Origin of the sequence: Citrobacter enshiensis (assembly GCF_029338175.1) — a bacterium.
GTDB lineage: Bacteria > Pseudomonadota > Gammaproteobacteria > Enterobacterales > Enterobacteriaceae > Citrobacter_D > Citrobacter_D enshiensis.
The window spans coordinates 1,495,222-1,725,907 of sequence record NZ_CP119862.1; the positions used below are offsets into that span (position 1 = coordinate 1,495,222).

The 230,686-nt window shown below is 52.9% G+C and carries 209 protein-coding genes, 1 tRNA gene, 2 pseudogenes and 1 riboswitch (2 of these 213 running past the window's edge); of the genes and pseudogenes, 128 read left to right on the plus strand and 84 right to left on the minus strand.

The features are described 5' to 3' along the window. The 7 genes from truA to purF form a co-directional block, all read left to right on the plus strand. A protein-coding gene (gene truA, locus P2W74_RS07215; RefSeq protein WP_276294484.1) for a tRNA pseudouridine(38-40) synthase TruA crosses the window boundary here: on the plus strand, positions 1-198 show its 3' portion. The gene continues 615 nt to the left of window position 1, outside the view; only the last 198 of its 813 coding nucleotides appear in the window; the start codon falls outside the window, past its left edge; the stop codon is at positions 196-198. 49 nt (positions 199-247) lie between these two features. Then, positions 248-907 (plus strand): DedA family protein, encoded by a 660-nt coding sequence (locus tag P2W74_RS07220; RefSeq protein ID WP_192612923.1) that lies wholly within the window; start codon positions 248-250, stop codon positions 905-907. Between the two features lie 155 nt (positions 908-1,062). Beyond that, positions 1,063-1,977 carry an acetyl-CoA carboxylase, carboxyltransferase subunit beta gene (accD, locus tag P2W74_RS07225; RefSeq protein WP_276294485.1) on the plus strand — a complete coding sequence of 305 codons (915 nt, stop codon included), beginning with the start codon at positions 1,063-1,065 and terminating at the stop codon, positions 1,975-1,977. A 69-nt stretch (positions 1,978-2,046) separates the two neighbouring features. Next, positions 2,047-3,315 (plus strand): bifunctional tetrahydrofolate synthase/dihydrofolate synthase, encoded by a 1,269-nt coding sequence (folC, locus tag P2W74_RS07230; RefSeq protein WP_276294486.1) that lies wholly within the window; start codon positions 2,047-2,049, stop codon positions 3,313-3,315. Further along, on the plus strand, positions 3,305-3,988 hold the full coding sequence (gene dedD / locus P2W74_RS07235) for a cell division protein DedD (protein ID WP_276294487.1): 684 nt from the start codon (positions 3,305-3,307) through the stop codon (positions 3,986-3,988). The genes folC and dedD overlap by 11 nt, the downstream gene beginning before the upstream one ends. Positions 3,989-4,232: 244 nt before the next feature. Next, positions 4,233-4,721 carry a colicin V production protein gene (gene cvpA, locus P2W74_RS07240; protein WP_162383106.1) on the plus strand — a complete coding sequence of 163 codons (489 nt, stop codon included), beginning with the start codon at positions 4,233-4,235 and terminating at the stop codon, positions 4,719-4,721. Between the two features lie 37 nt (positions 4,722-4,758). Beyond that, positions 4,759-6,276, plus strand: coding sequence for an amidophosphoribosyltransferase (gene purF / locus P2W74_RS07245; RefSeq protein WP_276294488.1), 1,518 nt, complete (start codon positions 4,759-4,761; stop codon positions 6,274-6,276). A 99-nt stretch (positions 6,277-6,375) separates the two neighbouring features. On the opposite strand, the gene P2W74_RS07250 is transcribed toward purF, so the two are convergent. Beyond that, the gene (locus P2W74_RS07250) at positions 6,376-8,337 is read right to left on the minus strand and encodes a glycoside hydrolase family 127 protein (protein ID WP_276294489.1); all 1,962 of its coding nucleotides are present in this window, start codon (positions 8,335-8,337) and stop codon (positions 6,376-6,378) included. A gap of 7 nt (positions 8,338-8,344) precedes the next feature. After that, the gene (locus tag P2W74_RS07255) at positions 8,345-9,748 is read right to left on the minus strand and encodes an MFS transporter (protein WP_276294490.1); all 1,404 of its coding nucleotides are present in this window, start codon (positions 9,746-9,748) and stop codon (positions 8,345-8,347) included. Positions 9,749-10,087: 339 nt separating this feature from the next. Between P2W74_RS07255 and P2W74_RS07260 the strand changes: the two genes are divergently transcribed. From P2W74_RS07260 to hisP, 7 genes are all read left to right on the plus strand, one after another. Next, a complete protein-coding gene (locus P2W74_RS07260; RefSeq protein WP_276294491.1) occupies positions 10,088-11,101 on the plus strand; it encodes a LacI family DNA-binding transcriptional regulator in 1,014 nt (337 codons plus the stop codon). A 40-nt stretch (positions 11,102-11,141) separates the two neighbouring features. Beyond that, a complete protein-coding gene (ubiX, locus tag P2W74_RS07265) occupies positions 11,142-11,711 on the plus strand; it encodes a flavin prenyltransferase UbiX (RefSeq protein ID WP_276294492.1) in 570 nt (189 codons plus the stop codon). A 287-nt stretch (positions 11,712-11,998) separates the two neighbouring features. Continuing rightward, a complete protein-coding gene (argT, locus tag P2W74_RS07270) occupies positions 11,999-12,781 on the plus strand; it encodes a lysine/arginine/ornithine ABC transporter substrate-binding protein ArgT (RefSeq protein WP_276294493.1) in 783 nt (260 codons plus the stop codon). A gap of 247 nt (positions 12,782-13,028) precedes the next feature. Continuing rightward, complete coding sequence (gene hisJ, locus P2W74_RS07275) at positions 13,029-13,811, plus strand: histidine ABC transporter substrate-binding protein HisJ (protein WP_276294494.1); 783 nt, start codon at positions 13,029-13,031, stop codon at positions 13,809-13,811. Positions 13,812-13,905: 94 nt separating this feature from the next. Further along, entirely contained in the window at positions 13,906-14,592 is a 687-nt protein-coding gene (locus tag P2W74_RS07280; protein WP_162383101.1) for a histidine ABC transporter permease HisQ, read from the plus strand. Then, positions 14,589-15,302 carry a histidine ABC transporter permease HisM gene (gene hisM / locus P2W74_RS07285; RefSeq protein ID WP_276294495.1) on the plus strand — a complete coding sequence of 238 codons (714 nt, stop codon included), beginning with the start codon at positions 14,589-14,591 and terminating at the stop codon, positions 15,300-15,302. The genes P2W74_RS07280 and hisM overlap by 4 nt, the downstream gene beginning before the upstream one ends. Before the next feature lie 7 nt (positions 15,303-15,309). Then, on the plus strand, positions 15,310-16,083 hold the full coding sequence (hisP, locus tag P2W74_RS07290; protein WP_276295139.1) for a histidine ABC transporter ATP-binding protein HisP: 774 nt from the start codon (positions 15,310-15,312) through the stop codon (positions 16,081-16,083). Between the two features lie 58 nt (positions 16,084-16,141). On the opposite strand, the gene P2W74_RS07295 is transcribed toward hisP, so the two are convergent. The 4 genes from P2W74_RS07295 to yfcG form a co-directional block, all read right to left on the minus strand. Further along, positions 16,142-16,651, minus strand: a complete 510-nt coding sequence (locus P2W74_RS07295) for a GNAT family N-acetyltransferase (RefSeq protein WP_276294496.1) — start codon at positions 16,649-16,651, stop codon at positions 16,142-16,144. A gap of 70 nt (positions 16,652-16,721) precedes the next feature. Then, positions 16,722-17,615, minus strand: coding sequence for a TIGR01777 family oxidoreductase (locus tag P2W74_RS07300; protein WP_276294497.1), 894 nt, complete (start codon positions 17,613-17,615; stop codon positions 16,722-16,724). A 21-nt stretch (positions 17,616-17,636) separates the two neighbouring features. Continuing rightward, entirely contained in the window at positions 17,637-17,999 is a 363-nt protein-coding gene (folX, locus tag P2W74_RS07305; protein ID WP_192612911.1) for a dihydroneopterin triphosphate 2'-epimerase, read from the minus strand. A 79-nt stretch (positions 18,000-18,078) separates the two neighbouring features. Beyond that, entirely contained in the window at positions 18,079-18,702 is a 624-nt protein-coding gene (gene yfcG, locus P2W74_RS07310; protein ID WP_276294498.1) for a GSH-dependent disulfide bond oxidoreductase, read from the minus strand. A gap of 140 nt (positions 18,703-18,842) precedes the next feature. Here yfcG and yfcF point away from each other — a divergent pair, with 140 nt between their 5' ends. The 3 genes from yfcF to yfcD are packed head-to-tail and all read left to right on the plus strand — an operon-like array spanning position 18,843 to position 20,696. Continuing rightward, positions 18,843-19,487 carry a glutathione transferase gene (gene yfcF / locus P2W74_RS07315; protein WP_276294499.1) on the plus strand — a complete coding sequence of 215 codons (645 nt, stop codon included), beginning with the start codon at positions 18,843-18,845 and terminating at the stop codon, positions 19,485-19,487. 56 nt (positions 19,488-19,543) lie between these two features. Then, on the plus strand, positions 19,544-20,095 hold the full coding sequence (gene yfcE, locus P2W74_RS07320; RefSeq protein ID WP_276294500.1) for a phosphodiesterase: 552 nt from the start codon (positions 19,544-19,546) through the stop codon (positions 20,093-20,095). A 55-nt stretch (positions 20,096-20,150) separates the two neighbouring features. Beyond that, the gene (yfcD, locus tag P2W74_RS07325) at positions 20,151-20,696 is read left to right on the plus strand and encodes an NUDIX hydrolase YfcD (protein ID WP_276294501.1); all 546 of its coding nucleotides are present in this window, start codon (positions 20,151-20,153) and stop codon (positions 20,694-20,696) included. 88 nt (positions 20,697-20,784) lie between these two features. Here the strand turns inward: yfcD and pta are convergent, their stop codons facing one another. After that, entirely contained in the window at positions 20,785-22,926 is a 2,142-nt protein-coding gene (pta, locus tag P2W74_RS07330) for a phosphate acetyltransferase (RefSeq protein ID WP_276294502.1), read from the minus strand. 75 nt (positions 22,927-23,001) lie between these two features. Then, on the minus strand, positions 23,002-24,204 hold the full coding sequence (gene ackA / locus P2W74_RS07335; RefSeq protein WP_276294503.1) for an acetate kinase: 1,203 nt from the start codon (positions 24,202-24,204) through the stop codon (positions 23,002-23,004). Positions 24,205-24,541: 337 nt separating this feature from the next. Between ackA and yfbV the strand changes: the two genes are divergently transcribed. The 4 genes from yfbV (at position 24,542) to P2W74_RS07355 (ending at position 28,156) form a co-directional block, all read left to right on the plus strand. Then, positions 24,542-24,997 (plus strand): terminus macrodomain insulation protein YfbV, encoded by a 456-nt coding sequence (gene yfbV, locus P2W74_RS07340; protein ID WP_276294504.1) that lies wholly within the window; start codon positions 24,542-24,544, stop codon positions 24,995-24,997. Between the two features lie 84 nt (positions 24,998-25,081). Then, a complete protein-coding gene (locus P2W74_RS07345; protein ID WP_162383089.1) occupies positions 25,082-25,576 on the plus strand; it encodes a YfbU family protein in 495 nt (164 codons plus the stop codon). Beyond that, positions 25,569-26,246 (plus strand): sugar phosphatase, encoded by a 678-nt coding sequence (locus P2W74_RS07350; RefSeq protein ID WP_276295140.1) that lies wholly within the window; start codon positions 25,569-25,571, stop codon positions 26,244-26,246. Before P2W74_RS07345 ends, P2W74_RS07350 begins: the two co-directional genes overlap by 8 nt. 77 nt (positions 26,247-26,323) lie before the next feature. Beyond that, positions 26,324-28,156 carry an SLC13 family permease gene (locus P2W74_RS07355; protein ID WP_276294505.1) on the plus strand — a complete coding sequence of 611 codons (1,833 nt, stop codon included), beginning with the start codon at positions 26,324-26,326 and terminating at the stop codon, positions 28,154-28,156. 100 nt (positions 28,157-28,256) lie between these two features. Here P2W74_RS07355 and yfbR read toward each other — a convergent pair whose 3' ends face one another. Further along, positions 28,257-28,856 (minus strand): 5'-deoxynucleotidase, encoded by a 600-nt coding sequence (gene yfbR / locus P2W74_RS07360; protein WP_276294506.1) that lies wholly within the window; start codon positions 28,854-28,856, stop codon positions 28,257-28,259. 92 nt (positions 28,857-28,948) lie between these two features. Beyond that, entirely contained in the window at positions 28,949-30,166 is a 1,218-nt protein-coding gene (gene alaA, locus P2W74_RS07365; RefSeq protein ID WP_162383085.1) for an alanine transaminase AlaA, read from the minus strand. A 920-nt stretch (positions 30,167-31,086) separates the two neighbouring features. Between alaA and lrhA the strand changes: the two genes are divergently transcribed. From lrhA to nuoN, 14 genes are all read left to right on the plus strand, one after another. After that, complete coding sequence (lrhA, locus tag P2W74_RS07370; RefSeq protein WP_203360569.1) at positions 31,087-32,025, plus strand: transcriptional regulator LrhA; 939 nt, start codon at positions 31,087-31,089, stop codon at positions 32,023-32,025. Positions 32,026-32,651: 626 nt separating this feature from the next. Continuing rightward, on the plus strand, positions 32,652-33,095 hold the full coding sequence (gene nuoA, locus P2W74_RS07375; protein ID WP_003028077.1) for an NADH-quinone oxidoreductase subunit NuoA: 444 nt from the start codon (positions 32,652-32,654) through the stop codon (positions 33,093-33,095). 15 nt (positions 33,096-33,110) lie between these two features. After that, the gene (gene nuoB, locus P2W74_RS07380) at positions 33,111-33,773 is read left to right on the plus strand and encodes an NADH-quinone oxidoreductase subunit NuoB (RefSeq protein WP_003028075.1); all 663 of its coding nucleotides are present in this window, start codon (positions 33,111-33,113) and stop codon (positions 33,771-33,773) included. Positions 33,774-33,854: 81 nt separating this feature from the next. Next, positions 33,855-35,657, plus strand: coding sequence for an NADH-quinone oxidoreductase subunit C/D (gene nuoC, locus P2W74_RS07385; RefSeq protein ID WP_276294507.1), 1,803 nt, complete (start codon positions 33,855-33,857; stop codon positions 35,655-35,657). Between the two features lie 2 nt (positions 35,658-35,659). After that, positions 35,660-36,160: an NADH-quinone oxidoreductase subunit NuoE gene (nuoE, locus tag P2W74_RS07390; RefSeq protein WP_276294508.1), complete on the plus strand. Its 501-nt coding sequence runs from the start codon at positions 35,660-35,662 to the stop codon at positions 36,158-36,160. Next, positions 36,157-37,494, plus strand: coding sequence for an NADH-quinone oxidoreductase subunit NuoF (nuoF, locus tag P2W74_RS07395; protein WP_276294509.1), 1,338 nt, complete (start codon positions 36,157-36,159; stop codon positions 37,492-37,494). Before nuoE ends, nuoF begins: the two co-directional genes overlap by 4 nt. A gap of 81 nt (positions 37,495-37,575) precedes the next feature. Then, positions 37,576-40,302: an NADH-quinone oxidoreductase subunit NuoG gene (gene nuoG, locus P2W74_RS07400; RefSeq protein WP_276294510.1), complete on the plus strand. Its 2,727-nt coding sequence runs from the start codon at positions 37,576-37,578 to the stop codon at positions 40,300-40,302. After that, positions 40,299-41,276 carry an NADH-quinone oxidoreductase subunit NuoH gene (nuoH, locus tag P2W74_RS07405; protein ID WP_276294511.1) on the plus strand — a complete coding sequence of 326 codons (978 nt, stop codon included), beginning with the start codon at positions 40,299-40,301 and terminating at the stop codon, positions 41,274-41,276. The genes nuoG and nuoH overlap by 4 nt, the downstream gene beginning before the upstream one ends. Before the next feature lie 14 nt (positions 41,277-41,290). Then, complete coding sequence (nuoI, locus tag P2W74_RS07410; RefSeq protein WP_005129470.1) at positions 41,291-41,833, plus strand: NADH-quinone oxidoreductase subunit NuoI; 543 nt, start codon at positions 41,291-41,293, stop codon at positions 41,831-41,833. An 11-nt stretch (positions 41,834-41,844) separates the two neighbouring features. Continuing rightward, entirely contained in the window at positions 41,845-42,399 is a 555-nt protein-coding gene (nuoJ, locus tag P2W74_RS07415; RefSeq protein WP_276294512.1) for an NADH-quinone oxidoreductase subunit J, read from the plus strand. Then, a complete protein-coding gene (nuoK, locus tag P2W74_RS07420; RefSeq protein WP_000612644.1) occupies positions 42,396-42,698 on the plus strand; it encodes an NADH-quinone oxidoreductase subunit NuoK in 303 nt (100 codons plus the stop codon). The genes nuoJ and nuoK overlap by 4 nt, the downstream gene beginning before the upstream one ends. Beyond that, positions 42,695-44,536 carry an NADH-quinone oxidoreductase subunit L gene (gene nuoL / locus P2W74_RS07425; protein WP_276294513.1) on the plus strand — a complete coding sequence of 614 codons (1,842 nt, stop codon included), beginning with the start codon at positions 42,695-42,697 and terminating at the stop codon, positions 44,534-44,536. Before nuoK ends, nuoL begins: the two co-directional genes overlap by 4 nt. A gap of 181 nt (positions 44,537-44,717) precedes the next feature. After that, on the plus strand, positions 44,718-46,247 hold the full coding sequence (nuoM, locus tag P2W74_RS07430; protein ID WP_276294514.1) for an NADH-quinone oxidoreductase subunit M: 1,530 nt from the start codon (positions 44,718-44,720) through the stop codon (positions 46,245-46,247). 6 nt (positions 46,248-46,253) lie between these two features. Further along, complete coding sequence (nuoN, locus tag P2W74_RS07435) at positions 46,254-47,711, plus strand: NADH-quinone oxidoreductase subunit NuoN (protein WP_276294515.1); 1,458 nt, start codon at positions 46,254-46,256, stop codon at positions 47,709-47,711. A gap of 60 nt (positions 47,712-47,771) precedes the next feature. Here the strand turns inward: nuoN and P2W74_RS07440 are convergent, their stop codons facing one another. Beyond that, the gene (locus P2W74_RS07440) at positions 47,772-48,776 is read right to left on the minus strand and encodes a chemotaxis protein (protein ID WP_276294516.1); all 1,005 of its coding nucleotides are present in this window, start codon (positions 48,774-48,776) and stop codon (positions 47,772-47,774) included. 64 nt (positions 48,777-48,840) lie between these two features. Beyond that, positions 48,841-49,758, minus strand: coding sequence for a ribonuclease BN (rbn, locus tag P2W74_RS07445; protein ID WP_276295141.1), 918 nt, complete (start codon positions 49,756-49,758; stop codon positions 48,841-48,843). A gap of 65 nt (positions 49,759-49,823) precedes the next feature. Here rbn and P2W74_RS07450 point away from each other — a divergent pair, with 65 nt between their 5' ends. The 9 genes from P2W74_RS07450 to pmrD all read left to right on the plus strand — a co-directional run bounded on the left by P2W74_RS07450 (position 49,824) and on the right by pmrD (position 58,109). Further along, positions 49,824-50,285: a GNAT family N-acetyltransferase gene (locus tag P2W74_RS07450; protein ID WP_276294517.1), complete on the plus strand. Its 462-nt coding sequence runs from the start codon at positions 49,824-49,826 to the stop codon at positions 50,283-50,285. Positions 50,286-50,338: 53 nt separating this feature from the next. Next, positions 50,339-50,644 (plus strand): stress response protein ElaB, encoded by a 306-nt coding sequence (gene elaB / locus P2W74_RS07455; protein WP_276294518.1) that lies wholly within the window; start codon positions 50,339-50,341, stop codon positions 50,642-50,644. 104 nt (positions 50,645-50,748) lie between these two features. After that, on the plus strand, positions 50,749-52,047 hold the full coding sequence (menF, locus tag P2W74_RS07460; RefSeq protein WP_276294519.1) for an isochorismate synthase MenF: 1,299 nt from the start codon (positions 50,749-50,751) through the stop codon (positions 52,045-52,047). Positions 52,048-52,131: 84 nt separating this feature from the next. Further along, positions 52,132-53,802 (plus strand): 2-succinyl-5-enolpyruvyl-6-hydroxy-3-cyclohexene-1-carboxylic-acid synthase, encoded by a 1,671-nt coding sequence (gene menD, locus P2W74_RS07465; RefSeq protein WP_276294520.1) that lies wholly within the window; start codon positions 52,132-52,134, stop codon positions 53,800-53,802. Continuing rightward, positions 53,799-54,557: a 2-succinyl-6-hydroxy-2,4-cyclohexadiene-1-carboxylate synthase gene (gene menH, locus P2W74_RS07470; protein ID WP_276294521.1), complete on the plus strand. Its 759-nt coding sequence runs from the start codon at positions 53,799-53,801 to the stop codon at positions 54,555-54,557. Before menD ends, menH begins: the two co-directional genes overlap by 4 nt. A 14-nt stretch (positions 54,558-54,571) precedes the next feature. Further along, the gene (gene menB / locus P2W74_RS07475) at positions 54,572-55,429 is read left to right on the plus strand and encodes a 1,4-dihydroxy-2-naphthoyl-CoA synthase (RefSeq protein ID WP_162383064.1); all 858 of its coding nucleotides are present in this window, start codon (positions 54,572-54,574) and stop codon (positions 55,427-55,429) included. Further along, positions 55,429-56,391 carry an o-succinylbenzoate synthase gene (gene menC, locus P2W74_RS07480; protein ID WP_276294522.1) on the plus strand — a complete coding sequence of 321 codons (963 nt, stop codon included), beginning with the start codon at positions 55,429-55,431 and terminating at the stop codon, positions 56,389-56,391. The genes menB and menC overlap by 1 nt, the downstream gene beginning before the upstream one ends. After that, positions 56,388-57,752, plus strand: a complete 1,365-nt coding sequence (gene menE / locus P2W74_RS07485; RefSeq protein ID WP_276294523.1) for an o-succinylbenzoate--CoA ligase — start codon at positions 56,388-56,390, stop codon at positions 57,750-57,752. The genes menC and menE overlap by 4 nt, the downstream gene beginning before the upstream one ends. Positions 57,753-57,854: 102 nt before the next feature. Next, positions 57,855-58,109 (plus strand): signal transduction protein PmrD, encoded by a 255-nt coding sequence (gene pmrD / locus P2W74_RS07490; RefSeq protein ID WP_276294524.1) that lies wholly within the window; start codon positions 57,855-57,857, stop codon positions 58,107-58,109. Positions 58,110-58,113: 4 nt separating this feature from the next. Here the strand turns inward: pmrD and arnF are convergent, their stop codons facing one another. From arnF to arnB, 7 genes are read right to left on the minus strand one after another with little or no spacing between them, the layout of a single operon-like run. Further along, positions 58,114-58,506, minus strand: a complete 393-nt coding sequence (arnF, locus tag P2W74_RS07495) for a 4-amino-4-deoxy-L-arabinose-phosphoundecaprenol flippase subunit ArnF (RefSeq protein WP_276294525.1) — start codon at positions 58,504-58,506, stop codon at positions 58,114-58,116. Continuing rightward, positions 58,506-58,841 (minus strand): 4-amino-4-deoxy-L-arabinose-phosphoundecaprenol flippase subunit ArnE, encoded by a 336-nt coding sequence (arnE, locus tag P2W74_RS07500; protein ID WP_276294526.1) that lies wholly within the window; start codon positions 58,839-58,841, stop codon positions 58,506-58,508. Before arnE ends, arnF begins: the two co-directional genes overlap by 1 nt. Then, entirely contained in the window at positions 58,838-60,493 is a 1,656-nt protein-coding gene (gene arnT, locus P2W74_RS07505; RefSeq protein ID WP_276294527.1) for a lipid IV(A) 4-amino-4-deoxy-L-arabinosyltransferase, read from the minus strand. The genes arnE and arnT overlap by 4 nt, the downstream gene beginning before the upstream one ends. Then, positions 60,490-61,392, minus strand: a complete 903-nt coding sequence (gene arnD, locus P2W74_RS07510) for a 4-deoxy-4-formamido-L-arabinose-phosphoundecaprenol deformylase (protein WP_276294528.1) — start codon at positions 61,390-61,392, stop codon at positions 60,490-60,492. Before arnD ends, arnT begins: the two co-directional genes overlap by 4 nt. After that, a complete protein-coding gene (gene arnA, locus P2W74_RS07515) occupies positions 61,389-63,374 on the minus strand; it encodes a bifunctional UDP-4-amino-4-deoxy-L-arabinose formyltransferase/UDP-glucuronic acid oxidase ArnA (protein ID WP_276294529.1) in 1,986 nt (661 codons plus the stop codon). The genes arnD and arnA overlap by 4 nt, the downstream gene beginning before the upstream one ends. Next, complete coding sequence (gene arnC, locus P2W74_RS07520; protein ID WP_276294530.1) at positions 63,371-64,354, minus strand: undecaprenyl-phosphate 4-deoxy-4-formamido-L-arabinose transferase; 984 nt, start codon at positions 64,352-64,354, stop codon at positions 63,371-63,373. Before arnC ends, arnA begins: the two co-directional genes overlap by 4 nt. Positions 64,355-64,356: 2 nt before the next feature. Continuing rightward, the gene (gene arnB, locus P2W74_RS07525; RefSeq protein WP_276295142.1) at positions 64,357-65,496 is read right to left on the minus strand and encodes a UDP-4-amino-4-deoxy-L-arabinose aminotransferase; all 1,140 of its coding nucleotides are present in this window, start codon (positions 65,494-65,496) and stop codon (positions 64,357-64,359) included. Between the two features lie 292 nt (positions 65,497-65,788). On the opposite strand from arnB, the gene P2W74_RS07530 reads away from it, so the two are divergent. Further along, positions 65,789-66,394, plus strand: coding sequence for a histidine phosphatase family protein (locus P2W74_RS07530; protein ID WP_276294531.1), 606 nt, complete (start codon positions 65,789-65,791; stop codon positions 66,392-66,394). A gap of 72 nt (positions 66,395-66,466) precedes the next feature. Here P2W74_RS07530 and nudI read toward each other — a convergent pair whose 3' ends face one another. Next, the gene (nudI, locus tag P2W74_RS07535; protein ID WP_276294532.1) at positions 66,467-66,892 is read right to left on the minus strand and encodes a nucleoside triphosphatase NudI; all 426 of its coding nucleotides are present in this window, start codon (positions 66,890-66,892) and stop codon (positions 66,467-66,469) included. A gap of 273 nt (positions 66,893-67,165) precedes the next feature. Here nudI and P2W74_RS07540 point away from each other — a divergent pair, with 273 nt between their 5' ends. The 7 genes from P2W74_RS07540 (at position 67,166) to P2W74_RS07570 (ending at position 74,716) form a co-directional block, all read left to right on the plus strand. Next, the gene (locus P2W74_RS07540; protein WP_276294533.1) at positions 67,166-67,708 is read left to right on the plus strand and encodes a YfaZ family outer membrane protein; all 543 of its coding nucleotides are present in this window, start codon (positions 67,166-67,168) and stop codon (positions 67,706-67,708) included. 129 nt (positions 67,709-67,837) lie between these two features. After that, positions 67,838-69,034, plus strand: coding sequence for a nicotinamide mononucleotide deamidase-related protein YfaY (locus tag P2W74_RS07545; RefSeq protein ID WP_276294534.1), 1,197 nt, complete (start codon positions 67,838-67,840; stop codon positions 69,032-69,034). Between the two features lie 201 nt (positions 69,035-69,235). Beyond that, on the plus strand, positions 69,236-70,018 hold the full coding sequence (locus P2W74_RS07550; protein WP_276294535.1) for an IclR family transcriptional regulator: 783 nt from the start codon (positions 69,236-69,238) through the stop codon (positions 70,016-70,018). A 14-nt stretch (positions 70,019-70,032) separates the two neighbouring features. After that, a complete protein-coding gene (gene rhmD / locus P2W74_RS07555; RefSeq protein ID WP_276294536.1) occupies positions 70,033-71,238 on the plus strand; it encodes an L-rhamnonate dehydratase in 1,206 nt (401 codons plus the stop codon). A gap of 56 nt (positions 71,239-71,294) precedes the next feature. Further along, positions 71,295-72,584, plus strand: a complete 1,290-nt coding sequence (locus tag P2W74_RS07560) for an MFS transporter (RefSeq protein WP_276294537.1) — start codon at positions 71,295-71,297, stop codon at positions 72,582-72,584. A gap of 25 nt (positions 72,585-72,609) precedes the next feature. Further along, positions 72,610-73,413, plus strand: a complete 804-nt coding sequence (yfaU, locus tag P2W74_RS07565; protein ID WP_276294538.1) for a 2-keto-3-deoxy-L-rhamnonate aldolase — start codon at positions 72,610-72,612, stop codon at positions 73,411-73,413. A gap of 145 nt (positions 73,414-73,558) precedes the next feature. After that, positions 73,559-74,716 (plus strand): integrase core domain-containing protein, encoded by a 1,158-nt coding sequence (locus tag P2W74_RS07570; RefSeq protein ID WP_276294539.1) that lies wholly within the window; start codon positions 73,559-73,561, stop codon positions 74,714-74,716. A gap of 76 nt (positions 74,717-74,792) precedes the next feature. Here P2W74_RS07570 and glpC read toward each other — a convergent pair whose 3' ends face one another. The 3 genes from glpC to glpA are packed head-to-tail and all read right to left on the minus strand — an operon-like array spanning position 74,793 to position 78,857. Then, positions 74,793-75,983, minus strand: coding sequence for an anaerobic glycerol-3-phosphate dehydrogenase subunit GlpC (gene glpC / locus P2W74_RS07575; RefSeq protein ID WP_276294540.1), 1,191 nt, complete (start codon positions 75,981-75,983; stop codon positions 74,793-74,795). Further along, positions 75,980-77,239, minus strand: coding sequence for a glycerol-3-phosphate dehydrogenase subunit GlpB (gene glpB, locus P2W74_RS07580; protein ID WP_276294541.1), 1,260 nt, complete (start codon positions 77,237-77,239; stop codon positions 75,980-75,982). Before glpB ends, glpC begins: the two co-directional genes overlap by 4 nt. Further along, positions 77,229-78,857 carry an anaerobic glycerol-3-phosphate dehydrogenase subunit A gene (glpA, locus tag P2W74_RS07585; RefSeq protein WP_276294542.1) on the minus strand — a complete coding sequence of 543 codons (1,629 nt, stop codon included), beginning with the start codon at positions 78,855-78,857 and terminating at the stop codon, positions 77,229-77,231. The genes glpB and glpA overlap by 11 nt, the downstream gene beginning before the upstream one ends. A gap of 270 nt (positions 78,858-79,127) precedes the next feature. Between glpA and glpT the strand changes: the two are divergent. From glpT to inaA, 3 genes and pseudogenes are all read left to right on the plus strand, one after another. Continuing rightward, a pseudogene (glpT, locus tag P2W74_RS07590) lies at positions 79,128-80,486 on the plus strand (glycerol-3-phosphate transporter). Positions 80,487-80,490: 4 nt separating this feature from the next. Next, positions 80,491-81,567 (plus strand): glycerophosphodiester phosphodiesterase, encoded by a 1,077-nt coding sequence (glpQ, locus tag P2W74_RS07595; RefSeq protein ID WP_276294543.1) that lies wholly within the window; start codon positions 80,491-80,493, stop codon positions 81,565-81,567. Positions 81,568-81,854: 287 nt separating this feature from the next. After that, positions 81,855-82,505 carry a lipopolysaccharide kinase InaA gene (gene inaA, locus P2W74_RS07600; RefSeq protein ID WP_276294544.1) on the plus strand — a complete coding sequence of 217 codons (651 nt, stop codon included), beginning with the start codon at positions 81,855-81,857 and terminating at the stop codon, positions 82,503-82,505. Between the two features lie 6 nt (positions 82,506-82,511). Here inaA and yfaE read toward each other — a convergent pair whose 3' ends face one another. From yfaE to ubiG, 4 genes are all read right to left on the minus strand, one after another. Then, a complete protein-coding gene (gene yfaE / locus P2W74_RS07605) occupies positions 82,512-82,766 on the minus strand; it encodes a class I ribonucleotide reductase maintenance protein YfaE (protein ID WP_162379175.1) in 255 nt (84 codons plus the stop codon). Continuing rightward, positions 82,766-83,896 (minus strand): class Ia ribonucleoside-diphosphate reductase subunit beta, encoded by a 1,131-nt coding sequence (gene nrdB / locus P2W74_RS07610; RefSeq protein ID WP_276294545.1) that lies wholly within the window; start codon positions 83,894-83,896, stop codon positions 82,766-82,768. The genes yfaE and nrdB overlap by 1 nt, the downstream gene beginning before the upstream one ends. Positions 83,897-84,018: 122 nt before the next feature. Then, positions 84,019-86,304, minus strand: coding sequence for a class 1a ribonucleoside-diphosphate reductase subunit alpha (nrdA, locus tag P2W74_RS07615; RefSeq protein ID WP_276294546.1), 2,286 nt, complete (start codon positions 86,302-86,304; stop codon positions 84,019-84,021). A 333-nt stretch (positions 86,305-86,637) separates the two neighbouring features. Then, on the minus strand, positions 86,638-87,366 hold the full coding sequence (gene ubiG, locus P2W74_RS07620; RefSeq protein WP_276294547.1) for a bifunctional 2-polyprenyl-6-hydroxyphenol methylase/3-demethylubiquinol 3-O-methyltransferase UbiG: 729 nt from the start codon (positions 87,364-87,366) through the stop codon (positions 86,638-86,640). 158 nt (positions 87,367-87,524) lie between these two features. Here ubiG and gyrA point away from each other — a divergent pair, with 158 nt between their 5' ends. Beyond that, a complete protein-coding gene (gene gyrA, locus P2W74_RS07625; protein WP_276294548.1) occupies positions 87,525-90,197 on the plus strand; it encodes a DNA topoisomerase (ATP-hydrolyzing) subunit A in 2,673 nt (890 codons plus the stop codon). A gap of 43 nt (positions 90,198-90,240) precedes the next feature. On the opposite strand, the gene P2W74_RS07630 is transcribed toward gyrA, so the two are convergent. The 6 genes from P2W74_RS07630 to atoS all read right to left on the minus strand — a co-directional run bounded on the left by P2W74_RS07630 (position 90,241) and on the right by atoS (position 97,504). Beyond that, positions 90,241-91,425, minus strand: a complete 1,185-nt coding sequence (locus P2W74_RS07630) for an acetyl-CoA C-acetyltransferase (protein WP_276294549.1) — start codon at positions 91,423-91,425, stop codon at positions 90,241-90,243. A gap of 30 nt (positions 91,426-91,455) precedes the next feature. Further along, complete coding sequence (locus P2W74_RS07635) at positions 91,456-92,778, minus strand: TIGR00366 family protein (RefSeq protein ID WP_276294550.1); 1,323 nt, start codon at positions 92,776-92,778, stop codon at positions 91,456-91,458. After that, positions 92,775-93,425: a 3-oxoacid CoA-transferase subunit B gene (locus P2W74_RS07640; RefSeq protein ID WP_276294551.1), complete on the minus strand. Its 651-nt coding sequence runs from the start codon at positions 93,423-93,425 to the stop codon at positions 92,775-92,777. Before P2W74_RS07640 ends, P2W74_RS07635 begins: the two co-directional genes overlap by 4 nt. A gap of 2 nt (positions 93,426-93,427) precedes the next feature. After that, positions 93,428-94,087, minus strand: a complete 660-nt coding sequence (gene atoD / locus P2W74_RS07645) for an acetate CoA-transferase subunit alpha (protein ID WP_276294552.1) — start codon at positions 94,085-94,087, stop codon at positions 93,428-93,430. Positions 94,088-94,283: 196 nt separating this feature from the next. Continuing rightward, complete coding sequence (gene atoC / locus P2W74_RS07650) at positions 94,284-95,669, minus strand: acetoacetate metabolism transcriptional regulator AtoC (protein WP_276294553.1); 1,386 nt, start codon at positions 95,667-95,669, stop codon at positions 94,284-94,286. Then, positions 95,666-97,504, minus strand: coding sequence for a two-component system sensor histidine kinase AtoS (gene atoS, locus P2W74_RS07655; protein WP_276294554.1), 1,839 nt, complete (start codon positions 97,502-97,504; stop codon positions 95,666-95,668). The genes atoC and atoS overlap by 4 nt, the downstream gene beginning before the upstream one ends. A gap of 168 nt (positions 97,505-97,672) precedes the next feature. Between atoS and rcsC the strand changes: the two genes are divergently transcribed. Continuing rightward, the gene (gene rcsC, locus P2W74_RS07660; protein WP_276294555.1) at positions 97,673-100,519 is read left to right on the plus strand and encodes a two-component system sensor histidine kinase RcsC; all 2,847 of its coding nucleotides are present in this window, start codon (positions 97,673-97,675) and stop codon (positions 100,517-100,519) included. Positions 100,520-100,624: 105 nt separating this feature from the next. Here the strand turns inward: rcsC and rcsB are convergent, their stop codons facing one another. Next, on the minus strand, positions 100,625-101,275 hold the full coding sequence (rcsB, locus tag P2W74_RS07665) for a response regulator transcription factor RcsB (protein WP_276294556.1): 651 nt from the start codon (positions 101,273-101,275) through the stop codon (positions 100,625-100,627). A 16-nt stretch (positions 101,276-101,291) separates the two neighbouring features. Next, positions 101,292-103,961 carry a phosphotransferase RcsD gene (gene rcsD, locus P2W74_RS07670; RefSeq protein WP_276294557.1) on the minus strand — a complete coding sequence of 890 codons (2,670 nt, stop codon included), beginning with the start codon at positions 103,959-103,961 and terminating at the stop codon, positions 101,292-101,294. Positions 103,962-104,704: 743 nt separating this feature from the next. Between rcsD and P2W74_RS07675 the strand changes: the two genes are divergently transcribed. From P2W74_RS07675 to mqo, 7 genes are all read left to right on the plus strand, one after another. Beyond that, on the plus strand, positions 104,705-105,799 hold the full coding sequence (locus tag P2W74_RS07675) for a porin OmpC (protein WP_276294558.1): 1,095 nt from the start codon (positions 104,705-104,707) through the stop codon (positions 105,797-105,799). 115 nt (positions 105,800-105,914) lie between these two features. Beyond that, complete coding sequence (gene apbE / locus P2W74_RS07680) at positions 105,915-106,967, plus strand: FAD:protein FMN transferase ApbE (protein WP_276294559.1); 1,053 nt, start codon at positions 105,915-105,917, stop codon at positions 106,965-106,967. Between the two features lie 73 nt (positions 106,968-107,040). Then, positions 107,041-108,105 carry a bifunctional DNA-binding transcriptional regulator/O6-methylguanine-DNA methyltransferase Ada gene (gene ada / locus P2W74_RS07685; protein WP_276295143.1) on the plus strand — a complete coding sequence of 355 codons (1,065 nt, stop codon included), beginning with the start codon at positions 107,041-107,043 and terminating at the stop codon, positions 108,103-108,105. Continuing rightward, a complete protein-coding gene (gene alkB, locus P2W74_RS07690) occupies positions 108,105-108,761 on the plus strand; it encodes a DNA oxidative demethylase AlkB (protein WP_276294560.1) in 657 nt (218 codons plus the stop codon). Before ada ends, alkB begins: the two co-directional genes overlap by 1 nt. Before the next feature lie 69 nt (positions 108,762-108,830). Continuing rightward, positions 108,831-110,474, plus strand: a complete 1,644-nt coding sequence (locus P2W74_RS07695; RefSeq protein WP_276294561.1) for a multidrug ABC transporter permease/ATP-binding protein — start codon at positions 108,831-108,833, stop codon at positions 110,472-110,474. Between the two features lie 180 nt (positions 110,475-110,654). Beyond that, a complete protein-coding gene (gene mgtE / locus P2W74_RS07700; protein WP_203360615.1) occupies positions 110,655-112,091 on the plus strand; it encodes a magnesium transporter in 1,437 nt (478 codons plus the stop codon). A gap of 154 nt (positions 112,092-112,245) precedes the next feature. Continuing rightward, positions 112,246-113,901: a malate dehydrogenase (quinone) gene (mqo, locus tag P2W74_RS07705; RefSeq protein WP_276295144.1), complete on the plus strand. Its 1,656-nt coding sequence runs from the start codon at positions 112,246-112,248 to the stop codon at positions 113,899-113,901. 50 nt (positions 113,902-113,951) lie between these two features. On the opposite strand, the gene eco is transcribed toward mqo, so the two are convergent. Further along, positions 113,952-114,449: a serine protease inhibitor ecotin gene (eco, locus tag P2W74_RS07710; RefSeq protein ID WP_276295145.1), complete on the minus strand. Its 498-nt coding sequence runs from the start codon at positions 114,447-114,449 to the stop codon at positions 113,952-113,954. Between the two features lie 409 nt (positions 114,450-114,858). Here eco and napF point away from each other — a divergent pair, with 409 nt between their 5' ends. The 15 genes from napF to P2W74_RS07785 are packed head-to-tail and all read left to right on the plus strand — an operon-like array spanning position 114,859 to position 126,997. Continuing rightward, complete coding sequence (napF, locus tag P2W74_RS07715) at positions 114,859-115,350, plus strand: ferredoxin-type protein NapF (protein ID WP_276294562.1); 492 nt, start codon at positions 114,859-114,861, stop codon at positions 115,348-115,350. After that, entirely contained in the window at positions 115,340-115,603 is a 264-nt protein-coding gene (gene napD, locus P2W74_RS07720) for a chaperone NapD (protein WP_276294563.1), read from the plus strand. The genes napF and napD overlap by 11 nt, the downstream gene beginning before the upstream one ends. Continuing rightward, the gene (napA, locus tag P2W74_RS07725; RefSeq protein ID WP_276294564.1) at positions 115,600-118,086 is read left to right on the plus strand and encodes a nitrate reductase catalytic subunit NapA; all 2,487 of its coding nucleotides are present in this window, start codon (positions 115,600-115,602) and stop codon (positions 118,084-118,086) included. Before napD ends, napA begins: the two co-directional genes overlap by 4 nt. A gap of 6 nt (positions 118,087-118,092) precedes the next feature. Next, complete coding sequence (gene napG, locus P2W74_RS07730) at positions 118,093-118,788, plus strand: ferredoxin-type protein NapG (RefSeq protein WP_276294565.1); 696 nt, start codon at positions 118,093-118,095, stop codon at positions 118,786-118,788. Further along, positions 118,775-119,638 carry a quinol dehydrogenase ferredoxin subunit NapH gene (napH, locus tag P2W74_RS07735; protein ID WP_276294566.1) on the plus strand — a complete coding sequence of 288 codons (864 nt, stop codon included), beginning with the start codon at positions 118,775-118,777 and terminating at the stop codon, positions 119,636-119,638. Before napG ends, napH begins: the two co-directional genes overlap by 14 nt. Further along, complete coding sequence (gene napB, locus P2W74_RS07740) at positions 119,635-120,084, plus strand: nitrate reductase cytochrome c-type subunit (protein WP_192612842.1); 450 nt, start codon at positions 119,635-119,637, stop codon at positions 120,082-120,084. The genes napH and napB overlap by 4 nt, the downstream gene beginning before the upstream one ends. Positions 120,085-120,093: 9 nt before the next feature. Next, positions 120,094-120,696, plus strand: coding sequence for a cytochrome c-type protein NapC (gene napC, locus P2W74_RS07745; RefSeq protein ID WP_192612841.1), 603 nt, complete (start codon positions 120,094-120,096; stop codon positions 120,694-120,696). A 14-nt stretch (positions 120,697-120,710) separates the two neighbouring features. After that, a complete protein-coding gene (gene ccmA, locus P2W74_RS07750) occupies positions 120,711-121,337 on the plus strand; it encodes a cytochrome c biogenesis heme-transporting ATPase CcmA (RefSeq protein ID WP_276294567.1) in 627 nt (208 codons plus the stop codon). Beyond that, the gene (ccmB, locus tag P2W74_RS07755; RefSeq protein ID WP_192612840.1) at positions 121,334-121,993 is read left to right on the plus strand and encodes a heme exporter protein CcmB; all 660 of its coding nucleotides are present in this window, start codon (positions 121,334-121,336) and stop codon (positions 121,991-121,993) included. Before ccmA ends, ccmB begins: the two co-directional genes overlap by 4 nt. Before the next feature lie 41 nt (positions 121,994-122,034). Next, positions 122,035-122,772, plus strand: coding sequence for a heme ABC transporter permease (locus P2W74_RS07760; RefSeq protein WP_276294568.1), 738 nt, complete (start codon positions 122,035-122,037; stop codon positions 122,770-122,772). After that, positions 122,769-122,981 (plus strand): heme exporter protein CcmD, encoded by a 213-nt coding sequence (ccmD, locus tag P2W74_RS07765; RefSeq protein WP_192612838.1) that lies wholly within the window; start codon positions 122,769-122,771, stop codon positions 122,979-122,981. The genes P2W74_RS07760 and ccmD overlap by 4 nt, the downstream gene beginning before the upstream one ends. Beyond that, on the plus strand, positions 122,978-123,457 hold the full coding sequence (gene ccmE, locus P2W74_RS07770; RefSeq protein ID WP_276294569.1) for a cytochrome c maturation protein CcmE: 480 nt from the start codon (positions 122,978-122,980) through the stop codon (positions 123,455-123,457). The genes ccmD and ccmE overlap by 4 nt, the downstream gene beginning before the upstream one ends. Next, positions 123,454-125,397: a heme lyase CcmF/NrfE family subunit gene (locus tag P2W74_RS07775; protein ID WP_276294570.1), complete on the plus strand. Its 1,944-nt coding sequence runs from the start codon at positions 123,454-123,456 to the stop codon at positions 125,395-125,397. Before ccmE ends, P2W74_RS07775 begins: the two co-directional genes overlap by 4 nt. After that, positions 125,394-125,951, plus strand: a complete 558-nt coding sequence (gene dsbE / locus P2W74_RS07780; protein ID WP_276294571.1) for a thiol:disulfide interchange protein DsbE — start codon at positions 125,394-125,396, stop codon at positions 125,949-125,951. The genes P2W74_RS07775 and dsbE overlap by 4 nt, the downstream gene beginning before the upstream one ends. Next, a complete protein-coding gene (locus P2W74_RS07785) occupies positions 125,948-126,997 on the plus strand; it encodes a cytochrome c-type biogenesis protein CcmH (RefSeq protein ID WP_276294572.1) in 1,050 nt (349 codons plus the stop codon). The genes dsbE and P2W74_RS07785 overlap by 4 nt, the downstream gene beginning before the upstream one ends. A 44-nt stretch (positions 126,998-127,041) precedes the next feature. Here the strand turns inward: P2W74_RS07785 and narP are convergent, their stop codons facing one another. The 4 genes from narP to P2W74_RS07805 form a co-directional block, all read right to left on the minus strand. Next, positions 127,042-127,689, minus strand: a complete 648-nt coding sequence (narP, locus tag P2W74_RS07790; RefSeq protein WP_276294573.1) for a nitrate/nitrite response regulator protein NarP — start codon at positions 127,687-127,689, stop codon at positions 127,042-127,044. A 204-nt stretch (positions 127,690-127,893) separates the two neighbouring features. Next, positions 127,894-127,970, minus strand: a tRNA-Pro gene (locus P2W74_RS07795). A gap of 73 nt (positions 127,971-128,043) precedes the next feature. Next, on the minus strand, positions 128,044-129,804 hold the full coding sequence (yejM, locus tag P2W74_RS07800) for an LPS biosynthesis-modulating metalloenzyme YejM (protein ID WP_276294574.1): 1,761 nt from the start codon (positions 129,802-129,804) through the stop codon (positions 128,044-128,046). A 31-nt stretch (positions 129,805-129,835) separates the two neighbouring features. Then, complete coding sequence (locus tag P2W74_RS07805) at positions 129,836-130,063, minus strand: YejL family protein (protein WP_162379210.1); 228 nt, start codon at positions 130,061-130,063, stop codon at positions 129,836-129,838. 134 nt (positions 130,064-130,197) lie between these two features. Between P2W74_RS07805 and yejK the strand changes: the two genes are divergently transcribed. Further along, positions 130,198-131,205 (plus strand): nucleoid-associated protein YejK, encoded by a 1,008-nt coding sequence (gene yejK / locus P2W74_RS07810; protein WP_276294575.1) that lies wholly within the window; start codon positions 130,198-130,200, stop codon positions 131,203-131,205. 148 nt (positions 131,206-131,353) lie between these two features. Here the strand turns inward: yejK and rplY are convergent, their stop codons facing one another. Both rplY and P2W74_RS07820 read right to left on the minus strand, forming a co-directional pair. Then, positions 131,354-131,638: a 50S ribosomal protein L25 gene (gene rplY, locus P2W74_RS07815; protein ID WP_276294576.1), complete on the minus strand. Its 285-nt coding sequence runs from the start codon at positions 131,636-131,638 to the stop codon at positions 131,354-131,356. A 124-nt stretch (positions 131,639-131,762) separates the two neighbouring features. Beyond that, entirely contained in the window at positions 131,763-133,523 is a 1,761-nt protein-coding gene (locus P2W74_RS07820; RefSeq protein ID WP_276294577.1) for a DEAD/DEAH box helicase, read from the minus strand. Between the two features lie 150 nt (positions 133,524-133,673). Here P2W74_RS07820 and rsuA point away from each other — a divergent pair, with 150 nt between their 5' ends. The 3 genes from rsuA to P2W74_RS07835 all read left to right on the plus strand — a co-directional run bounded on the left by rsuA (position 133,674) and on the right by P2W74_RS07835 (position 136,290). Continuing rightward, complete coding sequence (gene rsuA, locus P2W74_RS07825) at positions 133,674-134,369, plus strand: 16S rRNA pseudouridine(516) synthase RsuA (RefSeq protein WP_276294578.1); 696 nt, start codon at positions 133,674-133,676, stop codon at positions 134,367-134,369. 51 nt (positions 134,370-134,420) lie between these two features. Next, a complete protein-coding gene (locus tag P2W74_RS07830) occupies positions 134,421-135,611 on the plus strand; it encodes a Bcr/CflA family multidrug efflux MFS transporter (RefSeq protein ID WP_276294579.1) in 1,191 nt (396 codons plus the stop codon). A gap of 334 nt (positions 135,612-135,945) precedes the next feature. After that, positions 135,946-136,290 carry a YejG family protein gene (locus tag P2W74_RS07835; RefSeq protein WP_192612826.1) on the plus strand — a complete coding sequence of 115 codons (345 nt, stop codon included), beginning with the start codon at positions 135,946-135,948 and terminating at the stop codon, positions 136,288-136,290. A 3-nt stretch (positions 136,291-136,293) separates the two neighbouring features. Here the strand turns inward: P2W74_RS07835 and yejF are convergent, their stop codons facing one another. From yejF to P2W74_RS07880, 9 genes are all read right to left on the minus strand, one after another. Next, complete coding sequence (gene yejF / locus P2W74_RS07840) at positions 136,294-137,883, minus strand: microcin C ABC transporter ATP-binding protein YejF (RefSeq protein WP_276294580.1); 1,590 nt, start codon at positions 137,881-137,883, stop codon at positions 136,294-136,296. Position 137,884: 1 nt separating this feature from the next. Next, positions 137,885-138,910 carry an ABC transporter permease gene (locus P2W74_RS07845; protein WP_276294581.1) on the minus strand — a complete coding sequence of 342 codons (1,026 nt, stop codon included), beginning with the start codon at positions 138,908-138,910 and terminating at the stop codon, positions 137,885-137,887. After that, the gene (locus tag P2W74_RS07850) at positions 138,910-140,004 is read right to left on the minus strand and encodes a microcin C ABC transporter permease YejB (RefSeq protein ID WP_203360634.1); all 1,095 of its coding nucleotides are present in this window, start codon (positions 140,002-140,004) and stop codon (positions 138,910-138,912) included. The genes P2W74_RS07845 and P2W74_RS07850 overlap by 1 nt, the downstream gene beginning before the upstream one ends. Next, on the minus strand, positions 140,005-141,819 hold the full coding sequence (locus P2W74_RS07855) for an extracellular solute-binding protein (RefSeq protein WP_276294582.1): 1,815 nt from the start codon (positions 141,817-141,819) through the stop codon (positions 140,005-140,007). Positions 141,820-141,929: 110 nt separating this feature from the next. Next, positions 141,930-143,486, minus strand: coding sequence for a cyclic di-GMP phosphodiesterase (locus P2W74_RS07860; RefSeq protein WP_276294583.1), 1,557 nt, complete (start codon positions 143,484-143,486; stop codon positions 141,930-141,932). 190 nt (positions 143,487-143,676) lie between these two features. Beyond that, positions 143,677-144,246 carry a bifunctional murein DD-endopeptidase/murein LD-carboxypeptidase gene (mepS, locus tag P2W74_RS07865; protein ID WP_192612820.1) on the minus strand — a complete coding sequence of 190 codons (570 nt, stop codon included), beginning with the start codon at positions 144,244-144,246 and terminating at the stop codon, positions 143,677-143,679. Between the two features lie 417 nt (positions 144,247-144,663). Further along, on the minus strand, positions 144,664-145,377 hold the full coding sequence (locus tag P2W74_RS07870) for a phosphatase PAP2 family protein (protein WP_276295146.1): 714 nt from the start codon (positions 145,375-145,377) through the stop codon (positions 144,664-144,666). Between the two features lie 34 nt (positions 145,378-145,411). Beyond that, a complete protein-coding gene (locus P2W74_RS07875; protein ID WP_276294584.1) occupies positions 145,412-146,398 on the minus strand; it encodes a CobW family GTP-binding protein in 987 nt (328 codons plus the stop codon). A gap of 119 nt (positions 146,399-146,517) precedes the next feature. Then, on the minus strand, positions 146,518-147,984 hold the full coding sequence (locus P2W74_RS07880; RefSeq protein WP_276294585.1) for a mannitol dehydrogenase family protein: 1,467 nt from the start codon (positions 147,982-147,984) through the stop codon (positions 146,518-146,520). A gap of 204 nt (positions 147,985-148,188) precedes the next feature. Here P2W74_RS07880 and uxuA point away from each other — a divergent pair, with 204 nt between their 5' ends. Next, on the plus strand, positions 148,189-149,379 hold the full coding sequence (gene uxuA, locus P2W74_RS07885) for a mannonate dehydratase (RefSeq protein WP_276294586.1): 1,191 nt from the start codon (positions 148,189-148,191) through the stop codon (positions 149,377-149,379). Between the two features lie 66 nt (positions 149,380-149,445). Here uxuA and yeiP read toward each other — a convergent pair whose 3' ends face one another. Then, the gene (gene yeiP / locus P2W74_RS07890; protein WP_276294587.1) at positions 149,446-150,018 is read right to left on the minus strand and encodes an elongation factor P-like protein YeiP; all 573 of its coding nucleotides are present in this window, start codon (positions 150,016-150,018) and stop codon (positions 149,446-149,448) included. Positions 150,019-150,171: 153 nt separating this feature from the next. On the opposite strand from yeiP, the gene P2W74_RS07895 reads away from it, so the two are divergent. Beyond that, the gene (locus P2W74_RS07895; RefSeq protein WP_203361240.1) at positions 150,172-150,426 is read left to right on the plus strand and encodes a YkgJ family cysteine cluster protein; all 255 of its coding nucleotides are present in this window, start codon (positions 150,172-150,174) and stop codon (positions 150,424-150,426) included. On the opposite strand, the gene setB is transcribed toward P2W74_RS07895, so the two are convergent. Next, positions 150,423-151,604: a sugar efflux transporter SetB gene (gene setB / locus P2W74_RS07900; RefSeq protein ID WP_276294588.1), complete on the minus strand. Its 1,182-nt coding sequence runs from the start codon at positions 151,602-151,604 to the stop codon at positions 150,423-150,425. The two genes, P2W74_RS07895 and setB, sit on opposite strands and share 4 nt — an antisense overlap. Before the next feature lie 369 nt (positions 151,605-151,973). Here setB and fruB point away from each other — a divergent pair, with 369 nt between their 5' ends. The 3 genes from fruB to fruA are packed head-to-tail and all read left to right on the plus strand — an operon-like array spanning position 151,974 to position 155,750. Further along, positions 151,974-153,104, plus strand: a complete 1,131-nt coding sequence (fruB, locus tag P2W74_RS07905) for a fused PTS fructose transporter subunit IIA/HPr protein (protein ID WP_276294589.1) — start codon at positions 151,974-151,976, stop codon at positions 153,102-153,104. Continuing rightward, positions 153,104-154,042 carry a 1-phosphofructokinase gene (fruK, locus tag P2W74_RS07910; RefSeq protein ID WP_276294590.1) on the plus strand — a complete coding sequence of 313 codons (939 nt, stop codon included), beginning with the start codon at positions 153,104-153,106 and terminating at the stop codon, positions 154,040-154,042. Before fruB ends, fruK begins: the two co-directional genes overlap by 1 nt. Positions 154,043-154,058: 16 nt before the next feature. Continuing rightward, entirely contained in the window at positions 154,059-155,750 is a 1,692-nt protein-coding gene (gene fruA / locus P2W74_RS07915) for a PTS fructose transporter subunit IIBC (RefSeq protein ID WP_276294591.1), read from the plus strand. A 76-nt stretch (positions 155,751-155,826) separates the two neighbouring features. Here the strand turns inward: fruA and nfo are convergent, their stop codons facing one another. Continuing rightward, positions 155,827-156,684: a deoxyribonuclease IV gene (gene nfo / locus P2W74_RS07920; protein ID WP_276294592.1), complete on the minus strand. Its 858-nt coding sequence runs from the start codon at positions 156,682-156,684 to the stop codon at positions 155,827-155,829. A gap of 79 nt (positions 156,685-156,763) precedes the next feature. Then, positions 156,764-157,813: a YeiH family protein gene (locus P2W74_RS07925; protein WP_276294593.1), complete on the minus strand. Its 1,050-nt coding sequence runs from the start codon at positions 157,811-157,813 to the stop codon at positions 156,764-156,766. Between the two features lie 120 nt (positions 157,814-157,933). Here P2W74_RS07925 and yieE point away from each other — a divergent pair, with 120 nt between their 5' ends. Next, positions 157,934-158,812, plus strand: coding sequence for a DNA-binding transcriptional regulator YeiE (gene yieE, locus P2W74_RS07930; protein WP_276294594.1), 879 nt, complete (start codon positions 157,934-157,936; stop codon positions 158,810-158,812). On the opposite strand, the gene P2W74_RS07935 is transcribed toward yieE, so the two are convergent. Further along, entirely contained in the window at positions 158,793-159,281 is a 489-nt protein-coding gene (locus P2W74_RS07935; RefSeq protein WP_276294595.1) for a hypothetical protein, read from the minus strand. The two genes, yieE and P2W74_RS07935, sit on opposite strands and share 20 nt — an antisense overlap. Beyond that, complete coding sequence (locus P2W74_RS07940) at positions 159,278-159,748, minus strand: hypothetical protein (protein WP_276294596.1); 471 nt, start codon at positions 159,746-159,748, stop codon at positions 159,278-159,280. Before P2W74_RS07940 ends, P2W74_RS07935 begins: the two co-directional genes overlap by 4 nt. 210 nt (positions 159,749-159,958) lie before the next feature. Here P2W74_RS07940 and lysP point away from each other — a divergent pair, with 210 nt between their 5' ends. After that, positions 159,959-161,428 carry a lysine-specific permease gene (gene lysP, locus P2W74_RS07945; RefSeq protein ID WP_276294597.1) on the plus strand — a complete coding sequence of 490 codons (1,470 nt, stop codon included), beginning with the start codon at positions 159,959-159,961 and terminating at the stop codon, positions 161,426-161,428. Positions 161,429-161,532: 104 nt separating this feature from the next. On the opposite strand, the gene P2W74_RS07950 is transcribed toward lysP, so the two are convergent. Together P2W74_RS07950 and fghA are read right to left on the minus strand one after the other, a co-directional pair. Further along, positions 161,533-163,518, minus strand: coding sequence for a ligand-gated channel protein (locus P2W74_RS07950; RefSeq protein WP_276294598.1), 1,986 nt, complete (start codon positions 163,516-163,518; stop codon positions 161,533-161,535). A 284-nt stretch (positions 163,519-163,802) separates the two neighbouring features. Further along, positions 163,803-164,639, minus strand: a complete 837-nt coding sequence (gene fghA / locus P2W74_RS07955) for an S-formylglutathione hydrolase (RefSeq protein WP_276294599.1) — start codon at positions 164,637-164,639, stop codon at positions 163,803-163,805. Between the two features lie 329 nt (positions 164,640-164,968). Between fghA and folE the strand changes: the two genes are divergently transcribed. The 6 genes from folE to mglC all read left to right on the plus strand — a co-directional run bounded on the left by folE (position 164,969) and on the right by mglC (position 171,904). Then, entirely contained in the window at positions 164,969-165,637 is a 669-nt protein-coding gene (gene folE / locus P2W74_RS07960) for a GTP cyclohydrolase I FolE (RefSeq protein WP_043000121.1), read from the plus strand. A gap of 14 nt (positions 165,638-165,651) precedes the next feature. Beyond that, entirely contained in the window at positions 165,652-166,809 is a 1,158-nt protein-coding gene (gene yeiB, locus P2W74_RS07965; RefSeq protein ID WP_276294600.1) for a DUF418 domain-containing protein YeiB, read from the plus strand. 149 nt (positions 166,810-166,958) lie between these two features. Further along, on the plus strand, positions 166,959-167,981 hold the full coding sequence (gene galS / locus P2W74_RS07970; RefSeq protein ID WP_276294601.1) for an HTH-type transcriptional regulator GalS: 1,023 nt from the start codon (positions 166,959-166,961) through the stop codon (positions 167,979-167,981). A gap of 298 nt (positions 167,982-168,279) precedes the next feature. Then, complete coding sequence (mglB, locus tag P2W74_RS07975) at positions 168,280-169,278, plus strand: galactose/glucose ABC transporter substrate-binding protein MglB (RefSeq protein ID WP_276294602.1); 999 nt, start codon at positions 168,280-168,282, stop codon at positions 169,276-169,278. Between the two features lie 79 nt (positions 169,279-169,357). After that, complete coding sequence (gene mglA / locus P2W74_RS07980) at positions 169,358-170,878, plus strand: galactose/methyl galactoside ABC transporter ATP-binding protein MglA (RefSeq protein WP_276294603.1); 1,521 nt, start codon at positions 169,358-169,360, stop codon at positions 170,876-170,878. A 15-nt stretch (positions 170,879-170,893) separates the two neighbouring features. Beyond that, positions 170,894-171,904: a galactose/methyl galactoside ABC transporter permease MglC gene (mglC, locus tag P2W74_RS07985; protein WP_276294604.1), complete on the plus strand. Its 1,011-nt coding sequence runs from the start codon at positions 170,894-170,896 to the stop codon at positions 171,902-171,904. Between the two features lie 48 nt (positions 171,905-171,952). Here the strand turns inward: mglC and P2W74_RS07990 are convergent, their stop codons facing one another. The 5 genes from P2W74_RS07990 to P2W74_RS08010 form a co-directional block, all read right to left on the minus strand. Next, positions 171,953-172,192 carry a DUF2542 family protein gene (locus tag P2W74_RS07990; protein ID WP_276294605.1) on the minus strand — a complete coding sequence of 80 codons (240 nt, stop codon included), beginning with the start codon at positions 172,190-172,192 and terminating at the stop codon, positions 171,953-171,955. 2 nt (positions 172,193-172,194) lie between these two features. After that, complete coding sequence (gene sanA, locus P2W74_RS07995; protein ID WP_203361241.1) at positions 172,195-172,914, minus strand: outer membrane permeability protein SanA; 720 nt, start codon at positions 172,912-172,914, stop codon at positions 172,195-172,197. A gap of 166 nt (positions 172,915-173,080) precedes the next feature. Continuing rightward, entirely contained in the window at positions 173,081-173,965 is an 885-nt protein-coding gene (gene cdd / locus P2W74_RS08000; protein ID WP_203360658.1) for a cytidine deaminase, read from the minus strand. 129 nt (positions 173,966-174,094) lie between these two features. Continuing rightward, positions 174,095-174,790 (minus strand): CidB/LrgB family autolysis modulator, encoded by a 696-nt coding sequence (locus P2W74_RS08005; RefSeq protein ID WP_276294606.1) that lies wholly within the window; start codon positions 174,788-174,790, stop codon positions 174,095-174,097. Then, complete coding sequence (locus tag P2W74_RS08010) at positions 174,787-175,185, minus strand: CidA/LrgA family protein (protein ID WP_276294607.1); 399 nt, start codon at positions 175,183-175,185, stop codon at positions 174,787-174,789. Before P2W74_RS08010 ends, P2W74_RS08005 begins: the two co-directional genes overlap by 4 nt. 190 nt (positions 175,186-175,375) lie before the next feature. On the opposite strand from P2W74_RS08010, the gene dusC reads away from it, so the two are divergent. After that, positions 175,376-176,329 carry a tRNA dihydrouridine(16) synthase DusC gene (dusC, locus tag P2W74_RS08015; RefSeq protein WP_276294608.1) on the plus strand — a complete coding sequence of 318 codons (954 nt, stop codon included), beginning with the start codon at positions 175,376-175,378 and terminating at the stop codon, positions 176,327-176,329. Between the two features lie 219 nt (positions 176,330-176,548). Then, a complete protein-coding gene (gene mdtQ / locus P2W74_RS08020) occupies positions 176,549-177,988 on the plus strand; it encodes a multidrug resistance outer membrane protein MdtQ (RefSeq protein ID WP_276294609.1) in 1,440 nt (479 codons plus the stop codon). Positions 177,989-178,024: 36 nt separating this feature from the next. Here mdtQ and P2W74_RS08025 read toward each other — a convergent pair whose 3' ends face one another. Continuing rightward, positions 178,025-178,594, minus strand: a complete 570-nt coding sequence (locus P2W74_RS08025) for a DedA family protein (protein ID WP_276294610.1) — start codon at positions 178,592-178,594, stop codon at positions 178,025-178,027. A 165-nt stretch (positions 178,595-178,759) separates the two neighbouring features. Between P2W74_RS08025 and P2W74_RS08030 the strand changes: the two genes are divergently transcribed. Continuing rightward, positions 178,760-179,347: a Yip1 family protein gene (locus P2W74_RS08030; protein ID WP_276294611.1), complete on the plus strand. Its 588-nt coding sequence runs from the start codon at positions 178,760-178,762 to the stop codon at positions 179,345-179,347. Positions 179,348-179,523: 176 nt separating this feature from the next. Then, on the plus strand, positions 179,524-180,471 hold the full coding sequence (pbpG, locus tag P2W74_RS08035) for a D-alanyl-D-alanine endopeptidase (protein WP_276294612.1): 948 nt from the start codon (positions 179,524-179,526) through the stop codon (positions 180,469-180,471). A gap of 45 nt (positions 180,472-180,516) precedes the next feature. Here the strand turns inward: pbpG and dld are convergent, their stop codons facing one another. Beyond that, the gene (gene dld, locus P2W74_RS08040) at positions 180,517-182,223 is read right to left on the minus strand and encodes a D-lactate dehydrogenase (RefSeq protein WP_276294613.1); all 1,707 of its coding nucleotides are present in this window, start codon (positions 182,221-182,223) and stop codon (positions 180,517-180,519) included. A 195-nt stretch (positions 182,224-182,418) separates the two neighbouring features. On the opposite strand from dld, the gene bglX reads away from it, so the two are divergent. The 8 genes from bglX to P2W74_RS08080 all read left to right on the plus strand — a co-directional run bounded on the left by bglX (position 182,419) and on the right by P2W74_RS08080 (position 193,164). Continuing rightward, complete coding sequence (bglX, locus tag P2W74_RS08045) at positions 182,419-184,716, plus strand: beta-glucosidase BglX (protein ID WP_276294614.1); 2,298 nt, start codon at positions 182,419-182,421, stop codon at positions 184,714-184,716. Positions 184,717-185,080: 364 nt separating this feature from the next. After that, entirely contained in the window at positions 185,081-186,445 is a 1,365-nt protein-coding gene (locus P2W74_RS08050) for a glycoside hydrolase family 28 protein (protein WP_276294615.1), read from the plus strand. Positions 186,446-186,487: 42 nt separating this feature from the next. After that, positions 186,488-188,044 carry an MFS transporter gene (locus P2W74_RS08055; RefSeq protein ID WP_276294616.1) on the plus strand — a complete coding sequence of 519 codons (1,557 nt, stop codon included), beginning with the start codon at positions 186,488-186,490 and terminating at the stop codon, positions 188,042-188,044. Positions 188,045-188,091: 47 nt separating this feature from the next. Continuing rightward, a complete protein-coding gene (locus tag P2W74_RS08060) occupies positions 188,092-189,339 on the plus strand; it encodes an MFS transporter (RefSeq protein WP_276294617.1) in 1,248 nt (415 codons plus the stop codon). A 70-nt stretch (positions 189,340-189,409) separates the two neighbouring features. Continuing rightward, on the plus strand, positions 189,410-190,327 hold the full coding sequence (gene osmF / locus P2W74_RS08065; protein ID WP_276294618.1) for a glycine betaine ABC transporter substrate-binding protein OsmF: 918 nt from the start codon (positions 189,410-189,412) through the stop codon (positions 190,325-190,327). A gap of 15 nt (positions 190,328-190,342) precedes the next feature. Next, on the plus strand, positions 190,343-191,509 hold the full coding sequence (locus P2W74_RS08070) for an ABC transporter permease (RefSeq protein WP_276294619.1): 1,167 nt from the start codon (positions 190,343-190,345) through the stop codon (positions 191,507-191,509). Further along, positions 191,502-192,449, plus strand: coding sequence for an ABC transporter ATP-binding protein (locus P2W74_RS08075; protein WP_276294620.1), 948 nt, complete (start codon positions 191,502-191,504; stop codon positions 192,447-192,449). Before P2W74_RS08070 ends, P2W74_RS08075 begins: the two co-directional genes overlap by 8 nt. After that, positions 192,433-193,164, plus strand: a complete 732-nt coding sequence (locus tag P2W74_RS08080) for an ABC transporter permease (RefSeq protein ID WP_276294621.1) — start codon at positions 192,433-192,435, stop codon at positions 193,162-193,164. The genes P2W74_RS08075 and P2W74_RS08080 overlap by 17 nt, the downstream gene beginning before the upstream one ends. On the opposite strand, the gene P2W74_RS08085 is transcribed toward P2W74_RS08080, so the two are convergent. Together P2W74_RS08085 and mlrA are read right to left on the minus strand one after the other, a co-directional pair. After that, a complete protein-coding gene (locus P2W74_RS08085) occupies positions 193,145-193,252 on the minus strand; it encodes a protein YohO (protein ID WP_192612784.1) in 108 nt (35 codons plus the stop codon). The genes P2W74_RS08080 and P2W74_RS08085 overlap by 20 nt on opposite strands. 59 nt (positions 193,253-193,311) lie before the next feature. Beyond that, positions 193,312-194,043, minus strand: a complete 732-nt coding sequence (mlrA, locus tag P2W74_RS08090) for an HTH-type transcriptional regulator MlrA (RefSeq protein WP_276294622.1) — start codon at positions 194,041-194,043, stop codon at positions 193,312-193,314. Positions 194,044-194,265: 222 nt separating this feature from the next. Between mlrA and P2W74_RS08095 the strand changes: the two genes are divergently transcribed. The 3 genes from P2W74_RS08095 (at position 194,266) to P2W74_RS08105 (ending at position 197,317) form a co-directional block, all read left to right on the plus strand. Further along, on the plus strand, positions 194,266-195,951 hold the full coding sequence (locus P2W74_RS08095) for a sensor histidine kinase (RefSeq protein ID WP_276294623.1): 1,686 nt from the start codon (positions 194,266-194,268) through the stop codon (positions 195,949-195,951). Further along, positions 195,948-196,667: a two-component system response regulator BtsR gene (gene btsR / locus P2W74_RS08100; RefSeq protein WP_276294624.1), complete on the plus strand. Its 720-nt coding sequence runs from the start codon at positions 195,948-195,950 to the stop codon at positions 196,665-196,667. The genes P2W74_RS08095 and btsR overlap by 4 nt, the downstream gene beginning before the upstream one ends. Positions 196,668-196,846: 179 nt before the next feature. After that, entirely contained in the window at positions 196,847-197,317 is a 471-nt protein-coding gene (locus P2W74_RS08105) for a YehS family protein (RefSeq protein WP_276294625.1), read from the plus strand. Between the two features lie 89 nt (positions 197,318-197,406). On the opposite strand, the gene metG is transcribed toward P2W74_RS08105, so the two are convergent. Further along, positions 197,407-199,440, minus strand: a complete 2,034-nt coding sequence (gene metG, locus P2W74_RS08110) for a methionine--tRNA ligase (RefSeq protein ID WP_276294626.1) — start codon at positions 199,438-199,440, stop codon at positions 197,407-197,409. A 164-nt stretch (positions 199,441-199,604) separates the two neighbouring features. Here metG and apbC point away from each other — a divergent pair, with 164 nt between their 5' ends. Beyond that, the gene (gene apbC / locus P2W74_RS08115) at positions 199,605-200,714 is read left to right on the plus strand and encodes an iron-sulfur cluster carrier protein ApbC (RefSeq protein ID WP_162379268.1); all 1,110 of its coding nucleotides are present in this window, start codon (positions 199,605-199,607) and stop codon (positions 200,712-200,714) included. A gap of 376 nt (positions 200,715-201,090) precedes the next feature. Here apbC and P2W74_RS08120 read toward each other — a convergent pair whose 3' ends face one another. The 7 genes from P2W74_RS08120 to P2W74_RS08150 form a co-directional block, all read right to left on the minus strand. Next, complete coding sequence (locus P2W74_RS08120) at positions 201,091-201,414, minus strand: RcnB family protein (RefSeq protein ID WP_276294628.1); 324 nt, start codon at positions 201,412-201,414, stop codon at positions 201,091-201,093. A 316-nt stretch (positions 201,415-201,730) separates the two neighbouring features. After that, positions 201,731-202,555: a hypothetical protein gene (locus P2W74_RS08125; RefSeq protein WP_276294629.1), complete on the minus strand. Its 825-nt coding sequence runs from the start codon at positions 202,553-202,555 to the stop codon at positions 201,731-201,733. Continuing rightward, positions 202,555-202,932, minus strand: a complete 378-nt coding sequence (locus P2W74_RS08130; protein ID WP_276294630.1) for a hypothetical protein — start codon at positions 202,930-202,932, stop codon at positions 202,555-202,557. Before P2W74_RS08130 ends, P2W74_RS08125 begins: the two co-directional genes overlap by 1 nt. Positions 202,933-202,937: 5 nt before the next feature. Further along, positions 202,938-203,720, minus strand: a complete 783-nt coding sequence (locus tag P2W74_RS08135) for a hypothetical protein (RefSeq protein WP_276294631.1) — start codon at positions 203,718-203,720, stop codon at positions 202,938-202,940. Positions 203,721-203,842: 122 nt separating this feature from the next. Then, positions 203,843-204,205 carry a hypothetical protein gene (locus P2W74_RS08140; protein WP_276294632.1) on the minus strand — a complete coding sequence of 121 codons (363 nt, stop codon included), beginning with the start codon at positions 204,203-204,205 and terminating at the stop codon, positions 203,843-203,845. Further along, on the minus strand, positions 204,205-204,459 hold the full coding sequence (locus P2W74_RS08145; protein WP_276294634.1) for a hypothetical protein: 255 nt from the start codon (positions 204,457-204,459) through the stop codon (positions 204,205-204,207). The genes P2W74_RS08140 and P2W74_RS08145 overlap by 1 nt, the downstream gene beginning before the upstream one ends. 65 nt (positions 204,460-204,524) lie before the next feature. Further along, positions 204,525-205,490 (minus strand): YadA C-terminal domain-containing protein, encoded by a 966-nt coding sequence (locus P2W74_RS08150; protein WP_276294635.1) that lies wholly within the window; start codon positions 205,488-205,490, stop codon positions 204,525-204,527. 677 nt (positions 205,491-206,167) lie between these two features. Continuing rightward, positions 206,168-206,264, plus strand: a riboswitch (TPP riboswitch). A gap of 33 nt (positions 206,265-206,297) precedes the next feature. Between P2W74_RS08150 and thiM the strand changes: the two genes are divergently transcribed. The 3 genes from thiM to P2W74_RS08165 are packed head-to-tail and all read left to right on the plus strand — an operon-like array spanning position 206,298 to position 208,674. Then, positions 206,298-207,086: a hydroxyethylthiazole kinase gene (gene thiM, locus P2W74_RS08155; RefSeq protein ID WP_276294636.1), complete on the plus strand. Its 789-nt coding sequence runs from the start codon at positions 206,298-206,300 to the stop codon at positions 207,084-207,086. Next, positions 207,083-207,883: a bifunctional hydroxymethylpyrimidine kinase/phosphomethylpyrimidine kinase gene (gene thiD, locus P2W74_RS08160; protein ID WP_276294637.1), complete on the plus strand. Its 801-nt coding sequence runs from the start codon at positions 207,083-207,085 to the stop codon at positions 207,881-207,883. The genes thiM and thiD overlap by 4 nt, the downstream gene beginning before the upstream one ends. Positions 207,884-207,927: 44 nt before the next feature. Beyond that, the gene (locus tag P2W74_RS08165; RefSeq protein WP_276294638.1) at positions 207,928-208,674 is read left to right on the plus strand and encodes a GntR family transcriptional regulator; all 747 of its coding nucleotides are present in this window, start codon (positions 207,928-207,930) and stop codon (positions 208,672-208,674) included. Here the strand turns inward: P2W74_RS08165 and P2W74_RS08170 are convergent. From P2W74_RS08170 to P2W74_RS08180, 3 genes are read right to left on the minus strand one after another with little or no spacing between them, the layout of a single operon-like run. Then, on the minus strand, positions 208,648-209,613 hold the full coding sequence (locus P2W74_RS08170; RefSeq protein WP_276294639.1) for a PfkB family carbohydrate kinase: 966 nt from the start codon (positions 209,611-209,613) through the stop codon (positions 208,648-208,650). The genes P2W74_RS08165 and P2W74_RS08170 overlap by 27 nt on opposite strands. Beyond that, on the minus strand, positions 209,610-210,614 hold the full coding sequence (locus P2W74_RS08175; protein WP_276294640.1) for an ADP-ribosylglycohydrolase family protein: 1,005 nt from the start codon (positions 210,612-210,614) through the stop codon (positions 209,610-209,612). The genes P2W74_RS08170 and P2W74_RS08175 overlap by 4 nt, the downstream gene beginning before the upstream one ends. Continuing rightward, positions 210,611-211,888 (minus strand): nucleoside permease, encoded by a 1,278-nt coding sequence (locus P2W74_RS08180; protein ID WP_276294641.1) that lies wholly within the window; start codon positions 211,886-211,888, stop codon positions 210,611-210,613. The genes P2W74_RS08175 and P2W74_RS08180 overlap by 4 nt, the downstream gene beginning before the upstream one ends. A gap of 251 nt (positions 211,889-212,139) precedes the next feature. Here P2W74_RS08180 and fbaB point away from each other — a divergent pair, with 251 nt between their 5' ends. Next, entirely contained in the window at positions 212,140-213,192 is a 1,053-nt protein-coding gene (fbaB, locus tag P2W74_RS08185) for a class I fructose-bisphosphate aldolase (protein WP_276294642.1), read from the plus strand. Between the two features lie 48 nt (positions 213,193-213,240). On the opposite strand, the gene yegS is transcribed toward fbaB, so the two are convergent. Then, a complete protein-coding gene (gene yegS / locus P2W74_RS08190) occupies positions 213,241-214,140 on the minus strand; it encodes a lipid kinase YegS (protein WP_276294643.1) in 900 nt (299 codons plus the stop codon). Between the two features lie 449 nt (positions 214,141-214,589). Here yegS and P2W74_RS08195 point away from each other — a divergent pair, with 449 nt between their 5' ends. Both P2W74_RS08195 and P2W74_RS08200 read left to right on the plus strand, forming a co-directional pair. Then, positions 214,590-216,056, plus strand: a complete 1,467-nt coding sequence (locus P2W74_RS08195; RefSeq protein ID WP_276294644.1) for an APC family permease — start codon at positions 214,590-214,592, stop codon at positions 216,054-216,056. Between the two features lie 16 nt (positions 216,057-216,072). Further along, positions 216,073-217,674, plus strand: a complete 1,602-nt coding sequence (locus P2W74_RS08200; protein WP_276294645.1) for a GMC family oxidoreductase — start codon at positions 216,073-216,075, stop codon at positions 217,672-217,674. A gap of 142 nt (positions 217,675-217,816) precedes the next feature. Here the strand turns inward: P2W74_RS08200 and P2W74_RS08205 are convergent, their stop codons facing one another. Beyond that, a complete protein-coding gene (locus P2W74_RS08205; protein WP_203360692.1) occupies positions 217,817-218,575 on the minus strand; it encodes a DeoR/GlpR family DNA-binding transcription regulator in 759 nt (252 codons plus the stop codon). A 201-nt stretch (positions 218,576-218,776) separates the two neighbouring features. On the opposite strand from P2W74_RS08205, the gene P2W74_RS08210 reads away from it, so the two are divergent. After that, positions 218,777-219,790, plus strand: coding sequence for an SIS domain-containing protein (locus P2W74_RS08210; protein WP_276294646.1), 1,014 nt, complete (start codon positions 218,777-218,779; stop codon positions 219,788-219,790). Further along, the gene (locus P2W74_RS08215) at positions 219,787-220,698 is read left to right on the plus strand and encodes an ROK family protein (protein ID WP_276294647.1); all 912 of its coding nucleotides are present in this window, start codon (positions 219,787-219,789) and stop codon (positions 220,696-220,698) included. Before P2W74_RS08210 ends, P2W74_RS08215 begins: the two co-directional genes overlap by 4 nt. 351 nt (positions 220,699-221,049) lie before the next feature. Here the strand turns inward: P2W74_RS08215 and P2W74_RS08220 are convergent, their stop codons facing one another. After that, positions 221,050-222,264 (minus strand): anaerobic sulfatase maturase, encoded by a 1,215-nt coding sequence (locus tag P2W74_RS08220; RefSeq protein ID WP_276294648.1) that lies wholly within the window; start codon positions 222,262-222,264, stop codon positions 221,050-221,052. A gap of 158 nt (positions 222,265-222,422) precedes the next feature. Here P2W74_RS08220 and P2W74_RS08225 point away from each other — a divergent pair, with 158 nt between their 5' ends. The 7 genes from P2W74_RS08225 (at position 222,423) to P2W74_RS23475 (ending at position 228,629) form a co-directional block, all read left to right on the plus strand. Next, entirely contained in the window at positions 222,423-223,964 is a 1,542-nt protein-coding gene (locus tag P2W74_RS08225) for a PTS transporter subunit EIIC (RefSeq protein ID WP_276294649.1), read from the plus strand. Between the two features lie 14 nt (positions 223,965-223,978). Continuing rightward, positions 223,979-225,739, plus strand: coding sequence for a sulfatase (locus P2W74_RS08230; protein ID WP_276294650.1), 1,761 nt, complete (start codon positions 223,979-223,981; stop codon positions 225,737-225,739). 2 nt (positions 225,740-225,741) lie between these two features. Continuing rightward, positions 225,742-226,620 (plus strand): aldose epimerase family protein, encoded by an 879-nt coding sequence (locus tag P2W74_RS08235; RefSeq protein ID WP_276294651.1) that lies wholly within the window; start codon positions 225,742-225,744, stop codon positions 226,618-226,620. Positions 226,621-226,663: 43 nt separating this feature from the next. Continuing rightward, positions 226,664-227,545, plus strand: coding sequence for a MurR/RpiR family transcriptional regulator (locus P2W74_RS08240; protein WP_276294652.1), 882 nt, complete (start codon positions 226,664-226,666; stop codon positions 227,543-227,545). Further along, entirely contained in the window at positions 227,529-227,918 is a 390-nt protein-coding gene (locus tag P2W74_RS08245) for a YidH family protein (protein ID WP_276294653.1), read from the plus strand. The genes P2W74_RS08240 and P2W74_RS08245 overlap by 17 nt, the downstream gene beginning before the upstream one ends. Positions 227,919-227,983: 65 nt before the next feature. After that, entirely contained in the window at positions 227,984-228,181 is a 198-nt protein-coding gene (locus P2W74_RS23470) for a hypothetical protein (RefSeq protein ID WP_412767218.1), read from the plus strand. Between the two features lie 322 nt (positions 228,182-228,503). Next, positions 228,504-228,629, plus strand: coding sequence for a tail fiber assembly protein (locus P2W74_RS23475; protein ID WP_407649518.1), 126 nt, complete (start codon positions 228,504-228,506; stop codon positions 228,627-228,629). Positions 228,630-228,672: 43 nt separating this feature from the next. Here the strand turns inward: P2W74_RS23475 and P2W74_RS08250 are convergent, their stop codons facing one another. Next, a complete protein-coding gene (locus P2W74_RS08250) occupies positions 228,673-229,257 on the minus strand; it encodes a serine acetyltransferase (protein WP_276294654.1) in 585 nt (194 codons plus the stop codon). Positions 229,258-229,502: 245 nt separating this feature from the next. On the opposite strand from P2W74_RS08250, the pseudogene P2W74_RS08255 reads away from it, so the two are divergent. After that, positions 229,503-229,700: pseudogene (locus P2W74_RS08255) on the plus strand (ogr/Delta-like zinc finger family protein); the annotation flags it as partial. A gap of 269 nt (positions 229,701-229,969) precedes the next feature. On the opposite strand, the gene trhP reads toward P2W74_RS08255, so the two are convergent. Then, on the minus strand, positions 229,970-230,686 hold the 3' portion of the coding sequence (gene trhP, locus P2W74_RS08260; protein WP_203360695.1) for a prephenate-dependent tRNA uridine(34) hydroxylase TrhP. Its footprint extends 645 nt past the window's final position; only the last 717 of its 1,362 coding nucleotides appear in the window; its start codon lies off the right edge, out of view; it ends in the stop codon at positions 229,970-229,972.

A 230,686-nucleotide genomic window follows, 5' to 3' on the forward strand; every position in this document is an offset into this window, starting at 1 on the left:
AATATTGTCGGTAGCCTGATGGAAGTAGGCGCCCACAACCAGCCGGAGAGCTGGATCGCAGAGTTGCTGGCGGCTAAGGACAGACGGCTTTCTGCAGCAACGGCGAAAGCGGAAGGCTTGTATCTGGTCGCGGTAGATTACCCTGACCGGTTTGAACTTCCCAAACCGCCGATGGGCCCGCTGTTTCTGGCGGACTAATCAGAATGGTATCCCCGGAATATGACGGGGACAAAAGGCAAAAGCAAATATGGATCTGATTTACTTCCTTATCGATTTTATTTTGCACATTGATGTGCACCTGGCGGAACTGGTGGCGGAATATGGCGTGTGGGTTTATGCCATTCTGTTCCTCATCCTGTTCTGCGAAACTGGCCTGGTGGTCACGCCGTTTCTGCCAGGTGACTCGCTACTGTTTGTGGCGGGGGCGCTTTCAGCGTTGCCATCCAACGATCTCAATGTTCACCTGATGGTGGGGTTGATGGTGGTGGCGGCGATTATTGGCGATGCGGTGAACTACACGATTGGCCGACTGTTTGGCGAAAAACTCTTCAGCAATCCGAACTCGAAGATCTTTCGTCGCAGCTACCTGGATAAAACCCATGCGTTCTATGAACGCCATGGTGGGAAAACCATTATCCTGGCGCGTTTTGTTCCCATCGTGCGTACATTTGCGCCATTTGTGGCGGGAATGGGACACATGTCCTATCGCCATTTTGCGCTGTACAACGTGACGGGCGCACTGCTTTGGGTACTGCTGTTTACCTATGCGGGCTACCTGTTCGGCGATCTGCCGGTAGTTCAGGAAAACCTGAAATTGCTGATTGTGGCGATTATCGTGCTCTCGGTATTACCGGGTATCATTGAAATTATTCGCCATAAGCGTGCGGCGTCACGTGCCGCAAAATAGAAAGTAACTCAGCGGTTCGACCACTTTTTTATCCAAAGTTTCGGGCTGTTATGTTTTAATGTGCAACATTCATGGTCTGTTGGGGGCAAAAATGGCATTATGCGCCCCCAAAGATAAAACTGGCATCGAACCAGGTTCAGGCAGAAAGGTCACTAATGAGCTGGATTGAACGAATTAAAAGCAACATTACTCCCACCCGCAAGGCAAGCATTCCTGAAGGGGTGTGGACCAAGTGTGATAGCTGCGGTCAGGTTTTATACCGTGCTGAGCTGGAACGTAATCTTGAGGTCTGTCCGAAGTGTGATCATCATATGCGCATGTCGGCGCGCAATCGCCTGCATAGCCTGTTAGATGAAGGGACTCTTGTGGAACTGGGTAGTGAACTTGAGCCGAAAGATGCGCTGAAGTTCCGTGACTCCAAGAAGTACAAAGACAGACTGGCGTCCGCGCAAAAAGAAACCGGAGAGAAAGACGCTATGGTCGTGATGAAAGGCACGCTTCACGGTATGCCTGTTGTCGCTGCTGCGTTTGAATTCTCTTTCATGGGCGGTTCTATGGGCTCTGTCGTCGGCGCACGTTTCGTTCGTGCCGTTGAACAGGCGCTGGAAGATAACTGTCCGCTGATCTGCTTCTCCGCTTCCGGTGGCGCGCGTATGCAAGAAGCGCTGATGTCGCTGATGCAGATGGCGAAAACCTCCGCAGCGTTGGCGAAAATGCAGGAACGCGGATTACCGTATATCTCCGTACTGACCGATCCAACGATGGGTGGCGTATCCGCAAGCTTCGCGATGTTGGGCGATCTCAATATTGCGGAACCGAAAGCGCTGATCGGCTTCGCTGGCCCACGCGTTATCGAGCAAACCGTACGTGAGAAGCTGCCGCCGGGATTCCAGCGCAGTGAGTTCCTGATTGAAAAAGGCGCTATCGATATGATCGTCCGCCGTCCGGAAATGCGCCTGAAACTGGCAAGCGTTCTGGCGAAGCTGATGAACCTCCCAGCGCCGGATCCAGATGAACCGCGCGAGGGTGTGGTGGTACCGCCGGTACCGGATCAGGAAGCAGAGGCCTGATAACTGAAAAGGGCAGGGCCATCGGCGCTGCCCTTTTTCTTTTCTCACCGTAGCGAATTTACATAAATCATGGACAATAAACGAATCCCTAAAGCCGCGTCGCCCCTGGCCTCGTGGCTTTCTTATCTGGAAAACCTGCACAGTAAAACCATCGAGCTGGGCCTTGAGCGTGTAAGTCAGGTTGCGGCCCGTCTCGGTGTTCTTAAGCCCGCCCCGTTTGTCTTTACGGTGGCCGGAACGAACGGTAAGGGCACGACCTGCCGCACGCTGGAATCCGTGCTGATGGCGGCGGGCTATAAAGTGGGTGTCTACAGTTCCCCACATCTGGTGCGCTACACTGAACGTGTGCGGGTGCAGGGGCAGGAATTACCCGAGTCTGCGCATACCGCGTCGTTTGCAGAAATCGAAGAATCTCGCGGTGATATTTCGCTAACCTATTTTGAGTACGGCACGCTTTCTGCGCTGTGGCTGTTTAAACAGGCGCAGCTTGATGTGGTGATTCTGGAGGTGGGGCTAGGCGGTCGTCTGGATGCCACCAATATTGTGGATGCAGATGTCTCTGTCGTGACCAGCATCGCGCTGGATCATACTGACTGGCTGGGACCGGATCGTGAAAGCATCGGCCGCGAGAAAGCGGGGATCTTTCGTGCGGAAAAACCGGCCATTGTTGGCGAACCTGAAATGCCTTACACCATCGCCGATGTTGCGCAGGAAACCGGAGCGCTGTTACGTCGTCGGGGTGTGGACTGGCATTTTGAGGTGTCAGGTGATAGCTGGTCGTTTACCGACAGCAACGGCACGGTGACGGATTTACCCTTGCCGCAGGTGCCACAACCTAATGCTGCCACCGCGCTGGCCGCGCTACGCGCCAGTGCACTGAACGTCAGTGAAAAAGCGATTCGCGAAGGGATTGCTCAGGCTATTTTGCCGGGGCGTTTTCAGATTTTGCGCGAATCGCCCCGTGTTATTCTTGATGTTGCCCATAATCCTCATGCGGCGGAATATCTTACCGGGCGCATGAAAATGTTGCCGAAAAGCGGGCGAGTGCTTGCTGTTATCGGTATGCTACATGATAAAGATATTGCAGGGACATTGGCCTGGTTGAAAAGCGTGGTCGATGACTGGTATTGCGCGCCGTTGGAAGGGCCGCGAGGTGCGACGGCGGAGCAATTGCTGGAACATCTGGGGAGCGGTAACGCCTATGACAGCGTTGCTCTGGCATGGCATGCGGCAATGGCGGACGCAAAACCAGAGGATACCGTGCTGGTGTGTGGATCGTTTCACACTGTCGCACATGTCATGGAAGTGATTGACGCGGGGAGAAACGGTGGCAAGTAAATTTCAGAATCGTTTAGTCGGCACCATTGTGCTGGTCGCGCTTGGGGTGATCGTGCTTCCTGGGCTGCTTGACGGGCAGAAAAAACATTATCAGGATGAGTTTGCCGCGATCCCGCTGGTACCGAAACCTGGTGACCGTGATGAGCCGGATATGATGCCTGCAGCGACGCAGGCGCTACCGACCCAGCCGCCTGAAGGCGCGGCGGAAGAGGTCAGGGCAGGGGACGCGGCTGCGCCATCCCTCGATCCGTCTCGTCTGGCGTTGAACAATACCGCCGATCTCGATCCGGTTCCTGTGCCTGTCGAACAACCCAAACCAAAACCGGTTGAAAAGCCGAAGCCGCAACCGCCGCGTGAACAACCGGTAGCGGTGACGCCGACGCCGCCTCCTGCGCCGAAACCGGTTGTCGAGGAAAAACCGGCACCGACCGGTAAAGCCTGGGTTGTACAGCTGGGCGCATTGAAAAATGCTGATAAGGTCAATGAGATAGTCGGTAAACTTCGTGGCGCGGGATTCCGGGTATATACTTCCCCCTCAACGCCAGTACAGGGTAAAATAACCCGTATTCTCGTTGGACCTGATGCTTCAAGAGACAAGTTGAAAAGTTCACTGGGTGAGCTTCAGCAGATCTCCGGTTTAAGTGGGGTAGTGATGGGTTACAGCCCGAATTAAGTGAAGTCGTTGCCTGATGGCGCTGCGCTTATCAGGCCTACGGCCCGACACTTCTGTAGGTCGGATAAGGTGTTTACACCGCCATCCGACACTGCCCATTGAGGCAAAAAGTACGATGGCGTTGAAGATTTTTTCAGCGCCATTTTTATTTACGCGTGGAAAGGAAATCCCTACGCAAACGTTTTCTTTTTCTGTTAGAATGCGCCCCGAACAGGACGACAGGGCGTAAAATCGTGGGACATGTATGGTCTGGATTGATTACGCCATTATCGCGGTGATTGGTTTTTCCTGTCTGGTTAGCCTGATCCGTGGCTTTGTTCGTGAAGCTTTATCGTTGGTGACATGGGGTTGTGCTTTCTTTGTCGCCAGCCATTACTACACTTACCTGTCTGTCTGGTTTACGGGCTTTGATGACGAACTGGTTCGAAATGGGATTGCTATCGCGATACTGTTTATCGCGACGCTTATCGTCGGCGCTATCGTCAATTTTGTGATAGGTCAGCTGGTCGAGAAAACCGGTCTGTCGGGAACTGACAGGGTATTGGGGATCTGTTTCGGGGCTCTGCGAGGAGCGTTAATAGTCGCCGCCATTCTGTTCTTTCTCGATACCTTTACAGGCCTGTCGAAAAGTGAAGACTGGAGTAAGTCGCAGCTTATCCCACAGTTCAGTTTCATCATCAGATGGTTCTTTGACTATCTGCAAAGCTCGTCAAGTTTCTTGCCCAGAACATAACTGAGTTCTGAGATGTGGCTTAACGAGGAAAAGACGTATGTGCGGTATTGTCGGTATCGCCGGTGTTATGCCGGTCAACCAGTCGATTTATGACGCGTTAACGGTGCTCCAGCATCGTGGTCAGGATGCCGCAGGCATCATCACCATCGATGCGAACAACTGCTTCCGCCTGCGCAAGGCGAATGGCTTAGTGAGCGATATTTTCGAAGCTCGCCACATGTTGCGTTTACAAGGCAATATGGGCATCGGTCATGTGCGTTACCCTACGGCTGGCAGTTCCAGCGCCTCCGAAGCTCAACCTTTTTACGTCAACTCACCGTATGGTATTACGCTTGCCCATAATGGCAATCTGACCAATGCGCATGAGTTGCGTAAAAAGCTGTTTGAAGAAAAACGCCGCCACATCAACACCACGTCAGATTCTGAAATTCTGCTCAATGTGTTCGCCAGCGAACTGGATAACTTCCGCCATTATCCGCTGGAAGCCGACAATATTTTTGCCGCCATCGCGGCGACTAACCGTCAGATCCGCGGCGCGTATGCGTGCGTGGCGATGATTATCGGTCATGGCATGGTCGCGTTCCGCGATCCTAATGGCATTCGCCCGTTAGTGCTGGGCAAACGTGATATTGGCGATGGTCGTACCGAGTATATGGTCGCTTCCGAAAGCGTTGCCCTTGATACTCTGGGTTATGAGTTCCTGCGCGATGTAGCACCTGGCGAAGCGGTGTATATCACCGAAAAAGGCCAGTTGTTTACCCGTCAGTGTGCTGATAATCCGGTCAGCAATCCTTGCCTGTTCGAGTACGTTTACTTTGCGCGCCCTGACTCCTTTATCGATAAGATTTCCGTCTACAGCGCCCGCGTGAATATGGGCACCAAACTGGGAGAGAAAATTGCCCGTGAATGGGAAGATCTGGATATCGACGTGGTCATTCCGATTCCGGAAACCTCGTGTGATATCGCGCTGGAAATCGCGCGCATTCTGGGTAAACCGTACCGCCAGGGGTTTGTGAAAAACCGCTATGTAGGCCGTACCTTTATCATGCCGGGCCAGCAGCTGCGCCGTAAATCAGTGCGCCGTAAGCTGAACGCCAATCGCGCGGAATTCCGCGATAAAAACGTCCTGCTGGTGGATGACTCTATCGTGCGCGGGACAACCTCCGAGCAGATTATTGAGATGGCCCGTGAAGCCGGGGCGAAGAAGGTTTATCTCGCTTCTGCTGCGCCGGAGGTTCGCTTCCCGAATGTCTACGGTATTGATATGCCGACGGCGACGGAGCTTATCGCGCATGGTCGTGAAGTCGACGAAATCCGCCAGATCATCGGGGCGGATGGGCTCATCTTCCAGGATCTGAACGATCTGATCGAAGCCGTACGTGCCGAGAACCCGGATATTCAACAGTTTGAATGTTCAGTGTTTAATGGCGTGTATGTGACGAAAGATGTTGACCAGCAGTACCTCGATTTCCTGGATACCCTGCGTAATGACGACGCCAAAGCGGTACAACGTCAGAACGAAGTCGAAAACCTCGAGATGCACAACGAAGGTTAACGCTGGAAATGCCGGATGACGGCTTCGCCTGATCCGGCCTACGGGAAAGTGCCTTGTAGGCCGGATAAGATGCGCTAGCGTCGCCATCCGGCATTTTTATTAAGCTTCATCAACCCAGATACGCATTTCACCTTCACCACGGTTCGCCCAGCTAAACCATGGAATAAAAGTTAACGTCTGCCTGGTAACCGTCGTCTGACGGTGATCAAAGCTGTACAGCGGCGTATCCTCCCCGGCGGTCAGCACGCGCAACCCTTCGGCCTGCAGCAGTATTTTCCCTGTCAGTACGCCGACCCCCTGGATTTCACGCAGCTCGCTCTCTTTAGGCAGGGACAAATTGTGCAGTTCCGCGCCGTTATCTGCTTCTTCCAGGCAATATACCAGCGGGCCGCGTTGAATCGCCACCTTGCCTGCCGCATGGCGCACCAGCGGATTGGCGTAAACGCGGCGAGTGGTCATCGGTAAATTTAGCGTAATGCAGTCTCCTTCCTGCCACTGACGGTGCAGATGCAGATAACCTTTAATCACTTCGCCCTGTGCGGCTTCACCATTCACCTGTACGCGTGGCGCGGCACACCACTCTGGCAGACGCAGCGCTATCGTGTGTTCAACCCCCTGCGTCTGACTGAAGCGAATGGTCACCTGTTCATCCCACGGATAGTTGCCCGTTATGTTCAGCGCCAGCGTATGCTCGCTAACCGTAAACTGCGCCTCACTTCCGGCATAAAAGTTGATAAACAGCGCGTCCGGGCGCGGTGTGAAAATATAGTGACCAATGGCGACCAGCGTACGGGCAATATTGGGCGGACAGCAGGCACAGCCAAACCAGCGCTGGCGAACCGGTTTAATGTGGTCGTAAATATGGTTATGCGGAATGCTTTTCGGATGCGTTTCCAGCGGGTTTACGTAGAAGAAATGCTTACCGTCCAGCGCCATACCGCCAAGTACGGTGTTATAAAATGCGCGCTCCATAACATCTGCATAATGCGCGTCGCCCTCCATTTCCAGCATGCGGCGAGCAAACATCATCAGGCCGATGGAGGCACAGCTTTCGCCGTAGGCCGTGTCGTTCGGCAAATCGTAGTCGCTGGTAAACGCTTCGCCGATCCCCTGCGAACCAATACCGCCGGTAATGTACATGCGACGCTGAACCATATTATTCCAGATGCGCAGGCAGGTCTGACGCTTCTCTTCGTCGCCGGTCATGCGGGTGATATGCGCCAGACCGGTCATCAGGTAGACCGAACGCACCGCGTGACCGACGGCTTCGCTCTGTTCTGAGAGCGGCTTGTGCGAGTGGGTGTAGGCTTTGTCCTTCACCATCCACGCATCGGCCCAGCCGTCCCAGTGCCAGCTGCCGCCGCGCTTTGCAAACTCAATATCGTAGTAGTACGGCTGCTTACCCCGCTCTTCCAGGAAGAAACGGGCCAGTGCCTGGTAGCGCGGTTCATGAGTCACTTCATACAGACGCATCAGCGCCAGTTCAATTTCCGGGTGACCGGGATAACCACGCAGTTGGCCGTCATTGGGACCGAACACCGAGTCAATATGATCGGCAAAGCGGCAGGCGATTTCCAGCAGCCGACGTTTACCGGTGGCATTAAAGAATGCCACTGCGGCTTCGAACAGGTGTCCGGCACAGTACAGCTCATGGCATTCGGCGACATTGGTCCAGCGCAGACCGGGCTCTTTTACGGTGTACCAGGTATTGAGGTAGCCATCGTCACATTGCGCCTTCGCCAGCAGCTCGATGACCTCATCGGCCGTTTTTTCAAGCGTGGAGTCAGGCTTCTGGCTTAACGACCAGGCGACCGCTTCCAGCCATTTGGTGACATCGCTGTCCTGAAAGACCATGCCGTAAAACTCCCCTTGTTCTAACCCGGCTGCGATGCGGTAGTTGGTCATCGCATGGCTGGGCTCCGCTTCGGGGATTTCATCGTTCAGCGCGCGCCATTGGTAGGGGATAACGACGTCGCGGATCAGACGCTGGTACTCGCCTAAAAACGGATCGGTGATGATGATTCGGTTCAGATCGGCTTCAATCACATCAGACTGCATCATGTTTACCTCAGGATATGTGTGAATGTCGTTGGTGAAGATCGGTTGCAATACGCTGCATCATTGGGCCGTTCAGACGGCACTTGAGCAGGCACAGCGCCAGCGCGAGATGAAAAATGGCGGGCACGATGCTCTGTAACAGGGTGATGCCCTGAAGTGACGCAGCGGTCTGGTTTTCCAGCCCTGGGTGATAGGCCACCATAATCAGGAGAACGCTGATGATGCCGCCGGATGAGGCCCACGAGAGCTTGATGAAAAAGAGGTTGAAGGCAAAGTTCATCCCGGATGAGCGCACGCCGTTTTTCCATTCACCGTAGTCGTCGGCGAACGCCATAATGGAGAAATGTAGTGGCAGGGTGAAACCGAGGATCACGCTGTTCAGGGCGATGCAACCCAGCCAAAGGAGGCGATACTGTGGTCCGGTCGGCAGAAACCACATCGCAATGCCGATCACCACCAGGATCAGGTTGGTGTAGTAATACAGGCGCACCATGTCGATACGACGGGAGAGGGGGTTAACAATGATCGCGCCCGCAATCCCTGCAAGGGTAAGCACCCCGAAAAACAGTGACATAAACCCGGCGCTACCTTGCAGGACGTAAGAGATAAAGTACATATAGCCGCCGCCGCGGATACACAGAATGTTCACTAGCAGGAAGGACATCACCAGCATCAGCAGAAGTTGATCGTTTTTACGTAAACCGGCCAGGTGCTGGCGGATGGTAAATTTGCCGGCCAGCGATAACGGAACGCGCTCTTTAACCCAGAGGAAGCAGAGTAAAAACATCACCATACCCACGGTACACAGTACGGTTACACCATACTGGTAGCCTTTCGCCAGATTTCCCTGACCGAAGAATTCAACCATCCATGGCAGGCCGACGGCGACCAGAAATCCGGCAGCACCGCTTAATACAAAGCGCCATGACTGGCAGGACATCACCTGATCGTGACGGTTAGTGACGGCGTTAATCAGCGCGCAGTAGGGGACGTTGTTGGCGGTGTAGCCAAGGGATAGCAGAAAGTAGGTACCGAAGGCCCAGGCGATTTTTATATTGGGGCTGATATCCGGAACGGTAAACGTCAGGATACCGATGATACCCAGCGGAACCGCCGTCCACAGTTGCCATGGGCGAAAGCGTCCCCAGCGACTCTGGGTCCGGTCGGCAATCACGCCCATTACAGGGTCAGAGACTGCATCGAAGATGCGCAGAACAAAAAACATCGTACCCACGATGGCCGGACTCAAGCCAAAAACGTCGGTGTAGAAAAAGAGTAAAAAGCCGCTTATCAAATCTGAGATGCAGTGCCCGCCGGCATCGCCTAATCCATAGCCTATTTTTTCGCGGGTCGAGAGTGTCTCTCCCGTATCAATTGTCTGTGTATCAGTATCCAGGTTATCAGCCATTGTCATAACCAATCCTCGAACAGGGTGGTGATTTAAAGAGTCATTACGGCATATCTCTGACGGTTTTTACTAAAATTGTAACGACGTCGAGCATAGATCCGGCCTGAGGTTCTGGTATATGGAGGTTTTCTTTCTCTGTGAAAATGATCGTGATTTTTACTATAAATATATTTTTAATGTTGATCGTGCTCACAAATGTCGCCAGAGGGAGCGCCATTAGTGATTCTGTTAGTGACTCAAAGGAGAATTTACGTAGTGTTAATAGTCAGCCGTGTAAGTGATATCCTGAGGATTAACACAACCCCGTAGCGGCTTAAGAACGTTTGACAGGTGAAAACGAACGGAATGGCAAAAAAGACCCGAATCAAAGACATTGCAACGGCGTGCGGCGTTTCTCTTGCTGCGGTCTCACGGGCCCTGAAAGGGCAGCCAGGTCTGAGCGAAGAGACCCGTCAGCGAATACTGGCGATTGCAGCGTCTGAAGGCTACGATTTCAACCGCTTGCGCAGCGGCCGTATCAAGCGCCTGCTGTTTTTGCTTCATCGACAGCACAACATTGCCAGCGCATTACCGTTCTATTCCAGCGTGATGCTTGGGGTCGCTGACGCCTGTCGGGAAAACGACATTGCGATGAGCTTTTTGCCCATTGGTCCGGAGGATTCCGTTGCTGAGCTGATTAATCTGCACCAGCCGGATGCGCTAATTTGTGCTGGTTATCTGGAAGCTGAAATCCTGACGGCGCTACGTAAACTGGCATTACCGGTTGCACTGGTGGATCTGTGGGCTGCGGATTTTCCCTGCGTAAATCCCGATAATTATCACGGTGGTTTTATTGCGACACGGCATTTGCTTGAGCAGGGGCGTCAGCGAATCGCTTTTCTGGGCCATTTGCAGCGCCATTACAGTATCCGTCAGCGCGTGGAAGGGTACCAGCAAGCGTTGTTTGACGCCGGACTGACGTTGTCGGCGGAGTACTGTGTTGAAGCGCCGCCGGTCAAAGATATTGAACAGGCGCTGGTTGACGGGATGGAAAAACTCCTGGCGCTGCCCCAGCCGCCGGATGCCATCTTTGCCTATAACGATATTGCCGCGCTGGTGGCGATGCGGGTATGCGCGCGTAAAGGAATTAGAGTGCCGGAAGATATCGCGATTGTCGGTTTCGATGACATCGATGCGGCGGCCTGGGCGCATCCGGCGTTAACCACCGTGGCGGTGGATAAGCACGAGCTTGGGCGGGATGCGTTTCGTTTACTGCTCAATGAGCAAGGGGAGAGAAACCTGCTGTTACCGGTCCGACTGGTGATACGAGAAAGCTCGCTCTGCGAGCCGTCGCATTCACGGTTGCACCCTACGCTGTAATCCGGCAAAGTCTCGCCATTAAGAACAAAGGGCCCTCACAGTGAAACGACTCATCATAGGTATTTCTGGCGCTAGCGGCGCGATTTATGGCGTGCGCTTATTACAGGTATTGCGCGACGTTGCTGACGTGGAAACCCATCTGGTCATGAGTCAGGCGGCGCGGCAGACGCTTGCGCTGGAAACGGATTTTTCTTTACGTGAAGTGCAGGCTTTCGCTGATGTCACCCACGATGCGCGTGATATTGCGGCCAGTATCTCCTCAGGCTCTTTTCAGACGGCGGGAATGGTGATTTTGCCATGCTCTATCAAAACCCTTTCTGGCATCGTGCACAGTTATACCGATGGATTGCTGACCCGTGCGGCGGATGTGGTGCTGAAAGAGCGTCGCCCGTTAGTGTTGTGCGTACGCGAAACACCGCTGCATCTTGGACATCTGCGCCTGATGACGCAGGCGGCTGAAATTGGTGCCGTGATTATGCCACCGGTCCCGGCGTTTTATCATCGCCCTCAGACCCTGGATGATGTGATTAATCAAACGGTTAATCGCGTTCTCGACCAGTTTAACATTGCTCTGCCGCAGGATCTTTTTACCCGCTGGCAAGGGGCATAATTTGCACTTCCCCCGCGCATAATTCATTCCGTTGCCCTGTTTCAGGGCAATTTTGTAACCGCGATCATATCCTCAACATTTAATTCGTCAAAACCCACCGAAACGCTGCGGTTCAACCGCCAGACCTGCTATCTTCAACATCAGGACAATATTGCAACGTTTTATTAACAAATTTAACGTCAAATATCCTCATTGACGTTAAAATGGCATAAGACCTGCATGAAAAAGTCTGCAAACACACAACACAACGTAAAACATAATAAAATTACGCCACTTGAGGGTTATGTATGAAGAAGACGGTTCTCGCTTTGTCTTTGCTGGTAGGACTTTCCGCGACAGCGGCCAGCTACGCAGCACTGCCACAGACGATTCGCATTGGAACAGATACCACGTATGCGCCTTTCTCATCGAAAGATGCCAAAGGGGATTTCGTTGGGTTTGATATCGATCTGGGTAACGAAATGTGTAAGCGTATGCAGGTTAAGTGTACGTGGGTCGCCAGTGACTTTGATGCGCTCATTCCGTCGCTGAAAGCGAAAAAAATTGATGCGATTATCTCTTCTCTCTCTATCACCGAGAAACGTCAGCAGGAGATTGCCTTCTCCGACAAACTGTATGCCGCTGACTCGCGATTGATTGCCGCGAAAGGTTCGCCGATTCAGCCAACCCTCGATTCACTGAAAGGAAAACACGTTGGTGTCCTGCAAGGCTCAACGCAGGAGGCCTATGCCAACGATACCTGGCGGAGCAAAGGCGTCGATGTCGTGGCCTATGCCAACCAGGATCTCATCTATTCTGACCTGACGGCGGGACGTCTTGATGCTGCATTGCAGGATGAAGTGGCGGCCAGCGAAGGGTTCCTCAAACAGCCTGCCGGTAAAGACTATGCGTTTGCCGGTCCTTCTGTGAAAGACAAGAAGTACTTTGGCGACGGTACCGGTATTGGTCTGCGTAAAGACGATACCGAGCTGAAAGCGGCGTTTGATAAAGCGCTGGGCGAACTGCGTAAAGACGGTACCTACGACAAAATGGCGAAAAAGTACTTTGACTTTAATGTCTACGGTGACTGATTCGCCGCAGCGGGAAATTTACTGCACCGTTTTGGTTAACCAAAGCGGTGCATGATAAGTTCCAGGCACTGTTATGGTGCAATTGTCGCTGTCGAAATGAGCATGAATGCATACTTAAGCGTTTTTCATGCAAATTAATATTGCCGGCAGGGTAGAATGCTTTGCCTTGTCGGCCCGATTGATGGCACGATAACTGCTGCTGGTCCTGTAAAGATCCCCTATAAAAGACAGTCTGTTGAGGATAGTTATGAAAAAACTGGTGTTGTCTCTTTCTCTGGTCCTGGCTTTCTCCAGTGCTACCGCAGCATTTGCAGCCATTCCGCAAAAAATTCGTATCGGTACTGACCCGACTTATGCCCCGTTTGAATCGAAGAATGCACAGGGTGAATTAGTCGGTTTTGATATCGATCTGGCGAAAGAGCTGTGCAAACGTATTAATACACAATGTTCCTTCGTGGAAAACCCGCTGGATGCGCTGATCCCTTCGTTAAAAGCGAAGAAAATCGACGCGATCATGTCTTCGCTGTCCATCACTGAAAAACGTCAGCAGGAAATCGCGTTTACCGACAAGCTTTATGCAGCAGATTCTCGTCTGGTTGTCGCGAAAGCGGCTGACATCCAGCCCACCATTGAATCCCTGAAAGGGAAACGCGTTGGCGTACTGCAGGGCACCACTCAGGAAACGTTCGGCAATGAACACTGGGCGCCAAAAGGCATTGAAATCGTTTCTTATCAGGGGCAGGACAATATCTATTCCGACCTGACGGCAGGACGTATTGATGCGGCGTTCCAGGATGAAGTCGCGGCGAGCGAAGGTTTTCTGAAGCAGTCGGTAGGCAAAGATTACAAATTCGGCGGCCCGTCAGTGAAAGATGAGAAACTGTTCGGCGTCGGTACCGGGATGGGTCTGCGCAAAGAAGACAATGAGCTGCGTGAAGCCCTGAACAAAGCATTCGCTGAAATGCGTGCTGATGGTACTTACGAGAAGCTGGCGAAAAAGTACTTCGATTTTGATGTTTACGGCGGCTAATCACCCCGGCAGTTGATAAAGCCCACTCCCTCCTGCTGATGCGGGAGGGTGAAAAAAGAGGCGAAGCATTACCACACACGACAGGACAGGCAGCATGTTGTACGGGTTCTCAGGCGTTATTTTACAGGGCGCGATCGTTACGCTGGAGCTGGCTCTCAGCTCAGTTGTGCTGGCCGTTCTCATCGGTCTCGTCGGCGCGGGGGCAAAGCTTTCGCAAAGCCGCTCGATGGGGCTTATCTTCGAAGGATACACCACCCTGATCCGCGGGGTGCCGGATCTGGTCTTAATGCTGCTGATCTTCTATGGGTTGCAAATCGCGCTTAACGCGGTGACCGACGCGATAGGGATCGGCCAGATTGATATCGATCCGATGGTTGCAGGTATTATCACCCTGGGTTTCATCTACGGCGCCTATTTTACGGAAACATTCCGTGGGGCGTTTATGGCCGTGCCCAAAGGGCATATTGAGGCGGCAACGGCTTTCGGTTTTACCAGCTCGCAAACCTTCCGCAGAATTATGTTTCCGGCGATGATGCGTTACGCCTTGCCGGGGATCGGCAATAACTGGCAGGTGATTCTCAAGGCGACGGCGCTGGTTTCACTTCTCGGACTGGAAGATGTGGTCAAAGCCACTCAGTTGGCGGGTAAAAGCACCTGGGAACCGTTCTATTTCGCGGTGGTGTGCGGGGTCATCTATCTGGTATTTACCACGGTCTCTAATGGTGTGTTGCTCTTTCTTGAGCGTCGTTACTCCGTGGGTGTGAAGAGGGCTGACCTGTGATCGACATTATTCAGGAGTACTGGAAATCCCTGCTCTGGAGCGATGGCTATCGCTATACAGGCGTGGCGATCACCTTGTGGTTGCTGATTTCCTCCGTGGTGATGGGCGGGATTCTGGCCGTGTTTATGGCCATCGGTCGCGTCTCAAGCAACAAATTCATCCAGTTTCCTATCTGGCTGTTTACCTATATCTTTCGTGGCACGCCGCTCTATGTGCAACTGCTGGTGTTCTATTCCGGGATGTATACGCTGGAGATCGTCAAAGGCACTGATTTCCTCAATGCGTTTTTCCGCAGTGGGCTTAACTGTACGGTGCTGGCGCTTACGCTGAATACCTGCGCCTATACCACCGAGATTTTTGCTGGCGCGATTCGTTCGGTACCGCACGGCGAGATTGAAGCGGCACGTGCTTATGGCTTCTCATCGTTCAAAATGTATCGCTGCATTATTTTGCCTTCCGCATTGCGAATTGCGTTGCCAGCATACAGCAATGAAGTCATTTTAATGCTGCACTCAACGGCGCTGGCATTTACGGCGACGGTGCCGGATTTGTTGAAAATCGCTCGCGATATCAACTCGGCAACTTACCAGCCGTTTACCGCCTTCGGTATTGCCGCCGTACTGTATTTGATTATTTCGTATGTCCTGATCAGTCTGTTCCGTAAAGCGGAAAAACGCTGGTTGCAGCATGTAAAACCTTCGACGCACTGAGAACATGATGTCTGAGAATAAATTAAACGTAATTGATTTACACAAACACTACGGCGAGCATGAAGTGCTGAAAGGGGTATCACTGCAGGCCAATGCTGGGGATGTTATCAGTATTATTGGCTCATCCGGTTCCGGGAAAAGTACCTTTCTGCGCTGCATTAACTTCCTCGAAAAGCCGAGTGAAGGCTTAATCGTGGTCAACGGACAGAACATTAATCTGGTCCGGGACACCGATGGTCAGCTCAAGGTGGCGGATAAAAACCAGCTGCGTTTGCTGCGTACGCGTCTGACGATGGTGTTCCAGCATTTCAACCTCTGGAGCCACATGACCGTGCTGGAAAACGTCATGGAAGCGCCCATTCAGGTGTTAGGTTTGAGCAAGCAGGAAGCCCGCGAACGTGCGGTGAAGTACCTTGCGAAGGTCGGTATTGATGAGCGAGCTCAGGGGAAATACCCGGTGCATCTTTCCGGCGGTCAGCAGCAGCGTGTCTCTATCGCGCGCGCGTTGGCCATGGAGCCAGAAGTGCTGTTGTTTGATGAACCGACCTCGGCGCTTGACCCGGAGCTGGTGGGCGAAGTGTTGCGCATCATGCAACAACTGGCGGAAGAGGGGAAAACCATGGTCGTGGTGACCCATGAAATGGGCTTTGCTCGCCATGTTTCCACGCACGTGATTTTCCTGCACCAGGGGAAAATAGAAGAAGAAGGTGATCCACAGCAGGTGTTTGGTAATCCGCAGAGTCCCCGCTTGCAGCAGTTCCTTAAGGGATCGTTGAAGTAACGTTTGCCCGGTGGCGCTGCGCTAACCGGGCCTGCGTTATGGCGTGCGCATCCGATTTTTACTCCGGGTTACGCTCCAGGCGATACACCCAGTCATCGTAGCGTATGCCATTGACTTCATACGCTTTCTCCAGCACCTGAGTACGTATAAATCCCTGTTTCTCCAGTACGCGTGCGGAAGGTGTGTTATCCGCCAGCACGTAACCGTTAATCGCGTTTACACCCGTTTGGATAAAGGCATACCGGCAGATTGCCTGGAGTGCTTCGCTGGCGATCCCTTTGCCTTGCGCTGGTGGGATCACGGTATAGCCGACATCGGCTTCCTGCGGATGCAGATGACTTATCTGTAACCCAATATCGCCCAGCGGCGTCCCGTTTTCCTGATCGCGAATAACAAAGGTGTGCTGTGCGGCAAGGCGGCGGGCGAACAGGAGGCGGGTTTCTCTTTCCGGGCTGATATCGGCCATAAAACGCATAATGTCCGGGTTTTCACGCAGCGCCAGGAAAAACAGCCAGTCTGAAGGTTGAAAAGGGGACAGCGTGAGTCGTGATGTCGTAATGATTGCCATAAAGTCGTTATTCCGGTAGTCAGGCTTATCACCTTACCACCGGAACGATTGTGATGAACAGTGGAGAGGATTAGTGGATCACGTCCGCCAGCGCCTCTTCTAAGTCGTACCAGCGAAAAGCAAATCCGGAAGCCTCCAGCCGTTTGGGAAGCGCGCGTTGCCCACCGAGCACCAGTACTGAAGATTCACCCATCAGCAGCCGAATGGCGGTAGCCGGTATGCGAACAATGGCAGGGCGGTTCAGCGCATGGCCCAGCGCATGGGCAAATTGTTCATTACGCACGGGATACGGCGAAACCATATTGAATGGCCCCTGGAGGTCGTTATTGAGCAGCCAGAGAATCCCGTTGACCATATCATCGATGTGGATCCAGGCCAGGTATTGACGTCCAGTACCGATTGGTCCGCCCATCCCGATACGAAAAGAGGGGACCATTTTCGCCAGAATCCCGCCTTTCGGTGCCAGTACTACGCCAGTCCGCAGTAGACAAACCCGTGTTTTTTCACTTTGCGCGCTACTGGCGATCTGCTCCCAGCGCGCACAAAGTTTATGGGTAAACTCGTTGTGAGGCGGCTCTTCTTCTGTCACCACCACTTCACCCAGATCGCCGTAATAGCCAGCGGCGGAACCGGAGATCAGCACCGCAGGCGGCGTGTCGCTGGCGTTGATTAAGTCAGCCAGCTTTTGTGTGATGCTCCAGCGACTCTGGCACAAACGTTCCTTTTGCTGTTCGGTCCAGCGTTTGTCGGCAATGGGTTCCCCGGCGAGGTTAATCACGGCGTCAACATGGTTGAGGTTTTTCTTATCCTCCAGCCCTTTCCAGAGTATGACCCGGGAGTCCAGAATCTGGCGTGCCTTTTCAGGATTGCGCGTTACTACCGTCACCTGATGTCCTGATTCCAGCAAACGGGGGATCAAATGACGTCCAATCAGACCAGTACCACCGGTTACCACTATTTCCATACCGCCTCCCGAAGTCCGCGCTTAGCGTCGCCAGCTCAGCGTCATTGAGACGGAATCGGCGTAACGCAGTGCATGTAGTTTATCGATCTCTACTTCAGCATAAGTGACCCAGTGATGTTCACGTGCGATATCGAGCACATCCTGAGTTAATTTTTCCAACAATGAGAAGCGGTTGCTCTCAACATGCCCAATGATGCTTTTGGTGATGGTGCGATAATTCAGCGCATCGCTGATGTCCTCGCTGGTGCGTGCGTTTTCCGCCGGATAATGAATAACAACATTGATGACAATGTCCTGGCGGTTGTTGATCTCTTCTTCTTTGATACCAATAAACGTGCGCAGGCGAAGATTTTTTATACGAATAATAGCGTCAGACTGTGACATTGCAGGTCTCCTCCATGTATTAACCTCTGCATGATACACGAGAATGGGAATGCTTTATCTCCCCCGAACGAGGGCGCGTCTACTGCGCTTGCTGCATTGCCCGCACCGTCGCGGGGCGCGTACGGATACGTTCGAACCAGTTATTGACCGCCGGGAACATATCGAGATCGATCCGTTGCCGTTGATGCGCATTTATCCATGGCCAACACGCGATATCGGCAATGCTGTACTGATCGCCGCCCAACCATGGGGAAGACTCCAGACGTTTGTTCAGCACGTTGTACAGGCGTTGCGTCTCAACCTGATATCGCTCAATCGCGTAGGGGATCGTCTGTGGCGCGAAGTGGTTGAAGTGATGATTCTGACCAAGCATCGGGCCAAGCCCGCCGACCTGCCAGAAAAGCCACTGGAGCGTAGTGTGTCGCTCGCGTAACTTTCCACTCAGCAATCGCCCGGTTTTTTCCGCCAGATACAGCAAGATCTCACCCGATTCAAACACACTGAACGGCGCGCCGCCGTCTGCAGGCGCATGGTCAACAATCGCCGGAATTTTATTGTTGGGCGAGATAGCTAAAAACTCGGGGCGGAACTGACTACCTTTACTGATATCCACGTTGATCAGGCGATAGTCAAGGCGGGTCTCTTCCAGAAACAGCGTAATTTTGTGGCCGTTGGGGGTTGGGGCGTAGTAGAGGTCGATCATTTCAGCTCCCATGCATATCGAAAAAATGGCTGACCAACACAAGTATAGAAAGCCTCGTGCGGTACGTGAGTTTTCATCAAGTGACAGCGCGTAAAAGACTCTATATTTTGTGATAACGCCTAAACATCGATGAGGATATTATGAGCAAGCCCGCGATAACGCTCTGGTCAGACGCTAACTTTTTTTCTCCCTACGTGATGTCTGTCTACGTTGCCCTGCAGGAGAAGGGGCTTCCCTTTACCCTCAAAACCGTTGATCTGAACAACGGTGAACATTTACAACCGACCTGGCAGGGTTATGCGCTCACCCGTCGTGTCCCGGTGCTGGAGATCGAGGGTTTTGAACTCAGCGAATCTTCGGCCATCGCGGAGTATCTGGAAGATCGCTTCGCGCCGCCGCAATGGGAGCGCATTTACCCTCTCGATCTGCAAAAACGCGCTCGTGCTCGCCAGATTCAGGCATGGTTGCGCAGTGACTTAATGCCGATTCGCGAAGAGCGTCCAACGGATGTGGTGTTCGCAGGCGCGAAAAAGGGCCCTCTCAGCGAGGCGGGAAAAGCCAGCGTGGCGAAATTGTTTGAGACGGCCGGCAATTTGCTCGCCCATGGCAAACCGAATTTATTTGGTGAATGGTGTATTGCCGATAGCGATCTGGCGTTAATGATTAACCGCCTGGCGCTACAGGGCGATGAGGTGCCTGAACCGCTGGCTGAATATGCAGCATTCCAGTGGCAGCGCGCTTCTGTCCAGCGTTTTATCGCGCTTTCCGCGAAGCGTTCTGGCTGATAATCCATGCGTATTCCAGTATCATAGAGAGGGTTATTTACGACGAGGAGTGAGTGATGAAACTGATGTTTGCATCAGACATTCATGGGTCGTTGCCAGCAACGGAACGTGTACTCGAGCTGTTTGCTAAAAGTGGTGCACAATGGCTGGTGATACTGGGGGACGTGCTTAACCACGGCCCGCGTAATGCGTTGCCGGAAGGCTATGCGCCAGCTCAGGTTGCAGACCTTCTTAACGCACAGGCCGGGCGGATCATTGCCGTGCGGGGCAACTGCGACAGCGAAGTGGATCAAATGCTGCTCCATTTCCCGATGACGGCGCCCTGGCAGCAGATACTGATGGAAAACCAGCGCCTGTTTCTGACGCATGGACACCTTTTCGGGCCGGAGAACCTTCCGGCATTAAATGCCGGAGACGTGCTGGTGTATGGGCATACACATCTCCCGGTTGCAGAAAAACGGGGAGAGGTATATCACTTTAATCCGGGTTCAGTGAGCATTCCGAAAGGCGGCTTTAAGGCAAGCTACGGGATTCTGGATGATAATGTTTTACGTGTTATCGCACTCAATGATCAAAGTATCATTGCGCAGATGACAATTAATCCGTAATTTACCCCACAATTGTAAACGCGCCGTAAGAGCGCTAGATAAAGAAGGTTTCCTGATGGTGGAACAGCGTCGTTTGGCAAGTACTGAATGGGTGGATATTGTGAATGAAGACAACGAAGTCATCGCACAATCCAGCCGGGAACAAATGCGGGCGCAATGTTTACGTCATCGTGCAACGTACATCGTTGTGCATGATGGCATGGGCAAAATCCTGGTTCAGCGTCGTACCGACACAAAAGACTTTTTGCCGGGTATGTTAGATGCCACTGCGGGTGGCGTGGTGCAGGCCGATGAGCAATTGCTTGAATCTGCCCGCCGCGAAGCGGAAGAAGAACTGGGTATTGCTGGCGTTCCGTTTGCTGAACACGGTCAGTTCTATTTCGAAGATAAACACTGCCGCGTGTGGGGCGCTCTGTTTAGCTGCGTTTCCCACGGCCCGTTTGCGCTTCAGGAAGACGAAGTCAGTGAGGTCTGCTGGTTGACGCCGGAGGAGATTACCGCACGTTGCGATGAGTTTACGCCAGATTCACTGAAAGCGTTGGCGCTGTGGATGACCCGCAATGCGAAGAATAAAACCGCTGCGGCGGAAGAAACAGAATAATACTGTTTTGCAAAAGTAAAAAAGGCAGCCAGATGGCTGCCTTTTTCGTCTCATCGCCAGATAATCTGTTCGATTATCCGGCGAGATATTACTGCTGCTGTGAAGACTGGATCGCGGTCAGAGCGATGGTGTAGACGATATCGTCAACCAGCGCGCCACGAGACAGGTCGTTCACCGGCTTGCGCATACCCTGCAGCATCGGCCCGATGGAGATCAGGTCGGCAGAACGCTGTACCGCTTTATAGGTGGTGTTACCGGTGTTCAGATCCGGGAAGATGAACACGGTAGCACGGCCTGCAACCGGAGAGTTCGGCGCTTTGGATTTCGCAACGTCAGCCATAACTGCGGCGTCGTACTGCAACGGACCGTCGATCATCAGGTCAGGACGTTTTTCCTGTGCCAGACGCGTCGCTTCACGTACTTTCTCTACGTCGCTACCCGCGCCAGAGGTGCCGGTGGAGTAAGAGAGCATCGCTACGCGCGGTTCGATACCGAAGGCGGTTGCGGAGTCAGCAGACTGAATCGCGATTTCTGCCAGCTGTTCTGCAGTCGGATCCGGGTTGATCGCGCAGTCACCGTAAACGTAAACCTGTTCCGGCAGCAGCATGAAGAACACGGAAGACACCAGGGAGCTACCCGGCGCCGTTTTGATCAGCTGCAGCGGCGGACGAATGGTGTTCGCGGTGGTGTGAACGGCACCGGAAACCAGACCGTCAACGTCGTCCTGTTCCAGCATCAGGGTGCCGAGAACCACGTTGTCTTCCAGCTGTTCGCGGGCAACAGTTTCGGTCATGCCTTTGTTTTTACGCAGTTCGACCAGGCGAGCCACATAGCTTTCGCGAACCACATCCGGGTCAACGATTTCTACGCCAGCACCCAGTTCAACGCCCTGAGAGGCAGCAACACGGGTGATCTCATCCGGGTTACCCAACAGTACGCAGGTTGCGATACCACGTTCAGCACAAATGGCGGCAGCTTTAACGGTACGCGGCTCATCGCCTTCCGGCAGAACAACACGTTTACCGGCTTTACGCGCCAGTTCGGTCAACTGGTAACGGAACGCAGGCGGAGACAGACGGCGGCTACGCTCAGAGGTCGCAGTCAGAGACTCGATCCACTCAGCGTTGATGTAGTTAGCCACGTATTCCTGAACTTTCTCGATGCGCTCGTGATCGTCAACCGGCACTTCCAGGTTGAAGCTCTGCAGGCTCAGAGAGGTCTGCCAGGTGTTGGTGTTCACCATAAATACCGGCAGGCCGGTTTCGAAAGCACGTTCGCACAGTTTGGTAATGCGCGCGTCCATTTCGTAGCCGCCAGTCAGCAGCAGGGCGCCGATTTCTACGCCGTTCATTGCGGCCAGGCATGCTGCAACCAGCACGTCCGGACGGTCAGCGGAAGTCACCAGCAGAGAACCTGCGCGGAAGTGTTCCAGCATGTGTGGAATGCTGCGCGCACAGAAGGTGACAGACTTCACGCGACGCGTGTTGATATCGCCTTCGTTAACCACGGTCGCGTTCAGATGACGCGCCATGTCAATTGCACGCGTTGCGATCAGGTCGAAGCTCCATGGCACGGCGCCGAGAACTGGCAGCGGGCTGGATTCATGCAGTTTAGCCGGATCAACTTTAACCACTTTCGCTTTGGAAGAGTCGTCAAAAATCTCGGACAGATCCGGGCGAGTACGGCCTTGTTCGTCAACAGGTGCGTTCAGCTTGTTAACGATAACGCCAGTAATGTTGGCGTTTTTGGCGCCGCCGAAGCTGCTGCGAGTCAGTTCAATACGCTCGTTCAGCTGTTCTGGCGTGTCGGTGCCCTGAGACATGACAAACACGATTTCCGCGTTCAGCGTTTTCGCGATCTCAAAGTTCAGCGCCTGAGCAAATTGATGCTTACGGGTCGGAACCAGACCTTCAACCAGAACGACTTCTGCATTCTGGGTGTTCGCGTGATAGTTCGCGATGATCTCTTCCATCAGCACATCTTTCTGATTGCTGGAGATCAGAGATTCTACGTAACTCATGTTCAGCGGTTCTGCCGCTGGTACAGAAGAGTTTGCACGTAAGATGGTCGTCGTCTGGTCTGGCGCATCGCCACCGGCGCGCGGTTGAGCGATTGGCTTAAAGACGCTCAGACGAACGCCTTTACGTTCCATAGCACGGATCACGCCAAGGCTGACGCTGGTCAGGCCGACGCTGGTTCCGGTAGGGATCAGCATAATAATACGGGACACGGTTTATCCTCTTTCGTTACCGCCGGTTTCGGCGGGTTACAAAACAGCACCGCCAGCGAAGCTGGCGGTGTGAAATCAGGCAGTCAGACGGCTCGCGTCTTGCGCGATAACCAGTTCTTCGTTGGTTGGGATAACCACCGCAGGACGGGTACCTTCTTTATTGATGAAACCAGATTTGCCGAAACGGGCAGCCAGGTTGCGTTCGTGATCAACTTCAAAGCCCAGCACGCCCAGTTTGCCCAGGGACAGTTCGCGAACCATCGCAGCGTTTTCACCGATACCACCGGTGAAGACAACAGCGTCCAGACGACCATCCATCAGCGCAGTGTAAGAGCCGATGTATTTCGCCAGACGGTGGCAGTAAACGTCCATTGCACGTTTAGCGTCTTCTTTGGTGGTGTAGTTGTCTTCAACGTAGCGGCAGTCGCTGGTGACTTCGGTCAGACCCAGCAGGCCAGACTCTTTGGTCAGCATTTTGTTGATTGCGTCAACGCTCATGCCCAGGGTGTCGTGCAGGTGGAAGATAATCGCCGGGTCGATATCACCGGAACGCGTACCCATTACCAGACCTTCCAGCGGGGTCAGACCCATAGAAGTATCAACACATTTACCGTTACGGATAGCAGAAACAGAACCACCGTTGCCCAGGTGGCAGGTGATGATGTTCAGTTCTTCAACCGGTTTGTTCAGCATTTTTGCCGCTTCCTGGGTAACGAAGAAGTGGCTGGTGCCGTGCGCGCCGTAGCGACGAACGCCATGCTCTTTGTACAGGCTGTACGGCAGGGCGTAGAGATAAGATTCTTCCGGCATAGTCTGATGGAACGCGGTGTCAAACACAGCAACGTTCTTGTCTTTCAGATTCGGGAAGGATTTCAGCGCTTCTGCGATACCGATCAAATGAGCCGGGTTATGCAGCGGTGCGAAAGAGGAAGAGTCTTTGATGCCCTGAATAACGGAGTCATCAATAACCACGGAGCTGGTATACTTCTCACCGCCGTGTACGATACGATGACCAATAGCAGTCAACTGCGCAGACAGTTCTGGTTTTTGTGCCAGAATAGTATTAACGATAAAGTTCAGCGCTTCACTGTGAGCGGCGCCTGCACCTAAAGCCGCTTCTTGTTTACCGCCGTCCATTTTCCATTTGATACGTGCTTCTGGGAGATGGAAACATTCGGCTAAACCAGAAAGGTACTCTTCACCATTTACTGCATCGATGATTGCAAATTTCAGTGAGGAGCTACCGCAGTTCAGAACCAGTACTAACTTACTCGACATGGAAGTACCTATTTATGATACGTGGCTAAAAAAACGTCAGTGAGCCATAGAGCGTAGCGCATGATGACGCTGACATTTATGATTAACATCATGCTCAATTATCTTTTTTGCATGATGGAAGAAATACTTTTGAGTCTATGCCATTTTGCGTATTTTTCAGCCAATGGCATACTGTATGTGAATTTGACGACTCAATAATTTTATACTACTGACCATACAGGCCGACACAGGATACCCGATAGTGGGTATCGAAGACAAAATGTTTTGAACGTTGTCCCTTGCAGTTGTTGTTTTGCACAAATATTTTAATTTTTGTATGTGAAGTTGAGGTAAAGCCATGTCGACACCGGATAATCGCTCCGTAAATTTTTTTAGCTTGTTTCGCCGGGGGCAGCACTACGCAAAGACGTGGCCAATGGAAAAGCGACTTGCGCCCGTTTTTGTCGATAATCGCGTGATCCGGATGACGCGGTATGCCATTCGCTTTATGCCGCCCATCGCTGTGTTTACGCTGTGCTGGCAAATCGCGCTGGGTGGGCAGCTAGGCCCTGCTGTCGCGACCGCCCTGTTCGCACTCAGTTTGCCTATGCAGGGGTTATGGTGGCTGGGTAAACGCTCCGTAACACCACTGCCCCCCACAATTTTGAGTTGGTTTTACGAGGTCCGCAGTAAATTACAGGAGGCCGGGCAGGCGCTGGCACCGGTAGAAGGTAAGCCTGATTACCAGGCATTAGCTGACACGCTTAAGCGCGCCTTCAAACAACTGGATAAAACTTTCCTTGATGATTTGTAATTGACCCCTGATTACGCATATAAAAGAAGGCATAAGATGCCTTCTTTTTTTTCACCGTAGTAGAAGTGATACAGGAGTCCCAAAATGGAAATGACTAACGCTCAACGTCTTATTTTGTCTAACCAGTACAAAATGATGACCATGCTCGACCCGAGCAACGCCGAACGCTATCGTCGTATACAGACGATTATTGAACGTGGTTATGGTTTGCAGATGCGTGAGCTGGATCGTGAGTTTGGCGAGTTGACCGAAGAAACCTGCCGCACGGTGATCGATATTATGGAAATGTATCACGCCCTCCACGTTTCCTGGACTAACCTGAAAGACGCGCAATCTATTGATGAACGTCGTGTGACGTTCCTGGGCTTTGACGCGGCAACGGAAGCGCGTTACCTCGGCTATGTTCGTTTTATGGTGAATGTGGAAGGGCGCTATACTCATTTTGATGCGGGCACGCATGGTTTTAATGCTCAGACGCCGATGTGGGAGAAGTATCAACGTATGCTGAATGTCTGGCATTCTTGCCCACGTCAGTATCACCTGAGCGCGAATGAAATTAATCAAATCATTAATGCCTGAGGGGGTCAGCGTGCAGTGCAAAGGTTTTCTGTTTGATCTGGATGGAACGCTGGTCGATTCATTGCCCGCCGTAGAGCGAGCGTGGTGCAACTGGGCCGATCGTTTTGGGCTCAATCACGATGACGTGCTGGGCTTTATACACGGCAAACAGGCGATCACTTCGCTACGACACTTTATGGCGGGCAAGTCTGAATCAGAGATTGCGGCCGAGTTCTCGCGTCTGGAACAAATAGAGGCAACCGATACTGCCGGTATCGTCGCTCTGCCCGGCGCGATTGCATTGCTGAATCACCTCAATAAAGCCGGGATCCCCTGGGCGATTGTCACGTCAGGCTCCATGCCGGTCGCACGGGCTCGTCATAAGGCGGCGGGACTTCCTCTCCCGGAAGTCTTTGTTACGGCCGAACGGGTAAAAAGAGGGAAGCCGGAACCTGATGCGTACCTGCTGGGCGCACAGTTGCTCGGACTCTCACCGCACGAATGTACCGTGGTTGAAGATGCGCCCGCCGGGATCCTTTCTGGTCTGGCCGCAGGATGCCATGTTATTGCGGTGAATGCGCCAGAAACGACCCCTCGCCTCGATGAAGTTGATTTTTCCCTGAATAGCCTTGAACAGATTTCCGTGACCAAACAGCCCAACGGAAATGTCGTGGTTCTCAGACATACCTGATCATGATTTAGCCCCGTCCAGGCGGGGCTTTTTTATGGCAGAATCAATCTATCCCCCTCATTACACAAGGATATGTTGTGAACGGTGAATTGATATGGGTCCTCTCCTTACTGGCGATCGCCGTTATCCTGTTTGCGACGGGCAAAGTGCGTATGGACGCGGTTGCTTTGCTGGTCATCGTGGCGTTTATTCTGAGTGGAACGCTGAGTATCACAGAGGCGTTTTCGGGTTTTAGCGATCCTAACGTTATCCTGATTGCAGCCTTATTTATCATCGGTGATGGCCTGGTGCGCACCGGCGTGGCGACCGTCATGGGGACCTGGCTGGTAAAAATGGCCGGTAGCAGTGAAATCAAAATGCTGGTGCTGCTGATGATCACCGTTGCCGGTCTGGGCGCGTTTATGAGCTCAACGGGCGTCGTTGCTATCTTCATTCCTGTGGTGTTAAGCGTGTCAATGCGTATGCAGACGTCGCCTTCGCGTCTGATGATGCCACTCAGTTTTGCCGGGCTTATCAGTGGGATGATGACGCTGGTCGCCACCCCCCCCAACCTGGTGGTCAACAGCGAATTGCTGCGCGAAGGGTTACACGGCTTTAGCTTCTTTAGCGTTACGCCGATTGGTCTGGTGGTCCTGGTGCTTGGGATCATCTATATGCTGCTGATGCGCTTCATGCTTAAAAGCGAGACGCCGGGGCAGCAGCGTGAAGGGTGGAAGCGGCGTACCTTCCGCGATTTAATCAAAGAGTATCGCCTGGCAGGACGCGCCCGTCGCCTTGCTATTCGTCCGGGCTCTCCGCTGGTGGGGCAGCGTCTGGACGACCTGAAATTGCGCGAGCGTTACGGCGCAAACGTCATTGGCGTGGAGCGCTGGCGACGTTTTCGGCGAGTGATCGTCAATGTTAATGGTGTCTCAGAATTTCGCGCCCGCGACGTGTTACTGATCGATATGTCGACGGCCGAGGTGGATCTCCGTCAGTTTTGCAGTGAGCAATTGCTGGAGCCGATGGTGCTGCGTGGGGAATATTTTTCCGATCAGGCGCTGGATGTCGGGATGGCAGAGATTTCGCTGATCCCTGAATCAGAGTTAATTGGCAAATCGGTTCGAGAAATGGCTTTTCGTACACGCCACGGCCTGAATATTGTGGGTCTGAAACGTGACGGCGTTGCGATGGAAGGCGCCGTGGTCGATGAACCGTTGCTGATGGGCGATATTATTCTGGTGGTGGGAAACTGGAAGCAGATAAGCCTGCTGGCGCAACAGGGCCGTGACTTTGTGGTGCTCAACATGCCGGAGGAGGTCAGCGAGGCTTCACCGGCGCATAGCCAGGCGCCGCATGCGATTTTCTGTCTGGTGCTGATGGTGGCGCTGATGCTGACAGATGAAATCCCTAACCCTGTCGCCGCCATTATCGCCTGTCTGTTGATGGGTAAGTTTCGCTGCATTGACGCAGAAAGCGCCTATAAATCCATTCACTGGCCGAGCATCATCCTGATTGTCGGCATGATGCCTTTTGCACTGGCGTTGCAAAAAACCGGCGGTGTCGATCTGGTGGTGAAAGGATTGATGGACGTTGGGGGCGGGTACGGTCCGTATATGATGCTGGCCTGCCTGTTTGTCATGTGTGCCAGCATCGGACTATTTATTTCTAATACCGCGACAGCTGTGCTGATGGCACCCATTGCGCTGGCGGCGGCGAAGTCTATGGGCGTTTCGCCGTATCCTTTCGCCATGGTGATCGCGATGGCGGCATCAGCGGCTTTCATGACGCCAGTATCGTCACCGGTAAATACGCTGGTGTTGGGGCCGGGGAACTACAGCTTCAGTGATTTTGTGAAGCTGGGTGTGCCGTTCACCGTCATCGTGATGGTGGTATGTGTGGTAATGATACCGATGCTGTTCCCGTTCTGATTTTATGTCGCGTTGCCGGATGGCGCTAACGCTTATCCGGCCTGGAACGGGAATGGTCTCATAGGCCGGATAAAGCGTTTACATCGTCATCCGGCAATTTTTACAGCGGAGAGTCCTGGCTAATCTCATCCAGAGATAAGTGGAAGCTTGGCACGAACACATCCATAAAATAGTCCATTTCTTCGCTGCGGCGCGATTCCAGCGTTTTTTCCAGACGCGCTTTTGCCAGCAAAAATTCATTGTTGCCAGCGGACAACTCTTCCAGACATTTCAGATAAGCGCACAGCGCATCGGCCTGTTTAACAATCGATTTTTCTTCTTCGCTGTAGGCTTGTTCATCAATCAGCGGCTCGAAAATATCACGTAGCTCTTCAGGCACCATATCGACCAGTTTCTGCTGAGCGATCTTCTCAATAGCTTTATATTCCTGCGCGATTTGCGAGTTAAAGTATTTGACCGGAGTAGGCAGATCGCCCGTCAGGACCTCAGAGACATCGTGATACATTGCCAACAGAGCAATACGTTCCGCATTGACCTGGCCTGCAAATTTACGGTTTTTAATGGCTGCCAGCGCATGAGCGACCATAGCAACCTGCAGGCTGTGTTCGGAGACGTTTTCCGTGCGTACATTACGCATCAGCGGCCAGCGGTTAATGAGTTTGAGGCGGGAGAGGTGGGCAAAAAAATGGCTCTGCTTCATAGTGACCTTTTCATCATGACAACCTGGAGGTCATTTTGCGCAGAGAACGCTGCCGGATGCAAATACCGGCAGCCAGTTTCAGACGGTGGCCTTTAAGCCTGGTGATAACCCGACAGGAAACGCTCAAATTTACTGAGTGACATCTCAATGTCGTCAATACGCGGTAGCGTCACGATGCGGAAGTGATCCGGCCATGGCCAGTTGAACGCGCTTCCCTGAACCAGCAGCACTTTTTCCTGTAACAGGAAATCGAGCACCATTTTCTGGTCGTCATGAATGTTAAAGCGTTTTGCATCAATTTTCGGGAACATATACAGCGCGCCACGCGGTTTCACGCAGGAAACACCGGGAATATCATTAATCAATTCCCATGCGCGGTTACGCTGTTCATAAAGGCGTCCGCCGGGCATGATAAATTCGCTGATGCTCTGGTATCCGCCTAATGCGGTTTGGATGGCGTGCTGCGCCGGCACGTTTGCACACAGACGCATTGACGCCAGCATTTCCAGGCCTTCGATATATCCCTTCGCATGTTTCTTCGGCCCGTTCAGAACCATCCAGCCCTGACGGAACCCAGCCACACGGTATGTTTTGGACAAGCCGTTAAAAGTGATCGTCAGCAGATCTGGCGCCAGCGCGGCGATGGAATGATGCTCGGCGTCATCGTAGAGAATTTTGTCGTAGATTTCGTCGGCAAAAATGATGAGATTATGCTGGCGAGCAATCTCAACAATTTCCATCAGCAGCTCTTTGGAATAAACGGCGCCGGTGGGGTTGTTGGGGTTGATAATGACAATACCACGGGTGCGCGGCGTAATTTTGGCGCGGATATCATCAAGGTCCGGGAACCAGTCAGAAGATTCATCACAAAGGTAATGTACCGCTTTGCCACTTGAAAGCGAAACGGCCGCTGTCCACAACGGATAGTCGGGCGCTGGCACCAGCATTTCATCCCCGCTGTTCAGCAACGCTTGCATTGCCTGAACGATAAGCTCAGATACGCCGTTACCAATATAGATATCTTCTACGGTGACGTCGCGTATTCCGCGTGCCTGGTAATGCTGCATAATCGCTTTACGGGCGGAGTAGAGACCTTTTGAGTCACAATATCCTTGCGCCGTTGGCAAATTACGGATGACATCAACCAGAATCTCATCGGGCGCTTCAAACCCAAAAGGCGCGGGATTGCCAATGTTCAGTTTCAGAACCTTATTGCCTTCTTCTTCCAGACGTTTTGCTTCTTTCAGAACAGGGCCGCGGATATCGTAACAGACGTTATCTAATTTGCTGGATTTTTCAATAGGGGACATGAATCTTGACCTTTTAGCTGTTATCGCCACTCCCTGCCGTGGAAGTCAGCACGGAACAATGTACTCCCACGACGGTGAGTTTTGAAGGGTCTGCAGTAGAAGATTTTGTCAGTGGGTGGTGCATGAATGTACTGTTAATGACTTTATGAGTGCTAATTTATTGGTTTTATATTTGTTATTGTTTGCGAAGTATAGAATATAATTCTTTTAGTTGCGGGCTGTGTTGGTGTTTTGTGTTGTTAAAAAATAATCTGTTTTCTCGTCGGATAGCGCGCTATGCAGCCCTCCGGCAGGTCAATAATTCGTAAATACTGAAAGCTTACAACGCGGGACTGTTATAAACATGTTCGGTGGGCTTGAGGGTGTGAATCTATTGTTAAGTAGAATTAATGAATACTGTGTTTATTAATTAATTATTATTTAATATTTAAAAAGCATTTACCGAAGGCATTAATAATAAAGAATACTTTGATCACCATAACATAACTTTGCATCAGATTAATCGCATTAAGACTTATAAATAATGCGGTTTTAGGTTAAGATAACCGTGAAAAATGGCGCTAAGGTTATGATATCTGCTATTAGACAGGATAAGGGTTTATAACTAACTCATTGCGCAACTTGCTTTTTTTGTGTCTGCGAGAGTACGTTAACTATTCTTACATTTACCATGCTTACACGTTTAACATTAGCAAGAAACCACGAGCATCTAATAGATAAGCCGCTTTTTCACGATATATATTTCAGCATATGCCGAAGAGGGGAGTCGTGTTGTCAGCAACGCGATATTCACTCTTACTTCGCTCAGTGACACCAGAGTGATACTGCCAGGGAGGTACATTACAAATGGATTTGTTTGTTTCCGAATGCACAGCATTAGCCCGCTCAGCTCAGTATGAGCCGCCAGTAAGTGAAAAATTATGATAAATGCAAATCGTCCGATCATTAATCTCGACCTCGATCTGCTGAGAACGTTTGTTGCTGTTGCGGATCTGAACACTTTCGCGGCTGCGGCTGCGGCAGTATGCCGTACTCAGTCTGCAGTTAGTCAGCAAATGCAACGCCTTGAGCAGCTCGTAGGAAAAGAATTGTTCGCCCGACATGGTCGTAACAAGCTTTTGACTGAACACGGTATCCAACTTCTGGGATATGCCCGAAAAATTCTGCGTTTCAATGATGAAGCCTGTTCATCATTGATGTTCAGTAATCTTCAGGGGGTATTAACAATCGGCGCTTCCGATGAATCAGCCGATACGATACTGCCTTTTTTACTCAATCGCATCAGTTCGGTTTATCCGAAACTTGCACTGGACGTCAGGGTGAAGCGTAACGCCTTCATGGTCGATATGCTGAAGTCGCAGGAAGTGGATCTGATTGTGACCACCAATCGACCTGGCGCTTTCGACTGCCTTAACCTGCGCACATCGCCGACGCACTGGTACTGTGCCGCAGAGTATGTGCTGCAAAAAGGCGAGCCGATTCCGTTAGTGTTGCTGGATGATCCCAGCCCGTTTCGTGACATCGTGCTGGCAACATTAAATGCGGCGAACATTCCGTGGCGTCTGGCGTATGTTGCTTCGACACTACCGGCAGTACGTGCGGCGGTGAAGGCTGGGTTAGGGATAACCGCGCGTCCAGTCGAGATGATGAGCCCGGATCTGCGCGTGTTGAGCGCAGTAGATGGACTGCCGCCGTTGCCTGACACGGAATACTTGTTGTGTCGCGACCCTGCCAGCCAGAACGAACTTGCGCAGATTATCTATCAGGCGATGGACAGCTATCAAAATCCCTGGCAGTACTCGCAGTTTACCCCGGAAGGGGGAGATGATTCCCTGATGGTTGAAGGTGACTTCGAGTAACGCGCCACCCAAAAGCGTGATTAAATGTAAGTGTAAAAAAGAACCGCTGATGATGAAAAATCCATCAGTGGTTCTTTTTTTGTACAAATTTCCTGAAATGGCATCCGAAACTGAAAGAAAGTCTCATTAAATCAGCGAGTAAAGATTATTTTTCAGTATTGCGCATAAAATACGCACCAGGGGCTTGAGTTTCTGCCAATGTTAAAAAACTAGAGAAATTGTTGCTGTTTTTTAGGGTGGATTAACAAAAGCGTGTCACAGATCAAGAAAATACTCCTATTTAGGGGGAGGCATCTGCACGAATTCCTGTCAAAATAGAGGCGCATTAACTCTTTAACCTCACAACGGACACGATTCAACAAAGTTAAAGCCGACTGGTAATGCGATCGGAATCAGTCATAACGGCATTAAATGTTAACCAAGTTGTCTTGATGTGAATTAATGTGAGGTAACTTTTGTTAAAGTTGACAAAAGGTTATAGAAAGGAGTAAAAAACCACATCAATTAGCTGTTTAATCATTTTCTACAGTTATTGTAGGGTTTTTTTTATTCCTCCCCATGAATCGATGTGGCGTTCATCTGCCGAAAAGAGCAGAGAATTTGGCGCTACTTTTGATGAGTAAGCAATGAGTATGTCAACATCCACTGAAATCATCGCTCATCACTGGGCATTCGCTATCTTTCTTATTGTTGCCATTGGCCTGTGCTGCCTGATGCTCGTCGGCGGTTGGTTTTTAGGCGGTCGCGCGCGCGCGAGGTCGAAAAACGTTCCGTTCGAATCAGGTATTGACTCAGTTGGCACCGCCCGCTTGCGCCTGTCTGCCAAGTTTTATCTGGTAGCCATGTTCTTCGTTATCTTCGACGTTGAAGCGCTGTATCTGTTCGCATGGTCAACTTCTATCCGCGAGAGCGGCTGGATTGGCTTTGTGGAAGCTGCAATTTTTATTTTTGTGTTACTGGCAGGTCTGGTTTATCTGGTGCGTATTGGCGCGCTGGACTGGACGCCCGCGCGTTCACGCCGCGAGCGTATGAACCCGGAAACGAACAGTATCGCTAATCGTCAACGCTAACCGCGAGGCATTAAGATGGATTATACGCTCACCCGCATAGATCCTAACGGTGAGAATGACCGTTACCCCCTGCAAAAACAGGAGATCGTAACCGACCCCCTGGAGCAAGAAGTTAACAAAAACGTGTTCATGGGCAAACTGCATGACATGGTTAACTGGGGCCGTAAGAACTCAATTTGGCCGTACAACTTCGGCCTTTCCTGCTGCTACGTAGAGATGGTGACCTCGTTCACCGCCGTGCATGACGTGGCGCGCTTTGGTGCGGAAGTACTGCGTGCTTCGCCGCGTCAGGCTGACCTGATGGTGGTTGCGGGAACCTGCTTCACCAAAATGGCGCCGGTCATTCAGCGTCTTTATGACCAGATGCTGGAGCCGAAGTGGGTTATCTCCATGGGTGCATGTGCCAACTCTGGTGGTATGTACGATATTTACTCGGTGGTTCAGGGCGTTGATAAATTTATCCCGGTGGATGTATACATCCCGGGATGCCCGCCGCGCCCGGAAGCGTACATGCAGGCGCTGATGCTGCTGCAGGATTCCATTGGCAAAGAACGTCGTCCGCTCTCCTGGGTGGTTGGCGATCAGGGCGTTTATCGCGCCAATATGCAGTCAGAGCGCGAGCGTAAACGCGGCGAACGCATTGCAGTAACGAATCTTCGTACACCAGACGAGATTTAATTTGCGCCTGTCGGCAGCCGAACTTCGCTCATCACTACATAACTAGCGCGAAGCACTGCCGACCACCACGGACCATTTGCAATGGTGAACAATATGACCGACTTAACCGCGCAAGACGCCGCATGGCAAACCCGGGATCATCTGGATGACCCGGTTATTGGCGAACTGCGCAACCGTTTTGGGCCGGATGCCTTTACCGTTCAGGCGACCCGCACCGGAGTACCCGTTGTTTGGGTTAAACGCGAACAATTGCTGGAAGTTGGCGATTTCTTAAAGAGACTGCCAAAACCTTACGTCATGCTGTTTGACTTACACGGCATGGACGAGCGTCTGCGCACACACCGTGACGGGTTACCCGCCGCGGATTTTTCCGTTTTCTATCACCTGATCTCCATTGAACGCAATCGCGACATCATGCTCAAGGTGGCGTTGTCTGAAAACGACCTGCGTGTGCCGACCTTCACCAAACTGTTCCCTAACGCCAACTGGTATGAGCGTGAAACCTGGGAAATGTTTGGTATTGATATCGAAGGTCACCCGCACCTGACGCGACTGCTGATGCCGCATACCTGGCAGGGCCATCCGCTGCGTAAAGACTACCCGGCGCGTGCTACCGAATTCGATCCGTTTGAGCTGACTAAAGCCAAGCAGGATCTGGAAATGGAAGCGCTGACCTTTAAGCCAGAAGATTGGGGAATGACGCGCGGTACCAACAACGAGGACTTCATGTTCCTCAACCTTGGTCCGAACCACCCGTCTTCCCACGGTGCATTCCGTATTGTGCTTCAGCTTGACGGCGAAGAGATCGTCGACTGCGTACCTGACATCGGTTACCACCACCGTGGCGCCGAAAAGATGGGCGAACGTCAGTCCTGGCACAGCTACATTCCGTACACTGACCGAATCGAGTACCTCGGCGGTTGCGTCAACGAAATGCCTTACGTGCTGGCCGTTGAAAAACTGGCGGGGATTACCGTGCCGGATCGCGTCAACGTGATCCGCGTGATGCTTTCCGAACTGTTCCGCATCAACAGCCACCTGCTGTATATCTCGACGTTTATTCAGGACGTCGGCGCAATGACTCCCGTGTTCTTCGCCTTTACCGACCGTCAGAAAATTTATGACGTGGTAGAAGCGATCACCGGTTTCCGTATGCACCCGGCCTGGTTCCGTATCGGCGGTGTTGCTCACGACCTGCCGCGTGGCTGGGACAAACTGCTGCGTGACTTCCTCGACTGGATGCCGAAGCGCCTCGATTCTTATGAGAAAGCTGCACTGCGTAACACCATCCTGAAAGGTCGTTCGCAGGGCGTTGCCGCTTACGGTAAGAAAGAAGCGCTGGACTGGGGTTGTACCGGTGCTGCGCTGCGTGCGACCGGGGTTGACTTCGACGTGCGTAAATCACGTCCGTACTCTGGCTACGAAAACTTCGACTTTGAAGTGCCGGTTGGCGGCGGTGTTTCCGACTGCTATACCCGCGTCATGTTGAAAGTAGAAGAGTTGCGTCAGAGTCTGCGCATCCTTGAGCAGTGCCTCAATAACATGCCGGAAGGCCCGTTCAAAGCGGATCACCCGCTGACCACGCCGCCGCCGAAAGAGCGCACGCTACAACATATCGAAACCCTGATCACTCACTTCCTGCAAGTGTCGTGGGGCCCGGTGATGCCGGCGAACGAGTCCTTCCAGATGGTGGAAGCGACCAAGGGTATCAACAGTTACTACCTGACCAGCGATGGCAGCACCATGAGCTACCGTACGCGTATCCGTACCCCGAGTTTTGCGCACCTGCAGCAGATCCCGGTGGCGGTTCGCGGCAGCCTGGTGTCCGACCTGATCGTCCATCTGGGTAGTATCGATTTTGTTATGTCAGATGTGGACCGCTAATTATGCACGAGAATCAACAACCACAAGCCGAGGCTTTTGAGCTGAGTGCGGCAGAGCGTGAAGCCATTGAGCACGAGATGCACCACTACGAAGACCCGCGTGCGGCGTCCATTGAAGCGCTGAAAATCGTTCAGAAACAGCGTGGCTGGGTGCCGGATGGCGCGATCCATGCGATCGCTGACGTGCTGGGTATTCCGGCCAGCGACGTCGAAGGCGTTGCGACGTTCTACAGCCAGATCTTCCGCCAGCCGGTTGGTCGCCATGTGATCCGCTACTGCGACAGCGTGGTGTGCCATATCAACGGCTATCAGGGGATCCAGGCCGCGCTTGAGAAAAAGCTCGACATCAAGCCGGGGCAGACGACCTTTGACGGTCGCTTTACGCTGCTGCCGACCTGCTGTCTGGGGAACTGCGACAAAGGGCCGAACATGATGATCGATGACGATACTCATGCTCACCTGACCCCGGAAGGCATTCCTGAATTACTGGAGCGGTATAAATGAAAAACATTATCCGTACTCCCGAAACGCATCCGCTGACCTGGCGTCTGCGCGATGACAGCCAGCCGGTATGGCTGGATGAATACCGCAGCAAAAACGGCTATGAAGGGGCGCGTAAAGCGCTGACCGGTCTCTCTCCGGACGAGATCGTCAACCAGGTAAAAGACGCTGGCCTGAAAGGGCGTGGCGGCGCAGGCTTTTCTACTGGCCTGAAGTGGAGCCTGATGCCAAAAGACGAATCCATGAACATCCGTTACCTGCTGTGTAACGCCGATGAAATGGAGCCGGGTACCTATAAAGACCGTCTGCTGATGGAACAGCTGCCGCACCTGCTGGTGGAAGGCATGCTGATCTCCGCGTTTGCGCTGAAAGCGTACCGGGGTTACATCTTCCTGCGCGGTGAATACATTGAAGCGGCGGTGAATCTGCGTCGCGCCATTGCCGAAGCAACCGAGGCCGGTCTGCTCGGCAAAAACATCATGGGCACCGGCTTCGACTTCGAGCTGTTTGTCCATACCGGGGCAGGGCGTTATATCTGCGGTGAAGAAACCGCGCTTATCAACTCCCTCGAAGGTCGTCGCGCTAACCCACGCTCCAAGCCGCCGTTCCCGGCAAGCTCCGGTGCGTGGGGCAAACCGACCTGCGTCAACAACGTCGAAACGTTGTGTAACGTCCCGGCGATCCTCGCTGACGGCGTGGAGTGGTATCAGAACATTTCGAAGAGCAAAGATGCTGGCACTAAGCTGATGGGCTTCTCCGGTCGCGTGAAGAATCCGGGACTGTGGGAACTGCCGTTTGGTACCACCGCGCGTGAGATCCTCGAAGATTACGCTGGCGGCATGCGCGATGGTCTGAAGTTCAAAGCCTGGCAGCCAGGCGGCGCGGGTACTGACTTCCTGACCGAAGCACACCTCGACCTGCCGATGGAATTTGAAAGCATCGGGAAAGCGGGCAGCCGTCTGGGGACCGCGCTGGCGATGGCGGTTGACCACGAGATCGGTATGGTGTCGCTGGTGCGTAACCTGGAAGAGTTCTTTGCCCGTGAATCGTGTGGCTGGTGTACGCCATGTCGCGACGGCCTGCCGTGGAGCGTAAAAATTCTGCGTGCGCTGGAGCGTGGCGAAGGCCAGCCGGGGGATATCGAGACACTTGAGCAACTGTGTCGTTTCCTCGGTCCGGGGAAAACCTTCTGTGCGCACGCGCCAGGTGCGGTTGAACCTTTGCAGAGCGCCATTAAATATTTCCGCGAAGAATTCGAAGCCGGCATCAAGCAGCCGTTCAGTAATACCCACGCGATTGGTGGTATTCAGCCGAACCTGCTGAAAGAGCGCTGGTAATTTCAGGGATAACCCTGGATCGCGATATGAATTTCGATTAACGCTCAGTCACAGACTGAGCCAACTGGAAGCATGCTGACTATGGCTACGATTCATGTAGACGGCAAAGAATATGAGGTCAATGGCTCAGACAACCTGTTACAGGCATGTCTGTCCCTCGGCCTTGATATTCCGTACTTTTGCTGGCACCCGGCGCTGGGAAGCGTCGGTGCTTGCCGCCAGTGTGCGGTGAAGCAATATCAAAACGCGGAAGACACGCGTGGTCGCCTGGTGATGTCTTGTATGACACCGGCCACCGAAGGCACCTTTATCTCTATTGACGACGAAGAAGCGAAACAGTTCCGTGAAAGCGTGGTCGAGTGGTTGATGACCAACCACCCGCACGACTGCCCGGTGTGTGAAGAGGGCGGTAACTGCCATCTTCAGGATATGACCGTGATGACCGGCCATAACTTCCGTCGCTATCGTTTCACCAAACGTACTCACCGCAATCAGGATTTGGGGCCGTTCATCTCTCACGAAATGAACCGCTGCATCGCTTGCTACCGCTGCGTGCGTTACTACAAAGATTACGCTGATGGCGGCGATCTGGGCGTTTATGGCGCACACGACAACGTCTACTTCGGTCGCCCGGAAGACGGTACGCTTGAAAGCGAATTCTCCGGCAACCTGGTCGAAATCTGTCCGACCGGCGTCTTTACCGATAAAACGCACTCCGAGCGTTATAACCGTAAATGGGACATGCAGTTTGCGCCAAGCATCTGCCAGCAGTGTTCCATCGGCTGTAACACCAGCCCGGGTGAGCGTTACGGCGAATTGCGTCGTATCGAAAACCGCTATAACGGGACCGTTAACCACTACTTCCTCTGCGACCGTGGTCGTTTTGGCTATGGTTACGTCAACCTGAAAGACCGTCCGCGTCAGCCGGTTCAGCGTCGTGGCGATGATCTGATCACGCTGAACGCCGAACAGGCGATGCAGGGTGCGGCGGATATTCTGCGTCAGTCGAAGAAAGTGATTGGTATCGGTTCTCCACGCGCCAGCGTAGAGAGCAACTTCGCGCTGCGTGAACTGGTGGGTGCGGAAAACTTCTATACCGGTATCGCTCACGGCGAACAGGAACGTCTGGAACTGGCGCTGAAAGTGCTGCAAGAAGGCGGCATCCATACCCCTGCGTTGCGTGATATCGAATCTTACGATGCCGTGCTGGTGCTGGGTGAAGACATCACGCAGACCGGGGCGCGCGTTGCGCTGGCCGTGCGTCAGGCCGTGAAGGGTAAAGCACGTGAAATGGCAGCAGCGCAGAAAGTAGCTGACTGGCAGATTGCGGCCATCCTTAACATCGGTCAACGAGCGAAGCATCCACTGTTCGTCACTAACGTCGATAACACCCGCCTGGACGATATTGCGGCGTGGACTTACCGTGCGCCGGTCGAAGATCAGGCTCGCTTAGGTTTTGCTGTCGCTCATGCGCTTGATAACAGCGCGCCGGCGGTGGACGGAATCGATCGCGATCTGCAAAACAAAATTGATGTGATCGTTCAGGCGTTGGCCGGCGCGAAAAAACCGTTGATTATCTCCGGCACCAACGCCGGTAGCGCGGAAGTGATTCAGGCGGCTGCCAACGTGGCAAAAGCACTGAAAGGCCGTGGCGCTGACGTCGGTATCACCATGATTGCCCGCTCCGTGAACAGCATGGGCCTCGGCATGATTGGCGGTGGTTCGCTTGACGACGCGTTAACCGAACTGGAAACCGGTCGTGCTGACGCCGTTGTGGTACTGGAAAACGACCTGCATCGTCATGCTTCGGCCATTCGCGTTAACGCCGCGCTGGCAAAAGCGCCGCTGGTGATGGTGGTTGATCATCAGCGTACGGCGATTATGGACAGTGCCCACCTGGTGCTCTCCGCAGCAAGCTTTGCTGAAAGCGACGGTACCGTTATCAACAACGAAGGCCGCGCACAGCGTTTCTTCCAGGTGTATGACCCGGCGTACTACGAAGCCAACACCGTGATGCTGGAAAGCTGGCGCTGGCTGCACTCGCTGCACAGTACTGTACGTAACCGTGAAGTCGACTGGACGCAGCTTGACCACGTCATCGACGCCGCGATTGCTGCGCTGCCGCAACTGGCGGGTATCAAAGATGCCGCGCCGGACGCGACGTTCCGCGTGAAGGGTCAGAAACTGGCGCGTGAGCCGCACCGTTACAGCGGTCGTACCGCGATGCGCGCCGACATTAGCGTTCACGAACCGCGTCAGCCGCAGGACAAAGACACCATGTTTGCCTTCTCGATGGAAGGGAACAACCAGCCGGACGCACCGCGTTCGCAGATTCCATTTGCCTGGGCGCCAGGCTGGAACTCCCCACAGGCATGGAACAAATTCCAGGCTGAAGTGGGCGGGAAACTGCGTCATGGCGATCCGGGCGTTCGCCTGATTGAGGCCTCTGAGGGTGGTCTGGAGTATTTCACGACCGTTCCGGCAGGTTTCCAGGCAGAAGAGGGTAAATGGCGTATCGCACCGTACTACCATCTGTTTGGTAGCGACGAGATGTCACAGCGTTCTCCGATCTTCCAGAGCCGTATGCCGCAGCCGTACATCAAACTCAACCCGGCCGATGCCGCGAAGTTGGGAGTGAATGCCGGTACGCACGTCTCCTTTAGTTATGATGGCAACACGGTCACGCTGCCGGTTGAAATCGCTGAAGGCCTGACGGCAGGGCAGGTCGGTTTGCCGATGGGTATGCCTGGCATTGCGCCGGTGCTGGCGGGCGCGCGTCTTGAGGATCTGCAGGAGGCACAACAATGAGTTGGATTACACCGGATCTGATTGAGATCCTGCTGAGCATTCTCAAAGCGGTGGTGATCCTGCTGGTGGTGGTCACCTGCGGGGCATTCATGAGCTTTGGTGAACGTCGTCTGCTGGGTCTGTTCCAGAACCGTTATGGACCAAACCGTGTTGGCTGGGGCGGTTCGCTCCAGCTTGTCGCGGACATGATCAAAATGTTCTTTAAAGAAGACTGGATCCCGAAATTCTCGGATCGCGTCATCTTTACGCTGGCACCAATGATCGCCTTTACCTCGCTGCTGCTGGCTTTTGCCATTGTGCCGGTCAGCCCAGGCTGGGTGGTTGCTGACCTGAATATCGGGATTCTGTTCTTCCTGATGATGGCGGGCCTGGCGGTCTACGCGGTGCTGTTTGCCGGTTGGTCGAGCAACAACAAATACTCGCTGCTGGGTGCGATGCGTGCCTCTGCGCAGACCCTGAGCTATGAAGTGTTCCTGGGACTTTCCCTGATGGGCGTGGTGGCGCAAGCCGGTTCATTTAACATGACCGACATCGTCAATAACCAGGCTGATATCTGGAACGTTATCCCGCAGTTCTTTGGTTTTATCACCTTTGCCATCGCGGGCGTGGCGGTGTGTCACCGTCATCCATTTGACCAACCGGAAGCCGAGCAGGAACTGGCTGATGGTTACCACATTGAATATTCCGGTATGAAGTTCGGTCTGTTCTTCGTGGGGGAGTACATCGGTATCGTCACCATTTCTGCGCTGATGGTTACCCTGTTCTTCGGTGGCTGGCATGGCCCGTTCTTACCGCCATTCATCTGGTTTGCGCTGAAAACCGCGTTCTTCATGATGATGTTCATTTTGATTCGCGCGTCATTACCTCGTCCTCGTTATGACCAGGTGATGTCCTTCGGCTGGAAGATCTGCCTGCCGCTGACGCTTGTCAACTTGCTGGTAACGGCGGCTGTCATTCTCTGGCAGGCGCAATAAGGGGCGAAAAGACCATGACCTTAAAAGAATTGTTAGTAGGCTTCGGCACCCAGGTACGCAGTATCTGGATGATCGGCCTGCATGCGTTCGCCAAGCGCGAAACGCAGATGTACCCGGAAGAACCGGTCTATCTACCACCCCGTTTCCGTGGCCGTATCGTACTGACGCGCGACCCGGACGGCGAAGAGCGCTGTGTTGCCTGTAACCTGTGTGCGGTAGCTTGCCCGGTAGGCTGTATCTCTCTGCAAAAAGCAGAGACCAAAGATGGTCGTTGGTATCCGGAGTTTTTCCGCATCAACTTCTCACGCTGCATTTTTTGTGGACTGTGTGAAGAAGCCTGTCCGACAACGGCAATTCAGCTCACGCCAGATTTCGAACTGGGTGAGTACAAGCGCCAGGATCTGGTTTACGAGAAAGAGGATCTGCTGATCTCCGGTCCGGGTAAATACCCGGAATATAACTTCTACCGGATGGCAGGTATGGCAATCGACGGCAAAGATAAGGGCGAAGCAGAGAACGAAGCCAAGCCTATCGACGTCAAGAGCCTGTTACCGTAAGGAGAGGGGCAATGGAGTTCGCTTTTTATATTTGTGGGCTGGTAGCCATTCTCGCAACCTTGCGAGTGATCACCCACACCAATCCGGTGCATGCGTTGCTGTATCTGATTATTTCGCTGCTGGCGATTTCTGGGGTGTTCTTCTCGCTGGGGGCTCACTTCGCGGGTGCGCTGGAAATTATCGTCTACGCAGGCGCCATCATGGTGCTGTTCGTGTTCGTGGTGATGATGCTCAACCTGGGCGGTTCGGAAATCGAACAGGAACGTCAATGGCTGAAACCCCAGGTATGGATTGGTCCGGCGATTCTGTCGGCCATCATGCTGGTGGTCATTGTGTACGCCATTCTGGGTGTTAATGACCAGGGTATTGACGGTACGCCGATTAGCGCGAAAGCCGTCGGCATCTCTCTGTTCGGACCTTACGTACTGGCGGTTGAACTGGCTTCCATGCTGCTGCTGGCGGGTCTGGTTGTGGCCTTCCACGTCGGTCGCGAAGAGCGTCCAGGCGAAGTGCTGAGCAACCGCACTGAAGACCGTGCGAAAAGAAAAACGGAGGAGCACGCATGATCCCCTTACAACATGGACTGATCCTCGCTGCGATTTTATTCGTTCTGGGCTTAACCGGTCTGGTTATCCGCCGCAATCTGCTGTTTATGCTGATCGGTCTGGAAATCATGATTAACGCTTCCGCGCTGGCCTTTGTGGTCGCCGGTAGCTACTGGGGCCAGACCGATGGTCAGGTGATGTACATTCTCGCCATCAGCCTTGCGGCTGCGGAAGCGAGTATCGGACTTGCGCTGTTACTGCAACTGCATCGCCGTCGCCAGAACCTGAACATCGATTCAGTAAGTGAGATGCGTGGATGAACATGCTTGCCTTAACCATTATTCTGCCATTGATTGGCTTTGTATTACTGGCGTTCTCTCGCGGGCGCTGGTCGGAAAACCTCTCCGCTACCGTGGGCGTGGGTTCCATTGGTCTGGCTGCGCTGGCCACAGTGTTTGTCGGCATGGACTTTTTTGCTAACGGTCAGCAAGCGTTTAGCGTCCCGCTGTGGACCTGGATGTCGGTTGGCAACTTCAACATTGGTTTTAACCTGGTACTGGATGGTCTTTCCCTGACCATGCTGTCAGTGGTCACCGGTGTGGGCTTCCTGATCCACATGTTTGCGTCCTGGTATATGCGCGGTGAAGAGGGCTACTCTCGCTTCTTCGCGTACACCAACCTGTTTATCGCCAGCATGGTTGTACTGGTGCTGGCCGATAACCTGATGTTGATGTACCTCGGCTGGGAAGGCGTGGGCCTGTGCTCCTATCTGCTGATCGGTTTCTACTACACCGATCCGAAGAATGGCGCAGCGGCGATGAAAGCGTTTGTCGTGACCCGTGTGGGTGACGTCTTCCTCGCGATTGCGCTGTTCATTCTGTACAACGAACTGGGCACCCTGAATTTCCGCGAAATGGTGGAACTGGCGCCGGCGCACTTCGCAGCAGGCAACAACATGCTGACCTGGGCGACGCTGATGCTGCTGGGTGGTGCGGTCGGTAAATCTGCGCAGTTGCCGTTGCAAACATGGCTGGCAGACGCGATGGCAGGCCCGACGCCTGTCTCCGCGCTGATCCACGCCGCGACAATGGTAACAGCCGGTGTCTACCTGATTGCCCGTACTCACGGTCTGTTCCTGATGACCCCGGACATTCTGCATCTGGTGGGTATCGTCGGTGCGGTAACGCTGGTGCTGGCCGGTTTCGCCGCGCTGGTGCAGACCGACATCAAACGTGTACTCGCTTACTCCACCATGAGCCAGATTGGCTACATGTTCCTGGCGCTGGGCGTTCAGGCGTGGGATGCGGCGATTTTCCACCTGATGACGCACGCCTTCTTTAAAGCGCTGCTGTTCCTGGCGTCCGGTTCGGTGATTCTGGCCTGCCATCACGAACAGAACATCTTCAAGATGGGTGGCCTGCGTAAATCCATTCCGCTGGTTTATCTCTGCTTCCTGGTGGGCGGCGCGGCGCTGTCGGCTCTGCCGCTGATCACCGCGGGCTTCTTCAGTAAGGATGAGATTCTGGCTGGCGCGATGGCCAACGGTCATATCAATCTGATGGTTGCAGGTCTGGTCGGTGCGTTCATGACCTCCTTGTATACCTTCCGTATGATTTTCATCGTATTCCACGGAAAAGAACAAATTCACGCTCATGCAGGGAAGGGGATTACCCATCACTTGCCGCTGATTGTGCTGATGATCCTGTCCACCTTCGTTGGCGCGCTGATTGTGCCGCCGCTGCACGGTGTACTCCCGGCAACAACCGAGCTTGAGCACGGCCGAGTGATGACCCTGGAAATTACCTCTGGCGTCGTGGCGATTGTGGGCATTCTGATGGCGGCCTGGCTGTGGCTGGGTAAACGCACTCTGGTGACCTCGATTGCCAACAGCGGCCCGGGCCGTCTGCTGGGCACCTGGTGGTATAACGCCTGGGGCTTCGACTGGTTGTACGACAAAGTGTTCGTGAAGCCGTTCATGGGTATCACCTGGCTGCTGAAAAGCGACCCACTGAACTCGATGATGAACATTCCGGCGATCCTTTCCCGCTTTGCAGGTAAAGGCCTGCTGTTCAGCGAGAACGGTTATCTGCGCTGGTATGTGGCGTCCATGAGCATTGGTGCGGTCGTGGTGCTGGCACTGTTGATGGTACTGCGTTGAGTTTGAGGATTGCGGTTGTTTTGCCCGGTGGCGCTAACGCTTACCGGGCCTACAAGACCGTAGGTCGGGTAAGCGCTAGCGCCACCCGACATTAAAACCACAATCCGAAGTGAATTTTCTGTTGTGAGAATTCGTTGAAAATCAGGTCCTGTTGGGACTTTAACAAGGAATAAAGATCGCCATGTTACTACCCTGGCTAATATTAATTCCCTTTATCGGTGGCTTCCTGTGCTGGCAGACCGAACGCTTTGGCGTGAAGGTGCCGCGCTGGATAGCGCTGGTAACCATGGGACTGACGCTGGCGCTTGGTCTGCAACTGTGGTTGCAGGGCGGCTATTCACTGACGCAATCCGCTGGCATTCCGCAGTGGCAGTCTGAATTCGTGCTGCCGTGGATCCCGCGCTTTGGCATCTCAATCCATCTGGCCATTGACGGTTTATCACTGCTGATGGTGGTGCTGACCGGTCTGCTGGGTGTTCTGGCGGTATTGTGTTCCTGGAATGAAATCGAAAAATACCAGGGCTTCTTCCACCTGAACCTGATGTGGATCCTCGGCGGCGTTATCGGCGTGTTCCTTGCCATCGACATGTTCCTGTTCTTCTTCTTCTGGGAAATGATGCTGGTGCCGATGTACTTCCTGATCGCGCTGTGGGGGCATAAAGCTTCTGACGGTAAAACGCGTATCACGGCGGCCACCAAGTTCTTCATCTATACCCAGGCGAGCGGTCTGGTGATGTTGATTGCCATCCTGGCGCTGGTGTTTGTGCACTACAAAGCCTCGGGCGTCTGGACCTTCAACTATGAAGAGCTGCTGAATACCCCGATGTCCCACGGTGTGGAATATCTGCTGATGCTGGGCTTCTTCATCGCCTTCGCGGTAAAAATGCCGGTGGTTCCGCTGCACGGCTGGTTGCCGGACGCGCACTCCCAGGCACCGACCGCAGGTTCCGTTGACCTGGCGGGGATTTTGCTGAAAACCGCGGCCTACGGTCTGCTGCGTTTCGCCCTGCCGCTGTTCCCGAACGCGTCTGCGGAGTTCGCACCAATCGCCATGTGGCTGGGTGTTATCGGTATTTTCTACGGCGCGTGGATGGCGTTCGCTCAGTACGACATCAAACGTCTGATTGCTTACACCTCTGTTTCGCACATGGGCTTCGTGCTGATTGCTATCTACACCGGCAACCAGCTGGCGTATCAGGGTGCGGTGATCCAGATGATCGCGCACGGTCTGTCCGCTGCGGGCCTCTTCATCCTGTGTGGTCAGCTGTACGAACGTCTGCACACCCGTGATATGCGTATGATGGGCGGTTTGTGGGGCAAAATGAAATGGTTGCCTGCACTGTCGATGTTCTTCGCGGTCTGTACGCTGGGTATGCCGGGTACCGGTAACTTCGTGGGCGAATTCATGATCCTGTTCGGCAGCTACCAGGTGGTTCCGGTTATCACCGTGATCTCGACCTTTGGTCTGGTGTTTGCCTCTGTTTATTCGCTGTCGATGCTGCATCGCGCTTACTTTGGTAAGGCGAAAAGCCAAATCGCCAATCAGGAACTGCCAGGGATGTCGCTGCGCGAGCTGTTTATCATCCTGTTGCTGGTTGTGCTTCTGGTACTGCTTGGCTTCTATCCGCAGCCGATTCTGGATACCTCGCATTCAGCGATGGGCAACATCCAGCAGTGGTTTGTTAATTCCGTTACTACTACAAGGCCGTAAATCGCCATGACAATAACTCCACAACACCTGATTGCGCTGCTACCGCTGCTGATCGTCGGCTTGACGGTGGTGGTTGTGATGCTCTCCATTGCGTGGCGACGCAATCACTTTCTCAATGCCACGCTGTCGGTCATTGGGCTTAACGCTGCACTGGTTTCGCTTTGGTTTGTTGGCCAGGCAGGCGCGATGGACGTGACGCCGCTGATGCGCGTCGATGGTTTCGCGATGCTCTACACCGGGATGGTTCTGTTGGCGAGCCTCGCCACCTGTACCTTTGCTTATCCGTGGCTGGAAGGCTATGACGATAACCGGGAAGAGTTTTATTTGCTGGTGCTGATTGCCGCCCTCGGCGGGATCCTGCTGGCCAACGCTAACCATCTGGCGGCGTTGTTCCTGGGTATCGAGCTTATCTCTCTGCCGCTGTTTGGCCTGGTGGGTTACGCGTTCCGTCAGAAACGTTCGCTGGAAGCCAGTATCAAATACACCATTCTGTCTGCCGCAGCGTCTTCATTCCTGCTGTTTGGTATGGCGCTGGTGTACGCGCAGTCCGGCAACCTGTCGTTTGTCGCACTGGGTAAGAGCCTGGGCGACGGGATGCTGAACGAGCCGCTGCTGCTGGCGGGCTTTGGCATGATGATTGTCGGCCTTGGCTTTAAACTCTCTCTGGTGCCGTTCCATCTGTGGACGCCAGACGTTTACCAGGGTGCGCCTGCGCCGGTTTCCACGTTCCTGGCGACGGCGAGCAAGATCGCCATCTTCGGTGTGGTGATGCGTCTGTTCCTGTACGCGCCGGTTGGCGACAGCGAAGCGGTACGTGTGGTGCTGGGCGTGATTGCCTTTGCCTCCATCATCTTCGGTAACCTGATGGCGCTGAGCCAGACCAACATCAAACGTCTGCTCGGTTACTCCTCTATCTCTCACCTCGGTTATCTGCTGGTGGCGTTGATTGCCCTGCAGAGTGGTGAGATGTCGATGGAAGCGGTGGGCGTTTACCTGGCCGGTTACCTGTTCAGCAGCCTCGGCGCGTTCGGCGTGGTGAGCCTGATGTCCAGCCCGTACCGTGGTCCGGATGCGGATTCACTGTTCTCCTACCGTGGTCTGTTCTGGCATCGTCCGATCCTCGCAGCCGTGCTGACGGTGATGATGCTGTCTCTGGCGGGTATCCCGATGACGCTGGGCTTTATCGGTAAATTCTACGTCCTTGCCGTCGGTGTTCAGGCTAACCTGTGGTGGCTGGTGGGTGGCGTGGTGATTGGCTCCGCGATTGGTTTGTACTACTACCTGCGCGTTGCCGTGAGCCTCTACCTGAGTGCGCCGCAGCAGCTTAACCGTGATGCGCCGTCAAACTGGCAGTACAGTGCGGGCGGTATCGTGGTACTGATCTCCGCGCTGCTGGTGCTAATTCTCGGTGTCTACCCGCAGCCGTTGATCAGCATCGTGCAGTTGGCCGCACCGCTGATGTAAGCGAAATGCAGAAACGAAAAAACCGCCGAAATCGGCGGTTTTTTTATACCCGGAGTGAAATTAGCCGATCAGCTGACGGCTCACCAGCGGCCCGCTGACGTTTTGCGCCGCGCGCTCCATCACCTCCTGAATCACCGATGACAGCTCATTGACTTCAAACTTCGCCACATAGCCATCGGCTTTCACTTTGCGCACATGGTCTTCGTTGGCGCTGCCGGAAAGCGACGAGTGGATCACCACCGGGATCTTCTTCAGTCGTTCGTCGGTTTTGATTTTGCGGGTGAGGGTAAAACCGTCCATCTCCGGCATTTCGAGGTCGGTCAACACGAGGGCTATCTTCTCGCTAATTGGTTTGCCTTCTGCTTCGGCCTCTTTGGCCAGTTGCTGGATCTTCTCCCAGGCATCTTTACCGGTGATATGCATCTGATGCGGGATTTCCATGGCATTTAACCCTTTCTCCAGCATCGCGCGGGCCACTCTCGAATCTTCTGCGACGATCGCCACCGCCCCTGGCGTGATATTGAACTTATTGGTCTTCAGATGGGCGGCGCGCAAATCGTGATTTGACGGTACGATGTCATAGAGGATCTGCTCAACGTCGAGCACCAGCGCCAGGTTGTTGGTTTCTTTGTCTTCATCCAGACAGGCGATGCTGGTGATATAGCGACCGTTGACGGCTTTCTCGGCGGTGTGTACCTGCTGCCAGTCCAGACGCATGATATTTTCGACAGACTCTACGGCGAAGGCCTGAACACTGCGGGCATATTCGGTGATTAGCAGAATATTCAACCCCGTTTCGGGTTTGCATCCGGCGACGGCCGGAAGATCGATAACCGGGATCACCTGATCGCGAATATTTACCATGCCTAAGAGCGGTGCTTTCATCCCGGCCGGGCGCGTAAACGTCGGCATGGGAACAATTTCGCGCAGCTTAAAAACGTTGATGCCAAAAAGCTCTGATTTCTGCGCCTGCACAGATGTGCCGAGACGAAACAACAGCAATTCAAAACGGTTGGACAGGGTCAGGTTCGCCCTGTCATCAATATCTTTCTGGAAATTGTCCATTCTGTCCTCAATGTGAAATCCTGCCTTGTCACTGTTATCGGCACAGAGGGCAAAAAATGGAGCGCTAAACCGTGAAAACGGCGAAATCGTAAGCCAGTTCGGTCGCAGGGAAAATCGCCTGACACTCTTCCAGCAGTCGCTGGCAGCCTTTGTCATCGTAACGCGAACTCACGTGGGTGATGATCAGACGGCCGACGCACGCTTCCTTCGCCAGCAGCGCAGCCTGTCGGGTTGAACTGTGCCCGCGGCTATTCGCTTTTTCTTCCATCGACGTATCCAGCGTGGTTTCATGCACCATCACGTCCACGCCTTTTGCCAGTTCGTATGCGCCAGCGCAGGGAGAGGTATCGCCGAAGATCGCCACGGATTTTCCTGCAATCGGCGCCGCGAGATAGTCCGCGCCGTGAATCTGTCGACCATCTTCCAGCACAACGCTTTTTCCGGCCTTCAGATCCTGAAAGTAGGGACCGGGCTTAACGCCTGCCGCCTTTAACGCTTTCGCATCCAGCGCGCCGGGTTTGTCATGCTCTTCAATACGGTAGCCGTAACATTCCAGCGGATGTTCCAGCGTAAACGCCGTCACTTTGCGTAAGCCATCGTCCAGAATCTCACCGGCGGTGATTTCAATAATTTCCAGCGGATAGTCGGTCCAGGAACCGCTGAGGCGTAATGCAGTTTCAGTGAATTCACGCAAGCCTCGTGGGCCATAAATAGTCAGAGGGTGGGCGTGGCCTGACATTGAGCGGCTGCACAACAGCCCGGGTAAACCAAAAAGGTGATCGCCATGCAGATGGCTAATGAAAATGCGTTCGAGTTTACCCGGATTAAACGCGGTACTGAGCATCTGGTGCTGCGTGCCTTCGCCACAGTCAAACAGCCACAGCCCTGCACGCGTAGGGTGCTGTAGATTCAGCAAGGTCGCCGTCATATTGCGTGTGCGTGTAGGAACGCCCGCAGAAGTACCTAAGAAAATTAATTCCATCATTCCATTACACTTTTGAACATCAATCTGGCTAGTATAAAGCGAATACGACAAAGGAGCGCACAATGATCCACTGGCAAGATCTTCACCATTCTGAATTATCCGTCACCGCGCTCTACGCGCTGCTCAAATTGCGTTGCGCGGTGTTTGTGGTTGAACAGCAGTGCCCTTATCAGGATGTCGATGGCGACGATCTGGTGGGGGACAACCGCCATATTCTGGGTTGGCACAACGATGAGCTGGTCGCGTATGCGAGGATTCTGAAAAGTGAGGATGAACTGGAGCCTGTCGTGATTGGCCGGGTGATTGTCAGTGAGGCGCTGCGCGGAGCAAAACTGGGTGAGCAACTGATGACCCGAACGTTAGCTTCTTGCGTTAACCACTGGCCGGAAAAGGCATTTTATCTGGGCGCGCAGGCGCATTTACAATCGTTCTATGCGCGTTTTGGATTTACCCCCGTGACCGGAGTCTATGACGAAGACGGTATTCCTCATATCGGTATGGCGCGGGAACCCGGACAGGCGTAACCGGGCTCAGTTGTCTATAGTTAGCGGATACGTTAATAGCAAGGGAGAAGACAATGTCATTCCATTCTTATCATTCACGTATCGACGACGACATCGAATTTTTGAGCGAAACGCTGGAAGAGGTTCTGCAGTCTTCAGGCGATCCAGCCGATCAGAAATATGTCGAGCTAAAAGCGCGGGCTGAAGCGGCGCTGGAAGAGGTCAAAAATCGCGTAAGTCACGCATCAGACAGCTATTATTACCGGGCAAAACAAGCCGCCTACCAGGCTGATGACTATGTTCATGAAAAACCCTGGCAGGGAATTGGCGTGGGTGCAGTGGTTGGACTGGTGCTCGGATTACTGCTGGCGCGACGTTAAATTCCGTCCTGTAACAGGGATCTCATATCCTCCCTAAACTGAGGTACTGCAATTTTTTTGCAGTACCCCGTATAATGTGAGGTTTTTAACAGGGAGAGGTCCGCGTGCATTCAATTACTACAGCGCTGGAGAATCTGATGCGTCAGTTGTCGCAAGAGATGCCAGCGGCACCCGGAATTCGTGTTTTCGATGTTCCTTTTCCTCTTAATGATGCGTTTGACGCCCTGAGCTGGCTGGCGAACCAGTCCATCTGGCCGCAATTTTACTGGCAGCAGCGCAATGGCGATGAAGAAGCCGCCGTGCTGGGTGCGGTGGCCACATTCCGCTCTCTGGACCTGGCGCAACAGTTTTTGCGCCTGCATGCGCATCATGCCGATCTGCGTATCTGGGGATTAAACGCGTTTGAGCCGCAGCGCGGGAACCTGGTGCTACCGCGCCTGGAATGGCGACGCTGTGGTGGTTCAGCGACACTGCGCCTGCATCTCTACAGCGAGCATTCCCTGCGTGAAGATGCCGCAGACGCGGTTCGCTTTCTCTCATCGCTGGTGGGCATTAAATCGCTGCCAGCGCTGCATTTGACCCTCACGGATGAAAAGCATTCGCCGGATAAAACCGGGTGGATGAATTTGATCCAGCTCGCAACCCGCACCATCGCGCAGGAACAGCTTGATAAAGTGGTGCTGGCGCGGGCGACGGATTTGCAGTTTTCTCGTCCGGTGAATGCCGCGTCGGTGATGGCATCAAGCCGTCGCCTGAACCTGAACTGCTACCACTTTTTCATGGCATTCTCTGCCGACAGCGCTTTTCTGGGCTCTTCGCCTGAACGCCTCTGGCGGCGGCGTGACACGGCGCTTCGTACCGAAGCGTTGGCCGGGACAGTGGCTAATCATCCCGACGATCACCGTGCCTGGCAACTCGGCGAGTGGCTGATGAAGGACGATAAAAATCAGCGTGAAAATATGCTGGTGGTGGAAGATATCTGCCAGCGACTGCAAAACTGCACTCATACGCTTGATGTTCTCCCTCCGCAGGTTCTCAGGCTGCGTAAAGTTCAGCACTTGCGGCGTTGTATCTGGACGGCGCTCAATCAGCCGGACGACGCGCTCTGTTTACATCAGTTACAACCGACGGCGGCGGTAGCGGGTATTCCTCGCGAACTGGCGCGTCAATTTATTCAGCAAAATGAACCCTTCGAACGCGAATGGTACGCCGGTTCGGCGGGCTATTTGTCGCTACAGCAAAGCGAATTTTGCGTGTCGCTCCGTTCGGCGAAAATTACCACCAATATTGTGAGGTTGTACGCAGGTGCGGGGATTGTGCGCGGCTCGGATCCTGAGCAAGAATGGCAGGAAATAGACAATAAAGCGGCAGGGTTGCGCACTTTATTACAGATGGAAGTGTAATGAGTTACACATTCCCGACTCATATCAAAAATCCATTATTTCGATTCTCTATACTTAGTCGCAATATTGATACCGGACAATCTCATGTCAGTAAGCGCATTTAACCGACGCTGGGCGGCGGTCATTCTGGAAGCTTTAACCCGCCACGGCGTGAGGCATGTTTGCATTGCCCCTGGCTCTCGTTCAACGCCATTAACGCTGGCGGCGGCGGAAAATCCTGCTTTTATCCACCACACGCACTTTGATGAGCGTGGGCTGGGCCACCTGGCACTGGGGCTGGCGAAGGTCAGTAAACAACCGGTTGCGGTGATCGTCACTTCCGGGACGGCGGTGGCTAATCTCTATCCGGCGCTGATCGAAGCTGGGTTGACGGGCGAAAAACTCATTTTGCTCACGGCAGATCGTCCGCCAGAATTGATCGACTGCGGCGCCAATCAGGCGATTCGTCAGTCAGGCATGTTTGCTACACATCCCTCGCAAACACTCTCTTTACCGCGACCAACTCAGGATATTCCGGCAAGCTGGCTGGTTTCTACCCTTGATAATGCGCTTGCTTCGTTGCACGCCGGGGCAGTCCATATCAACTGTCCTTTTGCTGAGCCGCTGTATGGCGAGATGGACGACACAGGTATTGAGTGGCAGCAGCATCTTGGCGACTGGTGGCAGGGTGATAAGCCCTGGCTGCGCGAGGCGCGTCGACTGGAGAGTGAAAAACAGCGTGACTGGTTCTTCTGGCGGCAAAAGCGCGGCGTGGTGGTTGCCGGGCGGATGAGCGCGGAAGAGGGCAAAAAAGCTGCGCTTTGGGCGCAAACGCTGGGCTGGCCGCTGATTGGCGATGTGCTGTCGCAAACCGGACAACCGCTGCCCTGCGCCGATCTCTGGCTGGGTAACCCTAAAGCGGTTACCGAACTGCAGCAGGCGCAAATTGTCGTGCAGCTGGGCAGTAGCCTGACCGGTAAACGCCTGCTGCAATGGCAGGCCAGTTGCTCTCCGCAAGAATACTGGATTATCGACAATATCGAAGGTCGTCTGGATCCGGCTCACCACCGTGGACGCCGACTGGTGTCGAAAGTCGGTGACTGGCTGGATTTGCACCCGGCGGAAAAACGCAATCCGTGGTGCGTGGAGATTCCGCGTTTGGCCGAGCAGGCATGGCAGGCTGTGGTTGCCCGTCGCGAAAACTTTGGCGAAGCCCAACTGGCTCACCGAATTCGCGAGTATTTGCCGGAGCAGGGGCAGCTGTTCGTGGGTAACAGTCTGGTGGTACGACTGATTGATGCCCTGTCGCAACTGCCTGCCGGATACCCGGTATACAGTAACCGGGGGGCGAGCGGGATTGACGGTTTGCTCTCAACGGCCGCTGGCGTCCAGCGTGCGAGTGCGAAATCGATCCTGGCGATTGTGGGCGATTTGTCGGCGCTTTACGATCTTAATGCGCTGGCGTTATTGCGCCAGGTGTCTGCGCCGTTCGTACTGATCGTTGTGAACAATAACGGCGGGCAAATTTTCTCGCTGTTACCCACCCCGCAGAGCGAGCGCGAACGGTTTTATCTGATGCCGCAAAACGTCCATTTTGACCATGCGGCGGCGATGTTTAATTTGAAATACCATCGTCCGGAAAACTGGGCTGAGCTGGAAGATGCGCTGGCTGGCGCGTGGCGCACACCGACGGCGACGGTAATTGAACTGGTGGTCAATGACACCGACGGTACGCAAACGCTGCAACAGTTATTAGCGCAGGTCAGCCACCTGTGACCCTGCATGCCCACGCAGTAAAGGGTCAGCCGGGTTCGCCCTGGCTGGTCTTTTTGCATGGATTTTCCGGCGATTATCGGGAATGGCAAACCGTTGGCGAGCAGTTTCAGACCTGCTCGCGGTTGTATGTTGACTTGCCAGGGCACGGTGGTTCTGCAACGATTCGTGTGGAGGGGTTTAGCGAGGTGATTGAGTTGCTGCGCAGAACCTTGCTTAGTTACAACATACTCAACCACTGGCTGGTGGGATATTCCCTTGGCGGCAGAGTGGCGATGATGGCGGCGAGCGAGGGGATTCCCGGACTGTGCGGCCTGGTCGTTGAAGGCGGTCATCCTGGGCTGCCAAGCGAGGCTGAACGTGACGCGCGCCGACGCTCTGATGGGCATTGGGCGGCGCGTTTTCGTCGTGAACCGCTGCGAGACGTTTTTAACGACTGGTATCTGCAGCCGGTTTTTGCCTCGCTGAACGCACAGCAACGAGAAGCACTGGTTGCACTGCGTAGCCAGAACAACGGCGAAACGCTGGCGGCGATGCTCGAAGCAACGTCGCTTGGCGTACAACCTGATTTACGTGATGCGCTTAATGCGCGCACATTTGCGTTTTATTATTTATGTGGCGAGCGGGACAGTAAATTTCGCGCACTGGCGAGCGAACTGTCTGTGCCTGTCCATGTGATTCGTAATGCCGGACACAACGCGCATCGGGAAAATCCCGCAGGCGTGGTGGAAAGTCTGGCTCAGATTCTGCGTCTCTGACTAAAGGACACACTATGATCTACCCTGATGAAACAATGCTTTACGCACCGGTTGAATGGCATGATTGCTCCGAGGGCTACACTGACATTCGTTATGAGAAATCCACCGATGGTATCGCAAAAATCACCATTAACCGTCCGCAGGTACGCAACGCATTTCGTCCTGTGACCGTCAAAGAAATGATCCAGGCGCTGGCGGATGCGCGTTATGACGACAATATCGGTGTGATTGTTCTCACCGGCGCAGGCGACAAAGCATTTTGCGCCGGCGGCGACCAGAAAGTCCGCGGCGACTACGGCGGCTATCAGGATGACTCCGGCGTCCATCACCTGAACGTGCTGGACTTCCAGCGCCAGATCCGTACCTGTCCGAAGCCGGTAGTGGCGATGGTCGCGGGGTACTCCATTGGCGGCGGTCACGTACTGCATATGATGTGCGACCTGACTATCGCTGCGGAAAACGCTGTCTTTGGTCAGACCGGCCCGAAAGTCGGCTCCTTCGACGGCGGCTGGGGCGCGTCTTACATGGCGCGTATCGTCGGCCAGAAAAAAGCGCGTGAAATTTGGTTCCTGTGCCGTCAGTACGACGCGAAGCAGGCGCTGGACATGGGGCTGGTCAACACCGTGGTTCCGCTGGCGGATCTGGAAAAAGAGACCGTGCGCTGGTGCCGTGAAATGCTGCAAAACAGCCCGATGGCGCTGCGTTGCCTGAAAGCGGCGCTGAACGCTGACTGCGATGGTCAGGCGGGGCTGCAGGAACTGGCAGGCAATGCCACCATGCTGTTCTATATGACGGAAGAAGGTCAGGAAGGCCGTAACGCCTTTAACCAGAAACGTCAGCCTGATTTCAGCAAATTCAAACGGAATCCGTAATGCGTAGCGCGCAGGTATACCGCTGGCAGATCCCCATGGACGCGGGGGTGGTTCTGCGCGATCGGCGGTTAAAAACTCGCGATGGCCTGTATGTCTGTCTTCGTGACGGCGAGCGCGAAGGGTGGGGAGAGATCTCCCCACTGCCGGGCTTCAGCCAGGAAACCTGGGAAGAGGCGCAGACAGTCCTGTTGGCGTGGGTTAACGACTGGCTTGCGAGCGCTGCATCGCTGCCGGAGATGCCGTCCGTCGCCTTTGGCGTCAGCTGTGCGCTGGCCGAGCTGGAAGGCACCTTGCCAGAAACGGCAGATTACCGGGCTGCGCCGCTGTGTACGGGTGATCCTGATGATCTGGTGCTCCAGCTTGCCGACATGCCAGGCGAAAAAGTGGCGAAGGTGAAAATCGGCCTGTACGAAGCCGTACGCGATGGCATGGTCGTCAACCTGTTACTGGAGGCGATTCCAGACCTGCATTTACGTCTGGATGCTAACCGTGCCTGGACACCGTTAAAAGCGCAGCAGTTTGCGAAATATGTGAACCCGGATTTCCGTTCCCGGATTGCCTTTCTCGAAGAACCGTGCAAAACCCGCGATGATTCTCGCGCGTTTTCCCGTGAAACCGGTATTGCAATCGCCTGGGACGAAAGTCTGCGCGAGGCCGATTTTGTCTTTATGGCCGAAGAGGGCGTGAGTGCGGTGGTGATCAAACCGACCTTGACCGGTAGCCTGGCAAAAGTACGCGAGCAGGTTCAGGCGGCGCATGCGCTCGGACTGACCGCCGTCATCAGTTCTTCCATCGAATCCAGTCTGGGTTTGACGCAGCTGGCGCGCATTGCTGCCTGGCTGACGCCACAAACCATTCCTGGTCTGGACACGTTAAGCCTGATGCAAATTCAACAGGTGCGTACCTGGCCGGGGAGCACGCTGCCGTGCGTAGACGTTGACGCACTGGAACGACTGCTATGATCTTCCCTGACTGGCCGTGGCGGTACTGGCGGCAAGTTCGGGGGGATGCGCCAGCCTTACGCCTGAATGATGAGGTGCTAAGCTGGCGCACGCTCTGTACACGTATTGATCGCCTGGCGGCGGGGTTTGCCGCCCAGGGCGTGGAGGAAGGCCGTAGTGTGATGCTGCGCGCCTGGAACCATCCGCAGTCTCTGTTGGCCTGGCTCGCCCTGTTGCAATGCGGCGCGAGAATCCTGCCCGTCAATCCGCAACTGCCTCAACCGCTGCTGGACGCCCTGCTACCTGAACTCTCTTTACACTTTGCACTGGTGCTGGACGGGGAAAATACCTTTCCTGCGCTGGCCCCGCTGCAGATGCAGGGCATTGAAAGCGACTATGCCTGCACATGGCAGCCGCAGCGTCTGAGTTCAATGACGCTGACCTCTGGCTCGACGGGATTACCCAAAGCGGCGGTGCACAGCTGTCAAGCGCATCTGGCAAGCGCTGCGGGCGTTTTATCGTTGATGTCCTTTGGTGAAGGCGATGACTGGTTGCTGTCGCTGCCGTTGTTTCATGTCTCCGGCCAGGGCATTTTGTGGCGTTGGCTATTTGCTGGCGCGCGAATGACCGTACGCGAGAAACAACCGCTGGAGCAGATGCTGGCAGGTTGTACTCACGCCTCTCTGGTGCCGACGCAGCTCTGGCGTTTGCTGGTCAACCGTTCATCGATAACATTAAAAGCGGTGCTTTTAGGCGGTGCGGCGATTCCGGTCGAGCTGACAGAAAAGGCGCATGAGCAGGGGATTCGCTGCTGGTGTGGCTACGGTCTGACGGAGTTTGCTTCCACGGTGTGTGCGAAAGAGGCGGATGGCCTGGGCGATGTTGGCTCAGCGCTGCCTGGCAGAGAGGTTAAAATCGTCAATGACGAGGTCTGGCTGCGTGCCGCCAGCATGGCGGAAGGATACTGGCGCAACGGTAAGCTGATGCCGTTAGTCAATGACGAAGGCTGGTTTGCCACGCGCGATCGCGGCGTGTTGCAAAACGGCAGGCTGACGATTGCTGGCCGTCTGGATAATCTGTTTTTCAGCGGCGGAGAGGGGATTCAGCCCGAAGAGGTGGAGCGTGTTATCACCGCGCATCCCCATGTGCTACAGGCCTTTGTGGTTCCTGTTGAAGACCGCGAATTTGGCCATCGCCCTGTGGCGGTTATTGAGTATGACGCTCAGGCTGAAAGCGTGGATCTCGCCGCGTGGGTTCAGGGCAAACTGGCGCGCTTTCAGCAACCCGTTCGCTGGCTGACACTCCCGCCAGAATTGAAAACCGGCGGGATCAAAATTTCTCGCCGCGCGTTGCTGGAGTGGGTTAGGACTCAGGAGGCGTAGCTGGTTCGACCTCTCATATTTACCCCTTGATGGCTATTGCATTTCTGTTTATCTGCTAATGTGTAACTTAATGTGAAATTTTATTTCAAATTAAGGTCTGCAATGGAGTGGCAGGTAAAAAAATCGCGATACGTTAAAAAGAGTGAACGTTACGTACTGGTCCTCAGTGATATCGGTGGATCGCTAAAGATGATTGCCCAGGTCAGTGCTTCTGTGGCGGTCAATCCAGGCGATCTGCTTTCCCCGCAAAAAGATGCGCAGTATTGCATTAACCGTGAAAAAGCGCGGACGATTAAAATAATCGATGCAAGCCCATACACCTGCGAAGAGTGGGAGCGTCTGATGGGTGAAAAGTGACATCTCAGGTTCGGCGAGGGATTTTTTGCGAGGGTAAAAAAATGATCATCAACCCTGCCATAATGCACGCAACGCCCAACAGTGCTTTCAGAGAGAACGCGCCCTGCATCCCAGGCAGTACCATCGACGCAACCCAGACGAGAATGTAACTGAGGCTCAGCAAGGCATATGCCTTACTGAGTTCGAGATGATGCAGTGCGTTATGCCAGCAAAAAACGGAAGCCAGATAGCCCAGCAGTCCGGAAAATAACGCGATGGCACTGGCGTGAGCGGAAAACAGCGCCACAATGAAGGCGCCTGGGTGCAGCATGGGCGGCAATGACGCCATGGCAAAGCCAAGACTCAGTTGGGCTGCCGAGGTGATCATGACGCTGAGAAGTCCCCACAGTAATCCCATTATACCGCGCTCCCAAGCACAAAAATGCCGGTGATAATCAGTCCAACGCCAAGCCAATGGCGGGCAGAGACGGGCTCATGCCAAATTTTCCAGGCGGCCAGCGTGACCCAGACAAAGTTAAGACTGAGCATCGGATAGGCAATGCCGACGGGAATCGTTTGTAAAACCAGTAACCACAGCACCATTGCCGAGCCGAGGCAGGCCAGCGCAAGACCAAGCCACAGGGCAATGTGGCGTTTTCGGTAGCGCGGCTGAACCGGTCGGGTAGCCTGCTTCTGGCATAACTGTCCGCCAACGCTGAGCAAACTGGCCAGGATTAAGACAGGCCAGATCATTTGGGATAATACTGAATTAGCACCAGACGCCCCTGATTATCAATATTATCTGCAGGTGGTATGGCAAGGTCATTGATGTTTTCATCTTTTGCAATAGAAAGCACGAGTGAAATCTTCCCCTCCTGACGATGTTGGTTAAGCCAGTCATTAAAATCAGCCCGACTGACAAAACGACCTTTAGCATCCGGATAATTGAGGCCATATTTTAGCTCTCCTTTCTGCCCGTACATGATGATGTCATCTCGCCGCAGACTCCAGGCCAGACCGGCCGCGACGCCGACGCCATCAGTCAGAATATAGCGGCTCGTCATCAACGATTCCCGGGTCATCTCGACGAAAAATTGCGGTTGCTTCGATTCCATCACCCGGTCGGGGATCGAAAAACCAACAAAAATCGCCAGCCCCAGGGGGCTCAACGCAGAGAGTATCCACGTATTACGGGGAGAACTCAGGGTATACCAGCCAAAAAATGTCCAGATTGCGAAGATCCCCCATGAGCAAAAGACCTTGTACAACTCAATATGTATCCAGATGGGAGACTTCAACGGTCCCCAGGGCGAAATAATAAAGGTCGCGACGATCCCGATGATGCCAAAGGCGATGTTAATCCAGGCATTGGCACGCAGTGCGCGGCTCTCTTTGTGTGCCGCCAACAGGCCGTAATGCGCCATTAAGATGGCTAACGGTGCGAAACAGGAAAGAACATAGGTTGGCAATTTTCCCCTGGAGATGCTGAAAAAGAACAGCGGCATGACAATCCAGCATAACAAATAGCCGGTTGTACGGGCGGGATCGCGGTTTTTCCAGCCCGCCCACAGTGAACCGGGGAGGAGCCCCAGCCATGGAAGGCTTCCCGCAATGAATACGGGCAGGTAGTACCAGACAGGGGCTTTATGCTGGGCATCGTCCATCGCAAAACGTTGAATGTGTTCGACCCAGAAGAAATAGTGCCAGAAATCCGGCTCGCGCAGAGCGATGGCAATCCCCCACGGGAGTACGATAGCAATACAGCCCAGGATCGCCAGCCAGCCGTAAATGAACAGATCTTTCCAGCGTTTTTGTACCATCACCCACGGTAAAACGCTCACGACCGGAACGGCCAGGGCAAGAAAACCCTTGGTCATCACCCCCATACCGCAGGTCACGCCCAACAAGAGAAACGCGATGATTTTTGTCTTTGTTGACGTTGCCTGCATCCCTTCCCAGAAACAGCACAGGCCGGCCATTAACCACAAGGCGATGATTGGGTCGAGTACGGCAAAGGTGCCAATACTGTACACCGCAAACATCGTCAGATAGATAATGCAGGCGAAGGCGGCGGTGCGTTTATCTTGCCAGAGTCGGAACGCAAGCCAACCCACAAGCAATGCGGTGAGTAATGTTGCAACAATAACACCGGCCCGAACGCCAAAATTGGTGGCGCCAAATAACCACTGTCCGAGGCTATTGAGCCAATAACCCGCAACGGGTTTTTCAAAATAGCGTAGTCCCAGAAAATGCGGGACTACCCAGTCGCCGGACGCCAGCATCTCACGGCTGATTTCGGCGTAGCGTGATTCATCCGGCTGCCAGAGCAGGCGACTGTTGATGGGGAGAATATAGTAGAGCGCAAATAACGCGGCGAATGCCAGATAATAACGTAGAGATTTCATCGAGTGTCACTCACCTGTTGCTGGCAGCCCAGCCAGCCTTCCCGACCTGCAATTTTGCCACGAACAATTTTCCCCGGTGGTAATACCTCTGGCGATGTCGGAAGTAAATCGCCAAGAGGACAGAAAGTAATCCCCGCCTCTGCGGCACGAATAAGCAGATCTTCAAAGTTGCGATGCCAGGCAATCCCTTCAACTTCTGCGTGAATGGTATAGACCGGTATTCCTTCGCTCATCGATATGCGGGAGAGGAGCCAGGTATTGAAATCCTCTGCCTTCACTTCCTGCCCTACAACTTCATCCCAGGTGGGGAGCGTGACGGGGATCTGCGGTGTGCCCGTTTGACCTGAATCCAGTACGGGGCGAAATAATGACGTACCCCGACAGTCGCTGTTATAGCGCAAATGGAAGGTTTCTTTTGCATGAACGACGCGCTGGTCGGCGCGCCAGCCCGCGACGGCGGAGCAGGTGACCGGTCGTCCGGTTAACGCCTCCAGCGCGGTGATGCCTCGTGCGATATCGTTAATGAGCGTGAAATCATCCCAGTTTCCGCTGTGGGCTTGCCAGGCATGATGATCCCAGGCGTGCAGCCCCGTTTCGTGGTGCGTGGCGGTATCACGGATAATCTGTGCATTTGCGGGCCCAATCTCTTTACCCGGCCAGGCGGTGCCTGCCAGCAGGATATCCCAGCCGTAAAGCGATGCTGCGTTCGAACGCAGCATTTTCCACAAAAATTGGGGCTTCACGAGACGCCAGAGATGGCGCCCCATGTTGTCGGGTCCGACGCTGAAGAAAAAACTTGCCCGAATATGATATCGGTTCAATGTCTCCAACAGGCGGGGTACGCCTTCACGCGTCCCCCTGAAGGTATCGACATCAATACGCAAGCCCACTTTTGTCATGATGCGTGTTCCGTTATATCCACACTGCGCAAGAAGAAGTCCAGAGTCTCTTCTACAGTTTCATCCATGGCAATAGACGGTTCCCAATCCAGGCAGCGTTTTGCATTGCGGATATTGGGCTTGCGGTGCTCGACGTCCTGGTAACCTTTACCGTAGTAGGTGCTGCTTTCGACGACCCGGAAACCGGCAAACGGCGGGAAATGCTGGCGCAGCGGGTGTTTCTCGAAGCTGCTGAGCAACATTTCTGCCAGTTCCTGAATGCTTGCTTCATTATCCGGGTTACCGATGTTAATAATTTCACCATCGCAACGTCCCCCTTCATTTTCAATGATGCGGAATAACGCCTCAATGCCGTCGCGAATATCGGTAAAGCAACGCTTCTGTTTTCCGCCTTCAATGAGCTTAATGGGAGAACCTTCGACCAGGTTCAGGATCAACTGAGTGATGGCGCGCGAACTGCCAATGCGGGCGGCATCAAGGCTGTCCAGACGCGGTCCCATCCAGTTGAAAGGGCGAAAGAGGGTGAACTGTAACCCTTCTTTCTCACCGTATGCCCAAATCACGCGGTCCAACAATTGCTTGGAAACCGAGTAAATCCAGCGCGGTTTATTCACCGGGCCGACAATGAGATTCGAGCTATCCTCATCAAACATTTTATCCGTACACATGCCGTAGACTTCAGATGTTGACGGGAAAATAATCCGTTTACGGTATTTCACGCAGTAACGGATGATTCTCAGGTTCTCTTCAAAATCCAGCTCAAAAACGCGCAGTGGGTTACGGGTGTACTCAATCGGGGTCGCAATCGCGACCAGCGGCAGCACGACATCGCATTTTTTGACATGGTATTCAATCCATTCGGAATGGATGCTGATGTCGCCTTCCACAAAATGAAAACGCGGATGATTGAGAAAACGCCCAATCGCATCGCTACCAATGTCCAGGCCATAAACCTCGTAGTTCTCTTCGCGCAGCAATCGTTCGGTCAAATGGTTACCAATAAAACCGTTGACACCGAGGATCAGCACACGGGTACGCCGTACGCTGGTTGAAACAGACTGCGTATTCAGGCGAGAACCCGCCACCAGACCCAACGCCAGCGCCAACTGAGAGCCTTGCATATAGATACCGTCACCGGCTTGCCCGGTGACAATCTCCAGTGCGCCATCAGCGCAGGCGATAAGCAGCGGTGCGACGGAAATTACCGTGCCCGCCGGATGTTTAACAGACATCTCAGGATGTACGCGTGATGACCAGACCGTAAACTTTTGGGTGCCGACATAGCTAAATGCGCCAGGCCAGGGATCTGACACCGCACGAACCATATTGTGTAATTCTGCTGCCGGTTTTTTCCAGTCAAGGCAGCTGTCTTCTGGCGTACGACGGCCATAACAACTGGCGTCGGATTCCCGCTGGGGCATCTCTTCAATGCGCCCGTTTTTAATGGCAGGTAGCGCTTGCGCCAGCAATTGGCGGGCTGCCTGACATAATTTTCGGTGCAAGGTGATAGCGACGTCTTCCGGTGCGATGGCGATGCGTTGCTGAGCGACAATCGCCCCTGCATCGGCGCGTTTTACCATTCGGTGAAGCGTCACACCTGTTTCGGTTTCGCCATTGACCAACACCCAGTTCAGCGGCGCGCGCCCCCGGTATTTGGGCAGCAGTGAACCGTGAAGATTGAACGCCCCTGCCGGCGCGAGGGACAAAATGTCATCGCTCAGCAAATGGCGGTAGTAGAATGAAAAAATAACGTCAGGGGCGAGCTGGCGAATACGCTCAGTCCAGATAGGATGGTTGACGTCATCCGGGGCAAAAACCGGGATCCCGGCATCCGCGCCCAGACGGGAAACCGAGCCAAAAAATGCTTTTTCTGCAGGGTTATCAGCATGGGTAAAAATGGCGGTTATTTCATAACCTGCGTCCAGTAATGCCTCAATTCCCTGACATCCCATATCGTGATACGCGAAGACGACGGCTTTCATGCGTGACTTTCCTCAGTTGACTGCGGGTTTTCCGGACGGATAACGTGCTGAACAAAATAGCGGGGACGGGCGCGCACATCGTTATAGATGCGGCCAATATATTCACCGAGTAACCCCATACCGATAAACTGCGCGCCGATGAACGTAAACAGGACGGCAAACAGCATAAATACCCCCTCAGCGGCCCACTGAGGTCCCAGCGTCAGTCGAAGAACGACGAGAAGTACCGCCAGAGTAAAGCCGGAAGCGGCGATCACGCTGCCCAACAGGCTTAACATGCGCAGGGGCGTGGTCGTCAGACAGGTCACCAGGTCATACATCAAATTGATCAGGCGCATGAAGCTGTATTTGGAATCGCCAAATTCGCGCTCTGCGTGATGCACCGGAATTTCCGTGGCGCGGCGGGCGAAAATATTAGCCAGAATCGGGATGAACGTACTGCGTTCCTGGCAATGCAGCATGGCATCGACAATGTGACGGCGATAAGCACGCAGCATGCAGCCGTAGTCTCCCATGGCTTTGCCTGTGGTCCGTTGAATCAAATGATTGATCATCCGGGAGGCTGTTTTGCGAAACAGACTGTCCTGTCGGTTTTGACGTACCGTTCCGACGACATCAAATCCTTCATCTGCGGTGGCGACCAGACGCGGGATCTCTTCCGGCGGATTTTGCAAATCGGCGTCCAGAGTGATCACCAAATCCCCTGTGACGTGACTGAAACCGGCCATAATGGCTGAATGTTGACCATAGTTGCGATTCAATAAAACAGACACAATGTGGCTGTCTTCATCCTGAGAGGCGTTGATCAGCAGTTCTGCAGAGTTGTCGCTACTGCCGTCATCCACCAGCAAAATTTCGTACTCTTTGCCGAGCTGTTGGCATGCGGCGTTGGTTCGTCTGATAAGTTCAGGCAGGCTCTCCTGTTCGTTATACACAGGAATAACAACAGACACTTTCTTAATGGGGGCCGCTTCAAACATGATTATTGTCCTACCAGCTGTTGAAGCGCCGTAATGACGCGGTCAGTATCATCGGAAGTCATATCAGGAAATAACGGCAGTGAGCAGATGCGGGCGCTGTTCCATTCGGTATTCGCAAGCGTCAGATTTTTGAAATGCTCACGGTAATATTTTTGCGTATGGGCGGCCCGGAAATGTAAACCCGTACCAATTCCCCTGGCCTTAAGCGCTTCCATTAACGCATCCCGATGCATGCCACAACGCGTTTCATCTACGCGGATAATAAACAGATGCCAGGCATGAACGTGCGCCCAGGAAGGCAGGGCCAGCGGCTGAAAGGGGGTATTCGCCAGCGCCTGTTGATAGCGCAGGGCAATCTCCGCCCGACGGGCATTAAGTTGCTCCAGCTTATGCAGCTGTACCAGGGCGATAGCCGCATTAATATCGGTCAGATTGTATTTAAACCCGGGGGCGAGGACTTCAGCCTGTGGTGCCCGGCCATAGGTTTGTCGGTCATAGGCATCAACGCCAAGCCCGTGAAACTTAAGGCTGCGAAGCTGTTGGGCGAGTGCAGTGTTATCCGTGACAATTAACCCGCCTTCCGCGCAGGTGACGTTTTTGATGGCGTGGAAGGAGAAAATGGCGGTGCCCCGCCAGCCGACATGATGCCCCTTATACTGGGTGCCTGTAGCATGGGCCGCGTCTTCAATAATCGGAATACCATAACGCTCACCAATGGCGTAAATAGCGTCCATATCGGCCGGTGCGCCCGCGTAATGTACCGGGATAATCGCTTTGGTGCGCGGCGTGATCGCTGATTCGATTTGCTCTGGTGTGACCATCAACGTGTCGCTGTCAATATCGATCATCACGGGCGTCGCGCCCAGCAACACGATCATGTTAAGTGTGGAAACCCAGGTCATTGACGGCGTAATCACCTCGTCGCCTGCGCCGATGCCAAGCGCCATTAACGTGATGTGCATTCCTGCGGTGGCAGAACTCACGGCAATGGCGTGTTGGTTTCCCGTTAGCGTACAGAAGGCGTCTTCTAACGCCTGGTTTTTGGGACCGGTTGTGATCCATCCAGAGTCAAGAACTTCCCGGACTGCAGCAAGTTCTTCCTCACCCATCGCTGGGCGAGAAAAAGGCAAAAAGTCAGACATCATATTTCCTTTAGCCATGAATCGCCGTCACCTGCTTATTTTTAAAGAGGATAGATAGCAGAATGTAAGGTTAGTTATTTCATTTGGTCATGTAGATTAAAGATTGAATATTAATTTAACCTTAAGAACTTAAGATAGATGAAAAATAATAAAATATTTTTGTTTTTATCTGTTTATCTTTTGCCTTTGCCATTTTTTTAAGGCATTTTGCGCACATTCTGGTTTTATTATCGAGCTGGCCTGAATCTGTCCTGATGGGTTGGTTTATCTGTTTCGATGGGTGGAAATTATCGTGTTAGCATTAACCCTAAGTTCAGTGAAGTCTAAAAAATATATCGCCATCCTGATGATGGTATTTGTTATTCTGGCTGGACTGAGTACCCGGTTAGCCTGGAGCAGTAACGGACTGCAACAAATCGACAACGAGACGTTAGCGGCAATCGCACAGCATCATCCCGTCGTCGTGTTATTCCGCCATGCTGAGCGCTGCGATCGCTCAAGTAACGAATGCCTGTCGGACAAAGCGGGCATCACCGTTAACGGGGCGAATAATGCCAGAGAACGTGGCAATGCGTTTAGCGCGAAGATTAAAGATTATGATCTCTACTCCAGCGATGCGATACGCACTATCCAGTCAGCCACCTGGTTTTCTGCTGACAAAACGGTCACTGTCGATAAAAATATGCAGGAATGCGGTCACAGTATTTACCGTTCAATTGAGGAATTACAGGCAAAGTCACAGAATAAAAATGTGGTGATATTTACGCACAATCATTGTTTGGCTTATATTGCAAAAGATAAACGCGGCGTTAAATTTGAACCTGACTATCTGGATGCGCTGGTAATGCATTCCGAGAATGGAAAGTTGATACTGGATGGTGAACTCGTTTCCAGATAAATGGAACGTATGAGGTTATTATGACAGCGTGGGAAATATCGTTATAATAACCTCTGAATATGTCGGGTCTGATTACAACAGACCTTTTAACGATAACGTTTTACGGGTGGCGACATTGAGGTCATAGCCTGCAAGGTCTTCCGGTTTTACCCACGCCCAATCCTGGAACTCTTCATTAATCTGTACATCACGATTCGCTGAAATGCAGTCAAAAATAAGATAAATCATATAGATTTCTTCCTGGCGACCATCCGCATACGTCTTGGTGCGAATATCATCGCTGAACGTCCAGGGGGTAATATCGGTCAGAACTAATTGCTCGCCAAGTTCTTCCCTGACCTCCCGGCGCAGGGCCTCTTCGATACGTTCACCTGGCTCAACGCCGCCGCCGGATAGCGCCCACTGGCCGGGAAATACGCCACGATCGTCGGCCATTTTGCATAATAGATAACAGCCATCATTCTGAATTAACGGGCAAACAATAGTCCTTTGACGCATCAATATATTCCTTGCAGGAGAGGGGGAAGGGCAGATAAAGAATACGGGAGCCGGAGCACCTGTGGAAGCGGTTATTTTGCCGCAAAGATCGTCACAGCAAAGTTATTGTTTCTATTGGGTTAAGGTTCGTAACATTTTAGCAATGCCATGAGTAGTATTTGGTTACAATATGCTATCGGATCGCTTTTTTAGATCATTGATTCCTGAGGTACTGGCAGTACAATCCTGCGGTTTTGGGTTCTTAAATTTATTTGCTTGCTGGAAAGGGAAAAAATGAAAAAAAGCGTTTTATTCGGTCTTGCTGGGATGCTGCTTGTTTCTGCGTCGGCGAATGCGATCAGTATTAGCGGCCAGGCTGGCGAAGAGTACACTAACCTCGCTGTTGGTATCGGTACTGAATCTTCCGGACTGGCGTTGAGCGGTAACTGGATGCACAGCGATGACGACGGCGATACGGCGGGCCTTGGCCTTGGCGTGAACATCCCGTTGGGACCGTTTATGGCGACAGTTGGCGGAAAAGGTCTTTGGACCAACCCGCAAGATAGCGATGAAGGTTATGCTGCCGCGGTAGGCGGTGGTTTACAGTGGAAGATCGGCCAAAACTTTAACCTGTTTGGCGAGTATTACTACTCTCCGGACTCGCTCTCCAGCGGAATTGAGAGCTATGAAGAGGCAAATGCAGGCGCGCGTTTAAACATTCTGCGTCCGCTGAGCATCGAAGCCGGATACCGTTATCTGACCCTGACAGGTAAAGACGGTGCTCCTGATAATACGATTGCTGATGGCCCGTATGTTGGGGTGAGTGCCAGCTTCTGATCCTGATGGCGCGACGCCCGTCGCGCCTGCTTTATGCTGTTCATCCTTTTCCCTCCTCTTCGTTTCTTACCCCCTCTCTGTGCGCGTTGCGTTATATACTCCTCATACTTCAAGTTGCAGGAGAACACGATGTTAAACGTGGAGATGTTATCCACCGGGGATGAAGTGTTGCACGGACAAATCGTGGACACTAACGCCGCCTGGCTGGCTGATTTTTTCTTTAATCAGGGATTGCCGTTATCACGCCGAAATACGGTGGGTGATAATCTTGACGATCTGGTGGCGGTATTACGCGAACGTAGCGAACATGCCGACGTGCTCATCGTCAACGGTGGTCTGGGGCCAACCAGCGATGATCTAAGTGCGCAGGCCGCGGCGACGGCAAAAGGTGAAGGGCTGGTGCTTCATGAGGCCTGGTTGGCGGAAATGGAACGTTTCTTCCGCGAGCGCGGGCGGGTCATGGCGCCTGCCAACCGCAAGCAGGCTGAACTGCCTGCCAGCGCCGAGTTTATCAATAACCCGGTGGGGACGGCGTGCGGATTCGCCCTGAAGCTCAATCGTTGTCTGATGTTTTTTACGCCAGGCGTCCCGTCTGAATTTAAGGTGATGGTCGAACATGAAATTCTGCCGCGTTTGCGTGAGCGTTTTTCACTGTCTGAACCTCCGCTTTGTCTGCGTTTGACTACGTTCGGGCGCTCGGAAAGCGACCTCGCGCAGAGTCTTGATTCGCTGACGCTGCCGCCTGGGGTCACGATGGGGTATCGATCGTCGATGCCGATTATTGAGCTGAAACTCACCGGACCTGACACGCAGCGAGAAGCGATGCAGGCGATATGGCCGCAGGTCAAACGTGTCGCCGGGCAAAGCATGATTTTTGAAGGCACCGAAGGATTACCTGCGCAAATTGCCCATTGCTTACAGGAGAGTCAACTGAGTCTGACCCTGAGTGAGCAATATACTGGCGGCCTGTTAGCGCTTCAGCTATCACGAGCGGGCGCGCCGTTGCTTGCCAGCGAAGTGGTGCCCTCTCAGGAAGAAACGCTGGCTCAGACCGCGCACTGGGCGACGGAGCGACGTAGCAAACACTACGCCGGGCTGGCATTAGCCGTCTCTGGCCTCGAAAACGAACACCTCAATTTTGCGCTGGCGACGCCGGAAGGCACGTTTGCTTTACGTGTGCATCTCAGTGCCAATCGGCACAGTTTGCAGGTGCGTCAGGAGGTCTGCGCCATGATGGCGTTGAACATGCTACGTCGCTGGTTAAACGGGATGGACATCGCCAGCGAACATGGATGGATTGAGGTGGTTGAATCGCTGACGGTATAGCATTTTTCGGGAAGGTTCTTCGCCTTCCCGTCCTTTCAGTCCAATCTGTTGTACTCTTTGTGAAAATATCCGTGCTCTGTTTCACAGTTTCTTTCGAAAATCTTCCATTCCTTTGGAAGAAAAGGGGGATTTGACGCGCTTCACAATTTTACTCACGCTGACCGATCACACTGATTCCAGTATCTCAGACTGGAGTCCAGTATGTTGGAATCAAGCAAAGTACCTGCCCTGACCCGGGCTATCGATATTCTCAATCTCATTGCGCGCATCGGTCCATGCAGTGCCGCAACAATGATTGAAACGCTGGGTATTCCGAAAAGTACGGCCTACCTGCTGTTGAATGAGCTGAAACGCCAACGTTTTATCAGCATCGATTACCAGGAAAACTACTGCCTGTGGACCAAACTGGTCGAACTCTCTGGACACGCCCTAAGTAAAATGGATTTGCGCGAGTTGGCGCGTCCTCGTTTGACACAGTTGATGGATGAAACCGGGCTGCTTTGCCATCTGGGAATCATCGATCATGAAAGTGCGTACTACATACTGAAAGTGGAGTCGCCCTCCACGATTAGCGTGCGCTCCCATGAGGGGAAAAGCCTTTCGCTTTATCGTTCTGGGATCGGCAAATGCTTGTTAGCCTGGCAACCCGCCTCCGTCCGTCAAACCATTATCGACCAACTGGTATGGGAACAGACGACGTCCACCACTATCGCTCATCCGCAACAGCTGAACGACGAGCTTGAACGCATCCGCCAACGCGGGTGGAGCTTTGATAACGGTGAAGATTACCCGGATGTTCGCTGCGTTGCGGCACCCGTATTTAACGCCAGCAACGCGCTGACTGCCGCGATTTCGGTGGTTGGCACCCGTTTAGAAATTAACGAAGAGAACCGTGATTATCTGGCAGGGAAGGCAATTGCCTGCGCCAGGGATATTTCACGCCTGTTGGGATGGAAAAGTCCCTTCGACACACTCGCATCATAAGAATGGAGAACATCATGACCCTACCAAAGATTAAACAGGTCCGTGCCTGGTTTACTGGCGGCGCAACGGCGGATAAAGGCGCTGGCGGCGGTGATTATCACGATCAGGGCGCTAACCACTGGATTGACGATCATATTGCCACCCCAATGAGCAAATATCGCGAATACGAACAATCGCGCCAGTCTTTCGGCATTAATGTGCTGGGGACGCTGATTGTCGAAGTGGAAGCTGAAAACGGACAAACCGGATTTGCAGTTTCAACGGCAGGCGAGATGGGCTGTTTCATTGTCGAAAAACATCTCAACCGTTTTATTGAAGGTAAATGCGTTAGCGATATCAAACTTATTCACGATCAGATGCTCGCCGCGACCCTGTACTACTCTGGCTCCGGCGGTCTGGTGATGAATACCATCTCTTGTGTGGATCTGGCGTTGTGGGATCTGTTTGGCAAAGTGGTGGGACTGCCGGTCTACAAACTGTTGGGCGGTGCGGTACGTGATGAAATCCAGTTCTATGCCACTGGCGCGCGCCCGGACCTGGCCAAAGAGCTGGGGTTCATTGGCGGGAAAATGCCGACGCACTGGGGTCCCCATGACGGTGATGCAGGGATCCGCAAAGATGCCGCGATGGTGGCTGACATGCGAGAGAAATGTGGACCTGATTTCTGGTTGATGCTCGACTGCTGGATGAGCCAGGACGTCAATTATGCCACTAAACTGGCTCATGCTTGCGCACCGCACAACCTGAAGTGGATCGAAGAGTGCCTGCCGCCGCAGCAATATGAAGGCTATCGCGAACTGAAGCGTAACGCCCCGGCGGGCATGATGGTGACCAGTGGTGAACACCACGGTACGTTGCAGTCTTTCCGTACGCTGTCGGAAACCGGCATTGATATCATGCAGCCTGATGTGGGCTGGTGTGGTGGGTTAACTACGCTGGTGGAAATTGCCGCTATCGCCAAATCGCGCGGACAACTGGTGGTGCCACATGGCTCATCGGTCTACTCGCACCACGCAGTCATTACCTTCACAAACACCCCGTTCAGCGAATTCCTGATGACCAGCCCGGATTGTTCAACCATGCGTCCGCAGTTTGATCCCATCCTGCTGGATGAGCCGGTGCCGGTAAATGGCCGCATCCATAAGTCAGTCCTCGATAAACCCGGATTCGGCGTCGAGCTTAACCGCGACTGCAATCTGAAACGCCCTTATAGCCACTAATGATCCGTGCGTTGCCGCTATAACGGCAACGCCCTCATTTCTTTGAGGAACTTGCTATGAGTACTACTTTACTTGACGGTGTCGTGAAGAAAAATCGTGCGCGTTTGATTCCCTTTATGCTGGCACTCTACGTGCTGGCCTTTCTTGACCGTTCAAACATTGGCTTTGCCAAAGAAACCTATCAGATCGACACCGGGCTGAGTAATGAGGCCTATGCATTAGGGGCAGGAATTTTCTTCGTGGTGTACGCCTTTCTTGGCGTTCCGGCCAACCTGTTGATGCGTAAATTCGGGGCCAGAACCTGGATTGGCACCACCACGCTGCTGTGGGGATTTCTCTCCGCCGCGATGGCGTGGGCCGACACCGAAGCGAAATTCCTGATTATTCGTACCCTGCTGGGTGCGGCTGAGGCGGGTTTTTTCCCCGGGATGATCTATCTGACGTCGCAATGGTTCCCGCAGCGTAACCGCGCCAGCATTATGGGGCTGTTTTACATGGGGGCACCGCTGGCGTTGACGCTGGGGTCACCACTTTCTGGCGCTTTGCTGGAGATGCACGGCTTCATGGGGCATCCGGGCTGGTTCTGGATGTTCGTTATCGAAGGTCTACTGGCGATCGGGGCGGGAGTGTTCACTTTCTTCTGGCTTGACGATACTCCGCAGCAGGCGCGTTTCCTCAACAGCGCAGAAAAATCGGTGCTTCTTAGCCAACTGGCCAGTGAAGAAGAGAAAAAGGTCACCTCTAAGCTTTCGGATGCGCTGCGTAATGGGCGCGTTTGGCAACTGGCGATTATCTATCTGACCATTCAGGTGGCGGTGTATGGCCTGATCTTCTTCCTGCCGACACAGGTCGCCGCGCTGTTAGGCACCAAAGTGGGCTTTACCGCATCGGTGGTGACGGCGATTCCATGGGTGGCCGCGTTGTTTGGTACCTGGTTGATTCCCCGATACTCCGACCGCACCGGGGACCGCCGTAATGTGGCTGCGTTGACACTGCTGGCGGCGGGCATCGGCATCGGCGTGTCCGGGCTTGCGTCTCCGGTGCTGGCGATCCTGGCCCTGTGTGTGGCGGCGGTGGGTTTTATTGCCGTACAGCCCGTGTTCTGGACCATGCCGACACAACTGCTTTCCGGTACCGCACTGGCTGCAGGCATTGGCTTTGTGAATCTGTTTGGTGCCGTGGGTGGCTTTATTGCTCCCATCCTGCGCGTGAAGGCTGAAACGTTGTTCGCCAGCAATGCGGCAGGTCTGCTGGTTCTGGCAGGCGTTGCCGTGATGGGTTCACTGATTATCTTTACGTTAAGTGTGAACCGTTCTACTTCGCCTGCAGGTGCTGCGAATCATTAATCTTATCTACGTTGTAAGGATCACTATGAACGCATTGTTATCGAACCCTTTCAAAGAAGGATTACGCAAAGGGGAAGTACAGATTGGCCTGTGGCTCAGTTCGACAAGCTCCTACATAGCGGAAATTGCGGCGACGTCGGGTTACGACTGGCTATTGATTGATGGCGAACACGCGCCGAATACGGTGCAGGATCTCTATCACCAGTTGCAGGCGATAGCGCCGTATGCCAGTCAGCCGGTTATCCGCCCCGTTGAAGGGGGGAAAAGTTTAATTAAGCAGGTGCTGGATATCGGTGCGCAGACGCTGCTGATTCCAATGGTGGATAGCGCAGAACAGGCGCGTCAGGTGGTGTCCGCTACCCGTTATCCTCCGTTAGGCGAACGCGGTGTCGGGGCCAGCGTAGCACGTGCGGCTCGCTGGGGACGGATCGAAAATTATATGGCGCAGGCTAATGAGTCGCTGTGTCTGCTGGTGCAGGTCGAAAGCAAAACGGCGCTGGAAAATCTGGACGCTATCCTCGATGTTGACGGGATCGACGGTGTCTTTATCGGCCCGGCGGACCTCTCTGCATCGTTAGGTTATCCGGATAATGCCGGACATCCGGAGGTGCAGAGTATCATTGAGGCAAGTATCCGTCGCATCCGTGCTGCCGGGAAAGCGGCGGGTTTTCTCGCTGTCGACCCGGCAATGGCAAAAAAATGCCTGTCATGGGGGGCTAATTTTGTCGCGGTTGGTGTTGATACCATGCTCTATACCGAGGCGCTGGAGCGCCGGTTGGCGATGTTCAGGTCTGGCCCCGCCGAGCAAACGATGAAAACCAGTTACTGAGAAAATGCCTGATGGCGCTTCGCTTATCAGGTCTGAGGTCGATATGTTGCCCGGTAAGCGTTGGGTATGAACCGGAAACATGGGTAACACTTTAGACCGGAAACATGGGTAACAGTTATAACTGGCATAGAAGAGGAGACTCCCTATGCCCTGGACTGAGACCCGACCTATGCAACGCCTTGATTTTATCCGTGCCTGCCATGCAGGTACGGACTCCTTTTCTGCCCTGTGTCGTCTCTTCGGCATCAGTCGCAAGACCGGCTACAAATGGCTTGAACGCTTCGACCCTTCTGACCCCTCATCCCTCTTTGACCGTTCACGTGCTCCACACTCTCATTCCCGGACAGTTCCGGACGATATCATCAGTCAACTGTCCGCTCTGCGGCAAAAGCACCCTGACTGGGGTCCAAAAAAACTGCGGATGTGGTGCCTCAACCACCCGGTGGACTTTGCCGTACCGGCTGCCAGCACCATCGGCGACATTCTTAAACGAGAGGGACTGGTGCCGGATAAAAAACGAAAACGCAGAACACCGGGAAATCGCCAGCCGCTGACGACTATCAGTGCAAACAATCAGGTCTGGAGCGCTGATTTTAAAGGCAAGTTCAGACTGCTGAGCAGGGAGTACTGCCATCCCTTCACCCTGACCGATAACCACAGCCGGTATCTTCTGAGCTGCCGCGGAACATACCGTGAGAGCGAGTCCTTCGTCAGGCAGTGCCTGACGGATGCGTTCCTGGAATACGGACTCCCGGATGTGCTCAGAACGGACAACGGGCAGCCGTTCGCAGGAACGGGTATCGCCGGGTTAAGCCGCCTCGCGGTCTGGCTAATAAAGCTGGGCGTCAGACCGGAACGTATCCGGCTGGGACATCCGGAGGAAAATGGTCGTCATGAGCGAATGCACCGTTCTCTGAAGAGTGCGCTGAAGCTCGGAAACACCTTCATGACGATGGAAGAACAACAGCGATGGTTCAGTGACTACCGTGAAGAGTTTAACTATGAAAGGCCGCATGAAGCACTGGCTGGCGCAACGCCCGGAACGGTGTGGCAACCCTCGAGCCGACAGTGGGATGGCAGAGTTCCTGAATATGTTTATCCGGCAGAAGGTATGGTCTACAGGGTGAAATCGAGAGGAACACTGTATATGGGTAAAAAGGGGACGGTGTTCCTGAGTGAAGCGCTGACTGGCGAGTACATTATGCTGAAAGAACAAAATGATGGCCTGGAGGCCATCATCTTTAATGGGATAACGCTTGCGTACTACGACCGAAAAACCCAGAGTGTGCTCCGGATAGACTAGAAAGTGTTACCTATGTTCCCGGTCTGATCTGTCACCTATGTATCCGGTCATACAGTTGCGCCACCGGGCAACATACTTAACCCAGCGCCTGCGCTAACAGCGTGATCGGGTGCTCGCAGCGTTTGCTGGTGGACATCTCGATTTGCCATTTACAGGTTTCGCAGTCGGTGACCACGATATCTGCGCCGCTTTCTTCAATCTGCTGAAACAGCGGGGCGCCGATAGACTGCGATGTTGGGTAGTTTTCCTTTTTAAAGCCGTACGTACCGGCAATCCCGCAACACTGGGAATCCAGCACGGTTAATTCCAGTCCCGGAATTTGACGCAGTAACTCCAGCGTGTAGAGCGTCCAGCCCATTTTTTCCATATGGCACGGAGTGTGGTAGACCACTTTGAGCGGTAGCGTTTTCAGCGGCAGGGTTTTCCCTTCATCCAGTTTGCGCCACAGCCAGCGGGTTGCCAGCTCAATGTGCTCACGCAAGCCCGCGTTATCCACGTCCAGCACTTCGGGATACTCATCGCGCAGGGCAAAGGTACAGGTTGAAGAGGTGGCAATTACCGGAATGCCTTTCACACCGATGGCTTCGCGCAGCGACTCAACATTGGTGACCGCCTGTTTGCGCGCTTTGTCGGTAAAACCATTGGCGATCAGCGGCACGCCACAGCATTTCTCTTTACTCAGTAACTGCACGCCAGTGCCCATCGCATTGAGCACCTTAATCAAATCCTTACCCAGCTGCGGATGGTTGTAGTTAACGAAGCAGCCGTGGAAGAAAGCGACCTGATCTTTGTATTGCGATTGTTGCGCCGCCACGCTGCGGTACCAGCGACGGAAAGTACCAAAGGAGTATTTCGGCAATGTGCGGCGATGATCGATTTTCAGCGCATAATCGAGCAACTGACGCACGGGTTTCAGCGATGTGGCGGTATTCACCACCGGCGCGAACGGCGTGGAGACGCTGCCCATCAGGTCGGTGTGGCTCAGAATAAAGTTACGCAGCGACGGGCGCGTGGTGTCATATTTCGCGCGTGCGCGTTGGATGATATCGCCAATTTTGACGTCCGACGGACAGGCCACTTCACAACGCTTGCAGTTGATACAGTATTTCAGCGCTTCGTCATACAGCGCACCGTCTTTCAGGCGCAGACGCTCACCATCCGGTCCGGCCTGTTTGGGGCCAGGATAGCTGGGATTGACCCGACTCACCGGGCACGCGGTGGTGCACACCGTGCATTTGATACAACTTTCAAAACGCGTGTCGCTCATTGCTGGCCTCCTGCACGTTCTGCTATTTGATGAGCGGCATGTAATGCGCTGACTGCGCATACGCCGCCGCCACAGCCCTGGGCGATAGGGTCGAAACCACCGAGCACTGAACCCACGGCAAACAGGTTCTCTACTGTTTTACCTGCAAGTGATGGCCGGAGCGCGCTATCGGTGGTGACGCCAAACTGTTGCCATGGCTGTGGGTCAAAGAAATCACGTTGATACCATTCGGCGCGGGTTGCCGTTTGTTGAACATCCAACCCGAGAATAGGTTCGCGAATACCCTCGCGACCGGCCACCAGGCCACTGCTAAAGAAACTGCCGCTGGCGAGCACCGCAAAGCGAGGACGCAGCGGAATATCGGCATGGTTGCGGGTCCAGATTTCGCTCACGACGCCATTTTTGCAGGTCACTTTTTTCACTTCATCACCCGGCATCCAGATCCCGCCCTGGCGCACGAACTGACGCTGCAGTTGGTTGTGCAGACGCATTCCCAGAACGGATGGCGGCAGGGTGGGGAGTAGCGTCAGCGAGCAGGGCAGCTGTTCATTGAGCCAGCGCCAGAGCGTATCGTCTACCAGTCCGAAGCAGGCGGGCATGATGATCATCTCGCCGGATTTCGCGATCGGTAGCAACGCTTCATACAAAAGCTGCCACTTCTCTTTGTTATCCAGCAAGCGCGCGATATTCACCGCGCGAAATTCGGTCGGGTTATCGCGCAGGACATCCAGTTCGGGGAGTTCAATTTCTGCGGTTTCTACCTCCAGGCCGGACTGACGCAAAGACGCGGCCGCAAGGTGCGCCTGAAAATCCAGCAGGCCGCTGATCCCCACCACACGAATGCGTTGGGCGGCAAGCGGCCAGACGGGCACTTCCGGCGAACTGAGCCAGGTCGTCCGCAAGGTGCCCAGCGGTGTGACACGCTGATGCGCTTGCAAAACGTCGCCGTGTAAACGGGCGCCGCACGCTTCCAGCAAGTCCTGCGCTTGTTGCGCCAGAGTCAGCACATGTTGTGTGCCGATGGTGGAGTAGGGGTGAGCAGGCGCTTGCGCCTGCAATAATTGCAGACCCGTTTTGATATCGGTAACGGGCTGACCATCCGGCAACGTGCTCAGGAGATCCAACGAACCGGAGGAAAAATGCAGCGCGCTTTGACCACGGGTGACGATAGCGCAGCGTAGCCCGCTTTTTTGCAGTTGCAGGCCGCACAGTAATCCGGCGAGACCTCCGCCCATAATGACCGTATCAAATTTCATTCTGCTGCTCCTTCTCCAGGCCGCATAATCCCTGATAAACCCAGCGGGTGAATTCACTCTCGCGCAGTGCGTCACCCCAGGCAATAGGTTGTACCCCTTTCCAGCGTTCGTTGAGGAATTCAGAAAGCTGGGTGATAGATTGCGCGGCGGTGGTGACATTAAAACGTTGCAGCAGACCGGCGGCACGACAGGCGCACAGTTCGCCCTGACAGGTTCCCATTCCCACCCGGGTTCGACGGCGTAAATCCAGCAGGCTGTTCACCGTTAAATTTTCGACTGCGTACTGAACTTCACCGGCAGTGACCGCTTCGCATTCACAGACCAGGCTGCGATGCTGACGCCCTTCGCTGAGCCATGCTGGCGTGCGATCGCCATGGCGATAGACGGCAGAACCGCGCAACGGTGCGGGCAGGGAAATGATGCGGCGTAGCGTATTTTCAGTGGGTTCCTGCGAGCCAGGCAGCGCGGTTTGCGCCGTGACGCAGGGACGGCTGTTGCCCAGTTTGCGGCAAACGGCGTCGGTTGCCCATTCCGCCATCAGGCGGTAGGTCATCAACTTCCCGCCGGTAATGGTGATAAACCCGTCCAGACCATCACGTTGGGCGTGGTCAAACAGCACGATGCCACGGCTGACGTTACGCCCGCTCGGATCATCGTCACTGGCGACCAGCGGACGCACACCGGAGTATGCGCGTAGAATGCGCGTTTTCGCCATCACCGGAGCCAGCTTTTCACCTTCACGCAGCAGGATATCAACCTCTTCGGCGGTAACGCGGTTGCTGTCAATCTCGTTGTAATCGATATGTGTCGAGGTCGTACCGATGAGTGAAATGGTATCGCCCGGGACCAGAATATCGGCATCGGACGGTTTACGGCAGCGGTTGATCACATGCTGGTTAATACGGTGATCCATGATCAGCAGCGAGCCTTTCGCCGGGAACATGCGGATACTGAGGTCGGCATACTCGGCGATGCGCTGACCCCAAATGCCGGCGGCGTTCACCACGACCGGTGCGTGCAGAGACTGGGTTTCGCCTGTCAGATGGTTGCGCACGTTGACGCCACACACCGTTGCCCCTTCGCGAATTAACCCGGTCACCTCGTGCGCTGTCAAAATGGTTGCGCCATGCTCTTTCGCGTCCAGCATGTTGGCGGCGGTCAAGCGGAAAGGATCAACCGTGCCATCCGGCACTTTGACAGCGCCAATCAGCGCGGGGTTTACCGCAGGTTCAATGATCCTCGCCTGTTGGGGATCGATCGCCTCAGCGCGGATCCCGGCCTCTTCACAGGCGCGAATAAAGGTGGCCTGAAAGGATAATTCATCTTCGGGCAGGGTAATAAAAAGGCCGTCGGTCGGCTCTACGCAATGGCGAGCGATCCTTTTCAGGATCTGATTTTCGCTAATACACTCGCGGGCGGATTCGGCATCCGTCACCGCGTAACGCGCGCCGCTGTGCAGCAGCCCGTGGTTACGGCCTGTTGCACCGGTGGCGATGTCATGGCGCTCTACCAGAATGACGCGTAATCCGCGCAACGCACAGTCACGGGCGATCCCTGCACCCGTGGCCCCTCCGCCAATGATAATCACGTCACTTGATTGCGAGTCGCGCGTTTTCATTGTTTTTCCTCATTGTTCGTTTTTTTATCATTTAGCCACATAAAAATCATGGTTTGTTTGATTTCGCGCATAATCGCGCATTATTCGAAAATGAAACGTGATTCCGTGCGCCTTTTTGAACATTTGTCATAATTCCGTAACAATATGTGCTGTAATTCACATTAACGCCATGTATCTTTCCTTAACATCGCGGCCACACTGGGAGCAGAGGGGCTGTTTGAACGAACTGCGGTGTCTATCTCAAACTAAATACGGCCACGGAGGCTACATATGTTAAGTATTTTTAAACCCGCGCCGCATAGTGCGCGTTTGCCAGCGGCGGAGATCGACCCGACGTATCGTCGGTTGCGCTGGCAAATATTCTTGGGGATTTTCTTTGGTTACGCTGCGTACTATCTGGTACGTAAGAACTTTGCCCTGGCGATGCCGTATCTGGTCGAGCAGGGCTTTTCCCGTGGCGATCTTGGTTTTGCCTTGTCCGGGATCTCTATCGCCTATGGTTTTTCAAAGTTCATCATGGGGTCAGTTTCTGACCGTTCGAATCCGCGCGTGTTCCTGCCTGCGGGCCTGATACTGGCGGCGGCAGTGATGTTGTTCATGGGCTTTGTACCGTGGGCAACGTCCAGTATCGCCATTATGTTCGTTCTGTTATTCCTCTGCGGCTGGTTCCAGGGGATGGGATGGCCGCCGTGTGGCCGCACGATGGTGCACTGGTGATCACAGAAAGAGCGTGGCGGAATTGTTTCTGTCTGGAACTGCGCGCATAACGTGGGCGGCGGTATTCCACCGCTGCTGTTCCTGCTGGGGATGGCCTGGTTTAACGACTGGAAAGCAGCGCTTTACATGCCGGCGTTCGGTGCGATTGTTATCGCGCTCTTTGCCTTTGCGCTGATGCGTGATACGCCGCAATCCTGTGGCTTACCGTCTATCGAAGAGTACAAAAACGACTATCCGGACGATTACAACGAAAATGCAGAAGAAGAGCTGACGGCGAAGCAAATCTTTATGCAGTACGTGTTGCCGAACAAACTGTTGTGGTACATCGCGATTGCTAACGTGTTTGTGTATCTGCTGCGCTACGGCATCCTCGACTGGTCGCCGACCTATCTGAAGGAAGTGAAACATTTCGCGCTGGATAAATCCTCCTGGGCTTACTTCCTTTATGAATATGCCGGTATCCCGGGCACGCTGCTGTGCGGCTGGATGTCGGATAAAGTCTTCCGTGGTAACCGTGGGGCAACAGGCGTGTTCTTTATGACGCTGGTGACTATCGCCACTATCGTTTACTGGATGAACCCGGCGGGTAATCCTGGTGTGGACATGGCGTGTATGATCGTTATCGGCTTCCTTATCTATGGTCCGGTCATGCTGATTGGTTTGCACGCCCTGGAACTGGCGCCGAAAAAAGCGGCAGGTACGGCGGCGGGCTTTACCGGCTTGTTCGGTTATCTGGGTGGTTCCGTGGCGGCGAGCGCCATTGTGGGTTACACCGTTGACTTCTTCGGCTGGGATGGCGGCTTCATGGTGATGATCGGCGGCAGCGTGCTGGCGGTTATTCTGCTCGTTGTTGTGATGATTGGAGAAAAACGTCATCACGAAGAGCTGACGCTGAAACGCAGCGGGGGTTAATCAAATGAAAACGACGCTGAAAAACCTGAGTATGGCGCTGATGATGGCCGGAATGGTAATGGGAAGCAGCGCTGTTGCAGCTGACAACAGCGACAAAATTGTGATCGCGCATCGCGGCGCCAGCGGCTATCTGCCTGAGCATACGTTGCCAGCCAAAGCCATGGCGTATGCGCAAGGCGCAGATTATCTGGAACAGGATTTGGTGATGACAAAGGACGACCATTTGGTCGTCCTCCATGACCATTATCTTGACCGGGTCACCGACGTTGCCGAACGTTTTCCAGACCGTGCGCGTAAAGACGGTCGTTACTACGCCATCGACTTCACGCTGGATGAAATTAAGTCGCTGAAATTTACCGAAGGCTTCGACATTGAAAACGGTAAGAAAGTGCAGACTTATCCAGGGCGTTTCCCGATGGGTAAATCTGATTTCCGTGTTCATACCTTTGAAGAAGAGATCGAGTTTGTTCAGGGATTGAATCACTCGACCGGTAAGAACATCGGTATTTATCCGGAAATGAAAGCACCGTGGTTCCATCACCAGGAAGGGAAGGACATCGCGGCGAAGACGCTGGAGGTACTGAAAAAGTACGGTTACACCGGTAAAAAGGATAACGTGTATTTGCAGTGTTTTGATGTGGCGGAACTGAAGCGCATCAAACATGAGCTGGAACCGAAAATGGGGATGGATCTCAACCTGGTTCAGCTGATTGCGTACACTGACTGGAACGAAACACAGCAGAAACAGGCGGACGGCAGTTGGGTGAATTACAACTACGACTGGATGTTTACGCCAGGTGCGATGAAGCAAATCGCGGAATATGCTGATGGCATCGGCCCAGACTACCATATGCTGGTTGACGAAAAGTCTAAGAAAGGGAATATCCGGCTGACAGGCATGGTACAGGACGCTCATCAGAATAAGATGGTGGTGCATCCTTTTACCGTTCGTGCTGACCAGCTTCCGGACTATGCGACTGACGTAAACCAGCTTTACGACATTCTGTATAACCAGGCCGGTGTTGACGGGTTGTTCACCGACTTCCCGGATAAAGCGGTCATGTTCCTGAATAAAAAATAACGGCTCGCGCGGATAGTGCATCGAAACTGCACCCCAAAGGTGGAAAGTCCACTGAGTAAGGTGCAGTTTTTTTTGAGTCAAAGGTTGCTAATGAATTATCTGAGTCAGCCTGATAATCATCATCATTTGAAATACACTTCGATTATGAATGAAATAAATTATGGGGAGCATGCTTGCGTTTTACGCAGAAATCCATTATTCAGCACGAATATCTTAAGATTTACTTAACTTAAACATTTATATTACCGCCTGAATTATTATCGGATCAGAATAACGGGCGGTAGGGTATGGCATTGTCAGCAACACACAACGAATTTAAGCGCTGGTGGGCAACGGAAGGGGATTGGGTAGAAGAACCTAACTACCGTCGTAATGGCATGAGCGGTGTGCAGTGCGTGGAGCGTAATGGCAAAAAAGTCTATGTTAAGCGCATGACCCAACATCTGTTCCACTCTGTCCGTTATCCTTTTGGTCGCCCGACCATTGTTCGTGAAATCGCGGTAATTAAAGAGTTGAAAAGCGCGGGCGTTATCGTGCCTGAGATCATCTACGGCGAAGCGACAAAGGTGGATGGTGAATGGCGTGCGCTGCTGGTCACAGAAGACATGGCGGGCTTTATCAGTATCGCTGACTGGTATCATCAACATGCCGAGACGCCGTTTCCTGATGATGTGCGTGAAGCCATGCTGAAAGCTGTGGCTGTCGCCTTTAAAAAGATGCACAGCGTGAATCGCCAGCATGGGTGCTGCTACGTTCGCCACATCTACGTGAAAACTGACGGTACGGTTGAGGCCGGTTTCCTGGATCTTGAAAAAAGTCGCCGTCGTTTACGTCGCCATAAAGCGGCTAATCATGATTTTTCACAGCTGGAAAAGTATCTTGATCCGATCCCGAAAGCGGACTGGGAGCAAGTGAAGGCGCATTACTACGCGCTGTAACGCGCGCTACATTTCAAGTTCGATATCTCCTCTTGCCTTGCAACAGCAGGGCAAGATTTCCCCTGGCTGAACAAAGGCCAGAGGCTCTGCAATCCAGTCAACCTGACCTGCGACCAGTCGAATTCGGCAGGAGCCGCAATAACCTTCCCGGCACTGATACTCAACGTTGACGTTATGCGATTCGAGCGCGGTGAGCAGGGAAGGGTGTTCATCCTGGCACAGCAACTGTGTGCCAGTGATGCGAAGAGTAACGCGTCCCATCAGAGCTGGAAGTTGCTCAGGTCGTCGGTGTCGACTTCGGCGTCGATTTGCCCGACCAGGTAAGAGCTGACTTCGACTTCCTGCGGCGCCACCTGCACGTTATCAGAGACCAGCCAGGTGTTGATCCAGGGGATCGGGTTTGAGCGCGTTTTAAAGGGCAGATCCAACCCAACCGCCTGCATACGAATATTCGTGATGTACTCGACGTACTGACACAGAATATCTTTATTCAGACCGATCATTGAGCCGTCGCGGAACAGATAATCCGCCCACTCTTTTTCCTGCTGCGCGGCCAGCACAAACAGGTCGTAGCACTCTTGCTGACACTCTTGTGCAATTTCCGCCATTTCCGGATCGTCGACACCGCTGCGTAGCAGATTAAGCATATGCTGTGTCCCGGTGAGGTGCAGGGCTTCATCGCGGGCGATCAGACGAATGATTTTGGCGTTACCTTCCATCAATTTGCGTTCTGCGAAGGCAAAAGAGCAGGCAAAGCTGACATAGAAACGGATGGCTTCCAGGGCGTTAACGCTCATCAGGCACAGGTACAGCTGTTTTTTCAGCGCGCGCAGATTGACGGTCACGGTTTTGCCGTTCACGTTATGCGTGCCTTCGCCCAGAAGATGCCAGTAGCTGGTCATCTCAATCAATTTATCGTAGTAATGCGAAATACCTTCCGCCCGTTTCTGAATCTGCTCGTTAGTGACGATATCGTCAAAAACAATGGCCGGTTCGTTAACGATATTACGAATAATATGGGTGTACGAACGGGAGTGGATCGTCTCGGAGAAGGCCCATGTTTCTACCCAGGTTTCCAGCTCAGGAATGGAAATGAGCGGCAGGAGCGCCACGTTTGGGCTACGTCCCTGGATAGAATCCAGCAATGTCTGATACTTCAGGTTGCTGATGAAAATATGTTTTTCGTGATCGGGTAAGGACTGGTAGTCGATACGATCGCGAGAAACGTCAACCTCTTCCGGACGCCAGAAAAAAGAGAGCTGCTTTTCGATCAGCTTTTCGAAGATGTCATATTTTTGCTGATCGTAGCGTGCCACGTTGACCGGCTGACCGAAAAACATCGGCTCTTTGAGCTGGTCGTTTTTCGTCTGTGAAAAAGTGGTATATGCCATTGAAGTAAGTCCTGTAGGAGTGTAATGCCGGGTGGCGCTTCGCTTATCCGGCCTACAACGCCTCGAAATGTTTTGTAGGCCGGATAAGGCGGTTACGCCGCCCTCCGGCAAAAGGCAAAAAATTAAATCTTACATGCGCCGCTTTCGCAGCCGTCATCCTGAATAGAAGGCGCCAGATCGTCCTGCGCATCTTCTGCACCGTCACGCGTGTTGTGATAGTACAGCGTTTTCACGCCAAATTTATAGGCGGTAAGCAGGTCTTTCAACAACTGTTGCATCGGCACTTTGCCTGACGGGAAACGCGTCGGGTCGTAGTTGGTATTGGAGGAAATCGCCTGATCGATAAATTTCTGCATGATGCCCACCAGTTGCAGGTAACCGTCGTTATTCGGCATTTCCCACAGCAGCTCATACGCGTCTTTCAGCGATTCATAATCAGGTACAACCTGGCGCAGCACGCCATCCTTCGAGGCCTTGATACTGACATGACCGCGCGGTGGCTCAATACCGTTGGTGGCATTGGAGATCTGCGAAGAGGTCTCGGACGGCATCAGGGCTGAAAGCGTGGAGTTACGCAGACCAAAGGTCTTGATGGACTCACGCAGGGCTTCCCAGTCAAGGTGCAGCGGTTCATTGACGACCGCATCGAGATCTTTCTTATAGGTGTCGATCGGCAGGATCCCTTGCGCGTAGGTGGTTTCGTTAAACCACGGGCAGGCGCCTTGCTCTTTCGCCAGTTCGTTGGAGGCTTTCAGCAGGTAATACTGAATGGCTTCAAATGTTTTGTGCGTCAGGTTATTGGCGCTGCCATCTGAGTAGCGCTTGCCGTTTTTCGCCAGCCAGTAGGCGTAGTTGATCACGCCAATACCGAGAGTACGACGACCCATCGCGCCACGTTTGGCTGCAGGGATCGGGTAGTCCTGATAGTCCAGCAGCGCATCCAGCGCACGAACGGCCAGCACGGCCAGCTCTTCCAGTTCATCCAGGCTATTGATTGCGCCCAGATTGAACGCTGAAAGGGTACACAGCGCGATTTCACCGTTCTCATCGTTGACGTCAGTCAGCGGTTTGGTCGGCAGTGCGATTTCCAGACACAGGTTGGACTGGCGTACTGGCGCAACCTGAGGATCGAACGGGCTGTGGGTGTTGCAGTGGTCGACGTTCTGAATATAGATACGGCCCGTAGAAGCACGCTCCTGCATCATCAGGGAGAACAATTCAACGGCTTTAACACGCTGCTTACGGATGCTGTCATCATTTTCGTATTGCACGTACAGACGCTCGAACTCGTCCTGGTCGGCAAAGAACGCGTCGTACAGGCCGGGAACGTCGGACGGGCTGAACAGCGTGATGTCGCCGCCTTTCAGCAGACGGGTATACATCAGTTTGTTGATCTGTACGCCGTAGTCCATGTGACGCACGCGGTTGCCTTCAACGCCGCGGTTGTTTTTCAGCACCAGCAGGCTTTCGACTTCCAGATGCCACATCGGGTAGAACAGCGTTGCCGCACCGCCGCGCACGCCGCCCTGAGAGCAGGACTTCACTGCCGTCTGGAAGTGTTTGTAGAACGGGATACAGCCGGTGTGGAATGCTTCACCGCCGCGAATCGGGCTACCCAGCGCACGGATGCGACCGGCGTTGATACCGATACCGGCACGCTGGGAAACGTATTTCACAATTGCGCTGGAGGTCGCATTGATGGAGTCCAGGCTGTCGCCGCACTCGATCAGCACACAGGAGCTGAACTGACGCGTCGGGGTACGCACGCCAGACATGATCGGCGTGGGCAGAGAAATCTTGAACGTGGAGACCGCGTCGTAAAAACGTTTGACGTATTCGAGACGGGTTTCACGCGGATAGTTAGAGAACAGGCAAGCCGCAACCAGAATATAGAGGAACTGCGCGCTTTCGTAGATTTCACCGGTGACACGGTTTTGTACCAGGTATTTACCTTCTAACTGCTTCACTGCGGCGTAGGAGAAGGTCATATCGCGGTCATGCACGATAAACGAATCCATCTGCTTGAACTCTTCTTCCGTGTAGTCTTCCAGCAGATGATTGTCGTATTTACCCATCTCAACCATTTTAACCACATGATCGAACAGTTTGGGCGGTTCAAACTCACCGTACGCTTTTTTACGCAGATGGAAGATCGCCAGACGCGCAGCCAGATACTGATAATCCGGTGCGTCGCGCGAGATCAGATCCGCAGCAGCTTTGATGATCGTTTCGTGAATATCGGAGGTCTTAATACCGTCGTAAAATTGAATGTGGGAGCGCAGTTCAACCTGAGAAATCGATACGTTATTCAGTCCTTCTGCCGCCCAATCCAGAACTCGGTGGATTTTGTCGAGATTGATGCGCTCTGTACTACCATCACGCTTTGTCACCAGCAGACTCTGATTCATGTTTTACCTGTCCGTGAAAGAAAAAATATCCCCTGGCTTATCCACTTGTGACTAACTCTGTGGATAAATACTATATATAGGGGTTGGGTGTTAAATGAAACGCTATATGGTGAGTATTCTAGTAGGGATTCTTTTCAGTACAAGAGTTGATTTTGAGGTTAAATTGAGGTTGCAAAAGGGTGATAATCGCTAAGTGCGCGTCTTATAAGGCCTGGAGGCCATGTCAATAATTCGCAAAAAAAAAGAAAATTTGATCGAGTGCTGATTTCTTCGACGAAGAAAAAGATTGCGCCTTATGATGCAGCGCAATCTTTATAAGAATAGTTGATGACGTTAGTCGTTTTTCGCCGTTGTATGCAACATATAGTTAACATCAACGCCTGGGCCTAATTTGAACGTGTTGGTGATCGGATTGTAGTGCAACCCGGTCATGTGACGTTCTTTGAGCTCAGTCTGATCAACCCAGCTTAACAGTTCAGCAGGTTTAATAAATTTTTTCACATCGTGCGTACCTTTGGGCACCATGCGCAAAATATATTCAGCGCCCACAACGGCCATTAACCAGGATTTCCCGTTGCGATTCAGCGTGGAGAAAAAGACCTCGCCGCCGGGTTTCACTAACTGCGCGCACGCCCTTACGACCGATTGCGGATCAGGAACATGCTCCAGCATTTCCATACAGGTCACGACATCGTACTGATGCGCATGTTTCGCTGCGTGTTCCTCGACGGTTTCCTGCACGTATTCCACCTGGATACCGCTTTCCAGCGCATGCAACTTTGCCACCTGCAGCGGCTCAAAGCCCATATCGAGACCGGTGACCGTTGCGCCTTCACGCGCCATGCTCTCTGCCAGAATGCCCCCGCCACAACCGACATCGAGCACCTTTTTACCAAACAGGCCGCCTGAGCGCTCGGCAATGTAGCCCAGACGCAAAGGGTTAATGCGGTGCAGAGGCTTAAATTCTCCCTCAAGATCCCACCAGCGCGACGCGACTGCTTCAAACTTGGCAATTTCTTCATGGTCAACGTTGTGGGTTACCGGGGGTTTTTCGGCATTCATGGGTGCTTCTACTCCTTATTTGGCAAGACAGATGAGTATATCAGCCTGACGGGACGAATAAAGCCTCTCGAGGAGGCAATCCGTTTACCTGTATTAGCGTGGTTGTGTTATAATTTGCGACCTTTGAATCCGGGAAACAGTAGAGGGATAGCGGTTAGATGAGCGACCTTGCGAGAGAAATTACACCGGTCAACATTGAGGAAGAGCTGAAGAGCTCCTATCTGGATTATGCGATGTCGGTCATTGTTGGCCGTGCGCTTCCGGATGTCCGAGATGGCCTGAAGCCGGTACACCGTCGCGTTCTTTACGCCATGAACGTATTGGGCAATGACTGGAACAAAGCCTACAAAAAATCTGCCCGTGTCGTTGGTGACGTAATCGGTAAATACCACCCTCATGGTGATACCGCCGTTTACGACACCATTGTTCGTATGGCGCAGCCATTCTCCTTGCGTTACATGCTGGTTGACGGCCAGGGTAACTTCGGTTCTGTCGATGGCGACTCCGCAGCAGCGATGCGTTATACGGAAATCCGTATGTCGAAAATCGCCCACGAGCTGATGGCTGACCTGGAAAAAGAAACGGTCGATTTCGTCGATAACTACGACGGCACAGAACGCATTCCTGACGTAATGCCGACCAAAATTCCTAACCTGCTGGTGAACGGTTCGTCTGGTATCGCGGTAGGTATGGCCACCAACATTCCGCCGCACAACCTGACGGAAGTGATCAACGGCTGCCTGGCGTATATCGACGATGAAGACATCAGCATTGAAGGGCTGATGGAACACATCCCTGGCCCGGACTTCCCGACCGCCGCGATCATCAACGGTCGTCGCGGCATTGAAGAAGCCTATCGCACCGGTCGCGGTAAAGTGTACATTCGCGCGCGCGCGGAAGTTGAAGCTGACGCGAAAACCGGCCGCGAAACCATCATCGTTCATGAAATCCCGTACCAGGTGAACAAAGCGCGCCTGATCGAAAAGATTGCTGAACTGGTGAAAGAAAAACGCGTTGAAGGTATCAGCGCGCTGCGTGACGAGTCTGACAAAGACGGTATGCGCATCGTGATTGAAGTCAAACGCGATGCGGTCGGGGAAGTGGTACTGAATAACCTCTATTCCCAGACTCAGCTGCAGGTCTCCTTCGGTATTAACATGGTGGCGTTGCACCATGGTCAGCCGAAGATCATGAACCTGAAAGACATTATTTCTGCGTTCGTGCGCCACCGCCGTGAAGTGGTGACTCGCCGTACTATTTTTGAACTGCGTAAAGCCCGCGATCGTGCGCATATCCTCGAAGCACTGGCGATTGCACTGGCGAACATTGACCCGATCATTGAGCTTATCCGTCGTGCGCCAACGCCTGCGGAAGCAAAAGCGGCGTTGATCGCGCGCTCATGGGATCTGGGCAACGTTGCTGCAATGTTGGAAAGTGCGGGTGACGATGCCGCGCGTCCTGAATGGCTGGAGCCGGAGTTCGGCGTGCGTGACGGTCAATACTATCTGACCGAACAGCAGGCACAGGCGATCCTGGATCTGCGACTGCAGAAACTGACCGGCCTTGAGCACGAAAAACTGCTCGATGAGTACAAAGACCTGCTGGGGCAGATCGCGGAACTGTTGCACATTCTGGGCAGCGCCGACCGTCTGATGGAAGTGATTCGCGAAGAGATGGAATTGATTCGTGAGCAGTTTGGCGATAAGCGTCGTACTGAAATCACCGCCAACAGCGCGGACATCAACCTTGAAGATCTGATCAACCAGGAAGATGTGGTTGTGACGCTGTCTCACCAGGGTTATGTGAAGTATCAGCCGCTTTCTGAGTACGAAGCGCAGCGTCGTGGCGGGAAAGGTAAATCTGCCGCACGTATTAAAGAAGAAGACTTTATTGACCGACTGCTGGTGGCGAATACGCACGATCATATTCTGTGCTTCTCCAGCCGTGGCCGCGTCTACTCCATGAAAGTCTATCAGTTGCCGGAAGCGAGCCGTGGCGCACGTGGCCGTCCGATCGTCAACCTGCTGCCGCTTGAGCAGGATGAACGTATTACCGCGATTCTGCCGGTGACTGAGTTTGAAGAAGGCGTGAAAGTCTTCATGGCGACCGCCAACGGTACGGTGAAGAAAACCGTTCTGACCGAGTTCAATCGTCTGCGTACCGCCGGTAAAGTGGCGATCAAACTGGTTGAAGGCGATGAACTGATTGGCGTGGATCTGACCAGCGGTGATGATGAAGTCATGCTGTTCTCTGCCGAAGGTAAAGTGGTTCGCTTTAAAGAAGCCTCCGTTCGTGCGATGGGTTGCAACACCACCGGTGTTCGCGGTATTCGCTTAGGCGGGAGCGACAAAGTGGTTTCGCTGATCATCCCTCGTGGTGAAGGCGCAATCCTGACGGCAACACAAAACGGTTACGGTAAACGTACTGCGGTAGAAGAGTACCCAACCAAGTCGCGTGCGACGAAAGGGGTTATCTCTATCAAAGTCACCGAACGTAACGGTTCTGTTGTCGGCGCGGTGCAGGTCGACGATGCGGATCAGATTATGATGATCACCGATGCCGGTACGCTGGTGCGTACTCGCGTGTCGGAAATCAGCATTGTGGGTCGTAACACCCAGGGCGTTATCCTCATCCGTACTGCGGAAGATGAAAACGTGGTGGGTCTGCAGCGTGTTGCTGAGCCTGTCGATGATGAAGAACTGGATTCTATCGACGGTAGCGCCGCAGAAGGGGACGAAGACATCGCCCCGGAAGTGGAAAGCGATGATGACGCGGTAGATGATGCTGCAGATGACGCAGCAGACGATTCCGCGGAAGACGCTGACGAGTAATCACCTTGATATGCAAAGGGCCGGAATTCCGGCCCTTTTTCGTTTAGTTCATCCGTTCAACAATCATCGCAATTCCCTGACCGCCGCCGATACACAATGTGGCCAGTCCGAGCGTTTTATCACGAGCCTGTAGTGCGTGCAGCAGCGTCACTAAGATACGTGCGCCGCTGGCACCGATAGGATGCCCAAGCGCGATTGCCCCGCCGTTAACATTCACCTTTTGCGAGTCAAAACCCAGCGTTTTACCCACTGCCAGGAACTGCGCGGCAAATGCCTCATTAGCTTCAATAAGATCGATATCGGACAGTTGTAGTCCGCTCAGTTGCAGCGCTTTTTGGGTAGCGGGAACCGGCCCCATTCCCATCATGGCCGGAGCGACGCCGCCGCTGGCGTAGGCTTTAATACGCGCCAGCGGTTTTAGTCCCGCCGCCAGTGCCGCAGATTCTTCCATCACCACCAGAGCCGCTGCGCCATCGTTGATCCCCGACGCGTTACCGGCGGTGACGCTTCCTGTTTTGTCGAAGGCGGGACGCAGTGCTGCAAGACCTTCTACCGTCGTGTCAGCTTTAGGGAATTCATCACGATCAAAGACGATCGTTTTTTTCCGCGACACCACACTCACCGGAACGATTTCCGCCTGAAATGCACCGGATTCTATTGCTGTGACTGCTTTGCGCTGCGAAACCATTGCCAGCTCATCCTGCATCTCCCGACTAATATCATATTCGCGGGCGACATTTTCAGCGGTGATCCCCATATGGTAACCGTGAGTGGCGCAGATCAAACCATCGCGCAGAATCACGTCGGACAGTTGTCCATCCCCGAGGCGATACCCCCAGCGGGCTTTAGCGTCTAACAGGTAGGGAGCAAGGCTCATGTTTTCCATACCGCCTGCGACAATTGCCTGTGCCTGCCCGGCCTGAATCGCCTGCGCGGCAAGTGCCACGCTTTTCAGGCCAGAGCCGCAGACTTTATTAATGGTAAAGCCGCAAATGGTGTCGGAGAGGCCGCTTTTTAACAACGCCTGGCGTGCAGGGTTCTGCCCGAGACCTGCCTGCAACACGTTACCCATGATCACCTCGTCAACCTGCTGCGGGTCAAGGTGGGCGCGCTCAAGTGCGGCTTTAATCACGGTTGCTCCAAGCTCGATAGCGCTGGTAGTCGCCAGTGCGCCATTGAAGCTACCGATTGCAGTACGTGCCGCGCTGACGATGACACAATTTTTCATCTTCTGTTCCTTAAAGTAGGTGGGTTTCCATCAGAAAAAGGTCAATCCAATGACAAAAATGACACCGGAGAAGAGCAGGGCGGTGATGCAGTAGCCCATAATGTCTCGTACCCCAAGCCCGGCGATGGCCAGTGCAGGCAGCGCCCAGAACGGTTGTGCCATGTTCATCCACTGCTCGCCGTAGGCGATAGCCATGACGGATTTACCGAGGTCAGCACCAAGCGCCTGTGCGGCGGGCATCACGAACGGTCCCTGAATAACCCAGTGTCCGCCGCCTGAAGGGACGGCGAAGTTAATCAGCGCAGAGCTGAAGAAGGTCATGAGAGGGAAGGTGTCTTTGTTGGCGACGTTGATGAAGAACTCGGTGATAAGCCCGCCGAGACCGGAGTGTTCCATCATCAACTGGATGCCCGCGTAGAAAGGAAACTGAACCAGAATACCTGCGGTACTGCGGGCGGCTGCGCTGACGGCACGCATATAGGCCATTGGCGTTTTGTGCAACAACAGACCGGCAATCATAAACATCAGATTGACGGTATTGATGGTGATGTTGAATCCTTTTTCGGTGAAATAGATTGCCAGGTAAGCAATACCCAATGCACCGATGATGAGGGCCAGAATGCGGCTCTCTTCCAGCTTTTCAGACGGCGGGGCATCTGCAGGCAATTTCCTCTGAAAATCCGCCTCTTCGAGCAATAATTTGGGGTCAATACTGACGACATCGGACGGTTTCGGCGTCATCAGGCGGGTAATGAACGGCATGACCACAATCAGCGCCAGGGTGATGAAGATATTAAACCCTGTGAACAAGGTGTCGCCGACAGGAATTAACCCGGCAATATGCTCGACCGGGTTGCCCGGTGTTGCCGCCAACAGGGGCATTGAGCCGGAGAAGCCGCCACCCCAGGTGAGAAAGCCGATGTAAGCGCAGGCAATCAGTAGCGGATAGTCGGAGCCGGGAACCCGACGGGCGACTTCGCGGGCAAACATCGCCCCTACCACCAGACCAAAACCCCAGTTGATCACGCAGGCAACCGAACCGAAAAATGTCACCAGCATGACCCCCTGAACGGGGGTTTTAGCGGCGGATGCTGCCGTACGCAGCAGGCTTTTAACCGGCCCTGAACTGGCCAGCGCATGACCGGTCACGATGATCAGCGCCATCTGCATGCCGAATGCCAGCAGGTTCCAGAAACCGTCACCCCAGAGTTTCACCATGCTGATCGGCGTTTGTGGCGTTAGCCACAGCGCGACCCCGAAGGTCAGCAGTGTTAATAGCATGGCAAAAATCAGCGGGTCAGGAAGCCAGCGGCTGACCACGCGCGTCATAAAGCGAGATATGCGACCAATCATGCGTCACCCCGCTGGATGACCAGATCGGCGGCGACGTCGAACTGCGCGTCGGTTTTCTCACGCAGAGTGGCGATATCGCATCCTTCGACAATTTCAGTAAGCCACATTTTGCCGTCGATAAAACGGAATACGGCAAGTTCTGTCACCAGCATGTGCACTGCATGTTGAGCCGTGAGCGGCATTGTGCAGTGACGGAGAATTTTCGCTGAACCGTCTTTTGCACAATGCTCCATAGCGATAATGACTTTGCGCGCACCGGTCACCAGATCCATTGCCCCGCCCATGCCGGGCACCATTTTGCCGGGAACGACCCAGTTGGCGAGGTTAGCCTGTTCATCGACCTGTAATCCTCCGAGAACACAAGCATCGACGTGGCCGCCGCGAATAAGCGCAAATGACATGGCACTGTCAAACATGGCCGCACCGGGTAAAATACCGCACGGCTGCCCACCGGCGTTAACCAGATCAGGATGCGCAGTCGTCACCGGCCCCAGCCCAAGAAAGCCGTTTTCAGACTGTAGAGTGATGTGAATGTCAGCCGGTAGATAGTTGGCGACCATCGTTGGCAGGCCGATCCCCAGGTTTACAACATCGCCATCGCGAAGCTCTTGCGCCACGCGGCGCGCAATACGTTTTTTAGCATCCATGATTAGCTCTCCTGTGGAATGACGATATGGTCGATAACGGCGCCGGGGGTGATTATCTGGTCGGGGAGAAGCTCACCTGTTTCGACCATCTCATCCGGCTCAACCAGCGTGATGTCGGCGGCGAGGGCAATCAGTGGGTTGAAATTGCGTGCGCTGAGTTGGTAGGTCAGGTTGCCAAGCATGTCGGCGCGGTGAGCGCGGATAAGCGCCAGATCCGCACGTAATGGACGTTCAAGCAGCCAGGTTTTGCCATCAAGTGTCATGGTCTGTTTGCCGTCCTCGACCACGGTGCCGACGCCGGTTGGCGTCAGAAAGCCACCAAGACCCGCGCCGCCGCAGCGAATTTGCTCAATGAGCGTACCTTGTGGAACCAGTTGAACGTCCATCTCGCCAGCAATCATGCGCCGACCGGTTTCAGGGTTGGTGCCAATGTGTGAGGCGATCACTTTGCTCACCCGACCATTGACAATCAATGGCCCGATCCCGGTATCGACAAAGGCGGTATCGTTGGCAATTAGCGTCAGATCCCTGACACCGGATTCAAGTAAAGCTTCGACAAGGCGAGGCGGAGTGCCAACACCCATAAAGCCACCGACCATGATGGTCATGCCGTCACGAAAGAAGCCTGCGGCGTCCTGTAAGGTAATCAGTTTTGTTTTCATTATGTTTCCCTTGTGCATACTCCATTTTGGGTACGCTCAGGGAATTGCAAGCAGAGTGCCAGGATGATGGGATAGATGTTTTAATATTTAACCAATTGAATTTAAATGGTTATTTTTTGTCGGGGTTTGTGGGGATTGCGGGGTGACTATGCAGAGTTTTGCGCACTGTGCAAAATTCTGCATAGCAAATTTTGTATCAGGAACCTGACGGGTCGATACCATATTCCTGTAATTTATACATTAGGGCGCGTCGGCTGATCCCCAGCATCAGCGCTGTGCGGGTGCGGTTTCCGTCCTGTTGTTCAAGTACTTCAATGATGATCCGTTTTTCTTCACGTTTAATCTCTTCCTTCAGATTTCGCTCTCCTGTCTGGGCTGGTTTTACTTCTGTTATTGCACTTACGGGGGAACGGAACTGAATGGGCAGATCTTCGGCGAAAATCACCGCACCGGTATTCATCACGACCGCGCGTTCGATAACGTTGGACAGTTCGCGAATATTGCCCGGCCACGGCCAGGCGGCGAGTATTGACATCGCTGTCGGGTCGATCTCGATAATATCGCGCTGATTTTCCGAACTAAATTTTTGTAAAAAGTGGTTGGCTAACAAGGCGATGTCTTCGCGGCGCTCGCGCAAGGGGGGCAACGTCAGATGAATCACGTTCAGCCGATAAAACAAGTCTTCGCGGAAAGCACCTTCTTTTACCATGGCGTGGAGATCGCGATTGGTGGAGGCAATAATACGGATATCGACCTGAATGGTCTGATGCCCGCCAATGCGTTCAAACTCTCGTTCTTGCAAAATACGTAGCAGCTTGGCTTGCAGAACGAGCGGCATTTCACCGATTTCATCGAGTAATAACGTTCCCTGATGGGCACGTTCAAACAGCCCCTGGCGCAATGTTTGCGCGCCGGTAAATGCCCCTTTTTCATGACCAAACAGTTCGCTTTCCAGTAACGATTCCGGCAGCGCAGCACAGTTGATCTTGATGAACGGCCCGTTAGCCCGGCGGGAATTATAGTGAATAGCGCGGGCGATCAGCTCTTTCCCGGTTCCACTTTCACCACTGATCAGTACGCTGGCCTGGGAGAGGGCGATTTTCGCCGTATCTTTGCAGATATCCATCATGACGGGGCTATTGGTCAGGATATGTCCCCACTGCCAACTGCTACTCAGCGCTTTATGCAGGCTGCGGATCTCTTGCTTCATGGCCTGGAGCTGGAGAGCACGCTGAATGACTAAGGTGAGCTCGTCCAGATCGAAGGGTTTAATGACATAATCAAATGCGCCGCTGCGTAGCGCCTCGACGGCTGTCTCTACTTCAGCGTAGGCGGTCATCAGAATGATGGGGATCCGGGGCTGCTGGACTCTCATGATTTTCAGCGCTTCTATACCGCACATTTCCGGCATACGGATGTCCATCAGCACCACGTCTGGCTCTATTTCTTCAAAGCATTGCAGTGCGGCCTGGCCGTTGCTGGCACTGTGTGTTTCATGCCCTTGCAGGGAAAATGCGGTGGCAAGCATACGGCGAACATTGTCTTCGTCATCAACGATGAGAATACGGTAGGTCGTTTTCATTCTGACGGATTTCCCTGCGGGTTGATCGGTAAAATAAGGGTGAAGGTTGCGCCGCAGCCAGGCATGCTGGCAACGTGAATATCCCCCTGATGCGCATTGATAATGCGCTGGCTCAGCGCCAGTCCAAGACCGGTTCCTGAGGCTTTAGTCGTAAAAAAGGGATCAAATATTTTCTTCTGTAAGGCGGTATCAATACCGCAGCCATTATCCTCAATCATCACTGCCTGCTGCGAAGCCGTGTACTGCCAGGTGCGGATGCGAATTTCACCTCGCGCACCTATAGCCTGCACAGCATTAATTAAAATATTCAGGATCACCTGCTTGAGGAGTTCGCGATCGGCGACGATTGCCGGCAGGTTGACATCGAATTCCGTTGTAAAGGCAATACGCGCCTGAATGCCGGAGGTTTGTACGAGGATCAGCGTCTCTTCAATCAGCGCATTGAGCCGAACTTGCTGCCACTGGCTTTGTCGCGGGCGAGAGAAATCCAGCAGTTGTTGGATAACTTTATTAATTGAATCAATTTCATTCAGCACAACGGATAAGTATTCCTGATGTTCCGGCAATGAAGTTTGCTGACGAATAATCTGTACATAACCGCGAATTGCCGTCAGCGGGTTTCTGACCTCATGGGCGACGCCGGCCATCAGTTCTCCGAGGGTGGCGAGTCTTTCCGTTTGCGCCAGTCGGCGCTGTGTCTCTTTGCGGGCGGTTAAATCCGAGAAGATAACCAGAGCGCCGATCAGCTCGCCATGGGCGTTATGGATCCGGCTGGTGGTGACGCTTATCTCAAGGGTGCGTTCACGGCCCGGAAAGCTAACCTCCTGGGCCACATGTTCGGTCCCATACTCGAGGGTATCCAGCACCGGACTATAGAATTGGGTGTTGGCAAACAGCTTCGCATAGGATTGACCGACCAGCTCATGCAGCTTATAGCCCGTTATCTGCTCCGCTGCCGGGTTCATGGTGGTGACGTCGCCCTGTCTGTCGATAGCAATAACGCCGTCCGCCGCGTTTTCAATAATCAGGTCGTTAAGCGTTTTGGTTTCCCGTAGCGTTTGTGCCAGTGCATTGACGCTGCGGCTGATTTGCCCCAGCTCACCAGGCAGGTCAGGCAGTCGGGTTGGTGTTTTTTGCGCCAGGGTTGAGAGTCCGTCAGTGATGATGTCGATATTGGCACTGAGTCGGCGTGAAAAGAGAACGATAAGTAGCAGGCTGCTGATTAATCCAGCAGCCAGCACAGCCATGATCCTGACGTCCATTTTCCAGGCCTGCTGGCGAATGTCTTCTGTCAGTTCGTTGGCCCAGATATAACCAATGACTTCCCCCTGCCGTTCTATCGGGATCATGGAGTTGAGTATGTCTCCGCGAACTTGTCGCCCGGAATAGACTACGGGATTGTTGCTGCCCATCACGTCACGTCCGGGATGATCGGCGGCGATGGTGGTGCCAACATTCCCTTGATAGAAAGCAGAGGGTGCGTAGGTGATAATGGCATCCAGCGCTTTGTTGTAATACCCCGCACCAACGCCAGGAAATGCACGGGTAATACGCTCAGTGATGGGGCTTAGCTCGGCATTAAGTGCGCGAATACGCTCTTCACGCGGCAGATTATCGTAGTCGCTAAAGCGATCGCCCAGCGCATCGTTAAGCAGATGCACCACTGCCGACAATTTTTTCTCTTTTTCGGATAAGACTGCTGAACGGCCTTCGGTTTCTACGATATAACCTATAGATATCGTCGGCACAATGACCATCAGAATGGCCATCATGATCATTTGGTTGCGTAATCGTCGCGGGGTTAAACGACGAATCAGCCATCTCAGGTCGCACATTCTGACATCCGTGTAGTGTTTTTTAGGCAAACGATGATTATCAGGGGTTGAGATAACAGTTTCTCAGCGGTGCATCATATTCCCGTCATGAGAGACCATTGCGACGTCGGTCATTTACCGCTACCTTAATCACACTCTATTTACATCCTGAGGCGGAGCTTCGCCCTTTTGAAATACCTTGCTTCCTTTCGCACCACCCTGAAAGTGTCGCGCTACCTGTTCAGGGCGTTGGCGTTATTAATCTGGCTTTTGATTGCGTTTGCTTCGGTGTTTTACATCGTGAATGCGCTGCATCAGCGAGAGTCCGAAATTCGTCAGGAGTTTAACCTCAGTTCCGATCAAGCCCAGCGCTACATTCAGCGTACCTCAGACGTGATGAAAGAGCTGAAGTACATTGCTGAAAACCGCCTCACGGCGGAAAACGGCGTGATGTCTTCGCGGGCGCGGGACGAAAAGGTCGAGGTGCCCACTTTCGAGCCACTTTTCGCTGACTCCGACTGTGCAGCCATGAGCAATATGTGGCGGGGATCGCTGGAGTCGCTGTCCTGGTTTATGCGCTACTGGCGCGACAATTTCTCCGCTGCTTACGACCTGAATCGCGTATTTCTGATCGGTAGCGATAACCTCTGTATGGCGAATTTTGGTCTGCGCGATATGCCAGTTGAGCGTGATGCGGCGTTGAAAGCACTGCACGAGCGTATCGTTAAGTACCGTAATGCTCCACAGGAAGAGAGCGGGAATAACCTCTTTTGGATAGGTCAGGGTCCGCGGCCGGGCATCGGCTATTTTTATGCGCTGACGCCGGTCTATCTGGCAAATCGTCTGCAGGCGCTGCTCGGTGTTGAACAGTCTATTCGCATGGAAAACTTTTTCACGCCAGGAAGCCTGCCCATGGGGGTGACGATTCTGGATGAAAATGGCCATGCCTTAATTTCGCTGACCGGGCCGGATGGCAATATCAAAGCGGAACCGCGCTGGATGCAGGAGCGCTCCTGGTTTGGCTATACGCCAGGTTTTCGCGAGCTGGTACTGAAGAAAAATCTGCCGCCGTCATCCCTGAGTATTGTCTACTCGGTGCCTGTCGATCTGGTGCTCGAGCGCATCCGCATGCTGATCCTTAACGCGATTATATTGAATGTGCTGGTAGGCGCTGCCTTGTTTACGCTGGCGCGCATGTATGAACGGCGGATTTTCATTCCAGCGGAAAGTGACGCCCAGCGACTGGAAGAACATGAACAGTTCAACCGTAAAATTGTTGCCTCCGCGCCCGTGGGGATCTGCATTTTGCGCACCATCGACGGCATCAATATCCTCAGTAATGAACTTGCGCATACTTACCTTAATATGCTCACCCATGAGGATCGCCAGAGACTGACACAAATCATCTGCGGCCAGCAGGTCAACTTTGTGGACGTGTTGACCAGCAATAACACGAACCTGCAAATTAGCTTTGTGCATTCACGCTATCGCAATGAAAACGTGGCGATTTGCGTGCTGGTGGATGTGAGCGCCCGCGTGAAGATGGAAGAATCGTTGCAGGAGATGGCGCAGGCGGCAGAGCAGGCCAGTCAGTCTAAATCGATGTTCCTCGCCACGGTCAGCCATGAATTGCGCACACCGCTGTACGGGATCATTGGTAACCTCGATCTGCTGCAAACCAAAGAGTTGCCGAAAGGGGTCGATCGCCTGGTGACGGCGATGAACAACTCCTCCAGTCTGCTGCTAAAAATCATTAGCGACATTCTCGACTTCTCAAAAATCGAGTCTGAGCAGTTGAAGATTGAGCCACGCGAGTTTTCGCCCCGGGAAGTGATGAGCCATATTACGGCAAACTACTTGCCGCTGGTGGTGCGTAAACAGTTAGGGCTGTATTGCTTTATCGAACCTGATGTTCCGGTCACGCTGAATGGCGATCCGATGCGTCTGCAGCAGGTGATTTCCAACCTGCTCAGCAATGCCATTAAATTTACCGATACGGGCTGCATTGTGCTGCATGTGCAGTGTAACGGCGACTATCTCAGTATTCGGGTGCGCGACACGGGAGTGGGTATTCCGGCGAAAGAAGTGGTGCGCTTGTTCGATCCCTTCTTCCAGGTGGGAACCGGGGTACAGCGGAATTTCCAGGGAACGGGCCTGGGGCTGGCGATCTGCGAAAAACTGATCAGCATGATGGACGGAGATATCTCCGTGGATTCTGAACCCGGAATGGGAAGTCAGTTTACGCTGCGTATCCCCTTGTATGGCGCGCAATTCCCGGTGCGAAAAGCCGTGGATGGCCTTGCAAAAACCCGTTGCTGGCTGGCGGTGCGTAACGCCTCGTTGGCCCATTTTGTGGAATCCAGCCTGGCACGTAACGGCGTGCAGGTGCTCCGTTATGACGGTCAGGAACCGGCGCCAGATGACGTATTGATAACGGATGATGAGCTGGAGCAGCCGTGGCAGGGACGTGCCGCCGTGATCTTCTGTCGTCGCCATATCGGGATACCGGTGGAAAGAGCGGCGGGCGAGTGGGTGCATAGCGTTGCGTCGCCGCATGAATTACCGGGTCTACTGGCGCGTATTTACAGTATTGAGCTGGACAGTGAAGACGCCTCAACGGCGCTGACGGCACCGGAGAAAGTCGGCGACGCCAATGATGATATGATGATTCTGGTGGTGGACGATCATCCTATCAACCGCCGTCTGCTGGCCGATCAGCTAGGATCGCTTGGATATCAGTGCAAAACGGCAAATGACGGTGTTGACGCCTTGAATGTGCTGAGCAAAAACGCTATCGATATAGTGCTTAGCGACGTCAATATGCCGAACATGGATGGTTATCGCCTGACACAGCGTATTCGTCAGTTAGGGCTGACGCTGCCGGTGGTTGGTGTGACGGCCAACGCGCTGGCGGAAGAGAAGCAACGTTGTCTGGAGTCGGGTATGGATAGCTGTCTGTCGAAACCGGTCACTCTGGATGTGCTGCAACAAACGCTGACGCTCTATGCTGAGCGGGTCAGAAAAATGCGGACATAAAAATGCCGGAGGGCGGTTTCGCCTTATCCGGCTTTTGGGTCTGATATTACCAACGTCTAAGCCTGACAGGCATCGCGCCTTCAGGCCCGTGACGTCCAGTCATCATCAATCTTTGTCGGACGGGCTCAGCGTTACCGAAGAGAGGTAATTCAGCAGCGCGATATCGTTCTCAACGCCCAGCTTCATCATCGCCGATTTCTTCTGGCTACTGATGGTCTTAATGCTGCGGTTTAGCTTCTTGGCAATCTCTGTGACCAGGAAACCTTCGGCGAACAGACGCAGGACTTCACTCTCTTTCGGTGACAAACGTTTGTCGCCGTAACCGCCCGCGCTGATTTTTTCCAGCAGGCGAGAAACGCTTTCCGGGGTGAATTTTTTGCCCTTTTGCAGCGCGGCCAGCGCTTTTGGCAAGTCGGTTGGGGCGCCTTGTTTCAGGACAATGCCCTCAATGTCGAGATCCAGCACGGCGCTCAGGATCGCCGGGTTGTTGTTCATGGTCAGAACAATGATCGACAGGCTCGGGAAATGGCGCTTGATATATTTGATTAAGGTGATCCCGTCACCGTATTTATCTCCCGGCATAGAGAGATCGGTGATCAACACATGTGCATCCAGTTTAGGCAGATTGTTGATCAGTGCTGTGGAGTCTTCAAATTCGCCGACAACATTCACCCACTCGATTTGTTCAAGTGATTTGCGAATACCGAACAGTACAATCGGATGGTCATCGGCAATAATTACGTTTATATTGTTCATGTATTGGGCTACCTTGCTACAGCAAGCTTTTGACGTAAACGTCAATGTCGCTGATGTATTTTTCTATACCTGGAGCATCTTTCTCACGAATAAGATGTTCCAGCGTTTCACATAACTGCTTGCCGGGTACCAGATTAAGCATGGCAAACACCCCTTTCAGGCGGTGGGCCGTTTGGGCCAGCGCAGCAAAATCGCTGGTTGCCGCCTCAGTATACAACCTCTTAACATCATCCGGTACTGTGTCTACAAATAGCGCGTAATAACCGCTGGCATGAAGTTCGGCGTTTTCATCTCCTCCCAGAGGAGACTCAGGGATTTCTTCCTGCGCCAGTTGCTCTTCGATAAGTTGTAAGACAGCTTCCTGCATAGCATTGCTCATATTAAAGTTGACGCGCAGTTGGCCAGGACCGATTTTTCGCACGCCTGACTCATCATCGCTTAAAAGCAAGCCTGAGGCAGTAAGATTAGACGGATTATCTGTTAAAAAGAGATCATATTCTTGACTTACCAGCCGTTCGTCCGGAGTGAGGCACGTCGCGCCCCAGTTTTCCAGTTGGCGAACCACAATGTTGCGCACGTCGTTAGAGGTGACATCAACCATCACACAAACGTCATCAAGCAGGCGCTCTTCGACTTCAGCATGTTGGTCGTGCGGCGTCATTTTAACATGGACGGTATAGCGCGTACCGAGCGTTTCCCGCGTTTTGATGTTCAAATGACCGCCGAGTTTGCGGGCTAGCTGGTCACACAACCAGAAGGTGAGCGGGTTCGCTTTGCCGTAACGATCGCCCTGCGTTTCATTAATATACGGGAAGTGCAGATTATCAATTTCATTAGGCGCCACACCTTCGCCGGTATCCAGAATGCGGAAGGTCAGACGTTCTTCCGCGGACTCGTCCTGATCAACTTCAAGGGTGATTTTGCCAATCTGGGTCGTGGTGACGGCGTACTGGATGAGCAGCAGCAAGATCCGGCGCAGAGCGTCGCGATCGCCGCGGCGTTCGTCGCTGGCGCTAAGATGGTTATTGATCAACAGTTGCAGACCCTTGCGCTTAATCACCGGCAGGACCTCCGGCACGACTTCGTCGATCAGCGCCTGAATAGAGAACAGCGTCGGTTCACTCTTCCAGCTATCATTCTCCAGAATGTTCGCGAGCTGGATTTCATCCACCATACGTACCAGTACATCGGCCTGATTAGCCAGTTTTTGGCTGTCAGGGGTATTCAATGCGGCGGCGTTAAGCGCCAGCAAGCGTACCGGTTCTTTCAACGCTGCGCCGATATTCTGCATAAATGCGGCACGACCCTGTTGGTTTTTCTCATACAACCGCTGTGCCTGCTTAAGCTTCTTATTCACCAGCACCTCGCGATCCTGATCGCGGATGATAAAGATCTGGGTGCGCGGCGCAATCTGGCTACGAAACAGGCGAATTTCATACAGCTCGTTATTGATGGTGGCCTGAATAATCCCCTGATGCTGTTCCGCCATGCTGGTGATGTTCTGCAAATTTAAGTGTGGCAGCAGATGATCGGCAATTTTATTGCTGATCACCGTCCGATTGGCTTCCTGATCATGAACCAACAGACCGAGCGGCAGCAGGGAGACAATCTCTTCATTAATTGCGCGCAGAATACGCAGCTCATTATTTGCCGCGGTATTGGGGGCAACGTCCGTCGAGCGGCCTGGCTGGTGGCGGAAGGTGGTATAACCAAACAGCGCCAGCGCGAGCAGGCCGATATTGAGCAGCAGCGGCAGCAGGATATTTTGCAGCGTATCAAGCAACAGCGTCCCGAAAGGCACCAGCCAAACCAGACGCATGTCCGTTGAGTTCAGGGCTGATGAAATCTCAATTTTAGCGCTGTTGAAACTGATGCTGACGCTGTCTGGCGACTCTTTTTCATTATTATGCACGGTCGTTGGCGTGGCGTCGGGCTCAAGACGGAAGCTGTCCAGCGGCATGCCGGGCGGGATCAGATCGTTAATCGGCAGATCGAATGCCACCACGGTCGCCAGATGTCCGGGTTGGTTAAAGGTGGTGCGTAACGTAAAGTAATGCCCGTTTTGCCACGTCAGATGACGCAGAGAAGAGAAGCTTTCTCTTTCATCAAGCGCGTTCGCCTGCTGCAACATTTCCGCGCGTCGCGAATCGACGATATTGCCAATGGTCGACTCTTTAAAGCCGGACGCGAGATCTTTCAGCGGCAACGTGGAGATGAGGATTAAGCTGTTGTCCTGCCCGTTCAGATAATACATGGACCACGGTATTGTCTCGGCACCCCACAACGTATCCAGATAGGTTGAAATACGCTGGGTCATTTCCAGCGTTGAACTGTCATGGGAGCCAAAAATGAGGGCTTCGGTCTTACGACGCGGTTTCTCCAGATAATAGACGTCTTGTTTCAGCCGCGTTTCTTGCAGACCTTCCCCCGTTGAAGGGTTAGCCGTTGCGGCGATGTTGTCATAAATTTGCCACGTTACGTAGCGCCAGGTATCGACCCTTTTATGCAACGCGTGGGTGATATCGACAACCTGATAGCTCTTATCTTTCAACCAGGCATTCACGGCGCTTTGCACCATAACACCCATCGTCACCAGCAACACAATGATCAGTAATAAGAAGAAACGGGTAATGCTTCCCGGCAGAAGGGAGAATCGGGTAGAAACCGTTGTGTCAGTCTGACGCATTCGTGTTTATGACCTGTTAACAAGGCGAAAGGGGATAGGGCAGTATAAAGGGTAATGTGTGAATTTCCAGACTCTCGCCTCTTACAGACGCTGCATTTCCGTCTGCCTGAGGGATATCTATTCTCTCTGTATAAATGTGTACATCGCATAAAACGGGGTACACATATTTAGGAAAATACTGAAAAATGTAGCATTAAATATCAAGATAATATTTTTGGCGTTAATCCTGAGTGTGTGTAGAAGTAAACGCTGAATTTCCGTGACTCTTTTTTACGTGATAGCACAACGTGGAGGGGAACAGTGTAAAGAAGGGTAAAAAAAAACCGAATGCAGTGCATTCGGCGGAAATAGGGGTAAACAGACATTCAGAAATGAATGACGGTAATAAATAAAGTTAATGATGATAGCGTTTTTATTTTAGTGATCGGCGAATATTTTGTTTTGTCATTCAGTGCTATGAATTTTATTGATGTAATTAATTGTTTTTAAAGTAAAAGTTAATGCATCTTGTTAATTCGTGCTTATTTTTATCATTTCCCGATTTAAAAAAAGTTCCATTGAATTAACATTTCGAAACATCTATGCCGATAAATGAAACATTTTAAAAGTTTTAGTATCATATTCGTGTTGGATTATTCTGTCATTTTGAGGAGAATGAAGTTGCCGACTGGTTAATGAGGGTTAACCAGTATGCAGTGGCAATAAAAAAAGCAAATAAAGGCATATAACAGAGGGTTTATAAAATGAAAGTTAAAGTACTGTCCCTCCTGGTACCGGCTCTGCTGGTAGCGGGTACCGCGAATGCGGCTGAAATTTATAACAAAGACGGCAACAAATTAGATCTGTACGGTAAAGTCGACGGTCTGCACTATTTCTCCGATGACAACAGCAAAGATGGCGATCAGACCTACATGCGTCTCGGCTTCAAAGGCGAAACCCAGGTAAATGACCAGTTGACCGGTTACGGCCAGTGGGAATACCAGATTCAGGGTAACACCTCTGAAAACCAAAATGATTCCTGGACCCGTGTGGCGTTTGCCGGTCTGAAATTCGGTGATGCTGGTTCTTTCGACTACGGTCGTAACTACGGTGTGGTTTACGACGTGACCTCCTGGACCGACGTTCTGCCGGAATTCGGCGGCGACACCTACGGTTCTGACAACTTCATGCAACAGCGTGGTAACGGCTTCGCGACCTACCGTAACTCTGACTTCTTCGGTATGGTTGATGGCCTGAACTTCGCCATTCAGTATCAGGGTAAAAACGGCAGTGTAGATGGTGAAGACCAGACTAACAACGGTCGCGATGCTCTGAGACAAAACGACGAAGGCGTTGGCGGTTCTATCACTTATGATATCGGTGAAGGCTTCGGTATCGGTGCTGCGGTTTCTGGCTCTAACCGTACCCATGATCAGAACGACGGCACCTATATCGGTACCGGCGATCGCGCTGAAACCTATACCGGTGGTCTGAAATATGACGCCAACAACGTTTACCTGGCTGCACAATATACCCAGACTTACAACGCGACTCGCACTGGCGATCTGGGTTGGGCTAACAAAGCACAGAACGTCGAAGTGGTTGCACAGTACCAGTTCGACTTCGGTCTGCGTCCGTCCGTTGCCTACCTGCAGTCCAAAGGTAAAGACCTGGGCCGTGGTTACGGCGATCAGGACATCGTGAAATATGTTGATGTTGGCGCGACTTACTACTTCAACAAAAACATGTCCACCTATGTTGATTACAAAATCAACCTGCTGGATGACAACCGCTTTACCAACGATGCTAAGATCAGCACCGATGACATCGTCGCTCTGGGCCTGGTTTACCAGTTCTAATTGTCGGTTTTGTCGACCAAAGGGCCTGCGGGCCCTTTTTTAATGCCTTTTTTCCGGCGTACAAATCACGGTTTTTGGTGTACTCTTGCGCCCGTTCGCATGAGGATAATCACGTATGGAAATGACTTCTTTTCGGGCAGTCCTGCTGGCTGCCACGATCTTTTTTGTGGGGTGCGATAACACCCCAAAACCGGTGAAGCCGGTTCCCGAGGTGCAGGTGCTGGAAGGTAAAACGATGGGAACCTTCTGGCGCGTCAGTGTTGTGGGCGTCGACGCCAAACACCTCGAGGAGCTACAGGCCCGGATTCAGACCCAATTGAATGCTGACGATCAACTGCTCTCTACCTATAAAAATGACTCCGCATTAATGCGCTTTAACCAGTCGCAAAGTCTCTCGCCCTGGCCCGTCAGTGAAGCGATGGCTGATATTGTCACCTCCGCGTTGCGTATTGGTGCGAAAACGGACGGCGCGATGGACATTACCGTCGGCCCGCTGGTCAATCTGTGGGGCTTTGGCCCGGATCAACAGCCGGTGAAGATCCCAACTGAGGAACAGATTAACGTCGCAAAAGCCAAAACAGGACTGGACCATCTGACGGTTATCGATCAGGCGCGGCAACAGTATCTGCAAAAAGATATCGCGGATTTGTACATTGACCTCTCCACCGTTGGCGAGGGATACGCGGCGGATCACCTGGCGCATCTGATGGAGCAGGAAGGCATTTCTCGCTATCTGGTTTCTGTCGGCGGCGCGCTGAGCAGTCGTGGAATGAATGCCGAAGGGCATCCGTGGCGGGTGGCTATCCAAAAACCGACTGACCAGGAAAATGCGGTACAGGCGATTGTCGATATCAACGGGCATGGCATCAGCACGTCCGGCAGCTATCGCAACTATTATGAACTGGACGGCAAACGCGTCTCTCATGTTATTGATCCGCAAACCGGACGCCCTATTGAGCACAACCTGGTGTCGGTGACGGTGATCGCCCCGACGGCGCTGGAAGCCGATGGCTGGGATACCGGACTGATGGTGCTCGGCGCGGAAAAAGCGAAAGAGGTGGTTCGCCGTGAAGGACTGGCCGTTTACATGATCGTCAAAGAAGGCGACGGCTTTAAGACCTGGATGTCTCCGCAGTTCCAGGGCTTCCTCATCAGCGAGAAAAATTAAAAAGCAAGATTGCGGGTTTTCGTTCGATGGTTTGTGGACACACTAAGCACTATGCTTACCGAAGGAGTCCATGATGAAAAATGTCTTACGAGTAAACGATGATCAACGCTGGCAGTCGGTGGTGGAACGGGATCCCAATGCCGACGGTCAGTTTGTCTTTGCGGTGACGACGACGGGGATCTTCTGCAGACCCTCCTGTCGGGCGAAGCATGCCCTGCGTAAAAACGTCCGTTTTTTCGTGGATGCCGGTGAAGCGCTGACCGCAGGGTTCCGTCCCTGCAAACGTTGCCAGCCAGACCAAGAAAACGCCCATCAACAGCGGCTGGATAAAATCACCCGCGCGTGCCATTTGCTGGAACAGGATACGCCCATTACGTTAGAGGCTCTGGCGCAGGATGTTGCCATGAGTCCGTTTCATTTACATCGTTTGTTTAAAGCGACCACGGGAATGACCCCGAAAGCGTGGCAGCAGTCTTACCGTGCCCGCCGTTTACGTGATGCGCTGGCAAAAGGGGAGGCGGTAACGCAGGCGGTCCTCAATGCCGGTTATCCTGACAGCAGCAGTTACTACCGTAAAGCCGATGAAACGTTAGGCATGACGGCGAAGCAGTTTCGCAAAGGAGGCGACAAGGTCGCCGTTCGCTATGCGATGGCGGACTGTACGTTGGGCCGCTGCCTGGTGGCGGAAAGCGAACGCGGGATCTGCGCGATCCTGCTAGGCGACGACGATGCCGGGCTTATCGCCGGTCTGCATGAGATGTTTCCTGCTGCACGTGATGAGCCTGCTGATGCGCATTTTCAGCAACGGGTACAGCAGGTGATTACCAGCATCAACGCCCGCAACACGCCGCTGCCCTTACCGCTGGACATACAGGGGACGGCATTTCAACAACAGGTCTGGCAGGCCCTGCGCGCCATTCCGTGCGGCGAAACGGTCAGCTATCAGCAACTCGCCAACGCCATCGGAAAACCGAAAGCGGTCCGTGCCGTTGCCAGCGCCTGCGGGGCAAATAAACTGGCGATTGTGATCCCCTGTCATCGTGTGGTGCGGGGAGATGGCTCGCTTTCCGGCTATCGCTGGGGCGTGGCGCGTAAGGCGCAACTGCTCAGGCGCGAGACGCAACGTGAGGAGTCCTGATGCTGGATCTGTTTGCAGACGCTGAGCCCTGGCAAGAGCCGCTGGCGCCCGGCGCGGTAATCCTGCGTCGTTTTGCTTTCAGCGCGGCGCAGAGATTGCTGCAGGACATTGTGGCCATTGCCAGCCAGTCACCGTTTCGCCATATGGTCACACCCGGTGGGTACACCATGTCAGTGGCGATGACCAACTGCGGCCCGCTGGGCTGGACCACCGATCAGCATGGTTATCTGTACTCGCCCGTCGACCCGTTGACGGGCGAACGCTGGCCGCCATTGCCTGAGGCTTTCGCCAGCCTGTGCCAACAGGCAGCAACGGCGGCAGGTTACCCTGACTTTATGCCTGACGCCTGTCTGATCAACCGTTATGCGCCGGGGGCGAAGCTGTCGCTGCATCAGGATAAAGATGAACCCGACCTGCGAGCGCCGATTGTCTCGGTTTCTCTGGGGTTGCCCGCTGTCTTCCAGTTTGGTGGTTTGCACCGCAATGACCCGTTAAAACGGCTCTTGCTGGAGCATGGCGACGTTGTGGTCTGGGGCGGTGAATCTCGACTATTTTATCATGGTATACAACCGCTTAAATCGGGATTCCATCCTCTGACCGCCGACTGTCGCTACAATCTGACATTCCGGCAGGCGGGTAAAAGGGAATTAAAATAAGAATTATTATTGCTGTCGGCGTTGAGATGTTTAAACTGCGGGCTGTCATTACTTGTCCGGGTTGTCTGCATGGAACTTCTTCTTCTTGTCTGGCGGCAGTATCGCTGGCCATTTATCAGCGTCATGGCGCTCAGCTTCGCCAGTGCTGCGTTGGGAATCGGGCTGATTGCGTTTATTAATCAGCGTCTGATCGAAACGGTCGACGTCTCGCTGATGGTATTACCGGAATTTCTCGGATTGCTGTTGTTGCTGATGGTGGTGACGCTTGGATCACAGCTGGCGCTGACGACGTTGGGACACCATTTTGTCTACCGTCTGCGCAGCGAGTTTATCAAACGCATTCTGGATACCCGCGTTGAACGCATCGAACAACTGGGCAGTGCCTCGTTGCTCGCAGGCTTAACCAGCGATATCCGCAACATCACCATTGCGTTTGTGCGCTTGCCTGAACTGGTGCAGGGCATCATCCTGACCCTCGGCTCTGCCGCCTACCTCGCCATGCTCTCAACCAAAATGTTGCTGGTCACCGCAATCTGGGTGGCGATCACCATCTGGGGCGGATTCGTGCTGGTGGCGCGGGTTTACAGACATATGGCGACGCTGCGCGAAACGGAAGACAAACTGTATAACGACTATCAGACCGTGCTGGAAGGGCGTAAAGAGCTGACCCTGAACCGTGAGCGCGCGGAACATATTTTTAACCAGCTGTATGTGCCGGATGCCAAAGAGTATCGTCACCACATTATTCGCGCTGACACTTTCCATCTCAGTGCCGTCAACTGGTCGAATATCATGATGTTGGGGGCGATTGGTCTGGTCTTTTGGATGGCAAATAGCCTCGGTTGGGCAGACACTAATGTGGCCGCGACCTACTCTCTGACGCTACTTTTTCTGCGTACGCCGCTGTTATCTGCGGTGGGGGCGCTCCCGACATTGCTCACCGCTCAGGTGGCGTTCAATAAGCTCAATAAATTTTCTCTGGCGCCGTTTAAAGCTGAATTCCCACGCCCTAAAGCATTCCCGAACTGGAAAACGCTGGAGTTGCGTAATGTCATGTTCCACTACCAGGACAACGCGTTTTCGGTGGGGCCGGTCAATCTGACCCTTCATCGGGGGGAGCTGCTGTTCCTGATTGGCGGCAACGGGAGCGGAAAATCGACGCTGGCGATGTTGTTGACCGGGTTATACCAGCCGCAATCCGGCGAAATTCTGCTGGATGGCGAAGCGGTCCCGGTGGATAAACCTGAAGACTATCGTAAGCTCTTTTCCGCAGTATTTACCGATGTCTGGCTGTTTGATCAGTTGCTGGGGCCGGAAGGAAAACCTGCCGATCCCGCGCTGGTGCAGAAGTGGCTTGAGCACCTGAAAATGGCGCACAAACTCGAGTTAAGCGATGGGCGTATTCTGAACCTGAAGCTGTCAAAAGGGCAGAAAAAACGCGTGGCGCTGCTGCTGGCGCTGGCAGAAGAGCGTGACATCATCCTGCTGGATGAGTGGGCCGCCGATCAGGATCCGCATTTCCGCCGCGAATTCTACCAGGTGCTGCTGCCGCTAATGCAGGAAATGGGAAAAACCATTTTTGCCATCAGCCACGATGATCACTACTTTATTCACGCCGACCGTCTGCTCGAAATGCGCAATGGACAGCTTAGCGAGTTGGTGGGTGATGAACGTGACGCCGCGTCACGCGATGCGGTAGCGCGTACTGCCTGACCTTGTTGGCCGGATAAGGCGTAGCCTCATCCGGCCTAATTGCCCGATGGCGCTACGCGTATCGGGCCGTCTATCCCCTGTATAACGCCGCTTTTTTATCCAACCACGTTGACCGTTTATTGTTATTTACATTTTTGGGGGCCATCCTTACTGGCATTCCATAATCTGGATTTATAACTAATGACCGTAACAACGAAAAATACCGCCAGGCAACGTGATGAAGAGCGTGCCCGCCTCATCTGGTTGCTGACCACTGATAAAGCCGTTATTTCCACCCTGTTAGGCAAACTCACCCTGGCTGAGCAATATGACGTCGGTACGTTATCCGACGATATTGCTGAGGTAGGGGCGTTGGTCGCTCACCTGCCGCCTGCCGATCTCGCCGATACCCTGGAAGCGTTGCCTTCCGAAGAGCGTCACGCGCTGTGGCGACTGGTTGAAAGTGAAAAACGCGGCAAAGTGTTGATTGAAGCCTCAGAAAACGTCTGGGACGATTTGATTGACGAAATGACCGACCGCGCGCTGCTGGATGCGTTGCAGTATCTCGACATCGATGAACAGATTTATCTGGTGCAGCACTTGCCGCGTAATCTCACCGGGCGGCTGCTGGCGACCTTGCCGCCGGAGGAACGCGCCCGCGTTCGCCAGGTCATGCACTACGAGAAAAATCGCGTTGGCGCGATCATGGAATTCGAAGTCATTACGGTGCGCCCGGACGTGACCTTAGAAGTGGTGCAGCGCTATTTACGCCGTTTGGGAAAAATGCCGGAAAACACCGATAAACTCTTTGTTATCAATCGGAAAAAAACGCTCGTCGGCGAGCTGACGTTAACCTGTATTTTGCTCAACGATGCGCAGAAAAAGGTGAGTGAGGTCATGGATGATGACCCCATGACCTTCGCCCCGGAAGACAAAGCCGAGAATGCGGCGCGTACCTTCGAGCGTGACAACCTGGTCAGCGCCGCGGTGGTGGATACATCCGGTAAGTTAATGGGCCGCTTAACCATCGATGAAATTGTCGATGTGGTGTACGAAGAAACGGATACCGATTTGCGGCGCATGGGGGGATTAAGCGCGGAGGAAGACGTCTTTGCCCCGGTCACGAAAGCGGTGAAAACCCGCTGGGCGTGGCTGGCGATCAATCTGTGTACTGCGTTTATCGCCTCCCGCGTGATTGATGGTTTTGAACACACCATTTCGCAACTGGTCGCGCTGGCCTCGCTGATGCCGATCGTCGCCGGGATCGGGGGGAATACCGGGAATCAAACCATCACTATGATCGTGCGGGCGCTGGCGTTGCAGCATATTCAGCCGGGGAATTTAACCTTCCTGATCCTGCGCGAGATGGGCGTCGCGTTGATCAATGGCCTGGTCTGGGGCGGGATCATGGGGGGCGTGACCTGGTGGCTTTACGACGATATGGCGCTGGGGGCGGTGATGACGTTAGCCATGGTGCTCAATCTGCTGGTCGCCGCGTTGATGGGGGTCATCATTCCCATGACGATGCTGAAGTTCGGGCGCGATCCGGCGGTGGGCTCCAGCGTCATGATCACGGCGCTAACGGACACTGGCGGCTTCTTCATTTTTCTGGGACTGGCGACGATTTTCCTCCTTTAGGTTGATAAATATTCAAATATTCAACAATAACTTTAAAATTTTAATATAATTTATAAACAATATTTAAATTTTATGACTTAAATGTTAACGTTAATGCCGATTGATTTTCACCTGCGAAAAGCAAAAGCGATACTCAAAGTAAGGCATTAACATGATGAAAAAAGCGACGGCCATGCTCTTCACCCTGGCCGTGGGGCTGAATGTTGTCTCTGTGGCAGCACAAGCGAAAGCGGCCGAAGAGCAAGAGACGGATGTACTGTTGATTGGCGGCGGCATTATGAGCGCCACCCTGGGGACGTATCTACAAGAGCTGGAACCGGAATGGTCCATGACCATGGTCGAGCGATTGGATGGCGTTGCGCAGGAGAGCTCAAACGGCTGGAACAACGCCGGGACAGGGCACTCCGCACTCATGGAGCTGAACTACACGCCGAAGAAAGCCGATGGCTCCATCAGCATTGAAAAAGCCGTCGACATCAACGAATCCTTCCAGATTTCTCGCCAGTTCTGGGCGCATCAGGTCAACAGCGGCGTACTCCACGATCCGCGTTCCTTTATCACGACCGTTCCGCACATGAGCTTTGTCTGGGGTGACGAGAACGTAAACTTCCTGCGCGCCCGCTATGCGGCGCTCCAGCAAAGCAGCCTGTTCCGTGGTATGCGTTACTCCGAAGATCACGCGCAGATCAAAGAGTGGGCACCGCTGGTAATGGAAGGGCGCGATCCGAAACAGAAAGTGGCCGCCACGCGTACTGAAATCGGTACTGACGTGAACTACGGTGAAATTACCCGTCAGATGATCGCTTCTTTACAGAAAAAACCAAACTTTGCGCTGCAAGTGAGCACGGAAGTTCGTGGCTTTAAGCGCAACGCGGATAACTCCTGGACCGTCACCGTTGCCGATCTGAAAAACGGTGAAGCAGAGCACGACATCAAAGCGAAGTTTGTCTTTATTGGCGCGGGTGGTGCGGCGCTGAAACTGATGCAGGAGTCCGGAATTCCGGAAGCTGATGGCTATGCCGGATTCCCGGTGGGCGGTCAGTTCCTCGTCTCGGATAATCCGGATGTGGTGAATCGCCATCTGGCGAAAGTGTACGGTCAGGCTTCTGTCGGCGCGCCGCCGATGTCCGTACCTCATATCGATACCCGTGTACTGGACGGCAAACGTGTCGTGCTGTTTGGGCCATTTGCGACCTTCTCGACCAAATTCCTGAAAAACGGTTCGCTGTGGGATCTGATGAGTTCAACCACGACATCGAACTTTATGCCGATGGTTAATGTGGGGCTGGACAACTTTGATCTGGTGAAATACTTGATGAGCCAGGTCATGCTAAGTGATGACGACCGTTTTGAGGCGCTGAAAGAGTACTATCCGCAGGCGAAGAAAGAAGACTGGCGTCTGTGGCAGGCGGGTCAGCGTGTGCAGATCATCAAGCGTGATGCAGACAAAGGTGGCGTATTGCGTCTGGGCACCGAAGTGGTAAGCGACAAAGACGGCACCATTGCGGCGCTGCTGGGCGCGTCACCGGGTGCATCAACAGCGGCGCCGATCATGCTGCATCTGATGGAAAAAGTGTTTAAAGATAAAGTCACCAGTCCGCAATGGCAGGCGAAGCTGAAAACGATTGTGCCGTCATACGGAACAAAACTGAACGGTAACGTTGAGGCGACGGAACAAGAGTTGCAGTACACCAGCGAAGTGCTGGGTCTGAAATATGACAAGCCGCAGGTGGCGGACGCTGCGCCGCAACCGCAACTGAAACCTCAGGCTCAGCCAGAGCGTAAAGAGGTCGCGGATATCGCGCTGTAAAATAAAAAAAACCTGCCTCGGCAGGTTTTTTTATCTCTGAAAGAAGTGCATTAACGCGCTACAGCGTTCTGAATGTTTTCGTCCGCTTTCCAGATACGGTATTTCACTTCCACGTTTTCAGGGGTATAGACCACGATAGGCAGTTTGCTGTTGTAGCGCAGCATCCCGGCATCACCCAAATAGGCGGTCACGAATTTTTTCTCTTTCTTGCCTTCCGGGCAGGCCATCATGGTTGAAGCTGGGCCCGTGACTTTGTCGACGACGTAGTAGTTGTAGCCCCAGCCTTCCAGGGTTTTGCTTTCCAGTTGTCCGCCAAGACGATGTTGGTTGCAATCCACTTCCAGCGTTTGACCGATCAGTAACTCTACTTTGAGGGTCGATTCATCTTGTTCAGGCGTGAGTTGGATAACCTGACGTTTCATGCCTTTCTCGGCCTTCGGATACGGCGCGACTTTTTCCAGCGGCTGAGAATTCGTCTCTTGCGGGGTTGCCAATGCAGAAGTACTGGCGAAAGCGGCTAACAGTACCGCAGGAACGAGGGTCTTCATTTTATTGTTCACACTATTTCCTTTTTCTCGTTTATGAACGATTTTTCGCAGCGTAACACATTCACAATTCTTATTAATCTAAATTTACTTATATTTTAAGTGTATTGATGAGTGGTTTATTCATAATCCAGATTTATATGCTGATATGAATAATTTAAATAAGATAAATCTCTGTTTTTGTGTTTGCAGCTGGTGGTTGAAAGATAACCTACTGAAATGTGAGCAAAAGCACATTACCTCACGGCAATCCGACACTCTTTTGATCCGGCAACAGCATTTACCCCCATCGGGGTATGCACCTCGATCACATCCTGAAATATCGTACACCTAAAAATAACGACTCATAAAAAGTGCGGTTTTTATTGTCGTTCATTCCCCTGAGTGAGCGTCGTTATGGAAGGACAATGTCATGGTTGATTTATCCCGTCGCAGCATATTGACAGGCGCCTGGCGCAAAGCCAGCAACGGGATCTGTCCGCCGTGGAGCGGGGAAATTTCACACTTTCTGGCTAATTGTATCCGTTGCGACGCCTGCATCCAGGCGTGCGAGAACGACATTCTGCAGCGAGGCCAGGGCGGCTACCCGAGCGTAAATTTCAAACAGGGCGAGTGCAGCTTTTGTTATGCCTGCGCGCAAGCCTGTACCGAATCTCTTTTTCTTCCGCGCCACACCAGGGCCTGGGATCTGAATTTTACCCTTGGGCAAGATTGCCTGGCATATCAGTCTGTTGAGTGCCATCGCTGTCAGGATAGCTGTGAACCTATGGCTATCACGTTTCGCCCCACGCTGTCGGGCATTTATCAACCGCAACTTAACAATCAGGCATGCAGTGGATGCGGGGCGTGTGTCGCCAGTTGCCCGGTGTCAGCCATTAATGCGGAGTACAACCATGCACACTAACTGGCAGGTTTGTAGCCTGATCGTTCAGGCGAAAAGCCAGCATATCACCGATATCAGCGCGCAATTACAGCAGTTTTCTGGCTGCGAAGTCGCCCTCAGCGATGTGGAGAGCGGTCAGCTGATCGTGGTGGTAGAAGCAGAACACAGCGAAACGCTGATGCAAACAATTGAGTCGGTACGCAACGTTGCGGGCGTGCTGGCGGTGTCGCTGGTTTATCACCAGCAGGATGAGCAAGGTGAGGAAACACCATGAAACTCAGTCGTCGTAGCTTTATGAAAGCTAACGCCGTTGCGGCCGCTGCGGCGGCTGCCGGGCTAAGCGTGCCGGGCGTTGCCCGCGCCGTGGTCGGTCAGCAGGAAGCCATCAAGTGGGACAAAGCACCGTGCCGTTTTTGCGGAACGGGCTGCGGCGTGCTGGTGGGGACTCAGCAGGGGCGCGTTGTGGCGTGTCAGGGCGATCCTGAAGCGCCAGTTAACCGCGGGCTTAACTGCATCAAGGGTTACTTTCTGCCGAAAATCATGTACGGAAAAGACCGTTTAACGCAGCCGATGCTGCGTATGAAAGACGGCAAGTTTAATAAAGAAGGCGAGTTTACCCCGATTAGCTGGGACCAGGCCTTTGACATCATGGAAGAGAAATTCAAAACCTCTCTGAAAGAGAAAGGGCCAGAAGCGATAGGTATGTTTGGTTCCGGCCAGTGGACTGTCTGGGAAGGGTACGCGGCGGCGAAACTGTTCAAAGCCGGTTTCCGCTCTAATAACATCGATCCGAACGCGCGCCACTGTATGGCGTCGGCGGTGGTGGGCTTTATGCGCACCTTCGGTATGGATGAGCCGATGGGCTGCTATGACGATATCGAACAGGCCGACGCGTTTGTGCTTTGGGGCGCCAATATGGCGGAGATGCACCCGATTCTGTGGTCGCGCATTACCAACCGTCGTTTGTCCGATCCCAATGTGAGCGTGGCCGTGCTGTCCACGTTCCAGCATCGTAGTTTTGAGCTGGCCGATAACGGCATGGTGTTCACACCGCAAACCGATCTGGTGATCCTCAACTACATCGCGAATTACATTATTCAGAACGACGCTATTAATCAGGATTTCTTCAGCAAACACGTCAACCTGCGCAAAGGGGCGACGGACATCGGCTACGGTTTGCGTCCGACCCATCCGCTGGAGAAAGCGGCGAAAAACCCGGGTTCCGACGCCTCTGAGCCGATTAGCTTTGACGAGTACAAAGCATTTGTCGCGGAGTACACGCTGGAGAAAACCGCTGAAATGACCGGCGTGCCGAAAGATCAGCTGGAACAGCTGGCGCAGCTGTATGCCGATCCGAAGAAGAAAGTCATCTCCTACTGGACGATGGGCTTTAACCAGCACACGCGCGGTGTGTGGGCCAACAATCTGGTCTACAACCTGCACCTGCTGACCGGTAAAATTTCGCAACCTGGCTGCGGTCCGTTCTCTCTGACCGGTCAGCCTTCCGCCTGTGGTACCGCCCGTGAAGTGGGAACCTTCTCCCACCGTCTGCCTGCGGATATGGTGGTGACCAATGAGAAGCACCGTGACATCTGTGAGAAACACTGGCAGATCCCGGCGGGCACCATTCCGGCGAAAGTCGGTTTGCACGCGGTGGCGCAGGACCGTGCGCTGAAAGACGGCAAGCTGAACGTCTACTGGACGATGTGTACCAACAACATGCAGGCCGGACCGAACATCAACGAAGAGCGTATGCCGGGCTGGCGCGATCCGCGCAACTTCATCATCGTCTCCGATCCTTACCCAACCGTCAGCGCGCTGGCTGCCGACCTGATCCTGCCGACGGCGATGTGGGTTGAAAAAGAAGGGGCTTATGGCAACGCCGAGCGCCGTACCCAGTTCTGGCGTCAGCAGATTAAAGCGCCGGGTGAAGCGAAATCTGACCTGTGGCAACTGGTACAGTTCGCACGCCGTTTCAAAACTGAAGAGGTCTGGCCGGAAGCGCTGCTGGCGCAGAAACCGGAACTGCGCGGTAAAACGTTGTATGACGTGCTGTTCGCTACCCCTGCGGTAAGTCAATTCCCACTGACAGAGCTGGCGGAAGATCAGCTCAATGATGAATCCCGCGAGCTGGGTTTCTATCTGCAAAAAGGGTTGTTTGAAGAGTACGCCTGGTTTGGTCGCGGACACGGTCACGATCTCGCCCCGTTCGATGATTATCACAAAGCACGCGGTATACGCTGGCCGGTGGTCGATGGGAAAGAGACGCTGTGGCGTTATAGCGAAGGCCACGATCCGTACGTGAAAGCGGGTGAAGGCTATAAGTTTTACGGCAAGCCGGATGGCAAAGCGGTGATCTTCGCGCTGCCGTTTGAACCCGCAGCGGAAGCGCCGGATAAAGAGTACGACCTGTGGCTTTCTACCGGTCGTGTGCTGGAACACTGGCACACCGGCAGTATGACGCGTCGTGTGCCTGAGCTGCACCGTGCGTTCCCGGAGTCGGTGCTGTTCATTCATCCGCTGGATGCGAAAGCCCGTGATCTGCGCCGTGGCGACAAAGTGAAAGTCGTCTCCCGTCGTGGTGAGGTGATTTCGATTGTCGAAACGCGTGGACGTAACCGCCCGCCGCAGGGACTGGTGTATATGCCGTTCTTCGATGCCGCGCAGCTGGTGAATAACCTGACGCTGGATGCGACGGATCCTCTCTCCAAAGAGACGGATTTCAAGAAGTGCGCAGTGAAACTGGCGAAGGTGTAATTCGGTATGTCCCGGTCAGCGAAATCGCAAAATGGACGCCGCCGCTTTCTGCGCGATATGGTTCGCGCAGCGGGCGGGCTGGCAGCCGTTGGCGTGGTGCTGGGGTTACAGCAGCAAACCGCACGCGCAACGGGCGTACGGTTGCGACCGCCTGGCGCCATCGCTGAAAACGCATTTGCCAGCGCCTGTGTTCGGTGCGGGCAGTGCGTTCAGGCGTGTCCGTATGACACGCTAAAACTGGCGACGCTGGCCTCCGGGCTGGCCGCCGGGACGCCGTATTTCGTCGCCCGCGATATCCCCTGCGAAATGTGTGAAGACATTCCGTGCGCCAAAGTATGCCCAAGTGGAGCACTGGACCGGGAGATTCACTCAATTGATGATTCCCGCATGGGGCTGGCGGTATTGCTGGACCAGGAGAACTGCCTCAACTTTCAGGGATTGCGTTGCGACGTCTGCTATCGCGAATGCCCGAAAATCGATGAGGCGATCACCCTGGAACTGGAGCGCAATATGCGCACAGGCAAGCATGCGCGTTTCCTTCCTACCGTTCACAGCGACGCCTGCACAGGCTGCGGTAAGTGCGAAAAAGTCTGTGTCCTGGAGCAACCGGCAATAAAAGTATTGCCGCTGTCGCTGGCGAAAGGGGAGTTGGGTCACCACTACCGCTTTGGCTGGCTGGAGGGGAACGATGGCAAATCGTAAACGTGATGCCGGGCGTGAAGCCCGGGTGAAAAAAGGTTGGTGGCGTAGCCATCGCTGGTTGGTTTTTCGTCGCGTAAGTCAACTGCTGGTGCTGGGAATGTTTCTTAGCGGCCCGTGGTTGGGGGTGTGGATCCTCCACGGTAACTACAGCAGCAGTTTGCTGTTCGACGCCATCCCGTTGACCGATCCGTTGATGGCTTTGCAAAGTCTGGCTAGCGGACATTTACCCGCCACGGTTGCGCTGACCGGGGCGGTGATCATCACGGTGCTGTATGCCCTTGCTGGAAAGCGATTATTTTGCAGTTGGGTCTGTCCGCTGAATCCCGTTACCGACTTTGCTAACGGGCTACGCAGAAGGTTTGACCTGAATCAGTCCGCGAGCCTTCCTCGTCATATACGGTACGTGCTTCTGGTTGTGGTGCTGGTCGGATCGGCTTTGACGGGAACGCTACTGTGGGAATGGATTAACCCGGTTTCTCTGCTGGGACGAAGCCTGGTGATGGGATTTGGTAGTGGCGCACTGCTGATTATCGCTCTGTTTTTATTTGATTTGCTGGTCGTTGAACACGGCTGGTGCGGGCATCTCTGCCCTTTAGGCGCACTGTATGGCGTGCTGGGAAGCAAAGGCGCGCTGACCGTTACGGCGAAAGACAGACAGAAATGTAACCGCTGTATGGATTGTTTTCATGTTTGCCCGGAACCGCATGTGCTACGTGCGCCGGTGCTGAATGAGCAAAGCCCGGTGCAGGTCACCAGCCGCGACTGCATGACCTGCGGTCGTTGCGTGGATGTCTGTTCTGAGGACGTTTTTACAATAACAACACGATGGAGTTCGGGAGCGAAATCATGAAAAGCCATGACCTGATTAAAGCGCTGTGTCAGTGGACGGCCGGGCTGGCCCTGGTGGTCAGTAGTGCGGTTTGGGCAGCAAACGGAGTAGATCTGAGCCAGTCGCCAGAAGTGTCTGGGACGCAGGAAGGGGCGATTCGTATGCCTAAAGAGCAGGAACGCCTGCCGCTGAACTATGTCAATCAGCCGCCTATGGTTCCACACAGCGTGGATGGGTATCAGGTAACGACCAACACCAACCGCTGTCTGCAATGTCACGGTGTGGAAAGCTATCGCACCACGGGGGCGCCGCGTATCAGCCCGACGCACTTTATGGATAGCGACGGCAAAGTATCAGGTGAAGTCGCGCCGCGCCGCTATTTCTGTTTGCAGTGTCACGTACCGCAGGCAGACGCAGCGCCGATTGTTGAAAACACGTTTACGCCCTCGAAAGGTTACGGGAAATAAGAGGTCATTATGGAAAATTCTAACCGTAAACCGGGTGTCATTAAGCGCGTCTGGCAATGGTGGCGTCGACCCAGCCGCCTGGCGCTGGGCACGTTGCTGTTAATCGGTTTTGTCGGCGGCATTATTTTCTGGGGCGGTTTCAACACCGGTATGGAAAAAGCCAACACCGAAGAGTTCTGCATTAGCTGCCACGAAATGCGTAATACGGTATATCAGGAATATATGGAAACCGTACATTACAACAACCGCAGCGGCGTGCGCGCAACGTGTCCTGATTGTCACGTCCCACACGAGTGGGGCCCGAAAATGATCCGTAAGATCAAAGCCAGTAAAGAGCTGTATGCAAAGGCATTTGGTCTCATCGACACCCCGCAGAAATTTGAAGATCATCGTCTGACCATGGCGCAAAATGAGTGGCGGCGGATGAAAGACAACAACTCGCAAGAGTGTCGCAACTGCCACAACTTCGAGTTTATGGATTTAACTGCCCAGAAAGGCGTTGCGGCTAAAATGCACGACCAGGCCGTGAAAGAAGGGCAAACCTGTATCGACTGTCACAAAGGTATAGCGCATAAACTCCCGGATATGCGCGACGTTAAACCAGGCTTTTAACAGGATGTTGATGAGTGGGAATACTTGAAGCCAGAGAACTCCTCTGCGAGCGAGACGACAGAATTTTGTTCAGCGGACTGTCGTTTCGCGTGAAAGCCGGGGAATGGGTCCAAATTACCGGAGGCAACGGCGCTGGGAAAACCACGCTCCTGCGCTTGCTTACCGGGCTGGCTCGCCCTGATGCCGGGGAGGTCTACTGGCAAGAGCAACCGCTACGTAACGTACGGGACAGCTATCATCAGGATCTGCTGTGGATCGGACATCAGCCGGGGATTAAAACCCGGCTTTCGGCGTTGGAGAACCTGCGTTTTTTTCATCAGGACGGCGATGTCGCACAGTGCCTGGAGGCCCTCGCACAGGCTGGACTGGCTGGCTACGAAGACATTCCCGTTAACCAACTCTCTGCCGGACAGCAGCGCCGCGTCGCGCTGGCGCGTCTCTGGCTCACCCGGGCCAAACTCTGGATCCTTGACGAACCTTTTACCGCCATCGATGTGAACGGCGTGGAACGCCTGACGCAGCGGATGGCGCATCATACCGGGCAGGGCGGGATTGTGATTCTGACCACCCATCAGCCGATGAATGTCGACACCGACAGGATCCGCCGTATTGCGCTGACCAGTGAGAGGGCAGGGCAATGATGTGGCGAATTTTCCGTCTCGAACTGCGAGTTGCGTTCCGTCATAGTGCGGAGATCGCCAATCCGTTATGGTTCTTTCTGATCGTTATCACCCTGTTCCCGTTAAGTATTGGCCCGGAGCCGCAGCTGCTGGCGCGCATTGCGCCGGGCATTATCTGGGTGGCTGCGCTGCTCTCTTCGCTGTTGGCGCTGGAACGCTTATTCCGTGACGACTTACAGGATGGCAGCCTTGAGCAACTGATGCTGCTGCCGTTGCCGTTACCGGCGGTGGTGCTGGCCAAAGTGATGGCGCACTGGATGGTGACGGGACTTCCGTTGCTGATCCTCTCCCCCCTGGTGGCGTTGCTGTTGGGAATGGACATCTACGGCTGGAAAATCATGGCGCTGACGTTACTGCTGGGGACGCCGACGCTGAGCTTTCTCGGCGCACCGGGGGTGGGGTTGACGGTAGGGCTCAAGCGTGGTGGCGTACTGCTGAGTGTGCTGGTGCTGCCGTTGACGATCCCATTATTAATTTTTGCAACCGCCGCGATGGATGCGGCATCCATGCATTTGCCTGTTGAGGGATACATGGCGATCCTCGGCGCGCTGCTGGCAGGCAGTGCGACGTTAAGTCCTTTTGCGACGGCGGCAGCGTTACGCATCAGTATGCAGTAACGCGGTTTTTATCTGTTTTGTTTGAGTCTGGTGACTGAATTATGTGGAAAACACTTCATCAACTTGCGATCCCGCCACGGCTCTATCAGATCTGTGGCTATTTTGTTCCGTGGCTGGCTATCGCCACCGTGGTGGTGCTGGCGACGGGCTGGATCTGGGGATTCGGCTTTGCTCCGGCGGATTATCAGCAGGGACAAAGCTACCGGATTATTTATCTGCATGTGCCTGCGGCGATCTGGTCGATGGGGATCTATGCCTCAATGGCGGTTGCCGCGTTTATCGGCCTGGTCTGGCAGATGAAAATGGCCAACCTGGCGGTGGCGGCGATGGCGCCGATTGGTGCCGTGTTTACCTTTATTGCGCTGGTCACCGGTTCCGCATGGGGCAAACCGATGTGGGGAACCTGGTGGGTATGGGATGCCCGACTCACCTCAGAGCTGGTGCTGCTGTTTCTCTATGTTGGTGTTATTGCGCTGTGGCATGCGTTTGACGATCGCCGTCTGGCCGGGCGTGCGGCAGGTATTTTGGTACTGATTGGCGTGGTTAACTTACCGATTATTCATTACTCGGTGGAGTGGTGGAACACGCTGCATCAAGGTTCGACGCGCATGCAACAAAGTATTGATCCGGCGATGCGTTCCCCGCTTCGTCTGGCGATTGTGGGTTATCTGCTGCTGTTTATGACCCTGGCGTTGATGCGTATGCGCAACCTGATTCTGATGATGGAAAAACGCCGCCCGTGGGTGAGCGAACTGATATTAAAAAGAGGCCGCCAATGACCAGCGCATTTGCATCCTGGAGTGATTTCTTCGCGATGGGCGGTTACGCCTTTTATGTCTGGCTGGCGGTGGTGATGACGCTGATTTCGCTGGGGGGACTGGTGTTGCATACCGTCTTACAACACCGGGCGATTTTACGCGGCGTGGCGCAACAGAACGCGCGCGAAGCCCGAATGCAGGCGGTGCGGACGCAACAGGAGGTCGCGTGAATATTCGACGTAAAAATCGGTTGTGGATAGCCGTTGCCGTACTGGGCGGTCTGGCGCTGACCATCACGCTGGTGCTGTATGCGCTGCGTTCCAACATCGACCTGTTTTACACGCCGGGCGAGATTATTTACGGCAAGCGTGAAACGCAACAGTTGCCGGAGGTTGGCCAGCGCTTGCGTGTCGGTGGCATGGTCATGCCGGGAAGTGTGAAACGGGATCCGGATTCGCTCAAAGTTAACTTCAGCATTTATGATGCCGAAGGCGTGGTGGATGTCACATACGTTGGCATTTTGCCGGATCTGTTCCGCGAAGGGCAGGGGGTTGTGGTGCAGGGAACGCTGGGGGCGAACAATCATGTTCAGGCAAAAGAGGTTCTGGCTAAACATGATGAAAACTACACGCCGCCAGAGGTTGAAAAAGCGATGCAGGAAAACCATCGCCGCCCGGAAAGCGTCTACAAGGATAAAGCATCATGATGCCTGAGATTGGCAACGCGCTGCTGTGCCTGGCGCTTGGCGTGGCGTTATTGCTCTCGATTTACCCGCTGTGGGGCGTGGCGCGCGGCGATGTGCGAATGATGGCGTCAGCGCGACCTTTCGCCTGGCTGCTGTTTATTTGTGTGGTAGGCGCCTTCATGGTGCTGGTGAATGCGTTCGTGGTGAACGATTTTACCGTGATCTACGTGGCCAGTAATTCCAACACCCAACTGCCGGTCTGGTATCGGGTGGCGGCCACCTGGGGCGCGCACGAGGGCTCACTGCTGTTGTGGGTGTTGCTGATGAGCGGTTGGACGTTCGCGGTGGCGCTGTTCAGCCAGCGGATGCCGCTGGATATCGTCGCTCGCGTGCTGGCGGTTATGGGTATGGTCAGCGTCGGTTTTCTGCTGTTTATTCTGTTCACCTCGAATCCTTTCGCCCGTACATTACCGGACTTCCCCATTGAAGGGCGCGATTTAAACCCGCTGTTGCAGGACCCGGGCCTCATTTTCCATCCACCGCTGTTATATATGGGCTACGTGGGATTCTCGGTGGCGTTTGCCTTTGCTATCGCGTCGTTGATGAGCGGGCGTCTGGACAGCACGTTTGCTCGCTTCTCTCGCCCCTGGACGCTGGCCGCGTGGGTTTTCCTGACGCTTGGCATTGTGCTGGGCTCCGCATGGGCGTATTACGAGCTGGGCTGGGGCGGCTGGTGGTTCTGGGATCCGGTAGAAAACGCCTCATTTATGCCGTGGCTGGTGGGAACCGCGCTGATGCATTCGCTGGCGGTGACGGAACAGCGCGCCAGCTTTAAAGCCTGGACGCTGTTGCTCTCGATCTGCGCTTTCTCGCTTTGTCTGCTGGGGACTTTCCTGGTGCGCTCTGGCGTCCTGGTTTCTGTTCATGCGTTTGCCTCCGATCCTTCCCGCGGGATGTTCATTCTCGCCTTTATGGTGCTGGTGATTGGCGGCTCGCTGCTGCTGTTCGCCACGCGCGGACATAAGGTTCGCTCACGGGTGAATAACGCCCTGTGGTCGCGCGAGTCACTGCTGCTGGGCAACAACGTGCTGCTCATTGCCGCCATGCTGGTGGTGTTATTGGGTACGCTGTTGCCGCTGGTGCATAAACAATTAGGGCTGGGCAGCATTTCAATCGGCGAACCGTTCTTCAATACCATGTTTACCTGGCTGATGGCGCCATTTGCGCTGCTGCTGGGGATCGGGCCGCTGGTGCGCTGGGGCCGTGACAGACCACGTAAAATCAAGATGTTACTGGTTGTCGCGTTTGTCACCACCCTGGTGCTGTCACTGCTACTGCCGTGGCTGTTTGAGAACAAAATTGTCGCGATGACGGTCGTCGGACTGGCAATGGCGTGCTGGGTCTTTGTGCTGGCAATGGCGGAAGTGGCGCTGCGTATCTCGCGCGGCACAAAAATGAGTCTCAGTCATTGGGGGATGGTGGCCGGTCATGTCGGGCTGGCGGTCACGCTGGTGGGGATTGCCTTTAGCCAGAACTACAGCGTTGAACGTGATGTGCGCATGAAGGCGGGTGATAGCGTGGATATTCACGAATATCGCTTTACGTTCCGCGAAGTGAAAGAGGTAACCGGGCCAAACTATCGTGGGGGTGTAGCCCTCATTGATGTGACGCGAGAGGGCAAAGCGGAAGCGACGCTCCATGCGGAGAAACGCTTTTACAACAGCAGTCGTTCGATGATGACGGAAGCGGCGATTGATGGCGGGATCACCCGTGATTTGTACGCCGCGCTGGGCGAAGAGCTGGAAAACGGCGCATGGGCCGTACGGTTGTATTACAAACCATTTATTCGTTGGATATGGGCGGGTGGGTTGCTGATGGCGCTGGGCGGGCTTTTCTGCCTGTTTGACCCGCGTTATCGCAAGCGCGCTTGTTCGCGTAACACCGCGCCGGAGGCTGTATGAAGCGCAACGTACTGTTGATACCTTTTGTGATTTTCCTCGTCATCGCCGCTGCGCTGTTGTGGCAACTGGCGCGAAATGCTGAGGGGGACGATCCGACCAATCTGGAATCGGCGCTGATTGGCAAACCGGTACCGACTTTCCGGCTGGAATCGCTGGAGAATCCCGGTCAGCATTATCAGGCGGACGTATTAACGCAGGGCAAACCGGTATTGCTTAACGTCTGGGCGACCTGGTGCCCGACCTGTCGTGCGGAACATCAGTATCTGAATCAGCTTTCGGCGCAGGGTATCCGGGTAGTGGGGCTGAACTACAAAGATGACCGCCAGAAAGCGATCGTCTGGTTGAAAGAGTTAGGCAACCCTTACGCGCTAAGCCTGTTTGATGGTGACGGCATGCTTGGCCTCGATCTGGGGGTGTATGGCGCGCCAGAAACGTTCCTGATCGACGGTAAGGGGATCATTCGCTACCGTCATGCAGGCGATCTTAACGTGCGGGTGTGGGAAAGCGAAATCAAGCCGCTGTGGGAGAAGTACAGCAAGGAGGCCGCGCAATGAGATTTTTATTGGGGGTGCTGATGCTGGTTCTCTCCAGTTCGGCGCTGGCCACCATTGATGTGATGCAGTTTAAGGATGAAGCGCAGGAGCAGCAGTTCCGTCAGCTCACCGAGCAATTGCGTTGCCCAAAATGTCAGAACAACAGCATTGCCGATTCCAACTCAATGATTGCCACCGACCTGCGACAGAAAGTGTACGAGCTTATGCAGGAAGGAAAAAGCCAGCAAGAGATCGTCGATTATATGGTGGCGCGTTACGGTAATTTCGTCACCTACGATCCGCCGTTAACCCCGCTGACCCTGCTTCTGTGGGTACTGCCGGCGGTTGCTATCGGTGCGGGAGGCTGGATTATTTTTGCCCGTTCGCGTCGTCGTGTACGATTGAAACGGGAAGTGTTTCCTGACGAACTCCCTGCAGGAGAGAAGCGTGCCAGGTTTGGCATCTATATTCCAGGGATTGTGATTGCCATTGTCGTAGGGGCGGTCAGTTATTATCAGACCGGCAATTATGCGCAGGTGAAAATCTGGCAACAGGCCACCGCACAAACGCCAGCCCTGCTTGAACGTGCGCTGGATCCGAAGGCTCAGCCGCTCAATGAAGAAGAGATGACGCGTCTGGCGCTGGGCTTACGTACTCGCCTGCAAAGTGATGAGGGTAATACCGAAGGCTGGATTATGCTCGGGCGTATCGGCATGGTGCTGGGAAACGCCAGCACGGCGACGCAAGCCTATGCCAACGCCTACCGACTGGATCCTAAAAACAGTGACGCGGCGTTGGGTTATGCGGAAGCGTTAACGCGTTCTTCCGATCCTGATGATAATCGTCAGGGGGGAGAGTTACTGCGCCAGTTGGTGAGAAGCGACCATGCTAACGTCCGTGTGCTAAGCATGTATGCGTTTAATGCCTTTGAGCAGCAGCGGTATGGCGAGGCGGTGGCCGCCTGGGAGATGATGCTGAAATTACTGCCTGCCAACGATACGCGCAGGGCGGTGATTGAACGCAGTATTAAACAGGCGATGCAGCAGCTGTCGCCGCAGGGGGAGTAATCGGCGAATTGCCGGATAAGCAGCGTTATCCGGCAAGTTGTTCTTTACTGCATACCACGTGTTTGCAGAAACAGAATCGTCGCCGCGACGCGTGAGCGCACGTTGAGCTTACGCAACAGATTGCGGATATGTACCTTTACGGTCTGTTCTGAGATGTTCAGCACCGCGGCAATTTGCTTATTTGACAGCCCCTGAGCAAGTTCATGCAGAACATCCAGTTCACGCTCAGTCAGCATACTGAAGGGGTCTTCTTCAGCGCCAAACATTTCTCGTTCACGCAGGTACTCACTGACGCGATCGCTGAAGACGTTGCCGCCGTTCGCGCCCTTGCGAATTGCATCCAGCAGAACTTCAGGATCGCTGTCTTTCAGCAAATAACCATCAGCACCTGCGTCAATCAACGCGTAAACGTCGCTGGCAGAGTCGGAAACGGTGAGAATGATGATTTGCGCAGTGACGCCATCCCGACGCAACGCATTCAGGGTATCCAGCCCGCTCATGCCTTTCATATTCAGATCAAGCAGGATCACGTCTACGTCAAGACGGTTTGCCAGATCGATAGCGCTCGCGCCATCACCCGCTTCGGCAACGATGTTAAATGTGCTATCCAGCTCCAGTAATTGACGAATGCCTCGCCGCATAAGTGGATGATCATCCACAATGAGCACCTGAAAAGGGGTTGCTTCAGGCATGCTGTTCTCCTGAGATTATTAGAATCATTATTGTTTTCAGCGTGTCAGTTTTCCAGATTCGTCGCGCTGATGAGAGCGTAAATTTTACCCTAATTTGTCTGTGGGTACGTAGTAAAACCTGCGTGGCGGGAGGGGGATGCGGGAAGAGATAAACGTCAGGCATAAAAAAACCAACCGGTTAAGGTTGGTTTTCTTGGGGAATTTTGGTCGGCACGAGAGGATTTGAACCTCCGACCCCTGACACCCCATGACAGTGCGCTACCAGGCTGCGCTACGTGCCGACTCGTGGGTGCTAATACTACCGCTTTCCACCACGAATGCAAGGGGATGTCTTGCTAACTGATTTATAATTAATCAGTTAGCAATGAATCGTTTCTCATCCGTCAGAACCTGCAACAACAGACTCAGCTGCGGTTTCTGATCTTTGATCTTCTCACCGCGCAGATTATACGTCTGATAGTTGCCGTTACTATTCAGCACCAGCGTCATTTCCGGAGTCGTTACCGCCATTGTGTTGCCGTCGGCAGCCGTCACCCAGTAATGGCGGCGAGTTGCATTGAAAAGATCCTGCCCCTGAGAGTACTCGTTAGCAGGCGTGCTCACATGCAGCAACCGTTGCATCAATGTCGTCATGAGGTCGGTATGGTCAGTCAGGCTATTAATACGCTGCGCTGGCGTTCCCGGCCAATGGATGATCAGCGGCACCTGCAGATGCCCGCGGGACCAGTCAAAATTGTTCTCTTCCTGAGTGAGCGGTACACCACGACCCGCAGTAATGATCACCACCGTGTTATTCAGTTTACCGGCGTCTTGTAGCGCGGTAAGCACACGGTTAATTTGGGCATCGACATCTTCAGCAGCGCGGGCATACCGTTTAGCAAAATTCTTCTGGTTGCTGTCATCAATGTTGGTGCCGTTGAAGGAAACCCACGAGAACCAGCGGTTATCTTCTTGCGCGTAGCGGCTCAGCCAGTTAATCCACTGACTTGCTGTTTGTGCATCTGACTGCGTCTGAACCGTCGGCATAGAGAAGTCTGACAGCAGCGCCTGGCGATAGAGCGGGCTGGTGAATCCGTCGGACGAGAATAAGCCTAACTGATAGCCTTGCTGATTCAGTGCTGAAATCAAGGCTGCTGGCGTTCTGGTCGACAAAATGCCGTCCATATAGCTGGGGGATACGCCATAGAACAGACCAAAAATACCGTTATCCGAGGTATTGCCCGAGCTCATATGGCGGGTAAACGAAATATTTTGTTCTGCAAAACCGGCAAGCGCAGGCATCTGTTTTTCATAACGGGAATAGTTCAGGCCATCCACGGTAATCAACAGAACGTTTTGCCCTGTCCCCATGTCGCGGTATCGCAGATCGCTCAATGGATACTGTACGGATACCGCTTCCGGATTCCCCTGTTCCACCAGGCGGCGCTGATATTCCTGCGCATCCAGCAAACCGTGTTTCTCAAGAAAGCGGCGTGCCGTCATCGGATAAGAGAGCGGTAGGTTTGCGCGCTGCATGGTGATCGGGCGATAAAAGTTGGCATCAGCCCAGATGTACACCATGTGCGACGCAATAAACGAGACAAAAAAGAACGCGGCAAGCGGCTTAGCAAAATGGCGGCGACGCGTCAGGCTGCGCAGTTTCTGCCAGCTCCAGGTCGCAAACAGCATTTCGATTAGCAGAATAATGGGCACGCTGATAAACATCAGCTGCCAGTCACGCGCCATCTCGTTCTGGTCTGGGTTAATGACCAGCTCCCAGACAATGGGATTAAGATGCAGGTGGAAGCGGGTGAAGACTTCACTGTCGATTAACAGCAGCGTCATGCCCGCGGTCGCCAGTATGGCTGATAAGAAGCGCATCAGCCGCTGGGACATGACGATAAACGTCAGGGGAAACAGAATCAGCAGATAGGTGGCAAACACCAGAAAACTGAAATGCCCGACAACGCTCAGGTAGGAGTAGATACGACCCGCAAGCGTTGTCGGCCAGTCGGCGACAAACAGGTAACGACTGCCAAGCACCATGGCCAACAGAATGTTGAACAGAGCAAACCAGTGCCCCCAGCTAACCATCTGAGAGACTTTTTCACGGTAGCGCTGACGATGAGTTACCATAAACTGTCGTTATTTTCCCCGGAGCCGGTTCTTAGTGCGCTTTGTCTTCGTTAACCGAGGACTTCAGGGCACGGGCAAAAGAGTCTGCAATCGCCTGGCGTTGGGCCGGGGCGATGCTGGTGTTAATCAGGTTCGTCACCATATTTCCCAATACCATCAGGGAAAGATCGGTCGGCGCCTTATGTTTTTCCAGTACGTTGAGCAGTTCACTCAGTAATTGTTCAACGTGTTCGTCACTGTAGCGGGAGTGTTGTGGCATAAATCGAAATCTGTTTGTTCATGAAAGGGCAACATATTACCGTAGCAACAGTTTTTTTTCTGCTTTTTTATCTTCTATTGCGTCACTGACCAGCAGGTGGTTGAATACCGCCCGGTCTTAAAGGAGAGTTTATCATGAGTCTGGATATCAACCAGATTGCCCTGCACCAGCTTATCAAACGTGATGAGCAAAACCTTGAGCTGGTCCTGCGCGATTCATTACTGGAACCGACAACCACCGTTGTCGACATGGTCGCTGAACTGCACCGGGTCTATAGCGCGAAAAACAAAGCGTATGGCCTGTTCAGCGAAGAGAGCGAACTGGCGCAAACGCTACGATTACAGCGTCAGGGCGAGGAAGATTTTCTTGCCTTTAGCCGTGCGGCAACCGGTCGTTTACGTGATGAGCTGGCGAAGTATCCGTTTGCTGATGGCGGTATTGTTCTTTTCTGCCACTATCGCTATCTGGCGGTGGAGTATCTGCTGGTCGCGGTGCTGAACAACTTAAGCAGTATGCGTGTGAATGAGAATCTGGACATTAACCCGACGCACTACCTGGACATCAATCATGCGGATATTGTTGCGCGTATTGATTTAACCGAGTGGGAAACCAATCCAGAATCCACGCGATACCTGACTTTCCTGAAAGGTCGGGTAGGGCGTAAGGTCGCTGATTTCTTTATGGATTTCCTCGGTGCGAGCGAAGGGCTGAACGCGAAAGCGCAGAACCGTGGCCTGCTGCAGGCGGTGGATGACTTCACGGCAGAAGCGCAGCTGGATAAATCAGAACGCCAGAACGTGCGTCAGCAGGTGTACAGCTACTGCAACGAGCAGCTACAGGCGGGCGAAGAAATTGAGCTTGAATCGCTGTCGAAAGAACTTGCTGGTGTTAGTGAAGTAAGCTTCAGCGAGTTTACGGCGGATAAAGGCTATGAGCTGGAAGAGAGTTTCCCGGCCGATCGCAGTACATTACGTCAGTTGACCAAATACGCCGGTAGCGGCGGCGGGTTAACCATTAACTTTGACGCCATGCTGTTAGGCGAGCGCATTTTCTGGGATCCGGCGACCGACACCTTAACCATCAAAGGCACGCCGCCGAATCTGCGCGATCAGCTGCAACGCCGGACGTCAGGCGGGAATTAACAGGCTGCAGAATACCGTCGTAGGCCTGATAAGCGTAGCGCTATCAGGCAATAACGCACTGTCGGATGGCGACGCTAACGCGTCTTATCCGACCTGGAGCCATAAAAAAACCCCGCCGGAGCGGGGTTTTTCTTCAACTTGTTGGCGATTACGCGCGAACGAAGTCGATGTGAGACAGCTTCGGCTTGAACGGGTGACGCTGTACAGCCTGAGCTTTAACTTTAACTTCTTTACCGTCAACAACGATGGTCAGAACTTCGCTGTAAAATTCAGCTTTAGCTTGCATGTTCATGACTGAATCGTGATCCAGTTCGATAGCCATCGGGGCTTCTGCGCCACCGTAGATGATTGCCGGGAACTTGTTAGCGGTACGCAGGCGGCGGCTCGCACCCTTACCCTGCTCTTTACGTACTTCAGCATTGATAGTAAACATTTAAATCTCTCTTAAATAATTCCTGCTACAGGCGACCCAGCAACAGGTAAGTGATCTGCTTTGCGTATGCAAAAGCGGGCGGAATTCTATCCTCAAATGACAGGTACATCAATCAAAAGTACGATTAACCGCGTAATTCATGTGCCCGACGGAAGCGACCTTCATAGTCAAAAACCTTTTCACGCACCTGCCAGTACTGGCCTTTCATGCGCGCGACAACAAAATCGGGATGCCGCAGCAGCGCCTGCTGTGCCAGGATATCTGCGGCGGTGATCCAGCGTAACGGAACGCCTGGCGTACGGGTGTGAGGGCGAATGAAGAGCTGCTCAAATGCGGTGCGCTGAGCGGGCGTCTGCAGGCGAAAGCGCTCGCTGACGTCGGCGCCGTCCTCATCGTAATAGGTGATTTTCAGCCATTCTCCTTTTTCATCCTGGCCGTGTTGCATCGCCATGCCGCTACAGCGCAGCACCAGCGCGTCTTTAAGCCTGAGCGCCGCTTTCAGCATATCGTCCGGGTCGACAAGCACGGTATCGCACTCGCAGCAGCGACGCGCCGCAATGTCGTTTTCCGCATTGCATTGTGGGCAGTTTTTAAAGCGGAAGCGAAAATCACACTGTTCACGATGACCGTCATCGTCTTCAAACCATCCCTGGCAGCGACGGCCAAAGTGTTCAATCAGCGTGCCGTCGGCGGTGGTTTTGCCCCAGAATGTATTGGCAAAGCCACAGGCAGGGCAGAAAACCTGCACAGGCACGTTGTCGCTTTTACCTTTCGGCGCGCCAACTTCCGGCGCGTATAAGTCATGAGGATTACCGGCATAATCGAGGATCAGACAGTCGGTTTTCCCTGGCGACAGGCGCAGACCGCGTCCTACGATTTGCTGGTAAAGGCTGACGGACTCCGTTGGACGCAAAATGGCGATGAGATCGACATGCGGGGCGTCAAAACCGGTCGTCAGCACCGCAACGTTGACCAGAAACCGAAAGCGCTGCGCTTTGAAGTCTTCAATTAACGCGTCGCGTTCAGCGCCCGGCGTGTCGCCAACGATCAGTGCAGCGTCATCGCGGGGCAGCAGGCCAACAATCTCTTTCGCATGTTCAACGGTGGCGGCGAAAATCATCACCCCTTTACGTGTCTGGGCGAACTCAATGATTTGGCTGATGATATGCGGGGTAATTCGCTGCTGTTTTTTCAGCTCGTGATTGAGGTCGGCTTCGCTAAAGAGACCATTACTCTGTGCCTGCAAACGACTAAAATCATACTGCACGACCGGCATGTCCAGACGCTCCGGTGGCGTCAGATAGCCGTGTTTGATCATGTAGCGCAGCGGCAGCTCGTAAATACAGTCGCGAAAAATCGCGTTTTCGTTGCCGCGTACCATGCCATGGTAATGGAAACGGTAAATCCAACCTTTGCCGAGGCGAAATGGCGTGGCGGTCAAACCGAGCAAACGGATATGGGGATTGACCTGACTCAGGTGGGCGAGGATTTGCTGATACTGGCTCTCTTCGTCGTCGCCAATACGATGGCATTCATCGACGATCAGCAGGGAAAATTCACCCTGAAAATGGCCCAGATTGCGGGCGACCGACTGTACGCTGCCAAAGACGACTTTGCCGTGGCTTTCTTTACGTTTTAACCCAGCGGCGAAGATATCGGCCTCCAGACCCAACGCACAATATTTTGCGTGGTTTTGTGCGACCAGTTCTTTTACATGCGCCAGCACCAGAACGCGTCCACGCGCTACGCGCGCCAGCTCAGCGATTACCAGGCTTTTACCTGCGCCGGTTGGCAAGACAATTACCGCAGGGGAGCGATGGTGGCGAAAATGGTTGAGCGTGGCATCCACGGCTTCTTGCTGATAAGGACGAAGTGTAAAAATCATGGTCTCGCTGCGATAATGAATCCCGCGTTTAGTATGCCATGAATCATTTCCTTTGAGCGAAGTATAGACCCCGTTATACTGAGCGGATAACGGCTTCAATTCTCGGGCGAAACGCTCGATTTCCGTATTATTACAGGCAAAATCACTCTCATGCGACTTGATAAATTTATCGCTCAGCAACTCGGCGTTAGCCGTGCTATTGCCGGGCGCGAAATCCGTGCTCACCGCGTTACCGTGGATGGCGAAATCATCAGAAATACCGCGTTTAAACTGCTGCCAGAACATGCCGTAGAATATGACGGCAATTCGCTGGTTCAGCAAAATGGACCGCGCTACTTCATGCTGAATAAACCTCAGGGGTATGTCTGCTCGACGGATGATCCGGATCACCCGACCGTGCTCTATTTTCTTGATGAACCGGTTGCGCATAAACTGCATGCGGCAGGGCGTCTGGACATTGATACCACCGGGCTGGTACTGATGACGGATGACGGACAGTGGTCGCATCGGATTACGTCTCCGCGCCATCATTGCGAAAAAACGTACCTGGTGACGCTGGAATCCCCGGTGGCTGAAGAGACTGCCGCACAATTTGCACAAGGGGTTCAGCTACATAATGAGAAAGATCTTACTAAACCTGCGATGCTTGAGGTGATCACGCCGACGCAGGTGCGTTTGACGATCAGTGAGGGGCGTTATCATCAGGTAAAACGTATGTTTGCCGCTGTCGGAAACCACGTTGTGGAACTGCACCGTGAACGCATCGGCGCTATCGCATTGGATGCGGACCTGGAACCGGGTGAATACCGCCCTCTGACAGAAGCAGAAATTGCCAGCGTTGGCTAAACCTTGTGGCCAGGTTTTAACCTCCAGCTAACTAAATTCAGGAGTCTCTTTGTGACCAATCGGCAGCACTCTTCATTTGCCATTGTCTTTATTCTTGGCCTGTTGGCCATGCTGATGCCACTGTCGATTGATATGTATCTCCCCGCGCTGCCGGTGATCTCCGAACAGTTTGGCGTGCCGGCAGGTAGCGCGCAGATGACGCTCAGTACCTATATTCTGGGATTCGCGGTGGGGCAGTTGATCTACGGTCCAATGGCGGACAGCCTTGGACGTAAACCGGTGATCCTCGGGGGGACGCTGATCTTTGCGGCGGCGGCGGTGGCCTGCGCGCTGGCGCAAACTATCGATCAACTGATTATCATGCGTTTCTTCCACGGTCTGGCTGCGGCGGCGGCGAGCGTGGTGATCAATGCCCTGATGCGCGACATCTACCCAAAAGAAGAGTTCTCGCGCATGATGTCGTTTGTCATGCTGGTCACCACCATTGCGCCGTTGATGGCGCCGATTGTCGGCGGGTGGGTGCTGGTGTGGTTGAGCTGGCACTACATCTTTTGGATCCTGGCGGTGGCGGCGATTCTGGCATCCGTCATGATCTTCACGCTGATTAAAGAGACGCTTCCCGTTGAGCGCCGTCAGCCTTTCCGTCTGCGCACGACCATGGGGAACTTTGCCTCGCTGTTTCGTCATAAACGCGTGCTGAGTTATATGCTGGCGAGCGGCTTTAGTTTCGCAGGGATGTTCTCCTTCCTCAGCGCCGGGCCGTTTGTATACATCGAGGTGAATCACGTCTCTCCACAACATTTTGGCTATTACTTCGCGCTGAACATCGTGTTCTTATTTGTGATGACGATTATTAATAGCCGGTTTGTGCGCCGGGTCGGGGCATTAAACATGTTCCGTACCGGGTTATGGATCCAGTTTGTCATGGCGGGCTGGCTGGTCCTGAGCGCGCTGTTTGGGTTCGGTTTTTGGGCGCTGGTCCTGGGGGTCGCGGCGTTTGTGGGATGTGTTTCGATGGTGTCATCCAATGCGATGGCCGTCATTCTGGATGAATTCCCCCACATGGCGGGGACCGCCTCTTCACTGGCGGGAACTTTCCGTTTTGGCATCGGCGCCATTGTTGGCGCGCTGCTGTCGCTGGCGACATTTAACTCGGCCTGGCCGATGATTTGGTCAATTGCATTTTGCGCAACCGGCTCAATCCTCTTCTATCTCTACGCAAGTCGCCCGAAAAAAAGGTGATAAAATACACAATATGGGAGCTGTAAGGCTCCCTTTGTTGATGTACATCAACCTCAAATCGCTCATTTATCCCAAAAATGTTTATTTTATGTAAAATCAATTTATGTAAAAAGTCACATCATTGTAGTTAAAAAGGTTGAGTTAGATCGCAGAAACGGGTAAATATAGCCCGCAAATCTGTCCGCACCGGTCAATAATATTTTAACAATCGGCAGTATAAGCCGCACGAGTCGTGGATACCGGCGTTTTCGATCCGTTTAAGGACGGGTTGTCAATGATGTGTTAAAATGGATGTAAATAAATTGTGAAGTTATTGTGCTTTCGGGGAATAAAAGTGAATACATTACAGCTCTCAATCGTTCATCGCTTGCCACAGAACTATCGTTGGTCAGCGGGTTTTGCAGGTTCGAAAGTTGAACCGATTCCGCAGAATGGCCAGAGCACTGAAAACAGCCTGGTGGCGCTTAAATTACTGAGTCCGGATGGCGACAGCGCGTGGCCGGTGATGCATAAACTCAGCCAGGCGCTGAGCGATATTGAAGTCCCTTGTTCTGTTCTGGAATGCGAAGGCGAACCGTGCCTGTTCGTTAACCGTCAGGATGAGTTCGCCGCGACCTGTCGCCTGAAAAATTTTGGTGTTGCCATCGCAGAGCCTTTTTCAAACAACAATCCATTTTGAGCGTCAGCTTAGCGCGAGCAACTGACGCGTATACGCTTGCTGCGGTGCAGTAAACACTCGCTCGCATGGCCCTTGCTCTACAACTTCTCCTTGTCGCAGCACAATCACCTGATGACACAATGCGCGCACAACGTGCAGATCGTGGCTAATGAAAATATAGGCCAGGCGATGCTTTTGCTGCAGCGACTTCAATAGCGCCAGGATTTGCGCCTGGACAGTCTTATCCAGTGAAGAAGTGGGTTCGTCGAGAATGATCAGCGAGGGTTTTAAAATTAACGCCCTGGCGATAGCAATTCGCTGACGCTGGCCGCCGGAAAACTCCGCGGGATAGCGATGACGGGTTTCGCCGTCCAGACCGACCTCTGCCATTACCGATTTGACCTGCTCCTCGCGTTGTTGTGCTGAAAGCGCTGGCTGGTGGACGCGCAACCCTTCTTCGATGATTTGCAAAACGCTTAGCCGTGGATTCAGGGAAGAGTTCGGATCCTGAAAGACCACCTGAATCCGGTGACGCACCGGTAAAAGCTGGCGGCGGCTTAAGTTATGCAGCGGCTGACCATCAAACACAATGCGGCCCTGCGAGGCGATTAGCCGCAAAAGCGCCAGGCCGGTGGTACTTTTGCCAGAGCCGGATTCACCTACCAGCCCCAGCGTTTCGCCGGGCTGCAGACTGAAACTGACGTTTTTCACCACTTCGTTTTGGTCGACAACGCGTTTTAGAATTCCTTTACGAATTGGGAAGGCGACGCGAAGTTGACTGACTTCGAGCAGCGGCGCCTGTTGGGCGGATAAAGGCACCGGATCGCCAGACGGCTCGCTGTTTAACAATTTTTGTGTGTACGGATGGGTGGGGGCATTGAGTAACGGCTGCGCGCGATTTTGCTCCACGCATTGACCGTTTTGCATGACGGCGATGGTGTCGGCCAGCTTCTTCACAATGCTCAGATTATGGGTAATAAACAGCATTCCCATATTTAACTCGCGCTGCAATTCGCGTAACAGTTGCAGGATTTGCGCCTGTACCGAGACGTCCAGCGCCGTAGTCGGTTCATCGGCAATCAGCAGCTCTGGTCGTGTTAACAACGCCATGGCGATCATCACGCGTTGACGCTCGCCGCCGGAAAGCTGGTGTGGATAATCTCCGAGTCGCCGTGCGGCGTGACGAAGGCCGACGCGATCCAGACAGCTCAGAATTTCGCCTCTGGCGGCTTCCCGACGCATCCCCCGGTGTAAAGAGAGCACCTCATAGAGCTGCTTTTCCAGGGAGTGCAGGGGATTGAGCGACACCATCGGTTCCTGGAAAATCATGGCAATTTTATTCCCGCGCACGCCGCGCAGGGTTTGCTCGCTGGCATGCAGCAGCGATTCGCCATGAAAAAGAATATCGCCAGCAAGGTACACAGCGGGTGGGGAAGGCAGCAGGCGTAAAATAGACAGCGCGGTGACGCTTTTTCCCGAGCCTGACTCGCCAACCAGCGCCAGCGTTTCGCCTGCCTCAACGCACAGAGAGACATCGTTGACCACCGTGCGTACGATCCCTTGCTTGCTAAAACCGACCGATAAACGCTCTATCGCTAACAGAGGTTGCGTCATGCTATACCGCCTTGTTGGGATCAAACGCGTCGCGCACGGCTTCGCCAATAAAAATCAGCAGCGACAGTAGCACCGCCACCGACAAGAATGCGGTGATCCCGAGCCACGGCGCCTGCAGGTTATTTTTGCCTTGCAGGAGTAATTCACCGAGAGAGGGCGATCCCAGCGGTAAACCGAACCCCAGAAAATCGAGCGATGTCAGTGTCGTAATCGAACTGCACAAAATGAAGGGGATAAAGGTCAGCGTGGCGACCATCGCGTTGGGCAGCATATGACGCAGAATGATACTGCGATCGCTGACGCCTAACGCCTGTGCCGCGCGAATGTAATCGAAATTGCGGGTGCGTAAAAACTCCGCGCGTACCACCCCGACAAGACTCATCCAGCCAAAGATCACCGTAATTGCCAGCAACCACCAAAAATTGGGCTGCACTACGCTGGAGAGGAGAATAATCAGAAACAGCGTTGGCATACCAGACCAGACTTCGATTAAACGCTGTCCCCACAGATCGACTTTTCCACCGTAATATCCCTGTAAGGCTCCGGCCAGAACCCCCATGATGCTGGAGCAAAGGGTGAGCATCAGCCCGAATAAGATGGAGATCCGCGTGCCATACAGGATCCGCGCCAGTACATCACCGCCGTTGGCATCGGTTCCCAGCCAGTTTTGCGTAGACGGTGGCGACGGGAAGGGCTGTTTGGTCGCAAAGTTAATGCTGGTGGCGCCGAATCTGACAGGTGCCCACAGAACCCAACCCCGCTGCTCAAGCTGCTGTTGCAGCCAGGGGTCCTGATAGTCCGCCTGAGTCGCAAACGGGCCGCCAAAATCGCTTTCACTGTAATTTTTTACCAGCGGGAAATACCAGCTCCCGTCATAGCGAATCAACAGCGGTTTATCATTGGCGATGAGCTCAGAGCATAAACTCAGGCTGAAGAGCACAAGGAAAATCCACAGTGACCAGTAGCCCCGACGATTGTGGCGAAAACGCGCCCAGCGGGCCTGGTTTACAGGGCTTAATCGCGGCATTAGCGTCCCTCAAAATCAATACGTGGATCAACCAGCGTATAGCTGATATCGCTGAGGATATTCAGCAGCAAGCCGATCAGGGTGAAAATATATAACGTGCCAAACATCACCGGGTAGTCACGGGACACGGTCGCTTCGTAGCCCAGTAATCCCAGCCCGTTTAATGAGAACATCACCTCAATCAGCAGTGAGCCGGTGAAAAACATGCTGATAAATGTGGCCGGAAAACCGGCAATGACCAGCAGCATGGCGTTACGGAAAACGTGCTTCCACAAAATGTTGTTTTCGCTGACGCCTTTGGCGCGCGCCGTGACAACATACTGTTTGCGAACCTCATCGAGAAACGAGTTCTTTGTTAGCATGGTCAGGGCGGCAAAACCGCCAATCACTGTTGCCAGCACCGGCAACGCGATATGCCAGAGATAATCGGTGATTTTCTGATACCAGGGCAGCGAGTCAAAATTGGCAGAGACCAGGCCCCGCAGCGGGAAGAGGTCGTAGTAGCTGCCGCCGGCAAAGAAAACAATCAAGAGAATGGCGAACAGGAACGCGGGGATGGCGTAGCCGATGATGATAAAGGCGCTGCTCCACACGTCAAACCTGCTGCCGTTATGGACCGCTTTACGGATGCCCAGCGGTATCGACACCAGATAGATGATGAGCGTACTCCACAGGCCCAACGTGATGGAGACGGGCAGGCTGTCTTTAATGAGTGTCAACACCGAAGCACTGCGAAACAGGCTGTCGCCAAAATCAAAGCGAACGTAGTTCCACAACATGGTGAAGTAGCGTTCGTGAAGCGGTTTATCAAAGCCGTAACGCCGCGTAATTTCGGCAATCACCTCAGGATCAAGCCCGCGACCACCGCGGTATTGGCTGTCGCTGATATTGCCAACCCCAGTCTGCGCATGGCTGGCGCGTAAACCTTCGCCTCCGGTGCCGGGCAGTGCACCTGACTGACCGAATTCAATCGCGGCAATGGCCTGATCAACCGGCCCGCCTGGCGCAATCTGCACGATAAAAAAGTTGATGGTAATGATGGCCCAGAGCGTGGGGATCACCAGCAACAAGCGTCGAATCAGATAGGCGCCCATTTATTCTCCTTGTCGTCTGGCCGCCGGAAGTTTCGCGGCTTTATTGACGTCATACCACCAGGTCTCCAGCCCAATGGTGTAAATGGGACGGATGGCCGGATGGGAGAATTTGTCCCACCAGGCCAGTCTGTCTTCTGCCATATACCACATCGGCAGCATGTAATAATTCCACGTCAGCACCCGATCCAGTGCCCGCCCCAGCGGAACCAGTTTGGCTTTATTGCCCTGAGCGGCAATGATCTGCGCAATCAGCTTATCAATCACCGGACTCTGCACGCCGGGAGAGTTATAGCTTGAATCAATATACTCAGAGGCCCAGGAGATTTGCAGATCGGAGCTGGGCCACGGCATGGCGCGCCACAACCTCGGCATCATGTCATAGTCGCGGCTACGCATGCGATTGGTGATTTGCGAATTGTCGACCTGACGGATCTCCATCGTAATCCCCAGGCGCTGCAGATTGTGCTGGAAGGGCAGAACCCACTGGCTGTTTCCCCCCGCCGGAAGCAGCAGTTCAAACGTCAGCGGTTTACCGGTGGTACTGCTGATGCGCTGTTGTCCTTTTAGGATCCATCCCGCCTGAGTGAGCAATTCTCCGGCTTTCAGCAGATTTTCACGGTTGTAACCATCTCCACGAGACACGGGAGGATGGTAAATCTGGCTGAAGACTTCCGGCGGCAGATCGTTTTTCATCGGGGCGAGCAGGACTAATTCATCCGCATCGGGATACTGGCTGGCGGCATATTCGGTATTCTGGAAATAGCTGCTTGTGCGGCTCCAGGCATTATAAAACAATGCCTTATTCATCCATTCAAAATCAAAGGCGAGGGTAATGGCTTCGCGTACCCGCCGATCCTTAAACACCGGGCGCTGAATGTTAAACGCCAGCCAGCGGGTGTCCTGCGCAGACTCATTCTTCTGTTCTTCTTTGACGATGTAATGATTGGCGAAATTTTTACCGGTGTAACGGGTTGCCCAGTTTTTAGCATCGTTTTCCAGTCGCAGGTCAAACGCTCCGGCTTTAAACGCTTCGAACGCCACATTGTCATCCAGGTAGTAGTCATAGCGAATGGTATCGAGATTCCAGCGCCCGCGGTTTACCGGCAGACTGGCCGCCCAGTAATCTTTAACGCGTGAATAGACAATATACTGGCCCATTTTCCACTGGGTGATGCGATACGGGCCGCTGGCGAGTGGAGGGGAAGAGAGCGGGTCGCTGAGTTTGTGATTTTTCCAGAATTTTTCCGGCATGATGGGTAAAGAAAACAGACTGAGCATATCTTCTTTGCCGGGTTTGGCGAGCTCAATGCGCACGGTGAGGGGCGCTATGGCTTTGACGGTCGTCCCTTTGTACACCAGACGGAACTGCGGTACGCCTTCGGTCATAAATTTGTGGAAGGTGAATGCAACGTCGCTGGCGGTGATCGGAGAGCCATCATGATAACGTGCGCGCGGATTGATGGCGATTTCCACCCATGAATAATCGTCCGCGTAACGGGCTTTTTCAGCAACCAGCGGGTAGTAGCTGCCGGGTTCGTCGTCAGAAGTGGTGAACAGCGTGTCATAAAGCGAATCGGTGCGAACACCCGGGTTTCCACGCATCGAGTAACGATTGAAGTTATCAAATGTGCCAACGGCAGACAGCGTCATTTGGCCGCCTTTCGGTGCGGCGGGATTCACATAATCAAAGTGTTCAAAGTTGAAGGCGTATTTCGGCTCACCCAATACGGCAAAGGCGTAACTTTCTTTGATGGCCTGAGCCTGAACGCCGAAACTCAACAGGGCGACAAACAACACTATTATGCGAGTCATCATTTAGGCGTGATTTCCTCTTTTCTGCGCCTGCCACTGCCCGGCAAGCGTCATGACTGAATAATAAGTGACGTGGTGCGCATTGTGAATCCATTCGACGCAGCAGGTTGCCGTTACCACCTGGGCGTATGGGAAACGGCAAGCCAGAGTAAGAAATCGTCTAGCGGTAACGGTCGGCTTATCCAGTATCCCTGGAGAAAATTAACGCCGTGGTCGCGTAGCCATTTTGCCTGCTCAGGGGTTTCAACGCCTTCTGCAACGGTAAGCATATTCAGGCGCTTAGATAGCGTCAGTACGGCATCCAGCACCGGGGAGGTGACGGTTTCCGTACCAATGGCATTGATGAAGCCCCGATCGATTTTCAGGTAGTCCAGCGTGAAGCGTTCCAGATAAATAAGCGCGCTATGACCTGTCCCGAAATCATCAATGGCAATTTCGAATCCCGCGGCATGAAGCCATTCAAACAGTTTCGTGGCTTCCTGGTGTTTGAGCATGTCGCGTTCAGTCATTTCCAGTACTACCTGAAAATGATGCCGAGGTAAGGACGCACCCAGGCGGCGAATATCGTCTTTAAAGCTCTCGCTGTGCAGATGGTCCGGGGCAATATTGATGCCAAACTTCGCGCCGACGGGGAGTACTTTTTGCAATGCAGGCGCGTCGCGGGCAATCAACTCGAACAGGTGTTGCGTCAGCGGCACAATCAGCTGCTGCGCTTCTGCATAATGGATGAAGACATCAGGCGGAATTTCACCGACTGTCGGATGGCGCCAGCGTAAGAGCACTTCCAGACCGGTAACCTTCAGGGTTTTCGTCTCTACGACGGGTTGGTAAACCACATAAAACTGATTGCGTTTGATGGCCGTCAGAATCTCTTTTCCGGGGCGCATCCGGATAGAGTTGATGTAGTAGCAGAGCAAGCCCGCAACGATCCCAGCCATACATCCAAGCATCAGGGCATACCACAAGTCGGTATAGGTCCAGCTGTTCCCGTACAGGCGAATCTTCAGGGGGACGCCTTCCACCGAGGTCTCACGCGTTGGCGTGTCCGTCAGCTCGTTTAATGTCATTAAATGGCTAGAAAACGTTGAGAGGACGGTATTGCCCACAATCAGTGCGATCCCGTCAAAATCTTCCTGTCGGGAGGTGTACAGCAGATACGGCGTCAGATTGATATTGAGTGAGGTGAATACCCCGCTTTCCGGTAACAACGGATTCTGGTACCAAATCGCCATTGCGGGTTTGTCCGGCATCATAGGGGTGCCAGGCAATAGGGCCATATCGATTTTTTTACGTGTGTCGAGGGCTGGCACCAATGCTTTGAGCGCTGTGTTCATCGGCCCGGTGGCTGAGGAACAGAATGCTGTATTCTCTTTGATGAGCAAAAAGGCGCGTACGTTAAGGCTAAATGCCGCGCGGGAGGTCAGATCAGCGGCGACGTGCTGACAGGAATTTAAGGTCAGCGGCTGGAGCTGGTCGGTGGTGGCTTTGAGGTCGGCAAAGTAGCTCACCAGGTAGTGTTGTACATCTGAAATCAGCGTGTCGTATTTGACTTCGCGTTTGTGCCATGACATTAAAAACTGCAGGCTACTGATGAGCAAGGCGACCACAACCCCCGTCGCTACACAGGTGAACAGGATTTTTCTACCGGACGAGGAGGCGCTTGTGAACATAGTTCCTGGTTTACCTGATAGGGCCGCTTAATATTAAACTAATTGATTTACAAGACTATAGCCTGGAACACCGGTGATAGTCATACTTTTCTGCGGGGCATTACTACAGCGCAAAAAAAAAGCACTGCGTCTGCAGTGCTTTTTTATGTGTCTCGTCAGGATAGCCAAGGGATAGCTTTCAAACGAACGGTTAACTGCGGCTCAGAACCCGGCGCGCTTCGTTGTAACGTTTTTTCCAGTAAGGCTCGTTCATACTGGAGATAATCACGCCACTGCTGGTTGAAGCATGAACAAACTGGTTGTTGCCGATGTAAATACCGACATGACGACCTGTTGAACCTGCCCGGAACAGCACCAGATCACCGGTGCGCAGATTACTGCGCGAAACGGATTTACCCGTCTCCTGTTGCTCGTAGGTTGAGCGTGGAAGCTCTAAACCAAATTGTTCGCGGAATGTACGTTGTACAAAGCTGGAACAATCAATACCTTTTTTGGTGCTGCCGCCAAGGCGGTAACGCACACCTTTCCAGTCAGCATACTGATCCATAATCCGCGATTTCACATCGAGGTTACGCACCATATTTTCAAATTCATCCTGAGAGGCTTGCAGTGAAGAGTTATCTCCATTACCCACAGCATGCGTCTCAGAATGCATATTTTTCGCGGTGTTCGTTGTCGTACATGCAGAAAGCAGAATCGCCACTGCTATCGCGGGAATTCCCCGCAAGATATATCTCAAAATCGGTTGAGATTTGACCATTTTGTTTGTTTTCCCTTGAAGTCCTTAACGATAAATATCGTTATAAAAAATGCCAAACGTGACGAGACTAATTACCTACGCATGATGAGACAATTCCCTAAGGTCAAAATTGTGGCAGAACGCACAATTTTATTCATAACGAGAATAATGACCAGGCGAGGCAAAACGTGTTCGAGATTACCCGATCACTCCTGCTATTGCGAGCGATTTTACGTGATTTTTTATAAGAAAAAGTGATAGAGAAAGTGAAATATCGGCATTGGTCAAATAAAGTACAATTGGGTTGAAAAATAGCCAACTAATTAATTTTCAACGCAAATATGATGACCCGTTGAATGATAGTTTCAGTGATGAATTATCCAGATTCACCATCAGGAGATAAGCACAATCCCTGATGACAATGTTAATTGCTGTGGGCTATTTGTTTAAAATTTGTTTGTTTTTGCCTGGGAGGTAGTGATCAAATAAGTAAATAACGCGATCGCTTAATGGCGTCATTAACCACCACGGCAAACCAATCAGCACCACGGTCAGCGAACCCACGACGATATCTGTCAGCCAGTGGGCACCAATCATCACTCGGGGAAATGCAAAAACCACAAATATAATAAGGGCGGTAATGCCTGCGGTTTTTCCGAAATATCGCAGCATGAATGCAGAAAAAATAAGCAGCATCATTCCATGATCGCCGGGAAAACTGTCTCTGGAGGCATCCTTAGTGGGAATATGCAACAGTTCGCTCACGCGAGAGATATTATCAAATGTGAGCGTCGGACTGGCGCGTTTAACCGGAATAAGCGCCTGGCCAAGCTGATTCAGCACGACGGCGGTCAACAGCATGACCAGGCCCATAATGACGATATGCCGACGGCCCGCGGGCGTCTCTTTTAGCCAAAAGCGCAACATCAGACACCCCATCGCCAGCAGCGAACAGCCGTCAAACGCCCGATTATTGGTGATGGCGACCGCCCACAGGAATGCGCGATTTTCAACCAGTTTCTGGTTGAAAAAACGAAAGACCTCGGCGTCGAGAGAGGACCAGATGCCGTGATTTGCAGGCATATACCATGACAAAAACAGCGCCAGTCCAGCGAGATTCAGCAGGAGTATGAGGGGATACCGGGTTTTCATCATCGCTTCGCCGTTCAAAAAATCGGAGGCAACCTTACGCGTTTTCAGCTAAACGAAGCTTCAACAATGCCGTCTGCAGCGCATTCCAGTCGGCATCCGCGTTGGTGATAAGCTCGATTCGGCTGTCTGGCGGCGCGACATTTTGCGTCTCAATGTGCAGGTCATCCCCCTGGCGGTTAATGCGCACCAATCCTTCTTTTATACGCATCACACCTTTGACTCGCGCAACAGGTGCAAGGCGAGCCCATTCCAGCAGGCCGATGGTGTCGAATACGGTATCCGCATCGAAAATCCAGCCGCAGGCCTGGTAGCCCTGACCGCTGTTCAGGCTACGACGCCAGCGCTGTTGCGCCGGTAAACTCAGGGCCGCAAGCCCTTTTTTGTCAGCATGCTGGTGAGCGTGTGCGGCGCTGGAGGGCAGTTCTGCACGGTTTAGCCGGGGTAAGTCCAGCCAATGGCCCTCTATTTTCCCCTGTTCGGTATGAATCAACTGACGATGACCGCCATACTGTTGCCACCAGGCGTGCAGCGCAGCCTGGCTTTCGGGCGTGGCGCGATCGGACTTGTTCGCCACAATGATATCGGCTGCCGCCAGCTGATCGCGGAAGTTCTCGTTGGTCACGCTTTTTTCATCCAATAAAAGGCGTGGATCAAGGACGCAAAGCGTGGCGCGAAGATCGATCCACGGTTCATAGACGGGGGCGGTGAGCAAATCCAGAATCTGTTTGGGATGTCCAAGCCCTGTGGGTTCAATCAGCAATCGATCGGGTTTACCCTGACGCAGAAGGGTATTCAGCCCGACCTGCATTGGCAGACCGTTAACGCAACACATACAACCCCCTGGGATCTCTTTCAACAGCGCGCCGCTGTCGGCGAGCAGGGCACCATCAATGCCTACTTCGCCAAACTCATTGACCAGCACCGCCCATTTTTCCGCCGGGTCTTTATTCGCTAATAGATGAAGTATGGAAGTGGTTTTTCCGCTACCGAGAAAACCGGTAATGAGGTTGGTTTTGGTCACATCTGCTCCAGAATGATTCGATACCATAACGGTTTCCCGTCATCCTGGCGAAAAAAAAAGAAAAAGAGAAGGGGAGAGCGGATGAAGAAACTCATCACCCGCATTAATGGCAGAAATTGTTAAATTTTTAACGTGTCGATGATGGCCTGATGCGCCCCTTGTTGCGCGATACGTTGCCAGGCGTGTTCAATCGCCTGCACAAATTGCGGATTCTGCACGAGGTCGGCTGCGAAAATTTCGCGCAATGAAAGCAAAGCGGCCACTCTTTGCGTCTCGTGACTGTTTTCAACAATGGCGCGGATCTTTTCGCTCATCGGGTCGCGAACATCAATTGGCGCGCCTGCATCATCCACCCCGCTGACATAACGCATCCAGCCAGCGATGCCCAGCGCCAATAACGGCCAGTCAGTTTGACGCGCCAGATGCACGCGAATACCTTCCAGCATACGCTGAGGCAACTTTTGGCTACCGTCCATCGCAATCTGCCAGGTTTGGTGTTTCAGCGCCGGGTTAGCAAAGCGTTCGAGCAGGCTGTCGGCATACTGCGCAAGATCAACATTCGTGATACGCAATGTCGGCGCCTGCTCCTGCATCATCAAACGGTATGCCGCCTCGCGAAATGCGCTGTCCTGCATGCAGTCGCTGATATGCCAGAACCCCGCCAGATAACCGAGATAGGCCAGAAACGAGTGGCTGCCATTGAGCATGCGTAATTTCATCTGTTCCCACGCCAGAACATCCGCCACCATCTGCACGCCCGCGGCTTCCCACTGCGGGCGACCAGCGACAAAGTTGTCTTCGATTACCCACTGAATGAAGGGCTCACAACTGATTGCGCAGGGATCCGGTACGCCCAGTTCGCGGGTAATTTCTGCCAGAGATTCGGGTGTGGCGGCAGGAACAATTCTGTCCACCATCGTACCGGGAAAACTGACCTGTTCCGCAATCCATTTTGCCAGTTCTGCAGAACGTTTTGCCGCCATGCCCAGCACGGCGTTTTTTACTACATGGCCGTTTTCCGGGATGTTATCGCACGAAAGCACGGTAAAGGGTTTCAACCCGCGCTCACGTCTGCGATGCAGGGACTCAACGAGAATACCCGGTGCCGAGTGGGGTTCCGACGGGTTCTGCAAATCGTGGAGGATACGGGTGTTTTTTTCGTCAAGTGAACCGGTCGCCGGATCGATGCAGTAGCCTTTTTCGGTGATCGTCAGCGAAACAATCGCCACCTGGGGTTCACAAAATTTTTCGATAATCGTGGCGAGTGAATCCAGCTTTGCGTTCAAACACTCATTAACGGCGCCGATAATAATGGCCTGGTTGCCGTGTGCGCCTTTCTCCAGCACGGTATAGAGGTGATCTTGCGCGCGCAGGTCGCTCATCAATTGATCGCCGCTAAACAGGCTGATCTCACAGATTCCCCAGTCTCCGCCATGTGAATTCAGAACCCTGTCCGTCAGTAACGCCTGATGGGCACGGTGAAAAGCGCCAAAGCCAAAATGGACGATCCGCGTCTGCAACTGCTGGCGATCGTATTGCGGCAACAGCACATTTTCCGGAAGTCGAACGGAAGCAATAGTAGTCATTAAGCGCACACCTGATTAACCATAAATTAACAACATCAGTGTAAAGTTATATGACAGCAAGTTAAATTGGTATGCCGTATTTATCCGGGGAATGTGAGCTGGATCAATCAAACATGGGTGCTGTATTGATCATTGGCGAGATGCATGTATGGTAGTCGTCATGCAGATAAATTAATTTGGTATAACAACTTGTGAGGTGAAGCAATGGAACAAACCTGGCGTTGGTACGGACCTAACGATCCGGTATCACTTGATGATGTGCGTCAGGCTGGCGCAACGGGCGTTGTGACCGCATTGCACCACATTCCGAATGGTGAAGTGTGGCCAGTCGAAGAAATTCAAAAGCGTCAGGCGATTCTGGCGGAAAAAGGGTTGACCTGGTCAGTGGTGGAAAGCATTCCGGTACACGAAGACATCAAAACCCACTCCGGGCAGTACCAGACGTGGATTGCAAACTATCAGCAGAGTATCCGTAACCTGGCGACGTGCGGGATTGATACCGTGTGCTACAACTTCATGCCGATCCTCGACTGGACGCGTACCGACCTTGAGTATCAGCTGCCGGACGGCTCTAAAGCGTTGCGCTTCGACCAGATTGCCTTTGCCGCGTTTGAACTGCACATTCTGAAACGTGAAGGCGCGCAGGCCGATTACTCAGACGAAGAGCAGCGCCAGGCGCTGGCGTACTTCAACGCCATGACGGCGGCAGATATTGAGAAGCTGACGCGTAATATTATCGCCGGTTTACCGGGTGCTGAGGAAGGCTACACGCTGGACCAGTTCCGTGCGCGCCTGGCGGAATATGATGGCATCAGCAAAGACGATCTGCGTGACAATATGGCGGTATTCCTGCGCGCAATCGTACCGGTTGCGGAAGAGGCGGGTGTGCGCCTGGCTGTGCATCCGGACGATCCGCCGCGCCCAATCCTCGGTCTGCCGCGTATTGTCTCTACCATTGAGGACATGCAGTGGTTGAAAGAGACCGTCGACAGCATTCACAACGGCTTTACGATGTGTACCGGTTCTTACGGTGTGCGTGCTGACAACGATCTGGTGAAAATGATTGAAACCTTCGGCGATCGTATTCATTTTACCCACCTGCGTTCCACGTGCCGCGAAGATAATCCGAAAACCTTCCATGAAGGTGCGCACCTGCAGGGTGACGTCGATATGGTGGCAGTGGTCACGGCGATTCTGACGGAAGAACAGCGTCGTAAGAAGGCAGGCGATTTGCGTCCCATTCCGATGCGCCCGGATCATGGCCATCAGATGCTTGACGATCTGCACAAGAAAACCAACCCGGGTTACTCCGCGATTGGCCGTCTGAAAGGGCTGGCTGAGGTTCGTGGGGTTGAGCTGGCGTTGAAACAAACGCAGTTCCGCGATCTGCTGTAAATCAACAATAAAAAAGGGACGGTGCTGAATGCGCCGTCCCTTTTTTGCATTTATGGTGCTGCTGACTCAGTCAGCACGGCCCATATAGCGGCGTTCTTCAATATGGATGCGGATTTTTTCTCCGGCGCTCAGGTATTCAGGAACCAGAATCACCAGACCCGTGCTCAGCGTCGCCGGCTTGTTGCGGGCACTTGCTGAAGCGCCTTTAATGCCAGGTGATGTTTCAACAATTTCCAGATCAACCGTCTGCGGCAGTTCAAGCGCCAGCAGTTGTCCATCCCAGGTCAGAACCTGCATATCAGGCATGCCGCCTTCCGGGACGAACAGCAGTTCTTCTTCAATCTGATCTTTGGTGAAGGTATACGGGGTATAGTCTTCTTTATCCATAAACACGTATTCGTTGCCATCGACGTAGGAGAAATCAACGCCGCGACGGCTCAGGGTCACGGTATCCACGATGTCGTCGCCCTTGAAACGTTCTTCGACTTTCAAGCCAGTACGCACATCGGAAAAACGCATCTTGTACAGTGTTGCAGCACCGCGGGCGGAAGGGGACTGAATATCAATATCTTTTACAATCAGCAGCTTGCCATTGTAATTCAGTACCATACCTTTTTTAATTTCGTTCGCTCTTGGCATCGAAAAAATCCTGTTGTAAAGAATGTCAAAAATATCGCGTCAAACTACTCGCGCCCGGTCATTCAGGCAAGCGGAATTCACACTTTTGCTGGTGCAAAAAAGGTGATACTGTTCGCTGCCTTCGATCCGGTGGTCAATAAAAGAGAAAACAGTATGGAATGCCGTCCGGATTGCGGAGCCTGTTGCACGGCCCCTTCGATTTCCAGCCCCATCCCAGGCATGCCAGACGGCAAGCCAGCGAACACTCCCTGTATTCAGCTTGACGACCGTCTGCGCTGTAAGATTTTTGCTTCTCCGCTGCGCCCCAAAGTCTGCGCGGGATTACAACCCAGTGCAGAAATGTGCGGGCAGTCAGCGCAGCAGGCGATGACGTTTCTGATCACGCTGGAAGCGCTTACGGCGCCTTAAACATCTTTAATGCGCATCAGGCAGCCCATTGTGCCGACGATCATCACCAGGGCGAACCAAAATACGGAATGAAAACTCCAGAGTTCTGCCGCAATGCCCGCCAGAGAACCGGCAATAATCCAGCCGACACGAATCGTATTGGTGTAGAGCGTGGTGGCTGATCCTGCCTGTCCCGGCATTAAATCCTGAAAATAGAGCATGCCGATCCCACCCAGTATCCCGATGTAAATGGCGTTCAGCAATTGCAAGCCGAGCAACACCGCAGGGGAGTGCGCCAGCAACATCCCCGCGTAAAAGCAGAACCCGGCAACGATAGCAATGCGCATCAGCAGACGTTTACCCAGTCGTTTCGCGAAATATCCCGCAATCAGCATCGTCGGGATTTCTAACCCCGCCGCCGTGCCCATCATGATGCCTGCCAGCTTCTCAGGCAGATGCAATTCGTTGATGATAAACAGCGGCATATTAATGATATAGAGACTGTTGGTGCCCCACATTAATGTGCAAATAATAAAGAGCAGCAACGTATCGCGACGATTACGGCGGGGGGCTTGCAGGGTGCCGGTCGTCAGGGGCGCCTCTTTGGGCATGGAAGGTAAAAACAGCCATACCATCACGCCGCAGACAATAAACGCTACCGCCGCGCTCAGGTACATGACAGTGAAGCTAAATCCCATCGCCAGCGCATAGGCCAGCGGCGGACCTATCACCCATGCCAGCGACACCTGCGCGCGTAATATGGAGCTGAACATCACGGCTTCACGGCCGGTCCTGTCGGCATGTTCACGGGCGAGAGCGAACATTTGCGGGTTGGCGGTCGAACCAAAACTGCTGAGGAAAACGCCGACAAACAGCAGAATAAAGTAGTTGCGGTTCCAGGCGAACAACACACAAGCCAGCATCCCCAGTGCGCAGCAAAAAACGATCAGACTTTTGCGATCGCCTTTCTTATCCGAACGCCCCGCCAGAAACTGACTGACCAGAATGCCGATCACCGCACTCCCGGTAAAAAAGAAACCAACCATTGCCGGACGGGCATGAACTTCTTCAGTCAGAAAGAGGCTGAGCGTCGGCGTCTGTAACGCACCGGCAATACCGGTGAGAAAAGCGACGAACAGAAACGCCCACGACGTCAGATCAAACGTTTTTGGTGTGGCGGCAACGGGGGTGTTATGCATGTTTTTATATCAATAATGTGAAGAGACGCGGAGTTTACGCTGCTCGTTAAAAAATAAACAGATACCTAAATCAAAATCGCCACGAAAAATCAAAATGGCATTTCACTCTTTTTATGCCTGGTGCTGACGTTGCTGAAATTGTGCCGTTGCTGCGAGGCTTTGCGTCAGCAATGCGTGTAACAAGGATAAAGAAATGTGGTTTATATCTAACTTTCATCATCAAAAGCGTAACTTTACTTGCGTGCTGAAGCAGAAAGAGCAAGACTAATTGAAACGTTTCAGCGCTGTCTTGTTATTCGTGATAAACCAGATCAGCGTCTTTTTTCTCATAATGGCTGAATCGTTTCAATTCAGCAGGAGAGGAGAACTATGTTCCAGTTATCTGTTCAGGATATTCATCCGGGCGAGCAGGCCGGAAACAAAGAAGAGGCCATTCGTCAGGTTGCTGCCGCATTAGTGCAGGCGGGCAATGTGGCGGAGGGTTACGTTGCTGGCATGCTGGCGCGTGAGCAACAGACATCCACCTTCCTCGGTAATGGGATCGCCATTCCGCACGGCACCACGGATACACGCGATCAGGTGTTGAAAACCGGTGTTCAGGTGTTTCAGTTTCCGCAGGGCGTGACCTGGGGAGAAGGGCAGGTCGCTTATGTGGCGATTGGCATTGCCGCCAGCTCCGATGAACATCTCGGGTTACTGCGCCAACTGACGCACGTGCTAAGTGATGATTCCGTGGCTGAACAGCTGAAATCAGCCACGACGGCTGACGAGCTGCGCGCATTGCTGATGGGAGAAAAGCAGAGTGAACAGCTGAAGCTTGATAACGAAACCCTGATGCTGGACGTCGAGGCCCGCGATCTGCTGACGCTGCAGGCGCTCAATGCGGCGCGTCTGAAAGAAGCAGGGGCAGTGGACGCGGCATTTGTCGCGAACACGATCAACGAGCACCCCATGAACCTGGGTCAGGGGATCTGGCTGAATGACAGCGCGACAGGCAATGTGCGTAGCGCTATCGCCATCAGCCGTGCCACCCGCGAATTTGACGTGCAGGGCGAATCGGCTGCCATGCTGGTGACTGTCGCGATGAACGACGATCAGCCTGTCGCGGTTCTTAAGCGCCTTGGCGATCTGTTGCTGGACAACAAAGCTGACCGATTGCTGAAAGCGGACGCCGCAACAATGCTGGCGCTGCTGACCAGCGATGAAGCATTGACTGATGATGTGCTGAACGCGGAGTTTGTCGTGCGCAATGAGCACGGCTTACATGCCCGCCCTGGCACCCTGTTAGTCAATACCATTAAACAATTTAACAGTGAAATTACCGTGACAAATCTTGATGGAACCGGAAAACCGGCGAATGGACGCAGTTTGATGAAAGTGGTTGCGTTAGGTGTGAAAAAAGGCCACCGCCTGCGTTTTACCGCCCAGGGGGCTGATGCTGAACAGGCGCTGAAAGCGATTGGCGATGCCATCGCGGCAGGTCTTGGGGAGGGCGCATAATGAGCAGACGTGTTGCTACCATCACCCTGAATCCGGCGTATGACCTGGTGGGTTTTTGCCCGGAAATTGAGCGGGGCGAAGTGAACCTTGTGAAGACCACTGGCCTGCATGCGGCAGGTAAAGGCATCAATGTCGCCAAGGTATTGAAGGATTTAGGTATCGATGTCACGGTCGGCGGTTTCCTCGGCAAAGATAACCAGGACGGCTTTCAGCAATTGTTCAGCGAACTGGGAATTGCCAACCGTTTCCAGGTGGTGCAGGGCCGAACCCGCATTAACGTCAAGTTGACCGAGAAAGACGGTGAAGTGACCGATTTCAACTTCTCCGGTTTTGAAGTGACACCAACGGACTGGGAACGTTTCGTTAATGATTCGCTAAGCTGGTTGGGTCAGTTCGACATGGTTTGCGTCAGCGGCAGCCTGCCATCCGGCGTCAGCCCTGAGGCATTCACTGACTGGATGACTCGCCTGCGTAGTCAGTGTCCATGCATTATCTTTGATAGTAGTCGTGAAGCATTAGTCGCCGGGCTGAAAGCGGCACCCTGGTTGGTAAAACCTAACCGCCGTGAGCTGGAGATTTGGGCTGGCCGTAAGCTGCCAGAAATGAAAGATGTTATCGAGGCCGCACACGCCCTGCGCGAACAGGGGATCGCCCACGTGGTGATTTCGCTGGGGGCAGAAGGGGCGTTGTGGGTAAATGCGTCAGGTGAGTGGATCGCCAAACCGCCGTCTGTTGAGGTGGTGAGTACCGTTGGCGCGGGGGATTCGATGGTTGGTGGTCTGATTTATGGCCTGCTGATGCGCGAGTCCAGTGAACATACGTTGCGTCTGGCGACAGCGGTTGCAGCACTGGCCGTAAGCCAAAGCAATGTGGGCATCACCGATCGTCCTCAGTTGGCCGCAATGATGGCGAGGGTCGACTTACAACCGTTTAACTGACGGCAGGAGAGGCATAATGAAAACGCTGCTGATTATTGACGCTAATCTTGGCCAGGCTCGCGCTTATATGGCGAAAACCCTGCTCGGAGCGGCGGCGCGTAAAGCAAAACTGGAAATTATCGACAATCCGAATGATGCCGAACTGGCGATCGTCTTAGGAGCAACCGTTCCAAATGACAGTGCGCTGAACGGTAAAAAAGTCTGGCTGGGTGATATCGCACGCGCTGTCGCCCATCCGGAACTGTTTTTGAGCGAAGCAAAAGGTCATGCTAAACCGTACAGCGCGCCGGTAGCGGCGGCTCCTGCGGTTGCTGCCAGCGGTCCGAAACGGGTTGTGGCGGTGACTGCGTGCCCAACAGGCGTCGCCCATACGTTTATGGCGGCAGAAGCCATTGAAACCGAAGCGAAAAAACGTGGATGGTGGGTGAAAGTTGAAACCCGTGGTTCTGTTGGCGCTGGCAATGCGATCACCCCGGAAGAGGTGGCGCAAGCGGATCTGGTGATCGTGGCGGCGGATATTGAAGTTGACCTTGCCAAGTTTGCGGGAAAACCGATGTACCGTACGTCGACCGGTCTGGCGCTGAAAAAAACAGTGCAGGAACTGGATAAAGCGGTCGTTGAGGCCGTGCCGTATCAGCCCGCAGGCAACACTCAGGCGGCAGGAACGGAAGGCAAGAAAGAGGGAGCGGGGGCGTATCGTCACCTGCTGACTGGCGTGTCTTATATGCTACCGATGGTTGTTGCGGGGGGATTGTGCATTGCGTTGTCCTTCGCATTTGGCATCGAGGCATTTAAAGAACAGGGGACGCTGGCGGCGGCGCTGATGCAGATTGGCGGCGGTTCGGCCTTCGCGCTGATGGTGCCGGTTCTCGCCGGGTACATCGCCTTCTCAATTGCGGATCGCCCGGGTCTGACGCCAGGCCTTATCGGCGGTATGCTGGCAGTGAGCACCGGTTCCGGCTTTATTGGCGGGATCATTGCTGGCTTCCTGGCAGGTTATATTGCGAAGTTGATTAGCACCAGGTTGAAACTTCCGCAGAGCATGGAAGCGCTGAAACCTATCCTGATCATTCCATTAGTTTCCAGTCTGGTGGTCGGTCTGGCGATGATTTACCTCATCGGTAAACCCGTTGCCGGTATTCTGGAAGGGTTAACACACTGGCTGCAAACGATGGGGACGGCGAACGCGGTGCTGCTGGGTGCTATCCTGGGTGGCATGATGTGTACCGATATGGGCGGTCCGGTCAATAAGGCGGCCTATGCGTTTGGCGTTGGCCTGCTCAGTACGCAAACCTATGCGCCGATGGCGGCGATTATGGCGGCAGGGATGGTTCCACCGCTGGCGTTGGGACTGGCGACGCTGGTTGCGCGGAGTAAGTTCGATATGGCGCAGCGTGAAGGGGGAAAAGCCGCGTTAGTGTTGGGGCTGTGCTTCATCACTGAAGGTGCGATTCCCTTCGCCGCCCGCGATCCGATGCGTGTTCTGCCATGCTGTATCGTCGGCGGTGCATTGACTGGTGCTATCTCTATGGCGGTAGGCGCGAAACTGATGGCACCGCACGGCGGCCTGTTTGTTCTGCTGATTCCTGGGGCGATTACGCCGGTGCTGGGATACCTGATGGCTATCGTTGCCGGTACGCTGGTGGCAGGTCTGGGATATGCTTTCCTGAAGCGCCCGGAAACAGAGGCTGTCGCAAAAGCCGCCTGATTTCCTTCGCATAACACTCGCATAAAAAGGGCAGAGATTTCTCTGCCCTTTTTTGTGATTTATCACCTGATGATGACTACGCAACCGCCTTTTCAGTCTGTTGTGCCCTCAGCCAGGCAATCTCTTCCGCCCAGATATCGGGATTGATGGTTTCGAGAACCAGTGGAATACCATCAAAACGATTGTCCTGCATGATCCAACGGAACGCATCGTGACCAATGTTGCCTTCACCTAAACTGTGGTGGCGGTCGACGCGGCTACCGAAGGTGCTTTTGGCGTCATTCAGATGCATTCCGCGCAGGTATTTAAACCCGACAATGCGTTCAAACTCGGCAAACGTCTTTTCGCACTCGGCGGCGCTACGCAGATCGTAGCCTGCGGCGAAAGCGTGGCAGGTATCAATACAAACGCCAACGCGCGACTTATCTTCCACGCCATCAATGATGGCGGCAAGATGTTCAAACTTAAAGCCAAGATTACTGCCCTGGCCTGCCGTATTCTCAATCACCGCGGTGACGCCTTCGGTTTGCGAAAGGGCGATATTGATGGATTCCGCAATGCGCGCCAGACACTCCTCTTCCGGGATCTGCATCAGGTGGCTGCCTGGGTGGAAGTTCAGCAGCGAGAGTCCGAGCAGTTCGCAACGTTGCATTTCATCAAGAAAAGCATCGCGTGATTTTTCCAGCGCTTCGCTGACCGGGTGGCCGAGGTTGATCAGATAGCTGTCGTGCGGGAGGATTTGCGCAGAGGAAAAGTGGTATTTCTCGCAGGCGGCTTTAAAGTCATCAATGGTTTCGGTACTGAGCGGTGCCGCGCGCCATTGACGCTGATTTTTTGTGAAAAGCGCAAATGCCGTCGCCTCGATTTCAGCGGCGCGAATCGCGGCATTTGCCAGACCGCCAGCAGCGCTGACGTGCGCTCCAATATACTTCATGAAAGACTCCTGTTAACCCCACATGGGAGAAAAAACATTTCCCAATAATAGCGGGTTAACAGGGTCAGGATGTAGTGGTTTATGCCATCAGGCTATGAATCACGACGTTTATCATGCCACCGCCGACGATTAACCAGATGAAAAGCACCAGCGCCATCAGTAACGGTTTCGCGCCTGCTTTCTTCAACGCGCTGACGTGGGTGGTCAGACCCAGTGCCGCCATCGCCATCGCCAGCAGTATGGTATCCAGCGTCACCAGCATGCTCACTACCGCCTGCGGTAACAGGTGGAATGAGTTAAAGATGGCAACCACAATGAACAACACGGCAAACCACGGAATGGTGATTTTGCTTTTTTCCGAACCGCTGGCAGGTGACAACTGTTTCACACGGGCGGCCAGCAGAATAAGGAATGGGGCCAGCATCATCACACGGAGCATTTTCGCAATGACCGCCGCGTTTTCCGCATCCGGGTTAATCGCGTGTCCTGCTGCGACCACCTGCGCAACTTCATGCATGGTCGACCCAATATAGATACCGTACGTCTCCGGGCTGAACCAGTGCGCCAGCAGCGGATACATCGCCGGATAGAGAAAGATGGCCAGCGTGCCGAAGATAACGACGGTAGCAACGGCAACCGTTACCTTACTGGCTTCGGCTTTAACGACCGGTTCGGTCGCCAGTACGGCGGCAGCACCGCAAATGCTGCTCCCGGCACCAATCAGCCAACTGGTATGGCGATCTAATCCAAAGACTTTTTGCCCCAGAAAACACGCCAGCATAAAGGTGCTGGAGAGCGTCAATACGTCAATCACAATACCGCTGACGCCGACATCGGCAATCTGCGAAAAGGTCAGGCGAAAGCCGTAAAGAATGATCCCCAGACGCAATAAGTGTTGTTTGGCAAACAGCACGCCGCCGTCGCATTGTTTCCAGATTTGCGGGTAGACCGTATTACCGATCACCATTCCCAGCAAAATGGCCAGGGTAAGGGCGCTGAATCCGGCCCCCCCGATGGCGGGAATGGAACCACCCCACAGGGCAGCCCCAGTGATCACTGCGCTCAGGGCAAGCCCTGGAAGAAAATGCCACACTGTACGACGATGATTCTGTAAGGTGAGTTCTGTCATAACCTTCTCCTTTAGTTGGAGAGAAGAGTACGGCGAACTGGTTTAAAAATAAAATTGATTATATATTTATAATTAATCTTTATAAGTGGTAAGCAGGCGCTGCCCGGGTGGAAAACGACGATGCACATCACGCTGCGACAACTTGAAGTCTTTACCGAAGTACTGAAAAGCGGTTCGACAACTCAGGCATCCGTGATGTTGTCGTTGTCGCAGTCTGCCGTGAGCGCAGCGCTAACCGATCTGGAAGGCCAGCTTGGCGTTCAGCTCTTTGACCGGGTAGGGAAGCGGCTGGTGGTTAACGAGCACGGGCGGCTGTTATACCCCCGTGCGTTGGCGTTGCTTGAGCAGACCGTCGAAATCGAGCAGCTGTTTCGCGAAGATAATGGCGCCATTCGCGTGTACGCCAGCAGCACCATTGGCAACTACATTTTACCGGCGGTCATTGCCCGCTATCGGCAGGATTACCCCGACTTGCCGCTGGAACTGAGCGTCGGCAACAGTCAGGACGTTATCACTGCGGTACTGGATTTTCGCGTGGACATTGGTCTCATTGAGGGGCCGTGCCACAGTACGGAAATTATCTCTGAGCCGTGGCTGGAGGATGAACTGGTGGTATTTGCCGCGCCAACATCTCCGTTGGTTCAGGGGCCGGTGACGCTGGCGCAACTGGCGGCAGCGCCCTGGATCCTGCGTGAGCGTGGCTCGGGGACGCGGGAAATTGTCGATTACTTGCTGTTGTCGCATTTACCGAGATTCCAGATGGCGATGGAGTTGGGCAATTCCGAAGCGATCAAGCATGCCGTGCGCCACGGGCTGGGGATCAGTTGCCTTTCACGTCGGGTGATTGAAGAACAGCTGGAAAGCGGAAAACTGGTCGAAGTGCCGGTGCCGTTACCGGGTTTGAATCGCACCTTGTGGCGGATTCATCATCGGCAGAAACATTTGTCTAATGCACTGCAGCGTTTTTTACGCTACTGCGTCATTCAGCCGGAAAGCTAAGAAACCGGATGGGGGAGAGCCCGTGCTGCAGGCAAATATCGGCGGTTTTAGCGTAGTGCCAGGTGGCGAACGGCATGGGTTCCCAGCAGCGCACGTAATTTTGCGGGCTGAAGAGGGTAAAGTGCAGGGTGAAAATCAGCGTGTTGGCGATAAGCAGCAGCGCCAGTGTAAGACCAAGAATAATGCGTAATGCCGTTTTTTCAGCCAGTGTTGCAGTGTGCGTGAAAAAGAGTTGTTGATTAAATAACCAACACGTGGCCATCAGTACGGGAATTGAGCAGACGAAGTTAGCCTTCAACAGCGAAACTGAAATGAAGTCTGGTGCCTGTGTTAAGAACAGTAGCGGGAAATAATCCGGCAACAGATACAACGCAAACAGCGTCAGACAGGGCATCACAACAATGGTTGTCACGTACTCCATAACGTCATGTTCCTTGTCGGGCGCGATGCGTTTTGCCCTGGGTTTCATGGCGCTTTCTCCGGCGAAGGGCGTTTGACTTCATAGCCGTTCACGCGACACCAGTCCGTATCCGGTACATAGATATCAGTCTTATGGCCGCGAGCGCTTTTCATCTCGCAAACACCCAGTTGTGGGTTATCGTCGTAACGGGAAGTCGTGCTGAAGCGCAAACCAGTGATGACTACACTCCATATTGGGAAAAGCAGCACACACACAATGGAAAGATAAAAAATGCAGTTATGGATCCGACTGTTTTTTTTCGTACGCCAGTCGGTGAAGGTTCCCAGCAGTAAGCAAGCCGCGAAAAACATGACACCGCTGAAAGCAGAACAGGAGGTATCGGTTAGGTGATCGGGTGTCAAACGCCAGTCTTCAACAATCTGGACACTGATATAGAGGCCAGACACAAAGAGATAGAGACAGAAAATCGACATCCCGGTAAACAACAAGAACGCCTCTTTTTGCTTTTTAGCCATTTCCTTTATCCCACTTTCCCTGTGTTACCGCCTATTTTGCGTCCAGGTGTGGCCTCTCAGCGTGCGCTTTTGTGCTACTGCGACATTACTGCTTTACTTATAACTGACCGCTCATCATGAAGGTCTCTTATAACAGCGCATTTGTGCCGGAAGGAATGTCATTCGTCTGCTACAATCGCGCCTCATTTTTTGGATGGATAGCATTTTCACATGGTTTCCGAAATTAAAACCACAGAAGCGCCCGCGTTACGTCGCGAACTTAAGGCGCGCCACCTGACGATGATCGCCATTGGTGGTTCCATCGGTACAGGTTTGTTCGTTGCATCCGGTGCAACGATTTCTCAGGCGGGCCCAGGCGGCGCGCTGTTTTCCTACATTTTGATTGGCCTGATGGTGTATTTCCTGATGACCAGTCTTGGTGAACTGGCCGCGTATATGCCGGTTTCCGGTTCGTTTTCGACTTACGGTCAGAACTACGTAGAAGAAGGCTTTGGCTTCGCGCTGGGCTGGAACTATTGGTACAACTGGGCCGTAACCATTGCGGTTGACCTTGTGGCGGCGCAACTGGTGATGAGCTGGTGGTTCCCGGACACGCCAGGCTGGATCTGGAGTGCGCTGTTCCTGTGCGTCATTTTCTTGCTGAACTACATTTCCGTGCGCGGATTTGGTGAGGCGGAATATTGGTTCTCGCTGATCAAAGTCACCACCGTGATTATCTTTATCGTGGTTGGCGTGATGATGATCATCGGTATCTTCAAAGGCGTAGAGCCGGTAGGCTGGAGTAACTGGACGACGGGCGATGCGCCGTTTGCCGGGGGCTTTGCGGCGATGATAGGTGTGGCGATGATCGTCGGCTTCTCTTTCCAGGGTACCGAGTTGATTGGTATTGCTGCGGGTGAGTCAGAAGATCCGGAGAAGAACATTCCGCGCGCAGTGCGTCAGGTGTTCTGGCGTATCCTGCTGTTCTATGTGTTCGCCATCCTAATCATCAGCCTGATCATTCCGTACACTGACCCGAGTCTGCTGCGTAACGACGTGAAAGACATCAGCGTCAGCCCGTTCACACTGGTATTCCAGCACGCGGGTCTGCTCTCTGCGGCAGCGGTAATGAACGCAGTTATCCTGACGGCGGTACTGTCGGCGGGTAACTCGGGCATGTATGCGTCTACCCGTATGCTCTACACCCTGGCGTGTGACGGCAAAGCGCCGCGTATTTTCGCGAAGCTTTCTCGTGGTGGGGTACCGCGTAACGCACTGTATGCGACAACGGTGGTTGCGGGTCTGTGCTTCCTGACCTCTATGTTTGGCAACCAGACTGTTTACCTGTGGCTGCTGAACACGTCCGGGATGACGGGCTTTATCGCCTGGCTGGGGATCGCCATTAGTCACTATCGTTTCCGTCGTGGCTATGTGATGCAGGGGCATGATATTAAGGATTTACCGTATCGTTCAGGTTTCTTCCCGCTGGGGCCGATCTTTGCGTTCGTGTTGTGTCTGACGATTACTCTGGGCCAGAATTACGAAGCCTTCCTGAAAGACACCATTGACTGGGGCGGCGTGGCGGCGACCTACATCGGTATTCCGCTGTTCCTGATCATCTGGTTCGGCTACAAACTGACCAGAGGTACGCGCTTCGTTCGTTACAGCGAAATGCAATTCCCGGACCGTTTCAAGAAATAATATGAGTCAGTTGTCGGCAGGATAAGGCGTTTGCGCTGCCCTTCGACAACGATGAATAAGAAAAAACCCCGGCAGAGATGCCGGGGTTTTTTACTGTACTGAACTCAGAAGTTGTACGTTAAACCGACTGTATAACGACGACCATCGAGAATCGTGTCATAGGTATCGTAATCGATCTGCTTATCCAGCGCGTTGTATACCCCAGCGGTCACCAGCAGATTCTTGTTGGCGTTGTAGCGCATGCCCACATCAACCTGAGTATAAGAAGGCGTTCCTTGCGACATCGACGTACGGCTCAGGTATTCAGAGGTTTTACCGCGGAAGTTCAGGCGGCTCCAGAAACCGACATCCTGCGTTGCCTGCCAGTCCAGCGTGGTGTTGAACATATGTTTCGGCATCTTGTTCAATGGCTTGCCCGAGAACTGGCCGCTTTTCTGCTCTGATTCGGTATAGGTGTAGTTCGCCGTCCAGTTCAAATCGGAGGTGATCTCCCAGCCAAACGTCGATTCCACGCCGCGCATGTTTGCTTCATCAACGTTGACACGATCGCTGACGAAATCGTAGGTTTCATCGCCGATAGTACAGGCGGGATCGGCGCTGCTGTTGCAGCGGCGAACTTCGGTGATCTTGTCTTTGAAATCGGTGTTGAACAGGGTGACGCCAGCGTTGAGGTTGTCGCCGTTATCCCACAGCAGGGCAATTTCTTCGCTCAGGCTTTTTTCGGGTTTCAGATCCGGGTTACCCACAATGATGCCATTCAGGCGACCACCGCCAGTGACCTGTCCCCAACTTGCTGAAGACTGGCGCAGGTCAGGGGCGCGGTAGCCCGCAGAAACGCCGCCTTTCACTGTCCACTGCTCCGCCAGATGCCAGACGCCGTAGCCGCGTGGCGTCCAGTTGTCACCGTAGTTCTCATCTTTATCCATTCGCAGGCCGCCGGTCAGGGTGAAGGTGTCGGTGATCGCCCACTCATCTTCAGCAAACAGCGCCCAGCTCCAGCGAGTGAGTTTGTTCAGACCATCGGCCGCCTGTAGCTGGTTTCCGTTATCGCGGAGTTTTTCATAACGATATTGCCCGCCCAGCGTCAGAGTATGTGCGCCGAGGAAGATCTGGTTCTGGTTGTTGAAAATCGTATTGTAAGACTTCATCTCGCGACCCGGGTTATTGGTCTCTTCCTGCTGAACGTAGCTGGTGGTGTTGAAGTCATCGTAATAACCGCTGTGCGTTAATGAGTACGTGGTGTGCTCGTAGCGGTTTTCGCTTTTCGTGTTTGTCTTACAGGTTGTACCACGGCAGGTGACTTCCGCCATTGACATGCCAGGCGTGCTGTCGCGGTCCTGCAATTCGCGCGCAATGTCGAAATCAACATCGTTTTTTTCATCTGGCGTGAAGTTAAGTGTCAATCCGCCGTTGCGCAGGCGCTGTTCATTAAAGCCATTGACGATCTGATCCTCGGCGCGGCGTGACAGCAGCCCTGTCACTTTAGCGCCCAGCAATCCGTCAATTAACGGACCAGAGGCATAGGCGTTAGTCTGGAAGAGATCGCCGGAATCACTGTTTTCCTGGAAGGTGGCATCGCCGTGCAGAGAACCGGTCCAGCCTTGGGTATTGGAGACTTTCTTGGTGATCACGTTGATCACGCCGCCCATCGCGTCAGAACCGTAAAGTGATGACATCGGTCCACGAATCACTTCAATCCGCTCAATAGACTCCAGTGGAGGCAGCCAGCCTTGTTCAATCCCGGCGTTATCGCTGTTTGGTCGCGTGCCGCGGGTACTGATGCGCTTACCGTTGACCAGGAAAAGCGTGTATTGCGAGGCCATGCCGCGAATACTGATGTCGCTACTGCTCCCACCGCCTGTCACTACCACGCCAGGGACATCTTTTAGCGCATCGGTGACATCGCGGTAGGCTTTATCCTCAATCTGCTGTTTGGTAATCACAGAGATGGAGGCGGGGGCGTTCTGAATCTTCTGCTCAAATCCCGTAGCGGTAACAACGACGGTGTCCTGGTCAGCAGCATGGGTGAGTGATGGGAGGCTGGCTACGCTTACTGCGATAGCTACGGCCTTAACGTGAGGTATGGTCATTTGTATCATTCCATTAAATGAATAAAAAACTGCGTGTCATGTGTAAAGCCACGACGACTGTATGTATTTGTCTTTTAAGTATTCTTTACGTTGATGAAGCGGGAGAATTGTACAAAAGAATGATTTTTTGTAAACACAAATGATAATTGGAATCATTTGTGTTTGTGTGAATTTGGATTGGAGGTGTTTTAAATCAATAAGATAGGTAAATGTAAATATGGTGGGAATGTGAAGGAAAAATGAAGATATGCGGGAGGAGAAGGAGGGCGGCGCCCCCCAAAAAATTACTTCAACAAATGCTGCGCGTGAAACCGCAGATGATCCTCAATAAAAGAGGCAATGAAGTAATAGCTATGATCGTAGCCGGGTTGAATGCGCAGTGTCATTGGCCACGACGTCTGGCGAGCCGCTTCCGCCAGGACCGCAGGCTGGAGCTGATCGGCGAGGAACTGATCGTTATCGCCCTGATCCACCAGGGTTGGAATGGCGTGTTCGGGTTTGCTGGCTAACATTAACGCGCAGCTATCCCACTCGGCCCACTGCGCCCTCTCTTCACCCAAATACGCGGTAAAGGCTTTTTCTCCCCACGGCACGCGACACGGATTCACAATGGGCGCAAAGGCTGAAACGCTGGTGTATTTACCGGGATTCTTCAGCGCCATGATAAGCGCGCCATGCCCGCCCATCGAATGTCCGCTGATAGCGCAGCGGTTGCTGACGTTAAATTGCGATTGGATCAGCGCCGGAAGTTCATCGTGCAGATAATCATACATGCGAAAATGCGTGGCCCAGGGCTGTTGTGTCGCATTCAGGTAGAATCCGGCGCCTTTGCCTAAATCGTAATGTTCATCATCGGCGACCTGTTCACCACGCGGGCTGGTGTCTGGCATGACCAGCACAATCCCCAGTTCTGCCGCGATGCGTTGCGCACCGGCTTTGGTGGTGAAGTTTTCATCATTGCAGGTCAACCCTGACAGCCAGTACAGCACGGGAGGCGGCGTGGTATCACGGGGAGGGGGAAGAAAAATACTGAATGTCATCGCGCAATTCAGCGTGCTGGCGTCATGCCGCCAGCGTTGCTGCCAGCCTTCAAAACAGCGGTGCTCTTCGAGCATTTCCATGCGTGGCTCCTGTTGTGTTGTGCGTTGTTAACTCCCCATAATACAGATTATTCATTGTGCTGTGAGTAACTTTCACTTCCGCATTTAGCTAACATGCTTCATCATCTACACAACTTTGCATTAACACTCAGGCATCGTGAGCCATTCGGTTTGTCGGTCAGGGGAGGCGTGTGAAATCCAGGTGATGAAAGGCAGCGTCAATTTCAATAATTATCGCTGCGAATACTGGATTATGTGCGCGGCCTCACGCACAATGTTTGGGCTGTCATACAGCTTAAAAACTTTGTCCCACGTAGGGCAGAGGCGCCACACCTGCAGGAGAAAAAGAAATGTCATCACTCAGTAAAGAAGCGGCCCTGGTTCATGAAGCGCTGGTTGCGCGTGGTCTGGAAACCCCGCTGCGCCCGCCCGTGCATGAGATGGATAACGAAACGCGCAAACGTCTTATCTCAGGCCACATGACTGAGATCATGCAGTTATTGAATCTTGATTTGAGCGATGACAGTCTGATGGAGACGCCTCACCGCATCGCCAAGATGTATGTCGATGAGATCTTCTCCGGCCTTGATTATGCCAACTTCCCGAAAATCACCGTCATTGAAAATAAAATGAAGGTCGATGAAATGGTCACGGTGCGTGATATCACATTGACCAGTACCTGCGAACATCATTTCGTGACCATCGATGGGAAGGCGACGGTGGCGTATATCCCGAAAGAGTCGGTGATTGGCCTCTCGAAAATTAACCGTATCGTGCAGTTTTTTGCCCAACGCCCGCAGGTTCAGGAGCGTTTGACCCAGCAAATTCTGACGGCACTGCAAACATTACTCGGTACTAACAATGTGGCGGTGTCGATTGACGCGGTACATTACTGTGTAAAAGCGCGTGGAATTCGCGATGCGACCAGCGCAACGACGACGACCTCGCTCGGCGGGTTGTTTAAATCCAGCCAGAATACCCGCCAGGAATTCCTGCGCGCTGTTCGTCACCACAACTGATTAAGGCCCAGGCTATGGAGCGTAATGTCACGCTGGATTTTATTCGTGGCGTTGCCATCCTGGGCATTCTGCTTCTCAATATCAGCGCCTTTGGTTTGCCAAAGGCCGCGTATCTCAATCCCGCCTGGTATGGCGAAATTACCGCTTCGGATGCCTGGACGTGGGCTGTCCTCGATCTCTTTGCGCAGGCCAAATTTCTCACACTCTTTGCACTGTTGTTCGGCGCTGGGCTGCAAATGTTGCTGCCGCGCGGCAAACACTGGATCCAGTCACGTCTGACGCTGCTGGTGTTGCTGGGATTTATTCACGCCCTGTTTTTCTGGGATGGCGACATTTTACTGGCCTACGGTCTTGTGGGGCTGATTTGTTGGCGGCTGGTGCGAGACGCGCCATCGGTGAAGAGCCTGTTCAATACCGGCGTCGTGCTTTATCTGGCAGGGATTGGTGTTTTACTGCTGCTGGGAACGATCTCAGGCAATGAAATCAGCCGGGCCTGGACCCCGGATGCTTCCGCGCTGTTGTATGAAAAATACTGGAAGCTGAACGGGGGGATGGAAGCCATCAGCAATCGAATTGACGGGCTGTCGAACAGTTTGCTGGCGTTAGGGGCGCAGTATGGCTGGCAACTGGCGGGGATGATGTTACTGGGGGCGGCGTTAATGCGAAGCGGCTGGTTGAAAGGTCAGTACAGCCTGCGTCATTACCGCCGAACGGGCGCCATACTGGTTGTCACCGGGGTCGTGATTAATCTGCCCGCAATAGTCGCGCAATGGCAACTGGACTGGGCCTGGCGTTGGTGCGGTTTTCTGTTACAGGCGCCGCGAGAGCTGAGCGCGCCGTTTCAAACGCTGGGGTACACTGCGCTGATGTTTGGCTTCTGGCCTCAGTTGAGCCGCAGCAAGCTGGTTATCGCCATTGCCTGCGTAGGACGCATGGCGCTGAGTAATTACCTCCTGCAGACGCTGATCTGTACCACCTTGTTTTATCACTTCGGTTTGTTTATGAAATTTGACCGGCTGGAGCTGCTGCTGTTTGTGGTTCCGGTGTGGCTGGCGAACCTGCTTTTCTCCGTCATTTGGCTCCATTTCTGGCGTCAGGGGCCGGTGGAATGGCTGTGGCGTCAATTGACCCTACGTGCGTCAGGGACATCATTATCTCGATCATCCAGATAACGATCTGGATCACATTCATTAACAAAACGCATGTAACCGTTTCCAACCCTGTGACCTTACTCACGCAGTCCTGCGCGCGTCGCTGACAAAATGGCCGCCTGCAAAGGGGGTGTCTGTGAGCAACGGCAATTTCAAACAGGGTAGTGAATATGATAACCATTCGTGATGTGGCACGTCAGGCTGGCGTCTCTGTGGCGACCGTTTCTCGTGTACTGAATAACAGTACGTTGGTGAGTCCTGATACGCGTGACGCTGTCATGAAAGCGGTCACCTCACTGGGTTATCGTCCTAATGCGAATGCGCAGGCGCTGGCAACGCAGGTGAGCGACACCATCGGCGTTGTGGTGATGGATGTCTCAGATGCCTTTTTTGGCGCACTGGTCAAAGCGGTCGATCAGGTTGCTCAGCAGCATCAGAAATATGTGCTGATTGGCAACAGCTACCACGAGGCTGAAAAAGAACGGCACGCCATTGAGGTGTTGATCCGCCAACGCTGCAACGCCCTGATTGTCCACTCCAAAGCGCTAAGCGATCGGGAACTGAGCGAATTTATGGATCAGATCCCCGGCATGGTGCTGATCAACCGTCTCGTCCCCGGCTATGCCCACCGTTGCGTCTGTCTGGACAATATCAGCGGCGCAAAAATGGCCACGCGAATGCTGCTTAATCATGGTCATCAACGCATCGGCTATCTGGCCTCCAGCCACCGTATCGAAGATGACACGATGCGTAAAGAAGGGTGGTTAGCCGCATTGAGAGAGCAGGGGATCACCCCGTCTGAGAGCTGGGTTGGCACAGGCTCCCCCGACATGCCGGGTGGCGAATCAGCCATGGTTGAGCTTTTGGGGCGTAATCTGCAACTCACCGCCGTGTTTGCCTACAACGACAACATGGCCGCCGGCGCGCTCACCGCGTTGAAAGACAACGGCATTGCCATCCCACTGCATCTGTCAATTATCGGATTTGATGATATTCCCATCGCACGTTACACCGATCCGCAACTGACGACAGTGCGTTACCCGATTGCTTCAATGGCAAAAATGGCGACGGAACTGGCGTTACAGGGCGCAGCAGGCACGTTAGATGCATCGGCAACGCATTGTTTTATGCCGACTCTGGTGCGTCGGCATTCCGTGGCGTTGCGACAGAATGCGGGCCTGATCACTAACTAAAAATGTCGTTGTATGTAACCGCTTTCAATATGTGAGTAAATTCACAGTATCTTAACAATGTGATGGCTATGATGGCACCGTTTGAAGTGCTGTAACTATTATGTAACGGTGAGCAATCAGTTTTACCGCTGCGTTAGCGCTTTAAACACTAATTAAAGCCTATTTTTGGAGCGTTACCGGGCACGGAAGAAAGATTTTTTAAAAGTGAGCTTCGGCATTCAGTAACACTTCATTAACCGTTCTGCCCTGCCGAGCATTTTTCTCAAGTACTACCCTGCATAATAAAACCGGAGATACCATGAATAAGAAGGTGTTGACTCTGTCTGCTGTGATGGCAAGCATGTTATTCGGCGCGGCTGCGCACGCTGCTGATACCCGCATTGGTGTGACAATCTACAAATATGACGATAATTTTATGTCCGTGGTACGTAAGGCTATCGAACAAGATGCCAAAGCGGCGCCTGATGTACAGCTGCTGATGAATGACTCCCAGAACGATCAGTCTAAACAAAACGACCAGATCGACGTTCTGCTGGCGAAAGGCGTGAAAGCGCTGGCGATCAACCTGGTTGACCCGGCGGCGGCAGGCACAGTGATTGAGAAAGCGCGTGGTCAGAATGTCCCGGTTGTCTTCTTCAACAAAGAACCTTCCCGTAAGGCGCTGGACAGCTATGACAAAGCCTATTACGTCGGTACTGACTCTAAAGAATCCGGAATTATTCAGGGCGACCTGATTGCGAAACACTGGCAGGCGAACCAGGGTTGGGATCTGAACAAAGATGGCCAAATTCAGTTTGTTCTGCTGAAAGGCGAACCGGGCCACCCGGATGCTGAAGCCCGTACCACCTACGTTATCAAAGAGCTGAACGATAAAGGCATCAAAACTGAGCAGCTGCAGTTAGATACCGCGATGTGGGATACCGCTCAGGCGAAAGATAAAATGGATGCCTGGTTGTCCGGTCCGAACGCCAACAAAATTGAAGTGGTTATCGCCAACAACGATGCAATGGCGATGGGTGCCGTAGAAGCTCTGAAAGCGCACAACAAAACCAGCGTACCGGTATTTGGCGTGGATGCGTTGCCTGAAGCACTGTCTCTGGTGAAATCCGGCGCGCTGGCAGGTACCGTGCTGAACGACGCCAACAACCAGGCGAAAGCGACCTTCGATCTGGCGAAAAACCTGGCGGATGGCAAAGGCGCTGCTGATGGCACCAACTGGAAAATTGAGAACAAAATTGTTCGCGTTCCTTACGTTGGTGTTGATAAAGATAACCTGACTGAGTTCACCAAAAAATAATTGTTGTTATCCGTTTTCTCGGGCGCAAATTTCTTGCGCCCTTTAATAACGCACTCTGCGAGGCCAACAAGGTATAATTATGGTCAGCACTACTACTCAGTCGTCAGGCGAATTCTTGTTAGAAATGAGCGGCATCAACAAGTCTTTCCCCGGCGTTAAGGCACTTGATAATGTCAATTTAAAAGTCCGCCCCCATTCCATTCATGCATTAATGGGAGAAAACGGTGCAGGGAAATCAACATTATTAAAATGTCTTTTTGGAATCTATCAGAAAGATTCTGGCAGCATTTTATTTCAGGGTAAAGAAATCGATTTTCATTCCGCCAAAGAAGCACTGGAGAATGGCATTTCGATGGTTCATCAGGAGTTAAACCTGGTGTTGCAGCGCTCCGTGATGGACAACATGTGGCTGGGGCGTTATCCCACGAAAGGCATGTTTGTTGATCAGGAGAAAATGTATCGCGATACCAAAGCGATATTTGATGAGCTGGATATTGATATCGACCCGCGGGCGCGAGTGGGTACATTATCCGTTTCGCAAATGCAGATGATCGAAATTGCGAAAGCGTTCTCGTATAACGCTAAAATCGTGATTATGGATGAACCTACCTCTTCATTAACAGAGAAAGAGGTCAATCATCTGTTTACTATTATCCGTAAGCTGAAAGAGCGTGGCTGCGGTATTGTTTATATCTCTCATAAAATGGAAGAAATTTTCCAGCTATGTGATGAGGTTACTGTTCTGCGCGACGGCCAGTGGATTGCGACGCAGCCGCTGGAAGGGCTGGATATGGACAAGATCATCGCCATGATGGTCGGACGCTCGCTGAACCAGCGCTTCCCGAACAAAGAGAACAAGCCGGGCGAAGTGATTCTGGAAATCCGTAACCTGACCTCTTTACGTCAGCCTTCAATCCGTGACATCTCTTTTGATCTGCATAAAGGGGAGATCCTGGGTATTGCGGGTCTGGTGGGGGCAAAACGTACGGACATCGTTGAAACGCTGTTTGGTATCCGTGAAAAATCGTCTGGCACCATTACGTTGCACGGCAAAAAGATTAACAACCACAATGCCAACGAAGCCATTAACCATGGTTTTGCGCTGGTGACGGAAGAACGTCGTTCGACCGGTATTTACGCCTATCTGGATATTGGCTTCAACTCTTTGATTTCCAATATTCATAATTACAAAAATAAAGTCGGTCTGCTGGACAACTCCCGGATGAAAAGTGATACCCAATGGGTCATCGACTCTATGCGGGTAAAAACGCCGGGCCATCGTACGCAAATTGGTTCTCTTTCGGGCGGAAACCAGCAAAAGGTCATTATTGGCCGTTGGTTGTTAACCCAGCCAGAAATATTAATGCTGGACGAACCTACGCGTGGGATCGATGTTGGCGCAAAATTTGAAATTTATCAGTTGATCGCGGAGCTGGCGAAGAAAGAGAAGGGCATTATTATTATCTCCTCGGAAATGCCGGAATTGTTAGGGATTACAGATCGTATTCTGGTGATGAGTAACGGTCTCGTTGCTGGAATTGTTGATACCAAAACGACTACGCAAAACGAAATTCTGCGTCTTGCGTCTTTGCACCTTTAAGATTAGGGGCTCCTCATGAGTGCGTTAAATAAGAAAAGTTTTCTTACTTATCTAAAAGAAGGCGGAATTTACGTCGTTCTTTTAGTCTTGCTGGCCATTATTATTTTCCAGGACCCCACATTCTTAAGTCTGCTGAACTTGAGTAACATCCTGACGCAGTCTTCCGTGCGTATCATTATCGCATTAGGTGTTGCCGGACTGATTGTCACCCAGGGGACTGACCTGTCAGCGGGTCGTCAGGTCGGGCTGGCGGCGGTGGTCGCGGCGACGCTGCTGCAATCGATGGAAAACGCGAATAAAGTCTTCCCTGAAATGGCGACCATGCCTATTGCGCTGGTGATCCTGATCGTCTGCGCGGTGGGTGCCATTATCGGTCTGGTGAACGGCATCATTATTGCTTACCTCAATGTGACGCCGTTTATCACAACCCTTGGCACGATGATCATCGTTTACGGTATTAACTCCCTCTACTACGACTTCGTGGGGGCGTCGCCAATCTCGGGTTTTGATAGCGGCTTCTCGACTTTCGCGCAGGGCTTCATTGCGCTGGGCAGTTTCCGACTCTCTTACATCACCTTCTATGCGCTGATTGCGGTGGCTTTCGTGTGGGTGCTGTGGAACAAAACCCGTTTTGGCAAAAACATTTTTGCTATCGGCGGTAACCCGGAAGCGGCCAAAGTCTCTGGTGTTAACGTCGCGCGGAACCTGCTGATGATCTACGCATTGTCCGGTGTGTTCTATGCCTTTGGTGGGTTGCTGGAAGCCGGTCGTATCGGTTCTGCCACCAACAACCTCGGCTTTATGTACGAACTGGATGCGATTGCGGCGTGCGTGGTCGGCGGCGTGTCGTTCAGCGGTGGTGTAGGGACCGTCTTTGGCGTAGTGACCGGTGTAATTATCTTCACCGTCATCAACTACGGTTTGACCTATATCGGCGTGAACCCTTACTGGCAGTACATCATTAAGGGCGGCATTATTATCTTCGCGGTCGCGCTGGATTCCCTGAAATACGCCCGTAAGAAGTAATCCTTCAACGCAGAAAAAACCGGTGCAGAGACGTTCTGTGCCGGTTTTTTATTTGATAAAGACTAACCAAATTCCCACCAGCAGTGCGCCCAGCGAAAGCCCAAAGTAGACACCGATATAGATCCAGTAAGTCGCGGGTTCAGCGGAACGTTGAATTAAGAGAGGCTCTTGCGAGCCTTTGACCGTTTTTTCGACGACGCCAGAGCGCAGTCCCTTTAGCCCTTGCCGGAAGGTCCAGACGACGACCATCAGTACGCCAATCACGATAAAAAGGGTTTTGTCTTCCATGCTTATTTTCCTTGTTTCTTTTGTAATTCCAGCAATTGCTCAGGCGTTACTGCCGGATAACCCTGTGCATCGTCAGGGACCTGATGCATGGCGGGGATTGGCACCAGTGGGCCTAAAAAGCGCGGTTCACGTTTGAAGAGATAGAGGTCGGCCAGCGCGCCAAATCGCGCGCCGAATTCGCGCACCCGGACAGTGAGCATATCTTTTGGCGAAGGCACCGCGTAGCACTGCGCCTGTATTCCCATATGCAGTGCAATGAATAAGGCGCGTTCACAGTGGAAGCGCTGAGTGATGATGATGAAATCGTTGGTATCAAAGACCTTACGGGTGCGCACAATCGAGTCCAGCGTGCGAAAGCCCGCGTAATCGAGCACGATATCGGCAGGATCAACGCCTGCCGCGATGAGATCTTTACGCATCGTCATCGGCTCGTTATAGCTTTGCAGCGCATTGTCGCCGCTAAGCAAAAGGTAGTTAACCTTACCGCTGTTGTAGGCGTTCAGCGCCCCCTGAATCCGGTAGCGGTAATACTGATTAATCACGCCGGTGCGATAGTATTTGGCGGTGCCTAGAACCACGCCGACCTGGCGATAGGGCAGGTCCTGCAATTCGTCGTAGATGTACGGGGCCGTTTTCCAGCTCATCCATCTGTCGAGGCCAAGCGCAGTTAACAGCAGCAAGCCGACCAGGACTAACAGGCTGTAAAACAGACGCTTTAACATTGCGGAGAACTCGATAAAAGGAAGAAATTTCAATCAGGCTACTTTACCCGACGGCGTTGCGCAAGAATCGGTGGTCTGATTGCGGGGATTTTCGACATACTTCAACGTTGCCGGAAGGGACATGCCGTTTCAGGCCCGGTAAGCTTGCGCTACCGGGCACAACGATTTATGCCAGCAGTACGCGTTCGATGTTGTCGCAGCCCAGCGCTTTCAGCGTCGCGGCGGTGGCATCCCATTGAATCAACGGCGCATCCGCTTTTTCGGCCAGAATTGCACGCTGGATATCCGGATAGTCGTAACCGTTCAGATTCAGCAGATTTAATGCGCCTTGCAGAGGCGGCAGCGTTGGGTTAAAGGCGGCGTTTTCAGCATAGCTACCGGTGAAAATACGCCCGTCTTTGCACTCCAGCGCCACGCCGCTCGGGGAGTTGCTGTAGGGCATATGGCATCGGTTGGCTGCGCGAATCGCTTCCTGAGTCAGCGCGTCGCCTTTCAGGGCGAAGCCGTGATCTTGTTCGTCCATCAGCAGCGTTTTGATCTCCAGATCTTTCGGGCCGAAAGCGTCTGGCAAATAGTGACGCAGCGTGTGCGGCTCGCGACCTGGCAGGTGAATGCGCAGATCCAGTCCGCTGTTCAGTTCGTTCATAAACTGACGGCAGTGACCACACGGGGTGTAGTTGACGGTAATGGCGGCAAGGGCTTTTTCGCCGCGTAACCAGGCGTGGCTGATGGCGCTTTGTTCGGCATGAACGGTTTGCTGCATGGTGGCCCCCAGGAACTCCATGTTCCCACCGAAATACCATCTCCCACTGACGCCGCGCGCCACGGCGCCAACGTTAAAATGGGAAAGGTCGGTACGCGCGCAGGCGGCAGCCAGCGGCAGGAGCGCGAAAGCCAGCGCGTCTTCGTCCAGCCCCGATTCACTTTTAAGCGTCGAGACCTGCTCTGCACTCAGCATGGCGGGGAAATGCTTATCCGCCAGAAGTGGTGCCAGCGCTGATTGCAAATTATCCGCTAGTTCGGCAAAAGCAGTTTGAAAACGTGGATGCATGGCGTTGCCTCATAACAATGTAATGGAATCGTAGTGTACGGGCCTGTTACCGCTTTATATGTGATTCATATCTCATTACTTGTGCAACTTATGAAACTTAAACTAAAAATGCGCGACGCATCGCAAATTTTAACCCACTACCGCCAGAATGACAGGAAACAAAAAGGGGGCCAAAAGCGATGTGATAATCCCGCAAATCACCAGCGCCAGCGAACTGAAGGCGCCTTCCTGGTAATCCAGCTCAGCGCAACGTGCAGTGCCGAGGGCATGCGATGCGGTGCCCATTGCCAGCCCGCGCGCGGCTTTGGTTCGGATCCGCATGGCGTTTAACAGCGTATGACCAAACACGGCCCCGAGGATCCCGACAAAGATCACGCATACGGCGCTGATCGCCGGAATGCCGCCAAGACTCCCCCCAACCGCCATCGCGATAGGCGTGGTGACCGATTTCGGCAATACCGACGCGGCGATTTCAGGCGTGGCGCCCATTAACAAGGCCACCGAAGTGCCGGTCACCATGGCGACCACGCTGCCAAAGAAACAGATAGTGATGATGGATTTCCAGCGGGCGCGGATCTGGTGCAGTTGCTCATAAAGCGGATAGGCCAGCGCCACCACGGCCGGTTGCAGCAGGTCGTTCAGCACTTTGCTGCCCTGAAAATAGTGATCGTAAGGGATCCCGGTGAGGATAAGAAACGGAATGATGACCACCATGGCGATCAGCAGCGGGTTCAGCAATGGCATCTTAAAACGTACCGCCAGTTTGCGCGCTGCAAAAAATACCGCCAGTGTCAGAGGTAACGACCACCAGATGTACGACATCATTGTTTTGATCCTTTCTGCCCAATCACTTTTCGTTCGCCGTGCACAATATGTGAGCTCCAGCTAACCACCAGAAATACGACCAGCGTACTTATCGCGCAGGAGACAATAACGGGTCCGAACTGCGCGCGCAGCAAGTCAAAGTACTGCATCACGCCAACGCCAATGGGAACGAAAAGTAACGCCATATAACGAATAAGTACGTAGCAACCTGGGTTGACCCATTTTGCCGGCAGAATTTGCAGCGCCAGTAAGACGAACAGGATCAGCATACCGATGATGCTGCCGGGAATCGTGATGGGAAGCAGCGACGCAATAAAAATACCCGCATATAAGCAGGCATAGATCAGCACAAATGCGCGTAAATATTGCCAGACGATATTCAGTGATTTACTCATAGTAAACGCCCTTGATGAGAGGGATTCATCATACAATTAAACTTTAAAATGTGCTACCGATCACATCATGAATTATGAGCATAGTGGATATAGACAACGGGAACATTGCGTCATAAAGATCATAGCGGAGAGACTTTAAACCGCACTACAGAGACGCTACCATAGCGCCTCTTTTTTTGCGGGTGACGATATGCGTGTTTTGCTGGCGCCGATGGAAGGCGTGCTTGATTCTCTGGTGCGCGAGCTCCTGACCGAGGTGAACGACTACGATCTGTGCATCACGGAATTTCTGCGCGTGGTGGATCAACTCCTGCCGGCGAAAGTATTCCACCGTATTTGCCCGGAACTGCTCAATGCCAGCCGGACACCCTCGGGTACGTTGGTGCGTATTCAGCTTCTGGGGCAATATCCGCAATGGCTGGCGGAAAATGCCGCGCGTGCGGTGGAGTTAGGATCGTATGGCGTCGATCTTAATTGCGGCTGTCCGTCAAAGCTGGTCAACGGCAGCGGCGGCGGTGCGACCCTGCTCAAAGATCCTGAACTTATCTATCAGGGGGCAAAGGCCATGCGTGAGGCGGTGCCTGCACATCTGCCCGTGACGGTGAAAGTGCGTCTTGGCTGGGACAGCGGCGACAGAAAATTCGAAATTGCCGATGCGGTACAGCAGGCGGGCGCGAGCGAACTGGCGGTACACGGTCGCACGAAAGAACAAGGGTATAAAGCGGAGCACATCGACTGGCAGGCGATTGGCGAAATCCGACAGCGGTTAACGATTCCGGTTATCGCCAACGGTGAGATCTGGGACTGGCAAAGTGCGCAGGACTGTATGGCAATAAGCGGTTGCGACGCGGTGATGATGGGGCGAGGGGCATTAAATATCCCTAACCTGAGTCGTGTCGTGAAATATAACGAACCGCGTATGCCATGGCCTGACGTGGTTGTTCTGCTGCAGAAATATACCCGGTTGGAAAAGCAAGGCGATACCGGGCTTTATCACGTGGCGCGCATCAAACAGTGGCTGGGGTATTTACGTAAAGAGTATTCAGAAGCGACCGCGCTTTTTCAGGAGATTCGTTCACTCAATAACTCACCGGATATTGCCCGCGCGATTCAGGCCATTGATATTGCGGCGTTGCGGCCATGAAACATGGCCGATGACGCGGCGGCGGATTGGGCAAACCAGGGAAACAAAACGAGGCGTATTTTTATTTATTATTTGAATGATTTTTAAAATATCATTTAAGTGGAATATATTTTTCTGATTATTTCTTTTATTTTCCAAAGATGTATTGCCACGCGTAACTAAAAAAACAGACGCAACACCACGTAATATCCATACACCTTTTCTTACCAGAACACCCCCATGAATCGTTATTCTCCTTTTGTCGCGACCGCGTGTTTGCCGCTATTTGTTGCTCTTGCGGGATGCGCCCCGATGCACGACAACCGCCAGGCGTTGGCACAGCAGACGCCCACTTCACACATCGAATCTGCATTACCGGCGGCATTGAAAAACGGTTGGCCGGACAGCCAGTGGTGGCTGGCTTATCATGATCCTCAGTTGAATGCGCTGATTGAAAGTGCGTTAACGCAGGCGCCAGATATGCAGGTGGCTGAACAGCGTATTCAATTAGCGGAGGCGCAGGCCAAAGCCGTTGAAGCGCAGGACGGGCCGCAGGTCGATTTCTCGGCGAATGCAGAACGGCAGAAAATGTCAGCCGAAGGGGTGATGGGGCCCTTTGCCAGTACCGATCCCGCTGCGGGAACGACCGGTCCGTGGTACACCAACGGTACATTTGGGCTTACAGCGGGTTGGAACCTGGATTTGTGGGGGAAGAACCGGGCAGAAGTGACTGCGCGGATTGGCACCGTCAAAGCGCGTGAAGCCGAGCTGGAACAGACCCGTCAACTGCTGGCGAGTGGCGTGACGCGTTTATACTGGGAGTGGCAAACCCAGGCGGCGTTGAGCAACGTGCTAACTGAGATTGAACAAGAGCAAAAAAATATCATTACGGCTGACCGCCAACTGTATCAAAACGGCATTACCTCCTCCGTGGAAGGCGTGGAGACGGACATAGACGACAGCAAAACGCAGCAACAGCTCAATGATGTCGCCGGTAAAATGAAGGTCATTGAGGCAAGGCTGGCGGCGCTAACCCATCGGCAATCCACGCCGCTGACGCTGCATGGTGTTGCGCTGCCGAAGGTGGAAAGCGCGTTACCCGCGCAGTTGGGGTATTCATTGCTGGCTCGTCGTGCGGATCTGCAGGCGGCGCACTGGTACATTGAGTCCTCTCTGGGCAGCGTCGAAGCGGCGAAGGCGGCCTTTTATCCTGATATCAACCTGATGGCCTTCCTGCAACAGGATGCTCTGCACATGAGCGATCTGTTCCGTAGTTCAGCGCAACAAATGGGCGTCACTGCCGGACTGACGCTGCCGATCTTCGACAGTGGCAGGCTGAATGCGAATCTCGATATCGCCAGGGTGCAAAGTAACCTCTCAATAGCGAATTACAACAAAGCGGTGGTTGACGCGGTGAATGACGTGACGCGCGCGGCAAGCCAGGTTGAAACGATGGCGGCAAAAAATCAGCAGCAGCAGCAGATTGAGCATGATGCTCAACGTGTTGTTGGACTGGCGCAGGCGCGTTTTAATGCCGGTATCATCGCCGGTTCCCGGGTCAGTCAGGCGAAGATCCCGGCGCTACGCGAGTATTGCAATGGCCTGATTTTACAAGGCCAGTGGCTTGATGCCTCTGTTCAACTGACCAGTGCATTAGGCGGGGGCTACCACACAACCTGACAGTCAGCAGCCGGTAGCGCTTGCTGCCGGCTGTATTTATTGCGCTTTTTGTCTGCTACGCCGTTTCAGCCACCAGCGTGTCCCCACTACCAGCCCGATAATCAGCACCAGCCAGATCCCATGTTTGATGTGCTGATCGAGATGGTGCAACCAGGGCGCAATCACCTCGCCGCCGAGATAACCCAGGGTCGTAAACAGCAGCGCCCAAATCAGCGCGCCTAAAATATTCAGCGGCAGAAAGATCTTTGGCGGCAGGTGGCTGGCGCCAATCAGAAGCGGGCCGATGACGCGAAATCCGTACATGAATCGTGTACCGATCACAAACAGATAAGGGCGGCGTTGGATCATCTTTTGCGCGTAATGAATTTTGCTGCGATGACGCGAGAAGCGGCGCAGAATTTTCCCACCAAATCGACGTCCCACTAAATACAGTACCTGATCGCCGATCATGCCGCCGAGAGCAACGGAGACGACGACCAGCGCAAATTTGAGCAACCCCTGATGTGCAGCGACACCCCCTAACAGGGTGATGGTTTCGCCTTCGGCCAGACTGCCAATGACCAGCGCGGCATAGCCGTAGTGCGCGATAAGACTGTTTATATCCATACGTCGGTATGACCTCCACAATCTTTAGCATACACCTTATGAATCTTTATGGCCGGAAAAGCGCCCGTTCAGCGAACCGGTATTTCGCAGGCTGTACATAAAATAATCGAAAGCTGAATTATACTTGAAGTGTTGAGGTCCGGAGCTGACAAGAAGGGGGGCGGTATGAACCATGTCTGGGGGCTGTTTTCCCATCCCGATCGTGAAATGCACGTGATCAAGAGTGAAAACGAAACCATTTCGCACCACTATACCCACCATGTCCTGATGATGGCGGCAATCCCGGTGATTTGCGCATTTATTGGCACCACGCAAATTGGCTGGAATTTTGGCGATGGCAATGTGTTTCAGCTCTCTCTGTTCACCGGTTTTGCACTGGCCATCGTTTTTTACGCGGTCATGCTGGCTGGGGTGGCTGTAATGGGGCGGGTCATCTGGTGGATGGCGCGAAACTATCCGCAACGTCCTTCTCTGGCGCACTGCATGGTATTTGCCGGCTATGTCGCCACGCCGCTTTTCCTGAGCGGTTTTGTGGCGCTATATCCGCTGGTATGGCTGTGTGCGCTGATCGGTACCATCGCGCTGTTCTACACTGGTTATTTGTTGTATCTCGGTGTCCCGACATTCCTGAATATTAACAAAGAGGAAGGGCTGAGCTTTTCCAGTTCGACGCTGGCTATCGGCGTGCTGGTGCTGGAGGTCCTGTTAGCTATCACGGTGATCCTGTGGGGCTATGGGTACCGGTTATTCTGATTTCATACTCTTAAATGGCGTTGCTGGCGTAAAAGTCAGCAACGCAGCATTTGCTGACGATTCTTCAGTGGCGGCAAACTTGCCTGATCGCTATGATGCCTGAGCTAGCTTGAGTTTCTACTTAACTCCGGCGGTGCGCGTTGTGACGTGCGTGAACCATTATCAGAAATCTCATCATGCTGAAATTCCGAGTTTCAATACTAAGCCTTGCCCTGATGCTGGCTGTCCCTTTTGCGCCGCAGGCTGTGGCGAAAACGGCGGCTACCACAACAGCGTCTCAACCTGAGATTGCGTCTGGTAGCGCGATGATTGTTGATTTAAATACCAACAAAGTCATCTATTCGAACCATCCTGACCTTGTGCGTCCGATTGCGTCGATCACCAAATTAATGACGGCGATGGTGGTGCTTGATGCGCAACTGCCGCTGAACGAAAAACTGAAAGTGGATATCAGCCAGACGCCAGAAATGAAAGGGATCTACTCCCGCGTGCGTCTGAACAGTGAGATTAGCCGTAAAGATATGCTGCTGCTGGCGTTGATGTCCTCGGAAAACCGCGCGGCGGCAAGCCTGGCGCACCATTATCCGGGCGGCTATAACGCGTTTATTAAAGCGATGAATGCCAAAGCCAAAGCGTTGGGCATGACCCACACGCGGTTTGTGGAACCGACGGGGTTGTCCATTCATAACGTCTCGACGGCCCGCGACTTAACAAAGCTGCTGATTGCCAGCAAACAGTATCCGCTGTTGGGTCAGTTGAGCACGACTCGCGAAGACATGGCCACGTTTGCCAACCCGGCCTACACGCTGCCATTCCGCAACACTAACCATCTGGTGTATCGCGATAACTGGAATATTCAGCTGACCAAAACGGGCTTTACCAATGCGGCGGGTCACTGTCTGGTGATGCGCACGACCATTAAGAACAAACCGGTGGCGCTGGTGGTGATGGATGCCTTCGGCAAATATACCCACTTTGCCGATGCCAGCCGTTTACGCACGTGGATTGAAACCGGCAAAGTCATGCCGGTTCCGCCAGCGGCGCTGAGTTATAAGAAGCAAAAAGCTGCGCAGATGGCCGCAGCAGGTGCCAGTAAGAGCGAGCAAACGGCGCAGAACGATTAATGCGTCGAAGTATGCCCGAGAGCGCTACGCTCTCGGACAATCGCCTCACTTCCAGAACTTCTGCTTACTTGTCTTACCGATACCCGGATTCATGCTATTCGTCGGGTCATTTTCACGATAAAAACGTGTCAGCGTTTCTGGCGCCTTATACAGATGCCCTACGTTATGTTCCGCCGGGTATTGCGCCCCGCGCTGGTGGAGCAGTTCCAGCATTTGCTCTTTCAACGCATGCGCATCGACGCCTTTCTTCACGATGTAATCCTGGTGGAAGACGTAGCACATAAAATGGCCGTAATAGAGTTTATGCACCAGTTGATTGCTGATTTCGGGCGGCAGGTGCTCATACCATTCGGTATCGTTGCGGCGCAGGGCAATGTCGAGCGCCAGAATATCCTCAACCTCATCAGCATGAACTGCCTGATAACGAATTGCCGCGCCAGCTGCTGCAAAACGGTGCAGGAACGCCTTACTGCCTTCTTCCGGCGTACAGGCGAAAAAGTCACCCTCGGCGGTTTTGAAAAACTCCGTCAACCAGTTTTGCGCTTCCGCTACGCCGTCTCCCGCCATTTTTAACAACAGGTGATGCTCGTATTTATCGCGCCAGCTTTTCATCCGTGGCGGCAGGTGGCTCGGGAACAGATGGCCGAACTTCTGCATTGCGCGGTCAGTGAAGTGCGGACGGAAAAATTTTACGTTTTCCAGCATCGCATCGGTACGGCCTTTCAGGGTGAAGAAGAACGGCATTTTGTCGGTGCCGAGTTTATCGATCATCAGGAAGGTATCTTTGCCGTATTTTTCCGCGATGTCATAGATGTCGCGATGCATATATTCACCCGCAACCGGCAGGTTCTCAAACGTCGCCAGGATATGGCGGCGGATTTCCGTCAATACGTCCGGCTGGTTGGTGCCGATGTAGAAGACCTGCTGATTTTTTTCGGCCGGGAAGGTGTCCAGACGTACGGCAAACACGGCCAGCTTGCCTGCGCAACCGGAGGATTCGTATAAACGGTCCGGGTCGGCGTTATAGCGCGCGGGCGTGTCGGCTTCAATATCGCGCACGCGGGTGACGTAATCGTGGTCGTGTGCGTGGCGACCATCATGGCGTACGTCTTCATCTTTGACGCGTTCGTCATCCAGTTTGCTGAGGATCTGCTCCGGCGTCTCGCCAAGGTCGATACCCAGATGGTTGACGAGTTGCAATTTACCCTGTTCATCAATGCGCGCGAACAGTGACATTTCGGTATAGGCCGGGCCACGTTGCACCAGCGAGCCCCCCGAGTTATTACAGATACCACCGATGACGGAAGCGCCAATGCAGGAGGAGCCAATCACCGAGTGCGGCTCGCGACCAAACGGCTTGAGCGCTTTTTCCAGCGAGTAGAGGGTGGTACCAGGAAACGCCAGCACCTGCTCGCCTTTATCCAGCAAATGAAGTTTGTCGAGGCGCAGGGTGCTGATAATGACAATGTCCCGGTCGTAGTCATTGCCGCTGGGCGTGGAGCCTTCGGTCAGCCCGGTATTGGCGGCCTGCATCAGAATAATTTTATCTGCATTGACGCAGGCATTGAGCACGCGCCACAGCTCCATCAGCGAGCCAGGGAAAACCACGGCCAGCGCGTCGCCGTGTCCGGAACGAAAGCCCTTGCGATAGCGGGCAGTTTTCGCCGGGTCAGTGAGCAGGTGTGAATGGCCCACCAGGCGGGCGAGCTCATGAATTAAATCGTTATTCTCGGTTGTTGTAATGGAAGACATTTTCCACTCCTTGTGGTGGGACAAAATATCGGTGTTAAGCATAGCGCTTTGTATGACGATTTTATTCATGAATGTTTCGAAAAAATCAGAGAATAACCTTAGCTTTCTTTTTCTCACCCGTTTAGGCTTATGGCAAACTACGGTTTTTGCTATATTTTCGCCGCCTCTGCGGGCTAAAAATAAGAGAGAAACAACATGAAATGGCTATGTTCTGTAGGTGTCGCGGTGAGTCTGGCCATGCAGCCAGCGTTGGCGGAGTCCCTGTTTGGCGATCATCCATTAACGCCTGAGGCGCGGGACGCGTTTGTCACCGATTTGCTCACCAAAATGACCGTTGATGAGAAAATTGGTCAGCTGCGTTTGATAAGCGTGGGTCCGGACAATCCAAAAGAAGCCATCCGCGAAATGATCAAAGACGGGCAGGTGGGGGCGATTTTTAATACCGTCACCCGCCAGGATATCCGCAAAATGCAGGATCAGGTGATGGAACTCAGCCGCCTGAAAATTCCTCTGTTCTTTGCCTACGACGTGTTGCACGGCCAGCGTACCGTTTTCCCTATCAGCCTTGGTCTGGCATCCTCCTTTAATCTGGATGCGGTCAACACCGTGGGACGCGTTTCAGCCTATGAAGCGGCGGATGATGGTCTGAATATGACCTGGGCGCCGATGGTGGATGTCTCGCGCGATCCGCGTTGGGGCCGAGCTTCCGAAGGGTTTGGCGAAGATACGTATCTGACCGAAACGATGGGTAAAACCATGGTTGAAGCGATGCAGGGCAAAAGCCCGGCGGATCGCTACTCGGTGATGACCAGCGTGAAACACTTCGCCGCTTACGGTGCGGTTGAAGGCGGTAAAGAGTACAACACGGTGGATATGAGTCCGCAGCGCCTGTTCAACGATTATATGCCGCCGTACAAAGCCGGGCTGGATGCCGGAAGCGGCGCGGTGATGGTGGGGCTTAACTCATTAAATGGCACCCCGGCGACCTCCGATGCCTGGCTGCTGAAAACGATATTGCGCGATAAGTGGGGCTTTAAAGGCATCACCGTTTCTGACCACGGGGCAATCAAAGAGCTGATTAAGCACGGTACCGCCGCCGACCCTGAAGATGCTGTGCGTGTGGCGATCACCTCCGGCATCAACATGAGTATGAGTGATGAGTATTACAGCAAATACCTTCCGGGGCTGATCAAGTCTGGCAAAGTGACAATGGCTGAGCTGGACGATGCCGCGCGTCACGTCCTCAACGTGAAGTACGATATGGGATTGTTTAACGATCCTTACAGCCACCTGGGGGCAAAAGAGACTGACCCGCAGGACACCAACGCTGAAAGCCGTTTGCACCGTAAGGAAGCGCGTGACGTTGCCCGCGAGAGTCTGGTGTTGCTGAAAAACCGTCTTGAAACGCTGCCGCTGAAAAAGTCCGGCACCATTGCCGTGGTCGGGCCGTTGGCCGACAGCAAACGTGATGTGATGGGCAGTTGGTCCGCCGCTGGCGTTGCCGATCAGTCCGTGACGGTGCTGACGGGCATTAAAAATGTGTTGGGCGATAACGGTAAGGTGGTGTACGCCAAAGGAGCGAACGTTACCAACGATAAAGGCATTGTTGATTTCCTTAATCTGTACGAAGAGGCGGTGAAGGTCGACCCACGCTCACCGCAGACGATGATTGATGAGGCGGTTGCCGCCGCGAAGCAATCTGACGTTGTAGTCGCGGTGGTCGGGGAAGCTCAGGGGATGGCTCACGAGGCCTCCAGTCGTACCGATATCAATATTCCGCAAAGCCAGCGTGATTTAATTACGGCGCTGAAGGCGACGGGCAAACCGCTGGTGCTGGTGTTGATGAATGGGCGTCCGCTGCAGCTTGTGAAAGAAGATCAGCAGGCCGATGCGATTCTGGAGACCTGGTTTGCCGGTACGGAAGGCGGCAACGCCATCGCCGATGTGCTGTTTGGCGACTATAACCCCTCCGGTAAGTTACCGATGTCCTTCCCGCGCTCTGTCGGGCAGATCCCGGTTTACTACAGCCACCTGAACACCGGTCGCCCGTATAACGCTGACAAGCCGAACAAGTACACCTCGCGTTATTTTGATGAGGCGAACGGTCCGCTGTATCCGTTTGGCTATGGGTTGAGTTACACCACATTTACGCTGTCGGAGGTGAAACTCTCCTCCCCGACGATGAAACGTGATGGCTCAGTCACCGCCAGCGTGCAGGTCACCAATACCGGCAAGCGTGAAGGCGCGACGGTCATTCAGATGTATCTGCGGGATGTGACGGCGTCCCTGAGTCGCCCGGTGAAACAGCTGAAAGGGTTTGAGAAAATCACGCTGAAACCGGGAGAAACGCAGACCGTCAGTTTCCCGATTGACATCGACGCGCTGAAGTTCTGGAACCAAAGCATGAAGTATGATGCTGAACCCGGTAAGTTTAACGTCTTCATCGGCATGGATTCCGCCAGGGTAAAACAAGGCGAGTTTGAACTGCTGTAACCTGTAAACAAAAAGGCTGGGAAACCAGCCTTTTTATTTTTCGCTTTGAATTTTTCCTGGTTTGCAATAGTGATTCTTTTGATTTTTATTGAATTGTGATGGCTGTCAGTATTTATTGCGTACGGGGAATAATTACCTCTACTTGCGATCCCTTACTCCCCTCATTTAAGTTGAAATTGTGAGTTAGATCACTTCTTGGGTGAAGGTTACTGTCGCGTTTTGTGCGCGTGCTCAAATCTTTATTGACCCTGCCAACCCAGACGTGAAGCGTCTCACTGTTACGTCAAAAAGCGTGTTTGCGCTCGGGCGAGAGAGAGAAAAACTTCGTTAAATGCCGTCCAATACACTTGTGACAGGTAGGACTATGAAGCTCTCTTTAGAAAACAGCTCGCTTGATAAAACCGGTAACACGGTGGTCACCACGCAGCTGCAGCAAATGATTGACGAGATTGATCGTGCGGGCGGCGGTATGCTTACCCTCACGCCTGGCATTTATCGCACCGGTACGCTGGTACTTCCTTCGAATTTTACGCTGCACCTCGAGGCCGGGGCGAGCCTGCTTGCAAGCGCCGACGCTGAGGATTATCAGGCGGTAGAAACGGTCACGATGGCTGAGTTGTCGCGCATGGCGCTGATTTATGCCCGTGGGCAGCACCACATTACGCTCAGTGGCGAAGGTCGCATTGACGGCGAGGCTGCCAACTGGTTTGCCGCACAGGCCGACGAACAAGGCTATCGACTGCCGAAGAACCAACGCCCACGTCTGCTGGTGCTGGAAGGCTGTGAACAAATCCGTATTCGCGATATTACGTTGTATGACGCTCCGATGTGGACTGCGCATCTGGTGAGCTGCAACCACGTCTATATTCGCAATCTGACCATTGATAACGATCTGACGCTGCCGAACACCGACGCGCTGGATATCGACAGTTGCCAGCACGTGCATATCAGCGATAGCTACTTCAGTGCGGCGGATGACGGTATTTGTCTGAAGACCACCAACAAGCCCGCCTCGCTGCAACAGCCTATTCGCAACGTTGTGGTGAATAACTGCATCGTGCGTTCGAAAAGCTGCGCCATCAAGATTGGCACCGAAACGTTCGCCGATATCGAAAATATCACCCTGTCCAACTGCACCATTTTTGAGTCTAACCGCGGGATTGGCCTGGTGTCGCGTGATGGCGGACGTTTTCAGCAGATGGTGTTCAGCAATATTCTTTTTGACTGCAGTCATGCTCACCCTTGCCATTGGGGTAAAGCCGATCCGGTCTACATTTCTGTGCGCCATCGCGCGCCTGACATTACGCCAGGCATCGTTTCAAATATCACGTTCAGCAACCTGGCCGGGACTGCGGAAGGGGCGATTAACCTGCACAGCGAAACGGCAGGCATGATCCGCGATGTCATGTTCAATGGGGTCAGTATCGAACAACGGGTCAGCACGTCTGAAGAACAGGGGTTCTACGACATTCGCCCGCCGTGCAATCCAGAACGCCCAACGGGTATGGGACTGGATAATGCGTACAACGTTAACCCACAGACCGGTCGCGCCCATGGCGTTGAAGCCTTCCCCGGCGGATTACCTGTGTTTTACGCCAACGGCGTCACGGGATTGCGGTTGTCGGGTATCACGGTTCGCCGCCCTGAAACGCTGCCTGCTCACTGGCATACACAACCCATCGTATTGCTCAACGTTCAGGACTGCCTGACGGATTCTCCCTCTGTATGAGGGAAATGCTTTGTATGCCTTCTCAGTGACCGGGGATAGAAAATGATAAAAAAAGCTCGTGAAATAAAAATGCACAACTACGTCTGCTATGGTCTTGCAGATGTGATTGGCTCCGGCGCCTTCACTCTGGTGAGCGCATGGCTGCTGTTCTTTTTAACCACTTTTTGTGGACTGACGCCGATTCAGGCCGGTTCACTGTTTGCTGTGGCGCGTATCGTTGATGTGATCATGTGCCCGTTAATGGGCTACATCTCGGACAACTTCCACAAAACGCGTCTGGGCCGTCGTTTTGGCCGCCGCCGTTTCTTCCTGCTGCTGAGTATCCCGCTGGTGGCGGTGTATAGCCTGCTGTGGGTGGAAGGCTTCAACTACTGGATGTATCTGCTGGTCTACATCCTGTTTGAAGTGGTCTACTCCATGATCATCATCCCGTATGACACGCTTTCTGCGGAGATGACGTCTGACTTTAACAAGCGTTCAAAACTGACCAGTGCGCGTATGTACATCGCACAGCTTGCTGGTTTTGCCGCAGCGTTCCTGCCTGGACGACTGATCTCTTATTTTGGCGCAGATTCGTCAGACTCGTTTTTCTATGCGGGCGCTATCTTCACCGTTTCATTTATGATTGTGCTGTTTTTTGTGTACTTCGGAACCTGGGAACGCTCCCTGGAAGAGATCGAGCAAAACGAGCGCAAAATTGATGAGACGGAAAAACTGCCTCTCGGCACCCGTATTTACAATATTTACTACGATTTCGTCTCCACGCTGAAAATCAAAACCTTCCGTTCGCATTTGGGGATGTATCTGGGGGGTTCTGTTGCCCAGGATATCTTTAACTCCGTGTTCACCTATTTTGTGGTGTTCGCGATGATGACCTCTTCTGTGACGGCTTCAAACCTGCTGGGAATGATCAACGGTCTGCAATTCTTTGGCGTGGGTCTGGCGACCTGGTTAACGTTGCGCTTCTCGCCTTCACGCGCGTTTGCCACTCAGGGTGCGCTGGCTGTTCTGGCATTCATTCTGTTTACCGTCACCTGGATGAACGGCTCAACCAGTATGGCAATGCTGTATCTGGCGGCGGGTATTGCCGGTCTGGCGCGCGGTGGCATTTATGCCATTCCGTGGAACAACTACACCTTTGTAGCCGACGTGGATGAAATCCTCACCTGTAATCGTCGTGAAGGGATCTTTGCCGGGTTCATGAGCCTGCTGCGTAAAGCCTCCCAGGCGCTGTCCATTTTCCTGGTCGGCGTGGCGTTGCAGATGGCCGGTTTTGTCTCCGGACAAACCAACCAGCCAGAGTCTGCCATCAATATGATCATGATAATCATGATTGTCCTGCCGGTGCTCCTCACCCTGTGGGGGATCTGGTCTGCATTCCAGTTCAAGGTCAATAGCCGTACCCACGCGATCCTCAATGAAGAGGTTGCCCGTCTCAAGCGTGGCGAAAGCAAAGCGACCGTTAGCGCTGAAAACAAAGCCGTTATCGAAAGCCTGACCGGGATGCCGTACGAGCAGTGCTGGGGCGAAAACACCGTTGGCTACATCAACCGTAGCCATATGAAATCACAGTCTGCGGCACAACCGAAAAATGCCTGAAGACCGGGGCGGACAGCAATGTCCGCCTGCTATTGGAAGAGAACAAAATGACTGAACAGAGCCTGGTGATGCAACAAGGGCTATGGGCGCGGATGGGATTACCTCGCGAACTTTGCTGGGGATTTATCGGCGTTTTTCTTTTTATTACGGGCGCAACAATAGAACAAAGTTGGCTCTCCTCGATGCTGCAACAACGGGGATTCTCTGCGTTTGATATCAGCCTGCTGTCCTCTATATTTGGCCTGTGCGTGGCGGCAGTCTCCTGGTTTTCCGGCATTGGCGCCGGGGTTCTGGGATTACGTCGTTTAATGTGGGTCGCGACGTTGGTGTACTTTATCGGTTCTATACCGTTTATCTTTGTCGCCTTACCGCAAAACAACTATCCGCTGATGGTCGCCACGTATGCGCTGCGCGGCGTCGCGTACCCGCTTTTCGCCTATTCGTTTCTGGTGTGGATCAACCAACGCTGCGAGATTCGGATCCTGGGGCGCGCGGTGTCCTGGTTCTGGATTGCTTTTGGTGTCGGCATGACCATCGTCGGCCCGTGGTATTCAAGCCTGATGATTGCGAAATGGGGTGAAACCAACACGCTGCTGAGTGGGTTTATCTTTGTCCTGTGCGGCGCGTTTTGCGCACTGGTGCTTAACCGCGATCGTCCCGACTGGCAGCGGGGCCAGGCGTTAGGCCCGGCGCTTCTCGAAGGGATAACTGTACTGGCGCGTGAGCCGAAAATGCGTCTGGCGGTGGTGGTGAAAACCATCAACGACATTGGTAAGTTTTCACTGGTGATCCTGATGCCAGTCTATCTGCCCCGGTTTGGGTTTAGCATCGCGGAGTGGCTGACTATCTGGGGTCTGGTCAACGTCATCAACATTTTCTCCAGTTATCTGTTTGGCTGGTTAGGCGATACCATTGGCTGGCGTAATACGGTGGTGTGGTTTTCCGGCACGCTGTGCGGGGTTGCCTCGCTGGCAGTTTGCTACGCGCCGGTGTTATTTGGTCATAGCGAACTGGCGCTGTTCCTGGCGTTGTCGATTTATGCGATTGGGCTGGGGGCGTTTGGGCCACTGAGCGCACTGATCCCCTCGTTGTTGCCGCAAAATAAAGGGGCGGCCATTTCGTGTCTGAACCTAGGATCCGGGTTAAGTAATTTCGCCGGACCGTTTATTGTGACGCTGTGCGTCGGGCCGTTGGGCGTGGAAGGTACCCTGTGGGTGATCGCCATTCTCTATTTTGCCGCCAGCCTGTTGACGATCCCGCTGAGATTGCCTGATAACCCGCAATCTCCAGGTTAACCTCTGACTTTTCGTCTATGCTTTTTCCTCAAGTCTCTGAAAAGGGCAGCAAAAGAGTGAGGAAAGCGACATGACAATCTCAAAGCTATGGTTGAGCTCACTGGCGCTGGCAGCGGCAGTGAGCTTTCCCTTACAGGCTGCATCTCCTGTCACCGTCGGGTCGAAGATCGATACCGAAGGGGCGCTGCTCGGCAATATTATTCTGCAAGTACTGGAAAGCCACGGCGTTAAAACAGTCAATAAAGTGCAACTGGGCACCACGCCCGTGGTGCGCGGGGCGATCACCTCCGGGGAGCTGGATATCTATCCGGAATACACCGGTAATGGCGCCTTCTTCTTCAAAGATGAAAACGATCCGGCGTGGAAGAACGCCCAGGCAGGCTTTGAAAAAGTCAAAAAGCTGGACGCTGAGCAGAATAAACTGGTCTGGCTCACGCCCGCACCCGCCAACAATACGTGGACCATTGCCGTACGTCAGGATGTGGCAGAAAAGCACAAACTCGCGTCGCTTGCCGATCTGGGGCGTTATCTGAAAGAGGGCGGTGAATTCAAGCTGGCGGCGTCTGCTGAATTTATCGAGCGCGCTGATGCGCTTCCCGCCTTTGAAAAAGCCTACGATTTTAAACTGAATCAGAACCAACTGCTGTCGCTGGCCGGTGGCGATACGGCGGTCACCATTAAAGCCGCCGCCCAGCAAACCTCCGGCGTCAATGCGGCAATGGCGTATGGCACCGATGGGCCGGTAGCGGCGCTGGGCCTGCAAACGTTGAGTGACCCTAAGGGTGTTCAACCCATTTATGCCCCCGCACCGGTGGTTCGCGACGCGGTACTGAAAGCGCATCCGCAAATTGCCGAATGGCTACAGCCGGTATTTGCCAGTCTGGATGAGAAAACGTTGCAGCAATTAAACGCCAGCATTGCCGTCGAAGGACGGGATGCGAAAAAAGTGGCGGCGGACTACCTGAAGCAAAAAGGGTGGGTGAAGTAACTGAATTTGTCTGCGATGCGTAAGGTGTCAAACGTCAGCCTCAATCGCGTGCTGTTGCTGCTGGTTCTCCTGACCGCCATTGCTGCTGCGCTTCCTTTCGTGAACTACGCCCCGAACCGACTGATGTCAGGTGAAGGGCGTCAGCTCTGGGATATCTGGCCGGACATTAAATGGAGACTGGTGGGGGGATTCGCGCTCCTGCTTGCCCTGTGTTTGTTCCCCGGCCAACGCGGTGCAGTTGTTACGCTGGTGGTTGTGCAACTGCTGCTAACGGGCGTGCTCATCGCGGCCGGAAGTGCGGCGACGCATCTGGCCCAGACAGGCAGCCCGCTGGCGCGAACCAGCCTCGGCAGCGGTTTTTGGCTGGCGCTGGGTATGACGCTTTTGGCCTGTAGCGATGCGATTCGACGTATCACCGTACACCCGCTGTGGCGCTGGATATTGCATGCGCAAATCGCGGTGGTGCCGCTGGCGCTGTTGTTTTCCGGCACCTTCAACGATCTCTCGTTACTGAAAGAGTACGCCAACCGTCAGGATGTCTTTGATGATGCTTTTGCGCAGCACCTGACACTGCTGGTCGGTACGGTGGTGCCTGCGCTGCTGATTGGCGTACCGCTGGGGATCGGCTGTTATTTCTCAACAGCGCGCCAGGGGGCTGTCTTTGCGGTACTGAATGTTATCCAGACCATTCCCTCTGTCGCTCTATTTGGCCTGTTGATTGCGCCGCTTGCCGGGCTGGTGAAGCACTTTCCATGGCTGGGAACCGTGGGGGTGGCAGGCACCGGCCTGACGCCGGCGCTGATCGCACTGGTGCTGTATGCCTTGTTGCCGCTGGTGCGCGGCGTGGTCGCAGGGCTAAACCAGGTACCGCATGAAGTTCTGGAAAGCGCCAGAGCTATGGGGATGAGTCTTCGTCAGCGTTTTATCCATGTCCAGTTGCCCCTTGCGCTGCCGATTTTCTTGCGCAGCTTACGGGTGGTGATGGTGCAGACCGTCGGAATGGCGGTGATCGCCGCGCTTATCGGCGCCGGAGGATTTGGCGCGCTGGTCTTTCAGGGACTGCTCAGTAGCGCCGTTGACTTAGTCTTGCTAGGGGTCGTTCCGGTCGTTGCGCTGGCGATAGTTATCGATGCGCTGTTCGATTTATTGGACGCACTCCTGAAGGTCAAACACGATGATTGAATTTAGCCATGTCAGCAAATCGTTTGGCGAACAAAAGGCCGTCAGCGATCTCAACCTGCATTTTCGTGAGGGCAGTTTTTCGGTCCTCATTGGGACCTCTGGTTCAGGAAAATCCACCACGCTGAAGATGATTAACCGACTGGTGGAACATGACAGTGGGCGGATCCGCTTTGCCGGGGAAGAGATACGTAGCTTGCCGGTGCTGGAACTGCGCCGACGGATGGGATATGCCATCCAGTCTATCGGACTTTTCCCCCACTGGACTGTGGCGCAGAATATCGCCACGGTGCCGCAACTGCGGAAATGGTCGCGTTCGCAAATTGATGACCGCGTAGAGGAATTGATGGCGTTGCTGGGGTTAGAGGCGGGACTGCGTGAGCGTTACCCCCACCAGCTTTCTGGTGGTCAACAGCAGCGGGTGGGCGTGGCGCGCGCACTGGCTGCCGATCCGCAGGTATTGTTAATGGACGAACCGTTCGGCGCGCTGGACCCGGTGACACGCAGCACGTTACAGCATGAGATGACCCGCATTCATCGCCTATTGGGGCGCACTATCGTACTGGTGACGCACGACATTGATGAAGCGTTGCGCCTCGCTGAGCATCTGGTGCTGATGGATGGTGGCGAAGTGGTGCAGCAGGGGACGCCGCTGGAAATGCTGATGTCTCCCGCCAGTGATTTCGTACAGGCATTTTTTGGCCGCAGCGAGCTTGGCGTGCGATTGCTGTCGCTACGTCATGTGGGCGATTTTGTCCGGCGTCAGGAACGGATGGCAGGAGAAACGTTGGCAGAGGAGATGACGCTGCGTGACGCGCTTTCCGCTTTTGTGGCGGGTGGGTGTGACGTCTTGCCGGTGGTTAATCAGCAGGGCGTTCCCTGCGGGACGCTCCATTTTCGCGATTTACTTTCAAAGACCTTGCCTCATGAAACTTCTGCGTGATCCGCTGTTATGGCTCATTGCCGTTTTTCTGCTGTTGCTGGTGAGCTTGCCGCACAGTCAGGCGCTGTTTGGCGCGCTGTTTCCCCAATTACCGCGCCCGGTATATCAGCAGGAAAGTTTTATCGCGCTGGCGTTGGCGCACTTCTGGCTGGTCGGTATTTCGAGCGTGGTTGCCGTGGCGGTAGGCGTTGGGGCGGGGATCGCAGTGACGCGTCCGTGGGGGGGCGAATTTCGTCCGCTGGTTGAAACCCTTGCGGCGGTTGGACAAACCTTTCCCCCGGTGGCGGTGCTGGCGATAGCGGTTCCGGTGATGGGATTCGGTCAGGAACCGGCGATCATCGCCCTGATCCTGTATGGCGTGTTACCGGTTTTACAGGCCACCCTGGCGGGGCTGGGGGCAATCCCGGATAGTGTGGTCAGCGTGGCGCGTGGGATGGGGATGAGTCGCGGGCAGCAGCTACGCAACGTTGAGCTTCCTCTGGCGGCGCCGGTGATTTTGTCCGGTATTCGGACGTCGGTGATTATCAATATTGGAACGGCGACCATTGCTTCAACGGTGGGGGCCAGCACGCTGGGCACACCCATTATCATTGGGCTCAGCGGGTTTAACACAGCCTATGTGATTCAGGGGGCGGTACTGGTGGCGCTGGCGGCAATCATTGTCGATCGCGTTTTTGAACGACTCGGGCAATACCTTACCCGGCATGCAAAATAAATGTATAACCTGCGAGCATGACGCCGCCAATGCCACCGATGGCCATCAGCAGGAAGAGGGTAATAACACCGATTTTAGCTACGCTCATTATGCACTCCTTATGTTAACGGAGCGATTATATGATAAAGCGTATTTGTTAATGAACCATTAAATGCCGAGTAGATGAATATCGTGACCCTGCGCAAGCCATTCGGCAAGCTGTTGCTGCTGGGCAGGAGTCTGGTTTTCGCCGCACCAGATGAGCAACGTTCGACCATCAAACAGTTCCGGGCGCAACTGATTCAGTGAATGGGGCAGCACGTCAACGCGCCATCCCTGCTGGCTGGCGATCCAGCCTTCCAGCCATAATCGCGTAGTATCGTGAATATTCCAGCCGACGACCAGCGCATCTTTTCCCTGTTTTTTGCGGGCAGAGGCCAGACAAATCGCAATGTAGTTAATGAGTACGCCGTCGAGAATACCCAGCAGCGCCTGCAGGGTTGGCTGCTGGCATTGCAAACGTCGGCGCAGGGGAATAAACAAGTGTGTAGTGAGCGTTTGAGCGGGGTAATCCTGGCCGCGTTCTTTGATCCACAGCCTGAGGCTCTGCAGATTGTTGCTTTGCAAATAGTGCAACAGGGTTTCTTGCTGTTCGCGCCAGCCGTTCTGCAAATCGATATTATCATTACTCAGTAGCATTTTGACCTTGCTGACCTGCACGCCGTTGTCTATCCAGCGCTTGATCTCACGGATCCGGTCGATGTCCGCATCGTTAAACAGGCGATGACCACCGTCGGTTCGTTGCGGTTTCAACAACCCGTAACGCCTCTGCCACGCGCGTAATGTGACAGGGTTGATATCACAAAGCAAAGCCACTTCACCTATCGTGTAAAGCGCCATCGTCTCACCCTTGCTCGCGAGGTCCCAGTCTTACTGTAGACGCTCTTTTGCGAACCAGGTAGTTTTGTCTGTTTTTTGTTCAGTGAGGGGGTGAGATTGTGCGCATTCGCGTGCTTTTGAGTGATCGTTCTCACGAATTGATGTTTTTATGCAACAGTTCAAAGAAAGTTCAGCGGACTCAATGTATGTTACGCGGTTTTAAGTGATATGTGGTTAGCGGGTATGTACGAGTTCAATCTGGTGTTGCTGCTGCTTCAGCAGATGTGCGTGTTTTTGGTTATTGCGTGGTTGATGAGTAAAACGCGTCTGTTCATCCCGCTGATGCAGGTCACGGTTCGTTTACCGCATAAATTCCTCTGCTATATCGTCTTCTCTATTTTCTGCATTATGGGCACCTGGTTTGGCCTGCATATCGACGATTCCATCGCCAACACGCGTGCCATTGGCGCAGTGATGGGCGGTTTGCTGGGGGGGCCGGTGGTGGGCGGACTGGTGGGATTGACCGGTGGCTTACATCGCTACTCAATGGGCGGTATGACGGCGCTCAGTTGCATGATTTCCACCATTGTCGAAGGGCTGCTGGGCGGGCTGGTTCATAGCGTGCTGATTCGCCGCGGCCGGACCGATAAAGTCTTTAGCCCGCTGACGGCGGGGGCGATTACGTTTGTGGCTGAACTGGTGCAGATGCTGATCATTCTGCTGATTGCCCGTCCGTTCGAAGATGCGTTGCACCTGGTCAGTAATATTGCAGCGCCGATGATGGTGACCAACACCGTCGGGGCAGCGTTGTTTATGCGTATTCTGCTCGACAAGCGCGCCATGTTTGAAAAATACACCTCGGCGTTTTCGGCGACCGCGCTGAAAGTGGCGGCCTCCACCGAGGGTATCCTGCGTCAGGGCTTTAACGAAGTGAACAGCATGAAAGTGGCGCAGGTGCTGTATCAGGAACTCGATATTGGCGCGGTGGCGATTACCGATCGGGAAAAGCTGTTGGCGTTTACCGGGATTGGCGACGATCACCATTTACCCGGTAGACCTATCTCGTCGACCTATACGCTAAAGGCGATTGAAACCGGAGAGGTGGTCTACGCCGATGGCAATGAAGTGCCTTACCGTTGTTCATTGCACCCGCAGTGCAAATTAGGTTCGACACTGGTTATCCCGCTACGTGGAGAGAACCAGCGGGTCATGGGCACCATTAAGCTGTATGAAGCGAAAAATCGTCTCTTCAGCTCGATCAACCGCACGCTGGGGGAAGGTATCGCCCAGCTATTGTCGGCGCAGATTCTGGCGGGTCAGTATGAGCGACAAAAAGCGCTGCTTACCCAGTCGGAAATCAAACTGCTGCACGCGCAGGTGAATCCTCATTTCCTGTTTAACGCGCTCAACACCATTAAGGCGGTGATCCGCCATGACAGCGAGCAGGCAAGTCAGTTGGTTCAGTACCTTTCGACCTTCTTTCGCAAAAATTTAAAACGCCCGTCGGAGATTGTTACCCTTGCCGATGAGATTGAGCATGTTAATGCCTATTTGCAGATCGAGAAGGCCCGCTTTCAGACTCGCCTACAGGTGACGCTGACCGTGCCGGAAGCGCTTTCGCACCAACAACTGCCCGCGTTTACCTTGCAACCGATCGTGGAAAATGCCATCAAACATGGGACTTCCCAGCTACTGGGAACCGGCGAGGTCTCCATTACCGCGCGGCGGGAAGGGCAATATCTGATGCTGGATATTGAAGACAATGCCGGACTGTATGAGCCCACGAACAATGTCAGCGGCCTCGGTATGAACCTGGTGGATAAACGGCTGCGGGAGCGATTTGGCGACGACTACGGCATCAGCGTGGCCTGTGAGCCCGACTGTTTTACCCGAATAACTTTACGACTTCCTCTGGAGGAACACGCATGATTAGAGTGCTGATTGTGGATGACGAGCCGTTAGCGCGGGAAAATCTGCGGATCCTGCTGCAAGTTCAGAGTGATATCGACATTGTGGGTGAATGTTCAAACGCCGTGGAAGCGATTGGCGCGGTGCATAAACTGCGCCCTGACGTCCTGTTTCTGGATATCCAGATGCCGCGCATCAGCGGGCTGGAAATGGTGGGGATGCTCGACCCGGAACACCGCCCTTATATCGTATTTCTGACGGCGTTTGACGAGTATGCCGTTAAAGCCTTCGAAGAACATGCTTTTGATTATTTGCTCAAGCCCATTGAAGAAGCGCGGCTGGAGAAAACGCTGGCGCGTCTGCGCCAGGAGCGGAGCAAGCAGGATGTTTCGGTATTGCCGGAAAATCAGCAGGCATTAAAATTTATTCCCTGTACCGGACATAGCCGGATTTACCTGCTGCAACTGGATGATGTCGCATTCGTCAGCAGCCGCATGAGCGGTGTCTATGTCACAAGTAGCGAAGGCAAAGAAGGTTTTACCGAGCTGACGCTCAGAACGCTGGAGAGCCGCACCCCGCTGCTGCGCTGTCATCGTCAGTATCTGGTCAACATGGCGCATTTGCAGGAGATCCGCCTTGAGGACAATGGTCAGGCTGAACTGCTGTTGCGTAACGGCCAGACGGTGCCGGTTAGCCGTCGCTATTTAAAGACCCTGAAGGAGGCGCTGGGGCTGTAAATCATGTATACTCGTCGCGCTTCAAGTTGCAGCTGCGTTAGCTGCGCTCGTTCACCCCTGTCACATAGTTCTCTATGCTCCAGGGGATTCGCTCGCTTGCCGCCTTGCTGCAACTCGAACTGCTTAGAGTAGAGACTTAACCCCCGCATTTTTTATTTTTCACCATCACCGAAGGCACTATGGTCAGTAACGATATTTTACGCAGCGTCCGCTACATCCTGAAAATCAACAATAACGATCTGGTGCGTATTTTCGCGCTGGGGGAAGCCGAAGTGACGGCGGAACAACTGGTTCCCTGGCTGCGTAAAGAAGATGAAGAGGGTTTCGTGCGTTGCCCGGACATCTTAATGTCGTGCTTCCTGAATGGTCTGATTTATGAAAAGCGCGGGCGTGATGAATCGGCTCCGGCGTTGGCGGTCGAACGTCGCATTAACAACAATATTATGCTGAAGAAGCTGCGTATTGCGTTTGCGCTGAAAACCGATGATATCCTCGCCATTATGACCGAGCAGAAGTTCCGCGTTTCGATGCCGGAAATCACCGCCATGATGCGCGCCCCTGACCACAAAAACTTCCGTGAATGTGGCGATCAGTTCCTGCGTTATTTTCTGCGCGGGCTGGCGGTGCGTGAGCACGCGAAAAAAGCCTGAACGTTGTAGGCCTGATGGCGCTACGCTTACCAGGCCAGTGCTACCCGACATAAAAAAAACGCTGCCGAAGCAGCGTTTTTTTATGCAGATTATTTAACCTGCTGTCCAGGCTTCGCGCCTTCGTCCGGGCTTAACAGGAAAATGTCTTTTCCACCAGGACCTGCGGCCATCACCATCCCTTCAGAGATGCCGAAGCGCATTTTGCGCGGCGCCAGGTTGGCGACCATCACCGTATGGCGACCGATCAGCACCTGCGGATCGGGATAAGCCGTACGGATCCCTGAGAAGACGTTACGTTTCTCGCCGCCAAGATCGAGCGTCAGACGCAGCAGCTTATCGGAGCCGTCCACAAACTCGGCGTTTTCGATCAGGGCTATACGCAAATCCACTTTGGCGAAATCATCAAAGGTGATGGTTTCCTGAATCGGATCGTCAGCCAGCGGACCGGTTACCGGCGTGCTCAGCGCTTTGACTTCTTCTTTAGAGGCTTCAACCAGTGCTTCGACTTGCTTCATCTCGATGCGGTTGTAGAGCGCTTTGAAGACATTGACCTTGTGAGCGAGCAGCGGCTGCGCCATGGCATCCCAGCTCAGTTCGGTATTCAGGAACGCTTCCGCACGTTCGGTCAGCGTTGGCAGAACCGGCTTCAGATAAGTCATCAGTACGCGGAACAGGTTGATACCCATTGAGCAAATCGCCTGCAGGTCGGCGTCGCGGCCTTCCTGTTTCGCAACTACCCACGGCGCCTGTTCATCGACATAACGGTTGGCGACGTCGGCCAGCGCCATGATTTCACGGATCGCTTTACCGAATTCACGGCTTTCCCACGCTTCGCCAATCACTGCTGCGGCGTCGGTGAAGGTTTTATACAGCTCAGGGTCGGCCAGCTCAGAAGCCAGTACGCCATCGAAACGCTTATTAATAAAGCCCGCGTTACGCGACGCAAGGTTAACCACCTTGTTCACGATATCGGCATTCACGCGTTGCACGAAATCTTCCAGATTCAGGTCGATATCATCGATACGGGAAGAGAGCTTCGCGGTGTAGTAGTAACGCAGGCTGTCGGCGTCAAAATGGTTCAGCCAGGTGCTGGCTTTAATGAAGGTGCCGCGCGATTTTGACATCTTCGCGCCGTTCACCGTCACATAGCCGTGAACAAACAGGTTCGTCGGTTTGCGGAAGTTGCTGCCTTCCAGCATCGCGGGCCAGAACAGACTGTGGAAGTAGACAATATCTTTACCGATGAAGTGATACAGTTCGGCATCGCTGTCTTTCTTCCAGTATTCGTCAAAGCTTACGGTGTCGCCGCGCTTGTCGCACAGGTTCTTGAATGAACCCATGTAGCCGATTGGCGCATCCAGCCAGACGTAGAAGTATTTACCCGGCGCATTCGGAATTTCAAAACCGAAGTACGGCGCATCGCGGGAGATGTCCCACTGTTGCAGGCCGGATTCAAACCATTCCTGCATTTTGTTTGCGACCTGCTCCTGCAGCGCGCCGCTGCGGGTCCACGCCTGAAGCATCTCGCTGAAAGAGGGCAGGTCAAAGAAGAAGTGTTCAGAGTCACGCATCACCGGCGTAGCGCCGGAAATAACGGATTTCGGCTCGATAAGCTCAGTCGGGCTGTAGGTCGCGCCGCAGACTTCACAGTTATCGCCGTACTGGTCCGCCGCCTTACATTTCGGGCAGGTGCCTTTGACAAAACGGTCCGGCAGGAACATGCCTTTTTCCGGATCGTAAAGCTGAGAGATGGTGCGGTTTTTGATAAAACCGTTCTCTTTCAGGCGCGAGTAAATCAGCTCGGACAATTCACGGTTCTCATCGCTGTGCGTCGAGTGGTAGTTGTCATAGCTGATGTTGAAACCTGCGAAATCAGTCTGATGCTCCTGACTCATTTCGGTAATCATCTGCTCAGGCGTGATGCCCAATTGCTGTGCTTTCAGCATGATTGGCGTGCCGTGGGCGTCGTCTGCGCAGATGAAGTTAACCTGATGGCCGCGCATTCGCTGGTAACGGACCCAGACATCAGCCTGGATGTGCTCCAGCATATGGCCGAGGTGGATAGAGCCGTTTGCGTACGGCAGCGCGCACGTTACCAGAATTTTCTTCGCGACTTGAGTCATAGTAGGTATTACTTCTTCTCTATTAAAAGGGGGTTCTGATGTTACCTGAAAGGGAATAACTACGCCAAGCGATAAGGGCATTTATCCATAAATGAATATTTGTTACCACTGGAGTAGACTAGGTAGTTACAATCGTGTTTTCAGAACAACAAAAAGGAGTCGGGATGAACGCACAATCCCAGGCCAAATCACCAGAAACCTTGCGCGCTATGGTCGCCGGGACGCTGGCGAATTTTCAGCACCCCACCTTGAAGCATAATCTTACAACGCTTAAAGCGTTGCATCACGTTGCCTGGATGGATGACACGCTGCACGTTGAGCTGGTCATGCCGTTTGTCTGGCACAGCGCGTTTGAGGTGTTAAAAGAGCAATGTAGCGGTGACCTGCTGCGGATCACGGGCGCAAAAGCGATCGACTGGAAGTTGTCGCACAACATTGCGACGCTTAAGCGCGTGAAAAACCAGCCGGGTATTAACGGTGTGAAGAACATTATCGCGGTGAGTTCCGGTAAAGGCGGGGTGGGTAAATCGTCTACCGCGGTGAACCTGGCATTAGCGCTGGCTGCTGAAGGGGCGAAGGTCGGTATTCTGGATGCGGATATTTACGGTCCGTCTATTCCCACGATGCTCGGTGCGGAAAATCAACGTCCAACGTCACCTGACGGCACCCACATGGCGCCGATCATGTCTCATGGGCTGGCGACGAACTCTATCGGTTATTTGGTGACAGAAGATAATGCCATGGTATGGCGCGGTCCGATGGCCAGCAAAGCGCTGATGCAGATGTTGCAGGAGACGTTGTGGCCCGATCTGGATTACCTGGTTCTGGATATGCCGCCGGGAACCGGTGACATTCAATTGACGCTGTCACAGAACATTCCTGTGACGGGTGCTGTGGTCGTCACGACCCCGCAGGACATTGCGCTTATCGACGCCAAAAAAGGCATTGTGATGTTCGAGAAGGTCGAAGTGCCTGTGCTTGGCATTGTTGAAAACATGAGTATGCATATCTGTAGCCACTGTGGTCATCATGAGCCGATCTTCGGCACGGGCGGCGCGCAGAAGCTGGCAGAGCAGTACCGTACTCAGTTACTGGGACAGATGCCGCTGCATATCAGCCTGCGTGAAGATCTTGACCGGGGAACGCCGACGGTAATCAGCCGTCCTGACAGTGAATTCACGGCCATGTACCGCGACCTGGCTGACCGTGTTGCAGCGCAACTGTACTGGCAGGGCGAAGTTATCCCGGGCGAAATTGCCTTCCGCGCAGTCTAATTTTCGCTAATTTACGGGTTTAACACATTCACCATATCAACATTCAGTTGGTGTGGTGAATGATTTTAGCCAGCCATGCCTTCAATTCCGCTTATCTTTTTTTAAAATAACGTACTTGTCTGAAATCCAAATACAACGCCGTCATATTTATTGTGCGGGGTTAGTTCTATAAATTTATCACCCTACCAGGTTTTATTGTGAATGCGCTAGCACAGGGTAGCGCATCATCTCTGTGGAAAATAAATAAAACAGGAAAGGTTAGCAATAATAATGCTGTCACAGTTTCTGTTATTGCAGCGAGTGTAAGAAAGAATACAAGATGAATAATAAAGAGAACAGGCTCTGTATTCCCCCTCTGAGAAGAGGGGGGATTGGTTTATCGGTGATAAAAAATCTCGCCGTCGTAGGCTTTCACGATTTTACCATCGGTATCGTTGATCAGAACGTAAGCGCTGCCCATGTAGGTCCAGTGGGTTCCCGCATCCGGAGCAGGCAAGTTGCGCTGTTGCCACTGTTTAATTTTGTACTCATCAGTACGGTACAATTGCGGGACGGTATCCCCGGGTTTGAAATGGGTGAAGTCGGCAACAAATCCGCTTAATTCGTACTGAGCGATGCCTGTTTTGGCTCCTGTAGCGGCCCAGACGGTGCTGGTTGCTAACATCAGGGCGCCTATCAACATCTTTTTCTTCATACCCATATACTCTCCACTTTCTACTTTATCGGGTCATCAAATTCAGCCGTGTATCATTCCCACTGCGTGGTAGGTGTGACAAGCACTTTTTTGTTATCACACCCATTATTTCGTAAAAAGTGTAAACGAAAGTACGGGCAAGCGGTATCGTTAAGCCGTAGTACCTTTTGCGAACAGAGGTTTTAAGAATCATCCAGGTCAATGAGCATTGCATGATGCAGGCAGAGTTTCGCACAGTCAGGGCCAGAACATACATGGACTACTGGCACAGGATAGTGCGTCAATAGTGTCCCCAGTGACATCTCGTATGAGTGCTTTTTTGTTAGTGTTGCTTATTAATATTTGCATAACCTTCTGGATCGTTAGCTTTTAGTTGTTCAGTGATGGCTTCTTTTTGCGCCTGTGAAAGACTTAAATTTAGATGTTTACCTGCTTCTGCCATAGCTCTGGATATTTTGCTTTTTGGCCTCAATGCAATCTCGGACCATACTTTGTCAATATTCCCTGCGTCCATTTTGTCAAATTTTTCAGCGCCATACGCAGTGCGCATAGCAATATACGTAAACAAAAGATCGGTGGTTTGCAGATTAGCACCTACATTATCAACCGTGATGTTAGCAGGAACATTAGAGGGGATGGATTTTATATAATCTTGTGAAAGTTGGCAGTTTTTTATCACGGGTATTATCGCGATAAAATCGCCTCCCTGACAAATAAGCCCAATTTTCTGTCCTGCTTCAAGATTCATTAACTTATCTTCTGGAATACCTTTAAAGAAAACGTTATCAAAATCACTGACAGATGCGCTAACGCGAGTCTCTTTAAACGCATCATAACCAATTTCTTTAATAGTGACTGGAACAAAAAAGGGGTGTTCGCCATAAAGTTTTTTGGCTTTTATTTCATTGCTTTTAAAATCTTTATACACCTGACTAAGTTTATACTCTTTTACTTGTGGTGAGTTGTATTTGTAGTCTGGATTTATGTTAAAAACCCATGAAGATTTTGAAAATTCTTCTTTATATTCTACCCATGAATTCCAAAGAGGGGTTTTTGCTGCATCAGCAATCACCTTCAATACCGCGTTGTCTGCAGCATTAACCGCAAAAGAAGATGCCACAAGAACCGCCAGAATTAAACGTTTCATTACTCGCCTTTAGTATGATCTAAGGTTGCTATGATAGGGCAATCATTGCCCCAGATTGTGGAGGAGGGATAGTTACCCGCACTGATGGAATGTTTCCCATCTTCATCAGTAATAACTTCATAGAAGGTTTTATTATCGGCGCTTCTGGCTATTTCTATATACCCGCCTAAACCCGTAGCGGAAGTAGTAGCGATCTTGCCGTTGATTTCATAGCTTCCAGCACTGTTAGTCGCTAAGGCACGACTTTCACCCCATCCAGAATTAACGACTAACTTAGCTCCCGTATCTTTGCATTTATACACAACAGTAAAAGCAGCAGGTGCGGCAAGCACGTTGATATATGCTGTCATTAAACAGGCGACAATCAAACGCCTCATGTTGATCATTTCCCTCTAAATAAATGATTCAGGAAACCATATTTAGCCGGTTTTTCAGGTGGTTGAGGCCGTTGAGGTTGTAAACTCTCCGCCAGATGCTCAGTCCCTTCTTTTATAACGCCAATAACATTACGATAACGAATGTAAAAACTGTCAACATCGTGATATGAAGGATCAGTTTTATTTTGTTCCTCCAACATGCTACTAATGGATTGAAATGAAATTTGCCAACATTTATCAACAAATTGACTGCTCATTTCTGGGGTAAGGTTAGCTGAATCCGATAATTTATCAAAATGCAAAAGATGGGCAATAACAAAATCATAAATGCTATCAAGTTTTTTGAATATCTCGGATAAACAAAAAATACAGTATGCTACATAGGCTTCACGATCATTACCACAAGGGCAATAGACGGAGTATTGTTTGCTTAACGCAATCGCAATGTCGCGGTATGTAGTCGCGCCATTGTGTTCAATTTCATTCACCCCGTCGGCATAGAGTGGGCTACACGCTTTCAGGAATAAGTTGAAGTATATCTTATTGCACCAGTAATCATTATTGATAGCGACAAAGTTTTCACTTTGTTCAAAGTTATCAAGCATCAGATTTGTAGCCAGTTCGAGTGCTTTTATATTATCGCCGTTGATCTCTACTTTAGCCTGATTGAAGACTCGGAACAATTCAGAGACGTTAAAAAGATCCAGGCTATTAGGTTCGAATTTAATTTTTCTATTACGCTCAGAAACAGAATTCACGAGCGCATTAATGTAAATGGGCTGTATCATTTCACTAACCTTACCAAAAATAGATATTATTTTATTATGCAAAGAGTAGCAGAGGTCGATATGTATTAAAAAAGCATTCAATAAAGTGTTTTATGGTGGTTTGTCCTTAAGCCTGATATTACTTACTTTGCATATCCAGCAAATTGGTCATTCTTCATTACGGCAATTTTATGGTTTTTATAAGTGATGATTTTATAGATCCCTTGTTGCCATGTGGCACCGTATCCACCGGATTCAATCACCGCCGCCGGTTTACCATCGACCGTGACGCTCTCGTTAATTTTCCAGATGATTTTTAAGCCGTCATAGTGCTTGATGATTGTTTGGCTATCAGAAACAGCCTGGTGATTACCACAAGTACCGGCCGCATCCTCGACTTGCGTACAGCCAGATTTCGCCAGCTTATCACGATAAGAATGACTGATAGCAAAAGCCGGAGAGGTGGCCAGGGTAGCCAGAACTATAGATACAATCAGCGTTTTCATTAATAACCCTCGCTGTTGGCGCTTTTGCGATGGTGGTGAGTCTGGTCAGTTTTATTGCTGTACAGCGCGTTGGCGTTTTCTAACGCTTGTTTCTCCGCTGCGGCGTTAATCGCCGATTGACGGTTTTGATCTGCAATATAGCAAGCATCACGACTGACGCCTTGCGACTCACATGCCGCCATACGAGAAGCGGAGGTAGAGCAGCCACTCAGAATAGAGCACACGGTGGCCAGAATAAGAATACCTTTCATCATATACCTTTATCTATTTGAAATATGCCTTCATATCATCCCCTGTTTTATAAGGGGGATTGTTATTATTAGAAACCGATGCCTACACCCGCGCCCATCGCAAAATCATTATTGGTTGAATCGCTAATTCCTGCTTTGATAATGGTGTTACTGCCTGCGTGGAACGATGCACCAACACTTAACGCTTGCTCATTTTTAAAAGAACCCACACCCGCAGAAACCATCATGGCCTGGCTTGCCTGAACCTGTGGCATTGAAGCAATCGCAATTGCTGAAGCAGCGCCGCTGCGAGCCTCTTTTTTGTTACTGTCGACTTCATCTTTTAACGAATTGAACTGCGCATTGCTGCTGGCTTGCTGTTGAGTGAAAAACTGCTTCGCATCCTGAAGGTCTTGCGCGACATTTGCCGATTGCTTAGCGGTAGCGGCAATCGCCTGGCTATTACCGGCGACTTTCGATTGCGTCGCGCTATCGACTTTCGTCACCGTGGTGGTGACACCATCACGTCCATCTTTGCCATCTTTTGGTTTAGGGGCGTCTTCAAGTGCTTTGATGCGTGTATCTTCATGAATATTTTGATTCAACAACGCATGATTCACTTGCTGCTGGTCGGATTTGTTGGTGGTGATTTGCGTTTGCAAATTCTTATCCCCACTCACACGGTTAGCCGTTTCACTATCAGCAGTGCTCTGATCCGCTTTGGTGTTAAATAAAATACCGATTTGATGATTATTAGAGGCAATTTGACCCGTGTGTAAATCGGCTTGTGTTTGAACATCGTCCACTTTCTGGTTTACGACAATGACTGCATCTTTCGTGCTATTTAAATCAGCATCGACAGACGTAATGCGATTGGTATTATTTTGAATCTGATCCAGGTCGTATGTTTTAACAGACTCATCAACCCCTTTAACAGCGATAAAGGTATTTGTACCATCTATCGTACCGATATAACCAACGCTGGCAGCATGAGCAGAAGAAATGGCAATGGCGCTAAAAACAACAACAGAAACCGCAGATTTAACAAATTTCATTTAAACGTTCCTACAAGAAATTAACATAAGTGTTATTACTCTTATTTTTAAGCGTTGAGACGATCTTTGTCTCTTCCAGACAATATCTTACCGAGTGGTGACTAATTTCCTTTTTTAGTAACGCGAATAAACTATCCAGCAACGTGATAGGTTAAACTTTGACGCAGATCACGTATGGCACGAATAGCTAAAGGTGTGAGGTGTAAAAATCTGCTGTTACCCAGATCAATAGAAGATAAGAGAATAAAGAGTGGAGGGAGTGAATTATATTTAATCTAAGAATGAGATTATGTAATGTAGGTTATTATTTCCTTTTGCTGCTTTATTTTTCCTACAACATTTTGGGTTTATTGGTTATGCATGGTGTTAATATTTTAGATAGAGTGGTTTTATTAGGTTGTTTAAAGTAGAACAAGTGATATTGATATGTGAAAAATATACATAACATTAATCACAGATACCATGCTCAATAACGTCATCTTTACCGTTTAGCGAATGCCTGAAGGCGTTTACCGGATGAGATATTTACGGTGAAATGGGCGTGATATTTGCTGGCGTAATTTACGACTTTCACCCTCCGGCTGCTAATGGCGTAGCGAGGATGTCAGGCTGTGAGCAAGGGCTTGCAATCGCGTACTGCTTTCCTTACTCTGTTAATATTAAAGAGATTTGTACTACTCAACGACTCGGGGTGCCCTTCTTTGTGAAGGCTGAGAAATACCCGTACCACCTGATCTGGATAATGCCAGCGTAGGGAAGTCTGACACTGCTCGTGTCTCATCTTCTTCACGCGGGCAGGAGCTGAACATGCAGCCTGACCTGCACAGCCGCGCTCTGGCGGCTCACACCTTGCACCAATTTCGAACACTTTCTCCCCTCACGCACTGTATGACGAATGACGTCGTACAAACGTTTACGGCGAACACATTGCTGGCGTTAGGCGCTTCGCCTGCCATGGTGATTGAACCTGAAGAAGCGGGCCAGTTTGCCGCTATCGCGAGTGCGCTACTGATTAATGTCGGAACACTGACACAGGCGCGCGCTGAAGCCATGCGCACGGCGGTGGAGCAGGCGCGCATTGCCAATACCCCCTGGACGCTTGACCCTGTCGCCGTGGGCGGGCTCGATTTCCGTCGTCGCTTTTGCCTGAATCTGTTGGCGCTGCAACCTGCCGCTATTCGCGGTAATGCATCTGAAATTCTTGCGCTTGCCGGAATGTCTGCGGGCGGGCGCGGAGTGGACACGACCGATACAGCAACCTCGGCGTTACCCGCAGCGCGAGCCCTGGCGCGTCAGTGCGGAAGTGTCGTGGTGGTGACGGGAGAGGTGGATTATGTGACCGATGGTCAACGTGCAGTCAGTGTCACCGGTGGCTCACCATTGATGACGCGTGTCGTGGGAACGGGGTGTGCTTTATCCGCGGTGGTTGCCGCCTGCTGTGCGTTGCCGGGGAATACGCTGGACAATGTCGCCTCCGCCTGTAGCTGGATGAAGCAAGCCGGACAATTGGCAACCGCCCGCAGTCAGGGACCTGGCAGTTTTATTCCCGCTTTTCTTGATGCTCTCTATAACCTGAACGCGGAGGAATATGCATGAAACGGATAAATGCTTTAACCATTGCTGGCACGGATCCCAGCGGCGGTGCGGGAATTCAGGCCGATCTGAAAACATTCTCGGCACTCGGTGCGTATGGTTGCTCAGTCATTACCGCGTTAGTCGCGCAAAATACGCGCGGCGTTCAGTCGGTCTACCGAATCGAACCTGATTTTGTCGCGGCGCAGCTTGATTCTGTGTTCAACGATGTGCGAATTGATACCACCAAGATCGGTATGCTGGCGGAAACCGATATCGTAGAGGCGGTGGCCGAACGTTTACAGCGCCATCAGGTGAAAAATGTGGTGCTGGATACCGTCATGCTGGCAAAAAGCGGCGATCCGCTGCTTTCGCCTTCCGCCATCGAGACGCTGCGAACCCGCTTGTTGCCGCAGGTATCCATTATTACGCCAAATTTACCTGAAGCCGCAGCGCTGCTGAACGCTGAGCATGCGCGAAGCGAGCGGGAAATGCGGGAGCAGGGTCGCGCGCTGCTGGCGATGGGCTGCGGCGCTGTGCTCATGAAAGGGGGACATCTGGATGATGCGCAAAGCCCGGACTGGCTGTTTACGCGCGAAGGGGAGATGCGTTTTACTGCTCCCAGAGTGAACACCAAAAACACCCATGGCACGGGCTGTACGCTGTCGGCGGCGCTGGCGGCGCTTCGTCCTCGCCACCAAAATTGGGCCGAAACGGTGCAGGAGGCAAAAATCTGGCTTTCTGCGGCGCTGGCTCAGGCAGATACGCTGGAAGTGGGCGAGGGGATTGGGCCGGTACATCATTTCCACGCATGGTGGTAATGGTAGTATACTGGCAACAGACTCGTCTGCCAGGAAAAAGATAAATGGAACAATCGCATACCCGGCTGATTGCGCAACTGAACGAACGAATTTCAGCGGCGGATAATACGCCGCTTTACATGAAGTTTGCAGAAACGGTCAAGAATGCTGTGCGCAGCGGTATTCTTGAACATGGCAATATTTTGCCTGGTGAGCGTGATCTTAGCCAGTTGACTGGCGTTTCGCGAATTACGGTTCGTAAAGCGATGCAATCGCTGGAAGAAGAAGGGGTGGTGACCCGTGCGCGCGGATATGGGACGCAAATCAACAATATTTTTGAGTATTCCCTGAAAGAGGCACGTGGTTTTTCTCAGCAGGTGGTCCTACGCGGTAAAAAGCCCGATACGCTGTGGGTCAATAAACGCGTAGTTACCTGCCCGGACGAGGTGGCGCAACAACTGGCGATCGCGACCGGAAGTGAGGTCTTCCTGCTAAAACGCATTCGCTATGTGGATGAGGACGCGGTTTCCATCGAAGAATCATGGGTGCCGGTGCATCTTATTCATGACGTGGATGCCATTGGCGTCTCACTGTATGACTATTTTCGCAGCCAGCACATTTTTCCCCAGCGTACGCGTTCTCGCGTGAGTGCTCGTATGCCGGATGCCGAGTTTCAGTCACATATTCAGATGGACAGCAAAGTGCCGGTGCTGGTGATAAAGCAGGTGGCGCTTGATCAACAACAGCGGCCCATTGAGTACAGCATCAGCTACTGTCGCAGCGATCTATACGTTTTTGTGTGCGAGGAGTAGTTCTTCGCGCAGCGGCGCGCAATCCCCCCCGCGATGCCCAACCACCCAGGATGCCACTGCGTTGCCGAGCAGTACGGCATCTGCCAGTGACCAGCCGGATGACAGTCCGGCCAGCACGCCTCCGGCATGGCTGTCTCCCGCGCCGATTGTGTCTACGACCTCGACCGGAAACGCCGGGACGCAGCCCGCAGCGTGCTGACTGAAGAACCATGCGCCGTCTTTATCGTGGCGCACGACCACCGGCGCGGAAAATCGCGCCAGCCAGGCTGCGCCAAAGGCGGTCATTTCGGTACTGAGTTCAAAGCGTTCGGCGGCGATTTCCGCCTCCTGGCGGTTGAGAGACACCAGAGGACGCAGTGCCATAATCCGTGACATTAATGCCTCTGGAATATCGCCGATACGTGGGCCGAAATCGATAAAAGGCGTCACGTCGTCCAGACCTTCCAGCCAGCACACCAGCCGTTCACCGCAAGGGGCGGCGAGCTGATAGCCGGAGAGATAGAGCAAACTCTGGCGGGGGACGGACAACTGCGCCAGCCAGTCGCTATTCCACTGGTTTTCTACGCCGCTGAATGACATAAAGGTGCGTTCGCCATCAGGCTCCACCAGGGCCAGACACCAGCCGTTATCACCTTCGGCGTTGTCGATCAGACTCTGTAAACCCTCTTTTGCCATTCGGTTACGGATAATATCCGCCCATACGCCCTGGCCCAGCGGTAGGGCATTGCTGGCTTCAATCCCCAGACGTTTTAAGGCCACGGCGATATTCAGCGCGCAGCCGCCAACATGCACACCCTGTTGTTTTAACTCAATGTCGCAGCCGCGCCAGGGCAGAGCCCAGGCATCGGCAATCACGTCAATCACCGCCGCGCCAACCACGGTGACAGGGCGACGGGTGGTCAGGGTCGGCAACAGATCTCGCAGGTGCGCAGCATTCATGCTACCTCCCGCATTTGACGCAAACGCACCAGTTCGGTGGCGTAGCGAGCAAAATCCAGCTGATTAACTGCATCCAGTTCTTGTTTCAGGTCCGGGGAGATAGCCCCAATACCGTTTAATGCGCCGCAAATGGCGGTCGCCATCGCGCCAATGGTGTCGGTATCGCCGCCGAGGTTGGCGCAAAGGATCGCGCAACGATTCGGGTCGGTCTGCGCCAGCTCCACCATCGCGATGGCGCAGGGCACGGATTCAATGGTGCTGGTGCCCGCGCCGACGACCTGGTAAAGCTGTTCGCTGGCGGATTCAACGCCGTTGGCCTCACGAACGATCTTCAACGCCAGTTCCAGACGGGCCGAGAGCGAAGCGCTAAAGGTGGTGATGCGTTTTTGCTGTGCGTGATGGGCGATGGCAGGCAGTGAGTCGACAATTCCCTCCCAGGACTCGCCATCAATGGCGCGAGAAATCGCCCACGCGACCACCACGGCGCCTGCCACCGCGAGATCGGACTTATGCGTTGGACTGGAGGCCAACGCTACCTCATCAATAAAGGTATTCAGAGAATGGGTCGGTAACAGGCAGCCTAACGGTGAGACGCGCATCGCAGCACCGTTAGTGACGCCGTTGTTCTCAAGCTCAGCCACAGGTTTACCGTTACGGATGGCGTTAAGCGCAATTTTGGACGTTGGGCCAAGTACGTTTTTGTTGAAAGCATCGAAGCGTTCCGCCCACGCCAGAATGTTTTGTCCGATCACGTCAGGATTAATTTTCCCGTCGCATTCGAGCAAGGCATCCGCCAGACACAGCGCCATGGACGTATCGTCAGTAAACTCCGCCCTGGCAAAATAACAGGCGGCGTTGTTCTCCTTTGGACCCGCCAGGAAGCGGTCAATCCAGCCAAAATGTGCTTTCACGCGCGTTCTTGGCCACAGCTCCGACGGCATTCCCATCGCATCCCCTAATGCTTGCCCGTAAAGAGCGCCGAGAATACGTTCAGCTTTCATTTTACTTCCCCTTGTGTCAGTGCAATATCGCGATCGTCCACGTTAATGGTGGTGATTTCCTTATCGGATTCGCGAAAGAAAATCATAAACAGGACAGCAATCACCGCGATCATCACCGCGCCAAATGTCCACATGCCCGCCCAGTTGAAGGTGAGGCCGTTTACAGGCTCTTTATACGCAAACATTTTTTCCATCATCATGCCGCCGAGGCGGTAGCCCAGCAGGCTGCCAAACCCCTGGCAGCAGAGCGTAATCAGGCCCTGAGCCGCCGTACGCATATGAACTGGCGCCTTTTTGTCGACATAAATGTAGGCTGTCACGTAGTAGAAATCGTAACTCACGCCATGAAGCAGAATGCCGAGGAACAGCAGGGCGTAAGTGAAGTATTCCTCTGCGCCGCCGTAAATAAAGAATCCATAGCGAATGGCGGCGGTGATAAGACCAAGCAATAGAACCTTTTTAATACCAAAACGTTTGGTAAAGAAAGGCAACGCCAGCATAAAGAAGATTTCAGAGAACTGCCCAAGCGTCATCCAGCCGGTCGCATTTTGCATGCCCACTTCCGTCAGATAGCCATTGGCGAAGATGTAGTAAAACGCCAGCGGCATGGCAAACAGGAATGAACAGAAGAAGAAGACCAGAAAGTTTTTATCACGCAGCAGGATTAGCGCATCCAGACCCAGCATAACTTTGAGATCCAGCTTGCCGGTGCTTTTTGGCGGCGTATCCGGCAGAAAGAGGGCAAAGACGCCCAGCAATGCCGAGCTGGCAGCGGTGATAAGCAACGGAATGTTGGTCGGCGAGATATCGCTGTAACCCAGCATCTGCGGTAAGAATCCGCAGGCCAGACCGGAGGCTATCCAGCCGATCGTCCCCATGACGCGGATGCGCGGAAAGTCGCTTTCAACGTCCCCTACGTTGGCAAACGCAATACTGTTGGTCAACGCGATGGTCGGCATATAGGTGAGAGAGTAGGCCAACAGCAGCGGGAAGAAACCGGAGAACGTGGTTTGCTGCGCGGCGAAATACATCAACACGGCGCCTGCAAACATCAGTACCGCTAAGACTTTTTGCGCGGAGAAAAAGCGGTCAGTTAACGAACCGACGAGGATAGGGGAAAGTATGGCGGCAATGGCGGTACAGGCGTAAGACCAGCCGATTTCACCGGCGGTAAAACCGCTTTTACTCAACCATAGCCACAAAGGGACGAACCAGGCGCCCCAGATAAACCATTCAACAAACATCATGAACGACAGCTTCACTGTAGTTTTCATCTTTAAATCCTTCATGACAGGTAAGGTACGCTCAGACACTACCATTTAATAATACCTTTAAAATACCTTTGGGCTTTAATTTTGACCGCTGTAACACTTTTTCGTACGTGAATCGTGCCAGCAGATAGCGCTGAAAAGTGCGTTAAAGTTGGAAAAAATGCCCACCTGATACCAGGCTTATGGCTGCCCGCAAAAGGCGGGTCAGGACAATACACACTCCGATACGCAATCGGAATGACGGGAGCATAGCTATGACTGATATTGCGCAGTTGCTTGGCAAAGACGCCGACAGCCTTTTACAGCATCGTTGTATGACCATTCCTTCTGACCAACTTTATCTGCCCGGACATGACTACGTTGACCGCGTGATGGTTGATAATAATCGCCCGCCCGCCGTCCTGCGTAACATGCAGACGCTGTATAACACCGGGCGTCTGGCAGGGACCGGGTATCTTTCTATTTTACCTGTCGATCAGGGGGTAGAACACTCTGCCGGGGCGTCCTTTGCGGCGAATCCACTTTATTTTGATCCGAAGAACATTGTGGAACTGGCGATCGAGGCGGGTTGTAACTGTGTGGCCTCCACTTACGGCGTGCTGGCGTCGGTTTCTCGACGCTACGCGCACCGCATACCGTTCCTCGTGAAACTCAACCACAACGAGACGCTGAGTTACCCCAATACCTTTGACCAAACGTTGTATGCCAGTGTCGAGCAGGCATTCAATATGGGCGCGGTGGCGGTCGGCGCAACCATCTATTTTGGTTCGCAAGAGTCACGCCGTCAGATTGAAGAGATCTCAGCTGCCTTTGAGCGTGCGCATGAACTGGGAATGGTGACCGTGCTCTGGGCGTATCTGCGCAATTCAGCCTTCAAGAAAGACGGCGTGGATTACCATGTGTCTGCTGACCTGACCGGGCAGGCCAACCACCTGGCTGCTACCATTGGTGCGGACATCGTCAAACAGAAAATGGCGGAAAACAACGGCGGCTATAAAGCGGTTAACTTCGGCTATACCGACGATCGTGTCTACAGCAAGCTGACCAGTGATAACCCCATCGATTTAGTGCGTTACCAACTGGCGAACTGCTACATGGGGCGTGCGGGGCTGATTAACTCCGGCGGTGCCGCAGGAGGAGAGACCGATCTCAGTGATGCCGTACGTACCGCTGTCATCAACAAACGTGCTGGTGGTATGGGTCTGATTCTGGGGCGCAAAGCCTTTAAGAAATCGATGGCGGACGGTGTGAAATTGATCAATGCCGTACAGGATGTCTATCTCGACAGCAAAGTGACCATCGCCTGATGTCACGCATTCCTCTCTCGCTGTGGGAGAGGAATGTTCTCCATGACTTCAGCGAAGCAAAGGACAGTCTGGCGGCAAGCGGCAGCGCAATGCGGCGGGCAGGATCTCAATGTGAAACTGTTGACCGCTGAGCGGTTCGCCATCCAGGTTAAAGGTTATTTCGTGTGGTGCCTGAATATCAAACCACGATGAAGCGCCGTCGATGATGTTTGGATTTTCCTCGGGTTGCTTCAGCGTCGATAACAACGCGGGGAGGAGCTCTTCGCCCGTGAAGATCCGCAGCTGTAAAAGACCATCATTAATAAGCGCATCCGGGCAGAGCTGTTGTCCGCCTCCAGCCTGACGGCCATTTCCAATGCCAATAACCAGCGCGTCGCCTTGCCATTGAAAGTTCTCGCCCCGGATTTCGCAACGGTCGGGTTTTAGGGTATCCATCCGCATCAACCCATGAATAAGGTACGACACGCCGCCCAGTGCCGCTTTCAGTTTTTCCGGCGTTTCGCTAGTGATCCGTGTACCGAATCCCCCGGTCGCCATATTAATAAAACAGGTTTTATCATTGACCTGCGCCATATCGATTTCAACTGCTGTACCGGCGATGGCCAGCTTGAGGGCGTTGTCCAGCGCGTCAGGAATTCCCACGCTGGTGGCGAAATCATTGGCGGTGCCCAGCGGTAAAATCCCGAGGGCAGGGACGTTTGGCCCCTTGCACTGGATGAGCGCGGTAGAAACTTCATTGATCGTGCCGTCACCTCCCCCCGCGATAACGGTCTCAACGCCTAGCTGGCGGGCCTCTTCGACATAACGTTGCGCGTCGTCCTTTTCCCAGGTGACGCGGACGTGGATCGCGACGCCTTCGTTACGCAACAGCGCAATGGCTTCGCGCAGAAGCGGGTTGTCTGCACTTTTGCCATTCAAGATCAGTAAGCTGGCGGGGAATTTTGCCATCCGTTATCTGCCTTTTTCATTAATCTGTTGAAAGTGTAGAGCAGAACGGGAAAGAGAGGTTCAGAACAGGATGAAATGCCGATGAGTTGTTTCGGGGGACAGCGGCCCATGCTGCGCAATCATGTCTGGTAGAGTTGATTGCGTTCTACATGTATTTGCAGTACCAGCGAACAATCCAGAGAATGATAACCCCCGTGAAATAGCGGCCTTTTAACGGGGTTATCACAGACGCCTGCCAGAAAAGATTCGTTCAGACTAACAGCCGCCTGATCTTTGCAGTCACACCGATCGTGCCAGCGAATGCCCCAAAACCCACCTTGGCTCACATTTCTATCATGTAAATTTCACATGGCTTGTTTTCGTGCATTGACTTGCACGAATTCGTGCAGTAAAAATTTAAACTCATGGTTAACATTACTGTAACTATCTACGCGGCACGGGAGCATACTATGACCAGTAATCGGCCCCAGCATGGGCAAGACGTTGGTTTACAAAAGAATTCGATAGGGCTGGGAACTGTTCTGATGCAAAGTATTGCTCAGATTGCTCCTGCAGTTGGCATTTTGACAACAATTGCTTTCAATACCCAACAGGCTGGAATAAGCGCACCTTCGGCTTATATTTTTGCCTTTATCATTGGTCTGATCGTCGCAATTTCGCTGGCACAACTTGGTAAACACTTTCCGTCTGCCGGTGGATTTTATACCTACGTCAGCGGAACTGTCGGACCCAGTGCGGGTTTTATTGTCGGGTGGATGTATTCATGGATTGTTGCCCTGATTCCCGGTGGTCTGGCAGCATATACCGGATTTGTAATCCAGACAGAGCTTGCAAAAAATTACGGTATTAATATTCCATGGCAGGTAGTCTCCTTTTTCATTTTAATTATGGTGGGAACTATTGCGTATAAAGGAATTAAAACCTCGGGTAAAATCCTGACCATACTTTCTCTTGTAGAAATGCTGATTCTTGCTGGTCTTGCATTCAGCGGATTACTATCACCGGGAGAAGGTGGCGTGTCATTCGAAGGTTTTCTCCCGACGGGGAGTCCTACCCCACATGGTTTCTTCCTGGCTGTAGTGTTGTCAATCTTTGCGTTTACAGGCTGGGAGGGGGCTGCAGCGGTTGCTGAAGAAGCTCGCAATCCGCGCAAAGTCATTCCTCAGGCGATTATTGGTTCACTCATCTTGTTGGGGATCTTCTACGTCTTCTGCGCGTGGGGGATCCAGACCGGCTGGGGCATCGCTCATACGGATACCCTGGGTTCATCTGATAACCCGGCGTTGATTGTTGCACATCGCCTGTGGGGACCCGCCTGGATTCTGGTTCTGCTGGCGTTGCTTAACTCCGGTATTGCGGTATGTATCGCCTGTACGGTCGACGCAACACGCAACTGGTACGCGATGGCCCGTTCGGAAACGATGCCTAAAGCGCTGAACAAAGTGCATCCAAAGCACCATACGCCTCACGTCGCTATCATTACGCAGACCTGCTTAAGCCTGATTGTCTGTCTTGTATTTGGGACTCTCATCGCACCGGATGTAGTGCTATTTATGCTTGGCACTCTGGCGACCATCATCTATGTGTTTGTGTATATCATGGGTAATATTGGTATTATTCGCTTCTTCACTCAGGTGAAAAGAAATGAACTCAATATTATTACCCATATAGTGTTCCCTATAATTTCAAGCATTGCTTTAATCTGCGTGCTTTATTATTCTCTCTGGCCACTACCAGCGCCGCCTGTCGGATATGCACCAATAGCCTTCGCCGTCATTCTTTTTGTTGGGCTGTGGAGATTGTTCAAATTGAAACGTAGCGAAAACCGTCGTTGGGAAGTACTTTCTCAATATGTTGTTGAAAATGACGTTTCAGAATCTTCTCAGGATATGACGAAGCCTCTGATATCAAAGTAATTCATTAGGTAATCTTATGTCTAAGCAGAAACAAATGTACGATTATATTATTGTTGGTGCGGGATCAGCAGGTTGCGTTATGGCTAACCGCTTGAGCGAAAATAAAAATGTTAACGTGTGCCTGATTGAGGCAGGTCCTCGTGACAACAGTATTTTTATTAAAATGCCTGCGGCACTGACTTTTCCGATTGAAAGTGATGTGTACAACTGGAAATTTGAAAGTGAGCCGGAGCCAGAACTTGGCGGTCGCAGAGTCGGGCAGGCCAGGGGGCGTTGCCTCGGGGGCAGTTCGTCTATAAATGGCATGGTACATGTCCGTGGTCATAAAAAAGATTATGACAGTTGGAAAAAGTTTGGAATTCAAGGTTGGGATTTTGAAGACTGTTTGCCCTTTTTTAAAAAAATGGAAAGTTTTGAAGGGGGTAAAGATCCGCAGCGAGGCGGATCAGGCCCGATAACCGTGACGCGTAGTAAGGCAGAACATCCTCTTTACCAGACTTTTCTTGAGGCTGGTCAGCAGCACGGACTGCCAAATGCGGGTGACTACAACAGTGGTGATCAGGCGGGTGTTCACGTAACGCAGGCAACTATCCGAAACGGCATTCGTTGCAGCACCAGCTTAGCTTATCTCAAGCCTGCTGCAGAAAGGGAGAACCTCACGGTCATGGTGGGGTGTCTGGTCGAAAAGGTAAATGTCGCCGGAACGGCTGCCACGGGTGTGACATTGGTGCAGAACGGTGAGCGCAAGACTCTTCATGCAGGGCGAGAAGTCATTCTGTGCGCTGGAACTATAGGCACGCCGCACATTCTCATGCTGTCGGGGATCGGCAATACCGATGCGTTTAAAACTTTTGGAATTGCTCCTGTAGCCCACCTGCCGGGGGTTGGCTCTGATCTTCAGGACCATGTCGTAGCGCCATTGCGTTTTCAGTCGCCTTCTGGTGTTTCCATCGTTAAACAACTGAATACACTGGGCAGGTTAAAGTTAGGTGCGGAATGGACTCTGTTCAAAACTGGCCTGGGAGCCACAAACTTCTTTGAAGTAGGGGCATTTTTCGCAAGCAGCAGTGATGTTGATTACATCAATATGCAGCATGAGTTTTTGCCATTCCTTGCAGACTTCCAGTCAGGAAAAGTGAATATTGCCGACGGTTTTCAGTATTTTGTCAGCCAGATGCGACCGTATAGTAGAGGCAGCATCACGCTTAATACGGCGAATCCGAAAGATAAACCTGCAATTCGTTTTAATTATCTCAGCGACAGACGCGATGTCCGCGAAATGATTGATGGCATCCGTAAGACGCTGGAAATGGCTCACCAGCCTGCATGGTCCCGCTACCGCGGGAAAGCGGTCGATACGCCAAATGTTGATGCAACGGATGCAGAACTGGAAAAATGGCTCCGAATTGTGGCCAACACCGAACACCATCCAACCAGTACATGTAGAATGGGGACGGATGCAATGGCGGTAACGGACAGTCAGGGGCGGGTTCATCAGCTTTCCGGATTACGTATTGTCGACGGCTCAATTTTGCCTCAAATACCAACCGCGAATATTAATGCGCCAATCATCATGGTAGCGGAGAAGATCGCATCCGCAATGATTCATCAGAACTGATTAAGCACCCGTCAAATAGGATTCCCTCCCCAGATCACTCATAGGGTCTGGGGAGATATCCTGAAAATGGTAACCCTTGCAGAGGTTATTCATCGCGTGAAGAGTGATCCGAAAAATAGTAAAACTGATTACTGAGAAGATATCAGCCTACTATTACGATTTTATCGTTAAACTGATCAGGGTATTTTTCAGTTTTCTTTTTATCCGTAATTATCATATCGACACTTTCAAGCCCACATACATGCGACAGAGCTCTATAGCCAATTTTAGATGAATCTGCCAGAACAACTTTTTTCCTTGCCGCGTTTAAAATTGCTTTCTTAGTCGGTATTTCTATGGCGTTTACGTTAGTAATACCTGCCTCCGCGTGCACCCCTTCCGCACCCATAAATGCCCAGTCAGCAAAGACTTCGCCAAATTTACGCGTTGTATCAGGACCGACTAGCGTGTAGGAACTGCCCACAATGGAGCCCCCGGTGACAATAAGGTTTATGGCAGGATACTGGCAAAGTAACATGGCTATATTCAGATCATTAGTAATGACAGTGAGATCTTTTTTTAATGCGAGAGCAACAGCCAGTTCATAAACAGTAGAACCATTATCCAGTATCACTGAGTCGCCATCAGCGACAAGTGAAGCCGCATATTTACCAATCGCAATCTTCTGCTCATGATGCCGGGATTTACGAATATTATAGGGGGTATCTTGCCCTTCAGTAGAAAGAACCGGCAATACACCACCGTGAGTCCGGATGATTTTTCCTGCTTTTTCCAGCGCGATGAGATCCCTTCTTACTGTGGAGCTATCAACATTGAATTGCTCAGCGAGTTGATTCGCGTTGAGGTAACCTGTTGAAACAAGCATTGAAAGAATCGTTTCCCGCCTTGTTTTCGTCAGCATTTCCTTCCCCCTACACATTTAATTGCAGTCGATTTTATCATGAAACCTGGGAAAAACCCCGCCAACTTCATAAGAATCATTAGCTTATTTATCTATGTGTTAAAAATGCAACCGGCGTCACATGAATTATATCGTGCATTGACATGCACGATATCGTGCATGTAAGTTGTCTGTGTCATTCATATTAAATCTGAGGTGGTTATGTCTAATCCGTATGAAATCGATATAGCAATGCAGCCAGAATCAATTATGGCGCAGCTTAACAACCCGCTTCCAGAGCGTCTTTTCACACTGAAGTTGGAAGAGTACGACCGTATCGTGTTGACCGGCATGGGGTCATCTGATTATGCGATGATTCCTGTTGAGCGTGCACTGGTAGCGCAAGGCTACCCGGTATGGCGCGTCGATGCGGGTCGTTTACTCGATATGCCTGAGCTGATCACTGAGAATACTCTCCTGTGGGCCACCTCCCAGTCAGGCATGAGCGGTGAAATTGTAGCACTCCTCAATCAGGGACACCGTCCTAAGACCATTATTGGCTTAACGAACGATGAGAACAGCGTTCTGGGTAAAAGTGCCCATATTCTGATCACGCTGAAAAGTGGTGATGAAGCGACGGTCAGCTCCAAGAGTTATCTGAACACGTTGATCGCCTGTTACCGCACTCTGGCAGTATTGCTGGGCGAACCGGAAGAAAATGTACTGGTATCTGTCACTCACACATTGAACAACATCAAAGAGCTGGTTCAGCAGAAAGACATTGTAAACCCGTATGCAGATAGATTATTTACTTCCGCGCGCCCACGTATTGCTTATATTGCCACTGGCGCCTTTGGTTCCAGCGCGCTCACCGGTTCCCTGATCACCAAAGAAGCATCAAAAGTCAGCTCTGAAGGGTTCATTGGCGGTGAATTCCGTCACGGTCCTATGGAGACCTCTGGTGATGGAATGCTGGCGGTATTGCTGGGCAAACCTGGTGACAAAACACTGGAAAAACTGGCTGTTGAGCTGCAGGCGAATGGCACCGATGTTGTGACTATCGGTGTCAAAGCTTACGCTAACTCAGCACTTCTTCCCGTGCCTGCAGAGGATGAGCTCAGCCAGCTTCTCTGCGGATTTATCTATATCGAGCATCTGACCGTTGCCCTCGCACGTAATAACGGTTTCGTCGCCGGTCAGTTCCTTTATGGCCAGAAGATTACGGTGGCAGTATGACGAATTTGGTCAAAGCAGGGATAGACATTGGCGGTACAGGCACTCGGATTATCATTCAGGGTGAAGATGGAACCCTGAATTCGAAATCTATTGCCACAGCTGAGTTCGCTGCTATCGAAAAGTCAATGCGTTCAGACGCATTAGCGGCACATGTTCTCTCGCTGATCCCGGAGGGGATGAAATTAGAGAGCGTGGGGATTGGAGCCAGTGGTCCGGTTGATACTAACCTCGGGATAATTCGTAATAAAGATACCCTTGAGTGCTTCTCATTTTTTCCGGTGGTTAGTGAATTAAGCCAAAAGCTCAATGTAAAAGTCGGGATCGACAACGACGCTGTAGCAGCAGTTCTCGGTGAATATTACTTTGGCGCGGGAAAAAATACTAAACGCCTACTGATGGTAACGTTGGGTACGGGCGTAGGCGTGGCGCTTCTTGAAAATGGTAAACCCTTCAGAACACGCGACGGTCAGCATCCGGAAGCAGGGCATATTCCGATTTCTGGAGATCCTGTGACATGCTATTGCGGTCTGAAAGGATGCTGGGAATCTCTGGCCTCCAGAACATGGTTACAGCAGAATCTGGAAGCGTTATTACCCAACACACCCTTTGAAAAGCATAACGTTAATTTCTACAAGACAGTTGCGCTGGAAAGAGAAGATGTCGCCAACGTATTTCATCGTTACGGAAACCACCTTGGACGTGGACTTGTAACGCTGCTTACTCTTTACGGTCCTGATTTAACAATTTTGAGTGGTAGTGCTGCACACTATTACCCTCTATTTAAGTCGGGCATGGAAGAAGCGCTCAAGCGTTCGGATGGATATGCGATCAATACGTTGATTGTCCCTTCTGAGTTAGGAGATGTCGCTGGTGCCCTTGGTGCGGTCGCCATTCCAGAGTTAACGTAAAGTTATATTTCGCGAGATAACATCATGGTAAATATCGGCATCGCACAATGACATATAAACGTAAGATATTCTGGAATATGTAAGCATATTAACCAGCCATGTCGGTAATTATTTCATCGGTTGGGGGGGCTGGCATTTGGCTATGATGCTGGAGTTTTTGGTGGGGAAATTGTTTACATCGAAAAGGAAATCCAGATAAATGCACTATGTGCAAGGCATTATCGAATGGGTAATGCCTCCGCTTTATTGCTAGTGATGAATGACCTGACTGTGACCAAAAACCTTGTCGTATAACTCAGGTGATTTTGAAACGACGGTCAGGCTGTATCCGGGTAGAGTCTTTTTACATAATTAAGAATGCCGCGCTGCAATATCCGCAGCCATTGACATAACGTTTGCCGGTGGTTGCTGTTTCTGTATCTGTTCTGCCATGCAACGCATGTAAGGATCCATATGGCTGAATATCAACTTGTAGCCGGCGCACAAATGGTTATGCCAGCGGGCGCCATGTTTATGGATGCGATGTTTTGGACAGCCACCATGGCAGGCAAAGCGCCAATCACACTGCATGCATTCCTTGGTGAGTTCCGTTTTTGCCATACCAAACTTTTTCTGTTGCTTACTGCCAGCCATTTTCGCCAGGCTATCGCGTCGCAGATTTCCCAGTCGATGTTCAGGGTAAACATAATGGTCGCAGCTGTAGACATCGCCGTTTTGCTCCACGACCAGACCAAAACCGCATGAAGACTGCATGACACACAAGGACGGTTTTTCGCCAAGCCATGCTGCCAGCGCACTGTCAAACATCTGCACATACACTCGTCCCACATCCTTACGAACCCAAACATCAAATACGCCTTTCATGAATTGTCCCCATTGCTCTCCTGACACCGACCACTCCGTTACTGAGCCTGCAAGCGCCTGAGGGTAAAGTAATTCACCATACTTTTCGTTAGCGGGACGCTGCTCAACCGCCGGGATAAATTGAATAAATTCTGCCTTCAGTTCCCGGGTTAGATATTCGTAAATCTCCTGCGGATGTTCAGCGGTAATATTGTTGACGACGGCCAGAACATTCACCTCAACATGATGTTTTTTCAGCAAATCCATAGCTTGCAGCACCTTGTCGAAAACAGACTGCTGGTTGCGGGTTTTCCGGTAGCGGTCATGCAGCCAGGCAGGACCATCGATGGAAATACCCACCAGAAAGCGGTTTTGCCCCAGGAATTCTGCCCATGACTCGTTAATCAATACGCCGTTGGTCTGGATGCTGTTACTGATCCGCTTATGACCAGCATATTTCTTCTGCAGTTGCAGCGCTTTTTCATAGAACGCAATGCCGGCAAGTGTTGGCTCGCCTCCTTGCCAGGTGAATTCCACTTCCGGGCCAGGGTTCGCCTCAATGTACTGCCGGACATAGCTTTCAAGGGTTGCATCGTCCATGTGACGGGCGGCTTTGCGGGGTTTCAGTGTGCCCTGTTCCTTTTCCAGATAAAAGCAGTAATCGCAGGCAATATTACACTGATAGCTGACGGGTTTAGCCATCAGATGGAAGGGTTTGTTCATGGTCACTCCTGAATAAATCACACATGAAGTTTAGTGATATAGCTCACTTTTTTTGGTCATTTATTTTGACTTTGATCGAAAAGGATCGAAACATAGTTTTCATTGATGTCAATATAACATGAAATATAAACTTCATAGTACCAATATCAGGGGTCTTTATGAGCAAACTATTTGCCGGAGCACAAAACCTGGGTAAATCGTTTATGTTGCCGATTGCCGTCCTGCCTGCTGCAGGCCTGCTTCTGGGATTTGGCGGCGTTTTCACCAATCCGGTTACCATATCAACGTATCCAGCCCTCAATAGTGAGGTCATTCAGGCGGTTTTTACCGTCATGAAGCTATGTGGCAGCGTGGTTTTCGATAACCTCTCTCTGCTTTTTGCTGTAGGTATCGCTGTCGGTATGGCCCGCAGCGACAAAGGAACTGCCGGTCTTGCATCGGTGCTTTGCTTTATCGTCATGAATAAGGCCATTAACGCTTCGCTGGTGCTATCCGGAACACTGGCTACGGACAACCTGACCGCTGTGGGCCAGGCGAGCGTGATGGGGATCACCACGCTGCAAACCGGGGTCATGGGCGGGATAATGAGTGGTCTTCTGGCCTTCTGGGTTCAGAAGCGGTTCGGGAAGACCGAACTACCCAGTTTGTTGGCTTTTTTCAGCGGGTCCCGCTTTGTGCCTATCGTCAGTGCCTTCTTCGCTATTTTCCTCGGTGTGGCTCTGTTCTGGGTCTGGCCCCCTATCCAGACAGGTATTACTCATCTGGGGGGGCTAGTGGAGAAGACGGGCTATGTCGGCACTCTGTTCTACGGCATGATCCTCAAATGCCTCATTCCTCTTGGTCTTCATCACCTGTTCTATCTGCCTTTCTGGCTGACCAGTGTGGGTGGTGAGCAGATGGTGAACGGACATCTGGTGCAGGGAACGCAGAAAATCTTCTTTGCTCAGTTGGCCGATCCCTCTGTAACCCAGTACTACATCGGTGTGTCCCGTTTCATGGCAGGACGCTTCGCCGATTTCATGTTTGGCCTGCCTGGGGCGGCATTGGCTATCTACCATTCCGCTCGTCCGGAAAACAAGAAAAAAGTGGCCAGTCTAATGTTATCTGCTGCGTTGACTGCGTTTGTCACCGGAATCACTGAGCCGCTGGAATTTGCGTTTATGTTCTGCGCGCCACTGTTGTATGGCGTGCATGTTGTGCTGACCGGGGTGGCGTTTATGTTTACACACATCCTGCAAATCACCGTCGGACAGACATTTTCAGGAGGGCTTATCGACTTCCTGCTTTTTGGCGTCCTGCAGGGCAATGCCAAAACCAACTGGTTGCTGATGCTTCCGCTCGGTGCCGTGATGTTCTGTCTGTATTACTTCTCGTTCCGATTCCTTATCAAATGGCGTCAGCTTAAAACGCCAGGCCGTGAAGTCGATGTAGAGGATGAAACGCCAGTCGCAACCGCCACCGGTAATGAACGTGCGGCCGGGATCGTGCAGGCACTGGGTGGCAAGGACAATATTGTTGATGTGGACTGCTGCGCCACTCGCCTTCGCATCACGGTCAAAAATCCGCAATACGTCGTGTTGGACGCCTTTAAACAGCTTGGTAGTCGTGGCGCATTTGTCCGTGGCGAAGGCGTTCAGGTGGTTTACGGGCCGCATGTCACCCTGATTAAAAACGAAGTCGAAGAATTTATCGGTTCATAAAGAAGAGACGTCTGATGAAAGCTGTAATGCTGATGTTTGATACGCTGACGCGTAACCACCTCGCCCCTTATGGGGGCGATGCCATCACCCCCAATTTTACCCGGCTGGCCCGAGAGTCCGCGCAGTTTGATAACTTCTATGTGGGCAGCATGCCGTGCATGCCTGCACGGCGCGAACTGCATACCGGGCGTTATAACTTTTTGCACCGCAGTTGGGGGCCAATGGAGCCGTTCGATTTCTCCACCTTCCAGGCTCTAAAGCAAGCCGGTGTTCACACTCATATGGTGACTGACCATAAACACTATTGGCGTGATGGTGGGGCGACCTACCATACCCGTTACTCCACCTTTGAGTTTATTCGGGGCCAGGAAGGTGATTGCTGGAAAGGCCAGGTTGAGAAACCAGCTATCAACTGGCAGGGCATGGAAGACGCAGAAACCCTGCGCCGTCGCAGTGGTCGTATGACCCAGGATCTGATCAACCGTGCAGCCATGCCAACCCAGGAAGAGCATTTCACTCACCGTACCATCGGTGCTGGTTTGGAGTTTCTGGACACTAACCAGCATCAGGATAACTGGTTCCTGCAGATCGAATGCTTTGATCCCCATGAACCTTTCTTTGTCCCGGAGAAATACCTCGCACAGTATGGTTGTACCTCTGATGAATTTGACGGTTGGGTGCCCTATTACTGCGGCGCGCCGGGAGGGAAGGATGATGATAAAGTCCGGAAATTCTACCAGGCTCTCATTACCATGTGTGATGACTACCTCGGGCAGGTGATGGACAAACTGAAGGCCCTGAATTTGTGGGAGGACACGCTGTTTATCGTCTGTACCGACCACGGTTTTCTGCTCGGTGAACATCAGTGGTGGGGCAAGAACATCATGCCGGTGTACAACGAAATCGCCAACACCCCGTTCTTTATCCGCGATCCACGCTGTAAAGCAGAAGGTGTACGCCGCAGCGCGCTGGCGCAGACCGTTGATATTCCGGCAACACTGTTGGACTATTTCGATGTTCCACGCCCGCCGTCAATGACAGGTAAACCACTACGCCCAGCAGTGGAAAATGACACCCCAATAAGGGACTATGCGATGTTTGGCTACTTCGGCGGCCACATCAATATCACCGACGGTGACTACGTGTACATGCGTTGTCCGCGGGAGGAAGGGAAGGGGAGCTTATACGAATACACCCTGATGCCGACTCGTATCGACAGCATGTTCAACGTCAGCGAGCTCAGGAACATTAGCATTCATCCCGGGTTTGATTTCACCCAGGGAGCGCAGGTGATGCAAATTCCGGCGACCTTTGGGTACATGGAACCGTGGCGTTTCGGGGATAAACTCTTCGATCTCAACTCTGACCCGCAGCAACTGCGCCCCCTGCGAGACAGTGAACGTGTTCTTCATTATGCCCGGGCGATGACCGGACAGATGCAGCGACATGATGCGCCGCCTGAACTCTACACCCGCTTTGAACTGGACGCGCTGACGCCTGAACGCGAGCAGGCCTTTACTGAGCGCTGGGCCAAACAGACCGTGTGGACAGGGAAAGAGTATCGGTGTGAGCACCATGGTGTGGAAGAGGCGTTACGCTTTGTCCTCAGTGCCGCAACAAAAGAGGGGGTGTCCCAGGAAGATGTCCTGAAGCATTTCCCGGCAGAACATTTGCTGGTTGAAATGGATATTTTCACCCTGATCGATGCCTGCTTTACTGGGGACCGACATAAGGCTCTGGTTTATCAGAGCCGGCTGCTGCTAAGGACGGAATAATCATGGACGTCTGGTTGCTTGAGAATGACCGCTATCAGGTGGTGGTCGCCGCTACCGGCGGAGAGTTATCAGGACTTCGGGATAAACTCACTGGTCGTCAGTGGTTGTGGCAACCGCAGGTAGATGTCTGGAATAATTCGGCCACACAGCTGTTTCCTGTGGTCGGCGCTCTTGTCCATGAGGGTATCCGGGTGGACGGGCAGTTCCTGTCGTTACCAGCACATGGTTTTTTGCGACGACAGCCGTTTAGCTGCATTGAGAAGGGCGTGAACCATCTGCTGCTGGAGGCCCGGGCTACACCTGAAACCCTCAGTGCGTGGCCATGGTGCTGGCGGGTTCAGTTGCAACTCACGCTGCATTCGGACGGGCTCAGTGTGTCACAGCATGTTTTTAATGATGACCATCGCCCTTTCTGGTATTCCATCGGTTGGCATCCGGGATTTGCAGTGCCTGTGGTCAGCAAACCGGGCTGGCATGTTGAGTTTGGCGAGAAGGAAGTCAGAGGGCCGTATCCAACACGTAATAGAACGCTGGTCACGGAAGGGCAGATGCAAACGACCACTTCCTTTCCGCTGACAGAAGCTTCGTTTCGCGCAGGCGCCGTTTACTTCGGCGGCAGTCAGCAACGGCAAATCAGGATCTGTTCTCCCGAAGGCAAAACCATCATAGCGCTTGAAACGACCGAGCATGACTGGTTTGCGCTTTGGGGCGTTCCCGGCGTTGATCTGCTCTGTATTGAACCTCTTGCCGGTACGACCGATGCCCCGGATTTTGAGGGGGATATAGAGAAAAAGCGCGGAATTCGGCGGCTTAACTCCGGCCAGAGTCAGGTATACGCGGTGAGACTGCGTTTTACGGTGGACGCATGCGCAGGGGATTGACAGAATACCCGTTATTTTTCATGCAAAAAGGTCAGGTGAAGCGATGAGTGTGAATCGCGAAAATGTACGGGTGTATATCAGTAATGTACTGGGTGGACTCAGTGAAACTGACCAGCATATTGCCCGGTTTATTCTGGAACAACCCGCGACCGTGGCGCAGATGCCTGTGCGCAAGCTGGCCGAAGCCATGTCGGTTAGCGAAGCAACTATCGTACGCTTTTGCAAAAAAATCGGCTATACCGGACTTCTGGAGTTGAAAGCAGCCCTCAAACGCGAGTTGTTGGATGAGCGCGAGCAACTCTTGCCGTCATCCCCGGATATCTTTCTGGACGATACCCGCAATGATGTGGCGCAGAAGATTGCCATGACGGTGGAAACCACCATGAAAGAGACCATTGGTCTGCTGGATATGAAAGTGGTCAATCCTGTGGTGGAGCGATTTCTTGCAGCAAACCGCGTCCTGTTCGTGGGGTTCGGAGCCTCCGGTCTGTCGGCGATGGAAGCGCGCGATAAAATGAACCGTCAGGGCATCGATTCGGAAGCGTATACCGATCGCTTCACTATGACGCTGAAGCTCGCCAATCTGAAGCCCGAAGATCTGGTTGTTGCATTTTCTCACTCCGGGGAAACGCCGGAAGTGGTCAATGCTTTCCGACTGGCCAAAAAAGCGGGGGCGCAGTGCCTGGCCATTACCCACAGTCCGCAGTCACCGCTGACAGAGTTGGCAGACACCTGGTTGCTGACCTGCGGTAGTGCCGGGCCGTATCAGGGGGACTCAATAGCCACCCGTATTTCACAGCTGTTCATGATTGAGTTTTTGTGCACGGAAGTTACCCGCCACAACCTGCGTGACAGCGCATCGACTGGACTGTCGATAAAAGAACTGCTGATAAAAGAAAGGATCAAACGTGAGTCAACAGGATAATACCGCCGCTCCACGGCCTCGGGGCAAATGGTGGCTGGCTGGCAAAACACCTGATTATCGTTTTACTCTCGCCAACGAGCGAACGTTTCTCGCCTGGATACGTACCGCACTGGCGTTCATGGCTGGAGCTGTCGGAATTGAGCAGTTTTCTCCCCAACTGTCCTCTGCTGGGCTGCGTATCGGCATCTCAACAATGCTCCTGCTGGCCGCATCCAGCATGGGTTTTATGGCCTGGCTGCGTTGGCGACGTAATGAATATGCCATGCGCCTTGAAGGGAAGTTGCCCTATACCCGGGCACTGGCAGTTGTCGCGATCCTGATGATTGTGCTAGCGATATTGCTGGTAATATTACTCTGGCAGGGACAACCATAATGCCAGGAGACCCGGGATTACAATCAGAACGTACACACCTTTCCTGGAGAAGAACAGGATGGTCGATGCTTGTGCCGGCTCTTCTGTGTCTGCGTGGATGGAGCCACTACGGTGATCTTCTCTATGCTGTCGCGGGGGGGGGGTTGCTGAGCGGGGCTGTTGCGCTATTTTGTGGCCTGGGCCGTGGTCGGCACTATCTGATATCTCTGAATGTGGTGATTAGCGGAATCGTACTTTTATTCATGACAGTGTTTGACGGTTAGTGTCGATCACTTTGAGTGTCAGACATTGGGGCGGTTGACGATACTGAAGATAGGGAACAGCCGATATAGCACAGCCGTTATTTTCCGACAACACAGCAGTCTTTGACTGTTTCTTAGCTCCATGTGCAACTTCAACATAATTTTTGTATCGATATGATTGATATATAAACGCAAAATAAAATAAATATTTTATTGAGATATTGGAGAAATTGCCACGCGTAAGAATGTGGTTGCAAAGAAAAACGCATGGAATTTAATTAATGCACATTTTAAAAAATGTAAGCGAGATACTTTCGACTTTGCAGGACGTTGTCGATTTTATATGACAACAGAGAATAAGATATCGCAATTAAGGGCTTGGAAACAATACAGAGTACTACTGAGCGGGGTTGATGCTGGCGAAGCGCCGGAAATTATATGGCCGGATAAAAATATAACATCTGCATAAAGGGTAACCAGAATTTACTCAGCTACCCTTTATGCCACTGTAGTTATAACATGCTGTTATGACTAATAAATCGTGTCGTCTTAGTCGTGACAAGCGTACAATTATCTGGAATATCACAGTTAACGAATGACATCGCTCCAATTTTTACATTATTTCCTATTTTGTGATTCAGGCCAACAATGCATGTGTTTGCACCAATGTCGACATTGTTTCCAATGTGCAGTGTGAATGATTTTCCATCGCTATCTTTTTGGCCAATTGTTGTGTTTTGGCGTATGACTAAGTTTTCACCTATATCTACCAAATGATGAATTACAATTCCATGATGGTGCGGAATTTTTAAGCCTTTGCCAATATTTGCGCCCAGTGAAATTTCACAACCAAATTTCTCCATCAGATGAGTATTGATTTGCTTGGCCGCTTTTTTTTGTAATTTACCACCGTTCAAATACATCTCATTTGCAAGACGCCACCAAAAAATAAAATTTCGGCCCCGGTGTTTTTTCTCTCTTAAAAGACGGTGCAATGAAAACTTCTCTCTTCTGATAACTTCAGCTTTCCAGTAACTCAGCAGGTTGTGTGTATTACCAAAAAGAATAAAAATTAGCGCTAAAACGTACTTAAACATGACCAGTCCTGAACAGTCATCTTCTGTATTACATTATGTTTTCGCATCATCCAGATGCGCCTTCGCAACATATGATTACATAAAACTACCCAAGATAATTGATAAATATCATGATGACTCAAAAATTCACCGCTGTTGTGGCAGACAATTACCGTCCTGTGCAAGCCGGTGATTGTGGTTGCACATGTTGCAGAAGGAACCGCAGACGAGCTCGAAGAGGCACAGAAACAGACTATTTCTAATATCACGCCGCCCACGCCCGCACGAGTCGCTATTTTACTGATACCGCAAAAGAGCGGTATCACCAGTGCACAAACATTAACTGCAGTTGCACGTTAGTGACCACTGAAACCGTTGAGCGTTTTATCGGATCGCCGGGGGAGGTAGTACCCGCGCCGCCGCATCCGACATCATCTGGTCAGCAACAAATTCACTGGATGTGACAAACGAAAAAGCCCCGCATGAGCGAGGCTTTAGATATTCATGTGGTCAATGTGTGGACATGCCCTGAGATTGATTATTTTATTTCATTGAGATATTGAAAAAAATACGCCTGCGTAAGGGAGATTACGCAGGCTAAGGAGGTGGTTCCTGGTACAGCTAGCATTTATGGGTTATGTTTTTCAGCGGATGGATAATACCCTCAATAAACGAAGCGGTATGTGATCGGTTTCTAAAAATCATTCCATCATGAAAAAATAACATGAATTAATTACTTAGCATGCGGGTTACGCGTGGATTCACCGGCAAAATTACGCATTAACAAGGCATAGTTAAGGTCGATATCCTGCGGGATTGGCATCCAGACCGTGTAACCGTCACCCGGTGCAACTGGCATTGCTTCGCCTTTGGCATTTTCCATCTGTTCAAGGGTAAAGTTCACATTGCCTTGCGGCGTCATCAGTTCGAGGCTGTCGCCGACGGTGAATTTATTCTTCACGATTACCGCTGCCAGTTCACCTTTACGCTCGCCGGTAAACTCACCGACAAATTGCTGACGCTCTGAAACGGAGAACCCATACTCGTAATTCTGGTAATCGTCATGCGTGTGACGACGCAGGAAACCTTCGGTGTAACCGCGGTGCGCCAGACCTTCCAGCGTTTCCAGCAGTTGCGGGTCAAACGGCCGACCCGCTGCGGCATCATCAATGGCTTTACGGTACACCTGCGCGGTGCGTGCGCAGTAGTAGTAAGACTTGGTACGACCTTCGATTTTCAGCGAATGTACGCCCATCTGTGTCAGGCGTTCAACGTGGGCGATGGCGCGCAGATCCTTCGAGTTCATGATGTAGGTGCCGTGTTCGTCTTCGAACGCGGTCATGTACTCGCCCGGACGCTGGGCTTCTTCGATCATGAACACTTTGTCAGTGGGCGCGCCAATACCCAGCGTTGGTTCAACGTTCTGGACAGGGATCGGTTCGTATTTGTG

What these genes read in the sequence shown, in the direction of transcription:
- P2W74_RS07635 (WP_276294550.1), bottom strand. Translation starts at nt 92,778, where the DNA reads ATGATTGGTCGCATATCTCGCTTTATGACGCGCGTGGTCAGCCGCTGG.
- P2W74_RS07440 (WP_276294516.1), bottom strand. Translation starts at nt 48,776, where the DNA reads ATGGACAATTTCCAGAAAGATATTGATGACAGGGCGAACCTGACCCTG.
- arnF (WP_276294525.1), bottom strand. Translation starts at nt 58,506, where the DNA reads ATGGGATTACTGTGGGGACTTCTCAGCGTCATGATCACCTCGGCAGCC.
- nuoB (WP_003028075.1), top strand. Translation starts at nt 33,111, where the DNA reads ATGGATTATACGCTCACCCGCATAGATCCTAACGGTGAGAATGACCGT.
- napC (WP_192612841.1), top strand. Translation starts at nt 120,094, where the DNA reads ATGGAAAATTCTAACCGTAAACCGGGTGTCATTAAGCGCGTCTGGCAA.
- P2W74_RS07855 (WP_276294582.1), bottom strand. Translation starts at nt 141,819, where the DNA reads ATGATGACTCGCATAATAGTGTTGTTTGTCGCCCTGTTGAGTTTCGGC.
- P2W74_RS07785 (WP_276294572.1), top strand. Translation starts at nt 125,948, where the DNA reads ATGAGATTTTTATTGGGGGTGCTGATGCTGGTTCTCTCCAGTTCGGCG.
- mlrA (WP_276294622.1), bottom strand. Translation starts at nt 194,043, where the DNA reads ATGGCGCTTTACACGATAGGTGAAGTGGCTTTGCTTTGTGATATCAAC.
- P2W74_RS08220 (WP_276294648.1), bottom strand. Translation starts at nt 222,264, where the DNA reads ATGAACAAACCCTTCCATCTGATGGCTAAACCCGTCAGCTATCAGTGT.
- argT (WP_276294493.1), top strand. Translation starts at nt 11,999, where the DNA reads ATGAAGAAGACGGTTCTCGCTTTGTCTTTGCTGGTAGGACTTTCCGCG.
- P2W74_RS08215 (WP_276294647.1), top strand. Translation starts at nt 219,787, where the DNA reads ATGACGAATTTGGTCAAAGCAGGGATAGACATTGGCGGTACAGGCACT.
- napH (WP_276294566.1), top strand. Translation starts at nt 118,775, where the DNA reads ATGGCAAATCGTAAACGTGATGCCGGGCGTGAAGCCCGGGTGAAAAAA.
- rhmD (WP_276294536.1), top strand. Translation starts at nt 70,033, where the DNA reads ATGACCCTACCAAAGATTAAACAGGTCCGTGCCTGGTTTACTGGCGGC.
- P2W74_RS07935 (WP_276294595.1), bottom strand. Translation starts at nt 159,281, where the DNA reads ATGAAACCCAGGGCAAAACGCATCGCGCCCGACAAGGAACATGACGTT.
- ccmB (WP_192612840.1), top strand. Translation starts at nt 121,334, where the DNA reads ATGATGTGGCGAATTTTCCGTCTCGAACTGCGAGTTGCGTTCCGTCAT.
- glpB (WP_276294541.1), bottom strand. Translation starts at nt 77,239, where the DNA reads ATGAAATTTGATACGGTCATTATGGGCGGAGGTCTCGCCGGATTACTG.
- nuoJ (WP_276294512.1), top strand. Translation starts at nt 41,845, where the DNA reads ATGGAGTTCGCTTTTTATATTTGTGGGCTGGTAGCCATTCTCGCAACC.
- osmF (WP_276294618.1), top strand. Translation starts at nt 189,410, where the DNA reads ATGACAATCTCAAAGCTATGGTTGAGCTCACTGGCGCTGGCAGCGGCA.
- apbE (WP_276294559.1), top strand. Translation starts at nt 105,915, where the DNA reads ATGGAAATGACTTCTTTTCGGGCAGTCCTGCTGGCTGCCACGATCTTT.
- P2W74_RS08235 (WP_276294651.1), top strand. Translation starts at nt 225,742, where the DNA reads ATGGACGTCTGGTTGCTTGAGAATGACCGCTATCAGGTGGTGGTCGCC.
- bglX (WP_276294614.1), top strand. Translation starts at nt 182,419, where the DNA reads ATGAAATGGCTATGTTCTGTAGGTGTCGCGGTGAGTCTGGCCATGCAG.
- P2W74_RS07695 (WP_276294561.1), top strand. Translation starts at nt 108,831, where the DNA reads ATGGAACTTCTTCTTCTTGTCTGGCGGCAGTATCGCTGGCCATTTATC.
- P2W74_RS08230 (WP_276294650.1), top strand. Translation starts at nt 223,979, where the DNA reads ATGAAAGCTGTAATGCTGATGTTTGATACGCTGACGCGTAACCACCTC.
- arnB (WP_276295142.1), bottom strand. Translation starts at nt 65,496, where the DNA reads ATGTCTGACTTTTTGCCTTTTTCTCGCCCAGCGATGGGTGAGGAAGAA.
- P2W74_RS08210 (WP_276294646.1), top strand. Translation starts at nt 218,777, where the DNA reads ATGTCTAATCCGTATGAAATCGATATAGCAATGCAGCCAGAATCAATT.
- rcsD (WP_276294557.1), bottom strand. Translation starts at nt 103,961, where the DNA reads ATGCGTCAGACTGACACAACGGTTTCTACCCGATTCTCCCTTCTGCCG.
- P2W74_RS08080 (WP_276294621.1), top strand. Translation starts at nt 192,433, where the DNA reads ATGAAACTTCTGCGTGATCCGCTGTTATGGCTCATTGCCGTTTTTCTG.
- P2W74_RS08120 (WP_276294628.1), bottom strand. Translation starts at nt 201,414, where the DNA reads ATGGGTATGAAGAAAAAGATGTTGATAGGCGCCCTGATGTTAGCAACC.
- cvpA (WP_162383106.1), top strand. Translation starts at nt 4,233, where the DNA reads ATGGTCTGGATTGATTACGCCATTATCGCGGTGATTGGTTTTTCCTGT.
- P2W74_RS08200 (WP_276294645.1), top strand. Translation starts at nt 216,073, where the DNA reads ATGTCTAAGCAGAAACAAATGTACGATTATATTATTGTTGGTGCGGGA.
- P2W74_RS07760 (WP_276294568.1), top strand. Translation starts at nt 122,035, where the DNA reads ATGTGGAAAACACTTCATCAACTTGCGATCCCGCCACGGCTCTATCAG.
- fruB (WP_276294589.1), top strand. Translation starts at nt 151,974, where the DNA reads ATGTTCCAGTTATCTGTTCAGGATATTCATCCGGGCGAGCAGGCCGGA.
- P2W74_RS23475 (WP_407649518.1), top strand. Translation starts at nt 228,504, where the DNA reads ATGACAACAGAGAATAAGATATCGCAATTAAGGGCTTGGAAACAATAC.
- galS (WP_276294601.1), top strand. Translation starts at nt 166,959, where the DNA reads ATGATAACCATTCGTGATGTGGCACGTCAGGCTGGCGTCTCTGTGGCG.
- alaA (WP_162383085.1), bottom strand. Translation starts at nt 30,166, where the DNA reads ATGTCCCCTATTGAAAAATCCAGCAAATTAGATAACGTCTGTTACGAT.
- mglA (WP_276294603.1), top strand. Translation starts at nt 169,358, where the DNA reads ATGGTCAGCACTACTACTCAGTCGTCAGGCGAATTCTTGTTAGAAATG.
- P2W74_RS07880 (WP_276294585.1), bottom strand. Translation starts at nt 147,984, where the DNA reads ATGACTACTATTGCTTCCGTTCGACTTCCGGAAAATGTGCTGTTGCCG.
- mglB (WP_276294602.1), top strand. Translation starts at nt 168,280, where the DNA reads ATGAATAAGAAGGTGTTGACTCTGTCTGCTGTGATGGCAAGCATGTTA.
- hisJ (WP_276294494.1), top strand. Translation starts at nt 13,029, where the DNA reads ATGAAAAAACTGGTGTTGTCTCTTTCTCTGGTCCTGGCTTTCTCCAGT.
- P2W74_RS07220 (WP_192612923.1), top strand. Translation starts at nt 248, where the DNA reads ATGGATCTGATTTACTTCCTTATCGATTTTATTTTGCACATTGATGTG.
- glpQ (WP_276294543.1), top strand. Translation starts at nt 80,491, where the DNA reads ATGAAAACGACGCTGAAAAACCTGAGTATGGCGCTGATGATGGCCGGA.
- menE (WP_276294523.1), top strand. Translation starts at nt 56,388, where the DNA reads ATGATCTTCCCTGACTGGCCGTGGCGGTACTGGCGGCAAGTTCGGGGG.
- ada (WP_276295143.1), top strand. Translation starts at nt 107,041, where the DNA reads ATGAAAAATGTCTTACGAGTAAACGATGATCAACGCTGGCAGTCGGTG.
- P2W74_RS07300 (WP_276294497.1), bottom strand. Translation starts at nt 17,615, where the DNA reads ATGGAAATAGTGGTAACCGGTGGTACTGGTCTGATTGGACGTCATTTG.
- P2W74_RS08095 (WP_276294623.1), top strand. Translation starts at nt 194,266, where the DNA reads ATGTACGAGTTCAATCTGGTGTTGCTGCTGCTTCAGCAGATGTGCGTG.
- nuoL (WP_276294513.1), top strand. Translation starts at nt 42,695, where the DNA reads ATGAACATGCTTGCCTTAACCATTATTCTGCCATTGATTGGCTTTGTA.
- pbpG (WP_276294612.1), top strand. Translation starts at nt 179,524, where the DNA reads ATGCTGAAATTCCGAGTTTCAATACTAAGCCTTGCCCTGATGCTGGCT.
- inaA (WP_276294544.1), top strand. Translation starts at nt 81,855, where the DNA reads ATGGCATTGTCAGCAACACACAACGAATTTAAGCGCTGGTGGGCAACG.
- mgtE (WP_203360615.1), top strand. Translation starts at nt 110,655, where the DNA reads ATGACCGTAACAACGAAAAATACCGCCAGGCAACGTGATGAAGAGCGT.
- P2W74_RS07345 (WP_162383089.1), top strand. Translation starts at nt 25,082, where the DNA reads ATGGAAATGACTAACGCTCAACGTCTTATTTTGTCTAACCAGTACAAA.
- P2W74_RS08030 (WP_276294611.1), top strand. Translation starts at nt 178,760, where the DNA reads ATGAACCATGTCTGGGGGCTGTTTTCCCATCCCGATCGTGAAATGCAC.
- P2W74_RS08135 (WP_276294631.1), bottom strand. Translation starts at nt 203,720, where the DNA reads ATGATACAGCCCATTTACATTAATGCGCTCGTGAATTCTGTTTCTGAG.
- P2W74_RS07870 (WP_276295146.1), bottom strand. Translation starts at nt 145,377, where the DNA reads ATGAAAACCCGGTATCCCCTCATACTCCTGCTGAATCTCGCTGGACTG.
- ubiG (WP_276294547.1), bottom strand. Translation starts at nt 87,366, where the DNA reads ATGAATGCCGAAAAACCCCCGGTAACCCACAACGTTGACCATGAAGAA.
- arnD (WP_276294528.1), bottom strand. Translation starts at nt 61,392, where the DNA reads ATGACAAAAGTGGGCTTGCGTATTGATGTCGATACCTTCAGGGGGACG.
- napD (WP_276294563.1), top strand. Translation starts at nt 115,340, where the DNA reads ATGCACACTAACTGGCAGGTTTGTAGCCTGATCGTTCAGGCGAAAAGC.
- nfo (WP_276294592.1), bottom strand. Translation starts at nt 156,684, where the DNA reads ATGAAGTATATTGGAGCGCACGTCAGCGCTGCTGGCGGTCTGGCAAAT.
- yfcF (WP_276294499.1), top strand. Translation starts at nt 18,843, where the DNA reads ATGAGCAAGCCCGCGATAACGCTCTGGTCAGACGCTAACTTTTTTTCT.
- P2W74_RS07990 (WP_276294605.1), bottom strand. Translation starts at nt 172,192, where the DNA reads ATGGAAGACAAAACCCTTTTTATCGTGATTGGCGTACTGATGGTCGTC.
- P2W74_RS07850 (WP_203360634.1), bottom strand. Translation starts at nt 140,004, where the DNA reads ATGGGCGCCTATCTGATTCGACGCTTGTTGCTGGTGATCCCCACGCTC.
- nuoC (WP_276294507.1), top strand. Translation starts at nt 33,855, where the DNA reads ATGGTGAACAATATGACCGACTTAACCGCGCAAGACGCCGCATGGCAA.
- P2W74_RS07895 (WP_203361240.1), top strand. Translation starts at nt 150,172, where the DNA reads ATGGAATGCCGTCCGGATTGCGGAGCCTGTTGCACGGCCCCTTCGATT.
- P2W74_RS08150 (WP_276294635.1), bottom strand. Translation starts at nt 205,490, where the DNA reads ATGAAATTTGTTAAATCTGCGGTTTCTGTTGTTGTTTTTAGCGCCATT.
- hisP (WP_276295139.1), top strand. Translation starts at nt 15,310, where the DNA reads ATGTCTGAGAATAAATTAAACGTAATTGATTTACACAAACACTACGGC.
- P2W74_RS08180 (WP_276294641.1), bottom strand. Translation starts at nt 211,888, where the DNA reads ATGAAAACTACAGTGAAGCTGTCGTTCATGATGTTTGTTGAATGGTTT.
- P2W74_RS07845 (WP_276294581.1), bottom strand. Translation starts at nt 138,910, where the DNA reads ATGCCGCGATTAAGCCCTGTAAACCAGGCCCGCTGGGCGCGTTTTCGC.
- yeiB (WP_276294600.1), top strand. Translation starts at nt 165,652, where the DNA reads ATGGAGCGTAATGTCACGCTGGATTTTATTCGTGGCGTTGCCATCCTG.
- fruA (WP_276294591.1), top strand. Translation starts at nt 154,059, where the DNA reads ATGAAAACGCTGCTGATTATTGACGCTAATCTTGGCCAGGCTCGCGCT.
- nuoM (WP_276294514.1), top strand. Translation starts at nt 44,718, where the DNA reads ATGTTACTACCCTGGCTAATATTAATTCCCTTTATCGGTGGCTTCCTG.
- P2W74_RS07540 (WP_276294533.1), top strand. Translation starts at nt 67,166, where the DNA reads ATGAAAAAAAGCGTTTTATTCGGTCTTGCTGGGATGCTGCTTGTTTCT.
- dld (WP_276294613.1), bottom strand. Translation starts at nt 182,223, where the DNA reads ATGTCTTCCATTACAACAACCGAGAATAACGATTTAATTCATGAGCTC.
- arnA (WP_276294529.1), bottom strand. Translation starts at nt 63,374, where the DNA reads ATGAAAGCCGTCGTCTTCGCGTATCACGATATGGGATGTCAGGGAATT.
- lysP (WP_276294597.1), top strand. Translation starts at nt 159,959, where the DNA reads ATGGTTTCCGAAATTAAAACCACAGAAGCGCCCGCGTTACGTCGCGAA.
- narP (WP_276294573.1), bottom strand. Translation starts at nt 127,689, where the DNA reads ATGCCTGAAGCAACCCCTTTTCAGGTGCTCATTGTGGATGATCATCCA.
- P2W74_RS08005 (WP_276294606.1), bottom strand. Translation starts at nt 174,790, where the DNA reads ATGATGTCGTACATCTGGTGGTCGTTACCTCTGACACTGGCGGTATTT.
- metG (WP_276294626.1), bottom strand. Translation starts at nt 199,440, where the DNA reads ATGACTCAAGTCGCGAAGAAAATTCTGGTAACGTGCGCGCTGCCGTAC.
- P2W74_RS08055 (WP_276294616.1), top strand. Translation starts at nt 186,488, where the DNA reads ATGATAAAAAAAGCTCGTGAAATAAAAATGCACAACTACGTCTGCTAT.
- setB (WP_276294588.1), bottom strand. Translation starts at nt 151,604, where the DNA reads ATGCATAACACCCCCGTTGCCGCCACACCAAAAACGTTTGATCTGACG.
- P2W74_RS07350 (WP_276295140.1), top strand. Translation starts at nt 25,569, where the DNA reads ATGCCTGAGGGGGTCAGCGTGCAGTGCAAAGGTTTTCTGTTTGATCTG.
- P2W74_RS07255 (WP_276294490.1), bottom strand. Translation starts at nt 9,748, where the DNA reads ATGACAATGGCTGATAACCTGGATACTGATACACAGACAATTGATACG.
- P2W74_RS08250 (WP_276294654.1), bottom strand. Translation starts at nt 229,257, where the DNA reads ATGTTTAAGTACGTTTTAGCGCTAATTTTTATTCTTTTTGGTAATACA.
- fruK (WP_276294590.1), top strand. Translation starts at nt 153,104, where the DNA reads ATGAGCAGACGTGTTGCTACCATCACCCTGAATCCGGCGTATGACCTG.
- nuoH (WP_276294511.1), top strand. Translation starts at nt 40,299, where the DNA reads ATGAGTTGGATTACACCGGATCTGATTGAGATCCTGCTGAGCATTCTC.
- arnT (WP_276294527.1), bottom strand. Translation starts at nt 60,493, where the DNA reads ATGAAATCTCTACGTTATTATCTGGCATTCGCCGCGTTATTTGCGCTC.
- uxuA (WP_276294586.1), top strand. Translation starts at nt 148,189, where the DNA reads ATGGAACAAACCTGGCGTTGGTACGGACCTAACGATCCGGTATCACTT.
- folE (WP_043000121.1), top strand. Translation starts at nt 164,969, where the DNA reads ATGTCATCACTCAGTAAAGAAGCGGCCCTGGTTCATGAAGCGCTGGTT.
- P2W74_RS07280 (WP_162383101.1), top strand. Translation starts at nt 13,906, where the DNA reads ATGTTGTACGGGTTCTCAGGCGTTATTTTACAGGGCGCGATCGTTACG.
- folC (WP_276294486.1), top strand. Translation starts at nt 2,047, where the DNA reads ATGGACAATAAACGAATCCCTAAAGCCGCGTCGCCCCTGGCCTCGTGG.
- arnE (WP_276294526.1), bottom strand. Translation starts at nt 58,841, where the DNA reads ATGATCTGGCCTGTCTTAATCCTGGCCAGTTTGCTCAGCGTTGGCGGA.
- yejM (WP_276294574.1), bottom strand. Translation starts at nt 129,804, where the DNA reads ATGGTAACTCATCGTCAGCGCTACCGTGAAAAAGTCTCTCAGATGGTT.
- nuoN (WP_276294515.1), top strand. Translation starts at nt 46,254, where the DNA reads ATGACAATAACTCCACAACACCTGATTGCGCTGCTACCGCTGCTGATC.
- rcsB (WP_276294556.1), bottom strand. Translation starts at nt 101,275, where the DNA reads ATGAACAATATAAACGTAATTATTGCCGATGACCATCCGATTGTACTG.
- menD (WP_276294520.1), top strand. Translation starts at nt 52,132, where the DNA reads ATGTCAGTAAGCGCATTTAACCGACGCTGGGCGGCGGTCATTCTGGAA.
- mepS (WP_192612820.1), bottom strand. Translation starts at nt 144,246, where the DNA reads ATGGTCAAATCTCAACCGATTTTGAGATATATCTTGCGGGGAATTCCC.
- P2W74_RS08170 (WP_276294639.1), bottom strand. Translation starts at nt 209,613, where the DNA reads ATGAATGCTGCGCACCTGCGAGATCTGTTGCCGACCCTGACCACCCGT.
- napB (WP_192612842.1), top strand. Translation starts at nt 119,635, where the DNA reads ATGAAAAGCCATGACCTGATTAAAGCGCTGTGTCAGTGGACGGCCGGG.
- dsbE (WP_276294571.1), top strand. Translation starts at nt 125,394, where the DNA reads ATGAAGCGCAACGTACTGTTGATACCTTTTGTGATTTTCCTCGTCATC.
- nudI (WP_276294532.1), bottom strand. Translation starts at nt 66,892, where the DNA reads ATGCGTCAAAGGACTATTGTTTGCCCGTTAATTCAGAATGATGGCTGT.
- yeiP (WP_276294587.1), bottom strand. Translation starts at nt 150,018, where the DNA reads ATGCCAAGAGCGAACGAAATTAAAAAAGGTATGGTACTGAATTACAAT.
- P2W74_RS07560 (WP_276294537.1), top strand. Translation starts at nt 71,295, where the DNA reads ATGAGTACTACTTTACTTGACGGTGTCGTGAAGAAAAATCGTGCGCGT.
- P2W74_RS08070 (WP_276294619.1), top strand. Translation starts at nt 190,343, where the DNA reads ATGCGTAAGGTGTCAAACGTCAGCCTCAATCGCGTGCTGTTGCTGCTG.
- P2W74_RS07450 (WP_276294517.1), top strand. Translation starts at nt 49,824, where the DNA reads ATGATCCACTGGCAAGATCTTCACCATTCTGAATTATCCGTCACCGCG.
- apbC (WP_162379268.1), top strand. Translation starts at nt 199,605, where the DNA reads ATGAACGCACAATCCCAGGCCAAATCACCAGAAACCTTGCGCGCTATG.
- nuoI (WP_005129470.1), top strand. Translation starts at nt 41,291, where the DNA reads ATGACCTTAAAAGAATTGTTAGTAGGCTTCGGCACCCAGGTACGCAGT.
- P2W74_RS07640 (WP_276294551.1), bottom strand. Translation starts at nt 93,425, where the DNA reads ATGGATGCTAAAAAACGTATTGCGCGCCGCGTGGCGCAAGAGCTTCGC.
- P2W74_RS08085 (WP_192612784.1), bottom strand. Translation starts at nt 193,252, where the DNA reads ATGAGCGTAGCTAAAATCGGTGTTATTACCCTCTTCCTGCTGATGGCC.
- napA (WP_276294564.1), top strand. Translation starts at nt 115,600, where the DNA reads ATGAAACTCAGTCGTCGTAGCTTTATGAAAGCTAACGCCGTTGCGGCC.
- yfaU (WP_276294538.1), top strand. Translation starts at nt 72,610, where the DNA reads ATGAACGCATTGTTATCGAACCCTTTCAAAGAAGGATTACGCAAAGGG.
- P2W74_RS08195 (WP_276294644.1), top strand. Translation starts at nt 214,590, where the DNA reads ATGACCAGTAATCGGCCCCAGCATGGGCAAGACGTTGGTTTACAAAAG.
- ccmD (WP_192612838.1), top strand. Translation starts at nt 122,769, where the DNA reads ATGACCAGCGCATTTGCATCCTGGAGTGATTTCTTCGCGATGGGCGGT.
- P2W74_RS07940 (WP_276294596.1), bottom strand. Translation starts at nt 159,748, where the DNA reads ATGGCTAAAAAGCAAAAAGAGGCGTTCTTGTTGTTTACCGGGATGTCG.
- P2W74_RS08175 (WP_276294640.1), bottom strand. Translation starts at nt 210,614, where the DNA reads ATGAAAGCTGAACGTATTCTCGGCGCTCTTTACGGGCAAGCATTAGGG.
- yejF (WP_276294580.1), bottom strand. Translation starts at nt 137,883, where the DNA reads ATGACGCAACCTCTGTTAGCGATAGAGCGTTTATCGGTCGGTTTTAGC.
- menB (WP_162383064.1), top strand. Translation starts at nt 54,572, where the DNA reads ATGATCTACCCTGATGAAACAATGCTTTACGCACCGGTTGAATGGCAT.
- P2W74_RS08025 (WP_276294610.1), bottom strand. Translation starts at nt 178,594, where the DNA reads ATGGATATAAACAGTCTTATCGCGCACTACGGCTATGCCGCGCTGGTC.
- P2W74_RS07550 (WP_276294535.1), top strand. Translation starts at nt 69,236, where the DNA reads ATGTTGGAATCAAGCAAAGTACCTGCCCTGACCCGGGCTATCGATATT.
- thiD (WP_276294637.1), top strand. Translation starts at nt 207,083, where the DNA reads ATGAAACGGATAAATGCTTTAACCATTGCTGGCACGGATCCCAGCGGC.
- mqo (WP_276295144.1), top strand. Translation starts at nt 112,246, where the DNA reads ATGAAAAAAGCGACGGCCATGCTCTTCACCCTGGCCGTGGGGCTGAAT.
- arnC (WP_276294530.1), bottom strand. Translation starts at nt 64,354, where the DNA reads ATGTTTGAAGCGGCCCCCATTAAGAAAGTGTCTGTTGTTATTCCTGTG.
- atoD (WP_276294552.1), bottom strand. Translation starts at nt 94,087, where the DNA reads ATGAAAACAAAACTGATTACCTTACAGGACGCCGCAGGCTTCTTTCGT.
- P2W74_RS08240 (WP_276294652.1), top strand. Translation starts at nt 226,664, where the DNA reads ATGAGTGTGAATCGCGAAAATGTACGGGTGTATATCAGTAATGTACTG.
- P2W74_RS07820 (WP_276294577.1), bottom strand. Translation starts at nt 133,523, where the DNA reads ATGATTTTTACACTTCGTCCTTATCAGCAAGAAGCCGTGGATGCCACG.
- P2W74_RS07860 (WP_276294583.1), bottom strand. Translation starts at nt 143,486, where the DNA reads ATGTTCACAAGCGCCTCCTCGTCCGGTAGAAAAATCCTGTTCACCTGT.
- yfcE (WP_276294500.1), top strand. Translation starts at nt 19,544, where the DNA reads ATGAAACTGATGTTTGCATCAGACATTCATGGGTCGTTGCCAGCAACG.
- yfbV (WP_276294504.1), top strand. Translation starts at nt 24,542, where the DNA reads ATGTCGACACCGGATAATCGCTCCGTAAATTTTTTTAGCTTGTTTCGC.
- nuoA (WP_003028077.1), top strand. Translation starts at nt 32,652, where the DNA reads ATGAGTATGTCAACATCCACTGAAATCATCGCTCATCACTGGGCATTC.
- pmrD (WP_276294524.1), top strand. Translation starts at nt 57,855, where the DNA reads ATGGAGTGGCAGGTAAAAAAATCGCGATACGTTAAAAAGAGTGAACGT.
- yfcD (WP_276294501.1), top strand. Translation starts at nt 20,151, where the DNA reads ATGGTGGAACAGCGTCGTTTGGCAAGTACTGAATGGGTGGATATTGTG.
- yegS (WP_276294643.1), bottom strand. Translation starts at nt 214,140, where the DNA reads ATGGCAAAATTCCCCGCCAGCTTACTGATCTTGAATGGCAAAAGTGCA.
- ackA (WP_276294503.1), bottom strand. Translation starts at nt 24,204, where the DNA reads ATGTCGAGTAAGTTAGTACTGGTTCTGAACTGCGGTAGCTCCTCACTG.
- yfcG (WP_276294498.1), bottom strand. Translation starts at nt 18,702, where the DNA reads ATGATCGACCTCTACTACGCCCCAACCCCCAACGGCCACAAAATTACG.
- P2W74_RS07630 (WP_276294549.1), bottom strand. Translation starts at nt 91,425, where the DNA reads ATGAAAAATTGTGTCATCGTCAGCGCGGCACGTACTGCAATCGGTAGC.
- P2W74_RS08145 (WP_276294634.1), bottom strand. Translation starts at nt 204,459, where the DNA reads ATGATGAAAGGTATTCTTATTCTGGCCACCGTGTGCTCTATTCTGAGT.
- atoC (WP_276294553.1), bottom strand. Translation starts at nt 95,669, where the DNA reads ATGAAAACGACCTACCGTATTCTCATCGTTGATGACGAAGACAATGTT.
- P2W74_RS08010 (WP_276294607.1), bottom strand. Translation starts at nt 175,185, where the DNA reads ATGAGTAAATCACTGAATATCGTCTGGCAATATTTACGCGCATTTGTG.
- yieE (WP_276294594.1), top strand. Translation starts at nt 157,934, where the DNA reads ATGCACATCACGCTGCGACAACTTGAAGTCTTTACCGAAGTACTGAAA.
- alkB (WP_276294560.1), top strand. Translation starts at nt 108,105, where the DNA reads ATGCTGGATCTGTTTGCAGACGCTGAGCCCTGGCAAGAGCCGCTGGCG.
- folX (WP_192612911.1), bottom strand. Translation starts at nt 17,999, where the DNA reads ATGTCACAGTCTGACGCTATTATTCGTATAAAAAATCTTCGCCTGCGC.
- P2W74_RS23470 (WP_412767218.1), top strand. Translation starts at nt 227,984, where the DNA reads ATGCTTGTGCCGGCTCTTCTGTGTCTGCGTGGATGGAGCCACTACGGT.
- yejK (WP_276294575.1), top strand. Translation starts at nt 130,198, where the DNA reads ATGAGTCTGGATATCAACCAGATTGCCCTGCACCAGCTTATCAAACGT.
- P2W74_RS08225 (WP_276294649.1), top strand. Translation starts at nt 222,423, where the DNA reads ATGAGCAAACTATTTGCCGGAGCACAAAACCTGGGTAAATCGTTTATG.
- atoS (WP_276294554.1), bottom strand. Translation starts at nt 97,504, where the DNA reads ATGTGCGACCTGAGATGGCTGATTCGTCGTTTAACCCCGCGACGATTA.
- thiM (WP_276294636.1), top strand. Translation starts at nt 206,298, where the DNA reads ATGCAGCCTGACCTGCACAGCCGCGCTCTGGCGGCTCACACCTTGCAC.
- yfbR (WP_276294506.1), bottom strand. Translation starts at nt 28,856, where the DNA reads ATGAAGCAGAGCCATTTTTTTGCCCACCTCTCCCGCCTCAAACTCATT.
- P2W74_RS07950 (WP_276294598.1), bottom strand. Translation starts at nt 163,518, where the DNA reads ATGACCATACCTCACGTTAAGGCCGTAGCTATCGCAGTAAGCGTAGCC.
- P2W74_RS07925 (WP_276294593.1), bottom strand. Translation starts at nt 157,813, where the DNA reads ATGACAGAACTCACCTTACAGAATCATCGTCGTACAGTGTGGCATTTT.
- P2W74_RS07775 (WP_276294570.1), top strand. Translation starts at nt 123,454, where the DNA reads ATGATGCCTGAGATTGGCAACGCGCTGCTGTGCCTGGCGCTTGGCGTG.
- gyrA (WP_276294548.1), top strand. Translation starts at nt 87,525, where the DNA reads ATGAGCGACCTTGCGAGAGAAATTACACCGGTCAACATTGAGGAAGAG.
- napF (WP_276294562.1), top strand. Translation starts at nt 114,859, where the DNA reads ATGGTTGATTTATCCCGTCGCAGCATATTGACAGGCGCCTGGCGCAAA.
- P2W74_RS07295 (WP_276294496.1), bottom strand. Translation starts at nt 16,651, where the DNA reads ATGGCAATCATTACGACATCACGACTCACGCTGTCCCCTTTTCAACCT.
- P2W74_RS07250 (WP_276294489.1), bottom strand. Translation starts at nt 8,337, where the DNA reads ATGATGCAGTCTGATGTGATTGAAGCCGATCTGAACCGAATCATCATC.
- rplY (WP_276294576.1), bottom strand. Translation starts at nt 131,638, where the DNA reads ATGTTTACTATCAATGCTGAAGTACGTAAAGAGCAGGGTAAGGGTGCG.
- nuoE (WP_276294508.1), top strand. Translation starts at nt 35,660, where the DNA reads ATGCACGAGAATCAACAACCACAAGCCGAGGCTTTTGAGCTGAGTGCG.
- purF (WP_276294488.1), top strand. Translation starts at nt 4,759, where the DNA reads ATGTGCGGTATTGTCGGTATCGCCGGTGTTATGCCGGTCAACCAGTCG.
- P2W74_RS08125 (WP_276294629.1), bottom strand. Translation starts at nt 202,555, where the DNA reads ATGAAACGTTTAATTCTGGCGGTTCTTGTGGCATCTTCTTTTGCGGTT.
- rsuA (WP_276294578.1), top strand. Translation starts at nt 133,674, where the DNA reads ATGCGACTTGATAAATTTATCGCTCAGCAACTCGGCGTTAGCCGTGCT.
- nuoF (WP_276294509.1), top strand. Translation starts at nt 36,157, where the DNA reads ATGAAAAACATTATCCGTACTCCCGAAACGCATCCGCTGACCTGGCGT.
- P2W74_RS07805 (WP_162379210.1), bottom strand. Translation starts at nt 130,063, where the DNA reads ATGCCACAACACTCCCGCTACAGTGACGAACACGTTGAACAATTACTG.
- nrdA (WP_276294546.1), bottom strand. Translation starts at nt 86,304, where the DNA reads ATGAATCAGAGTCTGCTGGTGACAAAGCGTGATGGTAGTACAGAGCGC.
- cdd (WP_203360658.1), bottom strand. Translation starts at nt 173,965, where the DNA reads ATGCATCCACGTTTTCAAACTGCTTTTGCCGAACTAGCGGATAATTTG.
- P2W74_RS08105 (WP_276294625.1), top strand. Translation starts at nt 196,847, where the DNA reads ATGGTCAGTAACGATATTTTACGCAGCGTCCGCTACATCCTGAAAATC.
- P2W74_RS08060 (WP_276294617.1), top strand. Translation starts at nt 188,092, where the DNA reads ATGACTGAACAGAGCCTGGTGATGCAACAAGGGCTATGGGCGCGGATG.
- rbn (WP_276295141.1), bottom strand. Translation starts at nt 49,758, where the DNA reads ATGGAATTAATTTTCTTAGGTACTTCTGCGGGCGTTCCTACACGCACA.
- yfaE (WP_162379175.1), bottom strand. Translation starts at nt 82,766, where the DNA reads ATGGGACGCGTTACTCTTCGCATCACTGGCACACAGTTGCTGTGCCAG.
- nuoK (WP_000612644.1), top strand. Translation starts at nt 42,396, where the DNA reads ATGATCCCCTTACAACATGGACTGATCCTCGCTGCGATTTTATTCGTT.
- mglC (WP_276294604.1), top strand. Translation starts at nt 170,894, where the DNA reads ATGAGTGCGTTAAATAAGAAAAGTTTTCTTACTTATCTAAAAGAAGGC.
- napG (WP_276294565.1), top strand. Translation starts at nt 118,093, where the DNA reads ATGTCCCGGTCAGCGAAATCGCAAAATGGACGCCGCCGCTTTCTGCGC.
- nuoG (WP_276294510.1), top strand. Translation starts at nt 37,576, where the DNA reads ATGGCTACGATTCATGTAGACGGCAAAGAATATGAGGTCAATGGCTCA.
- P2W74_RS08050 (WP_276294615.1), top strand. Translation starts at nt 185,081, where the DNA reads ATGAAGCTCTCTTTAGAAAACAGCTCGCTTGATAAAACCGGTAACACG.
- sanA (WP_203361241.1), bottom strand. Translation starts at nt 172,914, where the DNA reads ATGTTAAAGCGTCTGTTTTACAGCCTGTTAGTCCTGGTCGGCTTGCTG.
- eco (WP_276295145.1), bottom strand. Translation starts at nt 114,449, where the DNA reads ATGAAGACCCTCGTTCCTGCGGTACTGTTAGCCGCTTTCGCCAGTACT.
- glpA (WP_276294542.1), bottom strand. Translation starts at nt 78,857, where the DNA reads ATGAAAACGCGCGACTCGCAATCAAGTGACGTGATTATCATTGGCGGA.
- glpC (WP_276294540.1), bottom strand. Translation starts at nt 75,983, where the DNA reads ATGAGCGACACGCGTTTTGAAAGTTGTATCAAATGCACGGTGTGCACC.
- P2W74_RS07675 (WP_276294558.1), top strand. Translation starts at nt 104,705, where the DNA reads ATGAAAGTTAAAGTACTGTCCCTCCTGGTACCGGCTCTGCTGGTAGCG.
- elaB (WP_276294518.1), top strand. Translation starts at nt 50,339, where the DNA reads ATGTCATTCCATTCTTATCATTCACGTATCGACGACGACATCGAATTT.
- lrhA (WP_203360569.1), top strand. Translation starts at nt 31,087, where the DNA reads ATGATAAATGCAAATCGTCCGATCATTAATCTCGACCTCGATCTGCTG.
- nrdB (WP_276294545.1), bottom strand. Translation starts at nt 83,896, where the DNA reads ATGGCATATACCACTTTTTCACAGACGAAAAACGACCAGCTCAAAGAG.
- P2W74_RS08205 (WP_203360692.1), bottom strand. Translation starts at nt 218,575, where the DNA reads ATGCTGACGAAAACAAGGCGGGAAACGATTCTTTCAATGCTTGTTTCA.
- accD (WP_276294485.1), top strand. Translation starts at nt 1,063, where the DNA reads ATGAGCTGGATTGAACGAATTAAAAGCAACATTACTCCCACCCGCAAG.
- P2W74_RS08165 (WP_276294638.1), top strand. Translation starts at nt 207,928, where the DNA reads ATGGAACAATCGCATACCCGGCTGATTGCGCAACTGAACGAACGAATT.
- P2W74_RS07570 (WP_276294539.1), top strand. Translation starts at nt 73,559, where the DNA reads ATGCCCTGGACTGAGACCCGACCTATGCAACGCCTTGATTTTATCCGT.
- fghA (WP_276294599.1), bottom strand. Translation starts at nt 164,639, where the DNA reads ATGGAAATGCTCGAAGAGCACCGCTGTTTTGAAGGCTGGCAGCAACGC.
- P2W74_RS08140 (WP_276294632.1), bottom strand. Translation starts at nt 204,205, where the DNA reads ATGAAAACGCTGATTGTATCTATAGTTCTGGCTACCCTGGCCACCTCT.
- P2W74_RS08130 (WP_276294630.1), bottom strand. Translation starts at nt 202,932, where the DNA reads ATGAGGCGTTTGATTGTCGCCTGTTTAATGACAGCATATATCAACGTG.
- dusC (WP_276294608.1), top strand. Translation starts at nt 175,376, where the DNA reads ATGCGTGTTTTGCTGGCGCCGATGGAAGGCGTGCTTGATTCTCTGGTG.
- fbaB (WP_276294642.1), top strand. Translation starts at nt 212,140, where the DNA reads ATGACTGATATTGCGCAGTTGCTTGGCAAAGACGCCGACAGCCTTTTA.
- menC (WP_276294522.1), top strand. Translation starts at nt 55,429, where the DNA reads ATGCGTAGCGCGCAGGTATACCGCTGGCAGATCCCCATGGACGCGGGG.
- btsR (WP_276294624.1), top strand. Translation starts at nt 195,948, where the DNA reads ATGATTAGAGTGCTGATTGTGGATGACGAGCCGTTAGCGCGGGAAAAT.
- P2W74_RS08075 (WP_276294620.1), top strand. Translation starts at nt 191,502, where the DNA reads ATGATTGAATTTAGCCATGTCAGCAAATCGTTTGGCGAACAAAAGGCC.
- P2W74_RS07545 (WP_276294534.1), top strand. Translation starts at nt 67,838, where the DNA reads ATGTTAAACGTGGAGATGTTATCCACCGGGGATGAAGTGTTGCACGGA.
- P2W74_RS07260 (WP_276294491.1), top strand. Translation starts at nt 10,088, where the DNA reads ATGGCAAAAAAGACCCGAATCAAAGACATTGCAACGGCGTGCGGCGTT.
- mdtQ (WP_276294609.1), top strand. Translation starts at nt 176,549, where the DNA reads ATGAATCGTTATTCTCCTTTTGTCGCGACCGCGTGTTTGCCGCTATTT.